This is a genomic window from Kitasatospora sp. NPDC088134 (assembly GCF_044741705.1).
GTDB lineage: Bacteria > Actinomycetota > Actinomycetes > Streptomycetales > Streptomycetaceae > Kitasatospora.
Genome location: NZ_JBIUTD010000004.1, coordinates 1 through 226,805, shown reverse-complemented (window position 1 = coordinate 226,805; position 226,805 = coordinate 1). Strand labels below are relative to the sequence as shown.

At 73.8% G+C, this 226,805-nt stretch carries 200 protein-coding genes, 1 tRNA gene and 3 pseudogenes; 87 read left to right on the top strand and 117 right to left on the bottom strand.

Going from position 1 to position 226,805, the window contains the following annotated elements:
* Positions 1-59: 59 nt before the first annotated feature.
* The 3 genes from ACIOHG_RS08890 to ACIOHG_RS08880 all read left to right on the top strand — a co-directional run bounded on the left by ACIOHG_RS08890 (position 60) and on the right by ACIOHG_RS08880 (position 3,890).
* Positions 60-1,001 (top strand): HAD family hydrolase, encoded by a 942-nt coding sequence (locus ACIOHG_RS08890; protein ID WP_400947213.1) that lies wholly within the window; start codon positions 60-62, stop codon positions 999-1,001.
* 483 nt (positions 1,002-1,484) lie between these two features.
* Complete coding sequence (locus ACIOHG_RS08885) at positions 1,485-2,393, top strand: ECF subfamily RNA polymerase sigma factor, BldN family (protein ID WP_400947211.1); 909 nt, start codon at positions 1,485-1,487, stop codon at positions 2,391-2,393.
* Between the two features lie 303 nt (positions 2,394-2,696).
* Positions 2,697-3,890, top strand: a complete 1,194-nt coding sequence (locus ACIOHG_RS08880; protein ID WP_400947208.1) for a DUF5667 domain-containing protein — start codon at positions 2,697-2,699, stop codon at positions 3,888-3,890.
* Positions 3,891-3,967: 77 nt separating this feature from the next.
* Here the strand turns inward: ACIOHG_RS08880 and ACIOHG_RS08875 are convergent, their stop codons facing one another.
* From ACIOHG_RS08875 to ACIOHG_RS08850, 6 genes are all read right to left on the bottom strand, one after another.
* On the bottom strand, positions 3,968-4,975 hold the full coding sequence (locus ACIOHG_RS08875; protein WP_400947206.1) for a lysophospholipid acyltransferase family protein: 1,008 nt from the start codon (positions 4,973-4,975) through the stop codon (positions 3,968-3,970).
* Positions 4,972-6,027, bottom strand: coding sequence for an NAD-dependent epimerase/dehydratase family protein (locus ACIOHG_RS08870; protein ID WP_400947203.1), 1,056 nt, complete (start codon positions 6,025-6,027; stop codon positions 4,972-4,974). Before ACIOHG_RS08870 ends, ACIOHG_RS08875 begins: the two co-directional genes overlap by 4 nt.
* 184 nt (positions 6,028-6,211) lie before the next feature.
* A complete protein-coding gene (locus ACIOHG_RS08865) occupies positions 6,212-6,310 on the bottom strand; it encodes a 30S ribosomal protein bS22 (RefSeq protein ID WP_003948845.1) in 99 nt (32 codons plus the stop codon).
* Positions 6,311-6,444: 134 nt separating this feature from the next.
* Complete coding sequence (locus tag ACIOHG_RS08860; RefSeq protein WP_099900174.1) at positions 6,445-6,654, bottom strand: helix-turn-helix domain-containing protein; 210 nt, start codon at positions 6,652-6,654, stop codon at positions 6,445-6,447.
* 118 nt (positions 6,655-6,772) lie between these two features.
* The gene (locus ACIOHG_RS08855) at positions 6,773-7,612 is read right to left on the bottom strand and encodes a phosphatase (protein ID WP_400947200.1); all 840 of its coding nucleotides are present in this window, start codon (positions 7,610-7,612) and stop codon (positions 6,773-6,775) included.
* Complete coding sequence (locus tag ACIOHG_RS08850; protein WP_400947197.1) at positions 7,609-8,796, bottom strand: acetoin utilization protein AcuC; 1,188 nt, start codon at positions 8,794-8,796, stop codon at positions 7,609-7,611. The genes ACIOHG_RS08855 and ACIOHG_RS08850 overlap by 4 nt, the downstream gene beginning before the upstream one ends.
* Positions 8,797-8,998: 202 nt before the next feature.
* Here ACIOHG_RS08850 and ACIOHG_RS08845 point away from each other — a divergent pair, with 202 nt between their 5' ends.
* Positions 8,999-9,943: a helix-turn-helix domain-containing protein gene (locus tag ACIOHG_RS08845; protein WP_400947195.1), complete on the top strand. Its 945-nt coding sequence runs from the start codon at positions 8,999-9,001 to the stop codon at positions 9,941-9,943.
* Positions 9,944-9,980: 37 nt separating this feature from the next.
* Here ACIOHG_RS08845 and ACIOHG_RS08840 read toward each other — a convergent pair whose 3' ends face one another.
* The 3 genes from ACIOHG_RS08840 to proC form a co-directional block, all read right to left on the bottom strand.
* A complete protein-coding gene (locus ACIOHG_RS08840; RefSeq protein WP_400947652.1) occupies positions 9,981-11,192 on the bottom strand; it encodes an MFS transporter in 1,212 nt (403 codons plus the stop codon).
* Positions 11,193-11,287: 95 nt separating this feature from the next.
* The gene (locus tag ACIOHG_RS08835) at positions 11,288-11,941 is read right to left on the bottom strand and encodes an HAD family hydrolase (RefSeq protein ID WP_400947650.1); all 654 of its coding nucleotides are present in this window, start codon (positions 11,939-11,941) and stop codon (positions 11,288-11,290) included.
* Between the two features lie 23 nt (positions 11,942-11,964).
* Positions 11,965-12,792, bottom strand: coding sequence for a pyrroline-5-carboxylate reductase (gene proC / locus ACIOHG_RS08830; RefSeq protein WP_400708001.1), 828 nt, complete (start codon positions 12,790-12,792; stop codon positions 11,965-11,967).
* Between the two features lie 173 nt (positions 12,793-12,965).
* On the opposite strand from proC, the gene ACIOHG_RS08825 reads away from it, so the two are divergent.
* Complete coding sequence (locus tag ACIOHG_RS08825; protein ID WP_400947193.1) at positions 12,966-13,409, top strand: hypothetical protein; 444 nt, start codon at positions 12,966-12,968, stop codon at positions 13,407-13,409.
* Positions 13,410-13,477: 68 nt separating this feature from the next.
* Positions 13,478-14,722 carry a hypothetical protein gene (locus ACIOHG_RS08820; RefSeq protein ID WP_400947191.1) on the top strand — a complete coding sequence of 415 codons (1,245 nt, stop codon included), beginning with the start codon at positions 13,478-13,480 and terminating at the stop codon, positions 14,720-14,722.
* A 7-nt stretch (positions 14,723-14,729) separates the two neighbouring features.
* Here the strand turns inward: ACIOHG_RS08820 and ACIOHG_RS08815 are convergent, their stop codons facing one another.
* From ACIOHG_RS08815 to ACIOHG_RS08770, 10 genes are all read right to left on the bottom strand, one after another.
* Entirely contained in the window at positions 14,730-15,251 is a 522-nt protein-coding gene (locus tag ACIOHG_RS08815) for a hypothetical protein (RefSeq protein WP_400947189.1), read from the bottom strand.
* A 52-nt stretch (positions 15,252-15,303) separates the two neighbouring features.
* Positions 15,304-17,148, bottom strand: a complete 1,845-nt coding sequence (gene ilvD / locus ACIOHG_RS08810; protein ID WP_400947186.1) for a dihydroxy-acid dehydratase — start codon at positions 17,146-17,148, stop codon at positions 15,304-15,306.
* A gap of 110 nt (positions 17,149-17,258) precedes the next feature.
* Positions 17,259-18,017, bottom strand: a complete 759-nt coding sequence (locus ACIOHG_RS08805; RefSeq protein WP_400947184.1) for a class I SAM-dependent methyltransferase — start codon at positions 18,015-18,017, stop codon at positions 17,259-17,261.
* A 12-nt stretch (positions 18,018-18,029) separates the two neighbouring features.
* Entirely contained in the window at positions 18,030-18,443 is a 414-nt protein-coding gene (locus tag ACIOHG_RS08800) for a VOC family protein (RefSeq protein WP_400947182.1), read from the bottom strand.
* Complete coding sequence (locus ACIOHG_RS08795) at positions 18,440-18,910, bottom strand: cupin domain-containing protein (RefSeq protein WP_400707987.1); 471 nt, start codon at positions 18,908-18,910, stop codon at positions 18,440-18,442. The genes ACIOHG_RS08800 and ACIOHG_RS08795 overlap by 4 nt, the downstream gene beginning before the upstream one ends.
* An 85-nt stretch (positions 18,911-18,995) precedes the next feature.
* Positions 18,996-19,805: a sugar phosphate isomerase/epimerase family protein gene (locus ACIOHG_RS08790; protein ID WP_400947648.1), complete on the bottom strand. Its 810-nt coding sequence runs from the start codon at positions 19,803-19,805 to the stop codon at positions 18,996-18,998.
* Positions 19,806-20,044: 239 nt separating this feature from the next.
* Positions 20,045-20,998 carry a Ppx/GppA family phosphatase gene (locus tag ACIOHG_RS08785; protein WP_400947180.1) on the bottom strand — a complete coding sequence of 318 codons (954 nt, stop codon included), beginning with the start codon at positions 20,996-20,998 and terminating at the stop codon, positions 20,045-20,047.
* Between the two features lie 61 nt (positions 20,999-21,059).
* Positions 21,060-22,337: an SUKH-4 family immunity protein gene (locus tag ACIOHG_RS08780; RefSeq protein ID WP_400947177.1), complete on the bottom strand. Its 1,278-nt coding sequence runs from the start codon at positions 22,335-22,337 to the stop codon at positions 21,060-21,062.
* Positions 22,334-25,546, bottom strand: coding sequence for a toxin glutamine deamidase domain-containing protein (locus ACIOHG_RS08775; RefSeq protein ID WP_400947174.1), 3,213 nt, complete (start codon positions 25,544-25,546; stop codon positions 22,334-22,336). The genes ACIOHG_RS08780 and ACIOHG_RS08775 overlap by 4 nt, the downstream gene beginning before the upstream one ends.
* Positions 25,547-25,661: 115 nt before the next feature.
* The gene (locus ACIOHG_RS08770) at positions 25,662-26,006 is read right to left on the bottom strand and encodes a WXG100 family type VII secretion target (RefSeq protein ID WP_400947171.1); all 345 of its coding nucleotides are present in this window, start codon (positions 26,004-26,006) and stop codon (positions 25,662-25,664) included.
* 225 nt (positions 26,007-26,231) lie between these two features.
* Between ACIOHG_RS08770 and ACIOHG_RS08765 the strand changes: the two genes are divergently transcribed.
* Positions 26,232-27,110, top strand: coding sequence for a hypothetical protein (locus tag ACIOHG_RS08765; RefSeq protein ID WP_400947169.1), 879 nt, complete (start codon positions 26,232-26,234; stop codon positions 27,108-27,110).
* A gap of 98 nt (positions 27,111-27,208) precedes the next feature.
* Positions 27,209-28,039, top strand: a complete 831-nt coding sequence (locus tag ACIOHG_RS08760; RefSeq protein ID WP_400947166.1) for a poly-gamma-glutamate hydrolase family protein — start codon at positions 27,209-27,211, stop codon at positions 28,037-28,039.
* A 52-nt stretch (positions 28,040-28,091) separates the two neighbouring features.
* On the opposite strand, the gene ACIOHG_RS08755 is transcribed toward ACIOHG_RS08760, so the two are convergent.
* Both ACIOHG_RS08755 and ACIOHG_RS08750 read right to left on the bottom strand, forming a co-directional pair.
* Positions 28,092-29,255 carry an NADH-quinone oxidoreductase subunit D gene (locus ACIOHG_RS08755; RefSeq protein ID WP_400947164.1) on the bottom strand — a complete coding sequence of 388 codons (1,164 nt, stop codon included), beginning with the start codon at positions 29,253-29,255 and terminating at the stop codon, positions 28,092-28,094.
* Positions 29,256-29,270: 15 nt separating this feature from the next.
* A complete protein-coding gene (locus ACIOHG_RS08750) occupies positions 29,271-30,275 on the bottom strand; it encodes an SAM-dependent methyltransferase (RefSeq protein ID WP_400947162.1) in 1,005 nt (334 codons plus the stop codon).
* Between the two features lie 114 nt (positions 30,276-30,389).
* Between ACIOHG_RS08750 and ACIOHG_RS08745 the strand changes: the two genes are divergently transcribed.
* From ACIOHG_RS08745 to ACIOHG_RS08705, 9 genes are all read left to right on the top strand, one after another.
* A complete protein-coding gene (locus ACIOHG_RS08745; RefSeq protein ID WP_400947160.1) occupies positions 30,390-31,601 on the top strand; it encodes a sensor histidine kinase in 1,212 nt (403 codons plus the stop codon).
* Positions 31,602-31,614: 13 nt separating this feature from the next.
* Positions 31,615-32,304 (top strand): response regulator, encoded by a 690-nt coding sequence (locus ACIOHG_RS08740; RefSeq protein ID WP_400947157.1) that lies wholly within the window; start codon positions 31,615-31,617, stop codon positions 32,302-32,304.
* A 129-nt stretch (positions 32,305-32,433) separates the two neighbouring features.
* On the top strand, positions 32,434-33,351 hold the full coding sequence (locus ACIOHG_RS08735) for a Rossmann-like and DUF2520 domain-containing protein (RefSeq protein ID WP_400947155.1): 918 nt from the start codon (positions 32,434-32,436) through the stop codon (positions 33,349-33,351).
* The gene (gene panC / locus ACIOHG_RS08730) at positions 33,351-34,256 is read left to right on the top strand and encodes a pantoate--beta-alanine ligase (RefSeq protein ID WP_400947152.1); all 906 of its coding nucleotides are present in this window, start codon (positions 33,351-33,353) and stop codon (positions 34,254-34,256) included. The genes ACIOHG_RS08735 and panC overlap by 1 nt, the downstream gene beginning before the upstream one ends.
* A gap of 41 nt (positions 34,257-34,297) precedes the next feature.
* Entirely contained in the window at positions 34,298-34,747 is a 450-nt protein-coding gene (gene panD, locus ACIOHG_RS08725; RefSeq protein ID WP_400947149.1) for an aspartate 1-decarboxylase, read from the top strand.
* A gap of 16 nt (positions 34,748-34,763) precedes the next feature.
* The gene (locus ACIOHG_RS08720; protein ID WP_400947147.1) at positions 34,764-36,380 is read left to right on the top strand and encodes an L-aspartate oxidase; all 1,617 of its coding nucleotides are present in this window, start codon (positions 34,764-34,766) and stop codon (positions 36,378-36,380) included.
* Between the two features lie 47 nt (positions 36,381-36,427).
* Positions 36,428-37,399: a carboxylating nicotinate-nucleotide diphosphorylase gene (gene nadC / locus ACIOHG_RS08715; RefSeq protein WP_400947144.1), complete on the top strand. Its 972-nt coding sequence runs from the start codon at positions 36,428-36,430 to the stop codon at positions 37,397-37,399.
* Between the two features lie 23 nt (positions 37,400-37,422).
* The gene (locus tag ACIOHG_RS08710) at positions 37,423-38,223 is read left to right on the top strand and encodes a type III pantothenate kinase (protein ID WP_400947141.1); all 801 of its coding nucleotides are present in this window, start codon (positions 37,423-37,425) and stop codon (positions 38,221-38,223) included.
* A 167-nt stretch (positions 38,224-38,390) separates the two neighbouring features.
* Entirely contained in the window at positions 38,391-39,089 is a 699-nt protein-coding gene (locus ACIOHG_RS08705; protein ID WP_400947139.1) for a hypothetical protein, read from the top strand.
* Positions 39,090-39,162: 73 nt separating this feature from the next.
* On the opposite strand, the gene ACIOHG_RS08700 is transcribed toward ACIOHG_RS08705, so the two are convergent.
* The gene (locus tag ACIOHG_RS08700; RefSeq protein WP_400947136.1) at positions 39,163-39,504 is read right to left on the bottom strand and encodes a hypothetical protein; all 342 of its coding nucleotides are present in this window, start codon (positions 39,502-39,504) and stop codon (positions 39,163-39,165) included.
* Between the two features lie 154 nt (positions 39,505-39,658).
* Complete coding sequence (locus ACIOHG_RS08695) at positions 39,659-46,192, bottom strand: RHS repeat-associated core domain-containing protein (protein ID WP_400947134.1); 6,534 nt, start codon at positions 46,190-46,192, stop codon at positions 39,659-39,661.
* A 608-nt stretch (positions 46,193-46,800) separates the two neighbouring features.
* Between ACIOHG_RS08695 and ACIOHG_RS08690 the strand changes: the two genes are divergently transcribed.
* The 7 genes from ACIOHG_RS08690 to ACIOHG_RS08660 all read left to right on the top strand — a co-directional run bounded on the left by ACIOHG_RS08690 (position 46,801) and on the right by ACIOHG_RS08660 (position 56,986).
* Positions 46,801-51,540, top strand: coding sequence for a hypothetical protein (locus ACIOHG_RS08690; protein ID WP_400947131.1), 4,740 nt, complete (start codon positions 46,801-46,803; stop codon positions 51,538-51,540).
* Between the two features lie 348 nt (positions 51,541-51,888).
* Positions 51,889-53,622 (top strand): LPXTG cell wall anchor domain-containing protein, encoded by a 1,734-nt coding sequence (locus tag ACIOHG_RS08685; protein ID WP_400947129.1) that lies wholly within the window; start codon positions 51,889-51,891, stop codon positions 53,620-53,622.
* Positions 53,623-53,746: 124 nt separating this feature from the next.
* Positions 53,747-55,330 carry a bifunctional lysylphosphatidylglycerol synthetase/lysine--tRNA ligase LysX gene (gene lysX / locus ACIOHG_RS08680; protein ID WP_400947127.1) on the top strand — a complete coding sequence of 528 codons (1,584 nt, stop codon included), beginning with the start codon at positions 53,747-53,749 and terminating at the stop codon, positions 55,328-55,330.
* A 3-nt stretch (positions 55,331-55,333) separates the two neighbouring features.
* The gene (locus ACIOHG_RS08675) at positions 55,334-55,486 is read left to right on the top strand and encodes a hypothetical protein (protein ID WP_400947125.1); all 153 of its coding nucleotides are present in this window, start codon (positions 55,334-55,336) and stop codon (positions 55,484-55,486) included.
* 104 nt (positions 55,487-55,590) lie between these two features.
* On the top strand, positions 55,591-55,983 hold the full coding sequence (locus ACIOHG_RS08670) for a BlaI/MecI/CopY family transcriptional regulator (RefSeq protein WP_400707940.1): 393 nt from the start codon (positions 55,591-55,593) through the stop codon (positions 55,981-55,983).
* Between the two features lie 11 nt (positions 55,984-55,994).
* Positions 55,995-56,522 carry an amino-acid N-acetyltransferase gene (locus ACIOHG_RS08665; RefSeq protein ID WP_400947123.1) on the top strand — a complete coding sequence of 176 codons (528 nt, stop codon included), beginning with the start codon at positions 55,995-55,997 and terminating at the stop codon, positions 56,520-56,522.
* A 104-nt stretch (positions 56,523-56,626) separates the two neighbouring features.
* Positions 56,627-56,986 carry an Lsr2 family protein gene (locus ACIOHG_RS08660; protein ID WP_400947121.1) on the top strand — a complete coding sequence of 120 codons (360 nt, stop codon included), beginning with the start codon at positions 56,627-56,629 and terminating at the stop codon, positions 56,984-56,986.
* Here ACIOHG_RS08660 and ACIOHG_RS08655 read toward each other — a convergent pair.
* Complete coding sequence (locus ACIOHG_RS08655) at positions 56,962-57,438, bottom strand: hypothetical protein (RefSeq protein ID WP_400947118.1); 477 nt, start codon at positions 57,436-57,438, stop codon at positions 56,962-56,964. The genes ACIOHG_RS08660 and ACIOHG_RS08655 overlap by 25 nt on opposite strands.
* A gap of 467 nt (positions 57,439-57,905) precedes the next feature.
* On the opposite strand from ACIOHG_RS08655, the gene ACIOHG_RS08650 reads away from it, so the two are divergent.
* Positions 57,906-60,425, top strand: a complete 2,520-nt coding sequence (locus ACIOHG_RS08650) for an ATP-dependent Clp protease ATP-binding subunit (protein WP_400947116.1) — start codon at positions 57,906-57,908, stop codon at positions 60,423-60,425.
* Positions 60,426-60,792: 367 nt separating this feature from the next.
* Entirely contained in the window at positions 60,793-63,135 is a 2,343-nt protein-coding gene (locus ACIOHG_RS08645) for an immune inhibitor A domain-containing protein (RefSeq protein WP_400947114.1), read from the top strand.
* Positions 63,136-63,224: 89 nt separating this feature from the next.
* On the opposite strand, the gene ACIOHG_RS08640 is transcribed toward ACIOHG_RS08645, so the two are convergent.
* Positions 63,225-64,340 carry a threonine aldolase family protein gene (locus tag ACIOHG_RS08640; RefSeq protein WP_400947112.1) on the bottom strand — a complete coding sequence of 372 codons (1,116 nt, stop codon included), beginning with the start codon at positions 64,338-64,340 and terminating at the stop codon, positions 63,225-63,227.
* 341 nt (positions 64,341-64,681) lie between these two features.
* Between ACIOHG_RS08640 and ACIOHG_RS08635 the strand changes: the two genes are divergently transcribed.
* Positions 64,682-65,647: a M23 family metallopeptidase gene (locus ACIOHG_RS08635; protein ID WP_400947109.1), complete on the top strand. Its 966-nt coding sequence runs from the start codon at positions 64,682-64,684 to the stop codon at positions 65,645-65,647.
* 53 nt (positions 65,648-65,700) lie between these two features.
* Here the strand turns inward: ACIOHG_RS08635 and ACIOHG_RS08630 are convergent, their stop codons facing one another.
* Entirely contained in the window at positions 65,701-66,297 is a 597-nt protein-coding gene (locus tag ACIOHG_RS08630) for a TetR/AcrR family transcriptional regulator (protein WP_400947106.1), read from the bottom strand.
* A 211-nt stretch (positions 66,298-66,508) separates the two neighbouring features.
* On the opposite strand from ACIOHG_RS08630, the gene ACIOHG_RS08625 reads away from it, so the two are divergent.
* Complete coding sequence (locus ACIOHG_RS08625) at positions 66,509-68,128, top strand: MDR family MFS transporter (RefSeq protein WP_400947103.1); 1,620 nt, start codon at positions 66,509-66,511, stop codon at positions 68,126-68,128.
* An 82-nt stretch (positions 68,129-68,210) separates the two neighbouring features.
* On the opposite strand, the gene ACIOHG_RS08620 is transcribed toward ACIOHG_RS08625, so the two are convergent.
* Together ACIOHG_RS08620 and ACIOHG_RS08615 are read right to left on the bottom strand one after the other, a co-directional pair.
* Positions 68,211-69,116 carry an A/G-specific adenine glycosylase gene (locus tag ACIOHG_RS08620; protein ID WP_400947100.1) on the bottom strand — a complete coding sequence of 302 codons (906 nt, stop codon included), beginning with the start codon at positions 69,114-69,116 and terminating at the stop codon, positions 68,211-68,213.
* Positions 69,117-69,151: 35 nt separating this feature from the next.
* A complete protein-coding gene (locus ACIOHG_RS08615) occupies positions 69,152-69,910 on the bottom strand; it encodes a rhomboid family intramembrane serine protease (RefSeq protein ID WP_400947097.1) in 759 nt (252 codons plus the stop codon).
* 133 nt (positions 69,911-70,043) lie between these two features.
* Between ACIOHG_RS08615 and ACIOHG_RS08610 the strand changes: the two genes are divergently transcribed.
* Positions 70,044-70,898, top strand: a complete 855-nt coding sequence (locus ACIOHG_RS08610) for a hypothetical protein (RefSeq protein WP_400947095.1) — start codon at positions 70,044-70,046, stop codon at positions 70,896-70,898.
* Between the two features lie 216 nt (positions 70,899-71,114).
* On the opposite strand, the gene ACIOHG_RS08605 is transcribed toward ACIOHG_RS08610, so the two are convergent.
* Positions 71,115-72,362 carry an MFS transporter gene (locus ACIOHG_RS08605; protein ID WP_400947093.1) on the bottom strand — a complete coding sequence of 416 codons (1,248 nt, stop codon included), beginning with the start codon at positions 72,360-72,362 and terminating at the stop codon, positions 71,115-71,117.
* A gap of 151 nt (positions 72,363-72,513) precedes the next feature.
* Between ACIOHG_RS08605 and ACIOHG_RS08600 the strand changes: the two genes are divergently transcribed.
* Positions 72,514-73,107: a helix-turn-helix domain-containing protein gene (locus tag ACIOHG_RS08600; RefSeq protein WP_400947645.1), complete on the top strand. Its 594-nt coding sequence runs from the start codon at positions 72,514-72,516 to the stop codon at positions 73,105-73,107.
* A gap of 7 nt (positions 73,108-73,114) precedes the next feature.
* On the opposite strand, the gene disA is transcribed toward ACIOHG_RS08600, so the two are convergent.
* Together disA and radA are read right to left on the bottom strand one after the other, a co-directional pair.
* Complete coding sequence (disA, locus tag ACIOHG_RS08595) at positions 73,115-74,221, bottom strand: DNA integrity scanning diadenylate cyclase DisA (protein ID WP_400947090.1); 1,107 nt, start codon at positions 74,219-74,221, stop codon at positions 73,115-73,117.
* A 121-nt stretch (positions 74,222-74,342) separates the two neighbouring features.
* Positions 74,343-75,875, bottom strand: coding sequence for a DNA repair protein RadA (gene radA / locus ACIOHG_RS08590; protein WP_400947087.1), 1,533 nt, complete (start codon positions 75,873-75,875; stop codon positions 74,343-74,345).
* A 151-nt stretch (positions 75,876-76,026) separates the two neighbouring features.
* Between radA and ACIOHG_RS08585 the strand changes: the two genes are divergently transcribed.
* Both ACIOHG_RS08585 and ACIOHG_RS08580 read left to right on the top strand, forming a co-directional pair.
* A complete protein-coding gene (locus ACIOHG_RS08585) occupies positions 76,027-77,811 on the top strand; it encodes a hypothetical protein (RefSeq protein ID WP_400947084.1) in 1,785 nt (594 codons plus the stop codon).
* A 161-nt stretch (positions 77,812-77,972) separates the two neighbouring features.
* The gene (locus ACIOHG_RS08580; protein ID WP_400947082.1) at positions 77,973-78,971 is read left to right on the top strand and encodes an NAD-dependent epimerase/dehydratase family protein; all 999 of its coding nucleotides are present in this window, start codon (positions 77,973-77,975) and stop codon (positions 78,969-78,971) included.
* A 7-nt stretch (positions 78,972-78,978) separates the two neighbouring features.
* On the opposite strand, the gene ACIOHG_RS08575 is transcribed toward ACIOHG_RS08580, so the two are convergent.
* Both ACIOHG_RS08575 and ACIOHG_RS08570 read right to left on the bottom strand, forming a co-directional pair.
* Positions 78,979-79,650 carry a response regulator gene (locus tag ACIOHG_RS08575; RefSeq protein WP_400947079.1) on the bottom strand — a complete coding sequence of 224 codons (672 nt, stop codon included), beginning with the start codon at positions 79,648-79,650 and terminating at the stop codon, positions 78,979-78,981.
* Entirely contained in the window at positions 79,647-80,837 is a 1,191-nt protein-coding gene (locus tag ACIOHG_RS08570; RefSeq protein WP_400947078.1) for a sensor histidine kinase, read from the bottom strand. The genes ACIOHG_RS08575 and ACIOHG_RS08570 overlap by 4 nt, the downstream gene beginning before the upstream one ends.
* 209 nt (positions 80,838-81,046) lie before the next feature.
* Here ACIOHG_RS08570 and ACIOHG_RS08565 point away from each other — a divergent pair, with 209 nt between their 5' ends.
* On the top strand, positions 81,047-82,567 hold the full coding sequence (locus ACIOHG_RS08565; protein ID WP_400947075.1) for an alpha/beta hydrolase family protein: 1,521 nt from the start codon (positions 81,047-81,049) through the stop codon (positions 82,565-82,567).
* A 149-nt stretch (positions 82,568-82,716) separates the two neighbouring features.
* Here the strand turns inward: ACIOHG_RS08565 and ACIOHG_RS08560 are convergent, their stop codons facing one another.
* Together ACIOHG_RS08560 and ACIOHG_RS08555 are read right to left on the bottom strand one after the other, a co-directional pair.
* Positions 82,717-83,799 carry a family 2 encapsulin nanocompartment cargo protein polyprenyl transferase gene (locus ACIOHG_RS08560; protein ID WP_400947072.1) on the bottom strand — a complete coding sequence of 361 codons (1,083 nt, stop codon included), beginning with the start codon at positions 83,797-83,799 and terminating at the stop codon, positions 82,717-82,719.
* A 125-nt stretch (positions 83,800-83,924) separates the two neighbouring features.
* Entirely contained in the window at positions 83,925-85,331 is a 1,407-nt protein-coding gene (locus ACIOHG_RS08555) for a family 2B encapsulin nanocompartment shell protein (protein WP_400947070.1), read from the bottom strand.
* 370 nt (positions 85,332-85,701) lie between these two features.
* On the opposite strand from ACIOHG_RS08555, the gene ACIOHG_RS08550 reads away from it, so the two are divergent.
* Positions 85,702-86,796 (top strand): ATP-grasp domain-containing protein, encoded by a 1,095-nt coding sequence (locus tag ACIOHG_RS08550; protein WP_400947067.1) that lies wholly within the window; start codon positions 85,702-85,704, stop codon positions 86,794-86,796.
* Positions 86,797-86,815: 19 nt separating this feature from the next.
* Here the strand turns inward: ACIOHG_RS08550 and ACIOHG_RS08545 are convergent, their stop codons facing one another.
* On the bottom strand, positions 86,816-87,367 hold the full coding sequence (locus ACIOHG_RS08545; protein WP_400947064.1) for a methylated-DNA--[protein]-cysteine S-methyltransferase: 552 nt from the start codon (positions 87,365-87,367) through the stop codon (positions 86,816-86,818).
* A 75-nt stretch (positions 87,368-87,442) separates the two neighbouring features.
* Positions 87,443-87,667 carry a hypothetical protein gene (locus tag ACIOHG_RS08540; protein WP_400707888.1) on the bottom strand — a complete coding sequence of 75 codons (225 nt, stop codon included), beginning with the start codon at positions 87,665-87,667 and terminating at the stop codon, positions 87,443-87,445.
* A 268-nt stretch (positions 87,668-87,935) separates the two neighbouring features.
* On the opposite strand from ACIOHG_RS08540, the gene ACIOHG_RS08535 reads away from it, so the two are divergent.
* Complete coding sequence (locus ACIOHG_RS08535) at positions 87,936-89,294, top strand: chloride channel protein (RefSeq protein ID WP_400947061.1); 1,359 nt, start codon at positions 87,936-87,938, stop codon at positions 89,292-89,294.
* 746 nt (positions 89,295-90,040) lie between these two features.
* On the opposite strand, the gene ACIOHG_RS08530 is transcribed toward ACIOHG_RS08535, so the two are convergent.
* The 5 genes and pseudogenes from ACIOHG_RS08530 to ACIOHG_RS08510 form a co-directional block, all read right to left on the bottom strand.
* Positions 90,041-90,241 (bottom strand): hypothetical protein, encoded by a 201-nt coding sequence (locus ACIOHG_RS08530; RefSeq protein ID WP_400947058.1) that lies wholly within the window; start codon positions 90,239-90,241, stop codon positions 90,041-90,043.
* A gap of 479 nt (positions 90,242-90,720) precedes the next feature.
* On the bottom strand, positions 90,721-91,809 hold the full coding sequence (locus ACIOHG_RS08525; protein ID WP_400947671.1) for a transcriptional regulator: 1,089 nt from the start codon (positions 91,807-91,809) through the stop codon (positions 90,721-90,723).
* Positions 91,810-91,858: 49 nt separating this feature from the next.
* A pseudogene (locus ACIOHG_RS08520) lies at positions 91,859-91,915 on the bottom strand (hypothetical protein); the annotation flags it as partial.
* Positions 91,916-91,947: 32 nt separating this feature from the next.
* Positions 91,948-92,229 (bottom strand): putative quinol monooxygenase, encoded by a 282-nt coding sequence (locus tag ACIOHG_RS08515; RefSeq protein ID WP_400947055.1) that lies wholly within the window; start codon positions 92,227-92,229, stop codon positions 91,948-91,950.
* A gap of 216 nt (positions 92,230-92,445) precedes the next feature.
* Positions 92,446-92,519: transfer RNA gene (locus ACIOHG_RS08510), tRNA-Thr, on the bottom strand.
* A 291-nt stretch (positions 92,520-92,810) separates the two neighbouring features.
* On the opposite strand from ACIOHG_RS08510, the gene ACIOHG_RS08505 reads away from it, so the two are divergent.
* The 3 genes from ACIOHG_RS08505 (at position 92,811) to ACIOHG_RS08495 (ending at position 95,573) form a co-directional block, all read left to right on the top strand.
* Positions 92,811-93,899 carry an ABC transporter ATP-binding protein gene (locus ACIOHG_RS08505; RefSeq protein WP_400947052.1) on the top strand — a complete coding sequence of 363 codons (1,089 nt, stop codon included), beginning with the start codon at positions 92,811-92,813 and terminating at the stop codon, positions 93,897-93,899.
* Positions 93,900-94,154: 255 nt separating this feature from the next.
* Entirely contained in the window at positions 94,155-94,592 is a 438-nt protein-coding gene (locus tag ACIOHG_RS08500) for a hypothetical protein (protein ID WP_400947049.1), read from the top strand.
* Positions 94,593-94,724: 132 nt separating this feature from the next.
* Positions 94,725-95,573, top strand: a complete 849-nt coding sequence (locus ACIOHG_RS08495; RefSeq protein WP_400947046.1) for an NDP-sugar synthase — start codon at positions 94,725-94,727, stop codon at positions 95,571-95,573.
* Between the two features lie 77 nt (positions 95,574-95,650).
* Here ACIOHG_RS08495 and ACIOHG_RS08490 read toward each other — a convergent pair whose 3' ends face one another.
* The 7 genes from ACIOHG_RS08490 to ACIOHG_RS08460 form a co-directional block, all read right to left on the bottom strand.
* A complete protein-coding gene (locus ACIOHG_RS08490; protein ID WP_400947043.1) occupies positions 95,651-97,213 on the bottom strand; it encodes a DoxX family membrane protein in 1,563 nt (520 codons plus the stop codon).
* A 233-nt stretch (positions 97,214-97,446) separates the two neighbouring features.
* Positions 97,447-98,436, bottom strand: a complete 990-nt coding sequence (rlmB, locus tag ACIOHG_RS08485) for a 23S rRNA (guanosine(2251)-2'-O)-methyltransferase RlmB (protein ID WP_400947040.1) — start codon at positions 98,434-98,436, stop codon at positions 97,447-97,449.
* Positions 98,437-98,530: 94 nt separating this feature from the next.
* Positions 98,531-99,925, bottom strand: coding sequence for a cysteine--tRNA ligase (gene cysS / locus ACIOHG_RS08480; RefSeq protein WP_400947037.1), 1,395 nt, complete (start codon positions 99,923-99,925; stop codon positions 98,531-98,533).
* 65 nt (positions 99,926-99,990) lie between these two features.
* On the bottom strand, positions 99,991-100,386 hold the full coding sequence (locus ACIOHG_RS08475; RefSeq protein ID WP_400947034.1) for a PPOX class F420-dependent oxidoreductase: 396 nt from the start codon (positions 100,384-100,386) through the stop codon (positions 99,991-99,993).
* Positions 100,387-100,429: 43 nt separating this feature from the next.
* Entirely contained in the window at positions 100,430-100,924 is a 495-nt protein-coding gene (ispF, locus tag ACIOHG_RS08470) for a 2-C-methyl-D-erythritol 2,4-cyclodiphosphate synthase (RefSeq protein ID WP_400947031.1), read from the bottom strand.
* Positions 100,914-101,675, bottom strand: coding sequence for a 2-C-methyl-D-erythritol 4-phosphate cytidylyltransferase (gene ispD, locus ACIOHG_RS08465; RefSeq protein ID WP_400947643.1), 762 nt, complete (start codon positions 101,673-101,675; stop codon positions 100,914-100,916). Before ispD ends, ispF begins: the two co-directional genes overlap by 11 nt.
* Positions 101,676-101,901: 226 nt before the next feature.
* The gene (locus tag ACIOHG_RS08460; protein WP_014136563.1) at positions 101,902-102,384 is read right to left on the bottom strand and encodes a CarD family transcriptional regulator; all 483 of its coding nucleotides are present in this window, start codon (positions 102,382-102,384) and stop codon (positions 101,902-101,904) included.
* 372 nt (positions 102,385-102,756) lie between these two features.
* Between ACIOHG_RS08460 and ACIOHG_RS08455 the strand changes: the two genes are divergently transcribed.
* The gene (locus ACIOHG_RS08455; RefSeq protein WP_400947028.1) at positions 102,757-103,434 is read left to right on the top strand and encodes a DUF461 domain-containing protein; all 678 of its coding nucleotides are present in this window, start codon (positions 102,757-102,759) and stop codon (positions 103,432-103,434) included.
* 94 nt (positions 103,435-103,528) lie between these two features.
* Here ACIOHG_RS08455 and ACIOHG_RS08450 read toward each other — a convergent pair whose 3' ends face one another.
* Both ACIOHG_RS08450 and ACIOHG_RS08445 read right to left on the bottom strand, forming a co-directional pair.
* The gene (locus ACIOHG_RS08450; RefSeq protein WP_014136565.1) at positions 103,529-104,221 is read right to left on the bottom strand and encodes a response regulator transcription factor; all 693 of its coding nucleotides are present in this window, start codon (positions 104,219-104,221) and stop codon (positions 103,529-103,531) included.
* A complete protein-coding gene (locus ACIOHG_RS08445) occupies positions 104,218-105,468 on the bottom strand; it encodes a sensor histidine kinase (protein WP_400947024.1) in 1,251 nt (416 codons plus the stop codon). Before ACIOHG_RS08445 ends, ACIOHG_RS08450 begins: the two co-directional genes overlap by 4 nt.
* A gap of 285 nt (positions 105,469-105,753) precedes the next feature.
* On the opposite strand from ACIOHG_RS08445, the gene phoU reads away from it, so the two are divergent.
* Together phoU and ACIOHG_RS08435 are read left to right on the top strand one after the other, a co-directional pair.
* Positions 105,754-106,428 carry a phosphate signaling complex protein PhoU gene (gene phoU / locus ACIOHG_RS08440; protein ID WP_400947021.1) on the top strand — a complete coding sequence of 225 codons (675 nt, stop codon included), beginning with the start codon at positions 105,754-105,756 and terminating at the stop codon, positions 106,426-106,428.
* A gap of 155 nt (positions 106,429-106,583) precedes the next feature.
* Positions 106,584-106,763, top strand: coding sequence for a hypothetical protein (locus tag ACIOHG_RS08435; RefSeq protein ID WP_400947018.1), 180 nt, complete (start codon positions 106,584-106,586; stop codon positions 106,761-106,763).
* Between the two features lie 66 nt (positions 106,764-106,829).
* Here ACIOHG_RS08435 and ACIOHG_RS08430 read toward each other — a convergent pair whose 3' ends face one another.
* Together ACIOHG_RS08430 and ACIOHG_RS08425 are read right to left on the bottom strand one after the other, a co-directional pair.
* Positions 106,830-107,420, bottom strand: coding sequence for a lytic polysaccharide monooxygenase (locus ACIOHG_RS08430; protein WP_400947015.1), 591 nt, complete (start codon positions 107,418-107,420; stop codon positions 106,830-106,832).
* A 285-nt stretch (positions 107,421-107,705) separates the two neighbouring features.
* Positions 107,706-108,464, bottom strand: a complete 759-nt coding sequence (locus ACIOHG_RS08425; protein ID WP_400947012.1) for a phosphoglyceromutase — start codon at positions 108,462-108,464, stop codon at positions 107,706-107,708.
* Positions 108,465-108,621: 157 nt separating this feature from the next.
* Between ACIOHG_RS08425 and ACIOHG_RS08420 the strand changes: the two genes are divergently transcribed.
* Positions 108,622-109,884, top strand: a complete 1,263-nt coding sequence (locus ACIOHG_RS08420; protein ID WP_400947009.1) for an MDR family MFS transporter — start codon at positions 108,622-108,624, stop codon at positions 109,882-109,884.
* A gap of 7 nt (positions 109,885-109,891) precedes the next feature.
* Here ACIOHG_RS08420 and ACIOHG_RS08415 read toward each other — a convergent pair whose 3' ends face one another.
* From ACIOHG_RS08415 to mshA, 3 genes are all read right to left on the bottom strand, one after another.
* A complete protein-coding gene (locus ACIOHG_RS08415) occupies positions 109,892-110,371 on the bottom strand; it encodes an SLATT domain-containing protein (RefSeq protein WP_400947006.1) in 480 nt (159 codons plus the stop codon).
* A gap of 33 nt (positions 110,372-110,404) precedes the next feature.
* The gene (locus tag ACIOHG_RS08410; protein ID WP_400947003.1) at positions 110,405-110,920 is read right to left on the bottom strand and encodes a YbjN domain-containing protein; all 516 of its coding nucleotides are present in this window, start codon (positions 110,918-110,920) and stop codon (positions 110,405-110,407) included.
* A 90-nt stretch (positions 110,921-111,010) separates the two neighbouring features.
* Positions 111,011-112,336 carry a D-inositol-3-phosphate glycosyltransferase gene (gene mshA / locus ACIOHG_RS08405; RefSeq protein WP_400947000.1) on the bottom strand — a complete coding sequence of 442 codons (1,326 nt, stop codon included), beginning with the start codon at positions 112,334-112,336 and terminating at the stop codon, positions 111,011-111,013.
* A gap of 232 nt (positions 112,337-112,568) precedes the next feature.
* Between mshA and ACIOHG_RS08400 the strand changes: the two genes are divergently transcribed.
* Complete coding sequence (locus ACIOHG_RS08400; RefSeq protein WP_400946997.1) at positions 112,569-113,393, top strand: class I SAM-dependent methyltransferase; 825 nt, start codon at positions 112,569-112,571, stop codon at positions 113,391-113,393.
* Between the two features lie 219 nt (positions 113,394-113,612).
* On the opposite strand, the gene ACIOHG_RS08395 is transcribed toward ACIOHG_RS08400, so the two are convergent.
* On the bottom strand, positions 113,613-114,149 hold the full coding sequence (locus ACIOHG_RS08395; protein WP_400946994.1) for an O-acetyl-ADP-ribose deacetylase: 537 nt from the start codon (positions 114,147-114,149) through the stop codon (positions 113,613-113,615).
* 217 nt (positions 114,150-114,366) lie between these two features.
* Here ACIOHG_RS08395 and ACIOHG_RS08390 point away from each other — a divergent pair, with 217 nt between their 5' ends.
* Positions 114,367-115,878, top strand: coding sequence for a PP2C family protein-serine/threonine phosphatase (locus ACIOHG_RS08390; RefSeq protein WP_400946991.1), 1,512 nt, complete (start codon positions 114,367-114,369; stop codon positions 115,876-115,878).
* A gap of 92 nt (positions 115,879-115,970) precedes the next feature.
* Here ACIOHG_RS08390 and ACIOHG_RS08385 read toward each other — a convergent pair whose 3' ends face one another.
* From ACIOHG_RS08385 to ACIOHG_RS08365, 5 genes are all read right to left on the bottom strand, one after another.
* The gene (locus ACIOHG_RS08385; protein ID WP_400947641.1) at positions 115,971-116,300 is read right to left on the bottom strand and encodes a DUF2516 family protein; all 330 of its coding nucleotides are present in this window, start codon (positions 116,298-116,300) and stop codon (positions 115,971-115,973) included.
* 105 nt (positions 116,301-116,405) lie between these two features.
* Complete coding sequence (locus tag ACIOHG_RS08380; RefSeq protein ID WP_400946988.1) at positions 116,406-116,984, bottom strand: hypothetical protein; 579 nt, start codon at positions 116,982-116,984, stop codon at positions 116,406-116,408.
* A gap of 50 nt (positions 116,985-117,034) precedes the next feature.
* Positions 117,035-117,445 (bottom strand): helix-turn-helix domain-containing protein, encoded by a 411-nt coding sequence (locus ACIOHG_RS08375; RefSeq protein WP_400946985.1) that lies wholly within the window; start codon positions 117,443-117,445, stop codon positions 117,035-117,037.
* Positions 117,446-117,527: 82 nt separating this feature from the next.
* Entirely contained in the window at positions 117,528-118,403 is an 876-nt protein-coding gene (locus ACIOHG_RS08370; RefSeq protein ID WP_400947638.1) for a carbon-nitrogen hydrolase family protein, read from the bottom strand.
* A gap of 146 nt (positions 118,404-118,549) precedes the next feature.
* Positions 118,550-119,068: a hypothetical protein gene (locus ACIOHG_RS08365; RefSeq protein ID WP_400946982.1), complete on the bottom strand. Its 519-nt coding sequence runs from the start codon at positions 119,066-119,068 to the stop codon at positions 118,550-118,552.
* Positions 119,069-119,989: 921 nt separating this feature from the next.
* Between ACIOHG_RS08365 and ACIOHG_RS08360 the strand changes: the two genes are divergently transcribed.
* Entirely contained in the window at positions 119,990-120,616 is a 627-nt protein-coding gene (locus ACIOHG_RS08360) for an HAD-IA family hydrolase (protein ID WP_400946979.1), read from the top strand.
* A 54-nt stretch (positions 120,617-120,670) separates the two neighbouring features.
* A complete protein-coding gene (locus tag ACIOHG_RS08355; protein ID WP_400946976.1) occupies positions 120,671-121,492 on the top strand; it encodes an alpha/beta fold hydrolase in 822 nt (273 codons plus the stop codon).
* Positions 121,493-121,693: 201 nt separating this feature from the next.
* Here the strand turns inward: ACIOHG_RS08355 and ACIOHG_RS08350 are convergent, their stop codons facing one another.
* From ACIOHG_RS08350 to ACIOHG_RS08335, 4 genes are all read right to left on the bottom strand, one after another.
* Positions 121,694-121,870, bottom strand: a complete 177-nt coding sequence (locus tag ACIOHG_RS08350) for a hypothetical protein (protein WP_400946973.1) — start codon at positions 121,868-121,870, stop codon at positions 121,694-121,696.
* 5 nt (positions 121,871-121,875) lie between these two features.
* A complete protein-coding gene (locus ACIOHG_RS08345; RefSeq protein WP_400946970.1) occupies positions 121,876-124,932 on the bottom strand; it encodes an SNF2-related protein in 3,057 nt (1,018 codons plus the stop codon).
* 263 nt (positions 124,933-125,195) lie between these two features.
* A complete protein-coding gene (locus tag ACIOHG_RS08340) occupies positions 125,196-127,007 on the bottom strand; it encodes a hypothetical protein (protein WP_400946967.1) in 1,812 nt (603 codons plus the stop codon).
* On the bottom strand, positions 127,004-128,068 hold the full coding sequence (locus ACIOHG_RS08335) for an AAA family ATPase (RefSeq protein WP_400946964.1): 1,065 nt from the start codon (positions 128,066-128,068) through the stop codon (positions 127,004-127,006). The genes ACIOHG_RS08340 and ACIOHG_RS08335 overlap by 4 nt, the downstream gene beginning before the upstream one ends.
* A 233-nt stretch (positions 128,069-128,301) precedes the next feature.
* Here ACIOHG_RS08335 and ACIOHG_RS08330 point away from each other — a divergent pair, with 233 nt between their 5' ends.
* On the top strand, positions 128,302-128,907 hold the full coding sequence (locus ACIOHG_RS08330; protein WP_400946962.1) for a YceI family protein: 606 nt from the start codon (positions 128,302-128,304) through the stop codon (positions 128,905-128,907).
* A 123-nt stretch (positions 128,908-129,030) separates the two neighbouring features.
* Here the strand turns inward: ACIOHG_RS08330 and ACIOHG_RS08325 are convergent, their stop codons facing one another.
* Positions 129,031-129,990 (bottom strand): LysR family transcriptional regulator, encoded by a 960-nt coding sequence (locus tag ACIOHG_RS08325; RefSeq protein WP_400946959.1) that lies wholly within the window; start codon positions 129,988-129,990, stop codon positions 129,031-129,033.
* A 112-nt stretch (positions 129,991-130,102) separates the two neighbouring features.
* Here ACIOHG_RS08325 and ACIOHG_RS08320 point away from each other — a divergent pair, with 112 nt between their 5' ends.
* On the top strand, positions 130,103-131,338 hold the full coding sequence (locus tag ACIOHG_RS08320; RefSeq protein ID WP_400946956.1) for an MFS transporter: 1,236 nt from the start codon (positions 130,103-130,105) through the stop codon (positions 131,336-131,338).
* A gap of 123 nt (positions 131,339-131,461) precedes the next feature.
* Here the strand turns inward: ACIOHG_RS08320 and ACIOHG_RS08315 are convergent.
* Positions 131,462-131,809, bottom strand: a pseudogene (locus ACIOHG_RS08315) (winged helix-turn-helix transcriptional regulator); the annotation flags it as partial.
* A gap of 97 nt (positions 131,810-131,906) precedes the next feature.
* Between ACIOHG_RS08315 and ACIOHG_RS08310 the strand changes: the two are divergent.
* Positions 131,907-132,257: a DoxX family protein gene (locus ACIOHG_RS08310; protein ID WP_400946953.1), complete on the top strand. Its 351-nt coding sequence runs from the start codon at positions 131,907-131,909 to the stop codon at positions 132,255-132,257.
* 195 nt (positions 132,258-132,452) lie between these two features.
* Here ACIOHG_RS08310 and ACIOHG_RS08305 read toward each other — a convergent pair whose 3' ends face one another.
* Positions 132,453-132,974, bottom strand: coding sequence for a GNAT family N-acetyltransferase (locus ACIOHG_RS08305; protein ID WP_400946951.1), 522 nt, complete (start codon positions 132,972-132,974; stop codon positions 132,453-132,455).
* A 340-nt stretch (positions 132,975-133,314) separates the two neighbouring features.
* On the opposite strand from ACIOHG_RS08305, the gene ACIOHG_RS08300 reads away from it, so the two are divergent.
* Positions 133,315-134,145, top strand: a complete 831-nt coding sequence (locus ACIOHG_RS08300) for a TetR family transcriptional regulator (protein WP_400946949.1) — start codon at positions 133,315-133,317, stop codon at positions 134,143-134,145.
* An 18-nt stretch (positions 134,146-134,163) separates the two neighbouring features.
* Here the strand turns inward: ACIOHG_RS08300 and ACIOHG_RS08295 are convergent, their stop codons facing one another.
* The 8 genes from ACIOHG_RS08295 to ACIOHG_RS08260 form a co-directional block, all read right to left on the bottom strand.
* On the bottom strand, positions 134,164-134,688 hold the full coding sequence (locus tag ACIOHG_RS08295) for a hypothetical protein (RefSeq protein WP_400946947.1): 525 nt from the start codon (positions 134,686-134,688) through the stop codon (positions 134,164-134,166).
* Positions 134,689-135,055: 367 nt separating this feature from the next.
* Positions 135,056-136,348, bottom strand: a complete 1,293-nt coding sequence (locus ACIOHG_RS08290) for a GNAT family N-acetyltransferase (RefSeq protein WP_400946944.1) — start codon at positions 136,346-136,348, stop codon at positions 135,056-135,058.
* A gap of 96 nt (positions 136,349-136,444) precedes the next feature.
* A complete protein-coding gene (locus ACIOHG_RS08285) occupies positions 136,445-137,464 on the bottom strand; it encodes a GNAT family N-acetyltransferase (protein WP_400946941.1) in 1,020 nt (339 codons plus the stop codon).
* Between the two features lie 124 nt (positions 137,465-137,588).
* Positions 137,589-138,872 carry a C40 family peptidase gene (locus ACIOHG_RS08280; protein ID WP_400946939.1) on the bottom strand — a complete coding sequence of 428 codons (1,284 nt, stop codon included), beginning with the start codon at positions 138,870-138,872 and terminating at the stop codon, positions 137,589-137,591.
* A 230-nt stretch (positions 138,873-139,102) separates the two neighbouring features.
* Positions 139,103-140,059: a hypothetical protein gene (locus ACIOHG_RS08275; RefSeq protein WP_400946936.1), complete on the bottom strand. Its 957-nt coding sequence runs from the start codon at positions 140,057-140,059 to the stop codon at positions 139,103-139,105.
* Positions 140,060-140,129: 70 nt separating this feature from the next.
* Positions 140,130-141,845, bottom strand: a complete 1,716-nt coding sequence (locus ACIOHG_RS08270; RefSeq protein ID WP_400946934.1) for a threonine/serine exporter ThrE family protein — start codon at positions 141,843-141,845, stop codon at positions 140,130-140,132.
* A gap of 288 nt (positions 141,846-142,133) precedes the next feature.
* Positions 142,134-142,355, bottom strand: a complete 222-nt coding sequence (locus ACIOHG_RS08265; RefSeq protein ID WP_400946932.1) for a DUF397 domain-containing protein — start codon at positions 142,353-142,355, stop codon at positions 142,134-142,136.
* Entirely contained in the window at positions 142,352-143,224 is an 873-nt protein-coding gene (locus ACIOHG_RS08260) for a helix-turn-helix domain-containing protein (protein ID WP_400946929.1), read from the bottom strand. The genes ACIOHG_RS08265 and ACIOHG_RS08260 overlap by 4 nt, the downstream gene beginning before the upstream one ends.
* 200 nt (positions 143,225-143,424) lie before the next feature.
* Between ACIOHG_RS08260 and ACIOHG_RS08255 the strand changes: the two genes are divergently transcribed.
* From ACIOHG_RS08255 to ACIOHG_RS08200, 12 genes are all read left to right on the top strand, one after another.
* On the top strand, positions 143,425-143,919 hold the full coding sequence (locus tag ACIOHG_RS08255) for an ATP-binding protein (RefSeq protein WP_400946927.1): 495 nt from the start codon (positions 143,425-143,427) through the stop codon (positions 143,917-143,919).
* Between the two features lie 451 nt (positions 143,920-144,370).
* Entirely contained in the window at positions 144,371-145,588 is a 1,218-nt protein-coding gene (fxlM, locus tag ACIOHG_RS08250) for a methyltransferase, FxLD system (protein ID WP_400946925.1), read from the top strand.
* 67 nt (positions 145,589-145,655) lie between these two features.
* A complete protein-coding gene (locus ACIOHG_RS08245) occupies positions 145,656-145,838 on the top strand; it encodes an FxLD family lanthipeptide (protein WP_400946923.1) in 183 nt (60 codons plus the stop codon).
* Positions 145,839-145,922: 84 nt separating this feature from the next.
* A complete protein-coding gene (locus ACIOHG_RS08240; RefSeq protein ID WP_400946921.1) occupies positions 145,923-148,817 on the top strand; it encodes a lantibiotic dehydratase in 2,895 nt (964 codons plus the stop codon).
* Positions 148,814-150,061, top strand: coding sequence for a lanthionine synthetase C family protein (locus tag ACIOHG_RS08235; RefSeq protein ID WP_400946918.1), 1,248 nt, complete (start codon positions 148,814-148,816; stop codon positions 150,059-150,061). The genes ACIOHG_RS08240 and ACIOHG_RS08235 overlap by 4 nt, the downstream gene beginning before the upstream one ends.
* Positions 150,058-150,915, top strand: a complete 858-nt coding sequence (locus ACIOHG_RS08230; protein ID WP_400946916.1) for a thiopeptide-type bacteriocin biosynthesis protein — start codon at positions 150,058-150,060, stop codon at positions 150,913-150,915. The genes ACIOHG_RS08235 and ACIOHG_RS08230 overlap by 4 nt, the downstream gene beginning before the upstream one ends.
* Entirely contained in the window at positions 150,899-152,008 is a 1,110-nt protein-coding gene (locus ACIOHG_RS08225; RefSeq protein ID WP_400946913.1) for a hypothetical protein, read from the top strand. Before ACIOHG_RS08230 ends, ACIOHG_RS08225 begins: the two co-directional genes overlap by 17 nt.
* A gap of 354 nt (positions 152,009-152,362) precedes the next feature.
* Positions 152,363-153,244 carry a helix-turn-helix domain-containing protein gene (locus ACIOHG_RS08220; RefSeq protein ID WP_400946911.1) on the top strand — a complete coding sequence of 294 codons (882 nt, stop codon included), beginning with the start codon at positions 152,363-152,365 and terminating at the stop codon, positions 153,242-153,244.
* Positions 153,245-153,281: 37 nt separating this feature from the next.
* Positions 153,282-153,632: a hypothetical protein gene (locus ACIOHG_RS08215; protein WP_400946908.1), complete on the top strand. Its 351-nt coding sequence runs from the start codon at positions 153,282-153,284 to the stop codon at positions 153,630-153,632.
* A 50-nt stretch (positions 153,633-153,682) separates the two neighbouring features.
* Positions 153,683-154,663 (top strand): cation diffusion facilitator family transporter, encoded by a 981-nt coding sequence (locus tag ACIOHG_RS08210; RefSeq protein ID WP_400946905.1) that lies wholly within the window; start codon positions 153,683-153,685, stop codon positions 154,661-154,663.
* A 269-nt stretch (positions 154,664-154,932) separates the two neighbouring features.
* A complete protein-coding gene (locus ACIOHG_RS08205) occupies positions 154,933-155,673 on the top strand; it encodes a hypothetical protein (protein ID WP_400946904.1) in 741 nt (246 codons plus the stop codon).
* Between the two features lie 143 nt (positions 155,674-155,816).
* The gene (locus tag ACIOHG_RS08200; protein ID WP_400946902.1) at positions 155,817-157,076 is read left to right on the top strand and encodes a helix-turn-helix domain-containing protein; all 1,260 of its coding nucleotides are present in this window, start codon (positions 155,817-155,819) and stop codon (positions 157,074-157,076) included.
* 54 nt (positions 157,077-157,130) lie between these two features.
* Here ACIOHG_RS08200 and ACIOHG_RS08195 read toward each other — a convergent pair whose 3' ends face one another.
* Positions 157,131-159,467 carry a hypothetical protein gene (locus ACIOHG_RS08195; RefSeq protein WP_400946899.1) on the bottom strand — a complete coding sequence of 779 codons (2,337 nt, stop codon included), beginning with the start codon at positions 159,465-159,467 and terminating at the stop codon, positions 157,131-157,133.
* The gene (locus ACIOHG_RS08190; RefSeq protein WP_400946896.1) at positions 159,464-161,413 is read right to left on the bottom strand and encodes an ATP-binding protein; all 1,950 of its coding nucleotides are present in this window, start codon (positions 161,411-161,413) and stop codon (positions 159,464-159,466) included. Before ACIOHG_RS08190 ends, ACIOHG_RS08195 begins: the two co-directional genes overlap by 4 nt.
* Positions 161,414-161,740: 327 nt before the next feature.
* Here ACIOHG_RS08190 and ACIOHG_RS08185 point away from each other — a divergent pair, with 327 nt between their 5' ends.
* Positions 161,741-162,058 (top strand): hypothetical protein, encoded by a 318-nt coding sequence (locus tag ACIOHG_RS08185; protein WP_400946893.1) that lies wholly within the window; start codon positions 161,741-161,743, stop codon positions 162,056-162,058.
* A 110-nt stretch (positions 162,059-162,168) separates the two neighbouring features.
* On the opposite strand, the gene ACIOHG_RS08180 is transcribed toward ACIOHG_RS08185, so the two are convergent.
* Complete coding sequence (locus ACIOHG_RS08180; protein ID WP_400946890.1) at positions 162,169-163,260, bottom strand: TetR/AcrR family transcriptional regulator; 1,092 nt, start codon at positions 163,258-163,260, stop codon at positions 162,169-162,171.
* A gap of 154 nt (positions 163,261-163,414) precedes the next feature.
* On the opposite strand from ACIOHG_RS08180, the gene ACIOHG_RS08175 reads away from it, so the two are divergent.
* Positions 163,415-164,572 (top strand): acyl-CoA dehydrogenase family protein, encoded by a 1,158-nt coding sequence (locus ACIOHG_RS08175; protein ID WP_400946888.1) that lies wholly within the window; start codon positions 163,415-163,417, stop codon positions 164,570-164,572.
* Positions 164,573-164,671: 99 nt separating this feature from the next.
* Here the strand turns inward: ACIOHG_RS08175 and ACIOHG_RS08170 are convergent, their stop codons facing one another.
* Positions 164,672-164,932 (bottom strand): hypothetical protein, encoded by a 261-nt coding sequence (locus ACIOHG_RS08170; protein ID WP_400946886.1) that lies wholly within the window; start codon positions 164,930-164,932, stop codon positions 164,672-164,674.
* A 163-nt stretch (positions 164,933-165,095) separates the two neighbouring features.
* Here ACIOHG_RS08170 and ACIOHG_RS08165 point away from each other — a divergent pair, with 163 nt between their 5' ends.
* Entirely contained in the window at positions 165,096-165,431 is a 336-nt protein-coding gene (locus tag ACIOHG_RS08165) for a cupin (protein ID WP_400946884.1), read from the top strand.
* A gap of 22 nt (positions 165,432-165,453) precedes the next feature.
* Here the strand turns inward: ACIOHG_RS08165 and ACIOHG_RS08160 are convergent, their stop codons facing one another.
* Complete coding sequence (locus tag ACIOHG_RS08160) at positions 165,454-166,041, bottom strand: TetR/AcrR family transcriptional regulator (RefSeq protein ID WP_400946882.1); 588 nt, start codon at positions 166,039-166,041, stop codon at positions 165,454-165,456.
* 110 nt (positions 166,042-166,151) lie between these two features.
* Between ACIOHG_RS08160 and ACIOHG_RS08155 the strand changes: the two genes are divergently transcribed.
* The 4 genes from ACIOHG_RS08155 to ACIOHG_RS08140 all read left to right on the top strand — a co-directional run bounded on the left by ACIOHG_RS08155 (position 166,152) and on the right by ACIOHG_RS08140 (position 170,056).
* The gene (locus ACIOHG_RS08155; RefSeq protein ID WP_400946880.1) at positions 166,152-167,687 is read left to right on the top strand and encodes an MFS transporter; all 1,536 of its coding nucleotides are present in this window, start codon (positions 166,152-166,154) and stop codon (positions 167,685-167,687) included.
* A gap of 141 nt (positions 167,688-167,828) precedes the next feature.
* Positions 167,829-168,101, top strand: coding sequence for a Sec-independent protein translocase subunit TatA (tatA, locus tag ACIOHG_RS08150; protein WP_400946878.1), 273 nt, complete (start codon positions 167,829-167,831; stop codon positions 168,099-168,101).
* A gap of 159 nt (positions 168,102-168,260) precedes the next feature.
* The gene (locus ACIOHG_RS08145) at positions 168,261-169,556 is read left to right on the top strand and encodes a hypothetical protein (protein WP_400946876.1); all 1,296 of its coding nucleotides are present in this window, start codon (positions 168,261-168,263) and stop codon (positions 169,554-169,556) included.
* Entirely contained in the window at positions 169,553-170,056 is a 504-nt protein-coding gene (locus ACIOHG_RS08140; protein WP_400946873.1) for a potassium channel family protein, read from the top strand. The genes ACIOHG_RS08145 and ACIOHG_RS08140 overlap by 4 nt, the downstream gene beginning before the upstream one ends.
* Positions 170,057-170,094: 38 nt before the next feature.
* Here ACIOHG_RS08140 and ACIOHG_RS08135 read toward each other — a convergent pair whose 3' ends face one another.
* The 5 genes from ACIOHG_RS08135 to ACIOHG_RS08115 all read right to left on the bottom strand — a co-directional run bounded on the left by ACIOHG_RS08135 (position 170,095) and on the right by ACIOHG_RS08115 (position 176,461).
* Entirely contained in the window at positions 170,095-171,645 is a 1,551-nt protein-coding gene (locus tag ACIOHG_RS08135) for a protein kinase (RefSeq protein WP_400946870.1), read from the bottom strand.
* Positions 171,646-171,846: 201 nt separating this feature from the next.
* Positions 171,847-174,021 carry a bifunctional polysaccharide deacetylase/glycosyltransferase family 2 protein gene (locus ACIOHG_RS08130; RefSeq protein WP_400946868.1) on the bottom strand — a complete coding sequence of 725 codons (2,175 nt, stop codon included), beginning with the start codon at positions 174,019-174,021 and terminating at the stop codon, positions 171,847-171,849.
* 10 nt (positions 174,022-174,031) lie between these two features.
* The gene (locus ACIOHG_RS08125) at positions 174,032-174,511 is read right to left on the bottom strand and encodes a hypothetical protein (protein WP_400946865.1); all 480 of its coding nucleotides are present in this window, start codon (positions 174,509-174,511) and stop codon (positions 174,032-174,034) included.
* Between the two features lie 301 nt (positions 174,512-174,812).
* Positions 174,813-175,721: a hypothetical protein gene (locus tag ACIOHG_RS08120; protein ID WP_400946863.1), complete on the bottom strand. Its 909-nt coding sequence runs from the start codon at positions 175,719-175,721 to the stop codon at positions 174,813-174,815.
* Entirely contained in the window at positions 175,718-176,461 is a 744-nt protein-coding gene (locus ACIOHG_RS08115) for an RNA polymerase sigma factor (protein WP_400946860.1), read from the bottom strand. The genes ACIOHG_RS08120 and ACIOHG_RS08115 overlap by 4 nt, the downstream gene beginning before the upstream one ends.
* A gap of 341 nt (positions 176,462-176,802) precedes the next feature.
* On the opposite strand from ACIOHG_RS08115, the gene ACIOHG_RS08110 reads away from it, so the two are divergent.
* The 6 genes and pseudogenes from ACIOHG_RS08110 (at position 176,803) to ACIOHG_RS08085 (ending at position 182,341) form a co-directional block, all read left to right on the top strand.
* Positions 176,803-177,489 carry a hypothetical protein gene (locus ACIOHG_RS08110; protein ID WP_400946858.1) on the top strand — a complete coding sequence of 229 codons (687 nt, stop codon included), beginning with the start codon at positions 176,803-176,805 and terminating at the stop codon, positions 177,487-177,489.
* 141 nt (positions 177,490-177,630) lie between these two features.
* A complete protein-coding gene (locus ACIOHG_RS08105) occupies positions 177,631-178,350 on the top strand; it encodes a tyrosine-protein phosphatase (protein WP_400946855.1) in 720 nt (239 codons plus the stop codon).
* A gap of 224 nt (positions 178,351-178,574) precedes the next feature.
* A pseudogene (locus ACIOHG_RS08100) lies at positions 178,575-179,174 on the top strand (ISL3 family transposase); the annotation flags it as partial.
* Positions 179,175-179,490: 316 nt separating this feature from the next.
* Entirely contained in the window at positions 179,491-180,105 is a 615-nt protein-coding gene (locus ACIOHG_RS08095) for a transposase (RefSeq protein WP_400946853.1), read from the top strand.
* Positions 180,106-180,243: 138 nt separating this feature from the next.
* Positions 180,244-181,434 (top strand): hypothetical protein, encoded by a 1,191-nt coding sequence (locus tag ACIOHG_RS08090; RefSeq protein ID WP_400946850.1) that lies wholly within the window; start codon positions 180,244-180,246, stop codon positions 181,432-181,434.
* Positions 181,435-181,642: 208 nt separating this feature from the next.
* The gene (locus ACIOHG_RS08085; protein ID WP_400946848.1) at positions 181,643-182,341 is read left to right on the top strand and encodes a class I SAM-dependent DNA methyltransferase; all 699 of its coding nucleotides are present in this window, start codon (positions 181,643-181,645) and stop codon (positions 182,339-182,341) included.
* A gap of 36 nt (positions 182,342-182,377) precedes the next feature.
* Here ACIOHG_RS08085 and ACIOHG_RS08080 read toward each other — a convergent pair whose 3' ends face one another.
* Together ACIOHG_RS08080 and ACIOHG_RS08075 are read right to left on the bottom strand one after the other, a co-directional pair.
* Positions 182,378-182,953, bottom strand: a complete 576-nt coding sequence (locus ACIOHG_RS08080) for an NUDIX domain-containing protein (RefSeq protein ID WP_400946846.1) — start codon at positions 182,951-182,953, stop codon at positions 182,378-182,380.
* A 112-nt stretch (positions 182,954-183,065) separates the two neighbouring features.
* Positions 183,066-183,344, bottom strand: coding sequence for a hypothetical protein (locus ACIOHG_RS08075; protein ID WP_400946843.1), 279 nt, complete (start codon positions 183,342-183,344; stop codon positions 183,066-183,068).
* 132 nt (positions 183,345-183,476) lie between these two features.
* Here ACIOHG_RS08075 and ACIOHG_RS08070 point away from each other — a divergent pair, with 132 nt between their 5' ends.
* Entirely contained in the window at positions 183,477-185,972 is a 2,496-nt protein-coding gene (locus ACIOHG_RS08070) for a lysylphosphatidylglycerol synthase domain-containing protein (RefSeq protein ID WP_400946840.1), read from the top strand.
* 97 nt (positions 185,973-186,069) lie between these two features.
* Here the strand turns inward: ACIOHG_RS08070 and ACIOHG_RS08065 are convergent, their stop codons facing one another.
* The 4 genes from ACIOHG_RS08065 to ACIOHG_RS08050 all read right to left on the bottom strand — a co-directional run bounded on the left by ACIOHG_RS08065 (position 186,070) and on the right by ACIOHG_RS08050 (position 189,700).
* Positions 186,070-186,294, bottom strand: a complete 225-nt coding sequence (locus ACIOHG_RS08065; RefSeq protein WP_400946838.1) for a hypothetical protein — start codon at positions 186,292-186,294, stop codon at positions 186,070-186,072.
* Positions 186,295-186,424: 130 nt separating this feature from the next.
* Positions 186,425-187,237 (bottom strand): ABC transporter ATP-binding protein, encoded by an 813-nt coding sequence (locus tag ACIOHG_RS08060; RefSeq protein WP_400946835.1) that lies wholly within the window; start codon positions 187,235-187,237, stop codon positions 186,425-186,427.
* A gap of 200 nt (positions 187,238-187,437) precedes the next feature.
* Positions 187,438-188,463: a FecCD family ABC transporter permease gene (locus ACIOHG_RS08055; protein WP_400946832.1), complete on the bottom strand. Its 1,026-nt coding sequence runs from the start codon at positions 188,461-188,463 to the stop codon at positions 187,438-187,440.
* 181 nt (positions 188,464-188,644) lie between these two features.
* Entirely contained in the window at positions 188,645-189,700 is a 1,056-nt protein-coding gene (locus ACIOHG_RS08050; RefSeq protein WP_400946829.1) for a FecCD family ABC transporter permease, read from the bottom strand.
* Positions 189,701-189,899: 199 nt separating this feature from the next.
* Between ACIOHG_RS08050 and ACIOHG_RS08045 the strand changes: the two genes are divergently transcribed.
* The 5 genes from ACIOHG_RS08045 (at position 189,900) to ACIOHG_RS08025 (ending at position 194,500) form a co-directional block, all read left to right on the top strand.
* Positions 189,900-190,967, top strand: a complete 1,068-nt coding sequence (locus tag ACIOHG_RS08045; RefSeq protein WP_400946826.1) for an ABC transporter substrate-binding protein — start codon at positions 189,900-189,902, stop codon at positions 190,965-190,967.
* 56 nt (positions 190,968-191,023) lie between these two features.
* Entirely contained in the window at positions 191,024-191,932 is a 909-nt protein-coding gene (locus ACIOHG_RS08040) for a siderophore-interacting protein (RefSeq protein WP_400946823.1), read from the top strand.
* A gap of 122 nt (positions 191,933-192,054) precedes the next feature.
* Entirely contained in the window at positions 192,055-192,654 is a 600-nt protein-coding gene (locus ACIOHG_RS08035; protein WP_400946820.1) for a superoxide dismutase, read from the top strand.
* Between the two features lie 58 nt (positions 192,655-192,712).
* Positions 192,713-193,606: an RNA polymerase sigma factor SigJ gene (gene sigJ / locus ACIOHG_RS08030; protein WP_400946817.1), complete on the top strand. Its 894-nt coding sequence runs from the start codon at positions 192,713-192,715 to the stop codon at positions 193,604-193,606.
* A gap of 51 nt (positions 193,607-193,657) precedes the next feature.
* Positions 193,658-194,500, top strand: coding sequence for an SDR family oxidoreductase (locus tag ACIOHG_RS08025; protein WP_400946814.1), 843 nt, complete (start codon positions 193,658-193,660; stop codon positions 194,498-194,500).
* A 144-nt stretch (positions 194,501-194,644) separates the two neighbouring features.
* Here ACIOHG_RS08025 and ACIOHG_RS08020 read toward each other — a convergent pair whose 3' ends face one another.
* The gene (locus ACIOHG_RS08020; RefSeq protein ID WP_400946811.1) at positions 194,645-195,490 is read right to left on the bottom strand and encodes an NAD(P)H-binding protein; all 846 of its coding nucleotides are present in this window, start codon (positions 195,488-195,490) and stop codon (positions 194,645-194,647) included.
* A 250-nt stretch (positions 195,491-195,740) separates the two neighbouring features.
* Between ACIOHG_RS08020 and ACIOHG_RS08015 the strand changes: the two genes are divergently transcribed.
* Positions 195,741-196,343 carry a TIGR03086 family metal-binding protein gene (locus ACIOHG_RS08015; protein WP_400946808.1) on the top strand — a complete coding sequence of 201 codons (603 nt, stop codon included), beginning with the start codon at positions 195,741-195,743 and terminating at the stop codon, positions 196,341-196,343.
* A gap of 115 nt (positions 196,344-196,458) precedes the next feature.
* Here the strand turns inward: ACIOHG_RS08015 and ACIOHG_RS08010 are convergent, their stop codons facing one another.
* The 5 genes from ACIOHG_RS08010 to ACIOHG_RS07990 form a co-directional block, all read right to left on the bottom strand.
* Positions 196,459-198,003, bottom strand: a complete 1,545-nt coding sequence (locus tag ACIOHG_RS08010) for an FAD-dependent oxidoreductase (RefSeq protein ID WP_400946805.1) — start codon at positions 198,001-198,003, stop codon at positions 196,459-196,461.
* 65 nt (positions 198,004-198,068) lie between these two features.
* A complete protein-coding gene (locus ACIOHG_RS08005) occupies positions 198,069-199,772 on the bottom strand; it encodes an NAD(P)/FAD-dependent oxidoreductase (protein WP_400946802.1) in 1,704 nt (567 codons plus the stop codon).
* A 67-nt stretch (positions 199,773-199,839) separates the two neighbouring features.
* Positions 199,840-201,312, bottom strand: coding sequence for an FAD-dependent monooxygenase (locus tag ACIOHG_RS08000; protein ID WP_400946799.1), 1,473 nt, complete (start codon positions 201,310-201,312; stop codon positions 199,840-199,842).
* A gap of 157 nt (positions 201,313-201,469) precedes the next feature.
* On the bottom strand, positions 201,470-201,868 hold the full coding sequence (locus ACIOHG_RS07995) for a pyridoxamine 5'-phosphate oxidase family protein (protein ID WP_400946796.1): 399 nt from the start codon (positions 201,866-201,868) through the stop codon (positions 201,470-201,472).
* Between the two features lie 15 nt (positions 201,869-201,883).
* Positions 201,884-203,365 carry an MFS transporter gene (locus ACIOHG_RS07990; protein ID WP_400946794.1) on the bottom strand — a complete coding sequence of 494 codons (1,482 nt, stop codon included), beginning with the start codon at positions 203,363-203,365 and terminating at the stop codon, positions 201,884-201,886.
* A gap of 157 nt (positions 203,366-203,522) precedes the next feature.
* Between ACIOHG_RS07990 and ACIOHG_RS07985 the strand changes: the two genes are divergently transcribed.
* Positions 203,523-203,906: a winged helix-turn-helix transcriptional regulator gene (locus tag ACIOHG_RS07985; RefSeq protein ID WP_400947636.1), complete on the top strand. Its 384-nt coding sequence runs from the start codon at positions 203,523-203,525 to the stop codon at positions 203,904-203,906.
* A gap of 40 nt (positions 203,907-203,946) precedes the next feature.
* Here ACIOHG_RS07985 and ACIOHG_RS07980 read toward each other — a convergent pair whose 3' ends face one another.
* From ACIOHG_RS07980 to ACIOHG_RS07970, 3 genes are read right to left on the bottom strand one after another with little or no spacing between them, the layout of a single operon-like run.
* The gene (locus tag ACIOHG_RS07980) at positions 203,947-204,471 is read right to left on the bottom strand and encodes a flavin reductase family protein (RefSeq protein WP_400946791.1); all 525 of its coding nucleotides are present in this window, start codon (positions 204,469-204,471) and stop codon (positions 203,947-203,949) included.
* Positions 204,472-204,485: 14 nt separating this feature from the next.
* Positions 204,486-205,826 (bottom strand): cation:proton antiporter, encoded by a 1,341-nt coding sequence (locus ACIOHG_RS07975; RefSeq protein WP_400946789.1) that lies wholly within the window; start codon positions 205,824-205,826, stop codon positions 204,486-204,488.
* Positions 205,823-206,263, bottom strand: a complete 441-nt coding sequence (locus ACIOHG_RS07970; RefSeq protein ID WP_400946786.1) for a nuclear transport factor 2 family protein — start codon at positions 206,261-206,263, stop codon at positions 205,823-205,825. The genes ACIOHG_RS07975 and ACIOHG_RS07970 overlap by 4 nt, the downstream gene beginning before the upstream one ends.
* 201 nt (positions 206,264-206,464) lie before the next feature.
* Here ACIOHG_RS07970 and ACIOHG_RS07965 point away from each other — a divergent pair, with 201 nt between their 5' ends.
* The 3 genes from ACIOHG_RS07965 (at position 206,465) to ACIOHG_RS07955 (ending at position 209,050) form a co-directional block, all read left to right on the top strand.
* Positions 206,465-207,160, top strand: coding sequence for an antibiotic biosynthesis monooxygenase family protein (locus ACIOHG_RS07965; protein ID WP_400946783.1), 696 nt, complete (start codon positions 206,465-206,467; stop codon positions 207,158-207,160).
* A gap of 139 nt (positions 207,161-207,299) precedes the next feature.
* On the top strand, positions 207,300-208,247 hold the full coding sequence (locus ACIOHG_RS07960; RefSeq protein WP_400946781.1) for an aromatase/cyclase: 948 nt from the start codon (positions 207,300-207,302) through the stop codon (positions 208,245-208,247).
* On the top strand, positions 208,244-209,050 hold the full coding sequence (locus ACIOHG_RS07955) for a 4'-phosphopantetheinyl transferase family protein (RefSeq protein WP_400946778.1): 807 nt from the start codon (positions 208,244-208,246) through the stop codon (positions 209,048-209,050). The genes ACIOHG_RS07960 and ACIOHG_RS07955 overlap by 4 nt, the downstream gene beginning before the upstream one ends.
* Positions 209,051-209,128: 78 nt before the next feature.
* Here ACIOHG_RS07955 and ACIOHG_RS07950 read toward each other — a convergent pair whose 3' ends face one another.
* The 15 genes from ACIOHG_RS07950 to ACIOHG_RS07880 all read right to left on the bottom strand — a co-directional run bounded on the left by ACIOHG_RS07950 (position 209,129) and on the right by ACIOHG_RS07880 (position 225,476).
* On the bottom strand, positions 209,129-209,386 hold the full coding sequence (locus tag ACIOHG_RS07950; RefSeq protein WP_400946775.1) for an acyl-CoA carboxylase subunit epsilon: 258 nt from the start codon (positions 209,384-209,386) through the stop codon (positions 209,129-209,131).
* Positions 209,383-210,951, bottom strand: a complete 1,569-nt coding sequence (locus tag ACIOHG_RS07945) for an acyl-CoA carboxylase subunit beta (protein WP_400946773.1) — start codon at positions 210,949-210,951, stop codon at positions 209,383-209,385. Before ACIOHG_RS07945 ends, ACIOHG_RS07950 begins: the two co-directional genes overlap by 4 nt.
* Complete coding sequence (locus ACIOHG_RS07940; RefSeq protein WP_400946770.1) at positions 210,951-212,327, bottom strand: MFS transporter; 1,377 nt, start codon at positions 212,325-212,327, stop codon at positions 210,951-210,953. Before ACIOHG_RS07940 ends, ACIOHG_RS07945 begins: the two co-directional genes overlap by 1 nt.
* Before the next feature lie 21 nt (positions 212,328-212,348).
* Complete coding sequence (locus ACIOHG_RS07935; RefSeq protein WP_400946767.1) at positions 212,349-213,248, bottom strand: alpha/beta hydrolase; 900 nt, start codon at positions 213,246-213,248, stop codon at positions 212,349-212,351.
* A 145-nt stretch (positions 213,249-213,393) separates the two neighbouring features.
* Positions 213,394-214,872: an FAD-dependent monooxygenase gene (locus tag ACIOHG_RS07930; RefSeq protein ID WP_400946764.1), complete on the bottom strand. Its 1,479-nt coding sequence runs from the start codon at positions 214,870-214,872 to the stop codon at positions 213,394-213,396.
* Positions 214,873-214,892: 20 nt separating this feature from the next.
* Positions 214,893-216,389: an FAD-dependent monooxygenase gene (locus ACIOHG_RS07925; RefSeq protein ID WP_400946761.1), complete on the bottom strand. Its 1,497-nt coding sequence runs from the start codon at positions 216,387-216,389 to the stop codon at positions 214,893-214,895.
* Complete coding sequence (locus ACIOHG_RS07920; RefSeq protein WP_400946758.1) at positions 216,386-217,330, bottom strand: aromatase/cyclase; 945 nt, start codon at positions 217,328-217,330, stop codon at positions 216,386-216,388. Before ACIOHG_RS07920 ends, ACIOHG_RS07925 begins: the two co-directional genes overlap by 4 nt.
* Positions 217,331-217,376: 46 nt before the next feature.
* A complete protein-coding gene (gene fabG / locus ACIOHG_RS07915; RefSeq protein ID WP_400946755.1) occupies positions 217,377-218,171 on the bottom strand; it encodes a 3-oxoacyl-ACP reductase FabG in 795 nt (264 codons plus the stop codon).
* Between the two features lie 145 nt (positions 218,172-218,316).
* On the bottom strand, positions 218,317-218,583 hold the full coding sequence (locus ACIOHG_RS07910) for an acyl carrier protein (protein WP_400707585.1): 267 nt from the start codon (positions 218,581-218,583) through the stop codon (positions 218,317-218,319).
* Between the two features lie 89 nt (positions 218,584-218,672).
* A complete protein-coding gene (locus ACIOHG_RS07905) occupies positions 218,673-219,887 on the bottom strand; it encodes a ketosynthase chain-length factor (RefSeq protein ID WP_400946752.1) in 1,215 nt (404 codons plus the stop codon).
* Positions 219,884-221,155, bottom strand: a complete 1,272-nt coding sequence (locus ACIOHG_RS07900) for a beta-ketoacyl-[acyl-carrier-protein] synthase family protein (protein ID WP_400946749.1) — start codon at positions 221,153-221,155, stop codon at positions 219,884-219,886. Before ACIOHG_RS07900 ends, ACIOHG_RS07905 begins: the two co-directional genes overlap by 4 nt.
* A complete protein-coding gene (locus ACIOHG_RS07895) occupies positions 221,152-221,481 on the bottom strand; it encodes a TcmI family type II polyketide cyclase (protein WP_400946746.1) in 330 nt (109 codons plus the stop codon). Before ACIOHG_RS07895 ends, ACIOHG_RS07900 begins: the two co-directional genes overlap by 4 nt.
* Before the next feature lie 160 nt (positions 221,482-221,641).
* A complete protein-coding gene (locus ACIOHG_RS07890) occupies positions 221,642-223,405 on the bottom strand; it encodes an acetyl/propionyl/methylcrotonyl-CoA carboxylase subunit alpha (protein WP_400946744.1) in 1,764 nt (587 codons plus the stop codon).
* 179 nt (positions 223,406-223,584) lie between these two features.
* The gene (locus ACIOHG_RS07885; RefSeq protein ID WP_400946742.1) at positions 223,585-224,517 is read right to left on the bottom strand and encodes an NAD-dependent epimerase/dehydratase family protein; all 933 of its coding nucleotides are present in this window, start codon (positions 224,515-224,517) and stop codon (positions 223,585-223,587) included.
* 5 nt (positions 224,518-224,522) lie between these two features.
* Positions 224,523-225,476: a ScbA/BarX family gamma-butyrolactone biosynthesis protein gene (locus ACIOHG_RS07880; RefSeq protein ID WP_400946739.1), complete on the bottom strand. Its 954-nt coding sequence runs from the start codon at positions 225,474-225,476 to the stop codon at positions 224,523-224,525.
* Positions 225,477-225,934: 458 nt separating this feature from the next.
* Here ACIOHG_RS07880 and ACIOHG_RS07875 point away from each other — a divergent pair, with 458 nt between their 5' ends.
* Positions 225,935-226,714, top strand: coding sequence for a response regulator transcription factor (locus tag ACIOHG_RS07875; RefSeq protein ID WP_400946736.1), 780 nt, complete (start codon positions 225,935-225,937; stop codon positions 226,712-226,714).
* Positions 226,715-226,805: the final 91 nt, after the last annotated feature.

Here is a 226,805-nt window from a genome sequence, read left to right as displayed (position 1 = left end):
CACCGGTGCGGCACTCCGCCGACACGGGGTCGGCCGCCCCGGCTGACTATGCTCGTCGCATGGCCGCGCTGCGAAGGCTCACCCAGTCCAGGCGTCCCGCCGACGCGCGGAGCGCCCTCGCGGGCGAGGCCGCGGCGGACGCCGCCGAGGCCCAGCTCGCACCGGACGCGCCGGACGCGCCGGGTGCCCCCAAGGCGCCGGAGGGCGACCACACCCCGGTGCCCGGGGACGCCAGGGCCGCCGCGTTCTTCGACTGCGACAACACGATCCTGCGCGGGGCGGCGGTCTTCTACCTGGGGGTCGGGCTCTACCGGCGCCGGTTCTTCTCCCGCCGCGACCTGGTCCGGTTCGCCTGGCAGCAGGCCGCGTTCCGGCTGCACGGCACCGAGAACCCGGACCACATCGCGGACGCCCGGGACAGCGCGCTGAGCCTGGTCGCCGGCAAGCACACCGCCGACCTGGAGCGGATCTGCGAGGAGATCTTCGAGCCGGTGCTGGCCGAGAAGATCTGGCCCGGCACCCGCGCCCTGGTGCAGATGCACCTGGACGCCGGACAGCGGGTCTGGCTGGTGACGGCCGCCCCGCAGGAGGTGGCCCGGCTGATCGCCCGCCGGCTCGGCATGACGGGCGCGCTCGGCACGGTCGCCGAGACCCGGGACGGCGTCTACACCGGCAGGCTGGTGGGCGGGATGCTGCACGGCCCGGCGAAGGCCGCCGCCGTCCAGGCGCTGGCCCGCCGCGAGCAGCTGGACCTGGCCCGGTGCGCGGCGTTCAGCGACTCCGCCAACGACATCCCGATGCTGAGCCTGGTCGGCCACCCGTACGTGATCAACCCGGACGCGGCGCTGCGCCGGCACGCCAGGACGATGGGCTGGCGGGTGCGGGACTTCCGCACCGGGCGGAAGGCGGCCCGGATCGGCGTGCCCGCCGCGGCGGGCCTGGGCGTGCTCGCGGGGGCGGCGGCCGCGACGGTCGCCGCCCGTCGGCGGCACCGGTCCTGAGCCAGTGGCACCGGCCCTGACCCGGCGGCACCGGCCCTGACCAGGCGTCAACCTGCTGTCGGCGACACGCCACCCTCGGGTGGTTCGTCCTCACTCGGAGGAGCGAATCCGCACCCCGGGGCCGATGGTCCGAGCCTGATCGATCATGGCTGGAACCGATCGTTCGGCAGTCGGTCAAAGTCATGGGTTGGAACCGCCGGGACCGGGGAAACCCGCCCGGAAGGCCACCGTTCGGTCACCTGACGTGCACAACTGGTCACATTGAGCCGGATGGATGCCGCCAACTCCGGTCACTGACAGGTGAATATGCGCAAGAAGTGGACCTCATCCGACCACTTCGACCACGCGGTGTAGCTGTCATTGCACAAAGCGTTATTCTCTCCTGAATGCACCCCACCCCAGCGTCCCCGCGGCGGGTGGTGTGCGGCGTGCTCTCCGCCCCGGCGGAGGTGATCCGTCCACAGTTCTGCCTCTGGGAGTCCCGTGTACCCACCCGTCCGGAACGACGCGCCAGCCACCTCCCGCCCGTCGACCGCCACCCTGCGCCGCGGCGTGCGGCTGGACCGACTGTGGGCCGCGATCCGCGAGTTCGAGCTGCTGGTCCCCCAGCCCGCGGTGGCCGGCCCGGCGTTCGCCGCCGCGCCCGTCGCGCCCACGACGTTCGCCGCGCCCCTGCTGCGCTCCACCGCGCCCGGGTCCACCACCGCCGGCTCCCCGGCCGGCGGCTCGGCCAACGGCCCGGGCACCGGCGGCCCGACCACCGCGCCGCGCGGCCGCACGGTGCCCGCCCCCGGCACCCGCGGCCGGGCCCGCAGCGCGCCCTCCGGCCCCGGCTACGACACCGAGCACAACCCGGTGGTCGAGCTGGTCGAGCGGGCCCAGAACGGCGAGAGCGAGGCCTTCGGCCGGCTCTACGACCACTACGCCGACACCGTCTACCGGTACATCTACTACCGGGTCGGCAGCCGGGCCACCGCCGAGGACCTGACCAGCGAGACCTTCCTGCGCGCCCTGCGCCGGATCGGCACCTTCACCTGGCAGGGCCGCGACTTCGGGGCCTGGCTGGTCACCATCGCCCGCAACCTCGTCGCCGACCACTTCAAGTCCAGCCGCTTCCGGCTGGAGGTCACCACCGGCGAGATGCTCGACTCCAACGAGTGCGAACGCAGCCCCGAGGAGTCGGTGCTCGAATCCCTCTCCAACGCCGCCCTCCTGGACGCCGTCCGCCGCCTCAACCCCCAGCAGCAGGAGTGCGTCACCCTCCGCTTCCTGCAGGGCCTCTCCGTCGCCGAGACCGCCCGCATCATGGGCAAGAACGAAGGCGCCATCAAGACCCTGCAGTACCGGGCGGTGCGCACGCTGGCCCGCCTGCTGCCGCCGGACGCCAGGTGATCCGGCGGCCGTGGACGCGAGAGCGCACAGACCCCCGCCGCCCCGCCCGGGTGCCGACGCACCGTCAAGTCGCCCCGGGCGCGGGCACGTCCGGGTGACCGAGCGGTCATCTGCTCTGCTTAATACGCCAGGGGGGTCATGCGTAACCGACTCCCGACGCCGCTCGTTGGCCAGCGTGCAATCCGCTATCGGGCCCGCCGTCAAGCCTGGCTTCGGCCTGTCACCCGATGGTGTGGATTCGGCCTGTCGGGACAACCAACCGGCGGGCCACGGTGTCGAAAACGACGAAGGGAGGTGTGGCCCGTGACAGCGAACGTGCTGGAGCACCGGCGGGCGAAGTCCTTCGCCGAGGCGCTGGAGGCCCACCAGAGTGACCACCGGAGCAGCGGCGCGCACCGGGCCGGCTCCGCCCCCATGGCCGAACTGCTCGCCATGGCCGACGCGCTCGGTGCGGTCCCGCCCCCGGAACTCGCCGCCGAGACGCGGACGGTCCAACGCGCGCAGCTGATGGCCGCGTTCGAGCAGGAGTGGGCCGGTGGCGCCCCCACCGCGGTCCTCCCCGTCCAGCGCGGCCGCCGGGCCCGCCGCGGCACCCGCTGGGGCCGCCGGCTCGCCATCGGCGGCCTGGTGGCCGGCGTCGCCGTGGGCTCGTTCGCCGGGGCCGCCGCCGCCTCCACCAGCGCCCTTCCCGGCGACGCCCTGTACGGCATGAAGCGCGGCCTGGAGGGGCTCCGCCTCGACTGGGCGGACAACGACACCGAGCGCGGCGCGCTGCTGCTCCAGCAGGCGTCCACCCGGCTCGACGAGGCGCAGTCGCTGCTCGGCCGGTCCGGCGACCCGACGGCGCTCAGCCCCGACACCGTGGACCAGGTCCGCCGGGCGCTCGACGACATGCACGCGGAGGCACTGCGCGGCCGCGACCTGCTGCGCGCCGTCTACCGGACCAACGGCTCGCTCACCCCGATGCGCCAACTCGCCGGTTTCGCCGGGGAGGACGGACGCTGGGCGGCCCTGCAGTCCAAGCTCCCGGCCGGGCTGAGCAGCCAGGCCGGCAAGGTGGACCAGCTGTTCGACGACATAAGCGAGGACGTCGCCCCGCTCCGGCTCGCCCCGCAGCCGGGCCCGGGCGGCGGTCAGCAGCCGTCCGGCGGCACCACCGGGGGCACCAGCGCCTCCGGCGGGGCCGGGCAGCAGGCGCCCGGCCAGGGCAGCACGGCGTCCGGCGGCGCCACCGGTGGCCGGAACTCGGGCACCGGGCCCACCTCCCGGGCCACCCCGGCGCCCGCCGCCACCCCGCAGCCCGGCCTGGGCGGCCTGATCAGCGGGCTGACCGGCAACGGCACCGGCGCCACCCCGGGCAGCACGCCCGCGGCCGGCGCGGTCGGCGGGGCCGGTCCGACGGCGGCCGGCGCGAGCCCGGCCGCCCCGGCGGACGGGCAGGGCATCACGATCCCGCCGCTGATCCCCGGCCTGCTGCCGGGGCTGACCCTCAAGTAGCGCACGGGGAACGGGCCGGACCTCACCAGGTCCGGCCCGTTCCGCGTGCCGCCGGGGGTCTCAGCCGCCGGGGGGTCTCAGCCGCCGAAGACCGAGCGGCGCTGCACCAGCAGCTTGTACAGGGTGTGCTGGATGGTCTCGCGGACCTGGTCGGTGAGGTCGAAGACCAGCATCGGGTCCTCGGCGGCGTCCTTCGGGTACCGGTCGGTCGGGATCGGCTCGCCGAACTGGATGGTCCACTTGGTGGGGAGCGGGATCGCGCCGAGCGGGCCGAGCCAGGGGAAGGTCGGGGTGACCGGCAGGTAGGGCAGGCCGAGCAGCCGGGCCAGCGCCTTGAAGTTGCCGATCATCGGGTAGGTCTCCTCGGCGCCGACGATCGAGCAGGGCACGATCGGCACCCCGGCCCGCAGCGCGGAGGCCACGAAGCCGCCGCGGCCGAAGCGCTGGAGCTTGTAGCGGTCCGCGAACGGCTTGCCGATGCCCTTGAAGCCCTCCGGCCAGACGCCGACCACCTCGCCGCGCTCCAGCAAGGTCTGCGCGTCCTCGTTGCAGGCCAGCGTGTGTCCGGCCTTCCGGGCCAGCTCGTTGACCACCGGCAGCACGAACACCAGGTCGGCGGCGAGCATCCGCAGGTGCCGGTCGGCGTGGTCGTGCACGGCGACCTGGGTCATCAGGGCGTCCAGCGGCACGGTGCCGGAGTGGTTGGCGACGATCAGCACGCCGCCCTCGGCCGGGACGTGCTCGGCGCCGCGCACCTCGACCCGGAAGTACTTCTCGGCGAGCGGCCGCAGCAGGGCGAGGAACACCTCCTCGGTGAGCTCCCGGTCGAAGCCGAAGTCGTCGACCTCGTAGTCGCCGGTGAGCCGGCGGCGCAGGAAGCCCAGGCCCTCGGTGGCGCGCTGCTCCCAGCCCTTGCCGAGCAGCCGGGTCGCGGTGGCGCCGAGCTGTCCGGCCAGCGCGGCGCCGACGCCGTCGGCGAGCCGGTCGGCCAGCCCGGGGCGGGTGTCGGGGGCGGTCCAGCTGGGCGCGGACTCGATCGGGATGACCTTGGCCGCCGGGTCGGCGGGCTCCCGGGCGGCTGTCATCGCGGCCTCAACTCCTCGGTGTCGGTGGGTCGGTGGTCGCCGAGCAGGGCGGCCAGCCGGTCGGTGACGGCGGTCAGCCGGGCCGGGGGGAGCAGGCCGGGCGACTCGTGGGCGGCGAAGTCGGCGAAGGCTTCGGCGGTGGTCCAGTGCGGGGTGAAGCCGAAGCCCTCGCGCAGCCGGGCGGTGTCGACCACCCGGCCGTGGGTGAGCAGTTGGAGCTGCTCCTCGGAGAAGGCGCGGTCCGCGGGGGCGGCCAGCTGCCGGGCCAGCTGGGCGACCGCGCCGAGCGCGGGCCGCAGCAGCGGGACGGTCGGCCGGCCGAGCCGGCGGGCGCACTGGGAGAGCAGCAGCACGCCGTCCCCGGCGACGTTGTAGGTGCCGGTGGGCGCGCCGAGCGCGGCCAGCCGGAGCACCTCCAGCGCGTCGTCCTCGTGGACGAACTGCAGCCGGGGGTCGTGGCCGAGCGCGGTGGGCAGCAGCGGCAGGCGGAAGTAGGAGGCGAGCGGGGTGTCGCCGTCCCGGCCGAGGATGTTGGCGAACCGCAGCACCGTGACGTCGACGTCGGGGCGGCGGCGGGCGAAGCCGCGGACGTAGCCCTCGACCTCGGCGGCGTCCCGGGCGAAGCCGCCGTCGGGCAGCGCCTTGGGCTGCGTCCGCTCGCCGAACACGGCGGGGTCGCGGGGGGCGGAGCCGTAGACGGCGGTGGTGGACTTCACCACCAGCCGGCGCAGGCCGGGGGCCTTCTGGCAGGCACCGAGCAGCTGCATGGTGCCGATGACGTTGCTCTCCTTCACCGCGGCGCGGCCGCCGTGGCCGAGCGCGGTGACGTTCAGGTGCACCACGGTGTCGACCTCGTGCTCGGCGATCACCCGGGCGATCACCGGGCGGCGCGGGTCGACCTGGACGAATCGCACCCCGAGCGGGAGTTCGCGGGGCGGCGGCCCGGCGTCCACCCCGACCACCCGGTCCACCCCGGGCTGTTCGGCGATCTGCCCGGCGAACCGCGCGCCGAGCCGGCGCGCCACGCCGGTGACGAGCACGACCTTGCCCACGTTGCCCCGACCTCCCTGGAAGCCCGCCCTGGCCTGCACCGTACCGCGCGGACCGGGCGGGCGCGGAAACGCCACCAGCCGCCCGGGAAAACCGGGTTCCCGGAAACGCCGCTGCCCGCCCCGGAGAATCGACCCGGGACGGGCAGGACGGAAACCTGGAGGCGCGAGGCGACCGCAGGCGGTGTTACTTCTTGTTGCGACGCTGCACGCGAGTGCGCTTCAGAAGCTTGCGGTGCTTCTTCTTGGCCATACGCTTGCGACGCTTCTTGATGACAGAGCCCACGGAAATTCCTCGCTCACTCGGACCCGCGCCCGTGAGAGAACGGGAGTCCATACGACTGACGGAGGGCCTAGCCTACCGTCCGCGTCGCGTTTGCCGTAATCGGTGCCCCGTGGAAGGTTTCGACGCGGTGAAGCCTACGCGCTCTGGAGGCGCACGTAGGACTCCTGGAGGTACTCGTGCACCTTCTGCTCGGGCACCCGGAAGGAACGTCCGACCCGGATGGCCGGAAGCTCTCCGCTGTGCACGAGACGGTAGACCGTCATCTTCGAGACCCGCATCACCGAGGCGACCTCGGCCACGGTCAGGAAGACGACATCCTGCAGGGGGCGCTCACCGGAACTCATGACCCATCACCCGACCCTTACCCGTGTGCAAGGCACCGGCTTCCCCTCCGGTGACTCCACCGGCACACGTGTATCCCCAGAGTAGTTATGCGTGGTACGGGTGGGAAGAGGGGGGGCCTCAGCTGTTGTACGGTGCGAGGTCCGCCCGTTGCAGTACGTAGTCGCTCAGTGGTCTGTAGCAGTCCGGGACCGAACCGTCCTCCAGCGGGACGACCACCTCGACCAGGCCGTCGGCCTCGGCGGCGAACGGGGCGACGTCGTTGCAGTCGGCGATGCCGCCCGCCGGGATGCCGAGCCGGCCGGCCCCGCAGAGCCAGCCGTGGTCGCCCAGCACCAGGTCGGGCGGGCGGTGACCGGCGTCGGCGAGGGCGGTGAGGGCGAGCCGGACGGGCAGCGGGGAGTGGGTGTGCGCGAGGTCGCCGGGGCCGGGCCGGCCGGGGCGGTCCGGGCCGTCCAGGGCACGCATCACCACGACCCGGCCGACCAGGTCCAGGTAGCGGGGCCGCTCGCCCTCGGGGGTGGGCTCGCGGAAGCGCACGCCCCGCGCGGGGGTGTGCACGGTGCAGCCCGCCGCTTCGAGTGCGCCCGCCAGCGCGTCGTGGAAGCCGGCCAGCTTGGTGGGGTGCCCGGTGCCGGCCAGCACGCTGCCGCGCTCGTCGGCGGTGCGGCGGACCAGCAGCGCGAGGCGGTCCAGCGCGGCGATCACCAGCTCCGGGTCGATCGAGTCGGGGCCCTCCAGGTACGCCGGGTCCGGGTGCACGCCGACCCGCTCGACCATCAGCCGCAGCACCTCGGCCTCGTCCCGGCGGGGCTCGGGGGCCAGCCCCATCAGCGACTTGGGGTCGGCCTGCGCGAACAGCCGGTAGTGCCGCAGGTTGTTCTGCCGGGACGTCGGCACCTCGGGCCCGGCCAGCCGGTGCTTCAGCAGGTGGGCGCGGAGCCGGTCGCGGGCGCTCACGGGATCAGCCCGTGGTGCGGCAGGACGGCCCGGCGGGCGGCCAGGATCGCCTGGTCGAGCCGGTCGGCCGGGTCGTAGCCGCCGTCCTGGAAGTCCGACCAGCGCGGGTCGGCGCCGTCCGTCATCCGCTGCGGGGCGGGGCGGCGGGTCAGCCGGTACACCTCGGCCCGCCACTCCTCGGGGGTCTCGGTCGCCGGGTCGACCGGCTGCCCGGCGGCGGTGGCGACCAGGTGGGTCCAGGTCCGGGGCACCACGTCCACCACCGCGTACCCGCCGCCGCCGGTGGCCACCCAGCGGCCGCCGGCGTGCTCGTGGGCCAGGCGGTGCACCGCCTCGGCGACGATCCGCTGGGCGTCGACGGTGACGGCGAGGTGCGCGAGCGGGTCCTCCACGTGGGTATCGGCGCCGTGCTGGCTGACGATCACCTGCGGGCGGAACGCCGCCACCAGCTCCGGGACCAGCGCGTGGAAGGCGCGCAGCCAGCCCGCGTCACCGGTGCCGGCCGGGAGCGCCAGGTTGGCGGCGGTGCCCTCGGCATCCGGGCCGCCGGTCTCGGTCGGCCAGCCGGTCTGCGGGAACAGCGTGGACGGGCTCTCGTGCAGCGAGATCGTCAGCACCCGGGGGTCGTTCCAGAACACCTGCTGCACGCCGTCGCCGTGGTGCACGTCCACGTCGATGTAGACCACCCGCTCGGCGCCCAGCTCCAGCAGCCGGGCGATCGCCAGCGCCGGGTCGTTGTAGACGCAGAACCCGGACGCCCGGCCGGGCATCGCGTGGTGCAGGCCGCCCGCGAAGTTCACCGCGTGCGGGACCTCGCCGCGCCACACCGCCTCGGCGGCGGCCACCGACTGACCGGCGATCAGCGCGGACGCCGAGTGCAGCCCCGGGAACGCCCAGTTGTCGTCCGTCCCCAGCCCGTGCGCGTCGTCGGTGGCGGACGGGTCGGCGGCGGCCCGCTTCACCGCCTCGACGTACTCCGCGGTGTGCACCAGCCGGAGCGTCGACTCCCCCGCCGCCGGGGCCGACCGGACCCGCACCGCGGGCTGCTTCGTCAGCTCCAGCGACTCGATCAGACGCATCGTCAGCGCGAGCCGGGTCGGGTCCATCGGATGCCCCGGCCCGAAGTCGTAGCCGGTCTCGGCCTCGTCCCAGAACAGGTGCAGTCCGCAGGTGGTTTCCGCCATGGCCCCCACCGTAGCGGGAACAACCTCGCGGAGACCGGACGGCCGACCGTTCCGGACCCCAACCGATCGAATGCGCACCGCATTTCGACCGCTTCGCCGGACGGGTCACCGACGTGTTACGTTCCGCGACGACATCAACGAAAAGTTTTGCCCCGGCGGTGCGGGAACACCCCGGGGCACGGCTCAGGAGACACGACCTCCCTTGCACATTCATCGTAGCGCCCACGCGCGCCACTTCACCGTGCTGCCCAACGAAATGCTGCAGCGCGCCGACCTCTCGCTCGCCGCCCGGGGGCTGCTCGGGTACCTGCTCTCCCGGCCCGACGGCTGGCGGGAGACCGCCGAGGAACTGGCCAAACGCTTCCGGGCCAGCCTCGGATCGATCCGGCGGGCCCTGCGCGAACTGACCACCGCCGGGTACTACCACGTCGTCAAGACCCGGATGCCGCAAGGCCGGATCGTCTCCGTGCAGCACGTCCACGACGTCCCCCGGCCCGCCGGCGCACCGGGTGGCGACTTTCCGGCACCCGGTGCGCCGGAACCCGGTGGACCCGCGCCCTCAAAGACAAAGGAACGGGAGAAAGAAACCCCCCTCCCTCCCCGCCCCGAACCGACGCGACCGACGCGGCCGACGCAACCGGCCCGGCCGCCCCGGCCCCCTCGGCCGCCACTGCCCCCGCTGCCGTCATTGCCGCCACTGCCCCCACTGCCGTCATTGCCGCCGTTGGACGACCGGGGCCGCGACGCGGTCGCCGCCCTGCTGCGGGCCGTCCGCCCCGAACCGCGCCTGCGGATCGGCCAGGCCGAAGCCGAACGCCTCGCCCCCTTGGTCGCCCGGTGGCTCGACCACGGCAGCACCGCGAGCGACCTCGCCGCCGCCCTCCTCCCGGGCCTCCCCGAACGCGTCCACTCCCCGGCCGCCCTGCTCCGCCGCCGCCTGACCGACAAACTCCCACCCGCACCCGTCCCCCGCACCCCACCACCCCCGACCTGCCCCACCTGCCACGACCTCGTCCCCCGCCCCGGCCCCTGCACCCCCTGCACCGACCGGCCGCCCGCCCCCGTCCCCCCGGGCACCGGCCCCACCCGCGCCCGCGAAGCCCTCCGCCTGGCCCGCGAAACCCTCCGCCACCGCCCAGCCGCCTGACGGCGCGTCACCCTGCTCCGCTGCTCGCTCCCGGCTCTCAGGCCGGGGTCTCGGCGAGGTCCGGTTGGGTGGTCGGGGCCGGGGCGAAGTGGGGGGCGAGCGGGATGATCGCGAGGATCAGGAGCATCGGGGCGCAGAGGGCCCAGCGGTAGTTGGAGGCTTGGGCGAGGGCGCCGACCAGGGGGGAGCCGACCAGGAAGCCGACGTAGTTGAAGAGGTTGAGGCGGGCCACGGCGGCGTCGCTGGCGTGCGGGAGGAGGCGGCCGCCGGCGGCGAAAACCTGCGGGATGATCGAGGAGATGCCGAGGCCGAGGACGGTGAAGCCGAGGATGCCGGCCCAGGTGCCGGGGGCCAGCGCGGCGGCCAGGAAGCCGGCCCCGGCCACCGCCGCGCCGGTGCGGACCACCGGGACGGCGCCGAAGCGCTGCACGGCCCGGTCGCCGACGGTCCGGCCGAGCAGCATGGCGACCATGTAGCCGAGGTAGGAGAGCTTGGCCAGGTCCTCGCGGCTGTGCAGGCCGTCGGTGAGGTACTTGACGCTGTAGTTGGAGACCGAGGCGTCCGCGATGTAGGCGAAGGCCATCGCGGCGCACAGCGGCAGCAGCGGCTTCCAGGGGATCCGGCGGGCGGCCAGTTCGGCGGCCTCCCGGACGGCGTCGCCGAGTTCGGCGGGCCCGGCGAACCGGCGGCCGGCCACCAGCGCGGCGGGGACCAGCAGCACGGCCGCGCCGCCGAACAGGGTCGGGAGCCCGGCGTCCCAGTGCGCGCCGAGCCCGGCGATCGCGGCGCCGAGGATACCGCCGAGGCTGAACGCGGCGTGGAAGCCGATCATGATGCTGCGCCCGTAGCGGTGCTGGAGGCCGACCCCGAGCATGTTCATCGAGGCGTCCAGCGCACCGACCAGCAGGCCGAACAGGCCCAGTGCGATGGCGAGTTGCCACAGCTGCGAGCCGAGGCCGGTGAGTCCGAGGGTGAGGCAGAGCGCGGGTTGGACGACCCGCAGCACGCCGCGCGCGGTGGTCCGCTTCACCAGCGTCTCGGAGCCGATCGAGCCCGCGCCGGCCAGGATCGGGACGGCGGCGAGGAAGACCGGCAGCAGCGAGTCGCTCAGGCCGTAGCGCTTCTGGAGCTCCGGGATGCAGGTGACCAGCAGCGCGAAGGTGGTGCCCTGGAGGAAGAAGGAGACCGCGAGCGCGACCCGGGCCTGCCGGAGTCGCGCCGTGGGTTCGGCCGCGGCCGTGACCAGCATCGGGACCTCGCTCACCACCGACGCTACCGGCCGGTACGAAGATGTTGGGCAGAGCGTAGGCGGTCGGCGGCGGCGGCGGGAGGGGTCCGACGGGATCAGTTCGGCAGCAGTGCGACCGCCTCGCCGAGGGCGGCCAGCAGGCCGGTGGCCCCGGCCGAGGTGAGCTTGGCCGGGTCGGTGAGCGCGGCGTAGCCGTACACGTCCATGCCGGCGGCGCGGGCGGCCAGCACGCCGTTGCGGCTGTCCTCCAGGACCAGGCAGCGGGCCGGGTCGGCGCCCATGGTGCGGGCGGCGTGCAGGAACAGGTCGGGGGCGGGCTTGCCGACGCCGACGTCCTGGGCGGAGAACAGCAGCTCGTCGGTGAAGTACCCGGACAGGCCGGTGAGGCGGTGCGCGGTGCGGATCCAGGAGTGGTGCGCGGAGGAGGCCACGCAGTAGCGGACGCCGCGCTCCCGCAGGTGGGTCAGCAGCTCCTCCGCCCCGGCCACCGGCCGGAGTTCGTCCGCGAAGGCGGCGAACACCCGGTCGTGGAACAGCTCGTCGAAGCCCGCCGGCAGGGTCGCCCCGTACCGCTCGGCGATCACGTCGTGCACGGTGTGCGCGGCGGTGCCCATGAAGTCGCGGTAGGAGTCCTCGACCGTGGTGGGGAAGCCCAGTTCGGTGAGGTACTCGGCGAGCACCCGGTTGGAGATCGGCTCGCTGTCCACCAGCACGCCGTCGTTGTCGAGGATCAGCAGGTCGTAACTCACGTCGTCGCTCACGTGCGCCGAGCCTACTTGCCGCCGCCGGCCAGCTCCCGGGAGCGGTCCCGGGCGGCCTCCAGGGCGCCCAGCATCGCGGCCCGGACGCCGTGGTTCTCCAGCTCGCGGATCGCCGCGATGGTGGTGCCGGCCGGGGAGGTGACGGCCTCGCGGAGCTTGACGGGGTGCTCGCCGGAGTCGCGCAGCATCACCGAGGCGCCGATCGCGGACTGCACGATCAGCTCGTGCGCGACCTGCCGGGGCAGGCCGAGCAGGATGCCCGCGTCGATCATCGCCTCGACCAGGAAGTAGAAGTACGCGGGGCCGGAGCCGGACAGCGCGGTGGCGGCGTCCTGCTGGCTCTCCGGGACGCGCAGCGCCTTGCCGACCGAGCGGAAGATCTCCTCGGTGCGGCGCAGGTGCGCCTCGGTGGCGTGCGAGCCGCCGGAGATCACGCTCATGCCCTCGTCGACCAGGACGGGCGTGTTGGGCATCACCCGGACCACAGGGGTGCCGGGGGCCAGCCGCTCCTCGAACCAGGCGGTCGGGATGCCGGCCGCCGCCGAGACCACCAGCTTGTCGGCGGCCACGTGCTCGGCCAGCTCCTCCAGCAGGACGCCCATGTCCTGCGGCTTGACGGCCAGGATCAGGGTGTCGGCGAGCTTGGCGGCCTCCGCGTTGGTCGCGGTGGCGACGCCGTACCGGTCGGCGAGTTCGGTGGCGCGCTCGGGGCGGCGGGCGGTGACCAGCACGTCCGCCGGGTCGGTGCCGGCCCGGAGCAGGCCGGAGAGCAGGGCCTCGCCGATCTTGCCCGTGCCGAGGAAGGCGATCCTCCGGCCGGCGGTGCTGCTGTCGCTCATGGTGCGTGCCTCCGTGCGCTGCGGTTCCTGGCCGCCATCTTGCCCGGAACGCCCCCGCCCCGGCGCGGACGTCCACCCTGCGAGCCGCCCGGCGAACCGGGCGGTGGGACCTAGGGGGAATCTCAGGGGCCCGGGCACTGGTGCCCGGGGCGGGCGGGGGGCACCGTGGAGGCATGGGACACGGAGAGTTGTCAGGACGTGAGAGCCGCCAGGTCGCCGTCGCCGCGGCGACGCTCGGACCGTGGCGGACGGCGACGGCAGTCGGCGCGGTGGTCGGCGGGGCCGCGCTCGGCGTGGACGTGATCACCGGCCACTGGTCGACGGACCTGCTGGCCGGACCGGTCGGCCTGGGGCTGTTCTTCTTCTTCCTGGTCGGCACGGTCGGCGGGCGGCTGCGCGGGGGCGGCGACCGGCGGCTGCGCCGCTGGGCGGACGAGCACCCGTGGCAGTCCGCGCTGCCCGCCGCCGGGGCGCTGCTGGTGCTGAACACGGTGGCGCTGCTCTTCCTGAGCAGCGCGGGCCTGTTCGGCGCCTTCTTCACCTCGCTGCTGCCGGCCGGGCTGCTGCTGGTGGTCGCGGGCGTGGTCGGTTCGGTGAAGGCCGCCCGCAGGCGCTGACCTGACGACAGCTGCCTTACCGCCCCCCGGTGTCGGGCGTGTCGGAGATGGTCGGCATACTTCCGGCCGTGCCGACAATAGACGAGCCCGGACCGGGGACCGGCGGGCCGCAGGAACACGACCCCTTCGAGGGGCTGGTGCTGGACGAGGAGTTCGTCCGGGCCGCAGGAGTGAAGGAACCGTCCGGGCGGGCCCGGATGCTGACGGCCCGCTGGCAGCAGGAACCGCCGCCGGAGAACGAGCCCTGGCGGCCCGTCACCGAGATCCGCCGCTCCCGCTGGCGGCGGCGGGCCCGCCCGGTCGGCGGCGCCGCGCCGCGCCGGCACGGGGTGCGCAACGCGCTGCTGGTGCTGCTGGTCCCGGTGCTGGTGCTGGTCGGCCTGGCGTTCACCGAGAAGCACAGCACCGGCGTGCCGGAGTCCGCCGCGCTGCCGACCCTGGGCGCGGCGACGGCGGTGCCGAGCAGCGCGCCGCCGAAGGTCGCCCCGGCGACCGCCACGCCGGAGCACCCGTGGGCGGGCTCGCCGGCCGACTCCTGGCCGGCCGGGCCGGACGGGCTGGCGCTGCCGGCCGCGACCGCGGTCGGGGTGTTCGACCAGGACCGGGTGGCCAAGGACCTGGCGCTGGCGAAGGCGTTCCTGGTGGCGGCCAACATGGACCCGCAGGTGATGGCGGGCGGGTACCCGCAGACCGCGGTGGACCTGACGGACCGTGGGACCAGTGACATCCTGACGAAGGAGCTGAGCCACCCGACCGAGGAACACGACCCGGCGAGCTGGGCGAGCCGCTTCGACCCGGCCTTCGCCGTCCCGGTGACCGACGAGGTGAAGGTGCAGGGCCTGATCACCTTCGAGGGCGACGGCGAGCAGGGGATGCTGGTGCACGCCGACGTCACCTTCGTGTACGCGCTGCGGCCGGGCCCGCAGGTGGGGAAGGCGACGCCCTCGGCCCCGGCGCCCGAGCAGCAGCCGACCGGTGGCGGATCGATCGCGAAGCCGGTGGGCCTGGTGCGGGCGGATCCGGGCGCGGTGGACGTGCAGCGGGAGATCGTCCGCCGCAAGGTCGACTTCCGGTTCGCGGACCCGGCGCGCTACCAGGTGAAGAAGGACCGGCTCTGGCTGAAGCAGTGGTCCAGCAGCCGCAACAACACCGTCTGCGGGTTCAACGGCGGCTACCTGCGGCCGTCGTTCCTGATCGAGCGGGGCGTCGCGGGCAACGGCCCCTCGGGCGGGCCGACCGTCGACCCGTACGACTGGAGCAGGCCGCTCGACGAGAGCGGGGACCACAAGTGCGGCACCGCCAGCCGTAGCTGACGGTCCATCAGGCCCGCCGCCGGGCCGCCTTGCGGGCCTCGCGGTCCGCCCGGGCGGCCCGGCGGCGCTGCCAGGTGGCGGTCTCCTGGTCGAGGACGGCCCGCTTGAGGCCCTCGCCGGGGGCCTCGACCAGGCTGCGGGCGAAGTAGGCGGCGAGCGCCCCGGCGAAGCCGACCAGCCAGACGCCGGCCAGCGGCTTCTCCTCGGCCATCCAGCCGGTCAGCGACTCCCGGCCCTCGGTGAGGATCTTCCAGTTCCGCAGCCCGGCCAGCGCGTTGCAGACGCCGATGGCGAGCATCAGCAGCAGCGTGAGCGGGGCGGCGCCGGAGATCCTCACCCCGGAGACGCCCAGCCGCAGGGCGAGCAGCCCGGCGGCGGTGGCCGCCAGCGCGCCGAGCGGGACCAGGGCGCGGCGCAGCCAGTAGGAGCCGTCGCGGTGCACCCAGGTGGTGCCGAAGAAGCGGATCGGGGCGGGGGCGGGGGCCCCGGTCGCGGTGGTCGCGGAGCCCGGCGTACGCGTCGTACTCACGGTCCGATTATCACCACGAGGGGCCGCCCGCCCCCGGACGGCGCGCGGGGCGTCAGCCCAGCTTGGAGACGTCCCGGACGGCGCCCTTGTCGGCGGAGGTGGCCATCGCCGCGTACGCCTTGAGCGCCGCCGAGACGTGCCGCTCGCGGGTCTTCGGGCGGTAGCCGCCCGCGGCCTCCAGCTTCAGCCGGCGCTCGTGCAGCTCCTCGAAGGAGACGCCGAGCTCGATGGTGCGGGCCGGGATGTCGATGGTGATCGGGTCGCCGTCCTCGACCAGCGCGATCGCGCCGCCGGAGGCCGCCTCCGGGGAGATATGGCCGATCGACAGGCCGGAGGTGCCGCCGGAGAACCGGCCGTCGGTGATCAGCGCGCACGCCTTGCCCAGGCCGCGGCCCTTCAGGAAGGAGGTCGGGTAGAGCATCTCCTGCATGCCCGGGCCGCCCTTGGGGCCCTCGTAGCGGATCACCACCACGTCGCCCTCGGCGATCTGCTTGGTGAGGATCTTCTCGACCGCCTCGTCCTGGGACTCGCAGACCACGGCCTTGCCCCGGAAGCGCCAGATCGACTCGTCCACGCCCGCGGTCTTCACCACGCAGCCGTCCTCGGCGATGTTGCCGTACAGCACGGCGAGGCCGCCCTCGACCGAGTAGGCGTGCTCGACGCTGCGGATGCAGCCGCCCGCGGCGTCGGTGTCCAGCGTGTCCCAGCGCTCGGACTGGCTGAACGCCTCGGCGGAGCGGACGCAGCCCGGGGCGGCGTACCAGAGGCCGACGGCCTCGGCGGAGGCCGAGCCGCCGCGGACGTCCCAGGTCTTCATCCACTCGGCGAGCGAGTCGGAGTGCACGGTGTGCACGTCCTCGTGCAGCAGGCCGCCGCGGTACAGCTCGCCCAGGATGGCGGGGATGCCGCCGGCCCGGTGCACGTCCTCCATGTAGTACGAGCCGTTCGGGGCGACCTTGGACAGGCAGGGCACCTTGCGGGAGATGCTGTCGATCACCCGCATGTCGAAGTCGACCTCGGCCTCCTGGGCGGCGGCCAGCAGGTGCAGGATCGTGTTGGTGGAGCCGCCCATCGCGATGTCCAGCGCCATCGCGTTCTCGAACGCGGCGCGGGTGGCGATGTTGCGCGGCAGCACCGACTCGTCGTCGCCGCCGTAGTAGCGGTCGGTGATCTCGACGATCGTGCGGCCGGCCTGCTCGTACAGCGCGCGGCGGCCGGTGTGGGTGGCCAGCAGCGAGCCGTTGCCGGGCAGCGAGAGGCCGATCGCCTCGGTCAGGCAGTTCATCGAGTTGGCGGTGAACATGCCGGAGCAGGAGCCGCAGGTCGGGCAGGCGTTCTCCTCGATGATCGAGATGTCCGCGTCGGAGACGTTCTCGTTCACCGCCTGGGAGATCGCGTCCACCAGGTCCAGCTTGCGGACGGTGCCGTCGACCAGGGTGGCCTGGCCGGCCTCCATCGGGCCGCCGGAGACGAAGACCGTCGGGATGTTCAGGCGCAGCGCGGCCATCAGCATGCCGGGGGTGATCTTGTCGCAGTTGGAGATGCAGATCAGCGCGTCCGCGCAGTGCGCGTTCACCATGTACTCGACCGAGTCGGCGATCAGGTCGCGCGAGGGCAGCGAGTACAGCATGCCGTCGTGGCCCATCGCGATGCCGTCGTCGACCGCGATGGTGTTGAACTCGCGCGGGATGCCGCCCGCCTGCTTGATCGCCTCGGAGACGATCCGGCCGACCGGCTGCAGGTGGGTGTGGCCCGGGACGAACTCGGTGAACGAGTTGGCGACCGCGATGATCGGCTTGCCGAAGTCCTCGCGGGCTACGCCCGCGGCGCGCAGAAGGGCGCGCGCGCCCGCCATGTTGCGACCTTGGGTGACCGTGTTGGACCTCAGCTGGGGCATCGTTGCCGCTCCTTCAGGAGACTTTCCGGGGCTGTCGAGCCTACGCCCGCACCGACCGCTGCCGGACCCGGTGTCCGCGATGCGGTCAGTACGGGCGGGGCCGGACTGCTCTACGGGCGGCGGGCCGTGAACAGGTCGAGGTCGTAGGGCTCGGGGATCAGCCCGTCCGGGAACTCGGCCAGCAGCGCCTCCCGCTCGGCGGCCAGCACCGGGGCCCGGCGCTCCTCGTCCAGCACCGCGAAGTAGGAGCGCGAGGTGAGGTCGGCGAGGTGGCTGTCCAGCGTCACCTGCCGCTCCCAGTGCAGCCGGGCGTGGCCGGCCTCCAGGCCCGCGGCCGTCAACGCGTCGGCGCCCGCGATCACTCCCCCGTAGTAGTGGTAGCTGGGCAGCGCGGCGGACAGCCGCTCCTCCTGGGCCTTCACCCACGGGGCCTGACGGTCCTTCACGTTCCACCACAGCGCCAGCGCGCCGCCCGGGCGGAGCACCCGCAGCGCCTCCGGGACCGACTTCGCCGGGTCGGTCCAGTGGAACGCCTGCGCGTACGTGACGAAGTCCACCGAGGCGTCGTGGAACGGCAGTTCGTCGCCGCCGGCCTTCACCACCGGTGTCCCCGGCCCGGCCTCGCGGAGCACCGCCGCCATCTCGCCGCTCGGCTCCACCGCCACCACCCGGGCGCCGCGCCCGGCCAGCAGCCGGGTCGCGATGCCGGTGCCCGCGCCGACGTCCAGCACGTCCGCGCCGCGCAGCGGGCGGCCCGCCAGCCGCTCCAGCTCGTCGAACAGCCCGTCCGGGTAGGACGGCCGGGCCGCGTTGTACAGGGCCGCCACCGGCCCGAAGGACAGGGCGTGCGCCCGCAGTTCGTCCGTCATCGAATCGTCCTCTCAGCCCCAGGTCCGCGAACTCAGCACCAGCCGGTACCCGTCCGGGTCCTCGACCGTGACGCCGAACTCGTCCCAGTACGGATTGTGCGCGGGGACCCGGCGGCCGCCGGCCGCCACCAGCCGCTCCACCAGTTCCTCGGCCACCGGCTCGCCGAGGTACAGCACGAACAGGTCGTCCACCGTCGGGGTCGGCGCCAGCGGGCGCTCCGGGTCGCGGGTCAGCTCGAAGTGCCAGCTGCCGCCCGGGAAGCCGACCATCACCAGGTCGTGCTCGCCCGGCCCCCGCTCGGTGGTCCGCCACAGCACCGACAGGCCCAGGCCCTCGGTCCAGAACCGCTCGGCCGCCGCCAGGTCCCGGGACGGGCGGGCGTGCCGGACGTGCGTCGCCGGGCCGATCGCGCCGTCGCCGGTCACGCCAGCTCCGCCCGCCACACCGGGCTGTCCACGTAGTGGTTGTCGTAGCGCTCGGCGGACTCCCGGATCTCCGCCGGGTCGGCCTCGCCGCGCATCACCCGGCCGAGCAGCCGCAGGTAGTCGAAGCGGCCGAGGCCCGGGGTGAAGGTGAACAGCACGTCGGCGGTGCGGCCGGGCGCGGCCGCGAAGGCGTGCGGGGTGCGCGGCGGCACGGCCAGGAAGTCGCCCTGCTCCAGCACCACCACCCGGTCGTCCACCAGCACCCGCAGCGCGCCGTCCAGCACGAAGAACAGCTCGCTGGCCCGGGTGTGGAAGTGCGCGGGGGCGCCGACCGCGCCCTCGGCGAAACTCGAACGGTAGGTGGTGTGGTCCGCGTTCTCCGCGAGCAGCGTCATCACGCTGCTCGGGTCCGCGCAGGTCTCGGCCTCGTGGGCGCGCACCGGCTCGACCGGGCTCTCGTTGATCATGACCCCGACTGTAGGCGCGGCCCTGCGGACTGTCAGGCGATTTGCAGACGGACGGTCCGTCAACTGCCGGGCGCCGGGCGGTCCGTCAGGCGTCGGGCGCCGGGCGGACGGCGGCCAGGTGCAGGCGGGTGAAGGCCAGTGCCTCGGCGAGGTCGGCCTCGCGCTCGGCCGGGGAGCCGGAGCGGCGGGTGTTGACCTCCAGCACCACGTGGCCGTCGAAGCCGCTGCCGGCCAGCCGTTCCAGCAGTTCCGCGCAGGGCTGCTTGCCCCGGCCGGGGATCAGGTGCTCGTCCTTGCCGGAGCCGGAGCCGTCCGCCAGGTGCACGTGCGCCAGCCGGTCGCCCATCCGGGCCGCCAGCTCCAGCGCGTCCAGCCGGGAGGTCGAGGCGTGCGACAGGTCGACGGTGAAGTGCCGGTAGTCCTCCTCGGTGACGTCCCAGCCCGGGGCGTACGCCAGCACCTCGCGGTCCCGGTAGCGCCACGGGTACATGTTCTCCACCGCGAACCGGACGTCGGTCTCCCCCGCCATCCGGCCGATACCGGTCACGAAGTCCTTGGCGTACTGCCGCTGCCAGCGGAACGGCGGGTGCACCACCACGGTGTCCGCGCCCAGCCGCTCGGCGGCCTTCCGGGCCCGGACCAGCTTCGTCCACGGGTCGGTGGTCCACACCCGCTGGGTGATCAGCAGGCAGGGCGCGTGCACCGCCAGGATCGGCATCGCGTACTGGTCGGAGAGCCGCCGCAGCCCCTCGACGTCCTGGCTCACCGGGTCGTTCCAGACCATCACCTCGACGCCGTCGTAGCCCAGCCGGGCCGCCAGCTCGAACGCCGTCCCGGTGGTCGACGGGTACACCGAGGCGGTGGACAGCGCGACCTTGGTGTCCGGCACGTGCAGGGCCGGGTGCGGCGGCAGCACCAGCCGGTCCGTGGTCCGCAGCAGCGGCGGCCGCTCCAGCTTGCGCCGCGCCGCCCGGGCGGCCCGGGCCGCCTTCAAGGGCAGCGGACGCCGTCCCGCCCGCCGACCGTCCGCTGAATCCGCCACGCCTACCAGACTAAGCGCACCGCGCCGCGGGACCCCCGTCCGGCAGTGTGCGCTACGGCACGCACGCCGGGAGCCCGGGGAACCACGGCCCGTCAGACCTCGATCGCCACCCGGGGCTCGTGGCCGGTCAGCGCGTCCAGGCGGCGCAGGATGATGCCCTCGCGCAGCGCCCAGGGACAGATGTCCAGCTCCTCCAGGCCGAACAGGTCCATCGCCGCGTCGGCGACCAGCGCGCCGGCCAGCAGCTGGCGGGCCCGGCCGAGCGAGACGCCGGGGATCTGGGCGCGCTCGGCGGGCGTCATCGCGGCCAGCCGGGGCAGCCAGGCGGACAGGCCCGACCTGGTCAGCTTGCGCGGGACCCGGACGCCCGCGCCCTCGGGGGCGGCGCCGGTCATCCGGGCCAGCTGCTTGAAGGTCTTCGAGGTGGCGACGGCGTGGTCCGGCGGCCCGAGCCGGGCGAAGTCGCCGACCACGCCGGCGATCTCGGCCCGGATGTGCCGCCGCAGCTCGCGCAGGTCCCCGGCGTCGGCGACCTCGCCGGGCAGCCGGGCGGTGAGGCGGCCCGCGCCGAGCGGCAGCGAGGTCGCCACGTCGGGCTGCTCGTCGATGCCGCAGGCGATCTCCAGCGAGCCGCCGCCGATGTCCAGGTCGAGCAGCCGGCCGGAGGACCAGCCGAACCAGCGCCGGACGGCGAGGAAGGTCAGCCGGGCCTCGTCCTGCCCGGACAGCACGGTGAGCGCGACCCCGGTCTCGTCCTCGACCCGGCGCAGCACCTCCTCGCCGTTGGCGGCCTCCCGGACGGCGGAGGTGGCGAACGGCAGCAGGTCCACGACGCCCTTGTCCTCGGCCACCCGGATCGAGGAGGCGACCATCGACACCAGCCGCTCGACCCCGACCTCGCCGATCGCCCCGTGCTCGTCCAGCAGCTCGGCGAGACGCAGCTCGGCCTTGTGGGAGTAGGCGGGCAGCGGGGCCGCGCCGGGGTGGGCGTCCACCACGAGGAAGTGGACGGTGTTGGAGCCTACGTCGAGCACACCGAGTCGCATAACCGTCCAACTTAGCCCAACCCGGTGACCACCGGGGATACGAACGACAGCCTGATCGCGGTCAGAGCAGCCCGGCCCAGAGCTGCTCGACCAGGACCGACCACCAGTTCTCCGGGTCGCGCAGCGCCGTCCGGTCGAGCGCCGCGAGCGCCCACTGGAGCTCGGCGACGGCCGGCCCGGCCTGCTCCGGCGGCAGGTCGAGCAGGCGCGGGCGGCGTTCGGCGAACAGCGCCAGCGAGCGGGTGAAGGCGGTCAGGTCGGCGTTGCAGTGCCGGGCCTCGCAGGTGTCGGGGTCGATCGCCCGGACCCGGCCCTGCGCGGTGTCCACACTGATCAGCGCCCAGCCGTCGGTGCCGAGCAGGCGCTGCCCGAGCAGCGCGGTGCGGGCGGCGGCGGTGGCCCGGCGGCCCCGGCCGAGGGCGGCGAGCTGCTCGGCGAGGTCGGGCAGCACCGGGGCGACCTGCTCACCGATGCCGTCGCTCTCGGGGTGGTGCAGCCCGAACAGGCCGGGGACGGCGCGCGGCAGGCCGGTCTGCTGGAGCGTCCGGGCGGCGGACTCCGGCAGGTCGGCGGCGAGCACCGCGCCCTGCTCGAAGCGGCGGACGCCGTCCTCGCCGAACAGCGCGGCCAGCCGCTTGCCGAGCAGGGCCGGGTCCTCGGGCTGGGCGGGCGGCACGGCGAGCGGGAACGGCATCCGGTTGAACCGGCTGCCGGTGCGGGCCGTCAGGGCCCGCAGGGCGGCCGCCCGGTGGTCGTGGCGCGGGCCGAAGGGCAGTTCGTACTCCAGGTGGACGGCCGGGAGTTCGCTGGCCACGGCGTGCTCGCTGTAGCTGCCGGGGAGCATCGAGAGCCGCAGGTCGGTGCGGAGCGCCACCAGGTCGGCGTCGGCGACGCCCTGCGCGGCGAGCTGCCGCCGGGCGAGCAGCGCGGGGTGCGGGCGGCCGTGCGCGGACCGCACGGTCAGCGACCGGACCTCGCCCGCGGCGTCCCGGTAGCTGAGGGTGGCCCGGGTGCCGGGGCCGGTGACGGGCGGCAGCGCCGGGTTGTGGTGGCCCGCGCCGAGCCGGTCCCGGTACAGGCTCTCCACCACCTGGACCGGGACGGACGGGAAGACGGTGAGCTCGCCGCTGGTCCGGTCGACCACGGCGCAGGCCGCGCCGATCTCCTCGGGGGCGCGGCGGACGCCGGTGAGCGGGTCGGTGAGGACCGGCGCCGGCTCCGGCCAGAGCACCCAGCCGAGGTCGAACTCGTGGCACCTGACAGGCCGTGAACCCTCCTGCGGGAGGTCGCCGTTGACCCAGCGGTGGGCGAGGGCGAGGGCCTGTTCACGGGTGATCATCGGCTGGTGCTCCCGGTGGTGCGGTGGATGGTGAGCCGGGAACGCGGGGGCGCCGCCGGGGCGTCGGCCGCCGATTCCCCGGCCGTCGACTCCCCGGCCGCCGGGGCCTCGGCGGGCGCGCCGACCAGGGCGGGCTCCGGCGCGGCCTCGGGCACGACCTCGGGCGCTGCGGCCGGGACCGGGACGGTGACGGGCAGCGGCGCGGTCAGGTCGATCGGCCGGTCCGCGGCGTCCACCGCGATCGCCCACAGGCCGTGGTCGGCCGGGTAGAGCGGGCCGGGCGCGGCGTAGCCGGTCTGGTGGTCCAGGTAGCTGAGCACGCCCTTGTGGTTGACGGCGTTCCAGGTGTGCGAGCGGCCGAAGGCGTCGACGGTGAGCAGCACCGCCCGGGTGCCGGTGCCGTGCGCGAGCAGCGCCCGGCCGAGCTTGCCGTGCGCCTCCTCGCCGTCGCCCAGGTCGAGGAAGCGGGTGCCGAGTTCGAGCTCGGCGCGGTCCCGGCCGCCGCGCTCGCCGGCCGGGCCGTCGGGCAGCCGGGGCGCGGCGCAGGTCGGCACCCCGCCCAGGGTGTCGACGGCGGACAGCGCCACGTCCACGCAGTTGTTGGCGCGGCCGCTCTCGGCGTGGCCGCCGCCGTTCAGCACCTCGGTCCACTCACCGACCATCGGGTCGGGCGCGGGCACGGGGGTGCGGCGGACCGCCTCCGCCTGGTGCGCGGGGTCGACCGGGCCGAGGCCGCCGGGCAGGCCGTAGGGGCGGCTGTCGGCGAGGGTGCGCTCGCGCTCGACGGCGGGCAGCGGGCCGGTCGCGGCGGTGCGCCGCCCGTTGGCGATCACCAGCCAGGCCGCGGAGGCCTGCCCGGGGTTGACCGGCAGGCCGGACTCGTCGAGCAGGTCGCGCCGCCGGACGTCCATCACCGGCTCGTAGCGGCCGGGGGCGCCGGGGGCGTGCTGGCCGATGCCGCCGCCGCCCGCGGGCGGGACGGGGCCGCCCACCGGACGGCCGGGAGCCGCCGGGTGCTGGCCGCCGACGCCGATCACGGCGGCCGAACCGCCGGGCGCACCGGCGGCACCGGGCGCACTGGGGGCGACCACCGAGCCGGCCGCGGAACCCGCCACCGCACCGGGCGTCGCACCGGAAGCGCCGGGGGCGCCGGACGCGCCGGGCGTGCCCGGGGTGCCGACCGGACCGGCCACCGGGGCCGCGCCGCCGATCGGACCGGCCGCGACCGGACCGCCGACCGGGGCGCCGCCGCCCAGCGGCACGCCACCGCCCAGCGGGACGCCGCCGCCGGGCGCGGCCGAGCCGCCGACCGGGCCGAGCGGGACCGAGCCGCCGGAGCCGCCCGAGCCGCCGAAGACGGAGCCCGGGTCGGGGGCCCGGTGTCCGCCGCCCCCGCCACCACCGCCGCCGCCGGACCAGATGTCGCCGTTGCCGACCACCGGCGGGGCGCTCGGCGCGGGCGGGGCGTACACCGAGTCGACGTGCACCGAGACCGGGACGTGCGGGGAGGACGGCGGGGTGTAGTCGCCGCCACCGCCGCCGGACCAGCCGCCCGAGTCGCCGCGCCCGCCGCCGGACCAGCCGCCGGAGTTGCCCGAGTAGCCCGAGTTGCCCGAGCCGCCGTGCGAACCGCCGTACGAGGGGCCGGAGTTGTTCTGGTAGCCGGCGCCGCGGTGGCCGTTGTCCAGCGGGGCGTGCTGCGGCTGGACGTCCTGGTCGCCGCCGAGCTGTACCTGCACGTCCAGCGGCAGGCCGGGGGCGGAGGCGGAGAGCACGACCGGGCTCGCGCCGCCCGGGCCGTGGCCGTTGCCGTGCCCGTTGCCGTGGCCCTGCCCGTCCGGGAAGCCGTTGCCGGTGCCGCCCGGGCCGCCGTGGCCGTGCTGGTAGTCGCCCGCGAACGGGCCGGTCTGCTGACCGTCGGCCACCGGGACCGGCCGGCCGTCCTGGCCGAGCAGGTCGAGCGGGCGGCCGTCCGCGCCGAACTGGACGATCTGCCCGTTCGGGCCGACCGCCCGCAGGTTGGCGTCCACCGTGACGGGCTGCCCGCCGGCCCCGGCCAGCAGGTGGCCCTGCCGGTCCGCGACCAGGCCGGCCACCTGGCTGCCGTCGGCGCCCAGCATCACGGGGTGGCCGTCCGGGCCGAGCTTCGGGTGCCCGTCGCCGCCCAGCGCCAGCGTCAGGCCGGTGCCGAGCAGTGCGCCGGTCAGGCCGACCAGCACCGGCTTCCCGGTGGTGCCGAGCAGCGGCTTGCCGTCCTCGCCCAGCGCCACGCCGGAGACCGGGTTGCCCGCCGCGTCCAGCAACTGCTGCGAGCCGTCCGGGCCCTGACCGACCGTCAGCCCCTCGACGCCCTTCACCCGCTGGCCGTCGGCGCCGACCAGCACCGGGTTGCCGTGCCGGTCGGTGCGGACGGTGCCGTCCGCCTTCACGTCCGCGTGCAGGGCCGTCACCCCGGCGACCTCGACCGAGCGGGCCACCCCGGACTTCGCCAGCGCCCCGGTGACCTGGCCCGAGCGGGCCGCCATCGAGGACTCCCGGCCCTCGCCGTGCAGGCCCCGGCCGTCCGCCCGGGCGATCCGCTCCAGCGCCACCACCGGCGGCTCGGCGGCCAGCGAGCGCGCCGCCTCGCCCATGTCCCGGCCCAGCTGCTCCAGCAGGTGGCCGATCTTCAGCTTCGCCTGCTCGACGGCCGCGGCCTCGCCGACCTCGGCCGCCACCTCCTTGACCGCGCCGACCGCCGCCCCGACCGCACCGGTGACCAGGCCGCCGAGGCCGGTGGTCATCTCCTTGCCGGCCTGCGCCATGTCCGCCTTGGCCTTCGCCTCGGCCGCGTCCGCCGCCCGGATCTTCTCGGTCAGCTCGGTCAGCACCGCGACGATCTCCGCCTTGGCGTGGTCCACCGCCCCGGCCGCCTTGTCCAGCGCGCCCGCCACCAGGCCGGCCGCCGCCGAGGCGTCGTCCAACTGCCCGCGGCCCCCGCCGCTGAACTGCCGCCAGTGCTCGGTGAACGCGTCCACCGCCGGGCCGGAGTTCTCCCCCGCCACCCGCTGCGCGGACCCGGAGCCGCGGCGCACCAGCGCCTCCGCCTCCGACCCGAACTCCCGCCACAGGCCGGCGGCGGACCGCAGACCGTCCTCGTCCGCCTGCGGCCACGCGTGGCCGGTCCGCGCCAGCGCGGGGGCGAGTTCCTCCGGCAGGTTCCTGGACACGTGCTCCCCCTTCGGGTGGTGCGGTGCGCGACGGCCGGGCCGAAACGCCCGTCCGTACTCTGACTCCGGTACGGGCCCGGCCGGTTGCGGCCCGGCGGCCCGGCGGCGGAACGACTCAGACCCGGCCGGGTCCGGCCGGGTGGTTCAGCGAGGGCGCGTTGAAGTCCGCGCTGATGTCCTGATCGGTGCGGACCGTGCTGTCCGCCATCGTGTGCAGGCCCGTACCGACCCGGCCCAGCCGCTCGGCCAACCCCTGCAACCCGGCCAGCACGCCCTCCCGGGCCTCGCCGTACGAGGCGCCGAACGGCTGCCCCGGGGCGTCCGTGCCCCACGGCGAACCCAGCGCCGCCAGTCCGCTCTCCAACTGCTTCGCCGCACCACCGAAATCGTTCGAGATGCTCTCGAACTCCCGTCCCTCGCCGTGGAGTTCCCACGACCGGACGACGATCTGCTCGCCCATCTGCACTCCCCCGTGCCAGGGCGCCGAAGCGCCCAACCATCCCTCGGCTGGGCCATCCTAGGCCCGCGCGCTGCTCCGACCGCCCGGGCTGCGGCGCTTTTCACAGCCGTTTCACCGCGCACCACTCCCGGCTACCCCCGGAAAACCGCCCCAATCACCACGAACCACCGGCAAAGCCGCGCCGCCTCGCCCGTCCCCGCCCCGTCCAGGCCATACGCTTGCCGGGTGGCACCAGCTGAGAGCACCAAGAGCAAGAAGAAGAACGACAAGAAGCCCGGGAAGGCCGAGAAGCCGGGCAAGGCCGGGCCGAAGGGCAGCCCCGTCGACCTGGCGATGCCCACCGTCCGCGAGGTCCCGCTCGACTTCCCGCGCGCCTGGGTCGAGTTCACCGACCCCGCCGACGAGGACCAGGTGTTCCGCTGCGACCTCACCTGGCTCACCTCCAACTGGGGCTGCATCTTCGGCAAGGGCTGCCACGGCATCCAGCCCGGCCGCGGCGTCTCCGACGGCTGCTGCACCCTCGGCGCGCACTACTCCGACGAGGACGACGAGCAGCGCGTCGCCGAGCACGCCGCCCGGCTCACCCCCGACATCTGGGAGCACCACGCCGAGGGCACCGACGCCAAGGGCCGCATCCGCCGCGACGGCGGCATCACCATGTTCGACGAGGACGGCGACCGGCAGACCCGCCGCGTCAACGGCGCCTGCCTCTTCCTCAACAGCCCCGGCTTCCCCGGCGGCGCGGGCTGCGCCCTGCACGTGCTCGCCCTCCGCGAGGGCCTGGAGCCCCTGGAGACCAAGCCGGACGTCTGCTGGCAGCTCCCGATCCGCCGCACCTACGACTGGATCGACCGTCCCGACGACACCCGCTACCTCCAGGTCTCCATCGGCGAGTACGACCGCCGCGGCTGGGGCCCCGGCGGCCACGACCTGCACTGGTGGTGCACCGGCTCCCCCGAGGCCCACCACGCCGCCAACCCCGTCTACGTCTCCTACCGCCCCGAACTCACCGAGCTCATGGGCCCCGCGGCCTACGACCGGCTCGTCGCCCTCTGCAAGGCCCACAACCCCCGCCTCGCCCCGCACCCGGCCGACCACGCGTAGCGGCTTCGCCCTCGGCGGCGCTGGGCCCGCGCGGCCGGCCGGGGCGACGGCCGGAGGGCACTTGCCGGTTCCCCGGGCAACTGCCACGATCCGCTCCTGTGATAACCCGTCGTACACTGATCACCGCCCTCGCCGCCGCGCCCGCCGTCGGCGCCCTCGGCACCGTCCTGTCGGCCACCACGGCCCACGCCGCCGACCTCTACGCCTCGAACACCGCGCTGTACGCGGACCCGGCGCTGGTGGAGGGCGTCGACTACGGCCGCCGCCTGCGCCGCCACCTGGTCGACGACCAGGAGACCGGGTCGGCCGCCCTCCCGGTCCGGACCACCGTCATCGCCCCGCACGGCGGCGGCATCGAGGGCGGCACCTCCGAACTGTGCCTGGCCGTCGCCGGGTACCCGCCGGCCGGCCCCGGCGCCGCGGCGCCCGCCGGCCCGGTCCACGACTTCTGGATGTTCGAGGGGCTGCGCGCCTCCGGCAACAGCGCCCTGCACGTCACCTCCACGCACTGCGACGACATCACCGTCCGCGCGATGTGCGCCGGCAGCCTCAACGTCCTCTCCCTGCACGGCTGCACCACCGCCCAGGCGGGCCTGGAGAACGGCGCCGCGGCGGTCCTCGTCGGCGGCCTCAACGGCACGCTGCGCCAGTACCTGATGGAGGAGTTCGCCGCGGCCGGCATCCGCGCCGTCACCGCCACCGGCGACGAGGAGATCGCCGGCGTCTCGCCGGAGAACATCTGCAACCGCAGCCTGCTCGGGGCGGGCGCCCAACTGGAGCTCACCACCGAGCTGCGCGCCGCGATGTTCGCCCCCGGCAAGAACACCCGCACCGACCGCGCGGCCAACACCCTGCCGCTGTTCTGGGCCTTCACCGCGGCCGTCCGCACCGCCCTCCAGCGGCTGGAGGCCACCCAGCCGATCCGCTGACGCCCGGACGCCTCCGCCGGGAGCGGGCGCCGCCCGCTCCCGGCCCGGAGTGCTACTTGTCGATGTCGCCGACGACGAAGAACATCGAGCCCAGGATCGCCACCATGTCCGCGACCAGGGTGCCCGGCAGGAGTTCGGTCAGGGCCTGGACGTTGTTGAAGGAGGCGGAGCGGAGCTTGAGCCGCCACGGCGTCTTCTCGCCGCGCGACACCAGGTAGTAACCGTTCAGGCCGAGCGGGTTCTCCGTCCAGGCGTAGGTCTCGCCCTCGGGGGCCTTCAGGACCTTGGGCAGCCGGAGGTTGACCGGGCCGGGCGCCATCGCGTCCAGCCGGTCGAGGCACGCGTCGGCCAGGTCGAGCGCGTTCGCGGTCTGCTCCAGCAGGCACTCGAACCGGGCCAGGCAGTCGCCCTCCTGACGGGTCGCCACCTTCAGGACGTCCTGGAGCTCGCCGTACGCGAGGTAGGGCTCGTCGCGGCGCAGGTCGAAGTCGACGCCGCTGGCCCGGGCGATCGGCCCGGAGACGCCGTACGCCTGGACGTGCGCGCGGGAGAGCACGCCGACGCCCGCCGTCCGCCCGCGGAAGATCTCGTTGCCGAGGACCAGTTCCTCGAACACCGGCAGCTGCCCGCGCACCGTGCCGACCGCCCGGCGGACCCGGCCGAGCCAGCCGGCCGGCAGGTCCTCCTTGAGGCCGCCGACCCGGTTGAACATGTAGTGCATCCGGCCGCCGGAGGCTTCCTCCAGGACGTGCTGGAGCTCCTCGCGGCCGTTGAAGGAGTGGAAGATCGGCGTGATGCCGCCCAGCTCCAGGGGGTAGGAGCCGAGGAACATCAGGTGGTTGAGGACCCGGTTCAGCTCGGCCAGCAGGGTGCGCAGCCAGACCGCCCGCTCGGGGACCTCCATGCCGAGCATCCGCTCGACGGCCAGCACCACGCCGAGTTCGTTGGCGAACGCGGAGAGCCAGTCGTGCCGGTTGGCCAGCATGACGATCTGCCGGTAGTCGCGGGCCTCGAAGAGCTTCTCCGCGCCGCGGTGCATGTAGCCGATCACCGGCTCGGCGGTGGTGATCCGCTCGCCGTCGAGGACCAGCCGCAGGCGCAGCACGCCGTGCGTGGACGGGTGCTGGGGGCCGATGTTGAGCACCATGTCGGTGCTGCCGGGGTCGCCGGGGAGCGTCTGCGCGCCCGGGCCGATGCCGACCGTGGTCTCCGTCATGGCCGTCGCCTCCTTCTACGAGGGGAGAGTCTGCCATCCCGGCAGGGCCGCCAGGTCGTCCGGTACCGGCATCCGGACGGGCTGGACCAGCCAGTGGAACGCGCCGAGCCCGGCCGGGTCGGTGAGCTCGGCGGCCTCCCCGGCGCCGGCCAGTGCCCGCAGGTAGGCCGCCGGGTCGGTGGCGGCCAGCGCGAGCGGCGGGCGGGCGCCGCTGACGCCGAGCGCGCGCAGGGCCTCGCGCTGGGTGGTGAGCAGCGCCGGGTGCCCGGGGACGGCGGCGGCGTCGAGGGCGACGTGCGCGGTCAGGTCGCAGGAGCCGTCGGGGACGGGGGCGCACTCGCGGCCGTTCCGGAACCCGGTCAGGGTGCCGAACGGCGGCCGGGTGCCGCGGGTGTGCGCGTAGTCGGCGGCGACCGCGAGGCCGCGCGCCAGCCCGCCCACCGCCGCGGCCCAGGCGGCGTCCCGGGGGCCGCCCAGCTCGATCCTCTCCCCGTCCGGCCACCAGCGGGCGGCCCACCGGGCGTCGGCCCCGTCCAGCGGCGCGCCGGGGCGTTCGGTGCCGTCGGGGGCGACCTCGACGTAGCGCGGCACGCCGTCCGCGTCCGGCTCGGCGAGGTCGAGCGGCACGTTGTCGAGCCACTCGTTGGCGAACAGCAGGCCCTCGGCGCCGGCCGGCGGCTCGGCGCTCCAGGCGACGTCCGCGGGCAGTCCGGCCGGGCGGTCCGCCAGGTCGACGGCGTGCAGGACGACCCGGTCGCGCAGCGCGTCGGGCAACAGCGACCGCACGGCGAGGGTGAGTTCGCCGCGACCGGCGCCGAGGTCGACGAAGTGCAGCCGGGCGGGCCGGCCGAGCGCGGCGTCGACCCCCGCCAGGAGGCGGGTGACGGCGGCGGCGAACCGCGGCGAGGCGTGCACGGAGGTCCGGAAGTGCCCGGCGGGGCCCTCCGGCCTGCGGTAGAAGCCCCCGTCGGGTCGGTACAGGGCGTGTTCGATCGCGGGCCGCCACCGCATCCATGTCATAGCGGGCGACGTTACCCGGGCGGACCGGCTCTCCACCCTGGGGACGACCCGCGGACCTGCGGATCGCCCTCCCGGCGGACCTGAACGGCCCCGCGCGTTCCCTAGGCTTGAGGCGTGCATCGACTCAACGCCTGGCTCCGCAGACACCCCATGGTGGTGGACTCCGCCTGGGCGCTCCCGGTGCTCGCCCTCGGCCTGCTGGCGGCGGTGGAGTCGACCGGCTCGCCCGTCGACCCGATGGCGCCCTGGCGCCACTACACCGGCATCGCGCTCGCCTGCGCGCTGCCCGCGATGATGGTGGTGCGCCGCCGCTGGCCGGACGCCACCACCGCGGTCGCGGTCGGCCTCGGCCTGTTCCAGGTCGCCGCCCGGGTCGAGCCCGGCCTGTCGAGCGTCGCCTACCTGGTGTTCGGGTACACCGGCGCCGCGTTCGGCCGGCCCTGGACGTCCCGGCTGGCGCTGGCGGCCAGCCTGACGGCCGGTCCGCTGACGCTCTGGCGGCTGACGCCCGCGAGCGAGCGGCAGGACCCGTACAAGGCGGTGTTCCTGGCCGTCCTGATGAGTACCCCGTTCGTGCTCTGCTGGGCCTGGGGACGGCTCACCCGGGTCCGCCGCGCCTACCTGATCGAGCTGGAGGACCGCGCCGCCCGGCTGGAGCGCGAGCGGGACGCCCGGGCCAAGGTCGCGGTCGCCGCCGAGCGGGCCCGGATCGCCCGCGAGCTGCACGACGTGGTCGCGCACAACGTCTCGGTGATGATCGTCCAGGCCGACGGCGCCGCCTACGTGCTGGACTCCTCCCCGCAGCAGGCCAAGGAGGCGCTGAACACCATCGCCTCCACCGGCCGGCAGGCGCTGGCCGAGATGCGCCGCCTGCTGGGTGTGCTGCGCACCGCCGACACCGCGGAGGAGTACGTGCCGCAGCCCGGCGTCGAGGAGCTGCCGGAGCTGCTGGAGCAGGTCCGCACGGCCGGCCTGGCGGTCGAGTACTCCGCCACCGGCGAGGTCCGCGAACTGCCCCGCGGCCTGGAGCTGACGGTCTACCGGATCGTCCAGGAGGCCCTCACCAACGTCCGCAAGCACGGCGGGCCGGACGCCCGGGCCAGGGTCGCGGTGGACTTCCGCCCCGGCGACCTGGAGGTGCTGGTCGAGGACGACGGCCGCGGCTCCACCCGCGAGCAGCTCGACGGCGGCACCGACGGGCTCGGCCACGGCCTGATCGGCATGCGGGAACGGGTCGGTATGGTCAGTGGCAGCCTGGACGTCGGCCCCCGGCCGGGCGGCGGCTTCCGCATCCGGGCCGTCCTCCCCCTGAAGGTGTCCAAGTGAAGGAGCCCTGCCCATGCCCATCCGCGTGATGCTGGTGGACGACCAGGAACTGCTGCGCACCGGCTTCCGGATGGTCCTGCAGTCGCAGGGCGACATCGAGATCGCCGCCGAGGCCGGGGACGGCCAGCAGGCCGTCGAGGTGCTCCGCACCGCCGAGGTCGACGTCATCCTGATGGACGTCCGGATGCCCCGTCTCGACGGCGTCCAGGCCACCCGCCGGATCTGCCTCGACGAGCGCGGCGCCCCGATCGAGGGCGCGCCCAAGGTGCTCATCCTCACCACCTTCGACCTCGACGAGTACGCCTTCGCCGCGCTCAAGGCCGGGGCCTCCGGCTTCCTGCTCAAGGACGTCCCGCCGACCGAGCTGGTCGCCGCGATCCGCTCGGTGCACGGCGGCGACGCGGTGGTCGCCCCCACCACCACCCGCCGCATGATCGACCGCTTCGCCGAGGTCCTCCCCACCCCCACCGCCGCGCCCGGCGCCGCCGTCCTCGCCCCGCTCACCGACCGCGAGCGCGAGGTCTTCCTGCTGGTCTCCCAGGGCCTCTCGAACGGCGAGATCGCCGCCCGCCTCACCCTCTCCGAAGCCACCGTCAAGACCCACGTCGGCCGCATCCTCGCCAAGCTCGGCCTCCGCGACCGCGTCCAGGCCGTCGTCCTCGCCTACGAGAACGGCCTCGCCCGGGCCGGCGAAACCGCCTGACCGGACCCCCGCTCTTCCTCCCCCTCCCCGCCGTCCGCGCGGGCCGGGGGTGCCCGGGCGGGTCGGCGGGAAACCCCCCGTACCATTGACCGGTACGTCTGGTACCCGTCGAGGACTGGAACGCGAAGAGTGCTGCACGACGACTTCGGAGACCCCTCCGCCCCCGGCAACCGCCCGGCCCGACTCGCCGTCGGCGTCGTCGGCACGGGTCGGGTCGGCCCCGCCCTGGGCGCTGCCCTCCAGCTGGCCGGCCACCGCGTGGTCGCCGCGTCCGGCGTCTCCGCCGCCTCGCGCCGCCGCGCCGAGGCGCTGCTGCCGGGCGTCCGCCTGGTGACGCCCCCTCAGGTGCTGGCCGCCGCCGACCTGGTGCTGCTGACCGTCCCGGACGACGCGCTGCCCGACCTCGTGCAGGGCCTGGCCACCACCGGCGCGGTCCGCCCGGGGCAGCTGCTGGTGCACACCTCGGGCGCGCACGGCGTCGCGGTGCTGGAGCCGGCCACCCGCGCGGGCGCGCTCCCACTGGCGCTGCACCCGGCGATGACCTTCACCGGCACCTCGGTGGACGTGGCCCGGCTGGCCGGCTGCCCGTTCGGCGTGACGGCCCCGGAGGAGCTGCGGCCGGTCGCCGAGGCCCTGGTGGTGGAGATGGGCGGCGAGCCGTCCTGGGTCCCGGAGGACGTCCGCCCGCTCTACCACACCGCGCTGGCGCACGGCGCGAACCACCTGGTCACCCTGGTCGCGCAGGCGATGGAGCTGCTCCGCGCCGCAGGCGTCCAGGAGCCCGGCCAGCTGCTCGGCCCGCTGCTCGGCGCGGCCCTGGACAACGCGCTGCGCTCCGGCGACCTGGCCCTGACCGGCCCGGTGGCGCGCGGCGACGTGGGAACGGTGCGCAAGCACCTGGACCGACTCGCTACGGTGACCCCGGACATCGGCCAGGCCTACCGGGCGATGGCGCGGGCCACCGCGCAGCGGGCGGTCGCCAACGGCTCGCTGAAGCCCGAACCGGCGGCGGCGCTGCTGGACGTACTGAACGAGGAGAAGCACTGATGGCACGCGACAGGCGCCCGGCGAAGGCCCCGAAGGCGGCGAAGGTCCGCACGGCGGTGCTGACCCGCACCGTGGACGAGTTCGAGGCGGCGTTCTGGCCGGACGAGCAGCCGGTGGACAACGCCGTGGTGATGACGATGGGCGCGCTGCACGCCGGCCACGCCGCGCTGGTCCGCGAGGCCCGCCGCCGGGTCGGCAAGGACGGCCGGGTCGCGGTGACGGTGTTCGTGAACCCGCTGCAGTTCGGCGCGGGCGAGGACCTGGACCGCTACCCGCGCACCCTGGACGCCGACGTCGCGCTGGCCGAGGAGATGGGCGCGGACGTGGTGTTCGCCCCGTCCGTGGACGAGATGTACCCGAACGGCGAGCCGCTGGTCCGGCTCTCGGCGGGCCCGATGGGCGAGGGCTTCGAGGGCGCGTCCCGGCCCGGCCACTTCGACGGCATGCTGACGGTGGTCGCCAAGCTGCTGCACATCACCGACCCGGACTTCGCGGTGTTCGGCGAGAAGGACGCCCAGCAGCTGGCGATCGTCCGCCGGATGGTCGCGGACCTGGACTTCGACGTGGAGATCGTCGGCGTCCCGACCGTCCGCGAGGAGGACGGCCTGGCGCTGTCCTCGCGCAACCGCTTCCTCTCCGCGGACGAGCACGCGCAGGCGCTCGCCCTCTCCCGCGCGCTGTTCGCCGGCCGCGACGCCGGCGCGCAGGGCGCGCAGGCCGTCCGCGCCGCGGCCGCCGCCGTGCTGGAGGGCGCGGCCGGCCTCTCCCTCGACTACCTCGCCCTGGTCGACCCGCTGTCCTTCACCGAGGCGCCGGACGACTTCCGGGGCGAGGCGGTGCTCGCCGTCGCGGCCAAGGTCGGCTCGACCCGGCTGATCGACAATGTGAGCATCATCGTCCGCTGAACACCGCAGCACCCAGGCATGCACTCAGAGAGGCGTGACCCATGTTCCGCACCATGCTCAAGTCCAAGATCCACCGTGCCACCGTCACCCAGGCCGACCTGCACTACGTCGGCTCGGTGACGGTGGACGAGGACCTGCTCGACGCCGCGGACCTGCTCCCCGGCGAGCTGGTCCACATCGTCGACATCAACAACGGCGCCCGGCTGGAGACCTACACCATCGCCGGGCCGCGCGGCTCCGGCGTCATCGGCATCAACGGCGCCGCCGCCCGCCTGGTCCACCCCGGCGACCTGGTGATCCTGATCGCCTACGGGCAGATGGACACCGCCGAGGCCAAGGCGTACCTGCCGAAGGTGGTGTTCGTCGACGAGCAGAACCGGATCACCGGCTTCGGCGGCGACCCCGCGGACGCCCCCGAGGGCAGCGGACTGCTGCGCGGCGACGCCGCGTACGGTGGTCCGAACGGCGCGGCCGACGCCGCCGCGCGCTGAAGGAGCCACTGAATCCATGTCGCACCGCCTGACCGCCCCCGCCCCCGGCTGGACCACGAGCACCGACGTGGTCGTGGTCGGCTCCGGCGTGGCCGGACTCACCGTCGCGCTCAACGTCCGCAAGGCCGGCCTGCGGGCCATGGTGGTCACCAAGGCGGTGCTGGACGAGGGCTCCACCCGCTGGGCCCAGGGCGGCATCGCCGCCGCCCTGGGCGAGGGCGACACCCCCGAGCAGCACCTGCAGGACACCCTGGTCGCGGGCGCCGGCCTGTGCGACGAGGAGGCCGTCCGGGTCCTGGTCACCGACGGCCCGGACGCGGTGCGCCGACTGATCGAGGTCGGCGCCGAGTTCGACCTCGACGAGGACGGCGAGATCGTGCTGACCCGGGAGGGCGGCCACCACCGCCGCCGGATCGCGCACGCCGGCGGCGACGCCACCGGCGCCGAGATCGAGCGCGCCCTGGTCGCCGCCGTGGAGGCCGACCCGGGCCTCGAACTGATCGAGCACGCCCTGGTGCTGGACCTGCTGACCGACGCCGAAGGTCACGCCGCCGGCGTCACCCTGCACGTGATGGGCGAGGGCCAGCGGGACGGCGTCGGCGCGATCCTGGCCCGGGCCGTGGTGCTGGCCTCCGGCGGCATGGGCCAGGTCTTCTCGGCCACCACCAACCCGGCGGTCTCCACCGGCGACGGCGTGGCGCTCGCGCTGCGGGCCGGCGCCGAGGTCACCGACCTGGAGTTCGTCCAGTTCCACCCGACCGTGCTGTTCCTCGGCCCGGACGCGCTGGGCCAGCAGCCGCTGGTCTCCGAGGCGGTCCGCGGCGAGGGCGCGCACCTGGTCGACGCCGACGGGGTCCGCTTCATGGTCGGGCAGCACGAGCTGGCCGAACTCGCCCCGCGCGACATCGTCGCCAAGGCGATCATCCGCCGGATGCAGGAGCAGGGCGCCCAGCACATGTACCTGGACGGGCGGCACTTCGGCGCCGAGATGTGGGAGCACCGCTTCCCGACCATCCTGGCCGCCTGCCGGGCGCACGGCATCGACCCGGTGACCGAGCCGATCCCGGTCTACCCGGCCGCCCACCACGCCTCCGGCGGCGTCCGCACCGACCACCTGCACGGCCGCACCACCGTCCCGGGCCTGTACGCCTGCGGCGAGGTCGCCTGCACCGGTGTGCACGGCGCCAACCGGCTCGCCTCCAACTCGCTGCTGGAGGGCCTGGTGTTCGCCGAGCGGATCGCCGCCGACCTGGCCGCGCTGGCCGCGGCCGGCCGGCTGCCCGCCCGGACGGTCAACACCGACGCGGCGACCGCCGCCACCCCGGTCCCGCTGCTGGCGGCCGGAACCCGGGGCGCGATCCAGCAGTTGATGTCCGCCGGCGCGGGCGTGATCCGCTCGGCGGCCTCGCTGGCCGCCACCGGCAAGGGCCTGGCCGGCCTCACCGACGCCGCAGCCCCGGCCTCCCCCTCGGTGGAGACCTGGGAGGCCACCAACCTGCACCAGGTCGCCACCGCCCTCACCGCCGCCGCCGCGCTCCGCGAGGAGACCCGCGGCTGCCACTGGCGCGAGGACTTCCCCGACCGCGACGACGCCCACTGGCGGCGCCACATCGTCCACCCGCTCCCCGCCTGACCTCCCCTCAGCCACCAGCCCTCGCAGCCCCCTTGGAGCCCGCCACCATGTCCCACTCCGAACTCCCCCTCCTGTCCACCGAGTCCGAGGGCTGCGGCGACGGCTGCGCGTGCGGTGACGGCGAGGAGTACGAGACCGGGCTCGACCCGGCGCTCGCCGCGCTGCTGGAGGACGCGGGCCTGGACCCGGTCGAGGTCGAGGACGTGGCGATGATGGCGCTGTCCGAGGACCTGGCGGGCGGCGAGGACGTCACCTCGGTGGCGACCGTCCCGGCCGAGGCCGTCGCCACCGCCGACTTCACGGCCCGTCAGGCGGGCGTGGTGGCCGGCCTGCGGGTGGCCGAGGCGGTCGTCTCGCTGGTCTGCGAGGAGGAGTTCGAGGTCGAGCGGCACGTCGAGGACGGCGACCGGGTCGAGCCCGGCCAGGTGCTGCTCTCGGTGCGCAGCCGCACCCGCGACCTGCTGACCGCCGAGCGCTCCGCGCTGAACCTGCTCTGCCGCCTGTCCGGCATCGCCACCGCGACCCGGGCCTGGGCCGACGCGCTGGCGGGCACCGGGGCGGTGGTCCGCGACACCCGCAAGACCACCCCGGGCCTGCGGGCGCTGGAGAAGTTCGCGGTCCGCGCGGGCGGCGGCGCCAACCACCGGATGTCGCTCTCCGACGCCGCGCTGGTGAAGGACAACCACGTGGTCGCGGCGGGCGGCGTCGCCGAGGCGTTCACCGCCGTCCGGGAGGCGTTCCCGGAGCTGCCGATCGAGGTCGAGGTCGACACGATCGAGCAGATCGCCCCCGTCCTGGCGGCCGGCGCCGACCTGATCCTGCTGGACAACTTCACCACCGAGCAGCTGCGCGAGGCGGTCGCCCTGGTGGCCGGCCGGGCCAAGCTGGAGGCCTCCGGCGGACTGACCCTGGCCACCGCGCGCGAGGTCGCGGAGACTGGTGTCGACTACCTGGCCGTCGGCGCCCTGACGCACTCCGCGCCGATCCTGGACATCGGCCTGGACCTCCGCAGCTCCTGACCCTACGAAGCAGAAAGCGCCCCATGCTCCTCACCATCGACGTCGGCAACACCCAGACCACGCTCGGCCTGTTCGACGGCGAGGAGATCGTCGAGCACTGGCGGATCTCCACCGATCCGCGCCGCACCGCGGACGAACTCGCGGTGCTGCTCCAGGGGTTGATGGGCGCCCACCCGATCGTCTCGGCCGACGACCGGGTGGCCGGCCTGGCGATCTGCTCGTCCGTCCCGGCGGTGCTGCACGAGCTGCGCGAGGTGACCCGCCGCTACTACGGCGACGTGCCCGCGGTGATCGTCGAGCCGGGCGTGAAGACCGGGGTGCACGTGCTGATGGACAACCCGAAGGAGGTCGGCGCGGACCGGATCGTGAACGCGCTGGCCGCCAACCACCTGTACGGGGGGCCGTGCATCGTGGTCGACTTCGGGACGGCCACCACCTTCGACGCGATCAACGCGCGCGGCGACTACGTGGGCGGCGCGATCGCCCCGGGCATCGAGATCTCGGTCGACGCCCTGGGCGGCCGCACCGCGATGCTCCGCAAGATCGAACTGGCCCGCCCGCGCAACGTGATCGGCAAGAACACCGTCGAGGGCATGCAGTCCGGCATCCTGTACGGCTTCGCCGGTCAGGTCGACGGGCTGGTCAACCGGATGGCCAAGGAGCTCGCCAAGGACCCGAACGACGTCCAGGTGATCGCCACCGGCGGCCTGGCCCCGATGGTGCTCGGCGAGGCCGACTCGATCGACGTGCACGAGCCCTGGCTGACCCTGATCGGCCTGCGGCTGATCTTCGAACGCAACCGCCCGGCCGCCCCGGCCTCCTGACGCCCCGTCCGCCGGGGCCGGCCGGGCGCGGAGCGCCGGACCGGCCCCGGCGCGGTCCCGCACCGGCCCCGGCGCTCCCCCGGCCGAATGCACCATCTCATAGGCCAATCGGGACAAACACGTCATCAATCGCCATAAGTCGGACGTACGAGACGTACTGTCGACCCATGCCAACGCCACACGGATCGCGCGGCGGCATGGCCTTCAGCGCCGATGAAGTCCGGGTGCTGCGCCGTGTCCTCGCCCAAGCCCTCTACCCGGCCGCGCCCGACCGGCTCCCGGCGCCCCTGCCGGACGAACTGTGGGCCGAGGACGTCCAGGACGCCCTGCGGCTGACCGAAGCCATCGACGAGGCGGTCCAGGAGGGCGGGCGGCTGCGCACCTTCCTGCTGGCCGACCTCGCCCGCTACCGGGCCGCCCTGCCCGGCGGCGCCGGCGGCTACCTGGACCGACTGGAGGAGGCCGTCACCGACGGCTACCTGCCCACCCCCGACGACCTGTCCGCCCTGCGCTCGCTCTCCCGCCAGCCGTGCGGCCAGCACGAGCAGGCCCGCCGCTCCCGGCTCGCCGGGCGCTGCCACGCGCTCGCCGAGGCCGAGGTCCGCGAGCGGCTCTCGCTCGGCACCGGACCGCGGCACCTCACGGCCGTGCCGAGCCCCGCGTCCGAACCCCTGCCCCCCACCCCTGCCGGAGGACGGTTCCCGATGAGCACCCAGCAGCCCCACGTCCCCGCCGAACGCCCCCGCCCGCGCCGGATGCCCACCCCCGCCGAGCTCTTCGGCCGCCGCACCCACCAGCCCCCGCACCCCGAGCACCCCGCCGACGAGGAGCAGCGGCCCGAACTCGCCACCGGCACCGACGGCTGACGGACCTTCGAACGAAGAGACGCCCCTCGCCCCCGCTCTCCGGGGGCGAGGGGCGTTCTCCTGCGGTGGCCGCTCAGTCCCGCGGTCGGCAGGCGGCGTCGGTGATCTCCTGGGCGGAGCGGGCGACGTAGCCGGTGTCACCGACCTGCTGCTGCCAGAACTTGCCGTCGGGCGGATTCTCCTTGGGCAGCGTGGTGGTGTTCACCACCATCCCGTGAGTTACGTCGCGGCCCTGGTAACCGAGGTCCACGTCGAACAGCAGAGGCAGCGGAGCGGTCAGCGCCAACGCGACGTTCCGAAACTGCGACGCGCTGCCTATCGTGAATCCACCTTGCCGGGTCTCCGAGGCAACCGGGTCGGAGACCTGCCAGATCGGCGTGCCCTCAGTCCGACGATCGTAAGTCTTGACGGTCACCCGTTCGAGGCTGAGGCTGCACGACGGGTAGAAGAACTCGATCGTCCCGTCCTGAGCCGTCCGCAGTCCAGCACGAGGGGGCGCAGGATCACCAATCGCGCAGCCCGCCGCGAGCGGCATGACTGCCGCAGCGAGCATCAAGACGAACCGATCACTAGTGCGTGCAGTAGTTCCCGTCGTCAAGACCGGCCTCCTGTTCGATGGTGTTGTTGCAGCCGATTCCATTGACCGGTGCCTGGCCGAAGTACGTCAGAAGGAATGCGGCTGGACCGTAGTCCAGGTACTGCCGTCGGTGCACACTCTCGTGGTGGATCTCCTGCGGCCTAGGGTCCGGGGACTTGCTGAAGTAAACGAATCCGAAGGTGAACCCGCCTTTGTTCGAGGTGGTCGCCCCGGCCATCCAACCGCCACTGCACACCTGCATCCCGAACTGCTGACCGCAGTCCGAACCGGTCAGTATCGCGAGCCCTTCCAACCCGGCCGAGCCCTGCGCGACGATGGGGGTGTTGAACGCCTCGACGGTGCGGTGGAACCACCTGGAGATGAAGTTCGGGCTGTCGGAGTAGATCGGCTCTGCGCCCTTGGCCGGATCGGTGTGGTACCGGTTCTCCCAGGTCGTCTGCTTCGACGGTCCGGTCGGCGTGGTGGGAATGGGCGGGTACGGGCCGTACTTCCCGCAGAAGCGGCCGGCCGAGCCGGCGCAGGGGTCGGTCGTCTGACTGCCACTGCTCCCGTTGTGGATCTGGCAGAGCAGGTCGTCGCCGCACCGGGGTTTGTCGTTGTTGGACGGGTGCTGGATCTTGTACTGGTAGCAGAGGAAGTCGCCGGCCTCGCACGGACCGCCGTCCGAGTACGGCCCCTTGCCCTTCCCGCCGGAGTTGCCGTGCTCCGTGTCCCAGTTGCAGCCGTCGCAGTAGAGGCCGCTCGGGTCACTGCCGGTGAGCGGGTTGCTGCCCGCGTAGGCGAAACCGCCGAGTTGGCTGAGGTCGGTCGGGTCGAAGACCGGGTCGGCGCTCAGGAAGCGGCCCAGGACGGGGTCGTAGATGCGGGCGCCGACGTCGGTGTAGCCGGTCGCCGTGCTGTACGGCTTGGCGAGGAAGCCCCGGGTGGGATCGGGCCAGCCGGTGCTCGCACCGCGCGGCTGACCGTACGGGGTCTGCTGCTTGCGGACGACCTGCTGGGTGGTGGTGTCCATGCTGAGGAACATGGTGCCCTGCTGGTCGGAGAGCAGGTAGTGCACGCCGCCGCCGGGGAGGCTGGAGGCCTGGGCGACCGCCCTGCCCGCCAGGGTGTAGGTGCGCACCGCGCCGAGCAGGGTGTTCGGGGTGGTGGCCGTGTTGACGGTGATCGTGGTGTCACCGGCGAAGAACAGGGTCTGGCCCTGGTCCCGCCTCAGCAGCAGGTTGCCGTCGGCGTCGTAGACGTACTTGGTGGTGCTGCCGGCCTGCACGATCGAGTCGATCCGACCCTCCGAGTTCCAGCCGAGGACCTGCGGGGTGGCCGGGCCGACCGCCCGCTTGGCGGTGGCGCCGATGGCGTTGGCGGTGAACGAGGTGCTGGTGGTGCCCGCCGGGCCGGTGCTGGTGGTCGCCGTCAGGGTGTGCGGCTGTGGTCCGTTGGGGCACTGGGTCGTGTCCCCGGCGCAGCCGTTGGTGTAGACGGTGCTGGTGTCGCCGGACTGCCCGTTGACCGCGTGGTCGACCGCGCTGGTCCGGTTCCCGAGGAGGTCGTAGCCGAAGGACTGCCAGTAGGCCGCGGAGCCGGTGGCGACGGTGGCCGGGGTCGGGTCGGTGCCGGCGGCCGGGCAGTCGGCCTTCGCGGTCCAGGCCTGGGCGAGCCGGTTCAGGGAGTCGTACCGGTAGCACTGGGTGTCGGTGACCGTGGAACCGCTCTCCGACTGCTTGTCGACGGTGGAGGTCGGGTTGCCGAACGGGTCGTATGCGTAGGTGACGTCGTCGACGACCCCGGCCGGGGACTGGGAGCGGCTGGTCTGGACGTTGGCCAGTCGGCGGGTCTGGTCGTCGTAGGTGTTGACCGACCAGGCCGGGTTGTTGGAGGGGCCGTAGGTCGTCCGGGCGATCTCGCCGTAGTTGGTGTAGTCGACCGGCCCGACGTAGCTGTTCAAGCTCTGCGCGCTGACCGGCGCGCCGAGGGCGTTGTACCCGTAGCTGATGTCCTCGACCAGCAGTCCGGCGATCCCCGGGTCCCGCTGGCCGATCAGTTGCTGGGTGGTCGGCGAGTAGCTGTAGGTGGTGGTGTAGGTGGTCGGCAGCGGGGCTTCGCTCGCCGGAAGCGTGATCTTGGTTCCGGTGGGCTTGCCGAGGCTGGTGTACCCGGTGGGCTGGACGACGTACGCACCGGTCACGCCGGGCACATAGCGGGCCGAGTAGCTGAGCTTGCCGACCTGCAGGGTGTCGTACTTCCACACGCCGAACTTGAAGTTGCCGTTCGTCTTGTCGACCGCGGTGAGCTTGCGGCCCAACAGGTCGTAGGTGTAGTCGAGTTCGATGTTCCGGGCATCCTTGGCCCAGACGGTGTCGCCGGCGTCGTCGTAGCCGAACCGGCTGGTTCCGGCGTCGGGGTCCGTCTGTGAGACGGTGCGGCCGAGCAGGTCGTAGCCGGTCGTCCAGACGCTGCCGTCGGGGCCGGTGGTGCTGGAGCGCTGCCCGGCAGCGTTGTAGCCGTAGGTGATCGAGGCCCGGGTGCCGCCGGTCGCGGTCCAGCCGCCGGTGGCCGATCCGGTGAGGGTGGGCGGGGCGGTGTACTGGCCGGTCTCGACGGTCCGGCCGCGGGCGTCGGTGACGGTCCGGGCCGCGACCCCGCCGCTGCGCGGCAGCGTGACGGTGGTGTCGCCGGTGTAGGCGGTCCTGGTGGTCATGCCCGCCGGGGTCCGGCCGTCGTGCTCCTGGCTGGTCGCGGTCGGCCGGCCGAGCGCGTCGTGATCGGTGACGGTGCTGTCGGGAATGCTCAGTTGGGCGGCCTTGATCAGGACCTGGTTCGGCGCACCGCTGACGTTGTAGGCGTTGTTGGTGCGGACGGTCCAGCCGTGCGAGTCGTACTGGGTGTCCGTGACGATGGTGCTGGCGTTCTCCCCGGTGGACTGGACCTGCCGGACCCGGAGCATCGCGTCGTACAGCGTGACGTTCGGGGAGTAGGAGCCGTTCTCCAGCAGCGTGTTGGTCGTGACCGCGCTGGGATCGGTGGCGGACACCTGGTACCCGTAGGTCATGGTGGCCGGCTGGAGAGCCGCCTTCGACTGGGTCGGCAGCCACACGGCGGTCTGCCTGCCGAGGGCGTCGTAGGTCAGCGAGGTGCGCAGGTTCGCCGGGTCGACCTTCTCGACCGGGAGGCCGCGCGGGGCGTCCAGCGTGGCGGTGGACGTCTGGTAGGTCGGGGTGGCACCTGCGGTGACCTGAACCTTGGTCACCACTCCGGTCGGCAGTGCTCCGCTCGCCGGGGTGTAGGTGGTGGTCGTGCTCCGGGCCAGGCTGGAGCCGTCCGGCGCGGTCGAGTTCGGGGTGCGGGTGGTACTGATGAGCCGGCCGAGGGAGTCGTACCCGTTAGCGGCGGTGGCGACGTATCCGGTGGCGGTCGCACCGCTCGAACTGCCGGCGCTCTCGGTGAGGGTGGCCTCGCCCTTGGTCGGTGCGACCGCGCCGGGCAGCCCGTCGTAGCCGAAGGCGTGGCCGTCGTAGGAGGTGCGGCTGTCGGAGACCAGGGTCCCGCTCGGCGTGGCTCCGGCGCTCGGGCAGTCCTGGGCGGTGGTGATCGTCTCGGCCGGGAGGGCCATCACCTGGGCGGAGTTCACCGCGTACCGGGTCCAGCTGCACCGCGTGATGTTCCCGGCCGCCGAGGTCTCTCCCCGGTCGGCGGTCTGCACCGGCATGCCGGTGGTGGTCTGTCCGAGGGTGGTGTTGTAGAAGGTGTCCGTCTCGGTGACGCGCCAGCCGTAGGAGACGGCCTGACGCTTGTACACCTGGGAGTCCCGGACCATCTGCGCAGTCAGTGGACGGAGGCCGGCCCGGGTCCGGGTGGCCGTCGGACCGATGACGATCGGAATCGTGACGGTGGCCTCGCTGATCGAGCCGCCGTCGCCCGTGTAGGTGTCGGTCTCGAAGACCCGGCCGGCGAATTCGTACTTGTCCTCGACGCTGTGGGCGTTGTCCTGCGAGGTCAGGGTGACGGTGCTGCCGCCGGTACCGTCCGCAGTGTTGTGCGACATGCCGCGGAAGTAGGTGCTCTTCGAGAGCGTCACCTGGTCGTACACGTTAGCCTGGTCGAGCGTGTGGAAGACCCCGGTGTCGCCGGTGCGGGTCTCCACGCTCGCGTAGCCGCGGAACTGCGAGTAGGTGCGGGCGTCGTCCTTGCCCAGCTCACCGGTGTCGTAGTGCCAGGCCGCACCACCGAGGTACTTGTAGCTCGTCAGCAGGGACGGGAAGGTGCCGTCCTGGTTGGCGGTGTGCAGGTCGTCGGTGCGGACCGAGGCGACGGTGTACTTGTGGAACCAGTCCTTCTGCTGGGTCGAGTAGCCGGGCGGGGTCCACAGCACGGGATAGCAGGCCATGGTGTTGTCGGCCGGGTCCGTGGGGACGTTGCCGGGAGTGCACTCGGTGGGGTTGTAGGTGACGGTGATCCGCGCGCCGGTCTCGGTGGTGATGTTCTGGATGCGGTCGTGGTACATCGCCGGCTGGTTGGAGACCGTGCCGACCCGGTTCGCCAGCTGCGCCGGCGGGCCGAAACTGGTCGGCGGGAGCTGGACGGCCGCCGACCCGCCCGCGCTGGTGTCCAGACCGGTGTGCTGCACCGATTCCAGCCAGAGCGTCGGGGCGTGGTCACCACCGTCCGGGAAGGACTGCGTGAACTCCCACTTGTCGACCTGCTGGGTCGCCCCGCCGACCTGCACCTGGGTGGTGATCCGGCTGAGGCGCTTGCGCGACCAGAAGGACGGCGAGTGGTTGCTGCAGGAGGAACCCTGGACGCAGTTCTGGTCGACCGGCACGTCCGGCCACCACGCGGCGTTGGCCGTGGTGAAGTGCGCGTCGTCGCAGACCGCGCCGACCGGAGTACCGGGGACGCAGCGCTCGGCGGTGTCGAAGAGGATCTGTTCCGGTGCGACGGCCGCGTACGCGCTCGTCCGGGTGATGCCGTAGTCGATCCGCTGCAGGTAACCGCCCCGGGTGTAGGACACGCCGGTATTCTGCGCGTTCGCGCCGTAGTAGTTGGTCTCCGGCTGGTAGTAGTACGCGATCGCGTTGTCGTGCGTGTCCACCACGAAGTCGAGGTTCCACCGCCATCCCTGCACGCAGGAGGAGGCGGCGAACGAGGGACCGTTGCACGGATCGCCCGCGTGCGCGCCGTAGACCGGCACCGTGTACACCGACTTGGTCTCCTGCTTGCCCGTGGTGAAACCGGGAAGCTGGTTCAGGCCGAAGTAGTACTGCACGCCGTTCTCGGTGATCCGGAAGTACTCGCCGTTGTAGGTGCCGTTGGACGCGCCGCCGGAGAGGAACAGTCGCTCGACCTTCTCGGTGCCGGAGTCGGCGACCGGCCGGAAGGACGTCCCGTCGTAGACGATCTGGGTCGACTTGCCGTTCAGTGCCAGGGTGAGGATCTGGCCCGCCCAGCAGCGGTCGCCCGATCCGGCCGGCGCACCGGACGTCTTGTCCTCCGTGCAGGACTTGTAGGAGCGCTCGACGAAGGACTCGCTGGAGGACCAGCCGTCGCCCAACCAGGACGACTGGTTGTTGGTCCCCGACGTCCGGCCGTCCTGGGAGGAGGAGTCGTAGGAGAGTGAGAGGTCGGGGCTCGCGCCGGCGACGGCGGCCGGCACCTTGGTCGGGTACGAGTAGCTGAACGCGCCCGTGTTGCCGCCCGCGGTCCAAGTACCGCTGGGGGCGAGCGAGGTGGCCGAGTACGAACCGGACGAGCCGTCGGGGGCCGAGGTGGCGGCCAGGACGGTGCCACCGGCCGCGGGGAGCGACCACGGGGCCGACAGCGCCTTCACGTCCGCCGCTCCGGTCGTCGCCGGCGCCAGGTCGACCTTGGCGGACAGCGGGGCGCCGGGGACCGTCTCCACCGGCGTCTGGGTCTGACACTCCGCCAGTTCGGGCGTGGTCAGCGCACAAGTCGGCAGCTTCACGAGGTGGAGGCGCGATGCGTAGTCGCCGCCGAAGGCCGAACGGAAGGAGGAGGGATCGACCGTCACCGTCGCGGCCCTCCCCCCACCGCCCTCCGTACCGAGTGAGAAGAGGATGCCGTGCACTCCGGCCTTCTGGGCGACCGACTGGTCCGTCAGCGTCACCCGGACCTTCGAGGACGGGCTCGGAGCCGCCTTGGCCACCGCCGGTCCGTCGACCGGCTTCACCAGGACCGGAAGGTTCCCTGCCCGTACCGCACCCGGCGCCGCCTCCGCCGACAGGGAGCCCGGACCTGACCCGGCACCGGCTCCGGCGAGATCGACCACCGCCGACCCCGCCCCCGGAAGCCTGGAGGCGACCGTGGGGTCGTACTTGGCGAAGGAGGCGACCGCGCTGCCCTTGCCCGGGGCCGCACGGCTGTACGGCACCTGCCGTTCCTTCGGCACCGCCGGTACATTCGGCTTCGCCTGCGGCGACGCGAACGCCACGCCCGGCACGACACCGGAGAGCAGGGCCAGGCCGGTCAGCACGACCCCTGCCCGTCTCAGCACCTTCCCCGGTCCGGAACGCGATTGATGAGACACGCCGATCCCCCCTGTTCTCTCCCCATTGGATCAACGCACGACTTGTGCGACAGGCAATGGTGCCAGCCGCGCACACCACCGTGCGGTCACTTTTTTGCGGCTCCCATACACACCAGGTCGGGAAATTCCGGTCAATGTCACAACAGAACATGCCGATCGACATCCGCCAGGGCCGAGTTCGTCCGAAAACAGTCGGCCGAAACCCCCACGAAATGCCCTTCGCGCGGCCGCCCGACAGAGACGCCCCCGGAGTCGCCCCTGCCGTCGACTGCGGAGCCGACCGGTGTCGCCCCACCGCGTGCGACGGTTGGTACCGGAACCGGCCCGGGCGCACCGGCACGCGGTCACATTTCCATCACACCCCCACCCGACAGATCAGGACATGGCGGGCGATGTCGCAACAGAAGAAAAAGTTGCCCCGCCGCCAACGAGGAATTCCTCTGAGAACTGTCGCGCGAACCCTCCAGAATGCTCTTCGCACGGGTTCCAGGACAGGGACCCCTGAAGGGGAGGGATTCGGCCGGATGGCCTTCTTCACACATGTCCGCGACCGGCGGTCGCGGGGCTCGGGACCGATGAGCAGGTGGTCGGCGAGCACGACGACGATGGCGATGGCCGCGGGGTTGCTCGCCGTTGTCGCCTTCCCTGCGCGGGCCGAGGCCGAGCCGGCTCCCCCGGCCGCCGGTCCGACGCGGGCGACCGCACTCGACCCGGCGGTCGCCAAGGCCCAACGGGCGGCCGCCGCCAAGGCCCGCGCCGACAAGAAGCCAGTCGTCGTCGACGCGTTGACGACCGAGAACACGCAGACGATCGCCAATCCGGACGGCACGTTCACCCTCACCCAGAACGCCGGACCGGTCCGGGCCCGCAAGAACAACGCCTGGGTGCCGGTCGACACCGTGCTCACCAGGCGCCCCGACGGAACCTTCGTGCCCGGCGCCACCGACGCCGACCTCGCCTTCTCCGGCGGTGGCAGCGGCCCGCTGGTCACCATGACCCGCGAGGGCAAGACCGTTCAGCTCACCTGGCCCACCGCGCTGCCGACCCCCACGGTCAAGGGCGACACCGCCACCTACCCCCAGGTCCTGCCGGACGTGGACCTCACCGTCACCGCACACGCCGATGGTTTCAGCCAGGTCCTGGTCGTCAAGACCCCCCGGGCCGCCGCCGATCCGGCCCTCGCCACGCTGAAGCTCGCCACCAGGACCGATGGCGTCACCCTCAGCCAGACCGACGCCGGGGACGCCGAGGCCAAGGACAGCAGCGGCCGAACCGTCTTCCGTGCCGACCCGCCGCTGGTCTGGGACTCCGCCGTCGACGCCATGCCCGGTGCCGAGGCACTCGCCGCCGCCAAGGCCAAGAACGCCGAAGTGCTGGCCAAGGACGCCAAGCCCGGCCGGGAGCCGGCCTCCGCCAAGGCCCAGGAAGCGCCCCGGGCCGACTCCTCCCGGACGGACCCCGGCTCGGTGGCCTCCGAGCAGCGGAAGTCCAGCACCGCCGGCCCCGGTACCGGGGCCCACAGCACCCGCATGGGCATGAAGGTCGCCAAGGACGGGATCACCCTCACCCCGGACCAGTCCGTGCTCACCGGCAAGGACACCGTCTACCCGCTCTACATCGACCCCGCGTGGTCCGGCAACCCGTCCGTGGTCGCCTGGGCGTCCATCAACGACATGGGTTGGAAGGCCACCACCGGCAACGAGGCGAAGCTCGGCAACCTCGGCAACTGGCCGCGGTGCGCCAGCTACTGCTACTCCGTCCACCGTTCCTACTTCGAAATGAACACGGACGGCTTCCGCGGCGCAAAGGTCACCAAGGCCGTCTTCCGTCCGTACTTCAGCTGGGCCGCCGACTCCACCGCCCGGCCCACCGAGATCTGGGTGGACCCGGACTTCCCCGGCAACCTCAGCTGGAGCAACAAGCCCGGGAGCGGTTCCTCGAACTACGTGACTGCCGAGACCAGTTGCATCGGCCACGGGAGCGACGGCTGCGCCCCGGGCGGAGTCGACTTCACCGTCACCGGCGCCGCCCAGAACGCCGCGTCCGGGGGCTGGCGGAACTTCGAAGTGGACGCCAAGGACGAGTCCGACATGTTCCAGTGGAAGAAGATCGACCCCACCCAGACGTTCTGGACCGTCACGTACTACTACCCCCCGAGCCTGGACAACCAGGACACCACCAGTCCGTCGGTCACCTTCTTCGGCGACACCTACCTCAACTCGAGCAACGTCACCATGAAGGCCACCGGGTCCGGCACCTACGAGCAGATCCAGTCCGGCTACGAGATCTGGAACTGGTCCAACGGCAGCGCCACTTCGACCGTGGCCAGCGGACTATTCAGCAACTACACTGCCAACGGCGGAAGTTACACCTACACGGGGCTGGCCGACGGCAGCTACGCCTGGCGCGGAATCCTGCACAGCCAGGACGGCGACATGTGGTCCGGCTGGACCCAGTGGCACCCCTTCATCGTCGACACGGTCAAACCGTCCGCACCGGGCATCCGTTCGACCGAGTTCCCGCAGGGCGAGTTCGGGGCCGGTCTCCAGGACAGGGGCACCTTCCGGCTGACCGGCAGCACCGGCATCACCGGCTACGTCGTCTCCCTCGACAGCGATCTCTCCTCGTACGTCTGGAGCGAGACCCAGGCCCGGCAAGGGCAGCCCCCGACCTGGGCCCCCGGCCAGCAGATCACCCGCGGCCAGCAGTACTGGGTTCCGGCGGGAAGCGACCTCACCACCGCCCCCGGCACTGTCGGACCGCACCGCCTGTACGCGAGGAGCGTCGGCCATTCCGGCATCGTCTCCGACCAGACGGTCTACTCGTTCTGGGCGGGCACGGCCTCCCCGACCTACGTCTACGGCGACCAGTTGGTGAACGGCTACACCGCCACCAACGACGACCGCACCCAGACCGTCGTTCCCCAGGCGACCTGGCAGAGCACCGGCGGCGCCGTCCACCCCGACTACAGCCCGGTGTGGGCCGACGGCGCGGCGGCCAAGCTGCACGATGCCTCGCCCACCAGCAGGGTGCGCGTCGGTGATTCGGCGACCTTCGCCTTCGACGTACCGCACTCGGGCTACTGGGACATCAGCGCGAGCCTCGGCCTGTACTACCCCTACGGCCAGTACACGCTCACCCTGGACGACGGAACCGCCGACTCCAGCTACCTCGGCTGGTTCGACGGCTGGGTCGACATGCCCGTCGGCAAGGCGGCGAGGTTCGTCAACTTCGGGACCCCGAACGCCCATGGCAGCGCACTCCGGTTGGCACAGGGCACGCACACCGTCACGATCAAGGTGACCGGCACGGGCGCCCACCAGTACTCCGGCTACCAGGCGGCCATCGACTACCTCCGGCTCACTCCGATGAGCACCACGTGTACGCTCAGCGATCTCTCGGGCTGCTACAACAACGTCGCGATCAGCTCCGACGGCAGCCACGAGGCCGCCGACGCCGACGGTGGGGGCAACAGTCTCTCGGCGGGCAAGCTCGGTGCCGCCGGCTGGACGCCGGGCCGCGCGATCACCGTCAACGGCGCCCCGATGACGGTTCCGAACTACGCGTCGAACAAGGCCGACAACATCCTGGCCGGCGGCCAGACCGTCAACGTCGACACCACCGGAAGCGCGAACAGCGGGAACGCGATCGTGTTCCTCGGCTTCTCCACCACCGCCGCGGTCAACGGCGCCTCCGGCACGATCACCTACCCGAAGAAGACCGACGGCAGCAGCACCTGCGGCACGGCGACCAGCTACCCCTACACGATCGACAGCGTGCCGGACTGGGTCGCCGGGCCGACCTCCGCACGGACCGTCGCGCTCCCCGGCCGCAACCTGCCGGGCACGGCGACCGACACCCTGGCTGCACAGTTGTTCGCGGTGTCCGTCGCCCTGCCCTGCCCGGGGCTGCCGATCAGCAGCATTTCGCTGCCGGTGGTCACCACCAAGGCAATGACCTACCTCCCCGCGCTGCACATCCTGGGCCTCGGCATCCGACCGGCGTCCTACGTGCCGGGCTCGGGCACCGACCAGAACTGGACCGGCACCTGGGGAACCCTCCAGGACTTCGACAAGACCGCCGTCGACACCCGCACCCAGCGGACCGCCGCCACCATCACCATCGGCGGTGCCAACGCCCGCATCCGCCTCTCCAACGCACGCGGCAGCCTGCCGGTGACGCTGGACCATGCCAGCATCGCCCATCAGGCGAGCGGCGCGACACCCACTGGCACCCCGGTCGAACTGCTCTTCGGCGGAGCGAAGAGCGTGACCATCCCGGCCGGCGGCGAGATCACCAGCGACCCGGTCGCCTTCGCCACCACGGACGGCGAACGGCTCCTGATCTCCTATCACCTCGCGGCGGCCACCAGCGACGGCGTGGGTCACCGGAGCGGAAAATCGACGGCCACCTGGCTGACGGCCCCGGGAGTGGACGCCACCACGGACAGCACCGGAACCCCGTTCACCACCCGCGACGACAGCCGCGTCTACTGGCTCAGCGGCATCGACGTCGCCCCGACCAGCAACAACACCGGCGCGCTCGCCCTGTTCGGTGACCAGACCGTCCACAGCGACACCGCGATGTCCGACGGGACCCACAGCCTGAACGACCTGATCCACTCCCGGGTCGTCCAGGCCTACAACGCCGACAACATCGGCAACCCGGCCCCGTACGGTGTGCTCAACCTCGCACGCGACAGCTGGACCGCCGGGGCCAACCTGCTGCCCGTCCTGTCCGGCAGCAGCACCCAGCTGACGCCCGGAAGCGCCGGAAATCCGATCGACAGCTCCGTCCTGAACGCGGCCAACGTCCACAGCGTGCTGATCTCGACCGGCACGGACGACATCCTCGCCAACGCCACGGCCGGCGACGTGGAGAACCGGCTCACCGCACTGGCCCAACAGATCCGGCAGCGGTACGCGGACGCCAACGGGGGGTCCCGGAAGATCTCCGTGTACCTCGCCACCGTTCCGCCGAACCCAGCCATCACCGGGGCGCAGGAGACCGTCCGCCGGACGGTGAACAACTACATCCTGTGCGGCAAGTCCGACCCGACGGCCGGAGTCTGCACCTCGCGCGGGCCGTGGCTCAACGGCAACGCCGACGGCGCGATCGACTTCGCCGCGGCTGTGGCCACCGACCACACCGCCACCGGTCCGCTCAACACCGGCCGTGACTTCAACACGGACCCGGCGACGGGCAAGCAGTACCCGAACCAGACCTACTACCAGGACCTGGCCGCCCAGTACGTCGCCGACAGCGTGAACGCCGGCACCTCCGGTGGCGGCGGCGTCAGCGTCCCGCCGATGTAGAGCATCGATCGACTGCCGCCCCGAGGCTCGCGCCTCGGGTTCCAACGGTCGTCACGACACCTCAGCTCAAGGGGTACGACGGACTTCAAGATCCACAGGAGTACAGGAAGCCCCCGCAGCGCGTCGGAGCCCCCTCCCCGGAGGGGGCTCCGACGTGCCATCAGGCACCCTGCCATAACGATGTGTCGACATACTCAAATACGCCGGAGCGGCACTCCATCACAATTCGACAACAGGTTCGGGCAATAGGTCGGCCACCTCCCGAACTGTCCGGATTAACACCGCAACGATGTCCGAAACCCGCCCTAAGGTCTGGGCCGCTCGTATCCGAAAGATCGAAGGATCAACGTGGGTAATACGCGTATCACGCGTCCGGCCGCCCTCGGTGCACCGCTGACCGCCGCCGCCGCGCTTCTGGCCTTCACCGCCGCTCCCGCTCTGGCTGTCGGCGACGACGTCAAACTGAGCAGCCTCTCGGCCATCTCGCTGCCGGACGCGCCCGACAACGGCACCGCCACCGCCATCGAGCTGCCCGTCACGACGACAGGCCACCTCGCCTCCGGCACCTCGCGAGACCTCGTCATCACGTTCGACACGACCGGTCTGAACGGTCTCGCAACCTTCAAGCCCGATGCCAACTGGGCGTCACACTGCACCACTGCCGCACTGGTGTACACCTGTACCTTCAACCAGTTCTCCGCGCCGCCGATGCAGGGCGTCTTCAACTCCCAGTACCGGCCGACACTGACCGCGAACAAGGGCGCACCGCACGGTGTCCCCGCCCACCTGAAGGTCACTGGAGGCTGGGTCGGCGGCCCGACCACCACCGCCGACGTCTCGGTGTACGCGGGCGGCCCCAAGCTGGAGTTCGACGCCTCGCTGGACCAGAGCGAGCCCGACGCCGGCAAGTCGGGCTCGACCTTCAAGCAGAGCCTCCGAGTCACCAACAACGGTTCGATGGAGAGCGGCCGGCTGGTGGTCGGCGCCGCGCTCTCGCCCGGCCTGAGCTTCCCGAAGAAACTCGCCAACTGCTCCTATGGCGTCTACAACGAGGACTCCGGGCCCTACGCGCACACCGAAGCCGCCATCTGCACCATCAACACCTCGGTCAAGCCCGGCCAGACCGTCACTGTCGACCCGCTGGAGATCGGGGTCACCGCCGACTCGCTCTACCCGGACGTCGAGTACTTCGTCGACTCCGACGTCAACGACACCTTCTCCTATCCGCGCGGGTCGTACACCTTCACGCCCGCCTCGAACAGCGGCACCCGCCTCACCGCCGGCCTGCTCGAGGACGACAACGCCAAGTCCGGCCCGCCGAGCTTGGGCCCGAACGTGCGCAACGCGGTGATCGTCCAGTATAAGGCCGACAACCACGCGGACCTCTCCGCCCGCGCCGCCTGGGCCCCGACCGACAGCGGCAAGAAGGGCACCCTGACCGTCACCGCGCACAACGGCGGCCCCGCCACCGTCGGCTATCTGCGCAGCGGCAACAGCATTGCCTCCATCCTCGTCACCCTGCCCACCGGCGTCACCGTCGCGGACCGGTTGCCCACTCACTGCGGCAGCAGCGACGAGCACCCGAACATCGTCGCTTGCAGCCTCTCGGACTGGCTGCCCAACGGCGAAAGCGTGAGCTTCGACCTGCCGCTCGCGGTGGCCGATCCGGCTTCCGGCCCCAAGGTCACCGCCGCGCTGACCAACGAGTGGTCCGCCTACGAGAACAAGGTCGAGGCGCTGCCGTACGACCTCGAAAACGGCAACAACACCGTCACCCTGGCGCTCGGCGGCACCCCCGCCACCGCCCAGCCGTCCGCCCCCGGCACCGGCGGCTCCACGCCGCCGAGCACCGGCACCCCGACCGGGCAGCCCACCGGCACCCCGACCGACAGCACCACCCCGACCGCCTCGCCGTCCGCCAGCAGCACCGCCCCGGCCGGCAACAACGCCGCCGCCGCCGGCAACCTCGCCTCCACCGGCTCCGACGGCAACGGCACCCTGCTCGGCCTCGGCCTGGGCGCCATCGGTCTCGGCGCGCTGGCCGTGCTGGTCGCCCGCCGCAAGCGCGGCGCCCGCGCCTGACAGGTCGCCGCACGTCCCGGTCCGCCGCTCCGGCGGACCGGGGCACCGGCACGTCCGGGGCCGGTGGGCACGGGCGCGGATATCCCGTGGCGGAAGCGGCCGTGAGCCTGGCTACCCTGGTGGGGTGAGCGATCAGAGCACTCTCCCCGCGACCGACGACCTTCCCGAGCAGATGCGCGTCCGGCGCGAGAAGCTGGACCGGCTCCGGGCGGCCGGCATCGACCCGTACCCGGTCGGTTTCCCCCGCACCACCACCATCGCCGACCTGCGTGCCAAGCACCCCGACCTGGCCCCGGACACCGCGACCGGCGAGCGGGCCGGCGTCACCGGCCGCGTCGTGCTGGCCCGCACCGGCGGCAAGCTCTGCTTCGCCACCCTGCGGGACGGCTCCGGCGACCTCCAGGTGATGCTCTCCCTGGACAAGCTGGGCGAGGAGCGGCTGGCCGCCTGGAAGACCGACATCGACCTCGGCGACCAGGTCGGCGTCGAGGGCGAGGTGATCACCTCCAAGCGCGGCGAGCTGAGCGTGATGGTCGACCGCTGGGAGCTCACCGCCAAGTGCCTGCGCCCGCTGCCGGACAAGCACAAGGGCCTGACCGACCCGGAGGCCCGGGTCCGCCAGCGCTACGTGGACCTGATCGTCAACCCCGAGGCGCGCGAGATGCTGCACCTGCGCACCCGGGTGATCCGCTCGATCCGCCGCACCTATGAGGACCGTGGCTACCTCGAGGTCGAGACCCCGATGCTGCAGCCGATCCACGGCGGCGCCAACGCCCGCCCGTTCAAGACCCACATCAACGCGTACGACATCGAGCTGTACCTGCGGATCGCCACCGAGCTGTACCTCAAGCGCCTGGTGGTCGGCGGCGCCGAGCGGGTCTTCGAGATCAACCGGAACTTCCGCAACGAGGGCGCGGACGCCACCCACAACCCGGAGTTCACCGCCCTGGAGTCGTACGAGGCGTACGGCGACTACGACACCCAGGCCGAGCTGATCCGGGCGATCGTCGTCAACGCGGCCCGGGACGCGCTGGGCACCACCGTGGTCAAGGGCGTCGGCCCGGACGGCGTGGAGCACGAGATCGACCTGGCCGAGCCCTGGCAGGAGGTCTCGGTCTACCCGGGCATCTCCGCCCACCTGGGCACCGAGATCACCCCGGCCACCTCCAAGCAGGAGCTGCGCGAACTGGCCGGGAAGGCCGGCCTGGGCGAGTACCTGGACCCGAAGTGGGACCACGGCCAGATCGTCCTGGAGCTGGTCGAGCGCCTGCTGGAGCACCACGCGATCAAGCCGACCTTCATCAAGGACTACCCGACCTCGGTCTCCCCGCTGACCCGGCAGCACCGCTCGATCGAGGGCGTGGCCGAGAAGTGGGACCTGGTGATCTTCGGCACCGAGATCGGCACCGCCTACTCCGAGCTGATCGACCCGGTCGAGCAGCGCGCCCGCCTCACCGCCCAGTCCCTGCTGGCGGCCGGCGGCGACGTCGAGGCGATGCAGCTGGACGAGGACTTCCTGCGCGCCCTGGAGTACGCGATGCCGCCCACCGGCGGCCTCGGCCTCGGCGTCGACCGCCTGATCATGCTGCTCACCGGCAAGAACATCCGCGAGACGGTGCTCTTCCCGCTGGTGAAGCCCGAGAAGGCGGAGAAGGCGGAGAAGACCGCGCCCGGGAGCCCCGAGACCGCAGAGAACACCGAGGAGTAGGCGATGGAGTACGTCAGCGCGATCGTCCCGCCGCTGGTCATGGCGATCGGTTTCGGCTTCCTGGTGCGGGCCATCATCCGCAGCCAGGGCGGCGCCCAGAAGTCCAAGGAGGACGCCGCGGCCGAGGCCATGGCGGCGCGTTCCGCCGCCGAATAGGCGATCCCCGGCCCGGCGTGCCGCTCCCCCTCCGGGGAGCGGCACGCCGGGCCGTTCGTCGTTTGCGGTCTTTTGTCCCCATCGGTCCTATCCTGGGCCGCACTATGGTGCGGCAACTCGGAGAACTCGAGAACGACATCATGACCAGGGTCTGGCGGTGGAACCGCCCGGTCACGGTTCGAGAGGTTCTGCAGGATCTGCGGTCGGAACGTGAAATCGCGTACACGACCGTCATGACGGTGCTCGACAAGCTGTATCGAAAGGGTTGGGTGCGCCGGGAGCGCGACGGGCGCGCATACCGTTATGAACCGGTCTCCTCCCGGGAGGCGTACACCGCCGCGCTGATGAACGACGCCTGGGGGACGAGCGACAATCCGGCCGCCGCGCTGGTGCACTTCTTCGGGATGATGTCGCCGGAACAGCGCGAGTGGCTGCGCGACGCCCTCCGGGTGGCGGGTGCCGATACCGAGGAGACCCGGCCCCCCGCGGCACGATAACGTTCCCCGGCATGGAGGTCACCATCCGCCGTGCGCGGACCACCGACGTGCGCGCCGTCCGTCGGCTCATCGACGCGTACGCGCGGAACGGCATTCTGCTCGACAAGCCGACCGTCACCCTGTTCGAATCCGTCCAGGAGTTCTGGGTCGCCGAGCGCGACGAGGACGGCCGGGTGGTGGCCTGCGGCGCCCTGCACGTGATGTGGGAAGACCTGGCCGAGGTGCGCACCCTGGCGGTCGATCCGGTCTGCCAGGGGCACGGCATCGGCCACCAACTGCTCGGCAAGCTGCTGGAGACCGCGCGCTGGCTCGGCGTCCGTCGGATTTTCTGCCTGACGTTCGAGGTGGCGTTCTTCTCGAAACACGGCTTCGTGGAGATCGGCGAAAACGACGATCGTACGGCAGACCCGGCGGCCGTGGCCACGGAAGTCTATGAAGAACTCCTGCGCTCGTACGACGAAGGCGTCGCCGAGTTCCTCGACCTGGAGCGGGTGAAGCCGAACACGCTGGGCAACTCGCGGATGCTGCTGCACCTCTGAGTCATGCCCAGGGACGCGACCTGCGACACAGGGGTTTGTGTTTTCCGGGAAAAGACGCTTTCCTTTCACTAGGCAATGGACCGTTATCGCGGAAAGGGAAGCCCGTGGCACAGAGGGTTCAGGTCATTCTGGAAGACGACCTCGACGGTGGATCTGCCGACGAGACCGTGACGTTCGCCCTCGACGGCGTGGCCTACGAGATCGATCTGAAAAGCGACAACGCGGAGAAGCTCCGCGGTCTGCTGGCCCCGTACGTCGACAAGGGCCGCAAGCAGAGCGGCCGGCTGACCGCCCCGCGCCGCAGCGGCGGCGGCACCCGGGGCGCCGGGCGGGCCGCCGCCTCCGGGCAGGCCGACACCGCCAAGATCCGGAACTGGGCGAAGGAGAACGGCCACCCGGTCAACGACCGCGGCCGCGTCCCGAGCAACGTGCGCGAGGCCTACGAGCGGGCGCACGCCTCCTGACCCTCCCGGGTCCCCGCGGGCGGCAGGCCCAGCCGGTCCCGCGCGCAGGCGTCCGCCAGGGCGTCGAGCAGGCAGAGCAGGTCGGGCGAGCGCAGGTCCAGCACGGGCCGCGCCGCGCCGGTCCGCAGCCAGTCCGAGGTCCGCGGTTCGGGCACCCGGGGGTTCCCCGGGTGCGCCGCGGCGCTCTCGACGGGCAGCCGCAGTTCGGGCCCCCAGCCCAGCCAGGCGAGCAGTTCGGGCACCGGCTCGGCGGTGCCGGGGGCGAGCAGGAAGACCACCCGGTCGCGGTGCAGCAGCACCGGCCCGGCGCTCCGCCCCAACAGCTCCAGCCGCTCCAGCGCGGCGAGCCCGGGGCCGCGCGGCGCGCTGACCCGGTCCGACCCGCGCCACACCACCGCCGCCGCACCGGGTGCGGCCGGCGGACGGGCGGGAGCCGGCAGCGGGCGGGTCACGACCTGTGCAACGCTGGAGGGGCCGACGCGGTCACGGGACCGCCACCGGTACGGCGGTACGCCCCCTGCGGCCGACCTGATGACCCGTCACCCCGGGCATCGGACCGGCCGACTTCTCGCCGGGCGAACACGCACCCCCCGGAAAGCACGCGAAACCCGCCGCGTTACCGGGTATGAATGCTGGTGGACGGGGTCGAAGGAGCCCGGCCGCAGCACTTCGCGGGACCGGTCCGCCGGTTCGACCGGACCGTGTTCGCCGTTGGCGTAGCGGTATCCGGTGCATCGGGCCCGCGGCTGGGAACACCGTCTCCCAGCATCAGGTTGGGAAAGGTGTCGGCTGGTCGCGCAGCATGTTGCTCCCGCTCCGCGGGAGTTCCGTGGCCGCGCTGCTGAGCGGGACTAGCATGCGGAAGGACAGGGCGGGGACGGCCCCCGAACTGACCGACCGCTCTGAGGAGCGATTAACGATGTTCGAGAGGTTCACCGACCGCGCGCGGCGGGTTGTCGTCCTGGCACAGGAAGAAGCCCGGATGCTCAACCACAACTACATCGGCACCGAGCACATCCTCCTGGGCCTGATCCACGAGGGCGAGGGTGTCGCCGCAAAGGCGCTGGAGAGCCTCGGCATCTCGCTAGAGGCGGTCCGCCAGCAGGTGGAGGAGATCATCGGCCAGGGCCAGCAGGCCCCGTCCGGGCACATCCCCTTCACCCCCCGGGCGAAGAAGGTGCTGGAGCTGTCGCTCCGCGAGGCCCTTCAGCTCGGCCACAACTACATCGGCACCGAGCACATCCTGCTCGGTCTGATCCGCGAGGGCGAGGGCGTCGCCGCCCAGGTCCTGGTGAAGCTCGGCGCGGACCTCAACCGGGTCCGCCAGCAGGTGATCCAGCTGCTGTCCGGCTACCAGACCGGCAGCGGCAAGGAGTCCGCCACGGCCGGCGGTCCGGCCGAGGGCACCCCGTCGACCTCGCTGGTCCTCGACCAGTTCGGCCGCAACCTCACCCAGGCCGCCCGCGAGGCCAAGCTCGACCCGGTGATCGGGCGCGAGAAGGAGATCGAGCGGGTCATGCAGGTGCTGTCCCGCCGCACCAAGAACAACCCGGTGCTGATCGGCGAGCCCGGCGTCGGCAAGACCGCGGTCGTCGAGGGCCTGGCCCAGGCGATCGTCAAGGGCGAGGTCCCGGAGACGCTGAAGGACAAGCAGCTCTACACGCTGGACCTCGGCGCCCTGGTGGCCGGCTCGCGCTACCGCGGTGACTTCGAGGAGCGCCTGAAGAAGGTGCTCAAGGAGATCCGCACCCGCGGCGACATCATCCTGTTCATCGACGAGCTGCACACCCTGGTCGGCGCGGGCGCCGCCGAGGGCGCGATCGACGCCGCCTCCATCCTGAAGCCGATGCTGGCCCGCGGTGAGCTGCAGACCATCGGCGCCACCACGCTCGACGAGTACCGCAAGCACCTGGAGAAGGACGCCGCGCTGGAGCGCCGCTTCCAGCCGATCCAGGTCGCCGAGCCCTCGCTCCCGCACACCATCGAGATCCTCAAGGGCCTGCGCGACCGGTACGAGGCGCACCACCGGGTCTCGATCACCGACGCCGCCCTGGTGGCCGCCGCCACCCTGGCCGACCGGTACATCTCGGACCGCTTCCTGCCGGACAAGGCGATCGACCTGATCGACGAGGCCGGTTCCCGGATGCGCATCCGCCGGATGACCGCGCCGCCGGACCTGCGCGAGTTCGACGAGAAGATCGCCGACGTGCGCCGGGAGAAGGAGTCCGCGATCGACGCGCAGGACTTCGAGAAGGCGGCCGGCCTGCGCGACAGCGAGAAGCAGCTGCTGCAGGCGAAGGCCAAGCGCGAGAAGGAGTGGAAGGCCGGCGACATGGACGTCGTCGCCGAGGTGGACGAGGAGCTGATCGCCGAGGTCCTGGCCACCGCCACCGGCATCCCGGTCTTCAAGCTGACCGAGGAGGAGTCCTCCCGCCTGCTGCGCATGGAGGACGAGCTGCACAAGCGGGTCATCGGCCAGGAGGACGCCATCAAGGCGCTCTCCCAGGCGATCCGCCGCACCCGGGCCGGCCTGAAGGACCCGAAGCGCCCCGGCGGTTCGTTCATCTTCGCGGGCCCCTCGGGCGTCGGTAAGACCGAGCTGTCGAAGACCCTCGCCGAGTTCCTGTTCGGGGACGAGGACGCGCTGATCGCGCTCGACATGTCCGAGTTCTCCGAGAAGCACACCGTCTCGCGGCTCTTCGGTTCGCCCCCCGGCTACGTGGGCTACGAGGAGGGCGGCCAGCTCACCGAGAAGGTGCGCCGGAAGCCGTTCTCGGTGGTCCTGTTCGACGAGGTCGAGAAGGCCCACCCGGACATCTTCAACTCGCTGCTGCAGATCCTGGAGGACGGTCGCCTGACCGACTCCCAGGGCCGGGTCGTGGACTTCAAGAACACGGTCATCATCATGACCACCAACCTCGGCACCCGGGACATCTCCAAGGGCTTCAACCTGGGCTTCGCCGCCACCGGCGACGTCCAGACCGGCTACGAGCGGATGAAGAACAAGGTCAGCGAGGAGCTCAAGCAGCACTTCCGCCCCGAGTTCCTGAACCGCGTCGACGACATCGTGGTCTTCCACCAGCTGTCCGAGGCGAACATCATCGAGATCGTCGACCTGATGATCGCCAAGGTGGACCAGCGCCTGAAGGACCGCGACATGGGCATCGAGCTCAGCCCGGAGGCCAAGAGCCTGCTGGCCAAGCGCGGTTACGACCCGATCATGGGCGCGCGTCCACTGCGCCGCACGATCCAGCGGGAGATCGAGGACCACCTGTCCGAGAAGATCCTGTTCGGTGAGCTGCGGTCCGGCCACATCGTGGTGGTCGGGGTGGAGGGCGAGGGCAAGAACGCCAAGTTCACCTTCCGCGGCGAGGAGAAGTCCCCGGTGGCGGACACGCCGGCCGAGGTCACCGCCCCCGGGCCGGACCTGACGAAGTAATACCGGCGCAAAGCTCGTCACAAGCCGCCGCCCCCGACCGCACAGGTCGGGGGCGGCGGCTTTTCCGTTCCGGCTTTCAGTTGAAAAACTGTTTAGGTTTCCGTGTGGTGTGAATCGGGGCACTCCGGCCGCCCGGCGGGCGGGCGCCGTTCCGGTGCGGATGCGACCGACCGTTGAACCGCCTGGTCGGCGAACGTGCTGACGCGCCGTCAGCAGGTCGTGGCCGCCGGAGCATAGCGGCGTGGCCATGCCATGGTCAAGGTCTTTCTTTTTTACCGCGCCTTGGGTCAAATGTCGTCCACCTGTCTTGCATTGGTTCACCGGTTCGGGCCAACAGCCGCGCCGGTAAGGGGAGGACGTCACCACGTTGAACATAACCAAGAGGGCTCTCGCGGCCTCCGCCGCCATCGCGGTGTCCGCCGCGCTGGGCGCCGGCATGCTGCCGGGCACCGCCACTGCCGCCCCGGTGACCCCGGTCGTCAAGGACCCGGCCGACTCCGCGCAGAACGACAGCGTTCCGCTCGAACTGCAGAGCCCGCTCGCGGCCAAGCAGCAGGCGCAGCAGAACGCCGCCGTGGAGCAGCTGGTCAACGGCACCGCCAAGGTCGAGAAGCACGGCAACGGCTCCGCGATCAAGCTGGGCCGCGACAAGTACGTCGAGCTGTCCCGTGAGCGCACCGACAAGATCTTCACCATCCTCGTCGACTTCGGCGACCAGGTGGACAACACCACCACCACGCCCGACGGCAAGGTGAAGTACGGCGGCACCCCCGGCCCGGCGAAGAACCAGATCCCCGCCCCGGACCGCGCCACCAACAACTCGACGGCCTGGCAGGCGGACTACAACCAGCAGCACTTCCAGGACCTGTACTTCTCGCCGGACAAGCCCTCGCTGAAGACCTACTACGAGCGCCAGTCCTCCGGCCGCTACTCGGTCGACGGCCTGGTGACCGACTGGGTCCGGGTGCCGTGGAACGAGGCCCGCTACGGCTCGGACTACTGCGGCCAGCACGTCTGCGCCAACGCGCAGGACCTGATCCGCGACGGCATCAACGCCTGGGTCGCCGACCAGAAGGCCAAGGGCCGCACCGACGCCCAGATCAAGGCCGACCTGGCGCAGTACGACCAGTGGGACCGTTACGACTACAACGGCAACGGCAACTTCAACGAGCCGGACGGCTACCTGGACCACTTCCAGATCGTCCACGCCGGTGAGGACCAGTCGGCCGGCGGCGGCGCGCAGGGCACCAACGCCCTGTGGGCGCACCGCTCGTACGCCTACGCCAACCAGGCCGGCAAGACCGGCCCGGACAACAACAAGCTCGGCGGCACCCAGATCGGCGCCACCGGCCTGTGGGTCGGCGACTACACCATGCAGCCGGAGAACGGCGGCCTGGGCGTCTTCGCACACGAGTACGGCCACGACCTCGGTCTGCCGGACCTGTACGACACCAGCGGCCAGGGCATCGACAACTCGGTCGGCTTCTGGTCCCTGATGTCCTCCGGCTCCTGGCTGGGCGAGGGCAAGGACTCGATCGGCGACATGCCGAACGACCTCGACATCTGGTCGAAGCTGAAGCTCGGCTGGCTGGACTTCGACAGCGCCAAGGCGGGCGAGTACTCGCTGCACCTGCTCGGCCCGGTCGAGTACAACAGCAAGCGCAAGCAGGGCCTGGTCGTCGACCTGCCGAAGAAGACCATCACCACCGAGATCAACACCCCGTTCGCGGGTGCCAACGAGTGGTGGAGCGGCAGCGCCGACAACCTGAACGTCACGCTGACCCGCACCGTGGACCTGACCGGCAAGACCTCCGCCTCGCTGACCGCGAAGGCCTGGTACGACCTGGAGCAGGACTACGACTTCGGGTACGCCGAGGTCTCGGTCGACGGCGGCAAGAACTGGACCGCGCTGGCCGGCACCTTCAACGGCACCGCGCTCCCGGACAACGCCCTCAGCGGCTCCTCGAACGGCGCCTGGGGCGACCTGGCCTTCTCGCTGGACGCCTACGCCGGCAAGTCCGTGCAGGTCCGCTTCCACAACACCACCGACGGCGGCGTCCACAACAAGGGCCTGGCCCTGGACAACATCGCGGTGACCGCGGACGGCGCGGCGCTGTTCACCGACGGCGCCGAGAACGGCGACAACGGCTGGACCGCCACCGGGTTCTCCCGGATCACCGGCAAGTTCGACAAGGACTACGACCAGCACTACCTGGTCGAGAACCGCCAGTACATCTCGTACGACTCCACCCTGAAGACCGGCCCGTACCTGTTCGGTTCGGCCGCCAAGCCGAACTGGGTGGAGCACTACGCCAACCAGAACGGCCTCCTGATCTGGCTGTGGGACTCCTCGCAGACGGACAACAACGTGGCGAACCACCCGGGCAAGGGCCTGATCCTCCCGGTCGACGTCCACCCGGACGCCCTGAAGTGGAGCGACGGCACCCTGATGCGTCCGCGCATGCAGGGCTACGACTCCACGCTGAGCTTCGCCCGCACCGACGGCCTGCAGGTCCACAAGGCCGACGTGCTCACCAAGATCCCGAGCTCCCGCGGCGTCACGGTGTTCAACGACCACACCACCAAGTACTGGTCGGCGGACAACCCGTACAGCAGCGTGCAGGTGCCCGACACCAAGACCCAGATCCAGGTGCTGTGGCAGTCGCACAACGAGCTGGAGGCCGTGGTCTACGTCAAGCCCGTGAAGTGACGTAGCACCTGACGCTCCGGCCGTACCGGACGGACGAGGGCCCCGGCGGTTTCCGAACCGCCGGGGCCCGCTGCCGTCCTGACGCCGGGTCAGCCCTTGTGCAGCAGGTCGAGGAACTCCTCCATCGCCGCGGTGACCTCCGCCGCCGTCCACGCCAGGGCGTCGGCCTGGACGGTGACCTCGGTCATCGACAGGCCGGGCAGCGGGCCGGGCTCCCACCAGCCGCCGAACAACGAGGTGCCGTGCTGCTCGGCCTGCCGGTGGCCGGCCTCGTTCAGCCGCTTGGCCGGGTGCGGCAGCCAGAGCTGGAACTGGTGGGTGTGCGGCGGCTCGGGGTGGACCCGGGCGCCGGGGGCGGCGGCCAGCGCGGCGGCGACCGCCTTGGCGTGCGCCGCGTAGGCGGGCAGCCGGGGCAGTTCGCGGTCCAGGCCGGCCAGCGCGGACAGCACGGCGGGCCACTGCTGCCAGAGCCGGCCACCGTAGCGGTGCCGCCAGACCTTGATCCGGCGGACCCACTCCTCCTGGCCGGCCACCATCGCGCCGCTGTGGCCGCCCAGCGACTTGTAGAAGGAGACGTAGACCGAGTCGGCCCGGGCGCAGATCTCCGGCAGCGGGCGGCCGAAGTGCGCGGTGGACTCCCAGAGCCGGGCGCCGTCCAGGTGGACCGGGCGGCCCTGCTCCTCGGCCAGGTCGTACAGCGCGTCGAGCTCGGCCCAGGCGGGCAGCAGGAAGCCCGCGTCGCGCAGCGGGAGTTCCAGCATCAGGACGTCGTAGGGCTCGTCGAGGGCGGCCAGCTCGGCCGCGGTGGGCTGGCGCGGCTCGGTGGTCAGCGGGACGGTGCGCAGCCCGGAGAGCACCCGGTGGGCGCCGCGCTCGTGCACCTCGGGGTGGGCCAGCGGGTGCATGGCGACCACCGGGCCCTCGGTGTCGGCCCAGGTCCGCAGGGCGGCCTGCTGGGCCATCGTGCCGGTGGGGAAGTAGGCGGCGTCGGGCTTGCCGAGCAGGTCGGCGACCCGGCGCTCCAGGGTGCGGACCAGGCCGTCGCCGTACTTGTCGACCGGGCCGTCCAGCGGGTGGGGGCCGTCGGCGAGGGCGGCCAGGTCGGCCAGGGACTCGCGGACGGTCTGCGGGCGGAGCCCGGACAGCAGGCGGTCGGCCCGGCGGCGCGCGGTGAACCGGCGGTCCGGGGGCGGGGTGTCGTTCATCAGCTGATCATCTCCGACGGGTGGGTGGATCGGATGGTGCAGCTGGTTCGAAAGCCCGTTCTACCCCCATCGGTTCGAGCCCAAACCGGCCGCCCGCCGGTGGCGATGGTCACAGGCCGTTCGGGAAGTCCTACGCCCGATAGGAGGTTTGGGAGGAAAAAAGCCGTTCTGTCCGATACATCCGGGTGCCCTCCCCCCGCCCTTCCGCACTATCCACCGTCGTAGGTCACACCTTTGGGCCCGCGGGTCCGGGTCGTTTACACCGGGAGTCGTTCCACCGGTCCGGCGAGCCCCAGCGGCTCGGCCCCGGTCCGGCCCCGTCCGTGAGGTCCCGACTCCCGATGCGACAGTTCCCCGCCACCGGCCGCCGGCTTCTCCAGGCGATCGGCGCCCGGCACGTCCGGCCCGCGCTGCACGCCGACTCCCCCGCCGGCCGCCGCGTCCCCGTCCTGGCGCTGGCCTCCGGCGCCGTCGTGGTCGCCTGCGGCGCGCTGCTGGCGCCCGGCGGGAACGCCGTCGCGCAGCCCGCACCGGCCGCGCAGGCCGTCAGGGCGTCCGTGTTCACCGTCGAGGACACGCTGCTGGGCCGGCCCGCCGACCAGCACGCCCAGCCGGCCGGGAAGGCCCACGACAGCGCCCACGACGCGATCGTCGCCGGCCTGGCGAACGGCGGGCCGCACCACGACGCCGACCGCGACCCGGTGGTGGCGGCCCTGGCGCCCGCCGCCGCACCGCGCCAGGACGCCCCCGCGGCGCAGCAGCAGGCCGCCTCCCGGAGCGAGCAGCGCACCGAGCTGCCGGCCGCGCAGCCCGCCGCGCCCGCCGCCCCGGCCGCTCCCGCCGAGCAGCCCGCCCCCGCTCCCGCTCCCGCGCCCGCCGAGCAGCCCGCACCGAAGCCGGCCTGGTCCTCCCCCGCGCCGGGCGCGAGCATCAGCAACCCGTTCCACCGGACCAACGCCGCCTACGCGGCCGGCTACCACACCGGCACCGACTTCGCGGTGTCGGTCGGCACCCCGGTGCTCGCGGTCGGCGACTCCACCGTGGTCTCGGCCGGCTGGGCCGGCGCCTACGGCAACCAGATCGTGCTGAAGCTCTCCGACGGCCGGTTCGCCCAGTACGCGCACCTGTCCCAGCTGGGCGTCGGGGCCGGGCAGCACGTGGACGCCGGGCAGCAGGTCGGCCGGTCCGGCAACACCGGCAACTCGCACGGCCCGCACCTGCACTTCGAGATCCGCACCGCCAACGAGTACGCCAAGGTGATCGACCCGATCGCCTACCTGAAGGGCCACGGCGCGGACAACTTCTGATTCGCCGCCGCTCCCCGCCGCCCCCGGCACTCCCCCCGTCGAGCCGTCCGCGCCTACCGCGCGGGCGGCTCGATGCGTGCGGCAACCTCCAGCGCGACCTCCAGGGCGGCCTCCATCGCCTCGTCCACGGTGGGGACGGGCTGCCCGGGCTCGCACAGGTCCGCCTTGAGCAGGAACATCGCCGAGTGCATCGAGGTCAGCGCGACGGTGGCGCGCAGCTTGTCGCGGAAGGTCGGCTCCGGCCCGTGCAGCAGCGTGATCATCCGGAGCATCCGCTCCTTGAACGCCAGCCCGGCCGCGGAGTCGCGCAGCGCGGGCTGGTTCTCGTGGAAGAAGCGCAGCAGCGGGGCCCGCTCGCCCATCCCGGCGGCGAACCGGCGCAGCAGCTCGTCGCGCAGCCCGGGGGACCAGGGCCGGCCCTCGCCCCAGGCGATGGCGTCGTCCAGCGGGGCGGCCATCTTCTCGACGATGCCGCGGACGATGTCGTCCTTGGTCTTGAAGTGGTAGTACAGGGCGGCCTTGGTGACGCCGAGCCGGTCGGCGATCTCGCGCAGCGAGGTCTTCTCGTAGCCGTTCTCGGCGAACAGCTCCAGCGCCACGTCGATGATCCGCGCTCGGGTGTCGCTGCGGGGGCTCTGGGTGGTGGTCATCGCTGGCGGCCTGCCTCGGGAAGCGGGTGCGGGACGGGTCTTCGACACCCGTTTCGATTCACATTCTCCCTGCCCAGGGGGTCCGTACCGAAACTGGCTTGACGACCGGCTGGGGAACAACCTACCGTGCCGGACGGCGATTAACTAGCCGGTCGTCAAGTAAGTACCGCCGCGGACCCCACCGCGGCACCTGCGCCCCGGGAGACGCACCATGACAACCCAGCAGTCCGAGGCGGCTCCGGAGGAGCCATCGATCGACCTCGGGAAGAAGCCCGAGGAGTTCGAGCAGCGCCCGCAGCGCGAGATCCGCCTGGTGATGGTGGGCCTGGTGATCACCATGCTGCTCGCCATGCTCGACAACCTGATCGTGGGCACCGCGATGCCCCGCATCGTCGGCGAGCTGAACGGCGCCGAGCACATGTCCTGGGTGGTGACGGCCTACACCCTGGCCACCGCCGCCTCCACCCCGATCTGGGGCAAGATCGGCGACCTGTACGGCCGCAAGGGCTCGTTCCTGGTCTCGATCGCGATCTTCCTGCTCGGCTCGGCGCTGTCCGGCCTGTCGCAGAGCATGACCCAGCTGATCGCCTTCCGCGCCGTCCAGGGCCTGGGCGCCGGCGGTCTGATGGTCGGCGTGATGTCGATCATGGGTGCGCTGGTCCCGCCGCGCGAGCGCGGCAAGTACCAGGGCCTGTTCGCCGGCGTGATGGCGCTGGCCACCGTCGGCGGCCCGCTGATCGGCGGCTTCATCACCGACCACCTGTCCTGGCGCTGGACGTTCTACGTCAACCTGCCGCTCGGCGCGGTCGCGCTGGCCTTCGTGGTGGTCGTGCTGAAGCTCCCCAAGGTCCGCTCCAACGCGAAGATCGACTACCTGGGCTCGCTGCTGCTGACCGTCGGCATCGTCTCGCTGGTCCTGATCACCACCTGGGGCGGCCACGAGTACGCCTGGGGCTCCAAGCAGATCCTCGGCCTGGCCGCGCTCGGCGTCGCCTCGCTGATCGGCTTCTGCTACGTCGAGCAGCGGGTCGCCGAACCGGTCATCCCGCTCGGCCTGTTCCGCAACCTCAACTTCACCATGGTCTCGATCATCGGCTTCATCGTCGGTTTCGCCATGTTCGGCGCGGTGACCTTCCTGCCCACCTACCAGCAGATCGTCCAGGGCGCCTCGGCCACCAACTCCGGCCTGCTGCTGATGCCGATGATGTTCGGCATGCTGGTGATCTCGCTGGTGGTCGGCCAGGCCATCACCAAGACCGGCAAGTACCGGATCTACCCGATCATCGGCACCGTGGTGATGGCCGGCGGAACGCTGCTGCTCTCCACCCTCTCGGTGGACACCAAGAGCTTCACCTCCTCCTGCTACATGGTGGTGCTCGGCGCCGGCATGGGCTTCCTGATGCAGGTCACCATGCTGGTCGCGCAGAACAGCGTGGAGCTGAAGGACATGGGCGTCGCCTCCTCCTCCGCCACCCTGTTCCGCACCATCGGCGGCTCCTTCGGCGTCGCGCTGTTCGGCACCCTGTACATCAACCAGGTCAACGACAGCATCAAGAAGCTCCCGCCGGAGGTCCTGGCGCACATGAAGCAGGGCGGCGGCGGCGAGGGCATGTCGGCGATGAACCCGGCCACCCTGCAGCACCTGCCGGCGAACGTGCTGGACGCCTACCGGCACGGCATCGCCAACGGCATGCACACCGTCTTCCTGTGGGCCACCGTGATCTGTGTGGTCGCCGTGGTGGCCGCGCTGTTCATCCGCGAGGTCGCGCTGCGCGGCGGCCCGGCCGCCGCCGAGGCCAAGGCGGACGCCGCCCTGGAGGGCGCGGTCTGACGACCGCCCGCACCTGACGGAGCGGCCCGGGGCCCCCGCCCCGGGCCGCTCCCGCGTTCCCCGCCCGCTGCTTCCCGGCCCGCTACTGCGGCAGCCGGTACGTGCCCGGCCCGACCGGCTCCACCAGCCCGTCCGCGACCAGCCCGTCCAGCGCCCGGGCCCGCTGCACCGCGTCCGGCCACACCACGTCCAACTGCCCCTGGGCGACCAGCCCGTGGGCCTCCCGCAGCACCGCCAGCAGCTTGCCGCGGACCTGCCGGTCGGTGCCCTCGTAGGTCTGCCCGCGCCGGGCCGGGCCCTGGTACGGCGGGCAGCCGGCCCGCTGCCAGGCGCACCGCGCCTTCAACGGGCAGCTGCCGCACTCCGGGCCGCGCGCCGTGCACACCAGGGCGCCCAGCTCCATCACCGCCACCGCCCAGGTCGCGGCCCGCTCCGCGCCGGCCGGCAGCAGCTCGGTCGCGGTCCGGCGCTCGGCCGCGGTGGTGGCGTTCGCCGGGTACTCGACGCCGGTGACCGCGCGGGCCAACACCCGGCGCACGTTGGTGTCCAGCACCGCGTGCCGCTGCCGGAACGCGAACGAGGCGACCGCCGCCGCCGTGTACTCCCCCACCCCGGGCAGCGCCAGCAGCGCCGCGTGGTCGGACGGCACCTCGCCGCCGTGCCGCTCGGTGATCGCCACCGCGGCGCCGTGCAGCCGCAGCGCCCGCCGCGGGTAGCCGAGCCGGCCCCACATCCGGACCGCCTCGCCGGGCGCGTCCGCGGCCAGCGAGGCCGGGGTGGGCCAGCGCTCCAGCCAGGCCGCGTACGCGGGCAGCACCCGCTTCACCGGCGTCTGCTGGAGCATGAACTCGCTGACCATCACCGCCCAGGGCGAGGCGTCGGCGCGGCGCCAGGGCAGGTCGCGGGCGTGCGCCTCGTACCAGCCGATGACGGTCGAGTGCAGCGCCTGGACGGCGCCGGGGGCAGGGGTCGGAACAGTGGCAACCATGGCCCCCCGATCCTGCCACGACCACCCGGCCGGGCTTAAAGCCCCAGGTCGTCGAGCTCCTTCAGCAGGTCCGCGCGCGGGCTGACCGGCGCGGCCCCGCCCCGCCCGAGCGCCGGGGCCTCCGCCGGACCCGGCACCTCCCCGTCCGGCCGGGCCGCGGCGGTGAGCGAGGCCGGGGCCTTCGCGCCCCTGGTCCGGAAGATCCACGCCCCCGCCAGGCCGCCGACCAGGCCGCCCAGGTGCCCCAGCCAGGACACCCCCGGCGTGCCCGGCACCGCCGTGGTCAGGATGTAGGCGAAGGACGCGCCCATCGCCAGGCCGATCAGGGTGTCTATCAGGTTCCGGTCGAACAGGCCGCGCAGCACCACGTAGCCGAAGTACCCGAAGATCACGCCGCTGGCGCCGACGGTCACCACGTCGGTCCGCTCGAACAGCCACACCGCCATGCCGCTGGTCACCACCACCAGCGCCGTCAGCCCGAGGAACTTGCGCACGCCCCGGTACGCGGCGAGGAACCCGAACACGAACAGCGGGCCCGAATTGCCCTCCAGGTGCTGCCAGTTCAGGTGCAGGAACGGGGCGGTCAGCAGGTACCCGAGACTGTCCGCGTCCCGGGCCCGGATGCCGTGCAGCAGCGCCAGCCGCTCGTCCGTCAGCCAGTTCACCAGCTGGACCGCCCACACCAGGCAGACCACCGTGAACACCGTGAAGAACGCCCGGCGCGCCTCGGCGATCAGCTGCGCGGGGTCGAGGGTCGGGGTCGTACCGGGAGCGGGTTCGTGCGCGGGGGCCATGAGGGCGACTATAGGGCGACACGCCGAGGTGTCGAGTCCCCCTTACGGAGCAAATGGCGGATCATGTGAAAGAAGTGCTCCCGGTGCGGTGTTGATGCGTCAACAGGTCCACACCGTCTCGTAGAGTTTGCCCGTGCCTTCTCTGCGCCAGCCCGTCGGACCGCTGCCCGCCTCGATCTACTGGCGGCGCCGCGTCGTAGCCCTGACCGTCCTCGCGCTGGTCCTCCTGCTGGTGGGCTGGCTCGTGTTCGGCCGCGACGGCGGCGACCCGAAGAAGGCCGGCAGCAGCACCCCGCTCCCCGCGCCCGCCCAGTCCATCGACCCGGGCGCCTCCCCCAGCGGCCCCGCCATCACCACCCGCCCCGGCGGCACCGGCGGCGGCTCCTCCTCCGGCGGGTCCTCGACCGGTGGCGGCACGGGCGGCGCGGGCGGCGACATCAGCGTCACCGGCGGGTCCTCCGCGGGCGGCGGCACCTCCGCGGGCGGGTCCGCGGGCGGCGGCTCCTCGACCGGCGGCAACTCCCGCCCCGGCGGCGGGGCCTCGCCCGCCGTCAACACCCCCGAGGTGATGGCCCTCCCGGTCTGCGCCACCTCGCAGCTGACGCTGGAACTGGCCTCGGCGCAGAACGCGTACGCGGTGAAGGACAAGCCGCGACTGGCCCTGACCATCCGCAACTCCTCCGGGTCGGCCTGCCGGGTCAACCTCTCCCGGGAGAACTCGGCGATCACCGTCACCTCCAGCTCCAACGAGCGGGTCTGGTCCTCCGCCGACTGCATCCCCGAACGCGCCGACGCCTGGGCCCAGATCGCCGGCAACAGCGGCGTCACCGAGACCTTCACCTGGGACCGCACCCGCTCCAAGCCCCAGTGCGCCACCCCCGACCCCACCCCGGCCCAGCCCGGCAACTACCTCGTCCAGGCCGACCTCACCATCCCCCCGGCCGGGCCGCTCTCCGCCCGCACCTCGATCCGCCTCGAAAACTCCTAGGCGGAGAGCCCGCTCCAGGGCCCGCTGGGAGCGAAGCTCCAGGGGCCCGGGGAACGGCGGAGCCGAGGGGCTTTGGGTCGGGACACAGTGGGGCGCCACGGGGCGTCGGCCAAAAGACCTCAGGCCCGAAACGGGGTAGCGCACAGCAGCCCGTCGGACACCCGCCTCTCGGCCCCGCCGTTCCCCGGGCCCCTGGCGGGGCTCCCTAGTTGCTCCCTAGTCGCTCCACGTCGTGCCCCGCAGGCCGCGTCCCAGCGTGGCCGGGAGGAGGGTCGCGGCGAGGGTCGCGGCGAGCAGGAGGAGGACGGTGCGGGGGGCGAGGTGGTCGAGGAGGAGGCCCGCGGTCATGGTGCCGACGGGGAGGCCACCCATCAGGAGGGTCGTCGTTCCGGCCACCGCGCGGCCGCGCATCTCCTCGGGGACGCGCTGGAAGACCAGCACGTCGAGCATGACCCGCAGCGCGGGGACGCCCAGCGACATGACGGTGAGCGCGGCGAAGACGACCACCGGCCCGCCCCCGGACGCCGGGACGGCGAACATCAGCGCGGCGCTCCACCCGACGGCGAGCAGCAGCGCGCCCGGGGCGAGCCGCCGGTGCAGGCGGGAGACGAAGAGCGCGCCGAGCAGGCCGCCGACGGCTTCGCCGGTGAGGGTGAGGCCGATGCCGGCCTCGGAGGTGCCGCCGTCGCGGAGCAGCACCATGAGGGCGAGCAGCAGCGCCGAACCGGTCACGTTGAGCGCGACCACGACCAGCACGGTCGAGCGCAGCACGGGATTGCCGAACAGGTAACGCAGCCCGGCGGACGCGGCGCCCTTCTCCTTGCGACCCCCTGACGCCCCGTCACCCGCCGGGGAGTCGAAGCGGACCGCGATCGAGGCCCCGAGCGCGAGCGCCGAGGTGAGCACGGTGGTGAGGAAGGGCACCGCCCGGCCCAGGCCGAGCAGGAAGCCGGCCAGCGGCGGGCCGGCCAACGCGGCCCCGTTGACCCGGAGTTCGTCCTGGGAGAGGGCCTGCCGGAGCTGCTCGGGCGGGACGACGGCGCGCAGCGCGAGCATCCGGGAGGGGCCGCCGTAGGCCATGGTGGCGCCGATGACGGCGGCGGCGAACAGGGCGTGCGGGACGGTCAGCCGGTGCAGCAGCAGCGCGACGGCGACGCTGAGCGCGGTGAGCAGCCGGACGGTGTCGGCGAGGATCAGGACCCGGCGCCGGTCGTACCGGTCGGCGACGACGCCGCCGTGCAGGCCGAACAGGACGGAGGCGCCGAACTGGCAGGCGCCGAACGCGCCGGCCAGCGTCGGGGAGCCGGTCATGGCGAGCAGCAGCAGCGGGTACGCGGTGTCGGCGAGGCAGGTGCCGAGCATCGAGGAGGCCGAGCCGGCCCACAGGGTCTGGAAGCGCCAGTTGCGGCGCAGCGGCACCGGCTCCGCCGCGGGAGCCGCCACCTGTTCGTCGGTCACCGTCATCACTGCCACCCCGTATCCACCCGTGCGCACGTTCACCACGACAGCAACGTTCACGCACTCACAATCATTCACGCTTTCATGAATGGTTGCACGGCCGTGAACAATTGCGCAAGCGTGGACGCTGTGGCTGAATGTGGGCGTGGTGGAGCAGATGAAAGAGCGCGAGGTCACGGACGTCGCCACGCTGAAGGCGCTGGCGGACCCGCTGCGGCTGGCCGTCCTCGGGGCGCTGATGAAGCACGACCCGGAGCCGCTCTCGGTGAAGGAGATCGCGGCCGAGCTGGAGGAGGCGCCGACCAAGCTGTACCGGCACGTCAAGCAACTGGAGCAGACGGGGCTGGTGTTCGTCGCCGAGACCCGGGTGGTGTCGGGCATCGTGGAGAGCCGCTACCGCTCGGCCCAGCACTCACTGCGGCTCTCGCCCGAGGTGTACGCGGAGGACGACAGCGACCCGCCGGCCGCGCTGAACGCGATGCTCGCGGCGATGGACCTGGTGCGGGCCGACTTCCGCCGGTCCTTCCTGGCGGGGCGGATCGACCTGACCCCGGCCGCGCAGGGCAACCCGCGGCCGGGCAAGTTCGCGCACTCCAGCACCCGGATCACGCTCGACCAGCTGCGCACCCTGCGGGCCCGGATCGACCAGGCGCTGGACGAGGTGTTCGAGCAGGGCGAGTCCGATGACCCCGACGCGGTCGAGGTCAACCTGTTCCTGCTGCTCTACGCCCTGAAGCCGCAGGCGGACTGACGGCCGGTCAGACGTACCGCTCCAGGATGGAGGACTCGGCGAGCCGGGACAGCCCCTCGCGCACCGAGCGGGCCCGGGTCTCGCCGACGCCCTCCACCGTCTGCAGGTCGTCGATGGACGCGGCGAGCAGCTTCTGCAGGCCGCCGAAGTGGTCGACCAGCCGCTCGATGACGGTGTTCGGCAGCCGCGGCACCTTCGCCAGCAGCCGGTAGCCGCGCGGCGAGACCGCGGAGTCCAGCGACTCGGGGGTGCCGGTGTAGCCGAGCGCCTTGGCCACCGTCTGCAGGTCGAGCAGCTCGGCGTGGGTGAGCGCCTCCAGGTCGGACAGCACCTCGGTGACGGTGCGGCCCTTCTTCGCCGCCCGGTCCGGGAAGTAGTCGCGGACCACGAGTTCGCGCTCCGGCTCGACGCCCGCGATCAGCTCGTCCAGCTGGAGCGAGAGCAGTCGGCCGTCGGTGCCGAGCTCCAGCACGTACCCGGCGATCTCGCCGGCGATCAGCCGGACCATCTCCAGGCGCTGCACCACCGCCGAGACGTCCCGGACGGTGACCAGGTCCTCGATCTCCAGCGCCGAGAGGGTGCCCGCCACCTCGTCCAGCCGGAGCTTGTAGCGCTCCAGGGTGGCCAGCGCCTGGTTGGCGCGGGACAGCACGGTGGTGGAGTCCTCCAGCACCCGGCGGGCGCCGTTGACGTAGATGGCGATCAGCCGCATCGAGTGCGAGACCGCGACCACCGGGAAGCCGGTCTGCCGGTTCACCCGCTCCGCGGTGCGGTGCCGGGTGCCGGTCTCGTCGGTGGGGATGTTGGCGTCCGGCATCAGGTGCACGCCGGCCCGGAGGATCTTGGTGAGGTCCTTGTCCAGCACCACCGCGCCGTCCAGCTTGCACAGTTCGCGCAGCCGGGTCGCGGTGAACTCGACGTCCAGTACGAAACCGCCGGTGCAGAGCGCGTCCACGCTCTTGTCGAAACCGAGGACGATCAGGCCGCCGGTGTTGGCCCGGAGCACCCGCTCCAGCCCGTCCCGCAGCGCCGTGCCCGGCGCGATCGCACTGAGGGAAGCCCGCAGCAGGGCCTCCTCGCGGGAGGACTTGTCCGCCCGGTCGATGGCTGCCACGTGACTCCTTGGGCCGACCCGGACCGTGTGCCGCGGCGGCCGACGGTCTGTCCGTTGTTCCTGCGATTGATACCAATCAGCAGGTGAAGTCTAACTGCGCGCGGCCGCGGCGGGACGTGGGTCAGTCCAGTTCGTCCGAGTCGACCGGCTCCCAGCCCGCCATCAGCTCCTCCGGGTACGCCTGGACGGGGGCCTGCGCCCGGGACCGGGCGGGCGGCGCGGCCTCGCCGCGGGCGGTCGGACGGCCCGCGCCGCCCTCCTCCTGACGGGCCTTCGCGCGCGGGCGGCGGCCCGGGATCGCGCGCAGCGCCTCGCCGATGTCGGCGACCTCCACCACCTTCATGCCCGCCGGGACCTTGCCCGGGTCCGGCGGCACCAGGGCGTGCGTGAACCCGAGCCGGTGCGCCTCCGCCAGCCGGCGCTGCACGCCCGTCACCCGGCGCACCTCGCCCGCCAGGCCGACCTCGCCGATCGCCACCAGGTTGCTCGGCAGCGGCGTGTCGGTGGAGGAGGAGGCCACCGCCAGGGCGATCGCCAAGTCCGCCGAGGGCTCGGTGAGCTTCACGCCGCCGACCGTCGCCGTGTAGATGTCCTGCTTGCCGAGCTTCACGCCGCCGTGCCGCTCCACCACCGCCAGGATCATCGCGATCCGCGGCGACTCCAGGCCCGAGGTGGTCCGCCGCGGCGAGGGGATCTGCGAATCCACCATCAGCGCCTGCACCTCCGCCACCAGCGGGCGCTTGCCCTCCAGGGTGACCGTCAGGCAGGTGCCGGGGACCGGCTTGTCACGGCGCGTCAGGAACAGGCCGGACGGGTCGGCCAGGCCGACGATGCCCTCGTCGTGCAGCTCGAAGCAGCCCACCTCGTCGGTCGCGCCGTAGCGGTTCTTGACGCCGCGGATCAGCCGGAGCCGGGCGTGCCGGTCGCCCTCGAAGGAGAGCACCACGTCCACCAGGTGCTCCAGCAGGCGGGGGCCGGCGATCTGGCCGTCCTTGGTGACGTGGCCGACCAGCAGCGTCGCCATGCCGCGCTCCTTGGAGGCCCGGATCAGCGCGCCCGCCACCTCGCGGACCTGCGCCGGGCCGCCCGGCGCGCCGTCCAGCTCGGCGGAGGCGATGGTCTGCACCGAGTCCAGGATCAGCAGGCCGGGGTTGACCGCCTCGATGTGGCCCAGCACCGCGCCGAGGTCCTGCTCGGCGGCCAGGTAGAGGTGGTCGGAGAGCGCGTTGATCCGGTCCGCGCGCAGCCGGACCTGCCCGGCCGACTCCTCGCCGGTGACGTACAGCGTGCGGTGCCGCTCGGAGGCGGCCTTCGCCGCGACGTCCAGCAGCAGGGTGGACTTGCCGACGCCGGGCTCGCCCGCCAGCAGCACCACCGCGCCCGGCACCAGGCCGCCGCCGAGCACCCGGTCGAGCTCCGGCACGCCCGTCGAGCGCGCCGTCGCCACCTGCCCGTCGACCTGCCCGATCGGCTTGGCCGCCGAGGAGACCGGCCCGGCCGCCGTGGTGCGGATCGGCACCGCGCCGTACTCCTCGACCGTGCCCCAGGCGTTGCACTCGGGACAGCGGCCGACCCACTTGAGCAGCTGGGTGCCGCACTCGGTGCAGCGGTACGAGGAGCGCGGCTTGGCGGTGGTCTTGGTACGGGCAGCCATGCGGGCCACGGTAGCGCCTCGCACCGACAGCGCCCGGACGTCACCCGAACGGAGTCGAACGGGCGAACAAGAAATCGGTCCTGTTACCCGAAAGAAGGACAAACGGCCGAAACCCTCCGGGTGGCGGGTTTCGGCTGCCTACCGTCGATCCGTGACCACCGGCCAGCCCCACCCCATCGACGCCTCCCCCGACGCCTCCCCCGCCCTGCGCGCGTACGCCGCGTGCGTCGACGGCCTGTTCACCTACTGCCTGTCCGTGCTCTGCGAGCACGACGCCGCCGGCGCCGCCGTCCTGGAGGTCCGCGACCTGGCCCGGCGCCACGGCGACCGGCTCACCGACCCGGACCTGCTGCGCGCCTGGCTGTACGCGCTGGCCCGGCACCGCTGCCTGGCCCGGCTGGACGACACCGGGGCGGCCGTCGCCCCGCCCCCCGCCGCCCCGCCCGCGCCCGGCACCGCCCGCGAGCGGCGCCGCGAGCTCGCCTCGCTGGCCTGGCCGGAGGCCGCCGGCACCGACCCCGAGCAGCGCGAGGCGCTGGAGCTGGCGGTCCGGCACCGGCTGGGCAGCGCCGAGGTCGCCGCGGTGCTCGGCCTGACCGCCGAGGACGCGGCCGCGCTGCTGGACGCGGCCGGCGCCGAGGTCGGCCGGACCAGGACGGCGCTGCTGGTGCTCGGCGTCGGCTCCTGCCCCGAACTGGCGCAGCTCGGCGGCGTCGGCGCCGAGTCCTGGCGCGGCTGGGTGCTCGGCCCGGCGCTCCGCCGCGAACTGGTGCTGCACCTGGTCGAGTGCCCGACCTGCCGGGGCACCGCGGAGCGGGTGGCCGGCCAGCTCGGGCACGGCCTGGCCGGGCTGCCCGGCCTGCCGCTGCTGACCGCCCCCGAGCGGCTGCGCCCCGCCGCCGCGACCGGCGGCACCGCCTTCCTGGCGGGCGCGGCGGCCGGTCGGCGGGCCGCCCAGGGCCCGGCCGAGCCGCGCTTCGACCGGCAGGGCTTCCCCCGGCACCGGCTGACGGCGCCGCCGCGCCCCTCGGCGGTGCGCCAGCGGGTGGTGACCACCGGGGTGCTGGCGGCCGTGCTGGCCGCGCCGGTGGTGGCGCTGTGGGGCGCGCACCGGGACGGCGGGGCGGAGCCGGCCTCGGCGGTGTCCTCGGTCCGGGTGGACGCGCCGACCGGGCGGCGGGTGCCGGTCCCGGAGCCGACCGCGGTGGCGGTGCTGCCGCCCGCGACGGGCACCCTGCAACTGGCGGGCGCGGTGACCGCAGAAACGTCCCTGCCGACCTTCCAGGGTCCGGTGGTCCCGGTGCCCTCGCACCGCTCCACCCCGCTCTCCAGCCCCACCCTGACCGCCGAGCCCGCCCCGCCCGCCTCGCTCGCCGACCAGCTGACCGTGGAGGCCGGCGAGTACGGCAGCCGCACCGTCCTCACCCTCACCAACTCCGGTGCCGGCACGCTCTCCTGGCACGCCGTGGTGGACGTGGACTGGCTCCGGCTCAGCCGCGACTCCGGCACCCTGGCCCCCGGCCAGCGGATCACCGTCACCGTCACCGTGGACGAGACCCGGGCGCCCCGGTCGAAGTGGGCCGCGCACCTGGCGCTGCCGCCGTCCGACGCGGTGGTCACCCTGGAGGGCGGCAGCGACCAGCGCGGCCTCCCCACCCCGGAGCCGACCCCGACCCCGTCGACGGGGCCCGCCGACCCGGCGCCGTCCGCCTCCCCGTCCTCCCCGTCCCCGTCCTCCTCGACCGGCGCGCCCGCCTCGCCGAGCCCGTCCGGCACCGCGACCCCGACCCCGACCTCGCCGGACCCGTCCGCGCCGTCCTCCTCCGCCCCGCCCTCCGCTCCGCCCTCCTCCGCTCCCCCGGCCTCCGAGCCCCCGGCCGGGCCGTCCGGGTCGCCGAGCGCCGCCCCGTCCGGGGCCGCCTCGCCGTCCGCCTGAAGGGGGCCGCCGGGACACCGGACGGGGTCGGCGGGAACGACTCCGTCCGGGCCGCACCGCGGGGCCGAGGACCGGCCCCGAGCCGTCCGCCGTGGGCGAAACCGCTCTGCCGACGGGAGAAATCGGGACTCCCGGCGGAGGCTTCGGGAACGCTCGACGGCATGGACATCCTTCTGCTCGGCGGTTCCAAGTTCCTCGGCCGCGCCTACGCCGTCGAGGCCCTCGCCCGCGGCCACCGCGTCACCACCTACAACCGCGGGGTCAGCCGCACCGACCTGCCCGGGGTCGAGGCCGTCCACGGCGACCGCGGCAGCCTCGACGACCTGCGCCGCCTGGTCGACGGCCGGCAGTGGGACGCCGTGGTCGACACCTCCGGCCAGCAGCCGCACGACGTCGCGCAGACCGCCCGCCTGCTGTCCGGCCGGACCGGGCACTACGGCTTCGTCTCCTCCGTGCACGCCTTCGCCGACTGGCCCGCCCGACCGGTCGGCCCGGAGTCCGAACTGCTGGCGTGCGCCGGCGACCTGCCGCCCGACCAGCCCTTCGCCACCGCCCTCAAGGCGGGCTGCGAGCGCGCCCTGCTGGCGAACTACGACGGCCCGAACGTGATCCTCAACTGCGGCCTGCTGATCGGCCCGCACGAGCCGATCGGCCGGCTCCCCTGGTGGCTCGACCGGGTCGCCCGCGGCGGCCGGGTGCTCGCCCCCGGCGCCGCCGACCGCCCGCTCAGCCTGATCGACGCCCGCGACTTCGCCGCCTTCGGCCTCGACCTCGCCGAGCGGCGCGCCACCGGACGGTACGTCACCACCGCGCCGCCCGGCTCCGCGACCACCGGCGAACTCCTGGACGCCTGCCGCGCCGCGACCGGCTCCGACGCCGAGTTCGTCTGGACGGCGGACGCGACCCTGCTCGGCGCCGAGGTCGCGCCGTGGACCGAACTCCCGCTCTGGGCGCCCGCCACCGAGGGCTGGCTCGGCACCTGGCAGGCCGACTCGACCGCCGCCGTCGCCGCGGGCCTGCGGATCCGCCCGCTCGCGGACACCGTCCGCGACACCTGGGCCTGGCTGGAGGCCGGCGGCCGCGCCGAGGTCGCCTACCGGCAGCTGGAGACCCCGCTCGGCATCGACCCCGCCAAGGAACAGGCCCTGATCGGCAGTTGACGCACCGTCAATCCAGCGGGACCAGGCGGCTCCGGTGGGCGAAGACCACCGCTTCGATCCGGTCCCGGAGCCCCACCTTCTGCAGCACGCGCCCCAGGTGGGACTTCACGGTCGCCTCGGCGAGGTGCAGCGCGGCCGCGATCTCCGCGTTGGACCGGCCGCGGCCGACCTCGGCCAGCACCTCGCGCTCCCGGACGCTCAGCCGGGCCAGCCGCTCCCGCAACTCCGCGGGCCCGGGGCCGGCCGCGCCCGGCAGGTGCGGACGGCAGCTCTCCAGCAGGCGGCGGGTGATCCGCGGCGAGACCACCGCGTCGCCCGCCGCCACGCTGCGGACCGCCGCCAGCAACTCCTCCGGCCTGGCGTTCTTCAGCAGGAAACCCGAGGCCCCGGCTGCCAGCCCGGCGAAGGCGTACGCGTCCAGGTCGAAGGTGGTCAGGATCAGCACCCGGCTGCGCGGGCGCTCCGCGACGATCCGCCGGGTCGCCTCGATCCCGTCCGTCCCGGGCATCCGGACGTCCATCAGGATCACGTCGGGGCGCAGCTCGCGGGCCAGCCGGACGGCCTCGGCGCCGTCCGCGGCCCCGCCGACCGCTGCCAGGTCGGGCTGGGCGTCCAGCACGGTGCCGAAGGCCATCCGCAGCAGCGCCTCGTCGTCGGCGACCAGGACCCGGATCGTCACGCCGGCCCCGCCGGGTCGGCGGCGCCCAGCAGCAGCTCGGTCCGGACCTCCCAGCCGCCGCCGGGGAGCGGCCCGGCCCGCAGCGTCCCGCCGTGGGCCGCGGCGCGCTCGCGCATCCCGGCCAGGCCATGACCGCCGGACGGGGCGGCGGCGGGGACCGGCGGGCGGGGGCCGCGGTCGGTGACCCGCAGCGCGACGGCCTCGGCCGAGCAGTCGACCCGGACCTCGGCGCGCGTCCCGGCGGGGGCGTGCTTGAGGGTGTTGGTCAGCGCCTCCTGCACCAGGCGGTGGACGGTCAGCTGGGCGGTGGCGGGCACGTGCCCGAAACCGCCCCGGACCGCCAGCCGGGTCGGCAGCCCGGCGGCGGTCAGCTGCTCCGCCAGCGCGTCGAGTTGGGCGATCCCGGGCAGCGGGTGGCGGGCCGCGTCCGGCTCGTCGGCGCGCAGCACGCCCAGCACCCGCCGCATGTCGGTCAGCGCCTGCCGGCCGGTCTCGGCGATCTGCCGCAGCGCGGCGTCCGCCCGCCCCGGTGCACGGTGCCCGACCTGCACGGCGGCGTCGGTGAGCGCGACCATCACCGACAGGTTGTGGGTGACGATGTCGTGCATCTCCCGGGTGATCCTGGCCCGCTCCTCGGCGACGGCCAGCCGGGCCCGCGCCCGCTGGTCCCGCTCCAGCTCCGCGGCCCGCTCCCGCAGCGTCACCAGGTGGGCGCGGGTGGTCCAGGCGTTCACCCCGAGCACGGCGGCGGCCACCGTGCTCGCGGTCGCCGCGACCAGCAGGGTGACGAACGCGCCGTCCGCCGCCCAGCGCAGGCAGGCCAGCACCGCCCCCGCCGCCACCACGGCCCCGGCGAGCAGCGCGCCGCGCCGTCCGGTCTCGGCCGCGACCGTGTACAGCGCCACCAAGAGGGCAACGTCCGCCGGGAGTTGGAGCCCCGCCAGCCACTGGACGGCCGCGGCGGCGGCGACCGCCGCGAACACCGCGCGCGGGGCCCGGCGCCGCCACAGCAGCGGCACCGCCAGCGCGGCCGTCAGCACGGCGGCGAGCGGCAGTTCGCGGGCCGGGTACGCCGTCGGCAGGTGCAGCAGGAGCAGCACCGGCAGCAGCACCCCGCGCAGCAGCGGGAACGCCCCGCGCAGCAGGCGCGGCGGCCGGAGGCCCGGGAGCCGGGCGGCCTCGATCATCGTGCACGTCCCTGTCGTCTCGGCGGCGCGCTGGCCCCGCCCACGCTAGGACGCCGACCGGGCCCGGCACATGAGCCCACCGGCCGAGAGCACCGGCCCCCGGTACGCCCGCAGGAGGAGGCCGGACACCGACCGGGGTCGCAACCCGGCCACCCAGTCGGGACGCCGGGCTGCCACCGGGGTCGGCACCCGGTCGGGCCCCGGGGCCGATGCGGCAGCGCGGTCCCGGTTCGCAGGATGGCCGGGTGACCGAGACCCTGCCGGGACTGCCGCTGTCCCTCCCCGAACTCCTCGCCCTGCTGGGCGCGCTGGCGCTGGTGCTGGTGCGCTGGCTGCCCGCCGCCGCCCGGCCGCGCACCGCCGTGGCGGCGGGCGCGCTGCTCCTGCTGTCGACGGCCGCCCTGGCCGTGCCGGGCCTGCGCTGGCAACTGCTGCCGGTGCCGGCGGTCGGCGCCCTGGCGCTGCCGTTCGCGCTCTCCCCCGTGCTCCGGCGGTGGCGCGGCACCCGACCGGCCCGGCGCGCCCCCCGCTGGCTGGCGCTGCCCGGCACGGCAGCCTGCCTGGGCCTGCTCGCGGCGGGCCCGGTCGCCGCCTGGGCCTTCCCCGTACCGGTGTTCCCGGAGCCCACCGGGGAGTTCGCGGTCGGCACCCGGGTCCTCCAGTGGACCGACCCGCAGCGCCCCGAGACCTTCACCCCCGACCCGGACGACCACCGCACCGTCGTCGCCCAGCTCTGGTACCCGGCCGTCCCCAGCCCCGCGAGCACCCCCCGGGCCCCGTACCTGGGCCGCACCCCGCAGGAGGCGCGGACGGTCTCCGCCGCCCTGGCCCAGGGCGTCGGCCTGCCCGCCTTCCTGGTCGACGGCGTCCCGCGGGCCCGCAGCCGGGCGGTGTTCGACGCCCCCGTGGCGAGCGGCGGCGGACGCTTCCCGCTCGTGCTGTTCTCACCCGGCTCGGGCGGCGTCCGCACCCAGAACACCGCCTGGGCCGAGGAGTTGGCCAGCCACGGCTACCTGGTCGCCGCCCTCGACCACCCCTACGACTCCGCCGCCGTCCTTCTCGCCGACGGCCGCACCGTCACCAGTGCGACCTCCTCCAGCGGCAACGCCGACCGGGACGCGGAACTCGCCGCCGACTGGACCGCGATCCGCGCCGCCGACCTCGGCTTCGCCCTCACCCGGCTGGACGCCCTTGACCACGGCGAGCGCAGCGACCCGTTGGCCGGCCGCCTCGACACCGACCGGGTCGCCGTGGCGGGCCACTCGATGGGCGGCGCGGCCGCCCTCCAGGCCGCCCGCCGGGACCCGCGCTTCACCGCCGTCATCGACCTCGACGGCTTCCCGCACGGCCCCACCACCCCCGCGCTGACCCGCCCCGTCCTCGCCCTCACCCAGGCCCTCGGCCCCGCCACCGACCCGCGCTACCTGCCGCGCCTCACCGAAGTCCTCGACACCGACACCGCGACCACCTACCGCCTCACCGTCCCCGGCGCCGCCCACCTCACCTTCATGGACGGCCCGCTCTACCTCCCCCCGTTCCCCCCGCTCACCGGCACCCTCGGCCGCACCGGCAGCCCCCGCCTGGTCGCCGCCACCACCCTCGCCTTCCTCGACACCACCCTCCGCCACCACCCGACCGACCTGGCCCGCACCCTCGCCACTTACGGCGACCTGACGATCCATCAGGGGGAACCGTCAGGGGCCCGGGGAACGGCGGGGCCGAGGGGCTGATCGCCGGAACCCAGCGGGGCGCCACGGGGCGTCGGCCAAGGACCTTCGGCCCGAAACGGGGCAGCGCCTCGCAGCCCGTCGGACACCAGCCCCTCGGCCCCGCCGTTCCCCGGGCCCCTGGAGCTTCGCTCCCCGGGCCCTGTTTCTGCCTAGAAGGTCCGGCGGGTGACGAGTTCCGCGAGGGCGAGGAGGTCGTCGGTGCGGGCCGGGTCGGGGACGGCGGCGGCCAGGTGGCTGATCGCGGTGGCCATCCGGTCGCAGCTCTCGGTCTGGGCCCAGCCGCGCCCGCCCGCCCGGTCCACCGCGTCCGCCGCAGCGGCCAGCTCCGCAGGACTGAGCGGTCGCCCGTTGGCGTACAGCTCGGCGAGTTCGTCGCCCGCCGCCGTCCCGGAGGAGAGCGCGCGGACGACGGGGAGGGACTTCTTCCGGGCGGCGAGGTCGGCGCCGACCGGCTTGCCGGTGACCGCGGGGTCGCCCCAGATGCCGATCAGGTCGTCGATGAGCTGGAAGGCGAGGCCGATCTCGCGGCCGAAGGCGTCCATCGCGTCGGCGGTCTCCCGGTCCGCCCCGGCGTAGAGCGCGCCGATCGCGCACGCGGAGCCGAGCAGGGCGCCGGTCTTGCCCTCGGCCATCACCAGGCACTCGTCGAGGGTGACGTCGGCGCGCTGCTCGAAGGAGCAGTCGGCCTGCTGCCCGGCGCACAGCTCGACCACGCAGTCGGCGAGCCGGCGGACCGAGGCGGCCGCAGCGGGGTGCGGGTCCTCGGCGAGGACCCGGAGCGCGAGCGAGTGCATGGCGTCGCCGGCCAGGATCGCGCCGGTGGTGCCGAACACCCGCCAGGCGGTGGGCCGGTGGCGGCGGGTGTGGTCGCGGTCGAGGACGTCGTCGTGCAGCAGGGTGAAGTTGTGCACGAGTTCGACGGCGGCGGCGGCCCGGACGGCGTCCTGCGGGCGGCCGCCGACGGCGGTGGCCGCGGCGAGGACCAGGGCGGGGCGGATCGCCTTGCCGGCGCCGACGGCGCTGGGCGTCCCGTCGGCCTCCAGCCAGCCGAGGTGGTAGCCGGAGATCAGCCGCATCGAGTCGGGGAGGGTGTCGACGGCGGCGCGGATCGCGGGGTCGACGACGGTGCGGGCCCGGGCGAGCAGGGCGAGCGCTTCGGCGGTGTCGCGGCCGCTCTCCGGCGCGGCGACGTCCTCCCCGTGCTGTTCGCGTTCGGGCACGGTGATGGCCATGGTGGGTCCTCCCCCTGGGCCGGCCCCGGCGGCGGGGCGGCGGAACGGCGCGCGGACGGGGTGTCGGGCGCGCGGGGCGGGCGCGGCGGGCCCAGGACGGTGGGCCCGCCGCACCCGGCGGGTGGTCAGTGGTGCCAGTGCGCGGTGTCGACGTTCTCCAGCACGCCGATGGCGTCGGGGACGAGGATCGCGGCCGAGTAGTAGGCGCTGACCAAGTAGGAGATGACCGCCTTCTCGTCGATGCCCATGAAGCGGACGTTCAGCCCGGGCTCGACCTGGTCGGGCAGCGCGCCGGGGCGCAGGCCGACGACGCCCTGGTTGTCCTCGCCGACCCGCATGGCCAGGATCGAGGTGGAGCCGTTGACCACCGGGATCTTGTTGCAGGTGAGGATCGGGACGCCGCGCCAGCTGGGCACGGTCTTGCCCTCGAAAAGGATGGACTCGGGGTAGAGGCCGCGCGCGGTGCACTCCCGGCCGAAGGCGGCGATCGCCCGGGGGTGGGCGAGGAAGAACCTGGTGCTGCGGCGGCGGCAGAGCAGGTCGTCCATGTCGTCGGGGGTGGGCGGGCCGGAGTGGGTCTGGATGCGCTGGTCGTAGCCGGTGTTGGCGAGCAGGCCGAACTCCGGGTTGTTGACCAGCTCGTGCTCCTGGCGCTCGCGCAGCGCCTCGACGGTCAGCCGGAGCTGGTGCTCGGTCTGGTCCATCGGCTGGTTGTAGAGGTCGGCGACCCGGCTGTGCACCCGCAGGACGGTCTGGGCCACGCTCAACTCGTACTCGCGCGGCGCGAGTTCGTAGTCCACGAAGGCGGTGGGCAGTTCGAACTCGCCCTCGTGGCCGGCCGACATGCCGATCGCCGCCTCGCCCTTGTGGGTCTGCGGGAGCTGCGAGTCGGCGATGAAGGCGAGGATCTGGTCGCGCAGCGCCTCGGAGCGGTCGACGAGTTCCTGGAACGCGGGCCAGGCCAGCACCAGGGCGGTGCCGGCGGTGGTGGCCCGCACGCCGTACGGCCAGCGGCGGTCGGCCAGGGTGAGCGCCTCGTCGCCGAGGTGGTCGCCGTCGGCGAGGGTGCCGAGCACGGTGGTGTCGCCGTACTTGCCGGTGCCGACCCGGTCGACCTTGCCGTGCGCGATCAGGTAGACCTCGTCGATCTCGCGGCCTTGCTCGATCAGTTCCTCGCCGGCCGCGAAGTCGCGCTGGACGAAGCGCCCGGCCAGCTCGGTCAGCAGCGCGTCGTCCTCGAAGCCGCGCAGCACCGGGAGTTCGCGCAGCGAGGGCGGGATGACGGACACCCGGCCGCCGGTCTGCGCGAAGCCGACCCGGCCCCGGCCGACCGCGTAGGAGAGCCGCCGGTTGACCCGGTAGGTGCCGCCGGAGACCTCGACCCAGGGCAGCGCGCGCAGCAGCCAGCGATTGCTGATCTCCTGCACCTGCGGTGCGGACTTGGTGGTCGAGGCGAGGTTCTTGGCGGCCGCCACCGAGAGGCTGGTCTGCTGCCCCGTCTGCGGAATTCCGGCGGTGGTTTCGGTCGTCATTGCGAAGGGGCCCCTGATCGTGTCGACGGCACGTTGCGGCAACCATGCTGACGGCCGTTCAGGTGACCAGGCAATCACTCGTGGGAGTGATTCGGGGGCGCGGGAGGAATGGCGCGACCTGCTCCGGGAGCGGCCCGCCGCGCCCCCCGGAGCCCCGTCGCGGGGACGGTCGGCGCGCCCCCGCCGGACCTGTCCGGAACCCGTCACGGCGCCCCGGTTCGAGGTCCCCGCGCAGCTCACCCACCCCCTGTTCGAATCATGGCGGAACAGCGCTATGGTGGCCCCCTCACCGCGTGGTGGACGCCGCCGCAGCGCAGGCGAACCGGTCGGTGAACCTCCCATTGGCACGCCCTTCTCCGGGGAGAGCTCCGTGACCGCGCCCGTCCGCCTCTGGCTGAACCGCACCTACGCCGAGAACGTCTTCTTCATCGACCTGCTGCGGACCGCGCCCCGTCCGGTGCACGTCCTCGCCACCCACGTCGATCCCGACTCCCCCGTGCTCGCCGCCGCCGACCTGGGCCTGCTGGAACCCGACGACCTGTCGGCCGAGGAGTACCTGGAATTCGCCCTGGAATTCTGCGCCCGGCACGACGTGGACGTTTTCCTCCCCCGTCTGCACCAGTTGGCGATATCCCTGCACCGGCGCGACTTCGAGGCGCTCGGCACCGTGCTGATCTGCCCGCCCGCCCCGGCGATCTCGCTGTTCGCCAGCAAGGTCGACGGCTACCGGGCGCTGGACGCGGCCGGGCTGCCCACCCCGCTGTGGCGGCAGGCCGACACCGCGGCCGAACTGCTCGCCGCGGTCGAGGAGATCGAGGCGACCGGCGCGCAGCCCTGCCTGAAGCCCGCCACCGGTGCCGGGGGCGAGGGCTTCCGCATCCTGACCCGCGAGCCGTTCAGCCTCCGCCGGCTCGCCGGGTACGTCGACCCCCGGGTCCAACTCGACCAGGTGGTACAGGCGTTGGAGCTCGCGGACGGCCCGGCCGAACTGCTGGTGATGCCGTACCTGAACGGTCCCGAGGTCTCGGTGGACTGCCTGGCCGCCCCGGACGGGCGGGTGCTGGCCGCGGTCGGCCGCAGCAAGCAGGGCCGGCGGCGGGGCTTCACCGTCGAGGCCCGCTACCTGGAGCCGACCCGCCGACTGGTCGAGCAGTTCGGCGTCGGCCACCTCTCCAACGTCCAGTTCCGGCACGAGGCGGACGGCCGGGCGGTGGTGCTGGACATCAACACTCGCCCCTCCGGCGGCCTGCACCAGCTCCGGCTGTGCGGCCTGAACCTGCCCGCCGCCGCCCTCGAACTCGCCCTCGGCGCGCACCCGTTGCTGCCCGCCCCGGAGGAGCTGGCGCTCGGCGAGTACACCCTGGTGCCGAACGCCCGGCCGGTGCTCCCCCGGCAGCCCGTCGCGCCCGCGCTGGAGCGGATCGACGCCCCGGCCGCGCTCCGGCCCACCGCCGTCGCGCTCTGACCGACCGTCCGGAGGGCGTTCAGTCCGTCGGCCCGGACCAGTCCAGGGTCGGCGGCAGCACGCCCTCCAGGGTGAGCAGCCAGCGCTTGACCTCGATGCCGTGCCAGGCCCCGCCGAAGCCGCCGAGCCCGTCCGCGGCCACCACCCGGTGGCAGGGCACCAGCAGCGGCAGCGGGTTGGCGCCCATCATCTGTCCGACCGTCCGGGCCGGCACCCCCGGCTCGGTCGGATCGGCGAACACCCCGCTGCGGGTGGCGAGTTCGCCGTAGGTGACGGTCTGCCCGAAGCCCACCCCGGCCTGCAGGCAACGCAGCACCGCCAGGTGCGGCCCGGTGGCGAAGCGCCAGTCGATCGGCAGCTCCAACTCCCGCCGCCGCCCGGCGAAGTACTCGTCCACCCGGGCCCGGACCAGCCCCGACCGGCGCTCGTCGGTGCACTCCGGGACACCGATCGGCCGCCCCGCGAAGGTGTCGCCGGCGTAGCTGGCCGCCGCGACGCCCCTGGCGGTGACGGCGAACCGCATCGGCCCGCTGGGCAGCGGGGTCGGGACGGTGACCCAGGAGAGCTCCATCCGTCCAACGTACTGCCCGGGCCTGACGGCCCGGGACGGTTCGGAGGTGGTCGCGGGGTGGTTGCGGGGCGGTTTTCAGAGGTGGTCGCGGAGGTACCCGGACAGGCCGCGGCACCAGGTGGCGAGTTCGGCCCGGTCCGGGGCCTCGCCGCGGCCGAGCGCGGCGAGCTGTTCGGCGGGCAGCCGGCCGCCGGCGGACAGCTCCGCCAGTCCGGCCAGCAGCGCGCTCAGGCGTTCGGCGTCCGCGTGGCTGAGCATCACCAGCGCGTCGGTGTGGCCGATGGTCATCGATCCGGGCATCGCGTCCTCCTCGGTCCGTCGTCCCCCTCGGTCCGTCGCCCCCCGCCCCTCGTCGGTTCCGCCCCCTCGTCCACCGTACGACCGACCGGGCGACCCCGCGCGGGCGTGCCGTCCACCGTTCGGCCCGCCCCGGTGGCCGGAGCCCGGCCGGGCGGCGGAGGGTCGGAGGACCTGTGCCCGGCACCCCGCGGGCGGGCGCGGGCAGGTCGAACAGGATCGAGTCGGACCGGACGAGCAGGGTCGGGCCGGACCGGACAAGGGAGCGCAGATGCCGCAGCAGGCCGCCGGTCCGTCCCAGCCGCCCAGCCTGCGCGAGCTGCTCCGCAGCCCCGGGTACGGGCGGTTGCTGCTGGTGTCGGCGCTGGTGGGCGTGCCGGTGTCGCTGGCGGCGTTCGGGTTCGTCAGCCTGGAGCACGAGCTGCAGCACTGGGTGTGGGGGTCGCTGCCGCACCACCTCGGCCATGACCGCGCGCCGTGGTGGTGGCCGCTGCCGGCGCTGCTGCTGGCGGGCCTGCTGCTGGCACCGATCGTGACCAGGATGCCGGGCCGCGGCGGCCACACCCCGGTGCTGGGGCTGGGCGGCCCGCCGACCCTGCCGGTGGAGGTCCCCTCGGTGGTGCTGGCGGCACTGGCCTCGCTGCCGCTGGGCGCGGTGCTCGGCCCGGAGGCGCCACTGATGGCGGTGGGCAGCGGGCTGGCGCTGCTCACGGTGCGGGCGTCGAAGCGGGCGGCCGGCCCGATGCTCGGGCCGATGCTGGGCGCGGCCGGGTCGACGGCGGCGATCGCCACCATCTTCGGCAGCCCGCTGGTGGCGGCGGTGATGATGATCGAGGCGGCCGGGCTGGGCGGGGCGCAGCTCACCCTGCTGCTGCTCCCGTGCCTGCTGTCCTCCGGGGTCGGGGCACTGGTGTTCACCGGCTTCGGCCACTGGACGGGCCTGTCGATCGGGGCGCTGAACCTGCCGTCGGTGCCGAAGGCCGCACTGCCGGACGCCGGGGACTTCCTGTGGGGGGTGCCGCTGGCGGTGGCGGTCGCGCTGGTGGTGGTCGCGGGGCAGACCCTGGGCCACCGGTTCGCGGCGTTCACGGCCCGGCGGACGGCGTCCCGGACGGTGCTCAGCGCGGTGCTGGTGGGCGTCTGCCTGGCCGGGTACGCGCTGGTGACGGGGCGGACCCCGGAGGAGGCGGCGCTGTCCGGGCAGGCGACGCTGGGGCACCTGGCGGCCGATCCGCACGCCTGGTCGGTGGGGGCGCTGCTGGCGCTGGTGCTGTTCAAGGGGCTGGGCTGGGGCGTGGCGCTGGGGTCGATGCGCGGTGGCCCGATCTTCCCGGCGGTGCTGCTGGGCGCGGCCCTGGGCGTGGCGGCGGGCGGCCTGCCCGGGCTGGGCACGGCGGCGGGGCTGGCGGCCGGGCTGGCGGCGAGCGGCGCGGCGGTGACCAAGCTGCCGGTCACCAGCACGGTGCTGGCGGCGATGCTGCTGGGCGACCAGGCGGCGGACTCGATGCCGCTGCTGATCGTGGCCTCGGTGACGGCGTTCCTCACCGCGACCTTCGTGCACCGGGTGGCTCCGGCCGCACCGGAAGGGCACGCGTCCGCCTCCCCCACCGCGGATCGCTCCGCGGGCTGACGGTTCACGTGCCGCTCCCGGTGGCGGCGTCGGCACGGCGGTCCCCTCGGCCGTCGTGCCGGTGGTCCGTGTCCTCCCCGCGGGCGGCTGAGCGGCAGGCCGCGGTCGGGAGGTCACGGTGCGCGAGCCGGTGCCCGGCGGCACCGGCATCGCGGGTCTGTGGGTCAGGACCAGACGGTGTCCTGCCGGTTCGAGCGGATGCGGTGGCTGCTGTGCGATGCGCGCGTCATGGCGTTCTCCCCGTCGTGTGTCCGGCCGGTTCCGGAGGGTGTTCCGACCGGCCGTCCTGCCTGGGCACCAGCATGAGTGGCCGCGCTAATCGGTCGATAACACCGCCCTAACGTGCGCCGACGGGCAGTCGGATCGGGCGCACACGGCCCGCCCCCTGCCGACCGTCCTGCCGCTGAACGCCGACGCCCCGTCCCCTGGACCACCCGGTCGACGCCCTGCGGGGCGAACAGGCCCCCGCCACCGCCGAATCCGCCTGACGCCCCCTCAACCACCGCCCGCCCCGAACACCAACGGGCCGGCCCCGAGGATCACCCTCCGGACCGGCCCGTTCGCCACGACTCGCCTGCGGAGCCCCCTGTCGGGTTCGAACCGACGACCCCCGCTTTACGAGGATTGGCGTGCGACACCTTGCCTGACCTGGACTTGTACCACGTTGCGCGATGGCCGAGTTCTTGCCTCGTAAGCACTGTGATCGACCGTCACGTACCGCCGGATCTGGCACTCCTGTGGCACGCTCAAAGGTCGAGGAAGTGCTCCGGCAGAGCTGCGTCGGGCAGCGCTCGACTCAAAACCACATAGGCCGGTCCAAAGGGCGTTTCGCTCTTCCAGGTCTCCCACTGATCAAGCTCGTGGGACAGGTACCGCTTCAGTAGCTGCCGAAGCTGCTCAGCCTCAGCGTCGCTCAACGGCCCGTCCGGCTCCATCCCGCTCATCATGGCTGCACACTACAGATCGGACCTGGCCCAAAGGGGTGTCGCCGTGTATCCGCTGGTTGGCCTGCGGCCACTCCTCGGACTGAGCGGGGTGGTCCCCTCCTCGATCGGGCAGCTTCGCCGCACCCGGGTTCTCCAGGGGCCGCCAAGGCTCACTCCGTGACGCGTGCGCTTGGCCATGGCGGCCCCAGGAGGTTCCGGGTACGCCCTTGGGTGTCCGGTCGAGGAGGGGATCGCCCCGCGCCCCACACCGATCACCACGACGAAGGCGCGCTTTCGCTCCCGCCGGCTTCCCCTCCGAGGAGGGCCGGGGTTTGGGGCAGGGCCCCATAGGCTTCACAGCGTGATCGCTACAGCCGCGCGCCCGGCGGGAGCCGGGCCGGAGCGGGGTGAAGACAGGAGTGGCGGCCCGGCGGTGAGCCGGGGCGCGCGCGGCGAGCGGTAGCGAGCCACCTTGAACCCGTAGAGAAGGTTTTACTCACTCACGCCCGGGCGTCGGCTCGCTCGGCGAGATCACGAAGCTCCGACGTCGCCGACCGGCCTGCGACCAGCAGCAGTTCACGAATCGTGGCCCGTGCGGTCACGTGGGTGTGGATCAGGTCCGGAGACAGTTCCTCTGCCTGGAGCAAGACCCCCAGGGCTTCGCCGAGTTGGCGGCGCTGCGTGGAGGCCCGGCCGAGGTCGGGAAGGAGTGGTGCCTGGCGCTCAGCCGAGAGCCCCGACGCGTCGATCCGGGTGCCCACGTCGAGCGCTTGGCCCGCGTCGGCGGGATCGACGGCGATCGAGACGGTTTGGATCTCGACGTTGGTGGGCCCGAACTCCAAGTTGAAGTCGTTGCGGTCCTCGCCGAGCTTGCGGGCGACCTTCCTCGCACGGTCCAGTTCCTGGCGTGCCCGCGAACGCTCTCCGGAGCGCGCGTTGGTCAGGGCCAGCACCAAGTGCAGTGAGCCGGCGACCGACGGGGCCTCGGGGGTCGGATTGCCCGCCTGGAGATGCTGCTCCAACGCATGGAGAGCGGTCGTGGCCGAGTGGTCCGCCTGGTCGTAGTGCTTAGCCTGCGCGAGCCGGAAAACGCCCGCGAACACCTCCAAGGGCTGACCGGACTCTTCGGCCGCACGGATCGAGCGGTCGGCGGCGATCCACGCGGCGTCTCCCTCGTCCTGTCGCACGAAGGCTGCAGACAACGCCTGATAGGTCCGGCCGAGTCGGCCCCACAGGTGAGGGCGCTGATCGGTGGGTGCCGTCCGGGCAGCACGCTCGATCCTCGGCAGCAGCGAACCGAGAGCCTTGCTCAGTTCGGCGAACTGGTTGCTGTGGATCAGCTCCCACACCCGGTCAACTGCGGCTTGCAACTCTGCGACAGTCACGGGTGCCTCGGTGGGATCAGCAGCGAGCAGCACCTCGGGCACAGGGTGACCCGAGATCAGGAGCCGGGCCTGGTCGAGGTCGTTCGACTCCTCCGTAGGCGGCACGGTCACAGCGGCAACAGGTGCCGACGCGTCCGGGCGGAGGACCTGGAGCGACACGTCCAGGCCGTCGGCGAGCATGCGGAGCACGTCGAGCCGGTTCACCCGGCTGGATGCCGCGCTCGACCTGCGAGAGCCAACCCGCCGTCCTGCCGATCCCGGCAGCGAGCTGCTTCTGCGTCAGTCCGCGCGCCTCGCGCAGTTCGGCCACCCGCGCACCGAAGGCGCGTCGCTCCTCGGAAGTCACGCCGTCACCGGCCCCTTCCCCGCGGTGGCGGACAGGAAGGTCACGTCCACGCCGGACAGGTACTGCTCGTGCCGGTCAAAGACGTCCGGGTCCGCGTACAGCTCGTAGAACACCCGGACGTTCGGCTCGTCCCGGACCGCGTGGACGACGTAGGCGAGCGTCCCGGGCTCCAGGGCCCTGGTGCCGGCGAGCGTCTGCTCGACCAGGTCGTCGAAGGCCGCTGCGGCTTCGTCGTCCCGAAACTCGAAGCTGACCATCGGACCGAATCCGTTGGTCATGTTTCCCAACAGCGACCGCGACCGGGAGATCGCCGACCGCATGGGCGAAGCCGTCCGCCGGGAGCTCGGCGAGCAAGATCCTCCGGACACTTCTGGCACGTCGGTGGCACGGCCGGACCGACCGCCCGCACGCCTCGAACAACGATCAAGGGCCAGGCCCCCGGGACAACCCCGGTGACCTGGCCCTTGTCGTGCGTCTTGCGGCCTTGGCGGCGGAGCCCCCTGTCGGGTTCGAACCGACGACCCCCGCTTTACAAGAGCGGTGCTCTGGCCAGCTGAGCTAAGGAGGCGCGGTGGCCGTTCGCGGGGGTCCGCGGCGGCACCAGTGGGCAGTGTACCGGGCGGGGGCCCGGCGGTGCGGGGGTATTGGGGTGGGGCGGGCGGGGCGGGTGGTGGGGCCGTGATCCGATCGATGCGGAACTCGGGGGCGGCCGAGGGCTGACAAAAGGATGAACTGCCAGGTAGCGTCACGGGGAGTCGCGTCCGGCACCGGTGGTCCAGACCAGTCGGGGCGGCGGCACCACCATCCACCTTTACTCGGATCGTCCGGCACGTTCCTGCCGGTGAAGGAGCGAAGCACCATGGCTTCTGTGACGTACGACAAGGCCACCCGTGTGTACCCGGGTGCGACCAAGCCCTCGGTCGACGCGCTCGACCTGGAGATCGCGGACGGCGAGTTCCTCGTCCTGGTCGGCCCCTCCGGCTGTGGCAAGTCGACCTCGCTGCGCATGCTGGCGGGCCTGGAGGACGTGAACGACGGCGCCATCCGGATCGGCGACCGCGACGTGACCCACCTGCCGCCGAAGGACCGGGACATCGCGATGGTGTTCCAGAACTACGCGCTGTACCCGCACATGACCGTCGCCGAGAACATGGGCTTCGCCCTGAAGATCGCCGGCGTGAACAAGGCGGACATCCGCACCAAGGTCGAGGAGGCCGCCAAGATCCTCGACCTGACCGAGTACCTGGACCGCAAGCCGAAGGCGCTCTCCGGCGGTCAGCGCCAGCGCGTCGCGATGGGCCGCGCGATCGTCCGCCAGCCGCAGGTCTTCCTGATGGACGAGCCGCTGTCGAACCTGGACGCCAAGCTCCGCGTCTCCACCCGCACCCAGATCGCCTCGCTGCAGCGCCGCCTGGGCATCACCACGGTCTACGTCACCCACGACCAGACCGAGGCGATGACCATGGGTGACCGCGTCGCGGTGCTCAAGGACGGCATCCTGCAGCAGGTCGACGCCCCTCGCGCGATGTACGACCGCCCGGCGAACCTGTTCGTGGCCGGCTTCATCGGCTCCCCCGCGATGAACCTGATCGAGGTCCCGCTGGTCGACGGCGGCGTGAAGTTCGGCGGCTCGGTCATCAACATCGCCCGCGAGGACCTGACCAAGGCCGGCGACGCGAAGAACGTCGTGGTGGGCATCCGCCCTGAGCACTTCCAGGTGGTCCCGGCCGGCGGCCTCGAGGGCGTCGCGGTCACCGTGAACGTGGTCGAGGAGCTCGGCGCCGACGGCTTCGTGTACGGCACCACCCAGGTGTCCGGCGAGGACAAGGACATCGTGGTCCGCGTGCACAGCCGGGAGATCCCGCAGCGCGGCGAGACCATCCACGTCGTCCCGGTCGGCAACGAGCCGCACGTGTTCGCCACCTCCGGCGAGCGCCTCAGCCGCTGACGACGACCCCCGCAGGCCGGCGCCGTCCCTGACGGCACCGCCGCCCACGGTCTTCCGGAACCCCCTGCCCACGGCGGTCGGCAGGGGGTTCCGCCGTTCCCGCGCCCGGGCGCACCCGGGCGTACCGACCCACCCCCGATCCCGTCGCACACCCGCCCACTGCGTCAACCCGTTGGCGGAACAAAACGGGACACTCGTCACTCGTTGGTGTAACGCAGCGCTCACGGCACGGTACGCAGCGCTACGCTCTGGGGCGTGAAACAGCTCGTTCGCCGCATCGGCCAGACCGTTGCCCTCACCCTGCCGGTGATCCTGGTGACCACCGGCACGCTCGCCGTCACCCGCGTCCCGTGGGCCCCGCCGACCGGGCTGGACCAGCAGGTGGTCGCGGCCTCCAGCAACGGCGGCACCATCGGTCGCACCTCCACGACGCCCAACACCGAGGGCCTCGCCCCGCAGGACGCCCTCCGGGTGGACCTGCTGGAGGAGCTGAAGAACCACACCCCGGGCACGGCGCTCGACCTGCTGGAGCGCACCATGCGGGAGAACCCGAAGCTGACGCCGTACTGCACCTCGCTGGCCGGCGACCTCGGCCGCGCCGCGGTGAAGAAGTACCAAGGCGACGTGCAGCGCGCCCGCTCCTTCGCCCGCCCGGTCTGCGACGGCGCGTTCGCCGCCGGCGTGGTCGGCTGAGGCCGAGAGCAGAGAGCAGAGAGCCGGAAGCAGGAAGCCGGAAGCAGTTCCAACGCAGGCAAGTTGACGCTACGTCGACCGCGGCACGCGTCAGGGCCCGTCCCCGGGTGGGGCGGGCCCTATCGTGGCGTCATGACTGCCGACATTCCCGTCCCGCCCGGTCCCGTCGCCCCCGGTTCCGTCCCGCCCGGTCCCACCGCTCCCGGTCCCACCGCTCCCGGTCCCACCGTCCCCGGTCCCACCGTCCCCGGGGCGGTCGCCCCCGCCGTCACCCAGGCGGTGATCCTGGCGGGCGGCCAGGGTTCCCGGCTGCGGCCCTACACCGACGACCGGCCGAAGCCGCTGGTGGAGATCCCCGGCACCGGGACGCCGATCATCGGGCACCAGCTGGAGTGGCTGGCCGCCGAGGGCGTCACCGACGCGGTGATCTCCTGCGGACACCTGGCCGAGGTGCTGCGCGACTGGCTGGAGAAGGCCGAACTCCCGCTCCGGGTGCGGACGGTGGTGGAGGGCGAGCCGCTCGGCCGGGGCGGCGGGCTGAAGTACGCGGCGGCCGCGCTGCCCCGTCCCGAGGAGCCCTGGTACGCCACCAACGGCGACATCTGGACCAGGTTCAGCCTGCGCGAGATGGCCGCCTTCCACCACGAGCGGGCCGCCGTCGCCACCCTGGCGCTGGCCCGGCCGCGCATCCCGTGGGGCGCCGTGGAGACCGACCGGTTCGGCAACGTGCTGGACTTCATCGAGTCCCCGCCGTCCCCGTTCCTGATCAACGCGGGCCTGTACGTCTTCGCGCCGGGCTTCCGCGAGCTGCTGCCCGAGGTCGGCGACCACGAGCGCACCACCTTCCCGCAGCTCGCCCGGGACCGCCGACTGGCCGGCTACCAGCTGCCGCAGGGCTGCTACTGGCGGGCCATCGACACCGCCAAGGACCTCACCGAGGCCGCCAAGGAGCTCGCCGCCGCCCGCGCGGCCGCCCAGTAGGTCCCGGCGCCAACAAAGGGCGAGGGCCCCTCCCGAAGAAGCTCCGGAAGGGGCCCTGCCGCCGTTCTGAGGGCCCGTCAGGCGCCGCCCGCACCGCCCCCGGGCCGCATGCCCAGCTCCAGCAGCGGCGGGCCGCTGCCGAGCAGGCCGCCGATGACGCCGTGCGTGGGCTGCGGCGAGCGCGGGGTGCTGGGCGCCGTCCCGCCGGTGCCGGTGCCGCCCGCGGAACCGCCGCCCGTCCCACCGCCGGTGCCCGCACCGCCGCCGCCGTGCTGCTGCGTCGGGCTGGACCCCCCGGACGGGGTGGCACCCGCCTTGGGCGCCTTCCCGCTGCGGCTGGGCGACGGGGAGGGCGAGGCCGTCGGCGAGGACGGGGCCCGGCTCGGGGCCGGCGTGGCGCCGGAGCCGGAGCCGGCCGGCGCGGACGGCGCCGGGGAGGGGCTGCCGCTGGGCCACACCGGGGTGCCGTACTCCGCCGGGGGCTTCTGCGGCGCCCGGGTGTCGCCGGTGCGGACCGCCGCGCCGAGCAGCGAGCCGGACAGCATGGTCAGGCCGACCACCACCGCGGTGACCACGGCGCGGCGGCGCAGCATCCGCCGCCGGACGGCGCCGGGCTCGGACGGCCCGTGCCGGCGGAACGCCTCCAGGGCGATCCGGCCGTCCAGCGAGGCGAACGGGGCGCCGGCCATCAGCAGCGGGCTCCAGGCCGCCAGGAAGATCAGGTCGGGGGTGTCGTAGACCGGCACCGCCTTCCAGCTCACGGTGAACAGCAGCGCCGCGGAGAGCAGCATCGCCGCCCCGGCCGCGAGCCGCTGCCACAGGCCCAGTACGGAGAGCACGCCGATGACGATCTCCGCGAAGGAGACCGCGAGCCCGGCGCCCACCGGGTGCGCCATGGCGAAGTCCAGCAGCGGCTGGGCGACCTTCCACGGGTGCAGCGAGGACAGCCAGCGCATCATCGAGCCGCGCTCGCCGCCGTCGAAGTACACCGGGTCGCACAGCTTGCTGAAGCCCGCGTACACCGACAGCGAGCCGAGCAGCAGCCGCAGCGGCAGCAGCACCAGGCCGAGGTCGACCCGGCGGCCGGGGTACCAGGCGTGCTTGGAGCCCTCGCTGAGCGACGGCACCTCCGGCAGCTCGCCCTCGGGCTGCCAGCGGCGCCCGGCGCCGAGCCGCACCGACTCGTCCAGCAGCTCGGGGACGCCCGCGTGCGGGGTCTCCGCCGGGTCGCCGCCGGTGCCGGGGCCGTGCTGCCGCGGGACGGCCTGCAGTTGCTGGGTCTCCTCGCCCGGGAACGCCTTCGCCGGGGCGGGCACGGTGCTCAGCCGGACGGCCTCCAGCAGTTGGGTCGCGGCGGTGTCGCCGGGCCCGGCCTGGCCGCTCCAGGCGGTGACCACCCGCGCCTTGCGGCGGGGCGCGGCACCGGTGACCGAGGCGGCGGTGATGCCCGCCAGCGCGGAGACCGAGGCCGCGGGCACCACGACCTGCGGGGTGACCAGCGGCCGGACGCCGTCGTGCAGGCCGTACGGATCGCCGAAGGCGGCACCGGCCGGGGCGTCGATCAGCGGGGCCACCGGGGCGGAGAGCCTGACCCGGAAGCTGGCCTGGGTGCTGCTGAGCTTCGACGGGTCGGACGGCACCCGGACCGTGTTGAGGCCCGGCCCGTCGTCTATCCCCGCGGGGCGCTGCCCGAGGCGCCGAGGAGTTCTGGTGTCCACACCCCTCTAACCGGGTGACGGGCCAGGAGGACACTCTCCCGGGTGCATTCCGGGCGAGGATTTGAAGTGATCATGAGAGAACCGACCGGGCCCGACCGGACCCGACCGGTTCACTCACGAAAACGACGGCACCGCTCCCCGGCGGTGACGGAGCGTCAGCGCTTGGCGCGCAGCCGGGCGGCCTCGTACAGCACGATGCCCGCGGCCACGCCGGCGTTCAGCGACTCGGTCTGCCCCGGCATCGGGATCCGCACCAGCAGGTCGCAGGTCTCCGCGACCAGGCGGGACAGGCCCTTGCCCTCGGAGCCGGCCACGATCACCACGGGGCCGGTCAGCGCGTCCAGGTCGCCGATCTCGGCCTCGCCGTCGGCGGCCAGGCCGACCACCATCAGGCCGGCCTTCTGGTACGCCTCCAGCGCCCGGGTCAGGTTGGTGGCGCGGGCCACGGGCAGCCGGGCCGCCGCACCGGAGGAGGTCTTCCAGGCACCGGCGGTCATGCCGGCCGCCCGGCGCTCCGGGATCACCACGCCGTGCGCGCCGAACGCGGCGGCGGAGCGGACCACGGCGCCCAGGTTGCGCGAGTCGGTGACGCCGTCCAGCGCCATGATCAGCGCGTCCTGGCCGGCGTCGGCGGCCTCGGCCAGCAGGTCGTCGGGGTGCGCGTACTCGTACGGCGGGACCTGCAGCACCAGGCCCTGGTGGTTCAGGCCGCCGGTCATCTGGTCGAGCTGCGGGCGCGGAGCCTCCATCAGCGGGATGCCGCGCTCGTTGGCGGCCTGGAAGGCCTCCCGGACCCGGTCGTCGGTGTCGATGAACTGCTGCACGTACAGCGCCGTCGCGGGCACGCCGCCCTGCAGCGCCTCGACCACCGAGTTGCGGCCCACCACCAGCTCGGCCGCGCCCGCGCCGCCGCGCCCGCTGCGCGGGCCGCCGCCCCGGCGCATGCCCGCGCGGGACTTGGCGTCCCGCTCGCGCTTGAGCGCCGCGTTGGCGGCGCGCTGCTTGGGGTGCCCCTTGCGCTCCTCGCCGCGCGGGGTCGGGCCCTTGCCCTGGAGCGCCTTCCGGCTGTGGCCGCCGGTACCGACACTCGCGCCCTTCTTCGATCCGGGGTTGCGTCGGTTCCTGCGCTGGCTGTTGCCGGCCATGACTGTACTTCCTGTCTCTGCGTCTGCATTCGTGCGCGGGGGCCGCACCCCTACAAAGGTACGGCCCCGGCGCGCCCCGGGGGGCTACTGGGTGTTACGGGTTGATCGTCCAGCGCGGGCCGGACGGGGTGTCCTCGATCGCCAGCCCGGCCTCGCCGAGCCGGTCGCGGATGGCGTCCGCGGTGGCGAAGTCCTTGCGGCCGCGGGCCGCCTCGCGCTGGTCCAGGACCAGGCGGACCAGCGAGTCGACCACGCCGGTCAGCTCCTCGCCCTGCGCGTCCGCACCGGCCCACTGCGGGTCCAGCGGGTCCAGGCCGAGCACGCCGAGCATCGCCCGGACCTCGGCCAGCCGGGCCGCCGTCGACTCCTTGTCGTCCGCGCCGAGCGCGCTGTTGCCCTGCCGGACGGCGGTGTGCACCACCGCCAGCGCTTGCGGCACGCCCAGGTCGTCGTCCATCGCCTCGGCGAAGGCGAGCGGCACCTCGGGCGCGGCGTCGACGAGGCCGCAGCGCTCCACGGCCCGCTCGATGAAGCCCTCGATCCGGGCGAACCCGGTCTCGGCCTCGCGCAGCGACTCCTCGCTGTACTCGATCATCGAGCGGTAGTGCGGCCCCGCCAGGTAGTAGCGCAGCACGATCGGGCGCCAGCGCTGCACCATCTCGGAGACCAGCACCGAGTTGCCCAGCGACTTCGACATCTTCTCGCCGGCCAGCGTCACCCAGGCGTTGTGCACCCAGAAGTTGGCGAACGCGTCGCCGTACGCCCGGGACTGGGCGATCTCGTTCTCGTGGTGCGGGAAGATCAGGTCCAGCCCGCCGCCGTGGATGTCGAAGGAGCTGCCGAGGTACTTGTGCACCATCGCCGAGCACTCCAGGTGCCAGCCCGGCCGGCCCCGGCCCCACGGCGTCTCCCAGCTCGGCTCGCCGGGCTTGGCGGCCTTCCACATGGCGAAGTCGCGCGGGTCCCGCTTGCCGGTCTCGCCCTCGGCCGAGGGCTGCCGCAGGTTCTCCAACTCCTGGTTGGAGAGCGCCAGGTAGTCCGGGTAGGTGGTGACCGCGAAGTAGACGTTGCCCTCGGACTCGTACGCGTGGCCGCGCTCGATCAGTCCGCGCATCATCTCGATCATCTCCGGCACGTGGCCGGTGGCGCGCGGCTCGGCGCTCGGCGGCAGGCAGCCGAGCGCGTCGTAACCCTCGTTGAAGGCGCGCTCGTTGGCGTGCGCGATCTTCCACCACTCGGTGGACTGCTCGCGCCCCTTGGCGATCACCTTGTCGTCGATGTCGGTGACGTTGCGGACGAAGGTGACGTCGTAGCCGCGGTAGCGGAACCACCGCTGCATCACGTCGAAGTTGAGGCCGGACCGGATGTGCCCGATGTGCGGCGGTGCCTGGACCGTGGCACCGCACAGGTAGATCGAGACACAGCCCGGCACCAGCGGGACGAAGTCGCGTACCTGGCGGGTCATGGTGTCGTACAGGCGAAGGCTCACAGCGACCAGGGTAGTGGGCGGCGGGGGGTGCCCCGCCACCTTCCGCCGCATTGGCGTGCCCTCGTTCAGAGGTTGTTGCCGACCACCTTGCGCGGGGCGAGCCGCACCACCACTCGGACGTCGTCCGGCCCGTCGAAGCCGTAGTCCTCGCCCCGGTACTTGCGCGACAGCTCGTCGATCAGCTCGCGGCCGCCCTCGGTGGTCATGGTGACCTCGCCGCGCGCCTCGAAGTAGGTGTACGGGTTGTCGGCCGGGTTGACCAGCAGGCTGATCCGCGGGTCGCGCTCCAGGTTGAGGTGCTTGCGGCGGCCCTGGACGGTGGAGAACAGGATGTCGTCCCCGTCCCGCTTCACCCAGACCACCGACGACTGCGGGCTGCCGTCGGGCTGGAGCGTCGACACCACCGCGTAGCTCTGCGCGTCCAGCAGTTCCTTGACCTTGTCGGCGAGTTCGACGCCCATCTGTCCTCCTGTGCCCGGTTTCTGACGGTCGGTCAGGAACAGGCTAGGTGGCGGGTCGTTCGTAGACCAGCGCCGTGGCGATCGCGGCGAGTCCCTCGGCCCGGCCGGTCAGGCCGAGGCCGTCGGTGGTGGTGCCGGAGACCGAGACCGGGGCGCCGACCGCGGCGGAGAGCGCGGCCTGCGCCTCGGCCCGCCGCTTGCCGACCTTCGGGCGGACGCCGATCACCTGGACGGCGACGTTGCCGATCTCGAAACCGGCCGCCCGGACCAGCCGGGCCGCCTCGGCGAGCAGCGCCACCCCGGCCGCGCCCGCCCACTCGGGGCGGGAGGTGCCGAAGTGCGCGCCCAGGTCGCCGATCCCGGCCGCGGAGAACAGCGCGTCGCAGGCGGCGTGCGCGGCCACGTCGGCGTCCGAGTGCCCGGCCAGGCCGGTCTCGCCGGGCCAGTCCAGGCCGGCCACCCGCAGCGGGCGGCCCTCCTCGAAGGCGTGCACGTCGGTGCCGATGCCGGTGCGCGGAATGATCGGATCAGTAGCCATCGGTGGCCCTCCTGCGGGCGAGTACGGCCTCGGCGAGCACGAGGTCCAGCGGACGGGTGACCTTGAACGCCTCCTCGTGGCCGGGCACCACGACCACCCGGCCGCCGAAGCGCTCGATCAGCCCGGCGTCGTCCGTCACCTCGGCGCCCTCGGCCAGCGCCCGCTCGTGCGCGGCGACCAGCCCGGGCAGGTCGAAGCCCTGCGGGGTCTGCACGGCGCGCAGCCCGGCGCGGTCCGGGGTGTCCAGCACCGGCTCCGGCCCGGACGGCTGCGGCTCGACCCGCTTGACGGTGTCGGCCAGCGGCACCGCGGGCACCACGGCCTCGGCGCCGGCCCGGACGGCGGCGGCCACCGCGTCCACCACCTCGACCGGCACCAGCGGGCGGGCCGCGTCGTGCACCAGCACCACCCGGGTGCCGGCGGGGACGGCGGCCAGGCCGAGCCGGACCGACTCCTGCCGGCTGGCGCCGCCGGGGACCACCCGGACGTCCTCGCCGTCCAGGCCGTGGCCGCCCAGCAGCTGGACCACCTCGGCCACGCCGCCCGGCGGGGCGCACACCACCACCGGGCCGACCGCCCGGCTGCGGACCAGCGCCCGGACCGCGTGCACCAGCAGCGGCACGCCGCCGAGTTCGCGCAGCGCCTTCGGGGCGCCGGGGCCGAGTCGCTCACCGCGGCCGGCGGCCGGGACGACCGCCGCCGCGAGCTGTGCTGAGGCGTTCAGGTTTGGCTCCTTGGTCGAGGTGGGTATGGCCCGTGCCGAACGCGGATTCGCGGGCGGGCAGGCCCCCTTCCTGACTGCACGTTAGTGGAACCGCGGGCCCCACCGCGCAGCGCCCACGCCCCCTTCCGGGCACGGCGAAGCGCCCGAGGTGCCGTTCGGGCACCACCGGGCGCTGCGTCAGGACAGCAGAACGACCGACAACCGAAGACGTCACCAACGGCCGGGCGGTTCGGACTCGTTCGGGCTCAGAGGCTCAGGAGGCGAGAACCTCGTCGAGCAGTGTCTCCGCCTTGTCCTCGTTGGTGTTCTCGGCGAGGGCGAGCTCGCTGACCAGGATCTGCCGGGCCTTGGCGAGCATCCGCTTCTCGCCGGCCGACAGGCCGCGCTCGCGCTCGCGGCGCCACAGGTCGCGGACGACCTCGGCGACCTTGATCACGTCGCCCGACGCGAGCTTCTCCAGGTTCGCCTTGTAGCGGCGCGACCAGTTGGTGGGCTCTTCGGTGTACGGTGCCCGGAGCACCTCGAAGACGCGGTCCAGACCCTCTTGGCCCACCACGTCGCGGACACCGACGAACTCGGCGTTCTCCGCCGGAACGCGGAGGGTCAGATCTCCCTGCTGCACCTTCAGCACCAGGTAGGTCTTGTCCACACCTTTGATCTGGCGAGTTTCGATGGCCTCGATCAACGCAGCCCCGTGATGGGGGTAGACCACCGTGTCGCCAACCTTGAACGTCATGTGACAGGACCCCTTCCGTGGCTTACCAGAATAACACGCTTTTCGGCTGACCCGAAGGGCGTTTTCGCAGGTCAGGGCGGGTTCCAGGGCTTGACAAGCACCCCCGTCGCATGCTTCGACCGATGTTCGAGGAGGGCTTCCCGCAGGTCGGAGGCGGTCTGGCCGCGGGACGAAACCTCTGGTCACACTCCCGAAACCATGGTTGGATCTTGAGTTTTTGCCCCCGACGCGCCGGACACCCCCGATCGTGATCGAAACGCGACACGGGGCCACCCCGTGAGAGCCGGATATGTGCGGTCGGTAGTGTGGCCCTCGACCACCGACCGTGATCCGTTCCGTACGGGTCATCCCCACCAAGGAGAAGTCGCCGCCGTGAGCCGGAGCCTTCGACGCGGCGCTGCCGCCGCCCTCGTCCTCGCCGCGATCGTCCCGCTGTCCGCCTGCGGCGCGGGCAACGAGCCGGCGACGCTGCAGATCAAGCCGGACAACGCGGCGACCTCGGTGGGCAACGCCAAGCTCAACAACATCGTCGTGGTCGCCCCCGCGGGCAGCGCCGGCGACTACTCGGGCCCGGCCACCGTCACGGTCAACGTCGCCAACACCGGCACCGTCGAGGACGTGCTGACCGGCGTCACCATCGCGGGCTCCCCCGCCAAGCTGACCGACGCCGACGGTGCCGCGCTCTCCGGCATCACCCTCAAGCCCGGCCAGTCGGTGCTGCTCGGCGCCGCGGGCGCCCCGACCGCGCAGGCCGCGGGCGTGAAGCTGTCGGTCGGCGGCTACGCGCCGACCGCCTTCACCTTCAAGACGGCCGGCCAGGTCTCCGCCAACGCGGTCGTCCACCCGGCCTCCGACCTGTACAAGGGCTTCGGCCCGAAGGAGGCGGCGAAGCCCTCCGCCGCGCCGTCCGCCGCCGCGAGCGCCTCGGCCGGTGCCACGGCGGGCGCCAGCGCCGGTGCTTCCGCCGGTGCCACGGCGGGCGCTTCGGCGGGCGCGAGCGCCCCGGCCACCGCCGGCACCAACCCGGCGCCCTCCGCCTCCGCGCACTGACGCCGCCGCGCACCGTCCGGTGCGCGCACGCGAAGGGGCCCCGCCGGTCGGCGGGGCCCCTTCGCGGTGTCCGTCCGCGGTGCGGTCGGCGGGCCTACGGCTCGAACTTGTAGCCCAGGCCGCGGACCGTGACCAGGTAGCGCGGCGCGCCCGGGTCCGGCTCGATCTTCGCCCGCAGGCGCTTGACGTGGACGTCCAGGGTCTTGGTGTCGCCGACGTAGTCCGCGCCCCAGACCCGGTCGATCAGCTGCATCCGGGTGAGCACCCGGCCCGCGTTGCGCAGCAGCATCTCCAGCAGGTCGAACTCCTTGAGTGGCAGGTCGACCTTGGCGCCGTCCACCGTCACCACGTGCCGGTCGACGTCCATCCGGACCGGTCCGGCCTCCAGCGCGCCGGGGGCGGCGGCGCCGTCGGCGCCGCCGTCCTCGCCGCGGCGGCGGAGCACCGCGCGGATCCGCGCCACCAGCTCGCGGGTGGAGTACGGCTTGGTCACGTAGTCGTCGGCTCCTATCTCCAGGCCGACCACCTTGTCGATCTCGCTGTCCTTGGCGGTGACCATGATCACCGGGACGTTGGAGCGGACCCGCAGCTGGCGGCAGACCTCGGTGCCGGGCAGGCCCGGCAGCATCAGGTCGAGCAGGACGAGGTCGGCTCCGTTGCGCTCGAACTGCTCCAGCGCGTCGGGCCCGGTGGCGGCGACCGCCACCTCGAAGCCCTCCTTGCGCAGCATGTACGACAGGGCGTCGCTGAACGACTCCTCGTCCTCGACCACCAGTACTCGGGTCACGATCGGGCCTCCGGGGCAGGAATTGTGGTTGCTGCTTGGGTTTCGGGGTCCTCGACCGGGGCCTGCCCGGCGGGGAGCCGCAGAGTGAAGGTGGAGCCCTGTCCCTCGACGCTCCACACCGACACGGTGCCGCGGTGCGAGGCGGCGACGTGCTTGACGATGGACAGGCCGAGGCCGGTGCCACCGGTGAGGCGGGAGCGGGCGGGGTCCACCCGGTAGAAGCGTTCGAAGATCCGCTCGCGGTCCTTCTCCGAGATCCCGATGCCCTGGTCGGTCACCGAGATCTCGATCAGCTCGCCGTCCGCCTCGCCCAGCGCCGCGGCGCTGGAGATCCGGCGGGTGGCGATGGCGACCCTGGTGCGCGGCGGGCTGTAGTTGACCGCGTTCTCCACCAGGTTGCCGAGGGCGGCGGCCAGCTGGCCGCGGCTGCCGACCAGGTAGAGGCCGGTGGTGCCGCCCGTGGCGATGACGATCTGCTTGGCCGCGGCCGGCTGTCGGCAGCGGTCGATCGCCTCGGCGATCAGCTCGTCCACCGACACCGGTTCGGGGTCGGTCTTGAGCTGGTCGTCCTGCACCCGGGACAGGTCGATGATCTCCTGCACCAGGCTGGCCAGCCGGGTCGCCTCGATCTGCATCCGGCCGGCGAAGCGCTGCACCGCCTCCGGGTCGTCGGCGGCGTCCGCGACGGCCTCCGACAGCAGGGACAGCGCGCCGACCGGGGTCTTCAGCTCGTGCGAGACGTTGGCCACGAAGTCGCGCCGGATCGCCTCGATCCGGCGGCGCTCGGTGCGGTCCTCGACCAGCACCAGGACCAGCCGGGAGCCGAGCGGGGCGACCCGGACCGAGACCGCCAGCGGCTCGGCGGTGCGGGCGGCGGCGCCGGGGCGGGTCAGCTCCAGCTCCGCCTGGCGGATCTCGCCGTCCCGGCGGGTGGAGCGGGCCAGCGACAGCATCTTCTCCACCGCGACCCGGCCGCCCCGGACCAGGCCCATCGAGTAGGCGGCCGAGGAGGCCTTGACCACCTCGTCGCCCTCGCCGAGCACGATCGCGCAGGAGCGCAGCACCGAGAGCACGGTGTCCACGCCGGGGGGCAGGGCCGGCTCCTGCTCCAGCTCCTGCGCGGGGGTCCTGCTGTTGCGCCCCCTCGCCTGTTCGCGCTCGCTCCAGCGGAAGGCGACGGAGGCGGTGAGGCCGACACCGAGCCCGGCCACGGCGCAGGCGGCAGCGGCGGCCACGTTCACGTCCATGCCAGTCAGCGTAAATGGTGCTCGGGCGGGCTCCGTAAGGGTGCGATCAAGGCATCGGCCTGACGTTGCCGAGAATTCACCTTCAGGCTGCTGCCGGTTCACCGCTCCGGCCGTGGGAGGTCGCCCGAACGGATCAGTCTGGGCCGAGCAAGCCCGTGTGGGCGGTGGCGCGGCTACCATTCGCGCCACCAGCAGTGGCCGCCCGCACGGCCCGCCGTCCGGCGGGACGGTCCCGGGCGTCCGGTCGGCACCGCCACCGACACCGGTACTGGAGGAGACAAGCGCATGCGCGACGCGTACCACGAGGAACTGGACTCGATCAGCGACGGCCTGGTCGAGATGGCCCGCCTGGTCGGCTCGGCGATGGGCCGGGCCACCACGGCGCTGCTCGACGCCGACCTCGAACTGGCGGAGAGCGTGATCGCCGCCGACGAGAAGGTCAACGAGCTGCACCACGACCTGGAGAACCGGGCGATCGACCTGCTGGCGCGCCAGCAGCCGGTCGCCACCGACCTGCGGATCGTGGTCACCTCGCTGCGGATGAGCTCCGACCTGGAGCGCTGCGGCGACCTCGCCCGGCACGTCGCCAAGGTCGCGCGGCTGCGCTACCCCGAGAACGCCGTCCCCAACGACCTGCACCCGATCGTGCTGGAGATGGGGCAGCTCGCCCAGCGCCTGGTGGCCAAGGCCGGCCTGGTGATCGCCACCAAGGACGTCGACAAGGCGCTGGAGCTGGAGGCGGACGACGACGCGATCGACGCGCTGCACCGCGAGCTGTTCTCGCACCTGCTGGACGACCGCTGGCACCACGGCATCGAGACCGCGGTGGACGTCACCCTGGTCGGCCGCTACTACGAGCGCTTCGCGGACCACGCGGTCTCGGTCGCCAAGCGCGTCGTGTTCCTGGTCACCGGTGAGCACCCGGGCGACTTCACGGCCACCGCCGAGTCGGCCGAGTAGCACCCGCCGAACCGGCCGGACCGGCCGCCGGGGGCGCGCGGGGGGCGCGAAACCGCCTGCCCCGCGCGCCCGTTGACGCACCGTCGGGGTGCGGCTTCACTCGGAGGGACGGGTGTGCACCGGGCTGCCCGCTTCCGCCGAGGAGAGGCCGCGCGATGAAGACCACCGGCACCCCGAACACCCCGCCGCCGAACCCCGCCGCCCCGACCGCGGCCGCCCTGCTGCCGGTCCTCGCGGCCGGCTGCGGCTGCGGCCCGGGCTGCGGGTGCGGCTGCCAGTCCGGTGCGCCCTGCCAGTGCGGCGGCGCGACCGGGGGCTGCTGCGGCGGCCACTGACCCGGCACGGCGGACGGCCGGGCACCCCCGTGCGGGGTGCCCGGCCGTCCCGTGCGGGCGCCGCGGTCAGGAGAAGTTGACGTCCATGCACTGGTAGAAGGCGTTGCCGGTGTCCGCGATGTCCCAGACCGCCAGGATCACCTGGTGACCGGTCAGGCCGCCGGGCAGGGTCGCGGTGTGGCTGAGCGTGGCCGGGGGCTGCTTGCCGCCCATCGGCACGGTCAGGATCGGGGTCAGGTTGAGGTTCGACCTGGTGATCTTCGTGGTGGCGTCGTAGCCGGGCTTGGTGAGGAAGTACCGGAACGAGGTGGTGGCGTGCCGCGCCTCGATGCTCCAGGTCAGGGTGAGCTGCTGGCCGGCCGTCACCTTGGTGGCGGGCCAGGCGCCGCCGCGCGGGTCGTCCAGCGGGGCCCAGCGGGCGTCGGCCCCGGCGCACAGCTTGCCGTCGGCCGGGCCGGAGTTCGGGAAGCCCTTGGGGCCCTCGACGCTCTGCGGCTCCCACTGGATGTCGCCGCACCTCTTCACGACACCGGCCCCGCACAGCCCCGCCCGGCTGGGCGGGGTCGTGACGTACCCGTGCGAACTGGCCGGGATCGCGGTCGCCAGGACCGCCGCGGCGGCCGCGAAGCCGACCGCCAGGATGGTGCGCTTGCGCATGGTGCTCCTCCGTGGGGGTGGATGGAGTGCACGACCGCGGGCACGCGGAACGGGACGCGTGGGGGCGACCAGGGATGTCATGCCCGCGCCGACAATGCCCCCACGCTAGGAGCCGCCACCCTGCCCCGTCAATGGTCTGAACCAATCGATCTGGTCTGAACCACCTTCCGGTACAAGGGAGTTGACGCCTCATCGGGCCGCCTCCCGGGAACGGAACAGCCCCCTGGGCCGGGGCGTCGTTGCGCCGGGCAGGGGGCTGAGAGGTGGGTGAGGGCGGAAGGGGTGCTACTTCTTGCCCTGGTTCTTGACCGCTTCGATGGCGGCGGCGGCGGCCTCGGGGTCGAGGTAGCGGCCACCGGGGGTGAGCGGCTTGAAGTCGGCGTCGAGCTCGTAGACCAGCGGGATGCCGGTGGGGATGTTGAGGCCGGCGATGGCCTCGTCGGAGATGCCGTCCAGGTGCTTGACCAGGGCGCGCAGGCTGTTGCCGTGGGCGGTGACCAGGACGGTGTTGCCCTCGGCGAGGTCCGGGACGATGGCGTCGTACCAGTAGGGGAGCATCCGCTCGACGACGTCCTTGAGGCACTCGGTGTTCGGGCGCAGCTCGGACGGGATCTCGGCGTAGCGGGCGTCGCCGGCCTGCGAGTACTCGGCGTCGTCGGCCAGCGGCGGCGGCGGGGTGTCGTAGGAGCGGCGCCAGAGCTGGAACTGCTCCTCGCCGAACTCGGCCAGGGTCTGGGCCTTGTCCTTGCCCTGCAGGGCGCCGTAGTGGCGCTCGTTCAGGCGCCAGCTGCGGCGGACCGGGATCCAGTGGCGGTCGGCCTTGTCCAGGGCGATCTGCGCGGTCCGGATGGCGCGGCGCAGCAGCGAGGTGTGCAGCACGTCCGGGAGCAGGCCCTCGGCGAGCAGCAGCTCGCCGCCGCGGGCGGCCTCCTTCTCGCCCTTCTCGTTGAGGTCGACGTCGACCCAACCGGTGAACAGGTTCTTCTGGTTCCACTGGCTCTCGCCGTGGCGGAGCAGGATCAAGCGATAGGTCGTGTCAGCCATGGGGCCAGCCTAGTGGAGCGGGAATTCCGTTGACCGGGTCGTCCCCGCTCCGAGTAATGTGCTCACAGCAGTTTCGCTACTTACGTTTCCAGCTGTCCGCGGGCGGCCGCCCCGCCCTGCCCGCGGCCGCCCCGGCCCGTCCCGCCCGGGAGCCGCCATGCCGCTGATCGCCCGTCTGGTCGCCGAGGCCCGCAGAGCGGGCGGCGGGCTCCCGCGCCGGTTCTGGTGGCTGTGGACGTCGACGCTGGTGAACCGCCTCGGCGGCTTCGTGGTGACCTTCCTGTCGATGTACCTGACGGCCGAGCGGCACTACCCGCCCGCCTACGTGGGCCTGGTCGGCGGCCTGTTCGGGCTGGGCTCGGCGGTCTCCTCGCTCGGCGCGGGGGTGCTCACCGACCGGCTCGGGCGGCGGCCGACCCTGCTGGCGGCGCAGCTGGCGACGGCGCTGTCCACCGCCGTGCTGGGCCTCGTCGACGGGCCGGTGGCGATCGCCGCGGTGGCCTTCGTGGTCGGCCTGGCCAACAACGCCTCCCGCCCGGCGGTCTCCGCGATGATCGCCGACCTGGTGCCGCCCGCCGACCGGGTGCGCGCCTACGCGCTGAACTACTGGGCGATCAACATCGGCTTCGGCGTCTCCGCCGCGGTGGCCGGGCTGCTCACCGCGCACGGCTACCTGACCCTGTTCCTGCTGGACGCGCTGACCACCCTGCTGTGCGCGGTGGTGGTGTTCGTGAAGGTCCCCGAGACCCGCCCCGAGTCGAAGGCCGCGGACGCCCCGGACGGGCGGCCCCGGATCGGCCTCGGCACGGTGTTCCGGGACGGCCCGTTCATGGCGGTGGTCGGGGTGAACCTGCTGCTCGCGCTGGTCGTCCTGCAGGGCTCCAGCACCCTGCCGGTGGACATGGCGCGGCACGGCCTGAGCCCCTCCGTGTTCGGCCTGGTGATCAGCCTGAACGGGGTGCTGATCGTGCTGCTCCAGCTCCCGCTGACCCGGCTGATGGAGGGCCTCGACCGCACCGCGCTGCTGGTGGCGGGCGCGCTGCTGACCGGCTGGGGCTTCGGCCTGACGGCGCTGGCCGGCTCCTCCGTCGCGCTGTACGCGCTGGCCGTCGCGGTCTGGACGATCGGCGAGATCGTCAACTCGCCGACCATGATGGCGCTGGTCGCCGAGCACTCCCCCGCCGCGGCCCGCGGCCGCTACCAGGGCGTCTACTCGCTGTCCTGGTCGCTGGCGGGCTTCCTCGCCCCGGTCCTCGGCGGCCTGCTGCTGCAGTACGCGGGCAGTTGGGCGCTGTGGGGCGGGTGCGCCGGGGCGGGCACCCTGGCGGCGGTCGCGTTCCTCCGGATCGGCCGCCGCGGCCCGGCCCCGGCCGACCGGGTCGCCGCCGAGGCCCCGGCCCCCGCCGAGGTCTCCGCCTGAGCGGGCGTCAGGTCGCGGAGCCGCCGGCCTCGCTCTGCCGCAGCCGGACCCAGGAGTCGTGGTCGTCCTCGATGATCCGCTGGTACTCGTCGATCAGCGGCGCCAGCCGGGACGGCTCCGGCACCGCCGGGCCGTACTCGGCCTTGAGCAGGGCCAGCCGGCGGCGCAGCGAGGTCAGCCGGTGCACGGTGTCGGAGCGCTGGATCCACAGCGTGCGGTAGCCGAAGAAGGCCGCCCAGGCGGCCAGCACGGTGACCAGCGCGCCGGAGACCAGCGCGGCGTCCGCGAACCGTCTGGCGGCGGGCTCACCGACCTTCAGGCCGAGCAGCACCGTCACCAGCGCCGACAGGCTGACGGTGGCCATCTGCAGGGTCAGTGCCCGGCGGCGGTCCCAGTCGCGGCGGCGCCGGCGTTCCTTGAGCTCGGCGTCCAGCTCGACCTCCAGCCAGGCCAACTTCCGTTGCGTGGCTGCGGTTTCAGCATCCATCAGGTGTCCTCCCCGGGCGGGAGGATACCCGGATCAGTGCTCGGCGGGAGGGTTCTCGGTCGCCAGGTGCGCGAACGCGGTCAGGTTGCGGGTGGACTCGCCGCGCTTGGTCCGCCACTCCCACTCGCGGCGGATCGCGGTGGCGAAGCCCAGCTCCAGCAGGGTGTTGAACGGCTCGTCGGCGTTCTCCAGCACGGTGCCGAGCAGCCGGTCCACCGCGTCCGCGGTCAGCGCCTCCAGCGGCAGCCGGCCCACCAGGTAGACGTCGCCGAGCCGGTCGATCGCGTACGCCACCCCGAACAGCCGGGTGTTGCGCTCCAGCAGCCAGCGGTAGACGCCCTCGTGGTTCTCGTCCGGGCGGCGGATCACGAAGGCGTTCACCGACAGCGTGTGGTCGCCGACCCGCAGCGCGCAGGCCGTGGACAGCTTGCGCGTCCCCGGCAGCGAGGCCACCAGGGTCCAGGCGTCCCCCGGGGCGGGCTCCCAGTCCACCCCGGCCTGGTCGAGGGCGGAGGCGAGGAGGGTGCGTGCGTCGTCCTTGGCTGCCATGCCCCCACGCTAGGCCCTGCCGGGCCCGGACGGGGTGTCGACCCGGTCACCCCGCGCGGCGCGCCGTGCGGGGCGGGGGATGACGGGACGTCAGGGGCGGGCGGCCAGCCGGGCGGCGGCCATCGCGCCGGTGTACACCTCGGCGGTGGCGCCCGCCGCCGCCGACCAGCCGAAGCCCGCGGCGTGCCGGGCCGCGGCCGCGCCGCGCTCGACCGGCAGCGCCGGGTCGGTGGCGTACGGGAGCAGTGCGGCCGCCCAGGCGTCCGGGTCGTGGCCCGGCACCAGGGTGCCGGTGACGCCGCCGCGGACCGCGACCGGCAGGCCGCCGACCGCCGCGGCCACCACCGGGGTGCCGCAGGCCTGCGCCTCCAGCGCGACCAGGCCGAAGGACTCGCTGTGCGAGGGCACCACCAGGGCGGTCGCCGCCCGGTACCAGTCGGCGAGCTGCTGCTGGCCGACCGGGGGGTGGAAGCGCACCACGTCGCCGATGCCGAGCTGGGCGGCCAGCTTGAACAGGCTCTCCGGGCGGTCCAGGCCGCTGCCGGACGGGCCGCCGACCACCGGCACCACCAGCCGCTCGCGCAGCCCCGGCTGCCGCTCCAGCAGCCGGGCCACCGCCTTGAGCAGCACGTCCGGCGCCTTGAGCGGCTGTATCCGGCCCGCGAACAGCAGCACCGCGGCGTCCTGCGGGAGGCCGAGCCGGTGCCGGGCGGCGGCCCGGTCGCCGGGGCGGAACACCTCCAGGTTCACCCCCGGGTGGACCACGGCCAGCTGGTCCGGGCGGGCCTCGTAGTGGTGCGCCAGCTCGGCGGCCTCCTCGGCGGTGTTGGCGATCAGCCGGTCGGCGGCGCCCACCACCTGGGTCTCGCCGATCACCCGGGCCGCGGGCTCCGGGGTGTCGCCCTGGGCCAGCGCCGCGTTCTTGACCTTCGCCATGGTGTGCATGGTGTGCACCAGCGGGACGCCCCAGCGCTCCGCGGCCAGCCAGCCGACCTGGCCGGACAGCCAGTAGTGCGAGTGCACCAGGTCGTAGTAGCCGGGGCGGTGGCCGGCCTCGGTGCGCAGCACCCCGTGGGTGAAGGCGCACAGCTGGGCCGGCAGGTCCTCCTTGAGCAGCCCCTCGAACGGGCCCGCCGTGACGTGCCGGACCAGCACGCCGGGGGCCAGCCGGACGCTCGGCGCGTCGTCCGAGCTGACCGCGCGGGTGAACACCTCGACCTCGATGTCCAGTTCGGCGAGCCGTTTCGCCAGCTCGACGATGTAGACGTTCATGCCGCCCGCGTCGCCGGTGCCCGGCTGGTGCAGCGGGGAGGTGTGGACGCTGAGCATGGCGATCCGGCGCGGCCGCCGGGAGCGGGCCGGGACCGGGGCCCAGCGCGACTCGCTGCGGGGCGTGCGGACGAGGTGCTGGGTCACCTGCGGAAGCCTCCCTGGGCGCTGCCCGTCTGTTCTCACGGCCGACGCACGGCCGCCCGCGGCGGAGCGCTGCGGGCGGTTGGCGTCGAACACCCCAACCGGAGCGGCGCGTCCCCGTATTCCCGGCCCCCGGAACGGGACCGGGGCGGGCCCCGCGGGAGCCAGCGGAACCGGCCCCGCGGGAGGCACCGGGCCGGAGTGGGTGCGGCGGGCCTGCGTAGGCTTGGTGACCATGGCCGCAAGCGAGATGCCGTCGTCCCGGGGCCGGGCCGGACGGCCGGTGGGGACGATCACCCGGGGGACGACGAACACCAACCGGCTGCGGCGGATGGACCGGTGGATCGCGTACGCGGCCGGGCGGGCGCTGCGGGCGCCGGTGGCGGCCCCGGTGGCGGTGGACCTGGGGTACGGGGCGGCGCCGTGGACGGCGGTGGAGCTGGCGGGGCGGCTGCGGGCGGTGCGCCCGGACGTCCGGGTGGTGGGGATCGAGATCGACCCGGCCCGGGTCGCGGCGGCGCTGCCGATGGCCGATCCGCCGCTGTTGGAGTTCCGGCGGGGCGGCTTCGAGGTGCCGCTGCCGGGCGGGGAGCGGCCGCTGCTGGTCCGGGCGGCGAACGTGCTGCGGCAGTACGACGAGGACCGGGTGGCCGAGGTGTGGGCCCTGCTGTGCGGGCGGTTGGCCCCGGGCGGGCTGCTGGTGGAGGGCACCTGCGACGAGATCGGCCGTCGGCACGTGTGGGTGGCGCTGGGCCCCGAAGGCCCGCGGACGGTGACCTTCGCGGCCCGGCTGGGCGGTCTGGGCCGCCCGTCGGACCTGGCGGAGCGGCTGCCGAAGGCGCTGATCCACCACAACGTGCCGGGCCGTCCGGTGCACGCCTTCCTGCGGGACTTCGACCGGGCCTGGGCGGCGGCCGCGCCGCTCGGCGCGTTCGGGGCCCGGCAGCGCTGGACGGCGGCCTGCGGGGCGCTGGCCGCGGACTGGCCGCTGCGGGACGGGCCGACCCGGTGGCGGCAGGGCGAGCTGACGGTGGACTGGGCGGCGCTGGCCCCGCGGTAGGACGGCGCCGACCCTGCGGTGGAGCGGCACCGGCCCAGCGGTGGAGCGACACCGGGTGGCGGGAGCCTAGGGCCCGGACGGCGCAAGTTCGAGCGCCCGTTCGATAGTTCACTCGAACGAGTTATCGATTTCCTCTGGCGTGTTGACGCCCCGCCGCGCCACCATGGGAGCGTTCGACCGGGCGGTCGCACCCGTGCCCGTACGGCACCTGAGCGACCGTCAGCCCCACCGGCGTCCGAGCTCGGCCCACACCCGCTCGAACGTCTCGTACGACTCGGCACCGAACAGCACGAAACGCACCTCGTCCAGGTCGGGGTCCACCTCGACGGCGGTCGTCAGGGCGATCCGAGCGGCATCGTCCAGCGGCCAGCCGAAGATCCCGGCGGAGATCGCCGGGAAGGCCACCGTCCGCGCCCCCAGTCCGACCGCGATCCGAAGGGATTCCCGATAGCACGAGGCCAACTGCTCCGCCCGCGCCGCGCGGTCCTCCGGCCGGAAGACCGGGCCCACGGTGTGCACCACCCAGCGGGCCGGCAGCCGGCCCGCCGTGGTCGCCACCGCCGCGCCGACGGCCAGCCCCTTGCCGAGGTGCCCGGCGCGCAGCCGGCGGCACTCGGCGAGGATCTCCGGCCCGCCCCGGCGGTGGATCGCACCGTCCACCCCGCCCCCGCCCAGCAGTGAGCCGTTGGCGGCATTGACCACCACGTCCACCTGCTGTTCCGTGATGTCACCCTGCACCAGCGTGATCTGCGTCACTGCCCCTGCACTCCCTCCGGCTCCGGTCCTGCGGCGGCGGAAACCCTACGGACACCGGCCACCGGACGCGTGGCAATAACCACATCGGCGCCGCTCAGTCGAAGAAATCCTCGGAGATCACGTTATGGTCGCGGGAAGCTCCCCGATGCCCGGTGCCACACGGGCACCGCGGACGGACACCAGCCGTTGGCCTGTCGGGGAAAGGAAGGACCGACCGATGCCCGCTACGGGAGACGGGCGGGCACCCGACGCGACCACGAGCGCCGGGGCCGCCGAACGCAGCCGTGCCGAACGCGATCGCGCCGACCTCGGCCGTGCCGACGAGGAGCGCGGGGTCCTGGCCGGGCCCGGAACGGATCCCGGGCCCAAGGCCGAGCGCGTCCGCCAGGAGCGTGCCCGCACCGGCGGGGGCCGGACGGCGGGCAGCGCCCCGATACCGCATCCGCGCGGCGACCGGGCGGCGGCCGAACCCGCCCGGGCCGTACCGGACTTCCGGGTGCTGGTGATCGAGAACGACGGCCCCGGGCACCAGCTGTTCGAGTCGCTGGCCGCCGAGCTCGGCGAGCACACCGCCCTGCACCGGGTCGACGGCGTCGCCGAGGCGGTCGCCCTGCTGCCGCCGCCGTCCGGCACCGGCCGGCGCGGGCAGCGCTACCTCGACTTCCACTGCGTCCTGCTCGACCTCGGCGCGCCCGGCGAACTGGCCGCCGGCAGCGACGGCCTGGACGGGCTGCGCGAACTGCTCCGGCGCGCCCCGCAGCTCGCCGTGGTGGTGCTCACCGACGCCGCCGGGGCCGCCCTCGGCGCGGCCGCGGTCGCCGCCGGCGCCCAGGACTTCCTGGTCCGGCAGGACACCGGCGGCCCGCTGCTGGCCCGCGCCCTGCGCTACGCGGTGGAGCGCAAGCGCGCCGACGAGTCGCAGCGCCGCCTGGTCGAGGCCGAGATCCGCGGCCAGGAGAACGCCCGCCTCCAGCGCCACCTGCTGCCCACCCCCCTGCTGGAGGGCGCCGGCCTGGCCTTCACCCGCCGCTACCGCCCCGGCCGCCGCCGCGCCCTGCTCGGCGGCGACTTCTACGACGCCGTCCGCACCCCCGACGGCCGGGTGCACGTGGTCATCGGCGACGTCTGCGGCCACGGCCCCGACGAGGCCGCGCTCGGCGTCGCGCTGCGGATAGCGTGGCGGACGCTGGTGTTCGCCGGGCTGACCGGCCAGCAGCTGCTCACCACCCTCCAGCACGTGCTGGAGCACGAGCGCCGCAGCGACGAGATCTTCGCGACGCTGTGCATGGTCGTGCTCGACCCGCCCGGCGGGGGCGACGGCCCCGAGTCCGCGCAGCTCTACCTGGCCGGGCACCCCGCGCCGCTGCTGCTCGGCCCCGAGGCGCCGGTGCTGCTGCCCTCCGACCAGGCCGGCCCCGCGCTCGGCCTGCTGCCCTGCGACACCACCGACTCGGTCTGGCCGCCGCTGCGGATCGACCTCGCCCCCGGCTGGCGGCTGCTGCTGTACACCGACGGCCTGGTCGAGGGCAGGGTCGGCGCGGGCTCGCCCCGGCTCGGGCAGGAGGGCCTGATCGGCCTGATCGCCGACCACCAGGCGGCCGGCCTGTCCCGGGGCCGGCTGGTCGACTCCGCGATCGCCGAGGTCGAGGAGCTGAACGGCGGGGCGCTCACCGACGACGTCGCGGTGCTGCTGCTGGAGCGCAACCCGGTTCCGGTGATCATGGGCTGACGGTCCGTCGGACCTGTCGGCAACAGGAAGGGCGGCCCCGCACCGGCGGGGCCGCCCTTCCTGTTGTTCCTTCTGCTCTCCCCGACGGGGCGTCACCAGGGGCCGTACGGGCCCTGGTTGCTCCGGCCGCCGCGGCCGCGGCCGTCGGTCAGCAGCTTGATCGCGGGCCGGACGTCCACCATGTAGACGATCGCGGCGACCAGGCCGACCAGCGTCAGCAGGCCGGTGACCGGGTTGGCGCCGAACAGCAGGTCCGCGCCGAGGGCCAGGGCGAGCACGACCACCCAGAAGGTCTTGGTCTTCTTGTCGGCCGCCCGGTAGGCGTCGTCGCGGCGGAACGCGGCGTCGGCGAGCGCGAACGCCTTGTAGCAGATGATCGCCGTGGCCAACCACCAGAACGGGTTCAGGAGGTCGATGTACATGAACTGCACCTGGGGCTCCTCACTCTCCGTCCCATCGTGGCACGGCCGCTGTCCCAGTCAACGGCGCCCGGCGGTGCGGCGTTCCCCGGCCCCGGGCGCCCGGCATCACTCCGCGGACTTGGCCGCGCCGCCCTTCCGGGCCCGGGTGGTCTTCTTCGCGGCCGGCTTCGGCTCGGCGGCGGGCTCCTCGTCCACCACCACCTCGGCGACCACGACCTCCTCCTCGACGATCCCGACCACCGGGTCGTCCTCGGTGGCGGGCCGCTCGGCCTGCTCGGCCTGCGCCGCGGTCTCCTGCGGGTGCGGGGCGTTGGCGGCGTCCACCACGGTGCGGCCGCGGACCGCGAGCTCGTCGTAGACCTCCTTGGCCTTGACCGCGAACTCCAGCGCCCGGCCGACCTGCTGCAGCGCGAACTCCTGGGCCTTGGCCTGGAGTTCCTTCACGTCGGTGGGCAGCGCGTTGACCGCCTCGGTGACCTTCGCCTGGGCGCCGACCAGTGCGGCCCCGGCGTCCTGCAGGGCGGCGGCGGCCTTCTCCTGGGCGCCCTTGCGGTCCGCGGCCAGCGACTCCAGCTGGGCCGGGACCTCGCGGAGCTTCTCGTACGCCAGGTCGCCGGCGCCGGCCAGCGCGTACAGCGGGGTCGGGTCGGTCAGGGTCTTCTTCAGGTCGTCGGAGATCGGCATCTCGGGTCCTCTCGGAGTGGCGCCGCACGGTCGGGTCGCGCGGCGTCCGGTCACGCGGGGTCGGTGCCCGCAGGGTCGGTCGGGTGGGCGGCGGAGCCGCCGGGCGGGCCGTCGGCGCCCTGGTTCTCCTTCAGGAACGCCTCGTAGACCGCCAGCAGGGCCTGCTTCTGCCGCTCGTTGATCAGCGGATCGGCGAGAATCGCGGCCCGCAGGCCCGGCCCCCGCTCGTCCCGCTCCTCCAGGATCCCGGCCTGCACGTACAGCGTCTCCGCCGAGATCCGCAACGCCTTGGCGATCTGCTGGAGGATCTCCGCGCTGGGCTTGCGCAGCCCGCGCTCGATCTGGCTCAGGTACGGGTTGGACACCCCGGCGGCATCGGCCAACTGCCGCAGCGAATACTGCGCGTTCCGCCGCTGCTCCCGGATGTACTCGCCGAGTGAGCCCACGTTCAGTGCCGCCATACCCGCAGTCTGCCCCGTCGCGCTTGCAATTGCAAGCAGGCCGCTAGCACCTGCAAACCGGCGGAACCGTGACTGGACGGGCTCAGAACGTCGTGCGGCTGCCGCTGCGGGGATCGCCGATCGGAAGCCGCTCCGCGTAGAGACCGGCCCGGGCCGAGCGGCGCCACGGCCGGACGTAACGAGTGGCCGCTCCGATGTCCTCGTCCTCGGAGTCGAGGTCGAGGTCCGCGACGGCCAGGGCAGGGCGCCCGTCCGCGGGGCAGCGCGCCAGCCACCGCCCGCCGGGCGCCACGATCCCGGCGGGCGCGGTGCCGCTGAACTGCGCCGGTACGGAGTAGCCGAGCCAGTAGTTGTAGAGCGTTCCGTACGCCTGGGCGACGCGGGCCCGGGGCGCGTCGTCGACCATCACCGAGAGCAGGACGCAGTCGACGTCCAGGCGCTCGTACTCGGCGAACACCTCGGGGAAGTTGGCCTCGATGCACAGCGCGAAGCCGAACCGGATGCCGTCCACCTCGACGACCAGCGGCTCCTGCCCCGGGGAGTACAGGAAGGAGACCTCGGTGTGCGACAGGAACCGCTTGTCGTACCGTGCGACCAGCCGGCCGCGGTCGGTGACGACGTAGAGGCTGTTGTGCGGGCGGTTCGGCGGCGTGAGCGGGTGGATCGATCCGAACACCGTCCACAGGCCGAGTCTCCCGGCCAGCGCAGCGATCGACTCCGCTTCCTCGCGCAGGACGTCCCACGCGGCGCGACTCCAGTCGGCAGGGATCAACCGGCCGTCCGGCCCGGCCGCCATCACGTGCTTGCCGGGGTAGGTGATCGCGCCTTCCGGGAACTGCACCAGCCTCGCACCCGCCCCGGCGGCTTGAGCCATCAGGTCCCGGATCTCCTGCCCGGCCGCCCGTAGGGCTCCCCGGTCGGTGGGATCCTCCGGCACTGTGCTCTGCGCGACCGCCATCCGCAATGTCCTCGCCACGCCACGGACGGTACGCGGGCCTCCGCTCCAGGACCAGCGTCCCGGCGGTCCCGGGCAATACCTGCCCGAACAGGAGCGGCCGAGGCCGCTGAGCACCGCTGAACGTCCGGGCCGGGACAGCCGGTCGGTCAGTGGGATGCGGGGGTGCCCCCGGTGAGGGTGAGGCCCGGGCCGGTGGTGAGGGTGGTGGTGGAGAGTTCGGGCGCGGTTTCGGCGCGGAAGGCGTCCTGGGTGAGGCGGAGAGCGAAGGGGCCGGTGCGGTGGTGGCCGACCAGTTGCCAGGGGCCGTCGGCGGGGGCCGGGGGCTGGGCGAACTGGAGGTGGACGAACGGCCACCCCGGGAAGGGCTCGCCGGGGGTCGCCCAGCGGTTGGCCGCCTCGTAGCGCAGGATGCGCAACTGCCCGGGGACGGGGCGGAGTTCGGGTCGGGCGGGTGTCGGGCCGGGATCGGGTCGGCCGGCGGGGAGGGCCCTGCCGCAGTTCTTGATCTCGCGGGCGAAGTCGGGGCCGCCCCGGTCGAACCAGGTGTCCACCAGGGCGCGGAAGGCCGCGTCGCGGCGGCCCGACCGGTGCGCGCCGGCCGCCAGGATGTCGCGGCCCGCGCCGCGCAGCGCGGTCGTGAGGGCGTCGAGCGGGACGCGGTCCACCGCGCCGCTGTGGCCGACCCCGCCGGATCGACAGCATGGCGGCGTGCAGGACGGTGGCCGCCGTCGCCGCCTCCCCGAACGGCCCGGGCGACGACGGTCGGCGGGCTCTGCGGAGTTGGGGCTCGGCGCCCGCCGGACGGGCCTGCGCGTAGCGGCGGCCGGTCGGGGTGCGGTGCCACGCGTCGTCCTCCAGGCAGTAGGAGGCGGACCGGCAGCGCAACTCCGCGTCCGTCCCGAACCGGAGCGCGACGCCCTCGGAGGTCAGCTCGATCCGCAGGCCGGTGAGGTCCCCCGCACTGTCGAAGCGCAGCCCGGTCGGCTCCGCACCGGACAGGTACAGCCGGGCCGGCGGCCGACCCGAGCGCTCCGCGCGGGACGGGAGGACGACCTCGAACCGGCAGTCCGAGCGGTCCGCGCCGTGGCGCTCGACGTGCAGCAGGCGGCATTCGGCCTCCGGCAGCAGGTACTCCGCGGCCAGCCCGGCTGCGACCTCGGCGGTGAGGTCGCCGTACACGGTGCAGATCTCGCCGGTGTGGCGCCGCCGGTGCCCGAACTCCGGTGCCGGCGGCCGCAGGTGGCGCTCGACCGGGAATCCGGCCGCGTCCGTCGTCTCCACCATCCAGCTGCGGCGGGCCGCCCCGAAGTCCGCCATCCGGCGCAGCCCGCCACGGGCGGCCCTGCCGCGCAGCAGTCGGAGCGGGGCGGCGGCCGCGGCGAACAGGGCATGGGTGTTGTTGTCCCAGACGTCCGCCAGCCGGTGGATCTCCTGCCGATCGAAGTACCGTGCGTCGGAGGCCAGTTCGGCGATCCGGTCGACCGAGTGGTCGAGCAGCGCCGCATGGGCGGCCAGGGCCTTCGGGTGTCGGGCGGTGGTCATGGCGATGATTGTGCGGTACCGGAGGAGCGGCGGAAGGGGCCGGGATGGCCGAGCGGCGGGTCGGGGCGGTGTTGTGCGACCTGGACGGGGTGGTGCGGATCTGGGGAGACCTCACAGAGGTGGACGGGGCGTTCGGGTTGGCGCCCAGGACGGTGGGCGGGGCGGCGTTCCGGCCGGAGCGGTTGCTGCCCGCGATCACCGGGGTGGTGACGGACCATCAGTGGCGGGAGGCGGTGGCCGGGGACCTGGTGGCGGTGTGCGGGTCGGCGGAGCGGGCCCGGGAGGTGGTCGCGGCCTGGGGGCGGCAGCCGTTCCGGGTGGACGCGGAGGTGGTGGCGCTGCTGGGCGCGGTCCGGCGGCACGTCCCCGTGGTGCTGGTGTCCAACGCCACCGATCGGCTGGAGGCGGACCTGGCCGCGCTCGGCCTGGACGCGGAGGTCGACGCCGTGCTGAACACCGCCCGGATCGGCTTCGCCAAGCCCGACGCCCGGGTGTTCGCGGCCGCCGCGGCGCTGGTCGGCGTCCCGGCGGAGCACTGCCTGTTCGTCGACGACACCGCCGGGCACGTGACCGCCGCCGTCGCGCTCGGCATGCACGGCCACCACCACCGGGGTGCGGACGGCCTGCGGGCGGCCCTGGCCGGGCACGGCCTGCTCCGGCCCCACCCCTGACCGCACCGTGGAATTCCGGGCCGGACGGCCGGGCCCCGTGCCATGATCCCGCGCGTGACGATCTTCGAGGCGTACGACGGGACGACCCTGCACTACGACCGGTTCGGCGACGGCCCGCCGCTGGTCGCCCTCCCCGGCGGTCCGGGCATGGACGCACGCTACCTGGGCACGCTCGGCGGCCTGGACGCCCGACGGCAGCTGATCCGGCTGGACCCGCGCGGGTGCGGCCGCTCCGCGGAGCCCGCCGACCGGTCGAGCTGCGCCTTCGGTGCGCAGGCCGCCGACCTGGAGGCCCTCCGCGAACACCTCGGCGTCGAGTCCTTCGACCTGCTCGGCCACTCGGCCGGTTCGCTCACCGCGCAGCGCTACGCGGCCGAATTCCGTTCACGAGTACGGTCGTTGGTGCTGGTGACACCCGTCGGGCGGGCCGCGCGGGAGCCGGATGCGGCGGAGCTCGCCACGATCAGGGCTGCGCGGGCCGAGGAGGAGTGGTACGCCGACGCGGCCGAGGCGGCGGAATCGCTGGCGGCCGGGCGGGGCGAGACGGCCGCGCTGGTGCGGCGGATGACCCCGTTCTTCTGGGGCGGTTGGGACGCGAGGACGCGGGCCGCCGCCTTCGACGACACGTTGGCGCCGGCCGCGCCGTGGATGCGGGAGGTCTTCTACCGCGACGCGGGCGCGCCGCGGCCGGTGCCGATGCCGGTCCTGGCGGTGGCCGGCGCCCGCGACGGGATGATCGGCACCGTTCCGGCGCGACTCGTGGCGGCGTGCCACCCGCGAGGGCGCTTCGCACTCCTGGACGGGGTGGGGCACCGGCCGTGGGTGGAGCGGCCGGGTGAATTCGCCGCGCTGGTGGACGAGTTCCTGAACGCTTAGGCGGACGGCGAACTCTCAGGCAGGCGCAGGGGAACACATCAGGGGCCCGGGGAACGGCGGGGCCGAGGGGCGTGGGGTCGGGACACAGTGGGGCGCTACGGGGCTTTCGCCGAGGACCTCCGGCCCGAAACGGGGTGGCGCCTCGCAGCCTGTGGGACGCCTGCCCCTCGGCGCCGCCGTTCCCCGGGCCCCTGGATATTGCTATGCGGTCAGGTCGCGGTAGGCCGGGGCCAGGGTGGGGCCGAGGGGGTGGGGGGTCAGGGTGTCGAGGGCCGGGGACGGGGGGTCGGGGGGTGCGGTGGGTGGGTGGAGGGTGAACTCGCCGTGCCAGAAGGTGTCGAGGCAGGCGGAGAGCGGGCGGTCGGAGGGGGTGGTCATGGGGGTCACTGTCCGGTGGTGTCGGCGGCGAGGGTGAGGAGGTCGCGGAGGCGGTCGGTGGGGAGCTCGGTGAGCCAGCTCTCGCCGGAGCCGATCACTGTCTGGGCCAATTCGCGTTTGGTGGCGATGAGTTCGGCGATCCGTTCCTCGATGGTGCCGGTGCAGACCAGGCGGCGGACCTGAACGTCGCGGCGTTGGCCGATCCGGTGGGCGCGGTCGGTGGCCTGGTCCTCGACGGCGGGGTTCCACCAGCGGTCGAGGTGGATCACCTGGTTGGCGGCGGTCAGGTTGAGGCCGGTGCCACCGGCTTTCAGCGAGAGCAGGAACACCCCTGGGCCGTCGGGGGATTGGAAGCGGTCGACGAGTTCCTGGCGGCGCGGCGCGGTGAGCCCGCCGTGCAGGTGGAGGACGGGGGCGCCGAGGCGGCGGGCCAGGTGGGGGCGGAGCAGCGTCCCGAACTCGGCGTACTGGGTGAAGACCAGGGTGCGGTCGCCCTCCGCGAGGGCTTCGCCGAGCAGGGCGACCAGGCGTTCGACCTTGCCCGAGCGGCCGCCCAACGGGGAGTTGTCGTGCAGGAGTTGGGCGGGGTGGTTGCAGACCTGCTTGAGCCGACCGAGGGCAGCGAGGATCGCGCCCTTGCGTTCGACGCCGCGGATGCCGCCGAGGCGGCGGAGCAGTTCGGCGACCACGGCCTGGTAGAGGCCGGCCTGTTCGGGGGTGAGGTCGCAGCGGACGGTGAACTCCTGCTTGGCGGGGAGCTGTTGGCCGATCTCGGGGTCGCTCTTGAGCCGGCGGAGCAGGAACGGCGCGGTGAGGCGCTGGAGCCGGTCGGCGACCTCGCGGTTGCCGTGCTGCTCGATCGGGACGGCGTAGCGCTCCTTGAAGGACTCGGGGGTGCCGAACAGGCCGGGGTTGGTGAAGTCGAGGACGGCGTGGAGTTCGGCGAGGCGGTTCTCGACGGGGGTGCCGGTGAGGGCGATCCGGGGGCCGGAGCGGAGCGAGCGCAGGGCGCGGGACTGCCGGGCGGAGCGGTTCTTGACGTGCTGGGCCTCGTCCGCGACGACGCGGCGCCAGGGCACGGCGCGCAGTGCCTCGGCGTCGCGCTGGAGGACGCCGTAGGTGGTGATGACCAGGTCGGCGGCCGGGTCGGGCCCGGTGCGGTCGGGGCCGTGGTGGAGGTGGACCCGCAGGCGGGGGGCGAACGCGGCGGCCTCGCGCTGCCAGTTGCCGACCAGCGAGGTCGGGCAGACCAGCAGGACGGGGCCGCGGGCGCCGCGGGCGTGTTCGAGGGCGAGCAGGGCGAGGGTCTGGACGGTCTTGCCGAGGCCCATGTCGTCGGCCAGGACGGCGCCGAGGCCGAGCCGTCCGAGGGCGTCCAGCCAGGCCAATCCCCGTTCCTGGTAAGGGCGGAGGGTGCCGGTGAAGCCGGGCGGGGCGGGTGTTCGGTGCGCGCCGGGGAGGCGGCCGAGGCGGCCGGCCAGCAGGTCGCCGAGCGGCCCTTCGGCGTGCACGGCGGTGACCGGGAGGCCGTCGACCACGACGCCGTCGGTGCCGGCCAGGCGGAGCAGCGTGGCGGCGTCGAGCTGCGGGTCGTCCCGGCGGGCGGCCAGGAAGCGCAGGGCGGCGGCGAGTTGGGCGGAGTCCACCTCGACCCACTGGCCGCGGAACCGGACCAGGCCCTGCTGGGCGGCCGCGAGTTCGTCCAACTCCTGCTGGGTGAGCGGGTGTTCGCCGATGGCGAGTTGCCAGCGGAAGTCCAGGACGGCGTCCCGGTCGGCCTTGGCGGTGCGCCGCACCGCGCCGGGGGCGGCGCCGGCGGAGGCGGTGGCGGCCAGGCCGAGCCGTGGGCGGCGGCGCCACCAGGCGGGCAGCAGGACGCCGAAGCCGGCGGCGGCGAGGGCCGGGGCGGTGTCGCGGAGGAAGGCGAGGGCGCCGTCCCGGTCGAGGTCGGCGCCGGTGGGGCGGCTGCGGTGCAGGGCGGCGCGCAGGTCGGGGCGGAGCCGGGCGGCCCGGTCGAGTTCGGCGAGGTACTGCTCCACCGGGTCGCCGAGGGTGCGGTGCAGGGCGGCGGACTCCGGTCCGCCGGACCAGAGTTCGGCGGCTGGGAGGAGCAGCGAGGGCCGGTCGACGGGGCCGAGCAGGACGTCCAGCCGCCAGTTCTCGTCCGGGACGGCGGCGTCCGGGTCGCCCGGGGCGGTGCCGAGCGGTTCGGCGAGCCGGAACGCCAGCCGGACCCGCCCGGTGGGCGTCGGGCCGGCCGTCCAGGCGGCGAGGTCGGCTGCCTCGCCCGGTTCGGGCGGCGCGGGCAGGCGGCCGTCGGGCCCGTACAGGGCGGCGACCCAGGCCGGCGCGCCCGGCGGGGCGGCGGCCGGGCCGAGGGCGGTGCGGGTCTCGTGGTCGGTGAGGGCGTCCAGGACGGTGTCGAGCAGCGCCGTTCCGGTGGGTTCGCGGCCGTCCTCGGCGCGGGCGATCGGCGGGCAGCCCGCCGCGAGGGCGGTGCGTTCGCGCTGCGCGGCCGCGTCCGGGGCGGGGCGCCAGCGGGCCGCCCAGCCCGCGTCCTCCTCGACCAGCGCGGGCAGCACCCGGCCCCGGCCGACCAGCCGCCACGCCAGGTCGTGCACGGCCGTCAGCCAGCGCAGCGAGGCCCCGTAGGCGAGTTCGGCGGTCCGCCCGCCGGGCAGTTCCACGGTGGTGCCGGGCCAGACCGGGTCGAACAGCTCACCGAGCAGTTGGGCGGCCTCCGGGACGTCCAGCAGCAGGGCCGGGACGCGCCAGGGCCGGAGCGTGACACCCCTGGCGGTGGAGCCGACCGGGAGGTCCGGGGACGGGGTGGGACGCGAGCCGAGGGTCGGCAGCCGCAGGGTCAGCCAGCGTTCGTCCCCGCGCTCGGCCAGGTGCGCGGGGCCCGGGCCGACGGCGGCCAGCAGGCCGGCGACCTCGGCCTGGTCGCAGGCGAAGGGGTGCCGCGAGCCCTCCACCGGCCGCCCGGTGAACGCCGCCGCGTCCTCCGCCCACACCCCGAGCCGGCCGTCGCCCCGCCACTGGGCGTGCAGCACGTACATCGGGCCTCCGGGATCGGGTCGGACCCTTCAGCGTAGATCGCTGCGCAGACAAGGGGACCGGGAGGAACGAACCCAGGGGCCCGGGGAACGGCGGGGCCGAGGGGCCGCGCGCCGGAGCACAGTGGGGCGCCACGGGGCGGCGGCCGAAGACCTCAGGCCCGGAACAGGGCAGCCCCCAGCGGCCCTTCGGACACCCGCCCCTCGGCGCCGCCGTTCCCCGGGCCCCTGGAGCTTCGCTCCCCGGCCCGGCGAGCCCCTGGGTCTCAGGAGAGGTGGAAGACGGGCCCGCGCGGGGTGAAGGGGAGGGTCGCGCCGCGGGGGACCAGGTAGGCGTGGTCGCGGCGGGGGACGCGGAGGGCGTCGCAGTCGGTGTCGGTGATGATCAGCAGGGGTGCGCCGGCGGGGAAGTCGGGGGCGCGGGCGAGCAGGTCGACGCCGGGTTGCAGGACGGTGCCGCCGCGGCCGCGGACCCGGACCCGGCCGGCGAGTTCGGCCACCGGCAGGTAGCCCGCGTCCTGCGGGACGGCGTCGCAGAAGACCACCCGGGCGGCGGGGACGTCGCGGGCGGCGGCGTAGGAGGCGATCGCGCCGAGGGCCTTGCCGAGCAGGGTGCGGTCCATCGAGCCGGAGGTGTCGAGCAGGACGCCGAAGGTGCAGCGCGGGGTCTCCTCCTCGGGGTGGTGGCGGCCGGCCCGCGGGATGTCGGGGCTGGCGGACTGCCGGCGGGAGGGGCGGGCATAGGACCGCAGCGGCTCCGGGCGGGGGACGAACTCGTCGAACCAGCGGGCGAGTTGCGCGTCCCAGGGCAGCGGCGGCTGGGCCAGGGCGCGGATCTCCTCGACGAGTCCGGCGGGGAGCAGGCCGCGGTCGCGGGTGTGCAGGTCGAAGCCCTGGAGCAGGCCGCGCCGGTAGAACTCGTCCAGGTCGACCCAGCCGGGGCCGCCGGCCCGGGGCAGCGGTTCGCCGAGGATGTCGCCGGCGCCCTTGCCGCGGAGGGTGGCGAGGCGGCGGGCCCGGCGCCGGTCGCGGACGATCCGGTCGTAGACCTCCTCGGCCGACAGGCCCTTCAACTCCGGGTCGTGGAGCAGTCCTTCGGGCATCTGGCCGACGCCCATCTCCAGCAGCCAGCCGTTGATAACGTAGTCGGCGGCGACGTTGAAGAGGTACGGGTCGCGGCCGCCGGCCCGGTCGCCGTGCCGGAGGGCGGCGTGCAACATCTCGTGGGCGAGGATGAAGCGCCACTCCTCGTCGGTGTACCGGCGCAGCGGGTTGAGGTAGATCTCGCCCGTCCCGGCGTCGACGGCGGCGACCGAGATGCCGTGGGCGCGGGCGAGTTCGGCGTCGGCGACCAGGGTCATGCCGGCGGCGAGGCCGCCGAGCAGGGGGTAGTTCGCGACGAACCAGCCGAGGGCGCGCTCCCAGGGGCGCTGCGGGAGGCGGTGGCCGTCGAGGGTCTCGCGGCGGCCGGCGGCGACGTCCATGGCGGCGGAGACGGTGCGGGTGAGGGCGTGCGCGAAGGCGAGCGTCCAGTCCTCGGGGTCGTCGTGGCCGTACCAGCGGGCCAGGTGCTGGTCAGGGCGGTCGCCGCCGGTGCCGCAGGCCCGGTACTCGGCGGGGACGCCGTCGCGGCGCCAGCGGGCGGCGAGTTCGTCCTCGTCGCCGCCGGGCCACCGGGCGGGGAGGTCGTCGGGGGCGCGGCCGACGGTGAAGGTGGCGAGGAAGCGGTTGACGACGGCGCAGCGGGCGGTGAGGGCGGCGGCGTCGGGCTGGACGCGCGGGCCGCGGTCGGCGGGGAGGTGGCCGAAGCCGAGGTGGAGCATGGCGTGGGCGAGGGCCCAGGCCCACTCCTCGGGTTCGGCGCGGCGGTGCCGGTTGTGGTGCAGGACGCCGTGCGAGTCGGCGGCCACCCAGCCGGTGGCGGGGTGCAGGCCGCAGTCCGCCTCGTCCCGGGCGCACAGTGCGGCGGGGACGGCGCGGAGCGCGGGGTTGCCCCTGGCCCGGGCCAGGCCGGCGGCGAACGCGGCCTTGACCGGGTCGGCCTTCTCGGGCTCGGCGGCGGCGGGGCGGCGGCTCACCGGCGGGCCTCGACCAGGCGGGGCAGGTCGCGGGCGGCCTCGATCAGGAACCAGGCCGGGAGGACGGGGTTGCCGTCGGGCCCGTCGGCGATGACGGTCTGGGCGACCTCGACGGAGATCTCGGCGAGCTGGACCAGCAGCGACTTGGAGCGGTAGGCGTGCTGGCGGACCGTCGGCGAGGCGTGCTCCTTGCGGGCGGGCAGTTCCTTGACCAGGCGGCCGCGGAAGGAGTCGGCGAGGTAGTAGAGCAGGTCGCGGTCCTCCACCCGGTGCGGCCAGGAGGCGTCGCCCTTGAGGATCGCCTCGATGCCGTACGCGTTGCGGACGATCTTGACGTAGCCGCAGAAGGCGACGGCGTGCGCGGGGGTGAGCAGGCCGTGGGCGAGGACCTTGAGGGTGTCCTCGTCGAGGCCGGTGCCGAAGGAGTGCAGCGCGTCGGAGAGCATGTGCCAGGCGCGCGGGGTGGAGAAGGGCTCCTCGGTCTTGGGCGGCGGGGACCACAGGTGGTCGGGCCGGTCGGTGAGGTGGTCGGTGATCCACGGGTGGATGCCGTGCCCGGCGGCCCAGCCGAGCCAGTCGTCGGCGCTGGCCCGCAGGTGGACGTGGACCAGGCGGTTGAGCAGGGCGGACGGCATCGGGCGGGCGAGCGCGCCGTCGGTGGCGCGGTTGCCGGCGCCGATCACGATCGAGCCGGGCGGGAGTTCGTAGCTGCCGATCCGGCGGTCCAGGATCAGCGAGTAGAACGCCTTCTGGACGTCCGGGGTGGCGGCGTTGAGCTCGTCCAGGAACAGGCAGTACGGCTGCTCGCGGGCGATGGTCTCGGGCGGGCAGAACCGGGACCGGCCCTCGGGGGTGATCTGCGGGACGCCGATCAGGTCCTCGGGGGCGAGCTGGGTGCCGAGCAGCGAGACGCACTCCAGGCCGAGCGCGTCGGCGAACTGGTTGATCAGCGAGGACTTGCCGATGCCGGGCGCGCCCCAGAGGAACACCGGCCGGACGGTGGCGAGGCCGAGCAGCAGTTCGGGGACCTGGGACGGCGACACGCTGACGGCGGACTGCACGGCTCTCCTGGAGGTCTGCGGGATTCCGGCGGTCAGTGTGGACCGGGGGCGGCGGCGGACGCATCCGGTTTTCCACAGCCTGGGGACGGAGCGGTGGACAGGGCCGTTCGGGGGAACTCCGGACAACTTCTCGCCGCATGGTTGAAAGTTGAACCAGATCGGCGTACGGTGGGGACATCGAACAAGTTGAAGCCTCAACAAAACGGCTTCGACCCTCACGAGGAGAACGAGCCATGGGCATCTTCAACCGCAGCAAGAACACCCCCGCCGCCACCGAGACCACCCCCCAGGGCCCGGACCTGGCCCACCTGACCGGCGACTACACCATCGACGCCGCGCACTCGAAGATCGGCTTCGCGGTCCGCCACGCGATGGTCACCAACGTGCGGGGCGAGTTCGCCGAGTACGACGGCAAGCTGCACCTGGACGGCTCGAACCCGGCCGCCTCCACCGCCGAGCTGACCATCAAGGTCGCCTCGATCAGCACCGGCCAGGCCCAGCGCGACGAGCACCTGCGCACCGGCGACTTCTTCGACGCCGCCGCCCACCCGGAGATCACCTTCAAGTCGACCTCCGCCGAGCAGGTCGACGAGGACACCTACCGCCTGCACGGCGACCTCACCATCAAGGGCACCACCCGCCCGGTCGTCCTCGACCTGGAGTTCACCGGCTCCGCCACCGACCTGTACGGCGCCAACCGGGTCGGCTTCGAGGGCGGCACCACCGTGAACCGCACCGACTGGGGCCTGACCTACAACGCCGCGCTGGAGACCGGCGGCGTGCTGATCGGCGAGAAGGTCAAGCTGACGCTGGACATCTCCGCCGTGCGGGCCTCCTGAACCCGCCTGTCACCGCCGCGAGTTCGGCCACCGGCCCTCCGGTCGGCGACCCTCCGGCCATCCCGGTCACGCCCCCGCCGTCCCCCTCGGCGGGGGCGCCGCCGTTCCCGGGCCCGGGAACGGCTACAGCAGCGCCGCGTCCTCGGCGGGCAGCCAGCAGCCCGGCGGTCGGCTCAACCAGCCCTCGGCGGCGGCCAGTTCGGCGGCGCAGGCGCGCAGCGCGGCCAGCCCCGGACGGCGGTCGCCGGCCCGGTGCACCAGGCCGACCAGGCTGAGCGGCACCGGGTCGACCAGCGCACGGACCACGCCGCCCAGCACGTCCAGGGCCCGGACCGTGGTGAGCACCGGGCTGCCGTGCCGGACCAGGTAGCGGGCGAACTCGGCCGGGCCCACCGGCGGGGTCCGCCCCGGCGCGGCCGCCAGGCCGTGCTCGGCGAGCAGCCGCCGCCCGAGGTCCGTCCACTCCGCCGTGTCGGGCTGCCCCGCGAACACGTCCACCGGATGCCCGGCCAGCGCGGCCAGCGGAACGGCGGGCAGTGCGGCCAGCGGGTGCCCGAGCGGCAGGAACACCGCCATCGGCTCCAGCCGCACCGGCACGTGCGCCAGCCGGGCCCGGGCCGCCGCCGGCAGTCCGGCGTACCGGCCGAACGAGGCGTCCACCCGGTGTGCAGCCAACTCCCGTGCGGCCGCCGTGAGTCCACCGCAGTAGCGGGCCAGCAGCTCGGCCTCCGGGCAGCGCCGGCGGGCCGCCGCGAGCACCAGCTCCGCGGTGAACTCCCGCTCCCCGCCCGGGCTGTTGACGTCAACCAGCAGGGCGCGGTTCCCGCCGAGCGCGGTGATCTCCCGTTGCAGTTCCAGCAGTTGGCGCACCTTCGGCAGCAGTGCCGCCCCGGTGTCGGTCAACTCCACACTGCGGGTGGAGCGGTGGAACAGCGCACACCCCAACTCCCTTTCCAGCGCCTGGACATCGCGGCTGACGGCCTGCTGGGCGAGGTGCAGCCGCTCGGCGGCGCGGCCGAAGTGCAGGGTCTCGGCGACGGCGGCGAAGCTGCGCAGCAGGCGGGGGTGGACGTCTCGGGGCACCCGCAGAGATTAACAACGGAATCCGGTGGATCCGGCGGAGCAGGTGTTGGACCGCGCCGCTCCCCCGCCCCGAGGCTGGAGGCTCCCCCCGCCACTCCCCCGGAGCCCTTCCTTGCCCCTGCCGCCCGCCCTGTCGTCCGTCCTGCCGCTCGCCCGCTACCGTCCGGTGTTCGCCGCGCCCGGCGCCCTCGCCTTCACCCTGTCCGGGCTGCTCGGCCGGCTCGCCCTCGCCATGAACGGCGTCTCCGTCGTGGTCCTGATCGCCGACCGGCGCGGCTCCTACGCGCTGGCCGGGGCCCTCTCCGCGACCGGCGTCCTGGCCGGGGCCGCCCTGCTCCCCCTGCTCGGACGACTGGTCGACCGCCACGGGCAGGCCCGGGTCGCGGTGCCCGCCGCCCTCGCCACCGCGCTGCCGACCGCCGGCCTGCTGCTCGGCGCCCGCTCCGGTGCGCCCGCCTGGACGCTCTTCCTCTGCTGGGCCCTCTCCGGCAGCAGCCCCGACCTCGGCGGCATGGCCCGGGCCCGCTGGGCCCACCTGCACCGCGCCGACCCCGCCCTGCTGCACCGGGCCAACGCGCTCGAACAGTCCCTGGACGAGCTCTGCTTCATGGCCGGCCCGGTCCTCGGCATGGCCCTCGCCACCACCGTCGCCCCCGAGGCCGGACTCCTCACCGCCTGGGCGCTGGGCACCGCCGGCACCCTGCTGTTCGCCGCCCAGCGCGCCACCGAACCCCCCGCCTCCGGCCAACACCCTTCCCGCGCGGGCGGGTTGATCCGCACTCCGGGCTTCCGCCCGGTACTCACCGGCTTCTTCACCACCGGCATCCTGTTCGGCGCACTGGAGGTCACCACCCTGGCGTACACCGACGCGCTCGGCCACCAGGCGGCCGGCGGCCCGCTGTTGGGCCTGGTCGCGGCCGGATCGTGCGTCTCCGGGCTGGTGTTCGGGGCGATCCGGCCGCGCCGGTCGCCCGCGACCCGACTGGCCCTCGGCGCGAGCGCGATGGCCCTCCTGATGCTGCTCCCCCTCGCCGCCGGCCTGACCCGGGCGGGCCTCCTCCCGCTCTCCCTGGCCCTCCTCGCCGCCGGATCCGGCACGGCCCCCACCATGGCCAGCGGGATGACGTTCGTGCAGGGCCTGCTCCCCGCCCGCAGGTTGACCGAGGGCATGGCCCTGGCCGTCTCCGCGATCCTGATCGGCATCTCCACCGGCGCGACCCTCGGCGGCACCCTGGCCCAGCACACCGCCCCGGGCACCGGCTACCTCCTCCCGGCGGGCGCGGCGGTCCTCGCCGCGACGGCCTTCCGGCGGACGGTCAACTCCCGGAACTCCAGCCGTAGTTCTTGATCACTGTTGCGGAAGGGCCTGCCGTTGCCGCCGCCCGTCGGCGGCCGGGGTCGCCCGATCCGCCTCGACGGTCCTGGCCGCCTCGACGGTCCTGGCCGCCTCGACGGTCCTGGCCGCCTCGGCCGCCTCCCGGAAGGTGACCACCGCCTCGCCGTTCTCCCGGGCCCAGGCGGTGAGCATCCTGATGGGCTCCTCCAGGGTCCGCCCGAGAGCGGTCAGGCTGTACTCCACGCGCGGCGGCGCCTCGGCGTACGCGTGCCGCTCGACCAGTCCGTTGGCCTGGAGCCGGCGCAGGGTCTGGGTCAGTACCTTGCGCGAAATGCCACCGCTCAGTTCGACCAACTCGCCGTGGCGCAACGGGCCGTCGGTCAGCGCGAAGAGCGTGACCAGGGACCACTTGCTGGCGATGATCTCCATGGCCAGGAGGGCGGGACAGTCGGCGAGGAAGCCGATTCCGGGTCGCAGGCTCATGCTCCCGAAGGTTACCTGGAGGTACCTGACGGCCGCCTATCGTCGTCGAGGTGCGCACGTTCCCTTACTCGCATCTCGCACGATCGAGGTTTCCGCCATGTTCGTCTCCCTTGTCGTCGTCACCGTGTTAATGTCGGCGCTCCTGCTGGTATCGGCCGGAGCCAAGTCCCTGCGGACGCGGCACATCACCGAGCAGATGTCCACCCTCGGAGTGCCGCAGAGCATGATGGCTTTCCTGATCGGCGCTCAGATCGCGGGCGCGGCCGGTGTGCTCACCGGACTCCGGTGGGGGCCCGTCGGAATAGCCGCCGCGATCGGCCTGACCCTCTATTTCGCCGGGGCGGTCGCCTTCCATGTGCGCGTCGGCGACCGCAAGGGCGCGGCTCCGGCTGCGGTCCTCGCCTTGGCCTCCGTCGCCCTGATCGTGCTGCGCGCCGCCACCCTCTGACAGCGGACAGTCGGAGCGTCAGGGAAATCAGGGGCCCGGGGAACGGCGGGGCCGAGAGGCGTGGGGCCAGGGCACAGTGGGGCGCGACGGGGCTTTCGCCGAAGACCTCCGGCCCGAAACGGGGTGGCGCCCAGCGGCCCGTCGGACGGCAGCCCCTCGGCACCGCCGTTCCCCGGGCCCCTGGCGGGGCCCTTTTCAGCGCCAGCCGTAGGTGAGTTCCGGGAGGGTCGTGCCGTCCGGGAAGTGGGCGGTGCCGGTGCCGAGCAGGCGGGCTCCGTGGCGTTCGTAGAAGGTGATCGCGCGGTGGTTGGCGGCCAGGACGTCGAGGCGGAGCGGGGTGGTGGGGTGGCGGTCGAGCGCGGTGCGCAGGAGGAGGCTGCCGAGGCCCCGGCCGGTGTGGGCGGGGTGGACGTGGAGGTGTTCGAGGTGGACGGTGCCGTCCAGGGGGACGAGGTGGGCGAAGCCGAGCGGCGGGTGGCCGGGGGTTTCGGCGAGCAGCAGGACGGGGGTGTCGGCGGGCGGGCCGTAGTCGGCGGTGAGGCGGAGTTCCCAGAGCAGGTCCTGCTGGGCGGCGTCGGCGTCGAGGAGTTCCGGCGGGAGGAGTCCGGCGTACGCGTCGCGGCGGCTCGCGGTGTACAGGGCGGCAACGGCGGGGGCGTCCGCGGCGGTGCCCTCGCGCACGCGCGGCGGGCCGGGGACGGCGGGGGTCGGGGACATCCGGCCAGCCTTCCACAGCCGCGGGGTTGAACGTGTTCAAACGGATGCCCTAGAGTCTGGTCCCACAGGGTTTTGAACGCGTTCGAAAGACGCTCGGGGCCCTGGCGCCGACCGTGGGCCGTGGGGGGACCGCGGCAGGGGGCGGTCCGGTACGAGGGGAGTGCCGGACCGGCGGGCGGTGCGCGAGGACGGTGGGGCCGGTGCCGGGGGGCACCGGCCGACCGGTTGGTATGCCGATTCGCCCTCCCGATCCGGAGTTGTCCCGGTCCGGGCTAGGCTCGGTATCTGCAAGCGACCGCGAGACAGCGCGCGTCACAGCGAACGGGCAGACGGGGCGAAGGTGCCAGAGAACGACCGGGGACGGCCGGACCAGGGCCCGCTCGGGGCGAGCGGCGCGGAGGGCGCGGGCGGCGGGGACGGCCCGGCGCCCGACGCGTCCGCGGGCGCGCCCGGGGAGCTGGCCGGCGGGCGGGCCCGGCCGAAGACCGACAAGAGCGAGGCGACCCGGGCGCTGATCCTGGAGACCGCGATGCGGCTGTTCCAGGAGCGCGGCTACGAGAAGACCACGATGCGGGCGATCGCCGCCGAGGCGGGGGTCTCGGTCGGCAACGCGTACTACTACTTCTCGGCGAAGGAGTTCCTGATCCAGGGCTTCTACGACCGGATGACGTACGACCACGCCGCCGACGCCCGGGCCCGGATGGCGCACACCCGGAACTTCGCCGAGCGGCTGGGGATCACCGTCGAGTCGTGGATCGACACCGCCGCGCCGTACCACGAGTTCTCCGCGCAGTTCTTCCGCACCGCCGCCGACCCGAACAGCGCGCTCAGCCCGTTCTCCAATGAGTCGCACCCGGCCCGGGCCACCGCCGTCGAGCTGTTCCGGGACGTGCTGCAGGGCTCCGACCTGGCGCCCAAACTGGACGGCGAGCTGGTCGAGTTGCTGCCGGACGTGCTCTGGCTGTACCTGATGATCGTGGTCCTCTACTGGGTCTTCGACCGGACGCCGGACACCGAGCGCACCCGCGAGTTCGTCCGCCGCTCCACCCCGCTGGTGGCCCGGTTGATCAACCTCTCGCGCTACCGGGTGTTCCGCCCGCTGGTCCGCGACGCCAAGGGCCTGATCCAGGACTTCGTGCTCCCCAGCATCGGCAAGGCGGTCGTCAAGTAGCCTCCGTCGGGCAGGAGTTCAGGCCGCATCGGCCCGACCGGCCGGACGTCCGGAGGAGTGGCCCGGGCGCGGCGGGAGCTCGGCCCGGACCGCCGCCGCCCCCGCCGCCTCCGCCGCCTCCTGGCGGTCCCGTTCGGCGTGCTCGGCGCGCAGCGCCTGTTCGGCGAAGGCCGTCCAGAGCGGGACGACCCTGGGGGTGGCGATCGGGGCCGGGCCGTACCGGACGGTCACCCGGGCGGCGCGGGCGCGCACCAGCGGGACCTTCGGCATGATCGTGCGGCGCAGCACGTGCACCGGGACCGGGCGGCGGTACGCGGAGCAGATCGGGAGGACGTGCGGGGCCCGGACGTTCGGGGCCCGGGGCGGAGCGGGGGCGGACCAGGGTTCGCGGCGGTCCGCCCGGTGCCGGGGTGGTGGGACGTCGCTTCCGGCGCGGTGCCGTCCGGTCGGCTCGGCCCCGGCGACCAGCAGCGCCAGGGCGGTGGCGAGGACGAGAAGGGCGATGGCGCCACAGGCGACGGAAAAAGCGGTAGAGTTCGTCATGCCGAAGTTTTCCGTTTCTCTGAACGTGGATTGGATTCGGCCACGCCCCGGGGGTGTTGCTGCACCCGCCGGGGCATTTCCTTGCCCGAACGCTAGGCAGCCGCACGGGATCTGTCGATCCGTCAGATTCGAACAAAAGCGGCGCGGCCGAATTCGCGTTCACCCGTCGGAGCGGTAATCCGACAGTCGTTTCCGCAGCTCGGAGCGGAACGCCAGACTTTCGCCAACCCCGCGCCATCGCACGATTGTTCGGCGCTCGGGCGGGTGATTCACGGAATGCGGGAATTGACAACGCAAGAGGCGCGGCAGACCGGGTGGACCGGTCTGCCGCGCCTCGGTGGCAGGGCAGTTGGTGGAGCGGGGGCGGTCAGAAGCTGTCGGGGTTCCAGGGGGCCCGCGCGGTGCGCAGCAGCGTGGTGGCCGACCGGGCGGCGCCGGGGGCGAGTTCGGTGATCAGACCGGCGTCGGCCAGCCGGGTCGCGGTCTCACCGCCGAGGTAGAGCGCGCTCAAGTGCGAGACGTCCAGGGCGAGTTCGGCGGGCTCCTCGGTGGGGGTGATCCGGCCGGTGCCGTCGGCGGCGGCCTCCAGCGCCCAGCGGCCGGCCGTCCAGCCGTAGCGGTCGGTGACGTCCAGGACGATCCGGCCGGGGGCCTCGTAGCGGCGGGCGGCGAACGCGGCGGGCAGGTCGAGCAGCCGCAGCCAGGTGAAGTCGGCGGCCTCCTCGTGCGGGCGGGCACCGCGCGGGTCCTTGAGCAGCAGCGGCAGCCGGTCACCGGGGCCGAGGCCGGAGGCGACCACGTGCCGGACCCAGTCCACCGAGAAGGCGAACTTCCACAGCGCGTTGGCGGTGGGGGCGTCCAGCGCGAGGAAGTCACGGACCGTCAGCGGGCAGTCCGGGTAGGCGCCGTCCCACTTGTCCTCGACGGAGTAGCTGATCAGGCCGGTGACGGTGCCGTCGGCGGTGCGGTGGACGGCCGTGAAGGCCTCCTTCCACTCGAAGCCCGGCAGCTCCAACTCGCCGGAGCGCAGCCGCCACCAGTGCTCGGGGCGGCCGATCGCGCCGGGCTGGGTGGGGCGCCAGCGCTCGTGCAGCTCCGGGCCGAGCTTGCGGAACCCGTCCAGGTCGACGAAGTCGATCCGGTGGCCCTCGTGCACCGGCAGGTCCTCGCGCAGACCGCCGGAGCGCAGCACGTCGACCCGCCAGCCGGCCAGCGGGGCGGCGGAGCCGAAGCCGAAGCGGCCGTAGATGTTGTACTCGGCGGCGATCAGGATCGCGGCGGCCGAGCCGCGCTCGCGGGCGGCGGCGAGGTCCTGCCGCATCATGCCGCTGAGCAGGCCGCGCCGCCGGTGGGTGGAGTTCACCGTGACGGCGGTGACGGCGTCGACGGGCAGCTGGGCCCCGCCGGGCACCGTCATCCCGGTGTCGTAGCTGCGGAAGGTGGCGACGCAGCGCGGCCCCTCCGGCGTCGGGTCGGTGGAGTCGAAGGCCGCCAGCATCCGGCCCGGTTCGAAGAGCAGCTCGCGCCACTCGGTCGCCGGGGCGACGTGCGGACGGAGGAAGCCGCGGGCGATCGCCCGGTCCCAGACGGCCAGTTCCTCACGGACGATCGGCCGGATCTCGATGCCCTGGTCGGGGCTGTGCTGTGCGTCGTTGCCCATCCGGCCACCGTACGACGGCCGTCCGGCCCGGACACCCGATTTTCTAGGCGCTCCGACCCGGCCCGACCGGAGCGCGCAGCCGCCGGGGCCGGGGGCTCAGGTCAGCTCGGCCAGCCGCTCGGCCAGCCGCTCCGCCGGGGTCTCGACCCAGTTCATCGTCCTGGCCGTGCGGTAGCCGAGCCCGTGGTTGATGTCGATCATCCAGCGGTTGGTGGTGGTCGTGGTGGTGCAGATCCGTTCCGCGTCCGGCCGCTCCGCGCGGAGCCGGCGGGTCAGCCCGGCCTTCATCGCCGCGCCGAGTCCGTGGCCGCGGTGCTCGGCCAGCACGGAGGTGTCGTGCACGTAGCCGATCTCGGGGCGGTGCGGATAGAAGTGGACCACGTGGACGCCGGCGATCCGGTCGGTGCCGTCCTCGACCGCGACCGCCACCCGCTGCTCCGCCCCGGCGTCCGCCAACTCCCGTTCGTTCTCCCGGACCCGGGCCGGGGTCCAGCTGATCGGCCGGTAGCTGGAGCGGCCGAGCGGAGCGTCCTGGACGGCCTCCCGGGCCACCGCGTAGGAGTCGAGGAGTTCGTCGGGCGCGGCCCCGGTCCAGTGCGCGAGGCGGTAGCCGGCCGGCCCGGGCAGCTCCCACCGCCGGGCGGGGGTCGCCGCGAGGTCCAGGACCTGCATCACCATGCTGTGCGTCACCTCGAAGCCGAGGCCGGCCGTCCACACCGCCCCGGCGGAGTCCGGTTTCATCGGATGCCCGAGGACGGTGGGCCGCCCGGACGCCAGCACCGCCGGCAGCACCGCCCGGAGCAGCGCGGTGCCGAGGCCGCGCCGCCGCTGCTCGGGGTGGACGTGCACCTCCACGTGGGCGATCGCGTCGTTGGTCCCCTCGGGCAGCGCCAGCCGGACCGAGCCGGCCAGCCGCCCGTCCAGCGTGCCGACCCAGAACCGGCAGGGCCCCTCCTCGACCGGTGGCGTGCGCAGCCGCCCGATCGCGGCCCGGTAGGTCAGCGGCGGGTCCTCGGGGAAGTCGACGGCCACGGCCGCCGCCCGCATCGCGTGGTACTCGACCAACTGCCGTTCCGGGGCCAGTTCGGGATCGAGCGGCTGTATGTCGAGGGTCATCGGTGCTCCGTCTGCGCTACGGCTGTGGACGCTCCAGTGTGGGCCGAATCCCTCGTACCCGTACGGCTTTTCCCCGGGCCGCCGGCCCCTGCGGGACAGTGCGGCCGGGGCCGGCGGCCCGGGCTCAGGGGCGGGCGTAGAAGTCCGGGCGGCCCATGATCCAGAGGCTGGCCTGCTTGATGGCGGTGCCGGGGCGGGGGGCTTCGATCATCTGGTCGTCGCCGAGGTAGATGGCGACGTGGTAGATGTCGGCGGCGCGGCCGGTCTTCGTCCAGAACACCAGGTCGCCGGGGCGGAGTTGGGCGTACGTGACGGGGGTGGACTCGGCGTACTGGTCGGCGGCGAAGTGGGTGAGCTCCTTGCCGCCGCGGCGCCAGGCCATCATGGTCAGGCCGGAGCAGTCGTAGCCCTGCGGGCCCTCGCCGCCCCAGATGTAGGGCAGGCCGAGGACGGAGCGGGCGAAGGCGAGCGCGGCGGTGGAGCCGCCGGCCGACCAGCTGCTCTCGCGCTGCGGGGGCGCGTGGTGGCGGGCGGCCTCGGCGGCGGCCGCGGCCGCGGCCTCGGCCTCCGCCTGGGCGCGGCGGGCGGCCTCCTCGGCCTCCCGGGCGGCGATCGCGTCCAGGGCCTCCTGGCGGCGGCGTTCGAGGTCGACGGTGGTGTCGCGGGCGGCGGCGAGTTCGGCGAGCAGGGTCTCCCGGCGGCGGCCGCTCTCGGTGACCTGGCGCTGCTGCTCGGCGAGCCGCTGCCGGGCCTGCTCCTCGGCGGCCCGGACCCGTTCGGCGGCGTCCTGCGCGGCGGCCTCGGCGGCGCGGGCGGCCCCGGCGGCGGCCTGCGCGGCGCGGGCGGTGCCGGTGGCCCGGTCGAGGATCTGCCGGGTCTGGGCCCCGGCGATGCCGACGGCGGCGGCCTGGTCGGACCGCGAGCCGGTGCCGCGGGCGCCCAACAGGGCGTCCAGGGCGGAGAGTTGCGGCGAGGCGCCCTGCCGGTAGATCTCGGCGGCCAGTCCGGCGGCGCGTTCGGCGGAGGCCGCCCGGTCGGCCTCCGCACGGGTGGCGGCCGCGGCGGCGGCCCGGGCCGCGTCCCGGGCCCGGGTCAGCCGGACCTGGGCCCCGTTGTACGCCTCGACGGCCTGCTCGGCCGCCTGCCCGGCCCGGTCGAGTTCGCCCTGCGCGGCGGTCAGCGCGGCTTCGGCGGAGGCGGCGGCGGCCGCCTTGGCGTCGGTGTCGGCGTGTGCCCGGGCGATCTCGTCCGTGGACGGGAAGGCGTCCTGGCCACCGCCCGGCGCCGGGTCGTCGGCGGGCCGGGTCAGGGCGCGGCCAGCGGGGGCGGCGGGGGCGTTCGCGGCCGGCAGCAGGGCGAGCAGCGCGGCGGAGCAGAGCAGGAGGGCGGGGAGGAGCCTGCGGGGCATGACGGGTCCTCTCTCGACGGGTTCCGGCGGCGGACGGGCCCTGGCCTGGCGGCGGGTTCCGATGATCGACCGGATGTCCCATGACGTGACAATCCGTTTACGCACCGTCAGGTTCGCAGACCGGTCGATCGATCGATGCCAGCGCCATGCCGCCGTGCGGGTGAGATGTCGGATTGTCGGAACCCGCGGACGGAACGCCCCCGCGCCCGGACCGCCCCCGCGACGGACCGTCAGCGGGCCCGCTGCGGCGGCTTGCCGGTGGCGGTGGTGCGCGGCCGCCCGGCCCGGACGGTGCGGCGGCGGCGCTGGGCCCGGGCCCGGCGGGCCGGGTCGGTGGCCTGGGCGGCGGGGTGCCGGCCGCCGGTCGGGGCCCCGGGGTGGCGGTGGGCCAGCGCCCGGGCGGCCATCCGCTCGACCACGGCGTGCGCCTTGGGGTGGTGGGCCGGGACCTTGTCGGGCGCCCCGGCGATCAGGTCGAACAGCCAGGTGCGGGCCCGGTCGACGCGCGCGTGCAGGAGGCGTTCGCGCCGGATCGCCCGTGCCATCCGCCGGGGGCGGGCGGAGTAGCGCCAGCGCGCCCACGGGCTGGTGGGGCGGGCCAGCCGGATCGCGCCGATCCAGGACAGGCCGGGCACCATGATGCCGAGCAGGCCCGTCCAGACCTTGCCCTTGAGCAGCGCGACCAGGCAGACCAGCGCGTTGACGCCGATCACCGCGACCAGCCCCCAGCGGGTGTCCTGCCCGGGCACCACGCCGAGCGGGACGTAGCCGGTGAGCAGCAGCGCGGTCAGCAGGATGCCGAGGATCACCGCGTCCACGGACTTGCGGCCCTGCTCGCTCCAGTACACGTCGTCCAGGTGCAGGATCAGCGCGAACTCGTCCAGCACCAGGCCGCAGCCGATGCCGAAGGCCAGGCCGAACCAGTCGATCCAGGGGTGCCCGCCGTTGGTGGCGAACACGCCGATGCCGCCGAGCAGCAGGAAGCCCAGGCCGAACACCATGTGGTGGATGTGCAGCCCGCCGGGGGTGACGTTGCCGGGCCACCAGCGGACCTGGGCGCGGATCATCCGGGTGCTGAACCGGATGAACACGAAGGAGGAGATGAACCCGGTCAGCAACAGGAACAGCGGCTGCTTGTGGGCGTCCACGATGTGGTGGCGGTAGCCGTCCAGCAGTGCACTGATCATCGGGTGGTGCCTTTTCTCGCGGGTGCGCGGGCCGCCCCGGGTGGTGGGCCGGCCGCAGGGTGACGCCGGGTCAGAAGCCGCGGGTGCGTTTCGCGGCCCGGCGCGGGATCAGCAGGTGCGGGGTGTCCCGGTCGCTGGCGCCGGGGTTCTTCAGGAACAGCCGGGCCACCTCGCCCCCGAGGTTCACGCCGATGGCCAGCGCCAGCGCCAGCGCGACGGCCCGGGAGGCGGAGACCAGTCCGACCGAGGCGTGGCCCTGGGCGAAGGCCAGCATGCCGAGGTAGAGCGCCGAACCGGGCATCAGCGGGCCGAGCGCGGCCGTCACGTACGGCAGCGCGGAGGCCGCCCGGTAGCGGGCCAGCAGCTGCCCGAACAGGCCGACCAGGCCGGCCGCGATGCCGGTGGAGACGATCGCCGAGATGCCCGCGCGGGTCAGCACCCCGTAGACGGCCCAGCCGATGCCCGCGTTCAGCACCACCATCGACAGCGCCCGCCGGTCGGTCTGCAGCAGCATCGCGAAGGCCAGTGCCAGCACGACCGCGGCGACCAGCTGCACCGGCGGGTTGGGGGCGAGGCCGGCGATGCTCTCGTCCGGCCGGAGCTTCGCGTTGTAGTTGACGCCGATGTAGAGCACCAGCATCACGCCGATCACGATGCCCGCGATCAGGTACACCACCTCCAGCAGCCGGGCGGCCGCGGTGATGTAGAAGCCGGTCAGGCCGTCCTGGACGGCGGCCACCATGGCCCGGCCGGGCAGCAGCGCGAACAGCCCACCGGTGATCACCACCGAGCCGCGCAGGTGCAGGTCGTTGAAGGAGAGCAGGATGCCGCAGAGCGCGGCGGGCATCGCGGCGATCACGAACTGGTAGAACTCGGGCAGTCCGCGGCGGGCCACGAAGGAGGCCAGCCGGTCGCCGACCGCGGCGGTGACGAAGGCCGAGACGAACACCAGCCAGGCCTTGCCGTCGAGCTGCCCGCCGACCAGGAAGGAGGCCGCGCCGGCCAGCAGGCCGGTGGCCACCGTCAGCAGCCACACCGGGTACGGGTGCCGGTTGCGGCGGATCTCGGCGAGCCGCCGGTAGGCGTCGTTGACGGTGACCTTCTCGGCCGTGATGTCCGCGACCAGCTCGTAGACCGCGGCGAGCCGGGTGTAGTCGGACGTCCGGCGGCGCACCACCCGGTCCGCGGTGACCGGCGGGTCGATCAGCGAGGGCTGGTGCGAGATCGAGATCAGCGTGAAGGTGACCTGCGGTTCGCAGTGGTCGAGCCGGTAGGCGTGCGCGATGCCGAGCATCGCGGCCTCCACGTCCTCGGCGGCCTCGCCGCTGGCCAGCAGCAGTTCGCCGATCCGCAGCGACAGGTCGAGCACCCGGGGCACGTTGCGCTGGGCCTGGCCGCTCGCGGCGGGGTGCAGTTCGCGCGGGGTGCGCTCGAAGGCCGGTCGCTCGGCCATCGGCGTGCGCAGCAGGGTGCGCATCCGGTCCGGCCAGGGGGCGTCGCCGGGGGCGCCCTTGTGCAGCTCCGCCAGGTCGATGCCGTGGGCCGGGGTGTAGCCGGCCGCGTTCCACTCCTCGGGGGTGAGGGTGTCCTGGGCGAGCGGGTTGCGGGCCCGGACGGGCTCGCCCGGGTCGGGGAGGCTGTGGCCCAGCAGGCCCTCGGTCTGGGCGGGCGGCGGCGCGTGCGGGATGCTGACGGCCCGTTCGATCGGCGGCACGTCGGGCCCGAGCAGCCCTTCGGTGGGCGGCGCCTGCTGCGCCGGTGCGCCCTCCGGCTCCCGATCGGACACGGTGCTCCTCCGCCTCCCCGGCCGCCCGCCCGTCCGGGGCGGCCTGCTGGCCCCCACCTTGCCCGATGGGGGGCGCCGGTGCGAACAAGGAAGCTTAGCCGTCTTCGAACGTGCTGGTCGGACTCGGCGCCCTGGCCGACCTCGGCCTCCTCGGCGTGGACAAGCCCGACGACCCCGACGACCCGGTCATCGCCACCGGCCGCAGACTTCCACCCGTGACCAGCACGAGCAGCCCGACCGATCGCCACGCCGGCCCCTCCGACCAGTACGCTCGAAGACGGCGAAGCTTCAGAGTTCGCCGGCGAGGATGCCTGCCTTGGCGGCTTCCCACTCGCGAGCCGTGAAGCACAGAGGCGCGCGGTCGGGGTTCTTGGAGTCGCGGATGGCCCGGCCCCCATCGGGCAGGTCGGTGACCTCAAGGCACTCTCCCTCTCCTCCGCTGGCGGAGGACTTACGCCACTCGGCGGCGGTGAGGTCGTAGGCGTAGAGGTCAGCCTTCGGTGCGTTCACTTGCGGGTTCCTTCTTCCATGCGTGCGATCAGTGCCAGCGAATCCTCCGGCGGCAGGGCGGTCGCCTGGATTCGCTCGAAGGCCGCGGCGTGGAGCTTCACGCCGTCGGCGTCCTCAACGTAGGACGATCCGAGCAGGTTCTCCAACTGCACGACATCGGGCAGCGGCCCGGGGAACCCGATCAGGTTGAAGCCGCCGATGGTGCCGGGATGCAGGGTGGCCTCCAGGGGCATGACCTGGATCGTCACGTTGGGCAGCTCGGCCGCGTCGAGCAGTCGCTGCAGTTGTTCGCGCATGATGGCCGGCCGCACCGCGAAGCGCTGGTGAAGGACCGCTTCGGGGATGATCGCCCACAGGTCCAGCGGCGGGCGTCCGGTGCGGCTGAGGACAGCCTGCCGGGCCTGCCGGACCTCGGCCAGGGCGGTGACCTCCTCGGGGGTGCGGGTCATCGCGATCGCCGCGATGGTCTCGCGCGCGTAGGCCGCGCTCTGCAGAAGCCCGGGAACCAGTCCTGGTGAGTAGATGCGGATGCTCTCCGCATCGGTCTCCAGCGAGATGTAGTCCGCATAGGCCGGGGACAGCACACCGCCGTAGGTCTGCCACCAGCCTCGTTTGCCGGCGTCCTTGGCGAGGCTGTCCAGAGCGATGGACACCTCGGGGTCACTGACGCCGTAGACCGTCAGCAGGCCGGCGAGTTCGGCGGGGCGGATCGACTGGGTGGCGTTCTCGATCTTCGAGAGCTTCGGCCCCTTCCAGCCCATGGCCTCGGCCGCACCGTCGAGCGTCAGCCCTGCCGTGTTGCGCAGGCCCCTCAAGGCTTTGCCGAGCTGACGGCGCCGGACGGTGGGAACCAGCGGAGAGTTGGACATGCGCAGAGTGTTGCACTGCCCATGCGAGCAAGGCGAGCCCTCTCATTCAAACGATCGACCCACTTAAGTAGAAACCTTGCGCCCAACTCAAGAAGGGCCCATGCTCTGAGGGCGGGCGCTAACTGATCGTCAATCGACATCAGCCGAGCGTCACTTGTTCCGATGCTGCGCGGACGCTAGCCCGCAGATAGGGAGGAGCCGTGGACACGGCAGTCGACGAACTGTTGCAGAGCGAACCCGGGTTCTACGTCCAGGACGGCGCGGCAGGTGTGACCGTCCACCTGGTCGCCGGCCGGGGGAGCCTGGCGAGGATGCGGCGGCTGGCGGTGTTCAGGTTGGGCAAGGCCGGCATCGGCCTCGACCTGGCCCAGGACGCGGAGCTGCTGGTGAGCGAGCTGGTGGGGAACGCGGTCCGAGCGTGCGGGGACGGGGTGCCGCTGGTCGTCGAGGTTGCCACGGGTACGGACGGGGTGAGGGTGAGGGTCCATGACCCGGAGCCGGGTGAACTGCCGCGACGGCGTGGTACCAGGGCCGGCGATCGGCAGGCCGAGGGCGGTCGGGGGTTGTTGCTCGCTTCGGCACTCGCACCGGGCTGGGAGGTCACCTTGACGCCGGTCGGTAAGCAGGTCAGGTGTCTGCTGCCCCACCGTCCGCCCCGAAGTCGCTCCGGGCCCGGGGCGCGCCCGGCCGCGTGAACGCCAACTGTCCAACGCGCCGGACGAGGCGGGAGCGGAAGGAGGGACCGAGGACATCATGCCCACCGACCACATTCGACGCGGGCGAACCCGACGGACCCGCAGCTGGTTTCTCTGCCGCCCCGCCGCCAGTGGCGCTTCGGGCGCTGTGTGTGCTGCGACCGTCAGACCCTGGTCGCCCCCGGGCCGCTGATCACGACCGCCGGGGGCGAACAGGTGACCCTGCCTTACTGCCGGGCGGGGTACGAGCGAGCCAACCACTACGTCCGCCGCGTTCGGATGCGCGCCCAACTCCACTCCCAGAAGCTCGTTTGAGTCGAACCCCGAAGCCCGTCCCCACTGCGGCGCGTACCTACCCGCACGGCATGGAGCTCTGGCTAGCGTCCTGCTGGGCGCCGGACCGAACCGGGCCGCCGAAAGCGCCAAATTCCCGACAGAAACAGGTAATCGGATGACTTCCATCGACGACTCGCCGGTCCGCGATCCCGACGTGCTGCGCTCGGACATGGTTCGTGCGCTGCGCGAGCAGGACGGGATCAGGTCCGAGCCGGTCGCCGCCGCCTTCGCGGCGGTGCCCCGCCACCGGTTCGCACCGGAGGCGCCCCTGGATCTCGTCTACGATCCGCACCGCACGGTGCCGGTGAAGAAGGACGAGAACGGCCTGGAGCTCAGCGTCATGTCTGCCGCCCACCTGCAGGCCGTGATGCTGGAGCAGGCCGGGGTCGAGCCCGGCATGAAGGTGCTGGAGATCGGTTCCGGCGGCGTCAACGCCGCCTATCTCCAGGAACTCGTCGGCAAGGCGGGCGAGGTCACCACCGTCGACATCGACCGCGATGTCATCGACCGGGCCCGACGGTGCCTGGACGATGCGGGATACCCCCAGGTGCGGACGGTTCTGGCCGACGGTGAGAGCGGCATGCCCGACGGCTCTCCGTACGACCTGATCATCGTCACGGCCGCCGCGTGGGGCATCCCCCCGTCGTGGATCAGCGGTCTGGCGCCGTCCGGCCGCCTCGTCGTGCCGTTGACCGTGTGTGGCACGACCCGCTCGATCGCCTTCGACCGCGACCCCGAGAGCGACGGCGAGGGTCTGGTCAGCCGTTCCTACAGCCTGGCCCGGTTCGTGCCCATGCAGGGAGAAGGGGCGGCGGAAGAACGCCGGGTACTGCTCTGCGAGGGTGTGACCGTACAAACCGACGACGTGCGAGTACCGCTCGACGCCCAGGTGCTGAACCGCGCGCTCGACGGGCCCAGGCTGGAGTGCTGGTCCGGGGCCGCGTACGACCTGCCCGACGAGTTGGAGCTGTACCTGACGTTCAACCTGTCGAGCCCGGCCCGCCTGCACGCCGCCAACGATGTGGTGGAGCGCGGCCTCGTGGAAGCGTCCGCGTTGTTCGGCGTACCCGCCCTGGTGAGCGAGGACAGCTTCGCCTACCGCACCCGCCGCGAGAACGCGGACACCGGCGGCTTCGAGAGCGGCGTGGTCGCCCACGGGCCCGGTGCCCAGGCGCTCGCCGACGAGTACGTCATGCTGCTTCGCCGCTGGGCCCGTGACCACCGTCGTCGGGGGGCCGCGACGTTCCGCTACCTGCCGGGCCCCGTGCCCGTTCCCCTCCCCCGGGACGCCGTCCGGCGACGCCACGGCATCGTCACGGCGACCTGGCACTGAGACTCCCGGGACCCGACCTGGGGTCCGGGCTGTGCACCATCAACCGATCTGCCCCAAGGAGGCATGCATGACCGTGCAGTTGGAGGGCCCCATCGCATCCGCGCGGCCGGCCGACGAGCAGTACGACCTGGCCGACTTCGACCTGGACATCACCATCGTCGAGGGTGGTCCCGCCGCGGACCAGCTCATCCGCCTGACGAACGACGGCTGCAACTCCACGTGCGCCACCGCGTGCGTGAGCTGCCCGTAGCCGGTCGGAGCACGTTCATCGCGGTGCCCGGCCGCGCCCAGCCCATGGGCGCGGCCGGGCACCGCTCGGCAGAGAAGGGGGCTCATGTATCGCCACATCGACGCGGCACTGGTTCGGGCTGCTGCCTGGAACCTCGACCACCAGACGTCCTGGCCGGACCTCGTCAGCGAGCGAGCGGACCCGGAATCGTGGCAAGCATGGCTGCAACAGACTTGGCAGAAGCAGGACTTCGCAGGTGCCGTCACGGTCGCCAGTCCCGATCTCGCGAGCCGGGTGGAACAGATCCGCACCGGTCGGCCGATCCAGAGCGCTGACGTTCGGCGTACCGTGCTCGCGGTTCTGCGCTACCTGCTGCGAGCCCGCACCCGCGCCACTCCGTTCGGCCTGTTCGCCGGTGTCGCCCCCGCGCGCATCGGTGCTACGGCCACGCTGCGCGTGGGCACCGAGCACCATGCCACCACCAGGGCCGACGCGGCGCTCAGCACGGTGCTGATCGATCGGTTCGAGCAGCACCTGGCGCTGCGGACCCACCTGCTACTGACTGCCTCCACCCTCGCGGTGGAACGCGACGGGCACGTGGTGATCGAGCACCTCCCGAGCGGAACCGCCGAGGTGGGACCGCAGCACGTGCACGTGCGACTGACCGCTCCCGTCCGCGCAGCGCTCCAGGGCGCGCGAGCACCGATCGGGTGGGGCGACCTCGCCGCGCAACTGGCCGACGCCTTCCCGAGCGCACCAGCCACCGTGATCGACAAGCTCATTTCGGGCATGGTCGAGCAGCGGATCCTGGTCACCAGCCTGCGCCCCGCGATGACGGTCACCGACCCGCTCGCCGCACTCCACGGCCATCTGTCACATCTCCCGCCCGTCGATGTGGACGAGATACGTCGGATGCCCAGGAACATGGTCGACCTGCGGGTGGACTGGAAGTTGACCATCCCCGAGGCAGTGGTCACCGAGGCGGCCTCGGCGGCGCGGGCGCTTACCCGTCTGGCTCCCCGAGCTGCCCTGACCGGCTGGGCCGAATGGCACGGCCGCTTCCTGGAGCGGTACGGGCCGCAGGCGGCCGTGCCCGTTCTGGACGCCGTCGACGCGCTCGGATACCCGCCCGGCTTCCTCGGCGCCACCACCGCGCCGACGACCTCCCCGCTGCCCGAGCGCGACGGCCGACTCATCAGGCTCGCCCACACCGCGGGCATGCAGCGCCGCCTGGAAGTCGAGCTCGACGACGCCGCGCTGGAGGAAATGGCCACCACCCACCCCGGCCACCCGGTGCAGCCGAGCACCGAACTGACGGTTCGCATCCACGCAACCAGCCTCCCCGCCCTCCAAGGAGGCGAGTTCACGCTGCACGTCGTCGGTGTGGCGCGCTCGGCCGGCGCCACTGTCGGCCGTTTCCTGGACCTGCTGGAGGATACCGACCGCGACCGCATGACCAAGGCGTACGCCGAGCTGCCGGCAGTGCACCGGGACGCACTCCTCGCGCAGATCAGTTCGCCACCGCTGTCCACTCGCGCCGGGAACGTCGCCCGAGCCCCGCAGGCAGCCGATCTGGTCATCTCGCTCGGAGACCACCACAGCCAGGACACCGACCTGGTTCCCGTGACGGACCTGGCGGTCACCGCCGATGCCGAACAGCTGCACCTGCTCTCGCTCTCCCGAGACCGGCCCGTGCACACTCTGCTCCTCAACGCCGTGGATCTGGGCCACCACTCCCATCCACTGGCCCGCTTCCTGGCCGAGGCACCCGTCGCGCTGGCCGTCCCCTGCACCGGGTTCCTGTGGGGCACCGCCGCCTCCCAGCTGCCGTTCCTGCCGGCCCTGCGCTACGGGCGGACGATCCTGTCCCCGGCCCGCTGGCGCCTCACCCGCGACGACCTGCCCACTGCCCATGCACCATGGCCCGAGTGGGACCAGGCCCTGACCCGGTGGAGCCGTGACGTACGCCTGCCCGAGCAGGCCCACCTGACCGAAGCCGACCAGCGCATCGCCTTGGACCTCGCCGAGCCCTCACACCGGGCCGTGCTGCGCGCGCACCTGGAGCGCGACGGCACAGTGCTGCTGCACCCCGCTCCCGGAGCCGAGGACCTGGGCTGGACCGGCGGGCGGGCACACGAGATCGTCATCCCCCTGGCCGCCGACCAGAACAGGGCACCGGTCCGAACGCGAGGCCGATTCGTGGGGCGGGAGCACGGGCACCTGCCCGGATGCGACAACCGCATCCAACTCCACCTGTACGGGCACCGCGAGCGGCAGGACCCGATCCTGACGCGGCACCTGTCGGCCCTGTTGGGCGAACTGGGCTCCCCCCGCTGGTGGTTCGTCCGTTACCGCGACCCGGGCGACCACCTCCGCCTCCGGCTGAACTGCAAGCCCGGGGCGCTCGGCGCCGCCTTCGAGTTCCTCGGAGAGTGGGCCCGGCACCTGCGCCGTCGTGGCCTGATCACCCACGCCAGTGTGGAGACCTACCTGCCGGAGACCGCGCGGTTCGGCGGTCCCACCGCGATCGAGGCGGCCGAGAGGTTCTTCGCCACCGACTCCGCCGCCGTCGTGGCCCAACTCACCGCCGTCGGCACGGTCGACGCGGGTGCCCTGACCTCCGCGAGCATGGTCGACCTCGTTACCGGCCTGCTCGGCGACAGCGCCACGGCGATGCGATGGCTCATCGAACACACCCGCACCAGCCCCGCCGCCCCCGACCGCGTCGTCTACTGCCAAGCCGTCGACCTGGTGAACAGCCGACCGACGGTCCTGGGTGAGCGGGTCGCCACAACCTGGTCCGCGCGACGCGAAGCACTGACCGCCTACCGGGGCGCGCTCCTGGCCGCGGACACGCGCCCCGAGGACCTGCTGCCGGACCTGCTGCACCTCCACCACGCCCGGATGCACGGGCCGGACCTGGACGAGGAGCGAAGGCACCTGCACCTGGCCAGGGCAGCCGCCTTGAGCTGGACGGCACGAGCACGGAGGACAGCGTGACCACCACAGCCACGGCTGCCACCACCGCGCTGGCCGCAGCCGACCGGCTCGCCCGGGCACTGACCGACCCGAACACCGTATGGCCACTCGGCCACCCCGACGGTGGCCGTTCCTGGCCGCAGTCGCTGGCAGGAGGAGCCACGGGCATCGCCCTGCTGCACGTCGAGCGCGCCCGCACCGGCCACGGGGACTGGGACACCGCGCACACCTGGCTCCTCGCCGCCCTGGACGGGGACATCAGCGCGGCAGCCAACGCCAACCTGTACTTCGGCGCGCCGGCGCTCGCTTTCGTCATGTCCCTCGCGGCGACCGCGTCGAGCAGCTACCAGCGCGTCCTGGAACGCCTGGACACCGCGACCGCCACGGTCACCCGCAACCGCCTGGCCGCCGCCCGCCACCGCATCGACCGCGCCCAGCGACCTCCCATGGAAGAGTTCGACCTGATCCAGGGCCTGTCCGGACTGGGTGCCTACCATCTGAGCCGCCACCCCGACCACGAGATCACCCGGGAGGTGCTCGCCTACCTCGTCCGCCTGACCGAGCCGATGCCCGACCCGAGCGAGCTGCCGCCCTGGTGGATGGACGTCGCACCAACCGGCGCGCCCCACCCCGACTACCCCGGCGGCCACGGCAACTTCGGCACCGCCCACGGCATCGGCTCCGTTCTGTCCGTCCTGTCCAAGGCCCTGCTCCACGGCCTGACCGTGCCCGGCACGGCCGACGCGGTCGAGCGGATCTGCTCCTGGACCGACCGCTGGCGCCAGAACGACGAGACGGGCCCTTGGTGGCCGGGCCAGCTCACCGTCGGACAGACGGTCGGCAGTCACCTCGATCCGGCCCTGCACCCCCGGCCGTCCTGGTGCTACGGCGTCAGCGGAACCGCCCGCGCCCAGCAGTTGGCCGGACTCGCACTCGGCGATCCGAAGCGGGTGAACAATGCCGAGAAGGCGATCCTCGCGGCCCTGCGCGACCCGCGGCAACTGGCCAAGCTCCCCGAGATCGGCCTGTGCCACGGCACGGCCGGCCTGCTGCATACCGCATGGCGGATGGCCACCACCACCGGAAACCGCGCGATCGCGGCGGAACTGCCGTACCTGGCAAACCGATTGGTCACCGCGCTCGACCACGACCGTCTCGACCCGGAACTGCTCGACGGAGCCGCCGGAGCGGCGCTCGCCCTGCACACCTTCGGCACGGGGCTCACGCCCGCACCGCGCTGGGACACCTTCCTCGCCCTGGCATGAACCACCGGAGGCCCATGATGCACCAACTCCCTTGGCGCCAAGCCAACATCACGTTCCCCGACTGGGAGCAAGCCGAGACCACCGCCCTGGCCCACCTCGTCCCGCTCCTTCGTACCGCTGAGGCCGAAGGCGCCGTCGCCGCGTGGTTCGTCATCCGGAAGAGGCCCTGCTGGCGCTTGCGCTACCGGCTCGTCCCCGACGGGCGTGACCCCGTCGCGCAAGGGCTCGACCGGATGACGACCGCCCGGTACATCACAGGCTGGACGCAGAGCGTCTACGAGCCCGAGGTCCACGCCTTCGGCGGCCACGAAGCCATGGACAGCGCTCACCGGCTCTTCCACCGCGACAGTCGCGGCCTCACCGACTACCTGGCGGGCCAGGCCGGCACCCACCGGCGCGAGACCTCCCTCCTCCTGTGCAACCTCATGCTGCGATCAGCCGGGCTGGACTGGTACGAGCAGGGCGATGTGTGGGCCCGAGTCGCCGCCCACCGCGCCCAGCCCGCCGGCACCGCAGCAGGCGGCCACGAGCAATTGCAGACCGCCGTCCGCCGCCTGCTCTCGGTGGACCCGCACCACGCTCTGCGACCGGACGGCCCGCTCGCCGGTGCCGCCGAGTGGGCCCGCGCCTACGCCGACGCCGGGGAGGAGACGGCCGACCTCCAAACCGCCGGGAAGCTCTACCGCGGCCTGCGCGATGTCCTGGCGCACCACGTGATCTTCGCCTGGAACCGGATCGGCCTGCCGTACGCCGTCCAGGCCGCGCTCACCTCCGCAGCCAAGACCGTCGTCTTCGGCGTGGACCCCGTCACCGCGTCCGAGAGGAGTGCTACCGGTCATGTGGAGACTCCCTGACACCGCGGCCCGGCGCTTCCCCCTCGTCGCCCGGCCGCGACCGGCCTGTCTCCCCCTGCACCAACGCATCCAGGCGCTGACCCGACTCGCGGACGTCGCAGCCGAGCGGGGCGACCCGAGCATCGCCTCGACCGTTCTCAACCGCGCTGCCCTGATCGCCTCCGACATCGGCGACGACACCGCTGCCGGCGCGATGTGCCACCAGCACGCCGCCGCCTACTTGCACGCCGCCCCACTGCCTGCCGACGCTGCGATCCGGGCTCTCGAACCCGTCGTCAACCTCGCTCGTCTCCAACTCCGCGCCGACCGAGCAGACCAAGGCCGCCAGTACCTCCTGACACTGTTCGATGCTGTAGCCAGGGCTGCCCCCGCCGACATCGAGGGCATCGCCGTCCCCGCAGACCTCGTCGCAGACACGACCGACCGCCACCCTGTCCGCGCCTGGCTGTGGGCCGTCCTGCTCGCCGACGGCACCCGCGCCTTGACCACCGTCGGCCGTTGGACGGAGGCACTCACCCACGTCCAGACGCACCACGGCGTCGGACAGCGCATGCTCGATGGCCGACAGGTCGCCGTCCTCGCCGCCCTCACCGGTGGGGACAGCCTCCGAGCCAGCGCGCTCCTGGCCGAGACCACCTCCGAAGAGCCCTGGGAGGAAGCCGTCGTAGGGTGCCTGGCGCTGCTGTGCCGCCGCGTGTCGGGCCAGCCCTGGCGTCGCGCCCTGCAGGATCGGGCGGCCACCTACCTCGGACGCCCGGCCGAGGACGGAACGGCCGTCTTCGACACGAGACTGGGGCTCGTCCTCCTGGACGTGGCCGCTTCGGACAGCGGCCCGATTGCACGCCGACTCGTCACGGAGTTGCACCGCCGGACAATGAAGGCCGCCGACGGCTATGCGGCTCGGGAAGCCCTCGCCCACCCACTGTTCATCACCCTCGCCACCGACCGGCAGGTGCGGGACTGCCGGGCTCTCGTCCACGCCTGCTCCCTCGGGTCCGGGACGTTCCCCACCGGCCTCGACGGCCGCCTCTGGGCCGCGCTCCACAGCAGTGATCACGTCATTCGTCGCAGCGTCGGGCGGCAGGTTTCTTGACCTTGAAGGAAGCTTCACCATCTTCGAACGTGCTGGTCGGAGGGGCTGGCGTGGCGATCGGTCGGGCCCCCGGCCGTCTCGAACGCCCAGCCGACAGATCCCAACGACCCCCGCCTACTCGATTCCGCTTCCACTCAAGGCCTGTTGACGGCCAATCGGACCGCCTCGGACCGATGGTGACCGTTCCGTCGATCGGACACCGGCCACTTCGCGCGGAGCGTAGTCGCCGTGTTACGTTCCGCGACGCCCGCGAAAAAAGGTTCGCCCCGGCGGTGGTGGAACACCCCGGGGCTCGGCTCAGGAGCTGACACTCCCTTGCACATCCATCGTAGCCCCCAGAGGGGGCACTTCACCGTGCTGCCCAACGAAATGCTGCAGCGCGCCGACCTCTCCCTCACCGCCCACGGTGTGCTCGGCTACCTGCTCTCCCGGCCCGACGGATGGCAGGAGACCGCCCGGGACCTGGCGAAACGCTTCAAGGACAGCCTCGGGTCGATCTACCGGGCGCTGCGCGAACTCACCGCCGCCGGGTACTACCACGTCGTCAAAACCCGCCTGCCCGACGGCCGCGTCATCTCCGTCCAGCACGTCCACGACACCCCCCGCACCGCGCCCGCGCCTGCCTCCGCGCCCGACCCTGCGCCCGCCTCCGCGCCCGCGCCGGATGACGGCCCACCGGAGACCGGTACGCCGGAATCCGGTCCGCGTGCGCCCTTGAAGACAAAAGAACCAGAGAAAGAAACGACCCCCCGCCCTCCCCTCCCTCCCGAGCAGCCCCGCCCGCGGCCACGGCCGAAACCCCGCCCTCCCCTGGACGATCGCACCCGTCACGCCGCCACCCTCCTGCTGCGCGTCGTCCGTCCCGAACCCCGCCTACGCATCGGCCAGGCCGAAGCCGAACGCCTCGCCCCGCTCGTCCTCCAATGGCTCGACCACGGCAGCACCCCCCACGACCTCGCCGCCGCCCTCCTCCCCGGCCTCCCCACCCCCGTCCACTCCCCCCCCGCCTTCATCGACCGCCGCCTCCGCGACAAACTCCCACCGGCCCCCACTCCTCACACTCCACCCCCCACCTGCGACGACTGCCGCGTCCCCGTCCCCCGCCCCGGCCGCTGCACCCCCTGCGCCGACCAACCACCCCACCCCGACCGCACCGACCCCCGCCCCGGCCCCACCCGCGCCCGCGAAGCCCTCCGCGCCGCCCGCGAAGCCCTCCGGCACCGGGCGACGACGTGACGATCCATCAACCCTCCCGACCACCCCGAGGAACCCCATGACCAGCCCCTGGCCCGACCCCGCCTACACCCCGGCGTACGAACTGCTGACGGCTGCGGAGAACCACCTCGCCGCACTCCACCACGCCCACCGGGTGAAGTACGGCCACAGCGCCGAACCCCACGCCGCCGCAGCGATGTACGCCTTGCAGTACGCCACCCTGATCCTGCAGCCGGCTGTCCCCGACACGCACGAACCGGCGTTCCTCGACAACGCCGAACGCCTGCTGGAACTGATGAAGAACTGGCGTGACGCCGCCCTGGGCCTGGGCGAATTCGCCCCCGCTGCCCCCGACACCGCGCTCCCCGCCCTGCGTCTCGTCCCCGGCCGGCGCTCCGACCGGCCATGACCTGCCCCGAACCGCTCCGTACCACCATCTACCGGACATAATGACCATCCATGGGCGAGCAGCGGAAAGCAACCAACAACGGCACCGGCAGCGACACCGACGAGCCGAGCGGCAGCACGGACGAGAGCCTGACCACGGTGATCGTCGCGGGCCTGTGCAACCTGGGCATCGCCCTGGCCAAGGCCGTGGCCGGCGCGATCAGCGGCTCCAGCGCGATGCTCTCCGAGGCGGCGCACTCCTTCGCCGACACCGTCACCGAGGTGCTGCTGTTCGTCTCGCTGAAGCGCGGCGAGCGCCCCGCCGACGACCTGCACCCGTTCGGCCACGGCCGGGAGCGCTACCTGTGGGCACTGCTCGCCTCCTTCGCCACCTTCGTCGGCGGGGCGGTGTTCTCGGTCCACGACGGCGTCCACACCCTGCAGTACGGCGAGGAGCTGGGCAGCCCGACGCTGTCCTACCTGATCCTGGGCGTCGCCTTCGTCCTGGAGTCGGTCTCGCTCTCCCGGACGGTCCGCCAGCTGCGCGGCACCACCGCCCGGCTCGGCATCGGCGGCTACCGCTACCTGCGGCGCACCTCCGACACCGCCGTCAAGGCCGTCTTCCTGGAGGACGCCGCCGCCCTGATCGGCCTGCTGCTCGCCTTCGGCGGCCTGCTCGGCGCCCAGCTCACCGGCGACCCGCTCTGGGACGGCCTGGCCTCGGTGCTGATCGGCCTGCTGCTCGGCTGGGTCGCCTGGGTGCTGGCCCGCGACAACGCCTCGCTGCTGATCGGCCGCTCGCTGCCCGAGCGCTACGAGCACGCCATCGCCGCCGCGCTCACCGCCCAGCCCCAGGTGGTCCGGGTGCTCGACCTGGTCACCAGCGTGTACGGGCCGGACGACGTGCTGGTCGCCGCCAAGGTCGACTTCGCCGACCTGGCCACCGCCGGCGACATCGAGGTCGCCTGCGACCGGGCCGAGCGGGCCGTCCGGGCGGCCGTCCCCGCCGTCACCCGGGTCTACCTCGACCCGACCCCGCCGACGCGGCCCTGACCCTCCCGGAGCGGCGCCGACCGGCCCCCGAACGGCCCCGGACCAGCCCTCGACCGGCCCCGGAACGGTCTTCCGGCATCCCGCCGGACCGTTCCAGGCAGGGGGAAAAGCGCAGGTGGGAGGGGGTGAAACCGTTCCAGCGTCCCGCCTCGGCCCGGAAGGCTGGCGGACCGGTCGCGGCACCGGCCAGAGTTCTGCCCAGCGGCCGACGCCGACGGCTCGCCGCCCCTCCACTCCACCACTGCGCACCCGATCCGGGGGATTTCGCCATGTCCGCTCGCCGCATCCTGTTCGTCCCCGCCGCCCTCGCCCTGGGCGCCGCGCTCACCCTCACCGCCTGCGGCTCCGACAAGGCCGGCACCACCGCCCAGGCCCCGAAGCCCTCGCAGAGCGCCACCGCCGACGCCGGAGCGGCCGCCACCACCGCGCCCCAGGCCGGCGCCTCCACCCCGGCCGCCGGGGCCCCCGCCCCGGGCACCACCGGCGCCGCCCGTCCGAAGACCCCTACGACGCCGACCGCCGGCACCGGGGCCGGGAACGCGGCCGGCGGCGGTGAGTCCTACGCCTACACCCACTCCTGCAAGACCCCGAACCTGACGGTCAAGGTCACCACCCGGGGCGGCAACGCCGACCAGCGGGTGATCGAGGTGCACAACCAGGGCAGCACCTACTGCGGCCTCAGCTACTACCCGCTGGTCTCGATCGGGAAGTCCGCCGACCGCGGCAACACCGTCACCCCGCTCGTCCCGGGCGGCCTCGGCGGCCCGCCGGCCTACGCCCTGGCCCCCGGCAAGAGCACCTTCGCGGTGCTCGACCTGAACCCCGGCAGCGGCAGCGCCGGGGACTACGACGAGCTGAACGTGCTGGCCGACGACGAGCTGCCGAACGCCGACACCCGCAACTTCCCGCTCGGCGCCGGCGCCAAGGTCGGCAAGCAGCCGAAGCTCGGCCTCTACTCGGACAACGTGGACCACGCCGCCCAGTCGACCGCCCTGGCCGGCCGGAGCTGAACGGCCGCCGCACCCTCCCCGCCCCGGGCCCGCGGTGCTCCCCCACTCCGGGCCCGACCGGACCGGCCGGTACCGTGATCAGCAGCACGGACGGCGGTCCGGCCGGTGCCACGGACCGGGCCGGAACAGGGGAGAGGCAGCAGATGAGCGCGGAGACCGACGAGTTCGCAGCGATGCTGCGCGAGCTCAAGGAGCGTTCCGGCCGCAGCTACGGCGCCCTGGCGACCCGGCTGCACCTCAGCACCTCCACCCTGCACCGCTACTGCAACGGCGCCGCCGTGCCCACCGAGTACGCGCCGGTCGAGCGGCTGGGCCGGGCCTGCGGGGCGAGCGGCGAGGAACTGGTCGAGCTGCACCGCCGCTGGCTGCTGGCCGACGCGGCCCGCCGCCGGGAGACCGCCCCGGAACCCGCCGCGGAACCCGCCGCGCCCGCGCCGCGGGCCGCGGCACCGGACGTGCTGGCCTCGGACGCCGCCGCACCCGACGAGTTCGAGGTGCGGACGGTGCAGACGGTGCGGACGGAGCGCGCGGAGGCCCCCGCGCCGCGCCGGACCCGGGGCCGGGTACTGCTGAGCGTGGCCGCGGTGGCGGTGGTGGCGGCCGTGGTCTCCGCCTTCGTGCTGCGCGACACCGGCGACGACAACGGGAACAAGGCGGCCGGGAGGAGCACCCCGCCCGCCGCCACCGGCACCGCCCCGTCCGCACCGGCCGCCGTCGGGGGCTCGACCCCCTCGGGCGGCGCGTCCGCGGCCGACGAGACCACCGCGAACGCCCCGTTCGACGTCGCCGTGATCAGCGGCGAGTGGGCCAGCCCCTGCGACCAGTGGTTCCTGTCCCCCCGGGCGCCCGGGCAGCTGGCCCCGCCGCCCACGGAGTTCTCGACCACCCGGATCAACAGCTGGGCGGCCTCCCAGCGGCTGGTCCCGGCCGGGCACCTGCGGATCGAGCTGACCGCGCAGGGCAAGGACGCCTCCGCGGTGGTGCTGAACCGGATGTCCGTGCTGGTCACCAGCACCCGGCCCGCCGAGAAGTGGAACGCCTTCACCCCGGGGTCGGGCTGCGGCGGCACCGAGCTGACCCCGGCCGCCTTCGAGGTCAACCTGGACGCGGCCTCCCCGCAGGCCGTCCCCGTGCCGGGCAAGGAGGGCGAGCGGAAGACCGCCGTCACCGACTTCCCGTACAAGATCTCCGCCAACGACCCGCAGGTGATCGACGTGGACGCCTTCAGCAAGTCCCGGGACGTCAGCTGGTACCTGGAGATCGAGTGGAGCAGCGCCAACGGCGGCAAGGGCACCAAGCAGGTCTACCTCGACGGGCAGCAGCCGTTCCGCACGGTGGGCATGCAGGGCGCGCCGCAGTACTTCCACAACGGGACCGCCTGGGCGCCCTTCACCCTGGAGTGAGGCGCCCACCGACCGCCCGCGCCGACGGCGCGGGCGGTCGTCGCCTCGTCGTCACTACAGGTCGTAGTCCTCGACGATCCTCCGGTGCCGGCCGAGGTCGGCGCCGGCCGCCTCGGCGAGGTCGGGCCAGGCCAGCGGGTGCGGCCAGTCGGCGGTGAGCCGGGCGAGCAGGGCGTCGGCCTGCTCGGCGGTGGCGGTGGGCGGGACGCCGAGAGCGGCGTAGACGCCGGGCAGGTCGTCCTGCTCGCCGCTCGGGTCGGTGATCCGGTACTGGTCGCCGTTGTACGCCCAGACCCCGTACCCGGCCCGCTGGAGCTCCTCGCGCAGGGCGTGCCAGGCGTCGTCGCCGGGCCAGCCGCCGTCGATCCAGTAGGTGGTGTACCTGGCCGGGTCGAGCAGGGTGAGGAACTCGAAGACCGGCCGCCAGTCCTCCTCCTCGCCCGGTTCGGGGGCGTCGTTGAGGACGGCGGGGGCGAACACCACGACGTCCCGGTGGTTGAGGTCGACGTCCGCGCCGAGCACCGGCAGCACCCGGGCGGTGGCCGGGCCGGTGCGCAGCGCGGGCAGGTCGGTGGTGGTGCCATTGGTGCGGGTGGCGCGCAGGCCGATCAGCTGCCACTCCTCGTCGATCGGGCCGCTGTCGGTGTCGAAGTCGAGGCCGAGCCGGGCCCCGGCGGCCCGGACGGCGGCCCAGTCGCGGTTGGCGGTGGCGGCGGTGAGCAGGTGCCACAGGTCGGGTTCCTGGACCGTGCGGTGCTCCTGGTCCTCGCCGGCCTCGGCGGGGTCGAGGGCGTGCTCCAGCAGGTCCTGGTAGAGCCGCTGGGCCTCGGCGTGCTCGCCGAGCCGGGTGGCGGCGCCCGCGGCCAGGCGGCGGGTGTTGAGCGCCCCGGGTTCGTGGGCGAGGACGGCGGCGCACTGCTCGCCGACCTCGGCCCAGCGGCCCTGGGCGGCGGCCCAGCGGGCCCGCAGCCAGTGCGCGTCGGCGGGGGCGGCCCCGGCCAGCCGGGCGGCCAGCCGCTCGACGCCGGGGCCGTCCTCGGCGTCGATCAGCAACTGGCCGAGCATGCCGGTCAGGTACTCATGGCCCGGGTCCAACTCCAGCTGGGCCCAGGCGAGTTCGGCGACGGCCCGGGTGTGGCCGAGCGAGCCGAGGGCGCCGGCCAGGTTGACCACCAGGACGGTGTCGGGCCGCTCGCCGACCGCCAGCGCGGCGGCCAGCAGGTCGGCGCCGGTCTCCGGGTCGGGCCGGTGCTCGGCCAGCCACTGCGGCAACTCATCGACCGGCACCGGGAGTTCGGGCCGGGGCAGGGCCTCGGCGGCGACCCGCAGCGCGGCGACCTGCTCGGCGATGCCCGCGGTGCGGCGGAGTTGGCCGAGCTTGCGGTCGCCGGTGCGGGCCAGGGTGAGCGCGACCTCGCGGGCGCCGCGGGCGAGCGCCAGCCGGCCGGCCGCCAGCACCAGCTCCAGGCAGGGCCGGTGGGATCCGGCGGTGTCCAACTCGCCGCTCCAGGAGGCGATCCGGGCGCCGAGCACCGCGTCGTTCTCGAACTCCCCGGCGGCGACCAGCAGTTCGACGGCGGCGACCCAGCGGTGCCGGATGTCGGGGTAGCGGTCGGCCTCCTCGGCGGCCGGCAGCAGGGCGAGCGCCCGGTCGGTGCGGCCGAGCGCGGCGTGCTGCAGGGCGCGGCCGACGGCGAGCTTGCGCCGGTCGTCGTCGTCCAGCCGGTTCCCGGCGGCGACGTAGGCGCGCTCGGAGGTGTCGTAGACGTCCAGCGCCTCCTGGTGCCGGCCGAGCCGGTGCAGGGCGGAGGTGCGGCTGTGCGCGAAGGAGAGCGAGACCTGCTCGCCGGCCGCGACGATCCGGGTCTGCGCGCGGTCGAGGTGGCCGAGGGCGTCCTCGGGGCGGCCGTCGTCCTCCAGGGTGTCGGCGTACTCGCGGGACAGGCAGTCGAAGCAGGCCCGGGCGGGCTCGACCCGGGACAGCGCCTCCTCCAGCACGGCGAGCCGCTCGGGCACGTAGCCGGGGCCGTCGATGTTGGCGTGGCAGATGGTGAAGTCCTGGACGGCGCACACCGACTGGGGGCAGGAGGCGGTCTCCTCGCGGTGCGCGAACTCCAGCAGCGACACCGCCTCGGACATCGCGGCCTCGCCCTGGTGGCGCTTGTTCAGCAGGTTCTGCAGCCGCCAGTGCCGGAGGAACACCTCCACCCAGGGCAGGCCCAGGGCCCGGGCCGAGGCCAGTGCCTCCGGGTACATCGCGTCGAGCTGCTCGTTGCGGCCCTCGACGGCGTGGCCGGCGATCTCGGCGAGCGCGTCGGCGAGCCGGTGCTGCCCGGACTCGGCGAGCTTCCGGTGCGTCTCGTGCACCCAGGACCAGATGTCGGTGGTCATCGTTCCTCGTCCCCCTGCGGAAGGTCTGCGGTGATGGTGTCCGGTACCGCCGACAGTCCGTCGGCGGGCACGGGGGCGGTGAGCGCGGCGACCGCGGTGGAGATGCCGGACAGCGCGGCGGTCAGGTCGCCGGCCGCCGAGCCCGCGGCGGCCGCCATCACCACCTTCAGCGAGCGGAGCAGCCCGGCGGCGGTGGCGGCGCCGGTGCGGCCGTCCCGGTAGGCGGCCAGCAGGTCGCGGACGGCGGGCGAGGCCAGGTTCAGGTAGAGCCGGGCCTTGACCGTGCCGTCGGTGCGGGCGGTGAAGGCCCTGGCCAACTGCAGGGCGGCGGACGGGATGCGGGAGTCCGCCCGGTCGTCCTCGATCCGGGCCTTCAGCTCGGCCTCCCGGTCGGGCACCAGCACCAGCGGCAGCCCGGGCGGGTCGAACCGGGCCGGGACGAGCTGCTCGCCGTCCTCGGTGAGCGCGGCGGCCAGCCAGTCCCGCTCCTCGGCGGGCAGCGGCCGGTCCGGGGCGCGGAACAGCTCCTCGTTGCCGCGCTCGCTGCCGAGTTCGACGATCCGGCACTCCCGCAGCTGCGCGTAGCGGCGCAGGAACGGCAGCACCGCGTACCGGTCGCCGCGGGCGATCGGCACCTGCATCGCCCGGTAGAGCATCTCCTCGAAGCCGCCGCCGCTGCCCAGCGCGACGTGCACCGCGCCGGAGCCCGCGGCCCGCAGCGCGCCGGCCGTCAGGTCGCCCTGCGAGGTGGGCACCGGGACGTCGTCGGCGAGCAGGGTGAACAGCCGGTCGTCGCAGAGCGCCGCGCCGAGCAGTTCCTGCCCGTGCCGGGCCAGGATGCGCCGCCAGGCCGCCGGGTGCAGCCGGGCGGTCTCGTACAGGCCGTCGACGATGGCGTCGGCGAGGGCCTGCTGGAGCGCCCGGTAGTGCTCGTCGCGCTGCAGGTCCTCCCGGCTGGCGGTCGGGGTGAGCCGGGAGGACTCCACCACGCCGCCGATGAACCCGGCCCAGCCGGGCAGCAGGTCACGGGCGTCGTCGGCGAGCAGCATGCCGCGCAGGTACACCGCGAGGTCGCGGTTGTCGGTGGAGCCGTACGTGCCGCCGTCCTGCACCCAGAGCAGGCCGACGGCGTCGGTGCGGCCCTCGACGGGCGTCACCGGGAAGGCGGTCAGCGGCTCGAAGCTGCGGGCGAAGGCGGAGGCGAAGCGCATCCGGTGCAGGTGCGGGGAGCCGGGCAGGTCCTGCCGCCACGGCACCGGCACGTCGTTGACCGGCTCCTGGTCCGTCCCGGTGTAGACCGGGATCGGCAGCAGCACGCAGTACCTGGCCAGCACCTCGCGCAGCGCCTCCTGGTCCGCGAGGTGGGTGTGCTCGGCCTTCAACCGGAGCGTCACCACGGTGCCCGGGCCCGGGCGGGGCGGCGCGGGCTCGACGCTGTACTGCTCGCCGCCGCGGCTGCGGTAGGTGTGGGCGAGCTGCGGCTCGCGGTGCGAGGCGGTGGTGACCAGCACCTCCTCGGCGACCGAGAAGGCGGACAGGAAGCCGAGGCCGAACGCGCCGATCAGGTCCTGGTTGCCGGTCAGTTCGCGCAGCATCCGGGTGTAGCCGGTGCCGACGGTCGCCAGGTAGGCGTGGATCTCCGGCTCGGTCAGGCCCGCGCCGTTGTCCTCGATCGAGACGGTCCGGGCCGCCGGGTCCCCGGTCACCCGGATCAGCGGCCGGTAGTCGCCCTCCGGGTCCTCCAACTTCCGCCGGGTGTGCGAGTCGTGGGCGTTCTGCACCAGTTCGCGCAGCGCCACCAGGGGGGTCGAGTAGAGGTGGGTGGCGAGGACGCCGACCAGGCCGCCGAGGTCGACCTCGGTGGTGCGGAGATTCGCGGGCTCCGCGGCGGCGAATTCCGCGCCACTTCCCTCGGGGCCGGAAGCGGGGGGAAGACCATCAGACATGAGGCCCCAGTGTGCCAGTACGACAATCTGCCGACCACTGTTTTCCGATTTCCGGTTTCTGTCGATCCTCGGTCAACTCCGTGTTGACGTGCGGGACTCCCCGACCGCGCCCCCGGTTCGCCCAAATCCCTTGGCAGAAAGGCATTCTGCGCATCCCCCGGAGTTCCAGGGTATTCCGGACCGCTGACACCTTCGGGGGAACCCGGGTGTCCGTACTGGAACCCGAACGGCCCAGTGGGCAATCCTGAGGGAGCGACGCCAGGAACCGGCGCACCGGGGCGGCCACCCCGCGGCGCCACATTCGCACCAGTTAGCAGGGAGACCACCGTGTCCCGTATTCGCGCAGTCGCCGTCGTCGCCGCCCTCGGCGCCTTCCTCCTCACCGGGGCGGGCACCGCCGCCGCCGACAACGGCGCCGGCGCCGACCACTCCTCCAACAGCACCGTGGTCGGCAACCTCGGCTCCGGCAACATCGTCGGCTCCGTGCACGGCAATGCCAACGGCACCCAGCAGACCGCGACCGGCTCCGGCGCGAGCAACCAGAACAACACCCTCGGCGTGGCCGGCAACTCCGGCGGCGTCGGCGCCCTCCAGTCGAACGCCAACCTGGCGCACACCGTGTACTACCCGTTCGTCCTGTACTAGGCCGCACTGGGCCGCCGGCACCGGTAGCACCGGACACGCACTGCGGGACCGCGACGCGGGGGCACCTCCCCGCCCCCGTCGCGGTCCCGCCGCGTTCAGCCCCACCGCGTTCAGCCCCGCCCGGGGCCGAGCGCGGCGGCCGCGTGGGCCGCCACCGCGGCGGAGGAGCCCGCCCCGCTGCGGGCGGTGTCGATGGCCACCGCGATCATCGCGTGCACCCGCACCCGGGTCTCGGCGGCCGGTTCGCCCGCCGCGGCGGCGAGTTCGACCCAGTCGCGGAGGAACCCGCGGCGGAAGTCCACCGCGGCCCGGCGCTCGCCCGGGGCCAGCCGCCCGGTCTCGGAGAGCATCACGCCGAGGTAGTCGCGCTCCCGCCGGGCGAAGTCGGCGAACGCCGCGACCGCCGGGCCGGGGCCCGCGCCCAGCACCGGCAGGACGTCCCGGCGCAGCTGCTCCCGGCCGCGGTCCAGGACGGCCGCGAGCAGCGCGGACTTCGTCCCGAAGTGCTTGTAGACGCTGGGCCCGGCGATGCCGACGGCCGCGCCGAGCCGCTCCGTCGAGACGTTGTCGAAGCCGTGCCGGTGGAACAGCCGGGCGGCCGCCACCACCAGCGCCTCCCGCCGGTCCGCCGGCCCCGGGGCCACGACCGGCAGCGGATCCGCCACCGGACCGAACTCCGGTACGGCCAGCAGCCGTTCGCGCATCCCGAGGAGCAGCTCCAGGTACCGCCGCCGGGGCAGCACCACCCCGTGGTGGCCCAGGCTGCCGTAGGCGGACAGCACCGCCCACCAGGACAGCTCGCCCTCCCCCGCCGCGACCTCCCGGACGGCGGTGCGCAACCGCCGCCGCAGCGCGGCCCGTTGGGCGGGCGGCAGCAGCCGCGCGTCGCGCTGCCAGAGCGTCCCCAACTCCCGCCGCTCCAGGGCGAGTCCGGCCAGCTCGGCGGCCCCGCCGGCGGCCAGCGCGGCGCAGAGCGCGTCCAGGCCGGACTCGACGGCGCAGCGCAGCAGTTCGGGCTTGCCGCGGAAGTGCCGGTAGAGCGCGGGGGCGGTGATGCCGACCTCGGCGGCGAGTTCGGCCATCGAGACCCGGTGGTAGCCGTCCCGGTGGAAGCGGGCGGCCGCGACGGCGAGGATGCGGGCCCGCCGCCCGGGCGGCCGCCGCACCACGGGACGCCGCTCCACCGGGCTCTGCTCCACCACGGTGTCCCCCTCCCCCGCACGCCTGCCGGCCAGGCTAGCAACGGTTCACTTAACTCCCGCCGACACCGTCCGACAAGCCCGCGGTCGACCCTGGACACCGGAAGCTACTGGCGATTAACTTGGCGGTGCGTCCAGCCGCCGAAAGGAGCGCACCGTGCGCCGCACCGTGTACAACGAGGACCACGAGGCGTTCCGGGAGACCATCCGGGACTTCATCGCCAACGAGGTCGTCCCGGTCTACGAGAGCTGGGAGGAGGCCGGCCACCCGCCGCGCGACTTCTACCGCAAGCTGGGCGAGCTCGGCGTCTACGGCATCGAGGTCCCCGAGGAGTACGGCGGCGCGGGCGAGACCGGCTTCAAGTACCAGGCCGTGATCTACGAGGAGACCGCCCGCGCGGGCGTCACCTTCGGCTCCTCCGGCGTGCACACCGGCCTGGTGCTGCCCTACCTGATGGAGTACGCCAGCGAGGAGCAGAAGCGGCGCTGGCTGCCGGGCTTCGTCTCGGGCGACATCATGACCGCGATCGCCATGACCGAGCCGGGCGCCGGCTCCGACCTGGCGGGCATCGCCACCACCGCGAAGCTGTCCGCGGACGGCACCCACTACGTGCTGAACGGCGCGAAGACCTTCATCACCGGCGGCGTCCTCGCCGACCTGGTGCTGGTGGTCTGCCGCACCGCCCCCTACGACCCGGCGGACCGCCGCGCGGGCCTGTCCATCCTGTGCGTGGACACCAAGTCCGAGGGCTACGCGGTCGGCCGCAAGCTGCAGAAGATCGGCCTGCGCACCTCGGACACCGCCGAGCTGTCCTTCTCCGACGTCAAGGTGCCGGTGGAGAACCTGCTCGGCGAGGAGGGCAGGGCGTTCTCCTACCTGACCCACAACCTGGTGCAGGAGCGGCTGGCGATCGCCGTCGGCGCCTACGCCTCGGCGGCCGCCGCGGTGCAGTTCGCGGTGAAGTACGTCAAGGAGCGCAAGGTCTTCGGCAAGGCCGTCGCCGAGTTCCAGAACACCAAGTTCTCGCTGGCCGACTGCCAGGCCCAGGTGCTCGCCCAGCAGGCGATGGTCGACCAGGCGCTGGAGCTCTACCAGACCGGCGAGCTGACGGTGGCGGACGCCGCCGCGGCCAAGCTGTTCTGCACCGAGTCGGCCTCCGAGGTGATCGACAAGTGCCTGCAGCTGCACGGCGGCTACGGCTACATCCTGGAGTACCCGATCGCCCGCCTCTACACCGACAACCGGGTGTTCCGGATCTACGGCGGCACCAGCGAGGTCATGCGGACCATCATCGCCAAGTCGCTCGGCCTGTGACCGGGCACTGAGCACAAAGCCAGCCGGGCGCGCAGGCGCCGCGGACGCGACGGAGGCGGACACCCGGGCCGGGGTGTCCGCCTCCGTCGCGTCCGCGGTTCAGTTGACGCTGGTCCGCCAGGCCTCCAGTCCGGCCGCGGAGGCGGCCTTCGCCTGGTGCAGGGTGCGCTGCGCCAGCTCGGTGGGCGGGGTCTCGAAGGTCCTGATCCAGCCGCGCCCGGCGTTCGCCAGGGCCACGCAGACCAGGACGCTGCCGGTCAGTCCGACGAGGGCGCCGAGCCCGGTCAGGGCCGCGCCGGCGGTGAGCATGCCGCGGTTCACCTGGAAACCGCGGAAGGAGATGCTGTGAGTGGTCGCCATAGGCCCACCTTCGGCCCATCCCCGCGGCCCCGCACCCCGAGCGGCCCCCGCTGTGCCCCCTGCGCGTGGTTCGGCGCGCGCCGCGCGCGACCGGCTGCCTAGGGTCGGCCGAGGGCCCGGACCGCGGGCCCGGTGGCGCGGGGGTCCGAGCGAGGAGAACGCGATGACCGAGCAGTCGGCCCGGATCGACCTGGGCGCGCTGGCCGAGGAGCACGCCGCGCTGGCCGCCGCCGGCCCGCACGGCCGCAGCGCCCACCTGGTGCTGCACGACGGCGTGCTGCGGCAGACCGTGATCGCGCTGCGGGCCGGGGCGGTGCTGGACGAGCACAACGCCCCGGTCGCGGCCAGCCTCCAGGTGCTGCGCGGCCGGGTCTCGCTGACGGTGGCGGGCCGCCGGCTGGAGGTCTCGGCGGGCGAGCTGCACCCCGTCCCGCAGGAGCGGCACGGGCTGATCGCGCACACCGACGCGGTGGTGCTGCTCACCGCCGTCACCGCCTGACGGGCGCCCGCGCCCCGGCCGTTCAGGCCGGCGTCCGGCCCAGTACCGCGTCGGAGACCAGGGTGAGCCCGCGCAGGATCTCCGCGCCGTCCGGGGCCTGCTGCGGGTCGATCAGCCAGTGCGCGACCTGGCCGAGCAGCAGGGACTGGTAGAAGACGCCCTTGGCCAGCTCCTCCGGGGTGTCCACGTGCTCGCTGCGGCCCTGGAAGACCGCCGCCAGGCCGAGCCGGCCCAGCTTCTGCGCGGCCGCCAGCTGCTCGCGCAGCTCCGGCAGGTGGGCGAGCTGCCCGACGATCTCGAACTGCACCGTCCACAGGCCGCGGTGCTCCTCGAAGGTGTCCCGGATCGCGTCCCAGCAGCGGACGAAGCGCTCCTCCGGGTCGGCCACCTCCGCCGACCCGGCCAGCGCGGCGCCGATCGACTCGCCCCACTCCCCCATCGCCTCGATCAGCGCCTGCACCAGCAGGGCGTCCTTGGAGCCGTAGTGGTAGCCGATCGCGGCCAGGCTGACGCCCGCGCCGGTGGCGATGTCCCGGGCGGTGGTGCGCCCGTAGCCCTTCTCTTGCAGGCAGCGGCGGGCGCTGGCCAGCAGGTCTTCGCGGTTTCCCATGGCGGCGATGCTACGGCAGTCCAAGACGGATGTCTTGCGCGAACGTCTGGAACATTTGATTTAGACGCTTGTACTAGACAGTTGTGCAAGACGCCCGTACAGTCGCTGCCATGACCACCGACCACGGCCGCGCCGGCCGACGCGAATGGCTGGGCCTCGCCCTCCTCCTGCTGCCGACCCTCGTCCTCGCGATGGACATGGGCGTGCTGTTCTTCGCCGTCCCGTTCATCGCCACCGACCTGCACCCCAGCGGCACCCAGCAGCTGTGGATCATGGACATGTACTCGTTCCTGCTGGCCGGGCTGCTGATCCCGATGGGGGCGCTCGGCGACCGGATCGGCCGGCGCAAGCTGCTGATCGGTGGCACCGCCGCCTTCGCGCTGGCCTCGCTGGTCGCCGCCCGGGCCCACGGGGCGGACCAGCTGATCGCCGCCCGGGCCCTGCTGGGCGTCGCGGGGGCGGTCTTCGGGCCCTCCACGCTGGCCCTGCTGCGGAACATGTTCCAGGACGCCAAGCAGCGGCAGGCCGCGATCGGCGCCTGGAGCGGCGTCATGATGGCCGGCGCCACTCTCGGCCCGGTGGTCGGCGGCCTGCTGCTCGACCACTTCTGGTGGGGCTCCGCCTTCCTGGTCGCCGTCCCCGCGATGCTGCTGGTGATGGTCGGCGCGCCGTTCCTGCTCCCCGAGTACCGCGCCCCGCAGCAGGGCCGCTTCGACCTGTTCGGCGCCGCCCTGTCGATCGTCACCGTGCTGCCGGTCGTCTACGGCATCAAGACCCTCGCGGTGGACGGCTGGAGCACCCGCCCCGCGCTGGTGCTGGCCGCCGGGCTGCTGGTCGGCCTCGGCCTGGCCGTCCGACTGCGGACCGCCGCGCACCCGCTGATCGACGTCTCGCTGTTCCGCATCCGCACCTACAGCGGCGCGATCACCGTCAACACCATCGCCATGTTCGCCATGATGGGCTTCACCCTGTTCACCTCCCAGTACCTGCAGCTGGTCAAGGGCTACAGCCCGCTCACCGCCTCGCTCTGGGCGCTGCTGCCCAGCGTCGGCGTCGGCGCGGCCGTCGGCGGCTTCGGGGCGCTGGCGGGGCGGGTGCGGCCCGCGGTGCTGCTGGTCGCCGGGTTCGCGGCCAGCGCGGCCGGGTTCGTGGCGATGGCCTTCGTCGGCCCGTCCAGCCCGCTCGCCCTGCCGCTGGTCGCGGCCGGCGTGATCGCGGCCGGCTCGGTCGGCACCATCAGCATCACCGGCGAGATGGTGGTCTCCGCCGCCCCCGCCGACCGGGCCGGCGCGGCGAGCGCCACCTCGGAGACCGCGCAGGAGCTCGGCAGCTCGCTCGGCATCGCGGTGCTCGGCGCGGCCGGCGCCGCGATCTACCGGGCCCGGATGACGGACGTCCCCGCGCCGGGGGCCGCCCACGACACCCTCGGCGGGGCCGTCACCACCGCCGCCCAGCTGCCGGGCGACGCCGGGGCCGCGCTGCTGGCCGCCGCCCGGGACGCCTTCGCCGACGGGATGCACACCGCCGCGGTGGTCGGGGTGCTGGTGATGCTCGGCGCCGCACTCGCCGCCCACCTGCTGATGCGCCACCTCCCCGTCCCGGGCGGGCGGGCCGAATCCCCCCTCCCGGTGGTACAGACCACATGACTCGGATCACCTGCTTTTCGGCGGCTGTTTGCCGGCGGGTGTATACGTTCGCCGGAAAGGCCAGGCATACTGGCCGAGTCGGGCGAACCGCCCGGCACCCGTGACACGACGCGAACCTCACGAAAGGACCGGTGGTCAGGGATGTTCCGTAACGGTCTTGAGCCCTGGCACATCGCCATCATGGTGGTGGTGCTGGTCCTGCTGTTCGGCTCGAAGAAGCTGCCCGAGATGGCCCGCGGCCTCGGCAAGTCGATGCGCATCCTCAAGGCGGAGACCAAGGCGCTCCGCGAGGACGACGCCCCCGCCGAGGCGCAGAACGGCACCGCCGCCTCGCAGGCCGAGCAGCCGCGCCAGGCCGTCGAGCCCACCAACGTCGCCAAGGCCGCCGAGACCCCCAAGTCGACCACGGCCTGACGCCCCGCCGGCCCCGGCCGACGCGCGCACCTCCCGGAACCCCCGGCCCGTCCTCGGACGGCCGGGGGTTCCGCCGTTCCGGCGCACCCCGGTGGCCGCCCGCCCCGCCCTGCGGTCTGCTGGTGAGCGACCTGACGGTCGATCACCTGGGAGGCACGGATGGCGGCGGACCCCTCCGACGGGCGGGACCTCGCGGAGCTGCGCGAGCGGATCGCCGTCCTGGAGAGCAGGAGCGCACCGGAGCCCCGGCAGCACCGGGCGCGGTCCTTCTTCGCCGTCCTGCTGATCGTGCTGGCGGCGGTGCTCACCCCGCTGGGCGTGGTCGCCGCCTGGAGCAGGTCGCAGATCACCGACACCGACCGGTTCGTGGCGACGCTGGCGCCGCTGTCCGGCGACCCCGCGGTGCAGGGCGCGGTCACCGACCGGGTCACCGAGGCCGTGAGGCAGCGGCTGCCGATCACCGACCTGCTGAACGAGGCCGCCCCCGCCGACCGGCCGCTGCTGGACGCGGCGCTCGGCCGGCTCGGCCCGGCACTGACCGACGGCCTGACCGGCTTCGTGCACGACCAGGTGCTGCGGTTCGTCCGTTCCGACGCCTTCGCCGGGGTCTGGACGACCGTGCTGCGCGACGCGCACGCCGCCTTCGACAAGGTGCTGACCGGCAAGGGCGGCGGCGCCGTCCAGGTCCGGGGCGACACCGTGAGCCTGGACCTGGCGCCGGTGATCGCGCAGGTCAAGGACCGGCTGGTGGCGAACGGGCTGGGGCTGGCCGCGAAGATCCCCGAGGTGCACACCGATTACACCCTGGTGCGGTCCGACGCGGTGCGGAAGGCGCAGACCGGGCTGCGGCTGCTCGACCTGGCCGGGCTCTGGGTGCCGGTGCTGGCCCTGCTGTGCGCCGTCGGCGGCATCCTGCTGGCGGTGCGGCCGCGCGGGGCCACCGTGGCGGCGGCGCTCGGCGCGGCCGCCGGGGCGGCGCTGCTCGGCCTCGCGCTGAGCGCCTTCCGGGCGGTCTACCTGGACAGGCTGCCCGCCGACGTCGACCAGGCCGCCGCCGCGGCGGTCTACGACACCCTGGTGCGCTACCTGCGGGCCGCGGTCCGGATGGTGCTGGCGCTGGGCGTGGTGGTCGCGCTGGCCGCCTGGCTGACCGGCGGCGGGCGGCGGGCCGGCTGGGTGCGGCACCTGTGGCGGGAGGGCCTGGGCGCGGTGCGCCGGGCCGCCGCCGGCCTGGGGCTGCGGCTCGGGCCGGTCGGCCGGTTCGTCCACCGCCGGAAGGCCTGGCTGGGCTGGGGCGCGGTCGCGGCCGCCGCCGTGGTGCTGGTGACCTGGAGCTACCCGAGCGCGGCCGTGGTGCTGTGGATCGCGGTGGTGCTGCTCGCCGTCCTGGCGGTGCTGGAGCTGCTGGACGCGCCCGACGAAGCCGTCCACCCCGGGAAGGCGACCGCGGCATGAGGGAGTTGGCCCGGGTGTACCTCACCCTGCTGGGCGGCCCGGTGGTGCTGCTGGTGTCCTACTTCGCGGTGCCGCTGGGCTGGTTCGGGCCGCGCCACTCGGCGGTGAGCTGGGTGGCGTTCGGCACCCTGCTGACGGTGCTCGGCCTCGGCCTGCTGCGCGAGGTGCGGCTGCAGCTCACCGGGACCTCCCGGCACCCGGCGCCGCGCATCCTGTTCCTGCTGTGCGGCGCGCTGGTGGTGTTCTCCACCGCCTACCTGGCGATGTCCCGGCAGCCCGGCGAGCTGGAGGGGCTGCACACCAAGATCGACGCGCTGTACTTCACGGTGATCACCATGGCGACCGTCGGCTACGGCGACATCCACCCCGCCGGGCAGGCCGCCCGGATCGTGGTGATGCTCCAACTCCTGTACACCGTGGTGTTCCTGACCACCGGGGTGACGGCGCTGACCCGGGTGGTGAAGACCCGCGCGGTGCAGCGGGTCCAGCACCGGGACTAGCGGGACCGGCACCGGGACCGAGCGGGACCGGCCGGGCGTCAGAAGCCGTCCTGGGCGGCGGACTGGGCGTGCACCACCGCGATCAGCCCGGTCAGCCGGGTCTGCCAGCCGGCCAGCGTGGCGGGGTCGACCGCCTTGCGCCGCTGCAGGTCGCGGACCAGCCGCTGGGCGTCCTTGAGGGTGTCCTCGGCGTCCGCGGGCTGCTTGTCGTTGACCGACCGGGTCGCCTGGTCGAGCAGCTTGGTCAGGTCGTCCTGGCGGTCGCGCTCCTTGGCGAAGTTGGCCTGGGCGACGTCGGCGCGCAGCTGGACGAGCTGCGCCACCACCGGGTTCTTGGGCGGGGCGGACGGCTTCGGCGAACCGGAGGGCTTCGGCGAGGCCGGGGCCGGGGCGGACGGCGACGGGGCGGGCGCGGCGGGCGCGGCGGGGGTGGTGGCGGCGGTGTGCGGGGTCTTCGGGGTGGAGTCGCCGCCGCCGAGCGAGAACGCGGCGATGCCGGCCACGCAGGCGAACACCGCGGCGCCGATGCCCGCGTACAGCAGCGGGTTGCGGCCGCGCCGGGCGTCGGCCGGCTCCTCGTCCTCGTACCGGGCCGAGGGGAGCAGCGACGGGCGGGGTTCCTCGACCGGCGGGAGCAGCGAGGTGCGGTGCTGCTCGGTCCACGGCCGGTGCGGCGGCTGCGGGGGCGCGGTCGGGAAGCCCGCCGGGACGGGCGGCAGCACCTGGGTGGCGCCGAGCAGTTCGGCGGTGCGGTCGGCCGGGCCGCCGGGCGGGACGGCGGAGAGCAGTTCGGCGGCGGCGGTCAGCGCGTCGGCGGGCCGCTCGGCCGGGTCCTTGGCGAGCAGCCGCAGGATCGCCACGTCCAGCGCGGGCGGCACGTCGGTGCGGTACCCGGAGACTGCAGCCGGGTGCTCGGTGACGTGCTTGAAGGCGATCGCCACCGGGGTGTCGGCGGTGAACGGTGGTGCGCCGGTGAGCATTTCGACCAGCACGCAGCCGACGGCGTACAGGTCGGCGCGGGCGTCGACGTCGCCGGCGGTGGCCTGCTCCGGGGAGAGGTAGGCGGCGGTGCCCAGCACCGAGGCGGCCTGGGTGAGCTGCTGGCCGGCGGAGGAGCCGACCCGGGCGATGCCGAAGTCCACCACCTTCACCCCGCCGTCGTGGGTGATCATGATGTTGCCGGGCTTGATGTCCCGGTGCACCAGGCCCTGCGCGTGCGCGGCGGCCAGCGCGTCCAGGACGGCGGCGGCGATGCCGACGGCGCGCTCGACCGGGAGCGCGCCCTGCTCGGCGATCAGGGCGCCCAGGGTGGAGCCGTGCACCAGCTCCATCACCAGGTACGGGGAGCCCTGGTCCAGACCGGAGTCGAAGACCGTGACGATCCGGGGGTGCGAGAGCAGTGCGGCCAGCCGGGCCTCGCGGGCGAACCGCTCGGCGAACCGGGGGTCGTCGGCGAGGCCGCCGTTCAGCACCTTGACCGCGACGGGGCGGCCCAGCTGGTGGTCCAGGCCGCGGTAGACCGTGGCCATGCCGCCTACGCCGAGTATCTCGCCGAGCTCGTAGCGCCCGTTCAGCGCCCGTCCGATCATCGGACACTCCCCTCATCGCCCCGGTCGGGCACCCGTGAACCATAGCGGTCGCGTCGGCCGGGGTTCCAAGGGCGGCCGGGCCGGGGGTTCACGGGTGCTGCACCAGCAGCAGGGCGGCGAGCGCGACCAGCGCGGCGCGCAGCAGGGTGCGGGCCGACAGCGGGAGGGGCAGGCAGCCGCGGCGCCGGGGGCGGGGGAAGGTCATCGGGGGGTCACCTCCGAACGGCCGGGAGCGCGGAGCGTGCCGTAGCGCTGCATCCGCTGCCAGCGCAGCCGGTTGCCCGCCAGTGCCGTCCACACCGAGTGGATCACCACCAGGTACATCAGCTGGCGGTGCACCACCTGCTGGAACGGCAGGGTCCACAGCGGGCCCAGCCGCTCGCCGTCCAGCCGGAACGCGTAGCCGGCGCACAGCGCCTGCAGCAGCAGGAAGCCCAGCCAGAGCGCGGCGATCCGGACCGGGTCGAGGAACAGCAGGCCGTGGAGCGCGAACACGTCGACCGCCGGGGCGAGCAGCGGCAGCAGCACCTGGAACACCAGCAGGTAGAGCAGGCCGCGGCGGCCGAGCTTGCCGGCCTGGCCGCGCTGGGCGAGCGCGCGGCGGTGCTTCCACATCGCCTGCAGGGTGCCGTAGCACCAGCGGTAGCGCTGCCGCCACAGCGCGGAGAGCGAGGCGGGGGCCTCGGTCCAGGCGATCGCGCGCTCCTCGTAGACCACCCGCCAGCCGGCCCGGCACAGCGCCATGGTCAGGTCGGTGTCCTCGGCCAGGGTCTCCTCGGCGACGCCGCCGAGCCGCAGCAGCGCGGAGCAGCGGAACGCGCCGACCGCACCGGGGACGGTGGGCATGCACTGGGCCAGGTCGAAGAAGCGGCGGTCCAGGTTGAAGCCGACCACGTACTCGATGTGCTGCCAGCGGCCGAGCAGCCCGGTCCGGTTGATCACCTTGGCGTTGCCGGAGACCGCGCCGACCCGGCGGTCGGCGAACGGCTGGACCAGCAGCCGGACCGCGTCCGGTTCGAACACGGTGTCGCCGTCGACCATCACCACCAGTTCGCAACTCGCGTTCCGCAGGCCGTTGTTGAGCGCCGCCGGCTTGCCCGCGTTGAGCTGCCGGAGCACCCGGACGCCGGGCAGGCCGAGCGACTCCACCAGGTCTGCGGTGCCGTCGGTGGAGCCGTCGTCGACCACGATCACCTCCACCGGGTGGTCGGAGGCCAGCAGCGAGCGCACCGCCGCCTCGATGCCCGCGCGCTCGTTGTACGCGGGCACGATCACGGTCACCGGCTCGGTGACCGGCGGGCCCCAGCCGCGGCGGCGCAGCCGGCGGTGCCGGTGGGCCGCGACGACCAGGACCACCGCACGCAGCACGCCGATCCCGCCCGCCGCCCAGAGCAGCCAGCCGAGGACGGCCACCGCCCGGTCGCCGCCCGCCAGGGCGAGGATCAGCGCCCGGCCCTGCCAGCGCTCGGCGGCACTGGCCGGACGGGTGGCGCCGGGCGTCGACGTGGTCTCCGCGACCGTCCCGAAGCGGTAGCCGGCCGCCTTCAGCCGGGGCAGCAGCTCGGCCAGCGCGGCCACCGTCTGCGCGCGGTCGCCGCCGGCGTCGTGCATCAGCAGGACCTGCCCGTCCGGGCCCTGCGGGGTGGCGTTCGCCAGGATCCGGTCCGTTCCGGGGCGCCGCCAGTCCTCGCTGTCCAGGGTGGTCAGCACCGTCAGGTAGCCGGACCGCCCGGCCTGCCGGACCGCCTGCCAGTCGGCGTCGGTGAGCGCGTCGTTGGTCGAGGAGTACGGGGGCCGCAGCAGCGCGGTGGTGGTGCCGGTGGCGCCGGCCACCGCCAGCTGGGCCTCGCGCAGCTCCAGCGAGCGGCGCCAGGGCGCGGCCCGCCCGAGGTCGGCGTGGGTGAAGGTGTGGATGCCGAGCTGGTGGCCCTCGGCGAGGATCCGGCGGGCCAGCTCGGGGTGGTCGGCGACCTGGGTGCCGACCACGAAGAAGGTGGCGTGCACGCCCTGCTGCTTCAGCACGTCCAGGACCTTCGGCGTCCAGACCGGGTCGGGGCCGTCGTCGAAGGTCAGCGCGACGGTGTGCGGCGCGGGCCGGGCGGTGCGCGGCGGGGTCTCGGCGGCGTCGATCACCGGCCCGCCGTGGGCGGCCTCGGCGGGCACCGCGGCGGCCGGACCAGCGGGGCGGGCGGCGCCGTCGGGCGCGCTGCCGAACATGTGCCGGGTGTAGCCCTGGAGCAGCAGCGCGGCGGCGAGCGTCACCATCGCGGCGGACAGCAGCAGCCAGTGCGTGCGGGGCGCCGACTGGCGGACGACGCCCCGGCGGCCCCGGCGGGAGCGCGCGGCGCGGCGGGAGGGCTTCCGGGAGTGGGTCATCGCGGGCTCGCTACGGGCTCTTGGTGGGCTTGTGGCTGTTGCCGGGCGGGGCGGTCGGCCGCCCGTGCGAGGCCGTCGGCCCCGGGGTCGGAGGTGCCGCCGGGGTCGTGCCCGGGACGGGTTCGGCAGGTCCGGCGGTTCCGGTGGCGGGGGGTGCGGCGGTCCGGGACGGCCGGGCGGCCGGGGCGGCGGCGGGGGCGGACGGCCCGGTGGCGGACGGCTCGGCGCTCACCGGCGGTTCGGACGGCGCGACCTGGGCGGGGGACACGGCCGACGGGGCCGGCTGCGGCAGGAACGGGGCGCCCAGGGTGGGGCCGCCGAGGGCGCTGCTCACCACCAGGGCCAGGTAGCCGGCGGCGGGGACGGCCAGCAGCCACCCGATCCGCCGCGAACGGCGCTGGCGGCGGCCGCTGGCGTCGACGAACACCGGAGCGGCCGGGTCGGCGGCCGGCGGGGCGGCGGCGCGTACGGCGGTCGGGGCTTCGGTCACCGGGGAAGGTCCTGGGCTCGGGGCGGGGCGGTTCGCCTGGGTGGGCTCCGGACGGACGGTGGACCCGGGGGAGTTCAGCCGTCCGTCCGGAGCGGGGTTCCCCGGTCGGCCGCGGACCCGGGGGAGCCTTGGGCCGACCGGAGCTGTTCCCGGACGGAGGCGGGCCCGGGGGAGCCCGCCACCCGTCCGGAGTCGGTTCCGGGCGGGCCGGCGGGCTCGGGGGCGCCCGTCGGCCGCCCGGAGGCGGTGCCCGGTCGGTCGGCGGGCCCGGGGGTGCCCGCCGCCGACCGGAGTCGGTGGGTCAGTCCTGGTCGTCCCCCCTGCCGGGGGTCCTGGAGGACTGCACGGAGTCGTTCCGCCCGCCCTTGCCCGCCGAGGGCGACGGGGACGGAACGGGCTGCTGGTTCGCGGGCCGGCCGGTGGACTGGCTGGGCACGGCGGTCGGCCGCCCCCGGTTGTCCCCGCCCTGCTCGACCGCCCGGGCGACCAGCAGCGCGCAGTAGCCGGTGACCTTCTCCGGCCCGCCGGCCGCCTGCAGCAGCTCGGCCAGCGCCGGATCGGCCGCCGCGTCCTTGGGCTTGGTGCCCGCCGCGACCCGGGTGGCGAAGCCCCGGCAGAGCGTCAGCAGGTCGGGCAGCTGCCCGGCGCTCGCGGACGCCGACCCGGAGGGCCGGCCGGTGGGCTCGTGGCCGGTGGGCGTCCCGCTCGGCTTCGTGGAGCGGGCGCTCGGGCCCGCCGACGGCGTGCCGGGCCCCGCGGACGGGTCGGTCCGCTGCCCGTCGGCCGTCCCGGAGGCGGTCGGCCGGGCCGGGGCGGGGCCGCCCAGGACCGCCGGCAGGTGACCGGTGCCGGCCGCGACGGCGGCCGAGCCGACGGCGGTCACGCCCAGCGCGACGGCCAGGGCCTTCGCGCTGAGGGCCCGCGCGAGCGCGGTGTCCGCCATCCTTCGTCTCCGGTGCTGTCGGGGGGCCGGCTGGTGACGAGCCAGCCGGAACGCGGCCAGGGCCTCCTCCTCGCCGGGCAGCGGTCCTTCACCGTCCGGTCCGGGCGCCGCGGCTGCCGCGAGCAGGGCGGCGAGCCCGGTCCGGTCCGGCGCGGGCCGCTGCCCGGCGGAGGAGGGGTCCTGACCGGCCGCCGGGTCGCCCGCGACACCGTCGAACAGCTGCTCGGCGGCGGCGCGGTCGATCCGGCGGGATCGGTTGGTGCTCATCTCATGTCCTTCAGCGTCGGGACCTGCGCCGGTGTCACACCCTGCGCGGAGATTTTTTTCGCGGCCCCCCGACGGGGGACTCCGGCGGCCGCTCCCCCGTTCTGCTCCAGCACCTTCGCCAGTCGGCGCAGCCCCCGGTGGGCGGCCATCCGGACGCTGCCGGCCCGCTTGCCGAGCACCCGGGCGGCGCTCTCCGCGTCCAGCCCGAGCACCACCCGCAGCAGCACCGCCTCGGCCTGGTCCGGCGGCAGCGACGCGATCAGCGCCAGTGCGTCGGAGGTGGCGACGGTGGCCAGCGCCCGGCCCTCGGTGTCCTCGGCGGCGGCCAGTTCGGCCAGGTACTCGACCGGCAGGCCGGCCAGCGGGCGGCGGCGCAGCCGGCGCAGGTGGTCCATCGCCCGGTTGCGGGCGATGGTCGCGGCCCAGCCGCGGAAGCCGTCCGCGTCGCCCTGGAAGCCCGGCAGGTCGCGGGCGATCTGCAGCCAGGTCTCCGAGGCGATGTCCTCGGCGTCCCCGTCCGCCCCCGCCCGGCCGCCGACCAGCACCCGCAGATAGCGCAGCAGCCCCGGCTGGACGGCGCGGAACAGGACCCGGAACGCCTCCTCGTCGCCGTCCTGGGCGGCCCGGACGGCCGGGGCCAGGTCGACCCGGTCGCCCTCGGGGCGGCCGGGCGCGTTCGGACGGCCGGGCCGGTCGCCGTCGTCCGCCCCGTGGTGTTCAGCACTGTGCACCCGCCACATGATGGGCCATCCGGGTGCCCCGGCCCACCCGCGGGACGCGGACCTGCCGGTGACGGAGCGGTGGGCGCGGCGTGTGCGCGGCATGGGGGCCCGGTGCGGGGGCGGTCGGCGACGGTCGGCGGTCGGCGATGGCGCCCGGTGCCTTTCGATGGCGGGGCGGGGCCTGCCGGTGGCGGGGCGGGGCCGTTCGGCGGCGGGACCCAGGGCCCGGGCCGGGCCGACTTTCGTCCCGCCGACTGCTGTCGTTCGCCCGCGGTCCCGGACCGCTCCTCGGTCATAGCGTGCAAAAGCGGGGCATTACCCCGCACTCCGCCCACCCTGCCGCCGAGGAGGCCCGCGCCGTGACGCGCACCGCCCAGGAGCTGTACACCGCGGGACTCCGCGAACACTTCGGGCCCGCCCTGCGCGGGCTCGGCTTCCGGGGCTGGCGGCACTCCTTCTCGCTGCCGGACCCCGACCGGTGGGCGGTGCTCGGCGTGCACGCCGAACCGGGCGACGGGCGGGTCCGCTACACCCTCAACCTCTCCGTCACCGACAAGGCCGCCTGGGACCGCCGCCGCATCCGCCCCGACGCCAACTCCCCCAGCGGGCTCGAACGTTGGCGCTCCCCGATCGGCGAGCTGCTGCCGGTCGGCGGCGAGGTGTGGTGGGAGGTCGCGCCCGGGCCGCGCTGGCTGGTCGCGGTCGAGGACTCGGTGGCCGCCGTCCGCAGCTACGCGCTGCCCGAACTGCGCCGCCGGCTGCACCCCGAGGAGCGCGAGCCGTACCTCGGCCGGGCCGGCCTGGACGGCGTCAACGGGGCGCTGGCCGCGGCCTCGGTGGCCCGCATCCAACGGGCCGAACTCGTCGGCGGCGTCCTGGAGTTGCACGGCGCATGGAGCCGCCACGACCCGGTCGCCGAGGCGGTGCTGGCCGGTTCGGCGCGCGGCTTCCTGTCCGTCCGCGACCGGCGCTACCGGCGGGTGCGGGTGATCGACACGCTCGGCCGGACGCTCTGGGAGTTCGAGGGCCACCACGACGCCGACTGAGCCGGACCCGGGGGGCGTTCCGGCCGGGGCAGCGCTTCGGACAGGGGCGCGTTTCGGCCGGGGAACCGCCGGGAACCGGACTGAGTCTGTGTCAGCAGTGGGGCAGGAGTGCCCCGGTGGGACTTCATCTGGGGGGCGGACATGACGGGGACGGGCACGATACGCCACGAGGAACGGCTGCTGGACTGGGACGGCTGCCTGAACGTGCGCGACCTCGGCGGCCTGCCGACCCGCGACGGGCGGCGCACCCTGCCCCGGGCCGTGGTCCGCGCCGACAACCTGGACCGGCTCACCGCCGAGGGCCAGAACTCGCTGGTCGACTACGGCGTGCGGACCGTCGTCGACCTGCGCGACCCCGTAGAGTACCGGCCGCTGCTGCCCGCCCCGCACGGCGTCGACCTGGTCCGGGTCCCGCTGGACGCGCTGGCCGGACCGGCCTGGTGGGCCCGGTTCGGCGGCCTGGACGGCACCCCGCTGTCCTTCCGCCCCTACCTCGACCACTGCCGCCCCGCGATCGCCGAACTGGTCGCCGCCGTCGCCCGGGCCCGCCCCGGCACCGTGGTCGTGCACTGCGGCGCGGGCCGCGACCGCACCGGCCTGGCCGCGCTGGTGCTGCTCGCCCTCGCCGGGGTCGAGCCCGCCGCCGTCGCCACCGACTACCTGCTCTCCGCGCCCAACCTGCGCCCGCTGTGGACGCTGCTGGACCGCCCCGACGAGGAGGCCGGGATCGCCCGGGTGCTGGCCGACGCCGGGACCACCGCCGAGCAGGCGCTGCACGCGGTGCTCGCCGAGTTCGACGCCGAGCAGTGGCTGCCCGCGGCGGACGTCGCCGCCGTCCGGGAGCGGCTGCTCGGCGCGTGACGCGGACGCGGGGCGCGGCGGGGCGTCCAGCCGTCGGTCAATGGTTCGCGCGGCCGGGCCCGGAGGGTAAATGGGGCTCTGTCGCTGATCTTGTGATCGGTGGGCGTTGACGGTGGTGCCTGGCATACTGTCCCGCGTGTTCTTCGCCGAGTTTCGAGGCGCTTCTACCTCATCTGTCCGGTGTCGTGGTGGAGTTGGTCGAGCGATCGGCTGGCGGGATCACGATGCATGCCCGTGTCCGTGCGGTCGACGCGCCGTGTCCGCGCTGCCAGAGCTCGTCGGGACGGGTGCACGGGCGATACCTGCGACGGCTGTCCGACGCGGCGATCAGCGGCACCCGGGTAGTCATCGAGCTGCTGATACGCCGGTTCCGGTGCCTCAATGCCGCCTGCGCGGCCGTGACGTTCGCCGAGCAGGTGACCGGGTTGACCAGCCCGCATGCCCGCTACACCCCGCTGATGCGCGGGACGCTGACCTCGATCGCGCTGGCGCTGGCCGGGCGGGCTGGCGGCCGGCACGCGGTCGCGCTGGGGGTCCCGGTGGCGAAGGACATCCTGTTACGCCTGCTCAGAGCCTTCCCCGAGGAGCCCGTCGGGCAGGTCAGGGTGCTGGGCGTCGACGATTTCGCCCTACGCAAGGGCGACTCGTACGCGACCGTCCTGGTCGATCTGGAGCGGCGACGCCCCGTCGACGTGCTGCCGGGACGCGAGGCAGAACCGCTGGCCGCCTGGCTCCGTGAACACCCCGAGGTGGAGGTGATCTGCCGGGACCGGGCCGGCTCCTACGCCGAAGGCGCCCGTACCGGCGCTCCTCAAGCAGTGCAGGTAGCCGACGCGTGGCACCTGTGGAAGAACGTCGGCGAGGCGGTGGAGAAGACGGTCGGTGCTCATTTCGCCTGCGTGCGAGCCGTGCTCGAGAAGATGCCGGCCCCCGAACCCACCAACGTGCCCACTGATGACGAAGGCCCGGTGGCTGCACCGGTGGGGACCCTGGACGTCTGCGGGCGCGAGCGCCGCCTGGTCGTCCGGACCCGGGAACGGTTCACCCTCGTCCAGGACCTGCTGGGCCAGGGGCGCTTCGCTGGAGTCGATCTGCCACCGGCTCCAGCTGGACCGTTCCACCGTCCGCCGCTTCGCCCGCGTGACCAGCATCGACGAGCTCCTGGTCAAGGCGGTCAACCGGTCGACGATCCTGGACGAGTACCGGCCCTACCTCCACCAGCGGTGGAACGGGGGCTGCCACGACACCGCCCGACTGCACCACGACATCACCGCCCTCGGTTTCACCGGCAGCATCCAGACCGTCCGCCGCTACTTGCGGAGCCTCACGCCCTCAACTCCCGCACCGGCGCCCAGGCCCGCGCCACGGCCCCGCCGCATCGTCCGGTGGATCATGACCAACCCTGGCAACCTCACCGACGAGGACACCCTCACCCTCAAGGAGATCCGCGCCGGCTGCCCCGAACTCGACGCGGTCACCGACCACGTCCGCGACTTCGCCGAGATGATGCGCGACCTGCGCGGCGAGCAGCTGCCCGACTGGATGGAGCGCGTCGAGCAGGACCCCCTGCCCGCGCTGCACTCCCTGGTCAACGGACTTCGCCGGGACCAGGGCGCCGTCATCGCCGGACTGTCCACCCCCTGGAGTTCGGGCCAGATCGAGGGACAGAACACGCGAGTGAAGTTCATCAAGCGGGCCGGGTACGGCCGCGCCAACTTCGACCTTCTGCGCAAGCGGATCCTGCACCGGACCTGATGTCCAGCCACAAGATCAGCGCCCGAGACGAATTACGTGATCGTCGACAAGGGCCCGCGTGGAGACCAACCGGACCGGCGTTGACAGTCCCCCATGCGACGGGCGAGCCCACGGCGTCGGGTCAGCGAGAATGGCAGGGTGGACGGACTGGGTGGGGCGCTGGCGCGGGCGGCTGCGGATGGCGATGTGGTGGACGGCTGGCTCCGGGGGCTGGCGAGTAATCGGGTGTTGCCGGTGGAGATGCTGGCCCGGCTGTTGGAGTTCGAGGAGCTGCCGATGCCGAGCTCCTGGCTCCGGTACAGGACCTTGGATGCCGCGGCGACGGAGCTGCTGGTGGCTTCGCCGCAGATCCAGCACCGGCTGGACGTTGCGGAGAACGCGACGGCGGACGGCGACGTTCTGGCCCGGCTCGCGCGGGATCCGGAACCCCGGGTCCGGCTCGTGTACGCGGTGATGCTCTTCGAGTACAAGCGCCGTGTCCCTGTCGGGGTGCTGGAGATCCTGGCGCAGGACCCGGACCCGAAGATCCGGCGGATCGTCGGCGAGAGTGAGAAGCCGCCCGTCGCGGTGCAGGAGCCGCAGCCCGTACTGACCGCGGAGCAGCGGGTGGCGCACCCGGATCCGGCGGTGCGGGTGAAGGCCGGCGCTGATCCCGAGGTGCCGACCGTCCTGGCCTTGCGACTGGCGGAGGATCCCGAGAACGACGTGCGGCTCGCGGTGTCGATGCGGGAGGAGCTGACGGAGGAACAGCGCACGGCCATCCCTTGCGAGGTGTGGCGGCACTTCTGGTCTCCGCCACCCTGGATCGCACGGCAGGCGACCGACCCGGAGGCGGCCCGCCGGATCGCGGGATCGGCGCATGTGGGGCTGCGGCGGGTGCTCGCGGCTCAGCCGCACCTGGCGCCGGACGTGGTGGCCCTGCTGGCCGCGGACGAGGACGAGTGGGTGCGGCGCACTCTGGCCGAGTCGTGCGAGGACGCGCCGCACGAGCTGCTGGTGGAGCTGTACGCCACCGTGCAGGACCGGTACTGGTCGGGGTTCCGCAACCACCGCAACTTCGCCCGGCCCGGGTTGGCCCGGTTCGCCGACGACCCCAACCCACGGCTGCGGCACGCCGCGTTGGACGACCCGGAGGCCGGGCCGGAGCTGGTGCTGCGGCTCGCCGACGACCCCGAGGTGGGCGGCTGGGCGGTCCGCGACCCCAGGCTGCCCGCCGACGAACTGCTCCGACGGCTCACCCTGCCGGCACATGCTGCGGCTGCCGCAGGCAACCCGGCACTGCCGGTGGCGGTCATGCACCACCTGCTGGACCTCGCCCGGGCACGCTGACCTTAGGCGATCGGCTGATGCATGGCCTGCAGGGCGATCAGCCCGCCGTCCAGCGAGAGGTACCCGACCACTTCGGTCAGCACCACCAAGGCCGTCAGGCCGACGCAGCGTCACAAGATCAGCGACAGAGCCGTAAATGGTTCGTGCGGCCGGGCCCGGAGGGTAAATGGTTCGTGCGGCCGGGCGGGCCCGGAGAATACTGCCGGACATGGTGGACTTCTCCCTGTTCGACACCCGCGGCTACCCGACCGTCGACGTCCGCACCGGCTACGCCGGGTGGGTCGACAGCTACGAGCGGACGGTCGAGGACGCGATGGACGTCGACGTGCTGGCCCGGCTCACCGCCCCCCGCTGGGACGCGGCCGCCACGGCCGTCGACCTCGGCTGCGGGACGGGCCGCACCGGCGCCTGGCTGCGCGCCCGCGGCGTCGGGGCCGTGGACGGCGTGGACCTCACGCCCGAGATGCTGGCCCGGGCCCGCGAGCGCGGCGCGCACCGGCGGCTGACCGAGGGTGACCTCGCCGCGACCGGCCTCGACGCCGACTCCTACGACCTGGCCGCCTGCTCGCTGGTCGACGAGCACCTCGCCGACCTCACCCCGCTCTACCGCGAGGCGCACCGCCTGGTCCGCCCCGGCGGCCTGTTCGTGCTGGTCGGCCTGCACCCGCTGTTCATCATGTCGGCGGGCATGCCCACCCACTACGACGGCCCCGACGGCCCCGTCGCCATCACCACCCACGTGCACCTGGTCAGCGACCACGTCACCGCCGCGCTCGGCGCGGGCTGGCAACTCGCCGAGCTGCGCGAGGAGGTGGTCGGCGAGCAGTGGATCGCGCTGAAGCCCAAGTGGGAGCGCCACCGCGGGCGGCCGGTCTCGGCCGCCTACGTCTGGCGCAAGGAGAGCTGACCGGGAGGAGAACCGGACAGCAGGGGAACCGGCCGGTCAGAAGCCCGAGTTGGGAGCGGTGACGACCCGGGTCCGGCCGTCCGCCCGGGCGGCCAGACCGGCCTCCAGGCGCAGCGCCCGGGCCGGGCCGAGCAGGGCCAGCGCCTCCGGGACGGTCGCCCAGCGGTGGTCGTCCAGCTCACCGGCCGGCAGGACGATCGGCGTGTCGGCCGGGAAGGTGCCGAGGTCGAAGAGGAAGTGGCAGGCCGGGTGGTCGAGTTCGCCCGCCGGGTTGGTCCAGGCGACCACCAGCAGCTCACCGGCCTCGCGGTGCAGCCCCGTCTCCTCGTGCAGCTCGCGGCTCGCGCACTGGCGGGGGTTCTCGCCGAGGTCGACGGTGCCACCGACGAACTGCCAGGCGTCGCGGTACCCCGCCTTGACGATCAGGACCCGGCCCTCCGGGTCGGTGATCAGGCAGCCTGCGGCGGCGTAGACCCGGTGCAGCGAGGCGAGCCACTCCTCGCGCGAGGCGAACTCGGGGGCCTCGGAGGTGGTGGCCCGGGGAACGACGGACCCGGCGGCGATGGACTCAGGGGCGGCGGACTCGGGAGCGGCGGACTCGGGGACGGCCATGGGGCGGGGCTCCTTGGGCGGGGGCGGGGGTCGGACGGGCCCACTCTCCCACCCCCGCCGGGGTCCGGTCCGACGTTCGTTCCGGGGTCCGGTCCGGGATTCGGTCCGGGGTTCAGTGCGCCGAGTGCCGCTCCGCGCCGCGGTGCCGGTGGCCGGGCAGCTCGGTGTGCACGGCGGGCCCGTCGGCGGGGCCGGACGCCGTCGGGGCGCGGCGGCCGCCGTGGCTGAACGCGGCGTCCCCGAAGTGCGGCCCGCCCCGGGTCTCCTCCATGCCGCCGTGCTGCGGTGGCGGGGCGAGGCCCGCCGGGTCGGTCTCCATCGCGCGGCTGTCCAGCAGCTCCTGGGCGCCCCTGCGGAACATGGCCGTCCTGTCGGTCGGTAGCTCGGTCATCGCCGACCTCCCTTCATTCGTCCGACCTTCATTCGTCCGATATGCCCGATATGGGGCGCGATACACCCCGGGAGCGCCCGGTGTTCGGGAAAAGGCCGGGGGTGCGCGGCGGGCGGTGTGGGACCATGCCGCGTGGCCACGGTGATACAAGCCGACGAATCCCAGGGACCGCGGGCGGCAGCACCCGCCCGCCCGCTCCGGCAGGTCGATCGCGTCCGGCACCCCGCCGCGCTGATCCGCCTGCTGGCCGGGCTGTGCTGGATCGCCCTGGTCCTGCTGCTGGCCGGCTACGCCCGGGCCGCCACCCTCGGCCTGGACAGCGACGTCGCCCGGGTCGCCGAACTGGTGCCCTGGCCCCCCGCCAAGCCCGCCGCCGCGCTCTGCGGCGGCGCCCTGCTCACCGTGCCGCTCGCGTTCGCCGCCGACCGGCTGCTGCGCGGCGACGGCCGCCGGGTCGCCGACGGCGTGCTCGCCGCCGTCCTCGCCTACGGGCTCTCGCTCGGTCTCGACCTGCTGGCCGGCGACCTCACCACGCTCACCCACGCCCTGCCCGGACACCTCGGCCGCACCGCCCCCGTGTACGGGCACCTGGCCCCCGTCCTGGCCTTCATGACCGCCGTCGGCACCGACGGCCTGCGCCGCTGGCGCACCGCGCTCGGCGTCACCCTCGGCCTGTCCGCGCTCTCCGGACTGATCACCGGGTACGCCACCCCGCTGTCCCTGCTCCTCGCCCTGCTGCTCGGCTGGACCACCGCGCACGCCGCCCGGTACGCCGTCGGCGAGCCGGTCGGCTGCCCCACCGAGGCGCAGATCGCCGCCGCCCTGGCCGGCTCCGGCGTCCGGCCCGACATCGTGCTGCCGGTCGGGCCGAGCCGCTACCTGGTCACCCAGCACGGCGACCGTCCCGACCTGGACGTCCACCTGCTCGACCGGCACGCCCAGGCCAGCGGACTGCTCGGCGCGCTCTGGCTGGCGCTCCGGCTGCGCACCGCGCCCCGCCCGCTCGGCCTGCGCCCGCTGCGCGACGGCCTGGAGCACCAGACCTTGCTCGGCCACGCCGCGTCCGCCGCCGGCGCCCGCACCCGCACCCCCGTCGCCGCCACCGAACTCGGCCCCGACGCCGCGCTGGTGGCGTACCGCCGGATCGACGCCCGGCCGTTCGCCGACCTGTTCGCCGGGACCGGTTCGGGCGACAGCTCCGGCGAGGGTTCGGACGACGGCTCCGACGAGGATGCGGACAACGGTTCCGGCGAAGGGGACGGGGCGCAGCCCACCGACGCGGAACTGCACGACGCCTGGCGGCAGTTGGCGCTGCTGCAGCGGCGGCGGATCGCGCACCGCACGGTCTCCCCGGAGAACGTCCTGCTGGACGCGGAGGGCCGGGTCCACCTGGTCGGGCTGGCCCGCGGCGAGATCGCGGCGAGCGACCTGCTGCTGCGCCTCGACGTGGCCGGGCTGCTCGCCGTCCTCGCCCTGTACGCCGGGCCGGAGCGGGCGGTGCGCTCGGCGATCCACGTGCTCGGGCCCGGGCCGGTCGGCGCGGCGCTGCCGCTGCTGCAGCCGATCGCGCTGGCCCGCGACACCCGGGCCGCGCTCGCCCACCGCAAGGGACTGGCCGTCGAACTGCGGGCCGAGGTGCAGCGGCAGATGCCGCAGGCCGCCACCGAACCGGTCCGGCTGGAGCGGCTGCGGCCGCGCGTCCTGCTCACCGTGGTCGCGGTGATCGCCGCCGGTTACGCGCTGGTGCAGTTCCTGCTGGAGATCGACACCAACCCGATCGCCGTGGTCGCCGACGCGGACCCGCTCTGGCTGGCCGGGGCGGCGTTCTTCGCCGCGCTCAGCTACCCCGTGGCGACCTTCGCGTTCAGCGGCTTCGTCCCCGAGCGGCTGTCCTTCCGCTCGACGCTGGCCGCGCAGGTCGCCGGGTCCTTCGTCAAGGTGGCCTCCCCCGGCGGCGTCGGCGGGCTCGCCCTGAACACCCGCTACCTGCAGCGCGCGGGCATCCCGACCGCGCAGGCGATGTCCAGCATCGGCGTCAGCCAACTGTTCGGCCTGGTGCTGCACATGCTGCAACTGGCCGTCTTCGCCGCCCTGGTCGGGGTGGGCGGCGGCCGGTTCGACGACAACTCCGCGCTGCCCGACGGCTGGGTGCTCGGCCTGGCCGGGGCGGTCGCGGCCACCGTCGGGTTCTCGGTCGCCGCCGTGCCAGCGCTGCGGCGACGGGCCCAGACCCTGCTGCGGCCGCTGCGTGCCGAAGTGCTGCCGCGGCTGCTCGACCTGGCCCAGCACCCCGGCCGGCTGGCCAGCGGCGTCGCCGGGCAGCTGCTGGTCTCGATGTGCTTCGTGATGTGCCTGTACTGCTGCACCCGCGCGGTCGGCCAGTACCCCGGGTTCAACGCCGTGGCGGTGGGCTTCCTGGCCGGCAACGCGGCGGGCAACGTGGCACCGACCCCCGGCGGCGTGGGCGGCGTGGAGGTGCTGATGTCCCTCACCCTGGCGGAGGCCGGGCACTTCGACTCGACCGGGGCGCTGGCCGCCGTCGTCCTGTTCCGGGTGCTCACCTTCATGCTGCCGGTGCTGCCCGGCTGGGCCGCGTTCGCCTGGCTGCAGCGGCGCCGGGCGATCTGAACCCCGACGGGTGGTCCCGACGGGCGGCCCCGGCTCCGGCTTCGGCCACCGGCTCCGACTTCGGCCCCCGGTTCCGGCCCCTGACTCCGGCGCCGGTTCAGTCCCGGTGGTCCTCGTCGTCGTCCGCCGCGACCTCCCGGACCTGCTCCACCGCGTCCCCCTCGTCCGCGGGCTCGGCCCCCAGCAGTCGCTGCTGCCGCAACACCTCCAGGTCGTCCACCTCCGGCTCCACCGCCGACCGCTCCTGGTCGGCCCCCTCGATCACCGCCGGGGCCTGCTCGTCGTCCTCGGGAAACTCCGGGTTCTCAGCATTCAGGCGCATACCGCCAGTATCCGACCGAAGCCCCGCGAACTCGACCCTTTCGCCCGGCGGGTTGCGCATCCGTGTCCGGGCCCGGGGCGATGGGGCGGACCCTGACGGGCCAGGACAGCTCCGGACGGGTCAGGACGGGTCAGGACGAGGTGGTGGGGCGACGGTTGGCGGCCGGGACGACCAGCGGGGTGCCGGTCTCCGGGTCGGGGATCACCCGGCAGGGGAGGCGGAAGACCTCCTCGACGCGTTCGGCGGTGACCACGTCCTGCGGGGTGCCCGCCGCGACCAGGCGGCCGTCGCGCAGGGCGATCAGGTGGGTGGCGTACCGGGCGGCCTGGTTGAGGTCGTGCAGGACGGCGACCAGGGTGCGGCCCTGCTCGCGGTGCAGGCGGGCGCACAGGTCGAGGACCTCGATCTGGTGCGCGATGTCCAGGTAGGTGGTGGGTTCGTCGAGCAGCAGCAGCGGAGTCTGCTGGGCGAGCGCCATGGCGATCCAGACCCGCTGGCGCTGACCGCCGGAGAGCTCGTCCACCGGACGGTCCGCGAGTTCGGCGACGCCGGTGTCCGCCATCGCCTCCGCCACCACCTTCTCGTCCTCGGCGGACCACTGCCGCAGCACGCCCTGGTGCGGGTACCGGCCCCGGGAGACCAACTCGGCGACCGTGATGCCGTCCGGGGCGATCGAGGACTGCGGGAGCAGCCCCAGCGTCCGGGCGACCTGCTTGGCGGGCAGCGTGGCGATCGACTGCCCGTCCAGCAGGACCGTCCCCGCCACCGGCTTGAGCGTCCGGGACAGCGCGCGCAGCAGCGTGGACTTCCCGCAGGCGTTCGGGCCGACCACCACGGTGAAGGAGCGGTCCGGGATGTCGACGGTCAGACCCTCGGCGATGGTGCGCTTGTCGTAGGCGAGGGTCAGGTCGCGGCCGACCAGACGCGGCTCGGGCTGGGCCATCGGAGCTCCGTTCGGGGGGAAGGGATGGGGCGAGGTCAGCTCGTGAGCGGGGGCGGAAAGCGCTTGCCCGTTGGGGCGGGAAAGCGCCTTCCAGTTGGGCCCGGCGCGTCCGACACGTCCGGCGGCACGGGAAACGGAACGGGAAAGCGCTTGCCGAGAGGAACGGGAAGGCGCTTTCCGGCCCCGTCCGGCGGTGCCGGTCACAGGCGGCCGGCCCGGCGCTGGGTGGCGAGCAGCCAGACCAGGTAGCCGCCGCCGAGGACGCCGGTGACCACGCCCACCGGGAGTTGGCGGTCGCCGAGCAGGTGCTGGGCCGTGAAGTCGGCGGTGACCAGCAGGGCGGCGCCGGTGCACATGGACGCGGCCAGGTTGGGGCCGGGTGCGCCGGTGATCCGGCGGGCCAGTTGAGGGGCCGTCAGGGCGAGGAAGTTGACCGGTCCGGCGGCGGTCGCGGCCAGCGAGGCGAGCAGGACGGCCGAGGCCAGCAGCGCGATCCGCAGCCGCTCGGGCCGGACGCCCAGGCCGCTCGCGGCGTCGTCGCCGAGCTCCAGGGCGCGCAGCGCGGGCCCGCAGCCGAGTACCACCAGCGGAACGAGCACCGCCAGGGCGACCGCGAGCGGGCGGGCGTGCTCCCACCCCCGGCCGTCCAGGCTGCCGGTCAGCCAGAGCACGGCGCGGGCGGCGTCCATGAGTTGAGTACGGGTCAGCAGGTAGCCGTTGACGCCGGTGAGGATCGCGGCGGTGCCGATGCCGACCAGCACCAGCCGGGCACCCTGCACGCCGCCGCGCCAGGCCAGCGCGTAGATCACGGCGCCGGTGGCGAGCCCGCCGAGCACGGCGCCCCCGGCCAGGGCGGCACTCGATCCGCCGGCCACCACGACCAGCAGCGCGCCGGTGGACGCGCCCTGGGTGAAGCCCAGGATGTCGGGGCTGCCGAGCGGATTGCGGACCAGGGTCTGGAACAGCGCCCCGGCCAGCGCGAGGGCCGCGCCGACCAGCAGTGCGGTGGCGACCCGGGGCAGCCGCAACCGGTTGACGATGAAGTCCTCGGCCGGACCGCCGCCGCCGAACAGGGTGCGCACCACCTCGCCGGGCGCGATCGGGTAGTCCCCCCGGCCGAGCGCCAGCACCGCGACGCCCAGCCCGAGCAGCAGCAGGGCCGCGCAGGCGACGAACGCCCGGGGCCGGTAGCGGAACGAGAACCGGGCGATCCTCAGGGTCTTCACGGCCGGGCCTCCCCCGAACGGACGAACAGGAACAGCCGACCCGGCAACGCCGAACGGCCGGAGGGACGTTGCACCGCCGGCGGCGGGCGCAGCACGGGGCGGACGGAGCACCACGGGCGGGGCCGGGGGCGTGCCGGGCGCGTGAGTTGACGGTCCGCCATGCGGGGGAGTCGGCGGGCCGTCATGCGCGGGCCTTGCCGCGACGGGCGAAGTGGAGGAAGAAGGGGCCGCCGAGGACGGCGGTGACGATGCCCACCTGGAGTTCGCCGGGGCGCCCGAGGACGCGGCCGAGGATGTCGGCGCCGAGCAGCAGGACGGGGGCGAGGACGGCGCAGTGCGGGAGGAGGCGGCGCAGGTCGGGTCCGGTGAGGGCGCGGACCAGGTGGGGGACCATCAGGCCGACGAAGACGATCGGGCCGCAGGCGGCGGTGGCAGCGCCGCAGAGCAGGGTGACGGCGACGATCGCGGCGGCCCGGACCCCGGCGGGCCGGGCGCCGAGGGCCCGGGCCGCGTCGTCGCCGAGCGCCAGCGCGTTGAGCGGGCGGGCCAGCCCGAGCGCGAGCAGGGTGCCGACGGCGACGAACGGCAGGATGCCGAGCACGGTGGCCGGTCGGGCGCTCGCCAGTGAGCCGACCGTCCAGAAGCGCATCCTGTCGAGCGAGGCGGTGTCCAGCAGCATCACGGCGCTGACGTAGGAGTAGAGGGTGGCGTTGAGCGCGGCCCCGGCCAGGGCCAGCCGGGCGGGGGTGGCGCCGCGTCCGCCGCCGACGGCGTACACCAGGGCGGCGACCAGGGCGGCGCCGGCCAGGGCCCACCAGACGTAGCCGGTGAAGGAGGTGACGCCGAGGAAGGCGGCGGCGGTGGCGACCGCGGCGGAGGCGCCGGCGTTGATGCCGAGCAGGCCCGGGTCGGCGAGCGGGTTGCGGGTGAGGGCCTGCATGACGCCGCCGGCCAGTCCGAGCGCGGTGCCGACCAACAGGCCGAGCAGGGTGCGGGGCAGGCGCATCCCGTGGACGGCGGTGTAGCCGGGCGCGTCCGGGTCGAGGAGTCCGTGCCAGACCTCGGCGGGGCTCAACTGCCGGGCGCCGAGCCCGAGGCTGAGCACCAGGACGGCGAGCAGCACGAGCAGCCCGGCGGCCAGACCGAGGACGTGAGTACGGGCACGGGCACGGTCACGGGTACGGGCGCCGGCGTGGGTGGCGGCGCGAGAGGGGCGGAGGGAGCCGGTGGTGCTCAAGGGTGCTCCGGGCGGGTCGGGGTCGGGCCGGTGGGGCCGCGGGGCCCTCCGTGCCGTTACTTAGGTTAGGTTAGCCTCATCAAATCCGGCGGCCACCGCCGGGTCCCGCCCCCGGCCCCTCCCGGCCGGGGCGCCGCTCCGCCCTGCCCCGCACCCGCCCGCGCACCCCCTCGCGGGCCGCCCGAACCGAGGTACCGCCATGCCGACTTCCCCCCGTCCGACCCGCCGCGGCCTGCTCGCCGCGGGCGGAGCCACCGTCCTCGGCGCAGCGCTGGCCGCCTGCGGGTCCTCCGGCGGGTCGTCCGGCGGCGGCAGTGGCAGCGGGAACGGCGGCGGGAACGGCACGGGCGCCAAGTCGGCCGGGGGCGACGGCGGGTGGAGCTTCACCGACGACCGGGGGACCGTCGTCACCGCGAAGGCCCGCCCGGGCCGGGTGGTGGCCTTCACCGGCGCCGCCGCCGCGCTCGCCGACTTCGGCCTGGACAAGCAGTTGGTCGGCGTCTTCGGCGAGACCAGGACCGCCGACGGCAAGGCCGACCCGCAGGCCGGCGACCTGGACCTCGGCAAGGTCGAGATCATCGGCAACGCCTGGGGCGAGTTCTCGATCGAGAAGTACGCGGCGCTCCGCCCCGAACTGCTGGTGACCCACATGTACGACAAGGACGCGTACTGGTACGTGCCGGACGAGTCCAAGGCGAAGATCCTGCCGCTCGCCCCGCAGGTGCTGATCTCCACCGGCCGGGTGTCGATCACCCAGCCGATCGAGCACTACGCCAAGCTGGCCGAGGCGCTGGGCGCGGACCCGAAGGCGCCGAAGGTGGTCGACGCCAAGGCCCGGTTCGAGCGGGCCTCCGAGGAGCTGCGGCAGGCGGCCAAGGCGGCCGGCGGCGTGCGGGTGATGGCCTGCTCCGGCAGCGCCGACCTGTTCTACGTCTCCAACCCGAAGGTCTCCTGCGACCTGATCCACTTCGCCGAGCTGGGCGTGCAGTTCGTCCAGCCGGAGAAGACCGACGGCGGCGACTACTACGAGGGACTGAGCTGGGAGAACGCCGGCAAGTACCCGGCCGACCTGCTGCTGCTGGACCAGCGCCCGACCGCCCTGCAGCCCAAGGACCTGACCGCCAAGCCCGCCTGGGGCAAGCTGCCCGCCGTGCAGGCCGGACAGCTCACCCCGTGGGACGCGGTGCCGCGGTTCTCGTACGCCGGGTTCGCCCCGCTGCTGGAGCGGCTGACCGCCGCGATCCAGAAGTCCCGCAAGCTGAGCTGAGCCGAGCATGGCCGCACCGCACCGCTACCGCTACCGCACTGAGCCGAACCGAACCGATGGGGCGTCACGTGGCCGACCAGGCGCAGGAGTACGACTTCTTCCCGGCGCACGTGGTGCACACCCGGCGGCTCGGCCCGACCATGCTGCGGGTCACCTTCGGCGGTCCGGCGCTGGCCGGGTTCGCCGGTGGCGGGCGCGACCAGTCCTTCTCACTGTTCCTGCCGCAGCCGGGGCAGGCGGAGCCGAACCTCCCGTACGGGGAGGGCGAGGGCTGGTTCCACGCCTGGCGGGCGCTCCCGGAGCGGGAGCGGGCGGTGATGCGCTCGTACACCGTCCGGGCGCAGCGCACCTCGCCGCCCGAGCTGGACGTGGACTTCGCGCTGCACGGCACCGGCACCGGTTCACCCGCCCCCGGCACCGGCACTGACCCGGCCGACCGCTCCCCCGCCGGTCCGGCCGCGCGCTGGGCGGCGGAGGCGGGGCCGGGCGCGCGGGTGGTGCTGCTCGGACCGGTCGTGGCCGACAACCGCTCGGTGGGCTTCCGGCCGCCCGCGGACGCGGACTTCGTGCTGCTGGCCGCCGACGAGACGGCGCTCCCGGCGGTCGGCGGCATCCTGGACTGGCTGCCGGCCGGGACCCGGGCGCTGGTCTGGATCGAGGTGCCGGACGCCGCCGACGCGCAGGAGCTGGGCGGCGCGGACGGGGTGGACGGGGTGGACGTGGTCTGGCTGGTCCGCGAACCCGGCCGCCCCTCGGGCCTGTTGGCGGCGCTGCGGGCGGCCGAGCTGCCGGCGGGCGCGCCGTACGCCTGGCTGGCCGGGGAGTCCGGGACCGTCCGGGAGCTGCGCCGGCACCTGGTGGGCGAGCGCGGCCTCGACCGGCGGGCGGTGGCCTTCACCGGCTACTGGCGGCGCGGCGCCTCGGAGGACCGGCTGCGCGCGGAGGCGTACGGCGAGACCTCCTGACGGCCGCCCGCCCGCCGGTCCCGACACCTGGCGTTAATGCCCTCTCAGTGCTCCTGCACATATCTTGCAATAAGGTGGCTCTCGCAACTGACCCTCCGTCGAACGAGAAGGGCTGCTCAGCCATGGGTGCCTACACGCTGCCTGACCTGCCGTACGACTACTCGGCCCTGGAGCGGGCGATGTCCGCCGAGATCCTGGAGCTGCACCACTCCAAGCACCACCTCGCCTACGTCAACGGCGCCAACCAGACCCTGGAACAGCTCGCCGAGGCCCGCGACAAGGAGCAGTTCGGCAACCTGGTCGGCCTGCAGAAGACCCTGGGCTTCCACCTCTCCGGCCACGTCCTGCACTCGCTGTTCTGGGAGAACCTCTCCCCCGAGGGCGGCGACCGGCCCGAGGGCGCCCTCGCCGACGCGATCACCGAGCACTTCGGCTCCTTCGAGGCGTTCCGCAAGCAGCTCACCGCCGCCACCGTCGGCGTCCAGGGCTCCGGCTGGGGCATCCTCTCCTGGGAGCCGCTCGGCCAGCGCCTGATCGTCGAGCAGGTCTACGACCACCACGGCAACGTCGGCCAGGGCACCACCCCGCTGCTCGCCTTCGACGCCTGGGAGCACGCCTACTACCTGCAGTACAAGAACGTCCGCCCCGACTACGTCACCCGCCTCTGGGACGTCGTCAACTGGCAGGACGTCAGCGCCCGCTACGCCGCCACCCAGGCCTGACGCACCGCCACCCGCCGCGCCGGCCCCGACCGGCCCGGCGGGCACTAACGTGACCCCCATGGACGCGGTGGAGGAGTTCGAGGCGAACCGGCGGCGGCTGTTCTCGCTGGCGTACCGGATGCTCGGGTCGGCCGCCGAGGCCGAGGACGTGGTGCAGGACACCTACCTGCGCTGGCATGCCGTCGGGGAGGGCGAAGTCGCGGTGCCCGGCGCCTGGTTGGCGAAGGTGGTGACCAACCTGTGCCTGACCCGGCTGGGTTCGGCGCGGGCCCGGCGGGAGGAGTACCCCGGGACGTGGCTGCCGGAGCCGGTGGCCACCGGTGGCGGGGCGCTCGGGCCGATGGAGCGGGCCGAGCAGCGGGAGGCCGTCTCGTTCGCGGTGCTGACCCTGATGGAGCGGCTCTCCCCGCCGGAGCGCGCCGCCGTCGTGCTGCGCGACGCCTTCGGCTACAGCCACCGGGAGGTCGCCGGGGTGCTGGACTGCTCCGAGCCCGCCGCCCGGCAGCTCTACAGCCGGGGGCACAAGCACCTTGCGGACGCCCCGCGCCCCGCCGACCCCGATCCCGGGCAGAACGCCGAACTGCTCCGCGGCTTCCTGGCCGCCGCAGCCGGGGGCGCGCTGGAACGGCTGGAGGCCCTGCTCACCGAGCACGTGGTGGTCTGGTCCGACGGCGGCGGCCGGGCCCGGGCCGCGCTGCGCCCGGTGCGCGGGCGGTCCAACGTCGCGCGCTTCCTGGCCGGCCTGTTCCAGCGGTTCGCGGCGGGTGTCCGGTTCGAGTCCGCCGAGGCCAACGGCACCGCCGTGCTGCTCTGCTGGGAGGGCGCGGAGCTCACCTCGGTGGGTGCGGTCGAGGCCGGCCCGGACGGCATCACGGCCGTCCGCGTCCTGCGCAACCCCGAGAAACTGGCCCATTTCGCGGCCCGGCACCGGGAGCTGTCACAGAACGGGTGACCGTCCGGTCCTCCCTGGAGAAGACCGCACTCCGGAGAGGAACCCCCCACGATGGACGACACCCGGCAGCCGAACGAGAGCGTCCTGCTGGTGACCGGCGCGACCGGCACGCTGGGCCGCGAGGTGCTGCGCCTGGCCGCCGACCGCCCGGTGCGCGCCCTCACCCGGCGCGCCGGGCCGCCGAACGGCGACGGCACCGATGGCCTCGACGGCACCGACGGCCTCGACGGCGCCGACGGCCTCGACGGCATCGACTGGCGGACCGGCGACCTGACCGCCGGCACCGGCCTGGAAGCGGCGCTGGCCGGGGTCGACGCGGTGATCCACTGCGCCAGCGACCCGGCCCGGCCGCAGCACGACCTGCCCGCGCTGCGCCACCTGCTGGCGGCGGCCGGACGGGCCGGGGTCCGCCACCTGGTGTACGTCTCGATCGTCGGCGTCGACCTGGTCCCGTTCCGGTACTACCGGGCCAAGCTGGCCTGCGAGCGGGAACTCGCCGCCACCGCCCCGGACTGGAGCACCACCCTGCGCGCCACCCAGTTCCCGCACCTGCTGGACGGCACGCTGACCGGACTGGCCCGGCTCCCGGTGCTGCCGATGGTCTCCGGCACGCCCGTCCAGCCGGTCGCCCCGGCCGAGGTCGCCGCCCGCCTGCTCGACCTGGCCGCGGGCGATCCGCTCGGGCGGGCGGCGGACTTCGCCGGCCCGGAGGTGCACGACGCGACGTACCTGGCGGAGAGCTGGGCACGGGCCGCGGGCCGCCGCCGACGGGTGCTGCCGGTCCGCCTCCCGGGCCGGCTGGGCGCCGCGCTGCGGTCCGGCGGCCTGACCGCCCCGGAGCACCGGGCCGGAACCGCCACCTGGGCCGACTACCTGGCCACGAAGGCGAGTTGACCCCGGAGACGGCAGCGCACGGAGCCGGCCGGGCCCGGAGACAGCACTGCCCGGAGGGGGCCCGCCCCGGGATGGCGGGCCCCCTCCGGGGGTTCGGGGGTGAGGAGGGACAGCGGAGAAGCAGGGGTTGCTGGAAGGCGGGGGTTACTGGAAGGCGGGGCGGGCCCCGGCCGCCCAGTCCGCGAAGGAGCGGGCCGGGCGGCCGAGCAGCTTCTCCACGTCGGGGCTGACCAGCTGCTCCTCGGCGAGCGGCGAGCCGAGGATGTCCAGGGTGCCGTCGATGACGGCCTCGGGCATGAACTGCGCGAGGTGGGCGCGGGCCTGCTCGCGGCTGAGCTCGACGAAGGCGACCTCCTCGCCGAGCACCTCGGCCAGCGCCGCGGCCTGCTGCCGGGGGCTGACCGCCGCCGGCCCGGTGAGGGTGTAGACCTGCCCGTCGTGGCCGTCCTCGCGCAGCACGACGGCGGCGACGGCGGCGAGGTCGGCGGGGTCGACGACCGGGAGGGCGACGTCCCCGAACGGCGCGAAGACGCTGCGCTGCCCGCGCACCGACTCGGCCCAGGCGTAGGCGTTGGAGGCGAAGCCGCCGGCCCGCAGGACGGTGTGCTCCAGGCCGCTGGCGGCCAGCGCGGCCTCGAACTCGCGGAGCCGGAAGTGCGAGGGCGCGTCGGGGCGGGTGCCGTTGATCTGCGAGGAGAGCAGGACGACGCGCCGCACACCGGCCTCGCGGGCCAGGTCCAGCAGGTCGGAGGCGGGCGCGCCGGGGCCGTTCAGCTCGCCGGCCAGCAGGATGAACAGCGCCTCGGCGCCGTCGAGGACGGGGGCCAGGCTGGCGAAGTCGGCGAGGTCGGCGACGGCGTGCCGCACACCGTCGGGGAAGCCGCCGGGCTGTTCCTGGCGGGACACCGCGGTGACCTGCGCGCCCGCGGCGGCGAGCAGCCCGACCAGCGGGCGGCCGACGTTTCCGGTGGCACCGGTGACAACGATCATGGCTGTGCTCCTCAAGTATGTTGCTGGCAAAGGGAGTTCGAATCAAAGAGGGAGAGGCTGACGCGGGGTTCGCCGGGAACCGCTCCGCCGCGTCTCCGACGTTAGCATCATGAAGATAGTAGGTACCTAGGGGAAACCGACTCCGGCGCGCCGAGGCCCGGCCGACGAATCAGACAACTCTGTACGGTTTTTCTACAGGGTTCTGCAAAGTCCTCTTCTCGGCCCGTGCGGGCGTCGGGATGCTGAAGTCATGACTGACACCGCGAACTCCACCGCCCCCGCCGCCACCGACCCGCGGCCCGGCTTCTTCGCCGCCGCCGACGTGCTCGGCAAGGTCCTCGCCGACATCCGCGCCGACCAGTACGACCTGACTACCCCCTGCCCGGAGTACAGCGTCCGCGACCTGGCCAACCACGTCGTCTCGGTGCTGCGCCGGGTCGCCGTGATGGGCGCCGGCGGCTCGTTCATGCTGGTCCCGCACTTCGCCGACGACGTCGCCGACGGCGGCTGGGCCGCCGCCTGGGAGGCCGCCGACGCCGACTTCAAGAAGGTCTGGGGCGACCCGTCCGTGCTGGGCCGCACCATCGGGCTGCCGTGGGGCCCGGTTCCGGGCGCCGTCGCCTCGGTGATCTGGACCAACGAACTGGTGCTGCACACCTGGGACATCGCCACCGCGACCGGCCAGCAGGTGGCGTGGCCGGAGGAGGCGCTGGCCGCCCCGCTGGCGAACATGAAGCGCGCCGTGCCCGCCGAGCCGCGCGGCGGCCAGGTGCCGTTCGGCCCGGTCGTCCCGGTGCCGGACGACGCGCCCGCCATCGACCGCCTGGTCGGCTGGTACGGCCGCCGCCCCTGATCCACCGTCACTTCCCCTTCCCGCTCGGCCAGGAGGGCCGTCGGACTCCGGTCCGGCGGCCCTCCTCCGTCGTGCGGGGCGCCCTGTGGACGCCCCGCGGAGGACGCGGCCGACCTCAGGCGCCGACGCCCTGGGCGAACCGGAACCAGCGGTACGGGTCGTACTGCGCCTTGGCCGCCAGCAGCCGGGGGTAGTTCTCGGCGTAGTAGGACTGGCGCCAGTCGGGGAGCTGGGCGTCCATCCAGTTCTGGTACGTCTCGCCGTTGGAGAGCGGGTCGATGGTGTGGAACCCGTTGTCCACCCAGCTCTGGCCGGCCGCCCGGTTGGCCGGGTTGTCCTGCGCCGGGTCGCTGATCAGCACCCGGTAGTTCACCGAGAACAGCGCGTCCCGGTGGACGTACGCGGTGTCGGTGCGGCCGAGGTCGTTCGCGGCCCCGCCGAAGAAGTGGAAGTCCAGGTAGCGGGACTGCCCGGCGTACCGGTTGGCGTCGAACGCGGAGAGCACGCTCGCCCAGCCGGCCGCGCTGTACGGGGTCTTCCCGAGCCGGGTGCGCTCCAGGCCGAACGCGGGCCGGCCCAGGGTGCCGGTGGTCGACTTGTTGGGGCGCTGGCACTGGTCGACCGTCAGGGTCGAGCAGCCGAAGATCATCATCATCAGCTGGCGGTACGTCAGCACCGCGTCCTGGCGGGCCACCGACGGGCCGGTCAGCGCGAGCAACCGGGCCGCCTCGGTGGCGAGTTCGGCCGGGGTGCCGCGGGAGGCCAGCATCACGTTGAGGTTCGGGACGGTGCCGGGCGCGGCGTCGGGCTGCACCAGGTAGCCGCCGCCGCCGATCGTCCGGGGCGCGTTGACCAGCCACTGGTTGACGCCGTACAGCACGTCGGCGGCCCGGTCGTACGGGAAGATCAGGTTGGTGATCGCCATCTGGTCGCCCACGTGCGGGGTGACGGTGTACTTGGTGACGATGCCGAAGTTGCCGCCGCCACCGCCGCGCAGCGCCCAGAACAGGTTGGGGTTATGGTTCGCCGAGGCGGTCACCACGCTGCCGTCGGCGAGCACCACCTCGGCGGAGACCAGCGCGTCGCAGGCCATGCCGGTCGGGCGGGTCAGGAAGCCGTAGCCGCCGCCCTGCAGGAAGCCGCCGGCCGAGACGGTCGGGCAGCCGCCCTCGCTGACCACCAGGCCGTAGGGCGAGAGCGCGTCGAGGATCTGCACGTTCATCGCGCCGGGGCCGATGGTGGCGGTGGCGCCGCCGTTGTTCACGGTGACCGAGTTCAGCCGCGAGACGTCGATCACCAGGCCGGGGCCGGTGGAGAAGCCGCCGAACGAGTGGCCGCCCGAACGGACCGCGGTGGGCAGGCAGTTGTCCTGCGCGAAGGTCAGCGCCGTGGCGACGTCGGCGCTGCTGGCGCAGTACGCGATGCCGCGCGGGCTGATGGTGTCGAACTGGCCGAGCTCCAGCTGCTTCGCCACCGGGTAGGCGGCGTCGCCGGGCCGGACCAGGGTGCCGGACAGGTGTGAGGACAGGGTGCCCCACGGGACGTACCAGGAGGACGAGTCGGTGGTGTCGGCGACCGCGGTGACCGCGACGGCCGGTGCGGCGACCGCACCGACCGCCGCGGCCGCACCGGCCCCGAGCAGAGACCTGCGAGATATCACGGTGATCCCAGGGTTGCGAGGAGGAACGGGGATGGACGGAGGATCAGGGGACGGTCAGGAGGCGGTCAGGAGACCTTCTTGCCGCGCAGGCCCTGCCGGACGACGCCCTTGAGGAAGGACCGGCCCAGGTCGCGCATCTCCTTGGGACCGGAGGTGCTCGCCCACCACATGAACTTCATCATCGTGGGGGTGGTGGCCCGGTAGAACCGGTGGCTCTCGTCGTCCTTCCAGCCGAACGGCGTGTTGACCGACTCGCAGTCGCGGATGCCCTGGAAGACGATGTCGGCGGCGGTGTCGCCGTCGATCTCGCCGGCCTCGAAGCGCTCGCAGGTCTCGGCGGTCAGGTCGATCAGGTGCTTGAACGCGTGGCTGTCCGGCCACCACAGCCCGGTGTACGGGGCGTTCTCCATCTCCTTGAAGTGGCGGTCGTCGCCGTCGAACTCGAAGTTCTGCCGGGCCATGATCTGGCGCATGGTGGCCGGGGTGGTGAAGCAGGCCCAGACCCGGAACACCGCGTTCCAGAGCCGGAAGTGCGAGAAGGCGATGTAGGAGCTGTTGACGATCTTGTCGTTGTAGTCCAGCAGGCCCTGCTCCAGCTTCTCCACGTAGGCGAAGCGCTCCTCGGTGAAGTCGTCCTCGCGCAGCGCGTCCAGCACCCGCCAGGCCAGGGCGTCCACCACCTCGAAGGTGTTGGACAGGCCGCGCGAGTACAGCGGGTCGATGAAGCCCGCGGCGTGCGACATCAGGCACCAGCGGGCGCCGACGGTGCGCTTGGAGGAGTACTGGATGCGGTCGGTGGAGACCCACTCGCGGACCCGGCGCGCACCCTCGAACTGGCGCTTCACCGCCGGGTACAGGTCCAGGTACTTGGTGAACTCCTGCTCCGGCGTCAGGTCGGTCGGCTTCGGGTACAGCCGCTCGTCGAAGGTCAGGCCGACGCTGCACAGCGGGTTGCGGGAGTCCTGGTAGTTGTCGAACGGGATGATCCAGAACCAGCCGCGCTCGATCAGGTGGTGCAGGGTGCCGCCGTGGAACGGCGACTCCTCCGGCGGGCGCAGCGCCTGCGGGTAGTTGCAGACGTCGTCGTACGGCTTGACGCCGATGTAGTGCGTGAACAGCGAGCGGGCGTGGTGCTTGATCCGCGACGGGCTCTCCCGCAGGTCGAACTTCTGGGCCAGCGGGGAGCGGAAGCCGCTCGCGTCGATCAGGTACTTGGCGCGGAACACCTCGCCGTTCTTGCCGGTGATCGTGACGCCGTCGTCGTCCACGTCGACGTCGGTCGCCCACCAGTTCTGCCGCAGCTCGCAGCCGTACTTGGCGGCGACGCCCAGGTAGTACGAGTCGGTGTCCTGGCGGTAGAGGTGGATCGCCTCGGTGAGCATCTTCGGGATCACGAACATGGTCGCCTCGCGCGGGTCCGGCTCCCGGTTCGGGGTGTGCCGGACGAAGCCGAAGGACTGCTTGCGGCCGTGCTGCGGGCCGATGTTCTCGGTGATCGCCTTGACGTCGAGCATGTGCTTGATCTCGGGCACGTCGTAGCGGGTCGCCAGGATGTGCAGCCACTCGACCAGCTGCGGGTTCTGCGACTCGCCGACGGCGAACCGCGGGTGCTGGCCGGCGTCTATCAGGGCCACCTTGACGCCCTGGCGGGCCAGGATCGCGCCCATCACGGACCCGGCCAGGCCGGACCCCAGGATCGCCACGTCGCACTGGATGGGGTCGGCGGCCCCGGGGGCCGGCTTGTTCGCTGCTTCGGTGTCGGTCGGCACGACGGCACTCCTTCGTCGGGTTCGGGTCGGGCGCGGGCGCTGCGTCCCGCGGTCGGGGGCGTTCGGATCAGCCGGCACGGCGGGGCTCGCCGAACCAGGTGCCGAGCGCCTCGGCCAGGCCGGCCGGCGAACCGTCCGCGGACGCCCAGGCCACGTAGCCGTCGGGGCGGACCAGCAGGGTGAGCGCGGCGCGCTCCTCGGCGGCCTCGGCGGCGACCACGTCGACCCGGTCGGCCCACGGCGCGGCGGCCTCCCGCAGCGCGGTGCCGCCGGTCAGGTCGAGCAGCAGCGGGCGGCCCGCGTGCAGCAGTTCGTAGCGGCTGGTGGCGGTGGAGTCGACGGTCAGCGCGGCGTCCGGGAGGCGGCGGCCGACCAGCGGGTGGTCGCCCTCGGCGGAGCCGTAGTCGATGTCCAGGCCGGTGACCATGCCGACCAGGTGGGTGCGGACGTCCTCCAGCTCGACCAGCTCGGCGAACAGGCCGCGCAGCGGGTCGGCCTCCGGGCCGCCGAGGTACAGGGTCCGCTGGACCAGCGTGTTCCAGACGATCCGGGAGCCGACCAGGTGGCGCTCGGCGTGGTAGGTGTCGAGCAGGCCCGCGGGGGCGTGGCCCTTCAGCTCGGCGGCGAGCTTCCAGCCCAGGTTGACCACGTCGCCGACGGCGGCGCTGATGCCCTGCGCGCCGATCGGCAGGTGGATGTGGGCGGCGTCGCCGGCCAGGAAGACCCGGCCCTGCCGGTAGTGCTCGGCGTGCCGGGAGGCGTCGGTGAAGTAGCTGGTCCACAGCGGCTTCGCGGCGCTGATGTCCTCGCCGGTGACCCGCTGGAACGCCTCGGCGACCTCAGTGAAGGTCGGCGGCTCCTGGGTCGGGCGGACGCCGGCGCCGCGCTCGTACACCACGACCCGGGTGGCCTGCGGGCCGAGCGGCAGCACCACGACCATGCCGGCCTCGCCGACCTCGCCGGTCGGGCGCAGCTTGAGCTGGACGCCCGCGACGTCGGCCATCTTCATCTCCATGGTCGCCGAGGCGCCCGGGAAGTCGATGCCGGCCTGCTTGCGGACGGTGGAGCGGGCGCCGTCGCAGCCCACCAGGTACTTGGCGCGCAGGGTCAGCGGGCCCTCGGGGCCGGCCACCTCGACGGTGACGCCCTCGGCGTCCTGGGCCAGGCCGGTCAGCTCGTGGCCGCGGCGCAGGTCGGCGCCCAGGCCGACCGCCCACTTGTGGACGATCGCCTCGGTGCGGGACTGCGGGACGCCGCGGACGCCGAAGTTGCCGCCCTCGACGATCCGGTAGTCGATCGGCAGGCCGCCGAAGTGGCCGAACGGAATGGTCTCCAGTTCGCCGAACTCCTGGAGCAGGCCGCGCTGGTCGAATTCCTCGATGGTGCGGGCGGAGAATCCGAGGGCGCGGGACTGGAGCATCGGCTCGGTCAGCTTGTCGAGGACGATGACCGAAATTCCCTGCAGACGCAGTTCGCCTGCCAGCATCAATCCGGCAGGACCGGCCCCGGAAATGATGACATCGGCGTCGAGCGGTTCCATTATTTCCCCTCCGACTGGTGTTTCTCCCAGTATTCCGAGGGGCCCGGCGAGACTGAATAGCCGCCGATACAGGACTCTGACAAGTTCGTCAGAGCGAGCCCAACGCGGTGAGGAGGACGCCGGAATTCCGGCGTCCTCCTCCAGGTGCGCTGTCCGCTCAGTACAGGCCCATGGCCCGGGTGACGGCGATCTCGATCACCGCCATCCGCGGCACCCTGGGCGGCAGCGCCCCGTAGCGGTCGGCGTAGCGGCGCATGCCCTCCAGCACCCGGGCCGGGTCGGTGTGGACCTCGGCGGTCCCCTCCAGGGTGATCCACCGGGGGCCGGCCAGCTGGCAGACCGAGACCGGGGCGGCCGGCCCGCCGGCCAGCACGTTCCGGGCCTTGCGGCGGTCCTCCACCGTCATCACCCGGGCGGTGCAGGTGACCGGGTCCCAGGTGAAGCGGACCGGCGCCACGTGCGGGGTGCCGTTCGGGCGGATGGTGGTGAAGGTGCACAGGTGGTTCTCGGCGAGGAAGTGCTCGGCCGCCGGGGAGAGTCGGAGCGTGGTGGGCATCGCGCCGTCCTCCCGTCAGCCGCGCGGCACCGGCGGCTCGCCGGTGGCCTTGGTGAAGGGCAGCAGGACCGCGGTGACCAGGAGGGCGACCGCGGCGAACACCCCGCCGACCAGGAAGGCGTCGTGGAAGACCTCGGTGCGGGCCTGGTTGACCAGTTCCGGGACGCCGTGCGCCTTCTCGGTGAGCTCGGCGACCCGGCGGAAGGCCCAGGTGGCGGCGACCGCGAGGCCGAGGGCGCCGCCGACCTCCTGCGCGGTGTTGATCAGGCCGGCCGCCAGGCCGGACTCCTTCTCCTCGCTGCCGGCGAAGGCCGAGACCTGCACCGGGACGAAGGAGGCGCCGAGGCCGAGGCCCATCAGGGCGAAGGCGGGCAGGATGTCGGTCAGGTAGGAGGCGTTCACCGGGGCGCGGAACAGCAGCAGCATGCCCGCGGTGGCCAGTGCCAGGCCGACCATCAGGACCGGCTTGGCGGCGACCTTGGTGACCACCTGGGAGGCGACGGCGGCGCCGACCGCGGTGAGCAGGGCGAGCGGGACGTAGGCGAAGCCGGTGCGCATGGCGGAGTAGTTCAGGACCTGCTGCAGGAAGAGCGAGGCGAAGAAGAACAGCGTGACGCAGGTGCCGAGGAGCAGGACGGCGATCACGTTCGCGGCCCGCAGCGACTTGCGGCGGAAGATCGAGAACGGGATCAGCGGGTCGGCGGCGCGGCGCTCGATCATCACGAAGGCGATGAGCAGGGCGATCACCAGGGCGAAGCCGCCGTAGATCCGGGCGTAGGGCAGCTCGCCGTCGGAGACGGTCTGGCCCAGGGTGAAGATCAGCAGGATCAGGGCCGCGGTGAGCGAGACGGCGCCCGCCACGTCGAAGGAGCGGGTCCGCTCGGCGGACTTGCTCTCGGCGATCACCTTGGGGGCGATCAGGGCGCCGACCAGGCCGATCGGGACGTTGATGAAGAAGACCCAGCGCCAGCCGGGGCCGTCGGTGAGGATGCCGCCGAGGGTGACGCCGACGACCGCGGCGAGGCCGGAGAGCGCGCCCCAGGCACCGAGGGCCTTGTTGCGCTCGGCGCCCTCCTCGAAGTTGACGGTGAGCAGGGAGAGCGCGGAGGTGGCGATGAAGGCCGCGCCGAGGCCCTGGGCACCGCGCGAGGCGATCAGCATCCAGGCGTTCTGGCCGATACCGGCGACCAGCGAGGCCAGGGCGAAGAGGACCAGGCCGGTCTGCAGCATCCGGCGGCGGCCGAAGGTGTCGGCGAGCCGGCCGGACAGCAGCAGGAAGCCGCCGAGGACCATGCCGTAGGTGGTGACCACGTACTCCAGCGTGGTCTGGGAGATGTGCAGTTCGTCCTCGATGGTCGGCAGGGCGACGTTGACGATCGAGACGTCGAGGAAGGTCATGAAGCCGGCCAGGCAGAGGAAGGCCAGGATCAGACCGGGGCGGCGAACCGGCCCGGCCGCGGGGGCGGCCGGGGTCCGCAGGGTCTCTTGCACGGACATCTCACTCCTTGGGGACGCGAAGGGCGGGGTCTGGGGTGGAGCGGGGTCGCTTGCTATTAGAAAGCTAGCACCCCTGGTAAAGTAGGTACCTAGAGGAAAGTGACTAGCGAGAGGGTGTGAGGCCGTCATGCGGGACGAACCCACGACGGGCGGGACGATGACGCCGCAGGCCGGGCACGGTGCGGCGGGCGGCGGCGTGCAGGCGTGTCCGATCACGCCGGTGCTCGACATCGTCTTCAGCCGCTGGACGACGCCGATCCTGTGGACGCTGAACCAGTTCGGGCGGCAGCGCTTCGTCGAGCTGCACCGCAACATCGGCGCCATCACCGCGAAGGTGCTCACCCAGCGCCTGCGCCAGCTGGAGCGGGACGGCCTGGTGGTGCGCACCTACCACCCGGAGGTGCCGCCGCGGGTCGAGTACGAGATCAGCGAGCTGGGCCGCAGCCTGGCCCCGCTGTTCGCCGCGCTCACCGACTGGTCCTCGGAGCACCTGGTCGAGGTGGAGCGCGCCCGCGCCGCCTTCGACGGCGCCGACGCCTGAGCCGGCGCCCGGGGGGAACGGCCCGCGCACGTCCCGCCCCCTAGCGCGCCGAGGCGGCGGCCAGGCCCCGCATCGCGCCCTGGAAGAAGATCAGCGGGGCCTCCGGCTCCTCGGCGCTGGCCAGGCCGACCACCTCGCCGAGCAGTATCGAGTGGTCGCCGCCGTCGTACTCGGCGGCCAGCCGGCACTCCAGGTGCGCCAGCGCCCCGTTCAGCACCGGCTGGCCGGACGGGGCGCGGTGGTGGTCCACCTCGTCCAGCCGGGCGGTCTGCTTGCCCGCGAACGCCCAGGCCAGCCGCTCCTGCTGGTGCGTCAGGAAGTTCACCGTGAAGCCCTGGGAGCGCTGGACCACCGGCAGCAGCCGGGAGTTCTCGTGCAGGCAGATCAGCACCAGCGGCGGCTCCAGGGAGACCGAGGTGAAGGAGTTCACCGTGGTGCCGGCCGCACCCTCGGCGTCGCCCGCGGTGATCACGGTGACGCCGGTGGCGAAGTGTCCGCAGACCTGGCGCAGCGCCGCGCCGTCGATCTCCGGGCGCGGGGGTTCGAGTTGCGTCTCGTGGATCACGACAGACCTCCTGGTCAGACCCGCGGCTCTACGGCGTCCGCGAGGGATTCGGATCGATCGGTGTCGGTGCGCTCCACCCGGCGCACCGGGACGGAGGGGGTGGCGGCCGCGGGGCGGCGGGACAGCAGCGGCCCGGCCATCGCGGTGGTGACCAGCGCCATGATCACGAGCATGGTGAACATCCGGCCGTCCAGGACGCCCAGGCTGACGGCGGCGTTCAGGATGATCAGCTCGGTCAGGCCACGGGTGTTCATCAGCAGCCCCAGGTCGAGGGACTCCCGCCAGGAGAACCCGGCCAGCCGGGCCGGCAGCAGCGCGCCGGCGAACTTGCCGACGCAGGCCACCAGCACGATCGCGGCCAGCGCGAACCAGTCGCCGGAGGTGAGCGCGCCCAGGTCGACGCCCAGGCCGGTGATGATGAAGAACACCGGCAGCAGCACCACGCTGACGTTCTCCAGCGGCCGGCGGGCGTGCTCGATCAGCACCCGGGCGGGCTCCCGGGGCATCACGAAGCCGAACAGGAAGGCGCCGAAGATGGCGTGGATGCCGATCCAGGTGGTCGCCCAGGCCGACACCATCGCGCCCGCGCAGAGCACCGCCAGCAGCAGCGACCAGCGCTCGGCGGCGGCCAGCCGCCACATCAGCCGGGCCGCGGCGGGCCGCACCACCAGCAGCATCACCGCCAGGTAGACGACGCTGTACGCGCCGATCCGGAGCAGGCCCGCGTAGTCGCCGTGCGAGGTGACCAGCGCCGACACCCAGGCCAGCAGGCACCAGGCCAGCAGGTCGTCGATGGCGGCGGCGCCCAGCGACAGCGTGCCGACCCGGCTGCCCATCAGCCGGTTCTCGGTGATGATGCGGGCCAGCACCGGGAAGGCGGTGATGGACATCGCGGTGCCGAGGAAGGTGGCGAAGGCGGAGAACGGGATGGTCTTCCCGGCCACCGTCATGTGTTCCGGGTAGAGGAACACCGCGAGGCCGGCGCCGAGCGCGAAGGCCAGCGCGATCGAGAGCAGCGACACCCCGGCCGCCATCCTGGCGTGCGGCTTGACCAGACGCTGGTCGAACTCCCAGCCGACCAGGAACATGAACAGCACCAGGCCGACCTGGGAGACGGCGGACAGCAGCGGCCGCACGTCGGTCGGGAACAACTTGTGGGTCAGGTCTCCGGGGAGCAGGCCGAGCAGGCTCGGGCCGAGCGCGACGCCGGCCAGGATCTCGCCGACCACGACCGGCTGCCGCACCCGCCGCACCAGTCGGCCGAACAGCGCGCCGACCAGCAGCACCACGCCGATGTCGGCGAGCATGGTGGCCAGCCGCAGGTCCGTGCCGGAGGCGGCGGAGGCGAGCGTCACGAGGGCCTCCCCGCCGGTGCGCCCCTGGTCCAGAGCACCTTGAACTCCAGGTCGGCCAGCCGCCAGCCGGCCGCGGTGCGGACGGCCAGCGCGGTCGCCAGCGTCCCGGCCTGGAACATCGGGTCGCCCTCGGTGCCGGGGTGGTGGACGTGGCTGGCGATCACGTTGGCGCGCAGCACCGCCCGGTCCGGGCCGGAGCGCTCCAGCACCGCGGCGGAACCGAGGTGCTGGTGCGAGGCGAACTTGTCGAGCGAGGCCCGGTGCCAGTCGACCATCCCGTCGATGCCGCGGTGGCCGCTGATCGGGAACGCCACCCGGGCGTCCGCGGTGAACAGTGCGCGCATCCAGTCGTCGTCGATCTTGTCGTCGTCCAGGCCGATCAGGTAGCGGTCCAGCAGGGCGCGTATCTCGGATTCTTCTTCCCATGGAGGCTGCATTCTCCGAGGATGCACCGGCCTCTTCCGCGCGCGACAGCCGCTTTTCACATTCCTGACAGAGTGCGGAACCGTCCGTGACACGGCCGTCCCGACCTTGGCAAATACACCGGCAGTCCTGAAAGGCCGGGCCTTTCCGATCACCCAGCGGACTTGTCAGACTTTCATTCGACCGCCGTTCCAGACGACGAAAGCGATGAGAGAATGCCGAAGATCTCCGCCGATGGCCAGCACCTCACCGTCCTGAACGTTTTTGCGACCGACGCCCCGGAGAAGCAGGAGAAGCTGCTCGCGGCGATGCGCGAGATCGTGGACGCGGCGACCTACGAGGGCTGGATCTCCAGCACCGTGCACTCCGGCCAGGACAAGTACGGCACCTGCAACTTCATCCAGTGGCGCAGCACCGAGGACCTGGAGACCCGCTACCAGGGCGAGGAGTTCAAGCACCGCACCCTGCCGCTGTTCGGGGAGATCACCACCTCGATCCGGCTGCTGCAGAACGAGATCGCGTACACCCAGCAGAAGGACTCCGTGGACGGTCTCACCGAGATCTCCCCGGACCGCGACGACTACACAGTGGTCGACCTGATCGGCGTCGAGGAGGCCGACCAGGAGGAGCTGATCGAGGTGCTCGGCGCCGGCCAGGAGTGGCTGAGCAACGTCCCCGGCTACCGCACCCACACCGTGCTGCGCGGCCTGCGGGCCCGCGGCCTGGAGGGCAAGTTCGTCGTCCAGTACGCGCAGTGGGACAGCGAGGAGGCGTTCCGCGCCCACCGCGACCTGGCCGAGGACGCGAAGTCCCCGGAGCGCCAGAAGGTCGACTCCCGGGTCGCCGAGCTGGCCACCTGGACCGACCAGAACACCTACCGGGTGGTGCACACCCGCGCCGCCGGGGCCTGACCCCGGACGGCGGGTCGGCCCGCCCCCGAAACCGGCCGCTGCCTGGTCCCCCCTCCAGGCGGCGGCCTTTCGGCGCATCACCACCCGGTGCCGCGCCGCCCACCAGTACGGGAACCCCAGCACAGGAAGAGGACGCACAGTGACCCTGCAGATCACCGAAGTACGCCACACCGCGCACGAGATCGAGATCGCCGTCCCGGCGGAGACCGTCCACCGGCTGCTCGCCGAGGTGGCCGAGTGGCCGCGGATCTTCCCGTCGGTGCTCGCCGTCGAGCACGAGCCGGCCCCGGCCGGCGAGCAGCGGCTGCGGATCTGGGACGTCGTCGACGGGGCGCCGCGGGAGCGGCCGCTGCGCCGGATCGTCGAACCCGCCGCGCTGCGGATCAACTTCCAGGAGTTGCGGGCCGAGCCGCCGGCCACCGCGCTCGGCGGGGCCTGGCTGGTCGAGCCGCTCGATCCGGGCCGCAGCCGGGTCCGGCTGCTGCACGAGTTCCAGGCCGCCTCGGCGGCAGACCTGGAACTGCTGCACGCCCGGGTCGAGGAGTTCGGCCGGACCGAACTCGCCGGTCTGAAGCGGAACGTGGAGTTCGCGCACGCGGCGGAGGCCGCGACGTTCTCCTTCGAGGACACCGTCGAGATCCACGCCGATCCCGCCCGGGTCTACGACTTCATCGACCGCGCCGACCTGTGGGCCGAACGCCTCCCCCACGTCGCCGCCGTCCGCCTCACCGAGGACACCCCCCACCTCCAGACCCTGGAGATGGACACCCGCGCCAAGGACGGCACCACCCACACCACCAAGTCCCACCGCGTCACCACCCCCGGCGAACGCATCGCCTACAAGCAGGTCACCCTGCCCGCCCTCCTCGCCCTGCACACCGGACGCTGGACCTTCACCCCCACCCCCCACGGCACCACCACCGCCACCTCCCAACACACCGTCACCCTCCACACCGACCGCATCACCGGCATCCTCGGCCCGCACGCCACCCTCACCGACGCCCGCACCTACGTCCACGACGCCCTCTCCACCAACAGCCGCGCCACCCTCCAGCACGCCAAGACCCACACGGAGGGCGGACGTTGACGACCACCCGATCCCCGCAGGGGGCGCGGGACCCGCTGGACATCTGGCTGCTGCCGCCGCCGGACTCCCCCCGGGACATCCCCGCCACCGAACTGAACGCGTACGAGCGGCACCGCGCCGAGTCCTACCGGCGCTCCGACGACCGGCGGATGTACCTGGCCGCGCACGTCGGCCTGCGCCGGGTGCTCGCCGTCTACACCGGCATCGACCCGGACCGGCTGCGGCTGGGCGGTGAGCGGTACGACGGCAACGGCGCCCGGCAGGGGCGTCCGCGGGTGCTCGGCGTGCCGGGCGCGCCCGAGTTCTCGCTGTCGCACAGCCACGGGCTGGCGCTGGTGGTGATCTCCGCCGAGCGGGTCGGCGCGGACGTGCAGCGGCTGCCGTCGCCGGAGACGGTGGCGGCCTGCCTGCCCTCGCTGCACCCGGCCGAGCGGGCCGAACTGGACGCGCTGCCGGAGGCCGAGCGGCCGTCGGCGTTCGGCCGGCTCTGGGTCCGCAAGGAGGCCTACCTGAAAGGGCTGGGCACCGGGCTGGCCCGCGGCGCCGACGCCGACTACCTGGGCGAGGCGGGCCTGGCACCCCGCCCGGCCGGCTGGGTGGTCGGCAACCTGCCGCTGTGCCTGTCGCACATCGCCGCGGTGGCGCTGCGCGGCGACGGCGACCGGCCGATCGTGATGCGGTCGGTCCCACCGGAGTACCTGTACGCGGCCCGCGGCGCGGTGGAGCTGATCGGCGGCATGCCGCCCGGTCTGCGCACCGTGCTGCGGGCCGACCCCGCTGCGGCCCGGGCCACCGCGCCCTGACCGGAAACGCCCGAGGGGGCGCGGAGTTCGGGTGAACTCCGCGCCCCCTCGACGTGGCCGGTCGGACCTGACGCGCGCTCAGGCCACCGCCTGCCAGCTGCGCGGCCCCTCGAAGCCGGGGACCCGCTCGGGCCGCCACCACAGCGGCTCCGAAACGCAGCCGGCCTGCTCGGCGACCCGGCGGGCGGCCCGGTCGACGGCGCACCGGGCCAGCAGCACGGCGGTCAGCACCGCCAGCTCCTCGCCGGTCGGCGAACCGTGCTCGACCCGCAGCAGCGACTCGACGTGCAGCACCTCGTCGTCCGCGCCCCCGCCGGGGCCCAACAGGGCGCTCACTGGGGCGGGTTGCCGTGCTTGCGGCGCGGCAGGTCGGCGTGCTTGGTGGTCAGCATGGCCAGCGACCGGGCCAGCATCAGCCGGGTCTCGCGCGGGTCGATGACCTCGTCGATCAGGCCGCGCTCGGCCGCGTAGTAGGGGTGGACCAGTTCGCGCTTGTACTGGTCGATCTTCTCCCGGCGCATCTCGTCCGGGTCGGCGGCGGCGGCGATCTCGCGGCGGAACACCACGTTCGCCGCGCCGTCCGCGCCCATCACGGCGATCTCGTTGCCCGGCCAGGCCAGCGCCACGTCGGCACCGATCGAGCGGGAGTCCATCACGATGTAGGCGCCGCCGTACGCCTTGCGCAGCACCACCGACACCCGGGGCACGGTGGCGTTGCAGTATGCGTACAGCAGCTTGGCGCCGCGGCGGATGATGCCGTCGTGCTCCTGGTCGACGCCGGGCAGGAAGCCGGGGACGTCCACCAGGGTGACCAGCGGGATGTTGAAGGCGTCGCAGAACTGGACGAACCGCGCGCCCTTCTCGCTGGCCTTGATGTCGAGGACGCCGGCCATCGCGATCGGCTGGTTGGCGACGATGCCGACGGTCCGGCCGTCGATCCGGGCCAGCGCGCAGACGATGTTCTGCGCCCAGAAGGCGTGCACCTCCAGGTACTCGCCGTCGTCGACGAGCTCCTCGATCACGGTGCGGATGTCGTAGGAGCGGTTGCCGTCCGCCGGGACCAGGTCGAGCAGCGCGTCCGCGGGCCGGTCCGCCGGGTCGGAGGCCGCCGCGACCGGCGGCAGCTCCCGGTTGTTGGCGGGCAGCAGCGACAGCAGGTAGCGGACCTCGGCCAGGCAGCTCTCCTCGTCGTCGTGGACGAAGTGCGCGACGCCGGAGGTGCCGCCGTGCACGTCGGCGCCGCCGAGGCCGTTCTGGCTGATCTCCTCGCCGGTGACGGCCCGCACCACGTCCGGGCCGGTGATGAACATCTGCGAGATGTCGCGGACCGCGAACACGAAGTCGGTCAGCGCGGGGCTGTAGGCCGCGCCGCCGGCGCACGGGCCGAGCATCACCGAGATCTGCGGGATCACGCCGGACGCCTTGGTGTTGCGCTGGAAGATGCCGCCGTAGCCGGCCAGCGCGCTGACGCCCTCCTGGATCCGGGCCCCGGCGCCGTCGTTGAGCGACACCAGCGGCGCGCCGGCCGAGATCGCCATGTCCATCAGCTTGTGGATCTTCTGCGCGTGCGCCTCGCCCAGCGCGCCGCCGAACACCCGGAAGTCGTGCGCGTACACGAAGACCGTGCGGCCGTCGACGGTGCCCCAGCCGGTGATCACGCCGTCGCCGTAGGGTTTGCGGCGCTCCAGGCCGAAGCCGGTGGCCCGGTGCCGGCGCAGCGACTCCACCTCGGTGAAGCTGCCCTTGTCCAGCAGCAGGTCGATCCGCTCACGCGCGGTCAACTTGCCCTTCTTGTGCTGCCGTTCGGTCGCCTGCGGGTCCTCCCCCTCGCGGGCGGCGATCCTGCGTCTGGTCAGCTCCTCCAGCGGACCGGGCGACTCGGTGGTGAGTACGGCTTCCATCAGCTTTTCTCCATTTCCGAGACGGTTGTCGAGACGAATGTCGGTGCGGATGCGGATGCGAGTTCGGATGCGGTCGGTGCGGTGCCCGCCGCGGGGTCCGACGTGTCGTCAGAAAGCCTGTGCGCCGGGGGGACGGGGACCGTGACGGAGCGGCCCCGTCCCGCCGGCAGCAGGGGGAGGGCGGCCAGCGCGACGGCCAGGCCCCCCAGACAGAGACCGACCCGCACACCCAGCCGCTCGGCCACCAGGCCGAACAACAGCGCGCCGAGCGGGGTCGACCCCTGCAGGATCAGCGTGTAGAGCGCCATCACCCGGCCCCGCAGGGCCGGTGCGCTGCCGAGCTGCACGCGGTGGTTGGCGGCCTGCGCGAAGTACACGGCCGCGAACCCGGTCAGGACCAGGGCGCCGGCCGCGGCGGCGGCGCTCGGCGCCAGGCCGGTGCCGACCTCCAGCAGACCGAGGGCCAGCGCCGCGCCGGCCACCGCGCGCGCCGCCGGACGTCCGGTGCGCACCGTGGTGGCCAGCGCGGCGGCCAGCGACCCGGCCGCGAACGCCGTTGACAGCAGCCCGAACGCGGCCGGGTCGTCGTGGAACCAGCCCTTGGCGAGCAGGGGCAGGCTCAGCTGGAAGGTGAACGCGAACACGCCGGCGGCGGCCAGCAGGCCCAGCACCGCCAGCAGGTCGGGCCGCTCGCGGACGTACCGCAGTCCGTCCACCACCCGCCCCGCCCGGCCCGGTCCGGGCCCGCGCAGCAGTTCCGCGGGCCGGATCAGCAGCAGCCCGGCGACGGTGCCCGCGTAGCTGACGCCGTTGAGCAGCATCACGCCGCCCGGGCCGAGCGCGCCGATCAGCACCCCCGCCAGCGCCGGCCCGGCCACCCGCGCCACGTTGAAGTACGCGGCGCTCAGCGCCGAGGCGTTGGGCAGCAGGTCGGGGCCGACCAGCTCGCTGACGAAGGACATCCGGGTCGGCACCTCGACGGCGTTGACCACGCCCAGGCCGAGCGCGCAGGCGTACACCGCGCCCAGCCCGGCGGTGCCGGCCAGCACCGGCACCGCCAGGGCCAGCGACAGCGCCGCCGAGGCCAGGTTGGCCGCCACCAGCAGCCGCCGCTTGTCGTGGCGGTCGGCGAGCCGGCCGCCGTACAGCGTCAGCAGCGCCATCGGGGCGAACTGCAGGGCGGTGACCGTGCCGAGGGCGGTGGCGGAGTCCCCGGTGAGCGAGAGCACCAGCCAGTCCTGGGCGGTGGCCATCATCCAGGTCCCGGCCACCGACACCACTTGGCCGACCGCGAACAGCCGGAAGTTGCGCACCCCCAGCGAGCGGAACGGCACGGCGGCGGCCCGGCGGGCGGCCCCGCGGGCGGATCGGAGCACGGTGGTGGACCTGGGCATCGTTCAGCCGCCCGCCGCCGCGCTCGCCGCGCGTCCGGCCAGGCACTCCTCGAAGAAGGACAGCGCCTGCAGGTGGTAGGCCCGGGCGGTCCAGCCCAGGCTGATGTTGTGCCCGGCGTCCCGCTGCCGGTGCACCGAGACCGCCGGGGCAGCCGCGAACTGGGCGGCCAGCTCGGCGAGTTCGCCGTCGTCGTGGCGCCACCAGAGCTCCACCTCGGCGAAGGTCAGCCGGACCGGCACCCGGACCCTGGCGGCCAGGTCGGCGAACCGGCCGGGCCACTGGGCGGCCTCGGCGCGCTCGCGCGGCGGCATCGGGCGGACCATCGCGTCGGCGTCCCGGAAGGTGTTCGGCGGGTAGTAGCGCAGCGCGCCCCAGTTCCGCCGCCAGTGCGCCTTCTGCGGGGCGGTGTTCAGCAGGTCCGGGTCGACCGCGTAGTCCCGGCCGAGCCCGGACACGTCCAGGCCGAGCAGCGGGGGCGCGCCGGCCGGGGCCGGTTCGGCGGCGTAGGTCAGCGCCAGCTTGCCGCCGAAGGAGTGCGCCAGCAGGAACACCCCGGCGCCGACGGCGTGTTCGCGGGCGTACCGGGCCACCGCCGCGTGCAGGTCCGCGCCCTGCTCGGCCAGCGAGCGGCCGCCGGGGGCGGCGGCCGCGGAGTCGCCGTAGCCGGGCCGGTCCACGGCCAGCACCGCGTACCCGAGGTCGGCGCCCAGGGTGAGCAGTGACAGGTCGGGGTGGGCCTGGCCGTGGAAGTAGCCGGCGCTGGTGCCGCCGCCGTGCACGGCGAGCACGGTCGCCCGGGGCGGGCCGACCGGCTCGGCGAGCAGCGCGGACAGCGTCAGGTCACCGCCGGGCAGGGCGATCCGGCGCACCCCGGGCCGGGGCGGGGCGGCGACGGTGGTCACGCGCCCACCTCGTTCCGACCGGCCACGGCGCCTGCCCGCCCGCACCGCTCGGTTGCGGCGTCCGCCCGCGCGCACTTGACGGCCGCCCGCACGCTCCGCCCGGCCGTGGCGTCCGCCGGCCCGCGCCTCGTCGTGGTCCGCCCGCTCATGCCGTCTCCGCCGGGCCGAACCAGCGGGTCAGGGCGGCTTCGAGGCCGTCGGGGCCGGGGCCGGCCCAGGCCACGTAGCCGTCGGGGCGGACCAGGACGGCGCTCGCCCCGGCCACCGCCCACGGGTCGCGCAGGGCGCCGGTGACGGTGTCGACCCGGTCCTTCCAGGGGGCGGCGACGGCGCGGGCGGCCTCGTCGTCGGCGAGGTCGAGCAGCACGCCCTGGCCGCGGTGCAGCAGCGCGGGGGTGCGGACCTCGCCCGCGGCGGTCTCCAGCACCCGCGGGGGCAGCCGGTGGCCGGTCAGCGGGTGGGCGCCCTCCTCCGCCGGGTAGGCGATGTCGAGGTGGCCGACCCGGCCGGCCAGCAGGCGCTTGACCGAGTCGTGCCGGCCGATCAGCTCGGCCATCAGCTCGCGCAGCGGCTCCGCCTCGGGGCCGCCGAGGTAGATGCTGCCCTGGGCCCGGGTGTTGGCGAGCAGCCGCTCGCCGACCGGGTGCCGCTCCGCGTGGTAGCTGTCGAGCAGCGCCCGGTCGCCGTGGCCGCGCAGCACCGCGGCGAGCTTCCAGCCGAGGTTGGCGGCGTCCTGGACGCCGGTGCTCAGGCCCTGGCCGCCGGCCGGGAGGTGGATGTGGGCGGCGTCGCCGACCAGCAGCACCCTCCCCCGCCGGTACTCGGTGACCTGCCGGGTGGCGTCGGTGAAGTTGCTGACCCAGTCGGCGCCGCCGCCGGAGATGTCCTCGCCGGTGAGGCGCTGCCAGGCGGCGGCGACCTCGGCGAAGTCGGTCCGCCCGGTGCGGTCGGCGGGCGGGGTGCCGTGCTCGCAGACGATGATCCGGTCGACGTTCTCGGCCAGCGGCGCGGACATCACCATGCCGCCGGGCACCCGCTCGCCGAGCGGGCGGGGCTTGACGGCGCAGCCGACCACGTCGGCGAGGTACATGCCGCGGGTGGCGGGGGTGCCGGGGAAGTCGAACCCGGCGGCCCGGCGGACGGCGCTGTGGCCGCCGTCCGCGCCGACCAGGTAGGCGGCGCGCAGCCGGTGCTCGACGCCCTCGTGGTGCAGGGTGGCGGTGACGCCGTCGACGTCCTGCTCCAGGCCGAGGAACTCCCAGCCGCGGCGCAGTTCCGCGCCGAGTTCCAGCGCCCGGTCCTCCAGCACCTGCTCGGTGCGGGACTGCGGGATGCCGCGGGCGCCGAAGTGCCCGTCGGGCAGCACGGTGTAGTCGAAGGCCACGCCGCCGAAGTGGCCGAGCGGGCTGGTCTCCAGGCCCTCGAAGCGGTCGGCGAGGCCGCGCTGGTCGAAGGTCTCCAGGGCGCGGGCGGTGAAGCCCAGGCCGCGGGACTGGCCGGTGGGGGCGGGCAGCTTCTCCACCACCAGGACGCGGGCGCCGCCGAGGCGCAGTTCCGCGGCCAGCATCAGTCCGGCCGGTCCGGCGCCGACGACGATGACGTCGGCGTCCCTCTCCCCGTTCATCTCTTCCTCCTGATACGTGGTCAGTGGTGTGCGGCGGGCGGGCCGAACCAGCGGGTGAGCGCCGCGGCGAGGCCGTCGGGGCCGGGGCCGGCCCAGGCGACGTGGCCGTCGGGGCGGACCAGCAGGGCCTCGCGGGCGGGCAGCGGGCCGTCGGCGGCGGGCGCCGCGCCGGCCGGGTCGACCCGGCCGGCCCAGGGGCGGACCGCCTCCCGCAGGTCGGGGCCGTCGGCGGCGGGCAGCAGCAGGCCGCGGCCGGTGCGGAGCAGTTCGGTGCTGCGGACGGCGGTGCCGTCGGGGCGGTGCAGCACGGTGTCGGGCAGCCGGGCGCCGAGCAGCGGGTGCCCGGTGCCGGCGGTGCGGTAGGCCAGGGCGGTGCCGGAGATCACGCCCGCCAGGTGGGCGCGGACGGGCTCCAGCCGGAGCAGTTCGGCGAGCAGCGCCCGGAACGGCTCGGTCTCGGGGCCGCCGAGCAGCAGGGAGCCCTGGGCGTCGATGTTGGCGAGCACCTGGCGGCCGACCCGGTGCCGCTCCTGGTGGTAGCTGTCGAGCAGGTCCTCGCCGGCGTCGCCGCGAACTACGGCGGCGAGCTTCCAGCCGAGGTTGAAGGCGTCCTGCAGGGCCAGGTTGAGGGCCTGGCCGCCGCTGGGCATCTGCCGGTGGGCGGCGTCGCCGGCGAACAGCACCCGGCCGTGCCGGTAGGCGGCGAGCTGCCGGTGGGCGTCGCCGAAGGCGTTCAGCCAGTGCGGTTCGCCGCCGGAGATGTCCTCGCCGGTGACGGACCGCCAGACCTCGGCGACCTCGCCGAACGCCGGGTCCTTGCCGTCGCGTTCGCCGACCGGGCGCCCGAACCGGTGGACCATCACCCGGGTGACTCCGGCCCGGGTGGCGGCGATGGCCAGGCCCCGGGGCAGCCGCTGGAAGCGGCGGTCGGGCACGTCGAGGCCGGTGACGTCGGCGCGCAGCAGTTCGTGCTCGGCGTCCCGGCCGGGGAAGTCCGGCCCGGTGAGGCGGCGCACGGTGCTGTCCTCGCCGTCGCAGGCGACCAGCCAGCGGGCGGTGACGGACACCGGCCCGTCGGGGGTCTCGGCGTCGATCCGGACGGTGTCGGGGCCGGGCAGCACGGCGGTGACCTTGTGGTGGCGGCGCAGGTCGGCGCCGAGCGCCACCGCCCGGTCCTGGAGCAGCTGTTCGGTGCGGCCCTGCGGGACCTTCCACTGCCCGGGGTGGGGCCCGGGCAGGGTCAGGTCCAGCGGGAGGCCGCCGAAGTGGCCGCGGGGCTCGTTCGGCGGGGTGCCGAGCTCGTCCAGCAGGCCGCGCGCGTCGAGGATCTCCATGGTCCGGGCGTGCAGGGTGGTGGCCCGGGACTCGGTGGTCGGCCCGTCGCGCTCGTCGAGGACGGTCACCCGGGCGCCGCCGAGGCGCAGTTCGGCGGCGAGCAGCAGCCCGGCGGGGCCGCCGCCGACCACGGCCACATCGGTGTCGGCCGGCGCGGCGGCCGGGTCCGGGCTCCGGGTCATGACCGCGTGCCGCCCTCCGCGAAGGCCTTCGCGTGCTGGAGGGTGGCGCGGCTGTTGGTGGAGAGGGCGTCGTGGACGTAGGTGCGGGCGTCGGCGAGGGTGGCGTCGGGGCCGAGGATGCCGGTAATGCGGTCGGTGTGGAGGGTGACGGTGTGCTGGGAGGTGGCGGTGGTGGTGCCGTGGGGGGTGGGGGTGAAGGTCCAGCGGCCGGTGTGGAGGGCGAGCAGGGCGGGCAGGGTGACCTGCTTGTAGGCAATCCGCTCGCCGGGGGTGGTGACGCGGTGGGACTTGGTGGTGTGGGTGGTGCCGTCCTTGGCGCGGGTGTCCATCTCCAGGGTCTGGAGGTGGGGGGTGTCCTCGGTCAGGCGTACGGCGGCGACGTGGGGGAGGCGTTCGGCCCACAGGTCGGCGCGGTCGATGAAGTCGTAGACCTCGTCGGGCTTGGCGGAGATCTCGACGGTGTCCTCGAAGGAGAACGTCGCGGCCTCCGCCGCGTGCGCGAACTCCACGTTCCGCTTCAGACCGTCCAGCTCGGAGCGGCTGTTGCGGTCCACCGCCTGGTCGATCCACAGCAGGTCGTGCGGGTCGTCATTGATCGCCCGGTAGTCGTGCAGCAGCCGGACCTTGCTGCGCCCGCCGTCCAGCGGCTCGATGATCCAGGTGCCGGCCATCGCGGCGACCGGCGGCGCCGGGATCTCCTGGCGGAAGCCGATCCGCAGCGCCTGCGGGTCGAGGTCGCGGTGCGAGGTCCAGTTCTTCGGCTGGCCGTTGGCGGTGGCCGAGATGTGGATGCGCTCCTGGCCCGCGCCGAGGTCCTCGCGGTCCACGTGGATGGTGGGCGGGAAGATCCGCGGCCAGTTCTCGACCTCCGCGATCAGCCGGTAGACGGCCTCCGCGGGGGCGTCCACCGTGATGTCGTGCTCGACCTGACGGGTCGTCATTGCTGGGTTCCCCTCCGGGTTCGGTGCTGCCGGGTGCAGAAGCGGATCAGAAGTTGCCGAGGCCGCCGCAGACGTTGATGGCCTGCGCGGTGATCGACGCGGCCGGGTCGGAGGCGAGGTAGGCGACCATGCCGGCGACCTCCTCCGGGGTGGAGTAGCGGCCCAGCGGGATCTTCGACTGGAACTTCTGCAGGATCGCGTCCTCGGTGGTGTCGTAGGCGGCCGCGTAGCCCGCCCGCACCCGGTGCGCCATCGGCGTCTCGACGTAGCCGGGGCAGACCGCGTTCACGGTGATCCCGGTCGGCGCGAGCTCGTTGCCGAGCGCCTTGGTGAACCCGACCACGCCGTGCTTGGACGCGGAGTACGGGGCGCCCAGCACCACGCCCTGCTTGCCGGCGGTGGAGGCGATGTTGATGATCCGGCCCCACGGCTTGTGCCGCAGCCCGCCGGTGGTCAGCACCTCGCGGGTGAGCCGGAAGACGCTGGTCAGGTTGGTCTCCAGGACGTCGGCCCACAGCTCGTCGGCGATGTCGGCGGTGACGCCGCCACCGGACCGGCCCGCGTTGTTGACCAGGACGTCGACGCCGCCGAAGCGCTCCACCGCGGCCTGCACGAAGGCCGTCGCGGAGGCCTGGTCGCGGACGTCGAGCACCGCGCCGTCGGCCTCGAACCCGTCCTCCTGGAGCTGCTTGACGGTGGCGGCGACGTTGTCGGCGTCACGGGCGCCGATGAACACCCGGTGCCCGGCGGCGGCCAGCGCCCGGGCGGACGCCAGGCCGATGCCGCTGGTGGCGCCGGTGACCAGGGCGACCCGGCCGTGGGCGGAGGGGGAGCTGGACATGCTGTTCCTCTCGGGAGAGCCGCGCCGGGTCCGGCGGTGTGGGGCCCGCCGGACCCGGACGACGGCGGAAGGGAGTGTCGGGAGTGCCGACCGCCGCCCGGAGGGCTGTGCTCGGGAAGTGTGGCGGCGGCCGTTCGGAAATGACTCAGGCGGCGGTGAAGTGCCGGTTGACCGCGTCGATCAGCGCGCGCGGGGTGTCGACCTCGCTCAGCAGGTCGTCGTCGAGCGCGACGCCGAACTCGCGCTCGATCCGGCTGCCGGTCTCCAGCAGGGCCAGCGACTCGTAGCCGAGCACCTCGAACTGCACGTCGAGGATCTCGCCGTCCAGGTCGACGCCCTCGTCGGCGCCGGCCGCCTCCAGCAGGATGCGGCGCAGGTCCTCAAGGGTGAACTCGCGGGTGGAAGTGGACATCTGACGCCCTCTCTGGCGATGCGGATGGGTGTGCGTGCGGCGGACCAGGTGGATCGGGTGGATCGGGTGGAGCTGGTGGAGCTGGTGGATCAGTCGGTGGCGCGGACCACGACCGCGGAGTTGAAGCCGCCGTAGCCGCGGGCCAGCACCAGCGCGGTGCGCACCCGGGCGGTCCGCGGCTGCGGGCCGACCAGGTCCAGGCCCAGCGACTCGTCCGCGTTGACGTTGACGGTCGGCGGGATCAGTCCCTCCTCGATGGCCAGCAGCGCGGTGGCGATGTCCAGCGGCGCGGCGCCGGAGTACAGCCGACCGGTCATCGTCTTCGGGGCGGTCACCGGGACACCGCAGACGCCGAACACCGCGCACAGCGCCTCGGCCTCGACCCGGTCCAGCTCGGGCACGCCCGCCGCGTCCGCGAACACCACGTCCACGTCCTCGGGGCGGGTGCCCGCGTCGGCCAGCGCCAGCTCGACCGCCTTGCGCAGCGCGGGTTCCCGGCTGCTGCCCGGCTTCGGGTCGAAGGTCGCGCCGTAGCCGGCGATCTCCCCGTACACCCGGGCGCCGCGGGCCTGCGCCGACGCCGCCGACTCCATGATCAGGATCGCGCCGCCCTCGCCCGGCACGTAGCCGGACGCCTCGGTGTCGAAGGGCAGGTAGGCGCGGGCCGGCTCGTCGCTGGTGGTCATCCGGCCCGCGGCCTGCTGGGCGACCCAGCCCCACGGGCAGATCGAGGCGTCCACCGAGCCGGTGACGATCACCGGGGTGCCCTTGCGGATCAGCCGGCGGCCGTGCGCCACCGCGTCGATCCCGCCCGCCTCGTCGCTGACGATGACGCCGCTCGGGCCCTTCATGCCGTTGCGGATCGAGATCTGACCGCTGTTCACCGCGTAGAACCAGGCGAAGGACTGGTACGCGGACACGAACTGGCTGCCCTGGCCCCAGAGCTTCTCCAGCTCGTTCTGGCCGAACTCGAAGCCGCCCGAGGAGGACGCGGTGACCACGCCCATGTCGTACGCGGGCAGGTCCTTCGGGTCCAGGCCGGCGTCCTTCAGCGCCCAGTCCGCGGCGACCAGCGCCAGCCGGGTCATCCGGTCGGTCTGCGGGATCAGCCGGCTCGGCAGGTGGTCCTCGGCGACGAAGCCGGGCACCTCCCCCGCCAGCGTCGACGGGTACGAGGCCGGGTCGAACCGGGTGACCCGGCCGATGCCGCTCTTCCCGGCCCGGGTCGCCGCCCAGTAGTCGGACGTGCCGAGGCCGTTCGGGGCCGCGATGCCGATGCCGGTCACCACCACCGGGGTACTCATGCCAAGCTCCTCTCGGGCCGCGCCAGCACCATGGCGCTCTGGAAGCCGCCGAACCCGCTGCCCACGGTCAGCACCGCGTCGGTCCGCTGCTCGCGGGCCGTCAGCGGGACGTAGTCCAGGTCGCAGTCCGGGTCGGGGGTGTGCAGGTTGGCCGTCGGCGGCACCACGTGGTGCTCCATGGCCAGCGCGGACGCGGCGATCTCGATCGAGCCGATCGCGCCCAGCGAGTGCCCCACCATCGACTTGATGGAGCTGACCGGGGTGGCGTACGCGTGGTCGCCCAGGCTGCGCTTGAACGCCGCCGTCTCGTGCCGGTCGTTCTGCTTGGTGCCGGAGCCGTGCGCGTTGATGTAGTCGATCGCGGTCGGGTTCATCCGGGCCTCGCCCAGCGCCGCGTCGATCGCCTCGGCCATCTCCGCGCCGTCCGCCCGCAGACCCGTCATGTGGTACGCGTTCGAGCGGGTCGCGTAGCCGGCGATCTCCGCGTAGACGTGCGCGCCGCGGGCCTTCGCGCTCTCCAGCTCCTCCAGTACGAACACCGCCGCGCCCTCGCCCAGCACGAAGCCGTTGCGGGAGGCGTCGAACGGCCGGGAGGCGTGCGCCGGGTCGTCGTGCCGCGGGGTGGTGGCCTTGATCGCGTCGAAGCAGGCCATGGTGATCGGCGAGATCGGGGCGTCCGAGGATCCCGCGATCATCACGTCGGCGGTGCCCTCGCGGATCAGCTCCACCGCGTGGCCGACCGAGTCGATGCCGGAGGTGCAGCCGGTGGAGACCACCGTGCTCGGGCCCTGCGCGCCCAGGTCCCAGGCCACCTCGGCGGCGAAGGAGCTCGGCACCAGGAAGTTGTAGAGGTGCGGGACGGCGTAGGTGTGGTCCACCAGGTGCAGCCGGCCGCCGTCGCTGACGACGTTGTACTCCTGGTCCAGGCCCATGGTCGCGCCGACCGCGCTGCCGATGGTCACCCCGACCCGGTACGGGTCCGCCCAGTCCGCGGTGATGCCGCTGTCCGCCACCGCGCCGCGCGCCGCGACCACCGCGAACTGCGCGGCCCGGTCCATCCGGCGGATCTCCTGCGGCGTCAGACCGTGCTCCGTCGGCTCGAAGTCGATCTCCGCGGCGACCCGGGACCGGAACGGCGCCGGGTCGAAGAAGGTGATGCCGCGGGTCGCGGTGCGACCCTCGCTCAGCAGGTCCCAGAACGCCTTGCGCCCGACACCGCCGGGCGCGATCACCTCGATGCCGGTGATCACCACGCGACGGGCGCTCATGCGGACGCCTCCCACTGGTAGAAGCGCTGCGCCATCGCGTCCGACGGGGACCGCCAGGTCTTCGGGTCGTAGGCCTCGATGAACGGCTTGAGGTCCTGGCTGATGCCGGCGAACCGCGGGTCCGTCTTGGCGCCCTCGATCCGCTCGCCGCCGTTGTCGGCGTCGAAGTCCTGGAGGTGGAAGTACAGCCCGCGGTAGTGGAACAGCTGGCGCCGGCGGGTGCCCATCCGGTGCGGCATGTCCGTGCGGTCGAACTCCCCGAAGAGCGTGGCGACGTCCAGGCTCGCCTCCGGGTCCATGCGGGCGACAATCAGCGTACTGTGCACCGTATTCCCCTTCTCGAAATCAGCGCACCTGGATACGGTGCGACCATTTGACACCTATTCTCCGAGCCCTTTTGCGCGCTTTCAACGACTCGATCGTCAGGGAATTGCCAGGGCTTCGAAAAAACCGTCCGGACCGACCCGGGAGAATTCACTCGGGCGTTTACTTGATCTCGCAGAGCGCGGCGCCGCTGGAGACCGGGGCACCGACCTCGGCCTTGAGACCGGTGACGGTGCCGGCCTTGTGGGCGTTGAGGGGCTGCTCCATCTTCATCGCCTCCAGGACGACGATCAGCTCGCCCTCGGCGACCTGCTGGCCCTCCTCGACGGCGACCTTGACGATGGTGCCCTGCATCGGCGAGGCCAGCGTGTCGCCGGACGCCGCGCCCTTCCGGGCCGCACCGCCCGCCCGCCGCTTGGTCTTCTCCGCCGCCGCCGGAACGGGCGCCCCCACCCCGAGCGAGGAGGGCAGCGAGACCTCGATCCGCTTGCCGCCGACCTCGACCACGACGTGCTCGCGCGGCGCGGGCTGCCCCTCCTCGCCGCCGGTCGCGGTGAAGGCGGGGATCCCGTTCGCGAACTCGGTCTCGATCCACCGGGTGTGCACCCCGAACTCCTTCGCCCCGCCCAGCAGTTCGGGGGCGAAGGCGGGGTCGGTGACGACGGCCTGGTGGAAGGGGATGGCGGTGGCCATGCCCTCGACCTTGAACTCCTCCAGGGCGCGGTGGGCGCGCTGGAGGGCCTGCTTGCGGTCGGTGCCGGTGACGATCAGCTTGGCGAGCAGGGAGTCCCAGGCGGGGCCGATCACGGAGCCGGACTCGACGCCCGCGTCCAGCCGCACCCCCGGGCCCGAGGGCGGGGCGAAGAGGGTGACGGTGCCGGGCGCGGGCAGGAAGTTGCGGCCCGGGTCCTCGCCGTTGATCCGGAACTCGATCGAGTGGCCGCGGACCTCCGGATCGTCGTACCCCAGCTCCTCCCCCTCCGCGATGCGGAACATCTCGCGGACCAGGTCGAGGCCGGTGACCTCCTCGGAGACGGGGTGCTCGACCTGCAGGCGGGTGTTGACCTCCAGGAAGGAGATCAGGCCGTCCTGGGAGACCAGGAACTCGCAGGTCCCGGCGCCGACGTAGCCGGCCTCCCGCAGGATCGCCTTCGACGCCCGGTACAGCTCGGCGTTCTGCTCGGGCGTGAGGAACGGCGCGGGGGCCTCCTCGACGAGCTTCTGGTGGCGGCGCTGCAGCGAGCAGTCCCGGGTGGAGACCACCACCACGTTGCCGTGGGTGTCGGCCAGGCACTGGGTCTCCACGTGCCGGGGCTTGTCGAGGTACTGCTCGACGAAGCACTCCCCGCGCCCGAACGCCGCCACCGCCTCGCGGACCGCGGACTCGTACAGCTCGGGGATCTCCTCCAGCGTGCGGGCGACCTTCAGGCCGCGCCCGCCGCCGCCGTAGGCGGCCTTGATCGCCACCGGCAGGCCGTGCTCGGCGGCGAACGCCACCACCTCCTGCGCCCCGGTGACGGGCTCGGGCGTGCCCGCCACCAGCGGCGCGCCGGCGCGCTGGGCCACGTGCCGGGCGGTGACCTTGTCGCCCAGGTCCCGGATCGCCTGCGGCGGCGGGCCGATCCAGGTCAGCCCGGCGTCCAGGACGGCCTGCGCGAAGTCGGCGTTCTCCGACAGGAAGCCGTAGCCCGGGTGGACGGCGTCCGCCCCCGAGTCCGCCGCGGCCTTCAGCACCTTCGCGATGTCGAGGTAACTGGTCGCGGGGGTGTCGCCGCCCAGCGCGTACGCCTCGTCGGCCGCCCGCACATGCAACGCGTCCCGGTCCGGCTCCGCGTACACCGCAACACTGCCGATCCCCGCGTCCCGACACGCCCGGGCAACACGAACAGCGATCTCCCCGCGATTGGCGATCAATACCTTGCGCACTGTGGTGGACACATTGACTCCTCTCGGAGCCACAAGCCTGTTCGATCACCGGGGGCCCGGCAATGGCGACCGTTGCAGGAATACGCCGGAATCACCAGGGACGGTCGCGCGCAGGCCGGTGGCGGAAAGGAATCCGCCAAGCCACCGTCAAGCGCGCGACCGGGAATTCCCCGGGGAATTCAAAGCCGGGCCGGGGAGAGCAGTTCCCGGTACCACGGCGCGGCCCGCCGGAACCCGGCCGCGAACGGGGCGCCGGGCTCCAGGCCGAGCCCGGTCCAGAGCCGGCCGCATTCGAAGACGTGATCCTTCGTCAGCAGGTCCAGCCGGTCCGGGTCCAGGCCCTCCGCGGCCAGCGCCGCCCGGGCGGTCCGCTCGTCGACCTCGCGCTCCGGCCCGGGCAGGCCGGCCACCTCGGCGACCGCCGCCAGCAGGGCGTGCACCGGCACCGGCTCGGGGTGCCCGGCGTGGTGGACCACCCCGCGCCCGGCGGTCGGGGCGAGCGCCACCCCGACCAGCAGCCGGGCCAGGTCGCGGACGTCGATCAGGGTGCTCCGGGCCGGCCAGCCGTCGACCGACCCAGGCAGCACCCGCAGCAGCCGGGCCAGGCCGGGGCCGACCCAGCTGTCGCCGTCCCCGTAGACCAGGTGCGGGCGCAGCACCACGCCGCCCTCGGCGAGCACCGCGTCCTCGGCCAGCGCCCGGCTGCGCGAGGTGGGCGAGGCGGGCCGCCGCTCCAGCTCCTCCGGCCGGGCGCCCCGGAACACGCCCCGGCCGTACACCGAGGCGGTGCTGAGCTGGACGATCCGGCCGACCCCGGCCCGCCGGGCCTCGGCGACCAGCGCGGCGGTGCCGCGGGCGTTGACGGCGTGGTTGACCGCCTCGTCCCCGCCGATCTGCGCGGCGCAGTGCACCAGCACGTCGACGCCCGCGCAGACCCCGCGCAGGGTGCCCGGGTCGGCCAGGTCGGCGGCGACGGTCTGCAGGCCGTCGTCGGCGAGCGGGACGGGGCTGCGGTGCCGCAGCACCCGCAACCCGACGGCCTGGCGGCGCAGTTCGCGGACCACCCGGCGGCCGACGAAGCCGGAGCCGCCGGTGACCAGTACGGTGACCACGGCGCTCACCGGGGCCGCGGGAGCAGGCAGAGGTCCGAGCGGAAGACGGTGCAGTCCTCCTGCACCCCGCGCACTCTGACGGTCCGTCCGCCGCAGTCGCCGTCCGGCCCGACCTCGGCCTCGATCCAGCACGGCCGGTCGAGTTCGACGTACTTGGTGAAGTCGGTGGTGGCGGCGGTCAGCACCGCGTCGGTCAGCCCGGTGGCGGCGTACGCGGCCTGCCGGGCGGCCTCCAGCAGCACCATGCCGGGGACGTGGTCGACGGGGTGGTCGAAGAAGATCGGGTGCCCGGTGTCGACCCGGAGCTGCCAGCGGTCGCGGTCGCCGGGCAGCGGGCGGGCCAGCACCACGTGGCCGACGCCGGGGCGGCCGACCTCGGTGTGCGGGAGCGCGCCGAGCGGCAGCGGGACGGGCGCCCCGAGCGGGCGGCCCTCGCGCAGCCGCCGGTAGACCACCGGGCTCAGACAGCGGAAGCCGGCCGTGGCGGTGGCCATCGGGCGGCCGTCCCGGACGGCGGTGACGTGGTAGCGCATCTCGCTGAGCGCGCGGCCGCGCCGCACGATGTCGCTGCAACTGGTGCGGAGTTCGACCTCGGTGGGGACGCCCTCGGCCAGGAACAGGTCCGGGCCCGCCTCGAAGGACATGTCCCACATCAGGAACTGGTGCCCGAACGGCACGTCGAACTCGGCGTGCGCGAGCAGCGCGCCGGCCTGCCGGACGGACTCCACCAGCAGCATCGGGTCCTGATAGCCGCGCTCCTGGGCGAACAGGGCGTGGCCGCGCGGCCACTGCGCCCGGACCACGAACTCGGGTGCGCCGTCGGCGCGTTCCTCCTCGACGGTGTCCCAGTTGGTGAGCAGCACCTCCGAGACGGCGGCGCGGTGCACGTACTCACGGGGAACAGTGCAGGTCAGTGCGGTGCGCGGAAGTTCTCGTACCTTACCGGTGAGACTGGGCATGTGCGTGGCACTCCTGTCCTGGGCAGGCAGGGGCGGCGGACACTTCGCGGGCCACCCCCTCGACCAACGGCTGTGACGCCAAGATACAGACAAGTTGGTCCGGTTTATCAAGACCCCATCGGAGATCCTCATCCGGACGGTCACCGACCGCGCCGCCGAACCGGCCGGGAGCTGCCGTTTTTCCGGGGAACCGCGAACAAACATGACGGCCTGTACGATTCGGTTGCACCGGGCCTCGGGCGGCCCCAACTGCCTTACGGGCGAACGCCGGAGCGAATCATGGGCGAATGTCCCGGTTTGCCCGGCCAAGGTTGACGGCTCGTTACCCGCAGGGGTCCGGTCGGCTACGTCAACCTCACCCGCACTTCCGTTGACAATCAGACAGGTCTGTTTGATATCTTCGCAGTAGCGAGTGCACAACTGACCGTGAAGACGAGGGCGTGCCCGAGGAGGACCAGATGAACCGGCCGGCCGTGGACATACTCGAACCACCGACCGGGCGCCGGCCCCGGCCCCACCCCGCCGTCCCGCCCGCCCCGCCGGCCGCCAGAGGCAGCCAGGCGCTCCGGGTCCTGGTGGTGGAGAACGACGGCCGCGCGGCGGACGCCCTGCTCCAGGGCCTCACCAGGCAGGGGTACGCCGCGTACGGCGTCGGCACCGGCGCCGAGGCGCTGCGCGGGCACCCGGACGCGGAGCTGATCCTGCTCGACCTGGACCTGCCCGACCTGGACGGCCTGGAGGTCTGCCGCGGCATCCGCGCGGTCAGCAACACCCCGATCATCACCGTCACCGCGCGCAGCTCCGAACTGGACCGGGTGCTCGGCCTGCAGGCCGGCTCGGACGACTACCTGGTCAAGCCGTACGGCTTCCGCGAACTGCTGGCCCGGATGGACGCGGTGATGCGCCGGGTGCACGCCCAGCCGCCGACCAGCCCGGTGATCACCCACGGGGCGCTGTGGATCGACGTCGGCGCCCGGGTCGCCACCCTCGGCGGCGTCCCGGTCGACCTCACCCGCAAGGAGTTCGACCTGCTGCACCTGCTGGCCTCGCAGCCCGGCACGGTGATCTCCCGCCGCCAGATCATGGCCCAGGTCTGGGACGACGCCTGGTCCCCGCGGGGCCGCACGGTCGACACCCACGTCGGCACGCTGCGGGCCAAGCTGGGCACCGAGTGGATCATCACGGTGCGCGGGATCGGCTTCCGGCTCGGCATGGGCGAGGCACCGCCGGCCTCCTAGGGCTCGTATTCTGTTGTGATCATTCTGGGAAGTTGCTCTCGCGGCGCGGCCTGATCCGGTAGACCGTGTTCCGTGACGCGAGTGCAACTTT

Coding starts and splice junctions, on each gene's coding strand:
- ACIOHG_RS08140 (WP_400946873.1), top strand. CDS start 169,553: ATGAGGGAGTTGGCCCGGGTGTACCTCACCCTGCTGGGCGGCCCGGTG.
- ACIOHG_RS08310 (WP_400946953.1), top strand. CDS start 131,907: ATGTTCGTCTCCCTTGTCGTCGTCACCGTGTTAATGTCGGCGCTCCTG.
- ACIOHG_RS08615 (WP_400947097.1), bottom strand. CDS start 69,910: ATGGCCCCCGCGCACGAACCCGCTCCCGGTACGACCCCGACCCTCGAC.
- ACIOHG_RS08085 (WP_400946848.1), top strand. CDS start 181,643: ATGGTGGACTTCTCCCTGTTCGACACCCGCGGCTACCCGACCGTCGAC.
- fxlM (WP_400946925.1), top strand. CDS start 144,371: ATGACTTCCATCGACGACTCGCCGGTCCGCGATCCCGACGTGCTGCGC.
- ACIOHG_RS07990 (WP_400946794.1), bottom strand. CDS start 203,365: ATGTCCGTGCAAGAGACCCTGCGGACCCCGGCCGCCCCCGCGGCCGGG.
- ACIOHG_RS08665 (WP_400947123.1), top strand. CDS start 55,995: ATGGAGGTCACCATCCGCCGTGCGCGGACCACCGACGTGCGCGCCGTC.
- ACIOHG_RS07875 (WP_400946736.1), top strand. CDS start 225,935: ATGAACCGGCCGGCCGTGGACATACTCGAACCACCGACCGGGCGCCGG.
- ACIOHG_RS08565 (WP_400947075.1), top strand. CDS start 81,047: ATGCGGCAGCGCGGTCCCGGTTCGCAGGATGGCCGGGTGACCGAGACC.
- ACIOHG_RS08045 (WP_400946826.1), top strand. CDS start 189,900: ATGCCGACTTCCCCCCGTCCGACCCGCCGCGGCCTGCTCGCCGCGGGC.
- panD (WP_400947149.1), top strand. CDS start 34,298: ATGTTCCGCACCATGCTCAAGTCCAAGATCCACCGTGCCACCGTCACC.
- ACIOHG_RS08400 (WP_400946997.1), top strand. CDS start 112,569: ATGGCCGCAAGCGAGATGCCGTCGTCCCGGGGCCGGGCCGGACGGCCG.
- ACIOHG_RS08545 (WP_400947064.1), bottom strand. CDS start 87,367: ATGGAGCTCTCCTGGGTCACCGTCCCGACCCCGCTGCCCAGCGGGCCG.
- ACIOHG_RS08190 (WP_400946896.1), bottom strand. CDS start 161,413: ATGTCTGATGGTCTTCCCCCCGCTTCCGGCCCCGAGGGAAGTGGCGCG.
- ACIOHG_RS08390 (WP_400946991.1), top strand. CDS start 114,367: ATGCCCGCTACGGGAGACGGGCGGGCACCCGACGCGACCACGAGCGCC.
- ACIOHG_RS08370 (WP_400947638.1), bottom strand. CDS start 118,403: ATGGCGGTCGCGCAGAGCACAGTGCCGGAGGATCCCACCGACCGGGGA.
- ACIOHG_RS08770 (WP_400947171.1), bottom strand. CDS start 26,006: ATGGGCGAGCAGATCGTCGTCCGGTCGTGGGAACTCCACGGCGAGGGA.
- ACIOHG_RS08350 (WP_400946973.1), bottom strand. CDS start 121,870: ATGACCACCCCCTCCGACCGCCCGCTCTCCGCCTGCCTCGACACCTTC.
- panC (WP_400947152.1), top strand. CDS start 33,351: ATGGCACGCGACAGGCGCCCGGCGAAGGCCCCGAAGGCGGCGAAGGTC.
- ACIOHG_RS08825 (WP_400947193.1), top strand. CDS start 12,966: ATGGGACACGGAGAGTTGTCAGGACGTGAGAGCCGCCAGGTCGCCGTC.
- ACIOHG_RS08600 (WP_400947645.1), top strand. CDS start 72,514: ATGAAAGAGCGCGAGGTCACGGACGTCGCCACGCTGAAGGCGCTGGCG.
- ACIOHG_RS08495 (WP_400947046.1), top strand. CDS start 94,725: ATGACTGCCGACATTCCCGTCCCGCCCGGTCCCGTCGCCCCCGGTTCC.
- ACIOHG_RS08515 (WP_400947055.1), bottom strand. CDS start 92,229: ATGACCAACGGATTCGGTCCGATGGTCAGCTTCGAGTTTCGGGACGAC.
- ACIOHG_RS08750 (WP_400947162.1), bottom strand. CDS start 30,275: ATGACATGGATGCGGTGGCGGCCCGCGATCGAACACGCCCTGTACCGA.
- ACIOHG_RS08620 (WP_400947100.1), bottom strand. CDS start 69,116: ATGGTTGCCACTGTTCCGACCCCTGCCCCCGGCGCCGTCCAGGCGCTG.
- ACIOHG_RS08015 (WP_400946808.1), top strand. CDS start 195,741: ATGACTGACACCGCGAACTCCACCGCCCCCGCCGCCACCGACCCGCGG.
- phoU (WP_400947021.1), top strand. CDS start 105,754: ATGCGCGACGCGTACCACGAGGAACTGGACTCGATCAGCGACGGCCTG.
- ACIOHG_RS07970 (WP_400946786.1), bottom strand. CDS start 206,263: ATGCAGCCTCCATGGGAAGAAGAATCCGAGATACGCGCCCTGCTGGAC.
- ACIOHG_RS07880 (WP_400946739.1), bottom strand. CDS start 225,476: ATGCCCAGTCTCACCGGTAAGGTACGAGAACTTCCGCGCACCGCACTG.
- ACIOHG_RS08625 (WP_400947103.1), top strand. CDS start 66,509: ATGACAACCCAGCAGTCCGAGGCGGCTCCGGAGGAGCCATCGATCGAC.
- ACIOHG_RS08380 (WP_400946988.1), bottom strand. CDS start 116,984: ATGCCGATCTCCGACGACCTGAAGAAGACCCTGACCGACCCGACCCCG.
- ACIOHG_RS07910 (WP_400707585.1), bottom strand. CDS start 218,583: ATGTCCACTTCCACCCGCGAGTTCACCCTTGAGGACCTGCGCCGCATC.
- ACIOHG_RS08890 (WP_400947213.1), top strand. CDS start 60: ATGGCCGCGCTGCGAAGGCTCACCCAGTCCAGGCGTCCCGCCGACGCG.
- ACIOHG_RS08280 (WP_400946939.1), bottom strand. CDS start 138,872: ATGCCCCGCAGGCTCCTCCCCGCCCTCCTGCTCTGCTCCGCCGCGCTG.
- ACIOHG_RS08755 (WP_400947164.1), bottom strand. CDS start 29,255: ATGACGGAGACCACGGTCGGCATCGGCCCGGGCGCGCAGACGCTCCCC.
- ACIOHG_RS08205 (WP_400946904.1), top strand. CDS start 154,933: ATGTCCGCTCGCCGCATCCTGTTCGTCCCCGCCGCCCTCGCCCTGGGC.
- ACIOHG_RS08605 (WP_400947093.1), bottom strand. CDS start 72,362: ATGACGGTGACCGACGAACAGGTGGCGGCTCCCGCGGCGGAGCCGGTG.
- ACIOHG_RS08240 (WP_400946921.1), top strand. CDS start 145,923: ATGTATCGCCACATCGACGCGGCACTGGTTCGGGCTGCTGCCTGGAAC.
- ACIOHG_RS07995 (WP_400946796.1), bottom strand. CDS start 201,868: ATGCCCACCACGCTCCGACTCTCCCCGGCGGCCGAGCACTTCCTCGCC.
- ispF (WP_400947031.1), bottom strand. CDS start 100,924: ATGGCTACTGATCCGATCATTCCGCGCACCGGCATCGGCACCGACGTG.
- ACIOHG_RS08505 (WP_400947052.1), top strand. CDS start 92,811: ATGGCTTCTGTGACGTACGACAAGGCCACCCGTGTGTACCCGGGTGCG.
- ACIOHG_RS08675 (WP_400947125.1), top strand. CDS start 55,334: ATGGAGTACGTCAGCGCGATCGTCCCGCCGCTGGTCATGGCGATCGGT.
- ACIOHG_RS08445 (WP_400947024.1), bottom strand. CDS start 105,468: ATGGACGTGAACGTGGCCGCCGCTGCCGCCTGCGCCGTGGCCGGGCTC.
- ACIOHG_RS08435 (WP_400947018.1), top strand. CDS start 106,584: ATGAAGACCACCGGCACCCCGAACACCCCGCCGCCGAACCCCGCCGCC.
- ACIOHG_RS08780 (WP_400947177.1), bottom strand. CDS start 22,337: ATGATCACCCGTGAACAGGCCCTCGCCCTCGCCCACCGCTGGGTCAAC.
- ACIOHG_RS08740 (WP_400947157.1), top strand. CDS start 31,615: ATGCCCATCCGCGTGATGCTGGTGGACGACCAGGAACTGCTGCGCACC.
- ACIOHG_RS07925 (WP_400946761.1), bottom strand. CDS start 216,389: ATGACCCGGAGCCCGGACCCGGCCGCCGCGCCGGCCGACACCGATGTG.
- ACIOHG_RS08385 (WP_400947641.1), bottom strand. CDS start 116,300: ATGTACATCGACCTCCTGAACCCGTTCTGGTGGTTGGCCACGGCGATC.
- ACIOHG_RS08560 (WP_400947072.1), bottom strand. CDS start 83,799: ATGGCCATCACCGTGCCCGAACGCGAACAGCACGGGGAGGACGTCGCC.
- ACIOHG_RS08080 (WP_400946846.1), bottom strand. CDS start 182,953: ATGGCCGTCCCCGAGTCCGCCGCTCCCGAGTCCGCCGCCCCTGAGTCC.
- ACIOHG_RS08105 (WP_400946855.1), top strand. CDS start 177,631: ATGACGGGGACGGGCACGATACGCCACGAGGAACGGCTGCTGGACTGG.
- ACIOHG_RS08430 (WP_400947015.1), bottom strand. CDS start 107,420: ATGCGCAAGCGCACCATCCTGGCGGTCGGCTTCGCGGCCGCCGCGGCG.
- ACIOHG_RS08540 (WP_400707888.1), bottom strand. CDS start 87,667: ATGCCCGGATCGATGACCATCGGCCACACCGACGCGCTGGTGATGCTC.
- ACIOHG_RS08580 (WP_400947082.1), top strand. CDS start 77,973: ATGGACATCCTTCTGCTCGGCGGTTCCAAGTTCCTCGGCCGCGCCTAC.
- ACIOHG_RS07930 (WP_400946764.1), bottom strand. CDS start 214,872: ATGAACGGGGAGAGGGACGCCGACGTCATCGTCGTCGGCGCCGGACCG.
- ACIOHG_RS08245 (WP_400946923.1), top strand. CDS start 145,656: ATGACCGTGCAGTTGGAGGGCCCCATCGCATCCGCGCGGCCGGCCGAC.
- ACIOHG_RS08410 (WP_400947003.1), bottom strand. CDS start 110,920: ATGGCAGCCAAGGACGACGCACGCACCCTCCTCGCCTCCGCCCTCGAC.
- ACIOHG_RS07945 (WP_400946773.1), bottom strand. CDS start 210,951: ATGGAAGCCGTACTCACCACCGAGTCGCCCGGTCCGCTGGAGGAGCTG.
- ACIOHG_RS08345 (WP_400946970.1), bottom strand. CDS start 124,932: ATGTACGTGCTGCACGCCCAGTGGCGGGGCGACGGCCGGCTCGGGGTG.
- ilvD (WP_400947186.1), bottom strand. CDS start 17,148: ATGCCCCAGCTGAGGTCCAACACGGTCACCCAAGGTCGCAACATGGCG.
- ACIOHG_RS08690 (WP_400947131.1), top strand. CDS start 46,801: ATGAGCAGGTGGTCGGCGAGCACGACGACGATGGCGATGGCCGCGGGG.
- ACIOHG_RS08155 (WP_400946880.1), top strand. CDS start 166,152: ATGACCACCGACCACGGCCGCGCCGGCCGACGCGAATGGCTGGGCCTC.
- ACIOHG_RS08420 (WP_400947009.1), top strand. CDS start 108,622: ATGCCGCTGATCGCCCGTCTGGTCGCCGAGGCCCGCAGAGCGGGCGGC.
- ACIOHG_RS08375 (WP_400946985.1), bottom strand. CDS start 117,445: ATGGCGGCACTGAACGTGGGCTCACTCGGCGAGTACATCCGGGAGCAG.
- ACIOHG_RS08060 (WP_400946835.1), bottom strand. CDS start 187,237: ATGGCCCAGCCCGAGCCGCGTCTGGTCGGCCGCGACCTGACCCTCGCC.
- fabG (WP_400946755.1), bottom strand. CDS start 218,171: ATGTCCAGCTCCCCCTCCGCCCACGGCCGGGTCGCCCTGGTCACCGGC.
- ACIOHG_RS07905 (WP_400946752.1), bottom strand. CDS start 219,887: ATGAGTACCCCGGTGGTGGTGACCGGCATCGGCATCGCGGCCCCGAAC.
- ACIOHG_RS08290 (WP_400946944.1), bottom strand. CDS start 136,348: ATGGGCAACGACGCACAGCACAGCCCCGACCAGGGCATCGAGATCCGG.
- ACIOHG_RS08710 (WP_400947141.1), top strand. CDS start 37,423: ATGCTCCTCACCATCGACGTCGGCAACACCCAGACCACGCTCGGCCTG.
- ACIOHG_RS08260 (WP_400946929.1), bottom strand. CDS start 143,224: ATGTCCAACTCTCCGCTGGTTCCCACCGTCCGGCGCCGTCAGCTCGGC.
- ACIOHG_RS08200 (WP_400946902.1), top strand. CDS start 155,817: ATGAGCGCGGAGACCGACGAGTTCGCAGCGATGCTGCGCGAGCTCAAG.
- ACIOHG_RS08025 (WP_400946814.1), top strand. CDS start 193,658: ATGGACGACACCCGGCAGCCGAACGAGAGCGTCCTGCTGGTGACCGGC.
- ACIOHG_RS08850 (WP_400947197.1), bottom strand. CDS start 8,796: ATGGCGGAAACCACCTGCGGACTGCACCTGTTCTGGGACGAGGCCGAG.
- rlmB (WP_400947040.1), bottom strand. CDS start 98,436: ATGGCCGGCAACAGCCAGCGCAGGAACCGACGCAACCCCGGATCGAAG.
- ACIOHG_RS08570 (WP_400947078.1), bottom strand. CDS start 80,837: ATGATCGAGGCCGCCCGGCTCCCGGGCCTCCGGCCGCCGCGCCTGCTG.
- ACIOHG_RS08635 (WP_400947109.1), top strand. CDS start 64,682: ATGCGACAGTTCCCCGCCACCGGCCGCCGGCTTCTCCAGGCGATCGGC.
- ACIOHG_RS08075 (WP_400946843.1), bottom strand. CDS start 183,344: ATGACCGAGCTACCGACCGACAGGACGGCCATGTTCCGCAGGGGCGCC.
- ACIOHG_RS08000 (WP_400946799.1), bottom strand. CDS start 201,312: ATGGAACCGCTCGACGCCGATGTCATCATTTCCGGGGCCGGTCCTGCC.
- ACIOHG_RS08360 (WP_400946979.1), top strand. CDS start 119,990: ATGGCCGAGCGGCGGGTCGGGGCGGTGTTGTGCGACCTGGACGGGGTG.
- ACIOHG_RS08065 (WP_400946838.1), bottom strand. CDS start 186,294: ATGCGCCTGAATGCTGAGAACCCGGAGTTTCCCGAGGACGACGAGCAG.
- ACIOHG_RS08115 (WP_400946860.1), bottom strand. CDS start 176,461: ATGTGGCGGGTGCACAGTGCTGAACACCACGGGGCGGACGACGGCGAC.
- ACIOHG_RS08720 (WP_400947147.1), top strand. CDS start 34,764: ATGTCGCACCGCCTGACCGCCCCCGCCCCCGGCTGGACCACGAGCACC.
- ACIOHG_RS08135 (WP_400946870.1), bottom strand. CDS start 171,645: ATGATCGGACGGGCGCTGAACGGGCGCTACGAGCTCGGCGAGATACTC.
- ACIOHG_RS08210 (WP_400946905.1), top strand. CDS start 153,683: ATGGGCGAGCAGCGGAAAGCAACCAACAACGGCACCGGCAGCGACACC.
- ACIOHG_RS08650 (WP_400947116.1), top strand. CDS start 57,906: ATGTTCGAGAGGTTCACCGACCGCGCGCGGCGGGTTGTCGTCCTGGCA.
- ACIOHG_RS08195 (WP_400946899.1), bottom strand. CDS start 159,467: ATGACCACCGACATCTGGTCCTGGGTGCACGAGACGCACCGGAAGCTC.
- ACIOHG_RS08230 (WP_400946916.1), top strand. CDS start 150,058: ATGAACCACCGGAGGCCCATGATGCACCAACTCCCTTGGCGCCAAGCC.
- ACIOHG_RS08215 (WP_400946908.1), top strand. CDS start 153,282: ATGACCAGCCCCTGGCCCGACCCCGCCTACACCCCGGCGTACGAACTG.
- ACIOHG_RS07985 (WP_400947636.1), top strand. CDS start 203,523: ATGACGCCGCAGGCCGGGCACGGTGCGGCGGGCGGCGGCGTGCAGGCG.
- ACIOHG_RS08160 (WP_400946882.1), bottom strand. CDS start 166,041: ATGGGAAACCGCGAAGACCTGCTGGCCAGCGCCCGCCGCTGCCTGCAA.
- ACIOHG_RS08640 (WP_400947112.1), bottom strand. CDS start 64,340: ATGAACGACACCCCGCCCCCGGACCGCCGGTTCACCGCGCGCCGCCGG.
- ACIOHG_RS08275 (WP_400946936.1), bottom strand. CDS start 140,059: ATGATCAGTGCACTGCTGGACGGCTACCGCCACCACATCGTGGACGCC.
- ACIOHG_RS08795 (WP_400707987.1), bottom strand. CDS start 18,910: ATGATCAACGAGAGCCCGGTCGAGCCGGTGCGCGCCCACGAGGCCGAG.
- ACIOHG_RS08875 (WP_400947206.1), bottom strand. CDS start 4,975: ATGACAGCCGCCCGGGAGCCCGCCGACCCGGCGGCCAAGGTCATCCCG.
- ACIOHG_RS08035 (WP_400946820.1), top strand. CDS start 192,055: ATGGGTGCCTACACGCTGCCTGACCTGCCGTACGACTACTCGGCCCTG.
- radA (WP_400947087.1), bottom strand. CDS start 75,875: ATGGCTGCCCGTACCAAGACCACCGCCAAGCCGCGCTCCTCGTACCGC.
- ACIOHG_RS08165 (WP_400946884.1), top strand. CDS start 165,096: ATGACCGAGCAGTCGGCCCGGATCGACCTGGGCGCGCTGGCCGAGGAG.
- ACIOHG_RS08535 (WP_400947061.1), top strand. CDS start 87,936: ATGCCGCAGCAGGCCGCCGGTCCGTCCCAGCCGCCCAGCCTGCGCGAG.
- ACIOHG_RS08305 (WP_400946951.1), bottom strand. CDS start 132,974: ATGTCCCCGACCCCCGCCGTCCCCGGCCCGCCGCGCGTGCGCGAGGGC.
- ACIOHG_RS08785 (WP_400947180.1), bottom strand. CDS start 20,998: ATGCGACTCGGTGTGCTCGACGTAGGCTCCAACACCGTCCACTTCCTC.
- ACIOHG_RS08040 (WP_400946823.1), top strand. CDS start 191,024: ATGGGGCGTCACGTGGCCGACCAGGCGCAGGAGTACGACTTCTTCCCG.
- ACIOHG_RS08630 (WP_400947106.1), bottom strand. CDS start 66,297: ATGACCACCACCCAGAGCCCCCGCAGCGACACCCGAGCGCGGATCATC.
- ACIOHG_RS08475 (WP_400947034.1), bottom strand. CDS start 100,386: ATGGGCGTCGAACTCGCCGACAAGGTCAAGGAACTGCTGGACGCGCAG.
- ACIOHG_RS08670 (WP_400707940.1), top strand. CDS start 55,591: ATGGTGCGGCAACTCGGAGAACTCGAGAACGACATCATGACCAGGGTC.
- proC (WP_400708001.1), bottom strand. CDS start 12,792: ATGAGCGACAGCAGCACCGCCGGCCGGAGGATCGCCTTCCTCGGCACG.
- ACIOHG_RS08330 (WP_400946962.1), top strand. CDS start 128,302: ATGGGCATCTTCAACCGCAGCAAGAACACCCCCGCCGCCACCGAGACC.
- sigJ (WP_400946817.1), top strand. CDS start 192,713: ATGGACGCGGTGGAGGAGTTCGAGGCGAACCGGCGGCGGCTGTTCTCG.
- ACIOHG_RS08460 (WP_014136563.1), bottom strand. CDS start 102,384: ATGACGTTCAAGGTTGGCGACACGGTGGTCTACCCCCATCACGGGGCT.
- ACIOHG_RS08805 (WP_400947184.1), bottom strand. CDS start 18,017: ATGACGGACGAACTGCGGGCGCACGCCCTGTCCTTCGGGCCGGTGGCG.
- ACIOHG_RS08555 (WP_400947070.1), bottom strand. CDS start 85,331: ATGACGACCGAAACCACCGCCGGAATTCCGCAGACGGGGCAGCAGACC.
- ACIOHG_RS07920 (WP_400946758.1), bottom strand. CDS start 217,330: ATGACGACCCGTCAGGTCGAGCACGACATCACGGTGGACGCCCCCGCG.
- ACIOHG_RS08145 (WP_400946876.1), top strand. CDS start 168,261: ATGGCGGCGGACCCCTCCGACGGGCGGGACCTCGCGGAGCTGCGCGAG.
- ACIOHG_RS08285 (WP_400946941.1), bottom strand. CDS start 137,464: ATGACCCTCGACATACAGCCGCTCGATCCCGAACTGGCCCCGGAACGG.
- ACIOHG_RS08130 (WP_400946868.1), bottom strand. CDS start 174,021: ATGACCCACTCCCGGAAGCCCTCCCGCCGCGCCGCGCGCTCCCGCCGG.
- ACIOHG_RS07965 (WP_400946783.1), top strand. CDS start 206,465: ATGCCGAAGATCTCCGCCGATGGCCAGCACCTCACCGTCCTGAACGTT.
- ACIOHG_RS08020 (WP_400946811.1), bottom strand. CDS start 195,490: ATGATCGTTGTCACCGGTGCCACCGGAAACGTCGGCCGCCCGCTGGTC.
- ACIOHG_RS08860 (WP_099900174.1), bottom strand. CDS start 6,654: ATGAGTTCCGGTGAGCGCCCCCTGCAGGATGTCGTCTTCCTGACCGTG.
- ACIOHG_RS08225 (WP_400946913.1), top strand. CDS start 150,899: ATGTGGAGACTCCCTGACACCGCGGCCCGGCGCTTCCCCCTCGTCGCC.
- ACIOHG_RS08295 (WP_400946947.1), bottom strand. CDS start 134,688: ATGACGAACTCTACCGCTTTTTCCGTCGCCTGTGGCGCCATCGCCCTT.
- ACIOHG_RS08170 (WP_400946886.1), bottom strand. CDS start 164,932: ATGGCGACCACTCACAGCATCTCCTTCCGCGGTTTCCAGGTGAACCGC.
- nadC (WP_400947144.1), top strand. CDS start 36,428: ATGTCCCACTCCGAACTCCCCCTCCTGTCCACCGAGTCCGAGGGCTGC.
- ACIOHG_RS08415 (WP_400947006.1), bottom strand. CDS start 110,371: ATGGATGCTGAAACCGCAGCCACGCAACGGAAGTTGGCCTGGCTGGAG.
- ACIOHG_RS08840 (WP_400947652.1), bottom strand. CDS start 11,192: ATGCTGGTCACGGCCGCGGCCGAACCCACGGCGCGACTCCGGCAGGCC.
- ACIOHG_RS08530 (WP_400947058.1), bottom strand. CDS start 90,241: ATGATGAGCGGGATGGAGCCGGACGGGCCGTTGAGCGACGCTGAGGCT.
- ACIOHG_RS07900 (WP_400946749.1), bottom strand. CDS start 221,155: ATGAGCGCCCGTCGCGTGGTGATCACCGGCATCGAGGTGATCGCGCCC.
- ACIOHG_RS08425 (WP_400947012.1), bottom strand. CDS start 108,464: ATGGCTGACACGACCTATCGCTTGATCCTGCTCCGCCACGGCGAGAGC.
- tatA (WP_400946878.1), top strand. CDS start 167,829: ATGTTCCGTAACGGTCTTGAGCCCTGGCACATCGCCATCATGGTGGTG.
- ACIOHG_RS08705 (WP_400947139.1), top strand. CDS start 38,391: ATGCCAACGCCACACGGATCGCGCGGCGGCATGGCCTTCAGCGCCGAT.
- ACIOHG_RS08120 (WP_400946863.1), bottom strand. CDS start 175,721: ATGAGCACCAACCGATCCCGCCGGATCGACCGCGCCGCCGCCGAGCAG.